Origin of the sequence: Dietzia sp. JS16-p6b (assembly GCF_003052165.1) — a bacterium.
GTDB lineage: Bacteria > Actinomycetota > Actinomycetes > Mycobacteriales > Mycobacteriaceae > Dietzia.
The window spans coordinates 3,467,462-3,697,602 of record NZ_CP024869.1 but is presented as its reverse complement, the minus strand read 5'-3'; the positions used below and the strand labels follow the sequence as shown (position 1 = coordinate 3,697,602).

The window sequence follows — 230,141 nt, the reverse complement described above, 5'->3', positions numbered from 1 at the left end:
CACGCCGGCCAGCGCGACCCAGACCAGGGTGGTGGAGCGGGCGGCGCGCACGCCCTCGGCCAGACCCCCGGCGAACAGCCCCAGCGCATCCCGGGCCACGCCGTCACCGGAATCCGTGGTGATCTCCTCGTCGTCGGGTCCGAGGTGTCGCGGGGGCAGCGCCACAATGGCCCACGCTCCCAGGACGGCGGTGACTACGGCAGGCACGAGCGTCCAGGAAACGGCCGCGTCGCCTGCGCCCAGCACCGCGAGGACCGCGAACGCCGCGACCGCACCGACCGCTGTCACCACCGATCCGACTGTGACGAGAATCGAGTTCGTGGCCGCGAGGATCCGCTCCGGCACCACGCGGGGCATCGACGCGGTCATCCCGGTGTTGATGAGCCGGCCGAGTCCGATCGCCACCAGAGACAGACCGAACAGCGCGGCGAGCCCTGCACCCGAATGCACGGCGCCGACGGCGATCAGCGCGATCGTGGCGATGATCGCGACCGTCCTGATCAGCGCGGCCACCGCCACCACGACCCGTCTGTCCCAGCGGTCGAGGGCGGCGGCGGCGAACGGGCCGACGATCGAGTACGGCAGCAGCATCACGGCGAACCCGCCCGCGATCGCGGCCGGGGTCGTGGCGGACTCGGGGCTGAAGAGCACGATCCCGCCGAGCGCGGCCTGGTGGATCCCCTCACTGAGCAGGGCGGCCAGGCGGGCGGTGGACAGGCGGCCGAGCCCGTCGGACTCCCGCAACGCGGCGGCCAGGCGACCGCGCCTCGTGTCGGCCGGTCCTGCGGTCGGAGAGGTCACGGGAGCCACCGTAGCGAGACCTGATCGAGGGGACGGGGATGTGGTCGGGCGGTGGCGCGGGCATCATGGTCGCATGGACACGGGACCGGACGATCTGAGCGGCGGGGGCCTCTTCGGTGACCGCCTCTACGACGCGATGGACAAGCGGGATCCCGTCGCCGGTTCGCTGCTCATCGCGGCGCCCGACATGCCGGACCCCAACTTCCGGCGGGCGATCATCTACGTGATAGAACACGACCATTCCGGCTCTCTGGGGGTGGTGATCACCCGACGGAGCGAGACACCGGTCGAGACGATCCTGCCGGCCTGGGCGGAGATGTGTGCTCCACCGGCGGTGTTCCACATCGGGGGCCCGGTCAAGCCGGACACCGGCATCGCGCTGGTGGTGCTCGCGTCGGGGGTCGACGGCGAGACCTACTCGGGTCTGCAGCAGATCGAAGGACGGGTCCACGTGGTGGATCTCGACAGCGATCCCGACCAGCTGCGGGACAACGTCGAGGGGATGCGCGTGTTCGTCGGCTATACCGGCTGGGCGCCCGGCCAACTGCAGGGGGAACTGGACCGCGGCGACTGGTACGTCGCGCCCAGCCTCCCCAGCGATCTGCTCGGGCCGTCGCACGTGGACGTCTGGGGCACCGTGCTCCGCCGCCAGGAGATGCCTCTCCCCCTCTACGCCACCTATGTCAGCGACGGGGACGTGAACTGATCGGTCAGTCCTCGGACGTCGGGGTTGTCCTCCCGTTCAGCCGCTCGCGCGCGGTGGCGCCACGCCGACCGAGGGGGAGGGTCCCCGTCGCGGCGGCGAGCCCCGCCCGAGCGCCATCCCCGTAGAAGGTCTCGATGCCCCCCTCGTCCACGACGTAGGTCTCGTGCCAGATCCCCACGGCCCCCGGGTTTCTCCGCGCCCTGGCGTTGAAGTCGCGCCACGCGGGCATGTGTGCTTTCTCGGCGTCCCGGGCGTACCAATAGAGCTGATCGACGGAGTTCCAGTACTGGACAACCCAGGGGCCGTTGGCGCCGAGCAGGGTCTGAGCCCCGAGGAACCCCACGTCCTCGGCCTCTCCCCTGTCGGCCGCCATGCGGATGCGTTCCAGTTCGGCGAGCATCCTGGGCATCGCCCGGAACACCGGGAGCCACAGGTCGGGACGGAGGGGGCGGTGGATGGTCATGCCGATGTGGAAGACGACGAGGCCGCCATCCCGGGCGTGGGTCACGGGAAGAGGCCGCTCCCGGGTCGTGTGGCTGGATGATCGCGTGACCATGTCAACTCCTCTGGACGCTGCCACGGCGCGGTGCCGAGGGCAATTGGATACTTCGGGTATCCGGTGTTGGATACTGCTACTATCCAGTAAAGGAGCGTCGCTGTCGAGAGGGGCGGAGTGAGAATCTCGGAACTCGCCGACGTCACGGGAACGACCGTGACGACACTCAAGTTCTATCTGCGTCGAGGGTTGCTCCACCCCGGACGATCGGTGACCCGCACCCAGGCCGACTACGACGCCGGCCATGTCGAACGGGTCCGTCTGGTCGTGGCGCTGTCCGAGGTGGGAGGCTTGGATCTGGCGGCGGTGGGTCGGGTGCTGGAGGCCATAGAGACCCCCGACGTCGGACGGTTGGACGTGATGGCCACCGCCCAACACGCGCTGTCGGGAGAACGGGCGCACGAGCCCGCGGCTGGGGAGGAGGACACGCCCCGCGGTGACGAACGCACGCGCGCGTGGATCGCCGCCCGGGAGTGGCAGGTCGATCTCGGCGACGTCATCGTCGATCGACTCGCCCAGGCGTGGCGTGCGTGTGACGACGCAGGAATCGGGTTGGACGAGGGTCGTCTGGACGCCTATGCCGACGCCGCCGAGCGGATCGCCCGCATCGATGTCGCCTCGGTCCCGTCCGAGCCGGCGGCGGCGGTGCGACAGGTGGTGCTCGGGACCGTGCTCGTCGAGCCCGTCCTCACCGCGTTGCGTCTGCTCGCGCAGCAGCACGTGGCACTCACCGGCCGCGCTGATCCCGACAAGTGAGATTGGTTAGTCATATAGTAGGACTGGGCGTACTGTCGGCCTGGTGAGGCCCGGACCCGCTGACGACAATAGTGTGGCACCCCGTCAGTGGGCCATTCTCGGGGTCGGCACGCTCGCCGCGTCCTCCGCCTCGGTGTTCGTGGCGGGTGTGGCGTTCCTCCTGCCCTTCCTGCACACGGAGGTCGGCCTGTCGCTCCCCGCGGCGGGCGCGCTGGTGGCGCTGCCCTCGGTGGGGACCGCGCTGACTCTCGTGGCGTGGGGGTGGCTCGTCGACCGGACCGGCGAGCGGCTCGTGCTCGTGAGCGGATCCGTCCTCACCACCGCCGCCCTCGCAGGCGCGCTCATCACCCCGTCCCTGGCCCTGCTCTCGGCGTGCTTCCTGCTCGCGGGCGCGGCCTCGGCCTCCGCTGCCTCGGCGAGTGGTCGGCTCGTGGTGGGGTGGTTCCCCGCGCGACGACGGGGAATGGCGATGGGCGTCCGGCAGATGTCTCAACCCCTCGGGGCGGCGATCGCAGCGATGTCGATGCCCGCGCTGGCGGCCTCGCACGGTCTGCGTGCAGCCCTGGCCGTCCCCCTGGTCATGGCGGGGGCCTCGGCGGTCGCCGCCCTCGTCGTCGTCATCGATCCTCCGCGACCGGACCGCGACGACCCCGCGTCCACCACACTCGCCACGTCGCCCTACCGGGCCTCCCGATACCTGCACCGGATCCATGGCGTCTCCGTGCTGCTCGTCCTCCCCCAGGCCCTCATGCAGTCGTTCATGCTCGCGTGGCTGGTCCTCGGGCACGGGTGGTCCCCCGCCTCGGCGGGCGCGGTGGTGACGGCCGCGCAACTCCTGGCGGCGGCCGGGCGGATCGCCGTGGGCGTGATCTCCGACCGCGTGGGCTCGAGGCTGACACCGCTTCGCGCAGTGGCAGTGTCGGTCTCCGCGGGACTGCTCGCCCTGGCGGTCGCAGAAGTCTTCGGTGCACCAGGGGCCGTCGCCGTGGCCCTCGCCGTGATCGCCGCGGTACTGGTCGTGGCGGACAACGGCCTCGCCTTCACCGCGGTCGCCGAACACGCCGGTCCCCACTGGAGCGGGCGCGCGTTGGGTGTCCAGAACACCGCGCAGTTCCTCGCGATCTCCGCGGTCACCCCGGTGTTCGCGGCGGGGATCGACCGGTGGGGTTATGGGCCGGTCTTCGCCGGAGCCGCGGTGGTCGCCGCACTGGCGGTGCCCGTCGTGCCGCGGCTCGATCGGGCCCGGTGATCCCGGCCGGTGCGCCCGGTCGTCACCCGGTGACCGCATCGGGCGCCGGGTGCCCCCGGTACTGCCCCACCGACCACACGTTCCCCTCGGGGTCTCGGGCGGAGAAGGTGTGATCACCGTAGTCGGTGTCGTGCATCTCCATGACGATCTCGGCCCCCGCCGCCAGGGCGCGCTGGTAGACGGCATCGGAGTCGGCCGTCACGACGTACGCGAGACCCGACCCGGGTGGTGTGGCGTGTGGGTCGTCGTCCCCTCTCCCACCGTCCCCCAGCATGACGCCTCCGCCCTCCGGCCAGAGCAGTTCGGCGTGGACGATGCGGCCGTCGTCGGGGTGCGAGACGGTCTCGACGAAGCCGAGTGTGTCGACGAGCCAGTCGATGACGAGGCGGGAGTCGGTGCAGCGGAAGCAGTGCCAGACGGTGGGCGCGGGTGCGGCGCCGGGTTCGTGAGTAGTCATGCCGATGAGTCTGCTCCGGGGTCGGGTGGCCAGGCTTGGATGTTTCGGAACTCCTCGGCGATCCAGTTCGTCGGTGATGTGCCCGCGTACCGCCGGTAGGCGGCGTCGAGGTGCGCGTGGTCGGCGTACCCGTGGTCATGGGCGAGGTCGGCCAGTCGGAGTCCGACCGGCCGTGGCCCCGTGGACCGGCGAACGGCCTCCCTCAGCGCAGAGTGGGTCGCCTCGAAGCGCATCAGGTCGGCGAGTGCTTTGGTGCCGATCCCCAGTTCAGCCCTGCAGAGCGTCGACAGATGCCGGGGCGTGACCCCCACCTCGGAGGCGACGTCTGCCACCCGCATCCGGCCACCGGAACGCCCGAGCAGGCGCCATGCGCCCACCACCTCCCGGCGTGGCCCGGGCACGCGCTCGTACCTGCCCGCCGCCGAGGCCAACCCGGCGGCCACGAGCGCCGCGCGGTCACGGGGATGGGCTGACGCCACACGCGAGTGGAGCGCCCGGATCCGCGACCCGAGGACGTCCTCGCCGTCATGGGTGAGCTCGGAGAGAGCTGCCGCGGGTACCCCGAGCAGGCGTCGCGCGGCGAGGGGGTGCACCTCGACCTGGACCCCTTCCTCGCGATCCGGTCGTTGCAGATAGACGGGCCGGGTGTGAAACCCGCCGATGCACACGTCGTGGCGCACCCCCTCCCCGCGGGCCCACTCGTCGTAGGAATACGAGCACAACAGCGGAGAGTCCGTGGCCACGACCACGGTGAGGGAGGAGGTGGGCAGTCCCCGGTGGGGTGGCCGTTGCGGCCGCGGGCCGATCCCCTCCACGGCATAGGGGACCAGCCGCCTGACCCCGGGCGGCGGAGTGGCCTCGCGCACGCTCACGGGACCCAGTGTGCCGCCTCCCGTCGGGGGTGGCCAGGCTTCCGCGGTCGTTACACTGCTCGGCGTGCAGTCCGGCTCCTCTACCAGTGCAGAGATCCGCAAGGGTCTGGCCGACTGCTCGACCGTCGGGCTGGGTCTGATCCCTCTGGGGCTGGCGTTCGGGGTGCTGCTCACCCAGGCGGGGTTCGCGTGGTGGTGGGCCCCGGTGTTCTCGGTGATGATCTACGCCGGGTCCATGGAGTTCCTGGCGATCGGTCTGCTCACCGCGGTCACTCCCCTGTACTCGCTGGCGGCGGCGGCGTTCCTCGTCAACTTCCGTCACGTGTTCTACGGGCTCAGCTTCCCGTTGGGGGCGATCCGCTCGCGGCTCGGTCGGCTCTACTCGGTGTACGCGCTCACGGACGAGGTCTACGCGATCACCGCCACCAAGAAGCGCAGTGAGATGACGGGGCCGCGGACACTGACCATCGCGATCACCTGTCAGACCCTGTGGGTCGCCCCCGGCATCGTCGGGGCGCTCGTCGGCACGACCCTGCCGGAGGGGTTGGACGGTCTGCAGTTCGCGTTGACCGCGCTCTTCGCCGTCCTCGCGGTGGACGCGTGGCGCGCCTCGGGAGACCTACCGGCGCCTGTGATCGGCCTGGTGTGCGGTCTGGTGGCGGCGTGGCTGGCCCCGGACCAGATGCTCATCGTCGGGTTGTGCGCCTTCGTGGCCGTGTTGATCGCGCGGTACGTATGGGCGACCCGCGAGGGGAGGGAACCGACGTGAACTCCCCGGTGACCGCCGTCCCGGTGCCAGGGGCCGGCTACCTGCTGGCCGGGTTGGGCGTGATGTTCGTCGTGACGGTGGCACTACGCGCCGCGCCGTTCGTCGCTCTGACCAGGCTCCGCGACTCGAGTCTCGTGCGCTATCTGGGCCGCACGATGCCGGCCGGGGTGATGGCGGTGCTGGTGGTCTACACCCTTCGCGACACCTCCGCCGAGCTCGGCTCGTGGCTGCCCGCCACCGCGGCGCTGGCGCTCACGCTGGCCGTGCACCTGGCGTTTCGGCGCGCGGCGGTGAGCATCATCCTCGGAACGGCGGCCTACATGGTCCTGCTGGCCGGGCTCGGGTGAGGGTGGCCGGGTGAGCGTGGCCCGGCCTGTCCCCCGCCCGCGCCGCCGCCAGCGTTCAGCGAGCCGCTGCTCAGCGGGCTACGGGGCAGGCGCCCAGCTCGACCTTCCACTCGGTGAGGCCGTTGAGCCACCCGGACCGCAGCCGGGTGGGCTCGCCGAGTGAGGTCAGGTCGGGGAAGTAGTCGGCGACGGCGTTGAAGATCAGCTCGAGCTGCATCCGTGCGAGGTTGGCGCCGAGGCAGTAGTGCGGACCTTGGCCGCCGAAGGTCACGTGCGGGTTCGGATCGCGGAGAATGTTGAAGGTGAACGGGTCGTCGAACACCTCCTCGTCGAAGTTGGCGGACCCGTAGCAGATCAGCACGCGATCACCTTTGGCGATGGACACTCCCCCGATCTCGACGTCCTCCATGGCGGTGCGCTGGAACTGGGTGATCGGCGATGCCCACCGCAGGATCTCGTCGTAGGCCGTCTCGGGCCGGTCGCGCTTGAACAGCTCCCACTGGTCGGGGTTCTCCAGCATGGCCACCATCCCGTGGGTTGTGGCGTTGCGGGTGGTTTCGTTGCCGGCCACCGCGAGGAGCGTGACGAACCAGCCGAACTCCTCGGCAGACAGGTGCTCGCCGTCGACGTCGGCCTGGACGAGTTTCGTCACGATGTCGTCCCGCGGATTGGCGGCACGGTCCTCGGCCATGGCGTTGGCGTAGCCGATGAGTTCCATGGACGCGATGGCGGGAGCATCCGGGTCGCCGCCGGCGTCGTAGCTGGTCATGATGTTGGACCACTCGAAGATCTTGTGGCGGTCCTCCTGCGGCACGCCCAGCAGATCCGCGATCGCCTGCAGCGGGAGCTCGGAGGCGATAGCGGTGACGAAGTCGTCGGCGTTCGACTCGGCGGCGGCGGTGACGATCTGACGCGCCCGGTCGGCGAGCTCGTCCCGCATCCCGGCCACGCCTCGGGGGGTGAATCCGCGGGAGATGATGCGCCGGTGCTTCTTGTGGATCTCGCCGTCCTCGTTGACGAGCATCTCCCGCTGGGCCTCGATGATCGAGCGGTCGGTGCCCTCGGAGAAGCGCGGGATCATGGTGTTCTCCCCCGCGGAGAACAACTCCCCGGTGAGGCGCGAGATCTCCTTGACGTCGGCGTGTCTGGTCACCAGCCAGTAATGGTCGTCGTCGAAACCGTCTGAGCCGGGCCGCTTGTCGACGCGGCGGATCGGCTCGGACTGCCGGAGCTGGCGCCACTCCTCGTGTGGGAGCCGTTTCTCGAACAGGTCCGGGTTGGTGAAGTCGAATCCCGCCGGGATGGTCACGTTCACGGTGTCTCCTGCGCCTCGTCCCCCGCCGGGTCGGCAGGGGTGGGAAAGGTGAATAGTGGTAACTATATACACGTGGCGCTATCCGTGAGTGAGATTCTCGACCGCGCGTTGATGCTGGCCGAGGAGATGTCGGGATCGATCGAACGCGCCGCGGCGAACTACGGCCTCACCGTTCCGCGGCTCGAGTTGCTGTTCGTCCTGGGGCTCGAGGGCGAGTGCAAGCAGGTGGAGCTGGCGACCTTCCTCGACTGCTCACCGCGCCAGGTCACCGCACTGGTCGACGGTCTGGTCGCGAGCGGCCACGTGGTCCGGACCATGCCGCCGGACGACCGGCGGGTCCGGCTGGTCAACCTCACCGACGAGTCGCGTCGGATCGTGGACGAGGTCGTGTCGGCGCGGGTGGCGTTGGCGGAGTGGCTGTTCGAGGGGCTCGACGACGACGACCTGCAGACGTTCGGCACCGTGTCGGAGAGGCTGGTCTCCCGGATGAGCGGGCGGGCCCTGAGTCGGCTCTCAGCCCAGTGAGTCAGCCCAGTGACTCAGGCCTGGGCCAGGGCTGTGCAGTCCGTGCAGCCGGTGGATTCCCGGGCGTATTCGACGAAACCTCGGGACAGGTAGTTCGGTATCGCGGCAGGGGAGTCGTCCACGCAGGTGTGCAGCCAGACCCGGCGGCACCCCGGGACCTGCCACGCGATACGGGTGATCTCGGAGAGGAACCATCCGCCCAGGCCCAGGCCGGCGAACCGGGGGAGCAGCCCGAAGTAGACGATCTCGACATCAACGCCGTCCGCAGGGTCGTCGAGTTCTGTACCCGGTTCGTCTCCGCACGGGCTCATGCGCAGTTCGGCGAATCCGGCGGTCTCGCCCCCCCGGCTCGCCCGGAAGGTGGTGACGCAGGGGTCAGCGCAGTAGGACGCCCAGCGCCCGTCAGACCATTCGAGCCGGTCGGTCCACTTCCAGTCACCGCCGATCTCGCGGTACATCTGCGAGTTGAAGGCGGGCTCGGCCGGGAAGACCCGGGAGATCGTCAGGTCTGCGCGGCGTGCCGGGCGCAACCACGACGCGTCGGTCTGCTGCAGATAGGTCACGCTGGTCATCGCGCTATTCAAGCACCGCCGCCCTGCGGCCACCCAACCGGAGTCGGAGGCCGCAGGGCGCGGTCGAGGTCGGCGTCAATTGAAGTGGATCTGCGGAAGGCCGGGAATGTCTAGCCCGTTGACCGATCCGGCGAAGCTCTCCTGCGCCTGGTTGATCGCGTGGTTGATTCCGTTCTGTGCGCCGAGCGCCGCATGCGGATCAGCCGCGATGAGTCCTGCGGGCGCTGCAGAACCAGCGACCACCCCCGCGGCGACCGGGGCCCCGATCGCGGTGGCCGCGGTGACGACTGGGCCAGCGGCGATCGCCGCTCCGGCGACGGGTGCCGCCGAGGCACCCATTCCGACGAGCGCCTGAATGATTCCGGCGCCGACTATGGCGATCAGTGAAATGGGATCCATGACGACTTCTCCTCTTTCTGTGTGCTGGCGAGCGGTGTGGTCAGCCGATGCGAATCGGGTTGAGTGGAATCGGGTCCTGCGGGACCACCGGCGCGCGGTCGAGGTGGAGATCGGGGAATCGGAACTCGGGGGGCGCCGGAGGGGGCGGCGGCGCCGGCGGGATTACAGTGGCGGGCCGGTACGGCTGCCTCGCCGGGGCGGGGGCCGGGGCCGGGGCCGGTGCTGGAGCCGGAGCCACGCGGGCGGGCACGGGCTCTGCTGCGGGCGCCGCCGCGGGTACCGCGCCCGGCGCCGGAGGTGCGGCAGTGGAACTGATTGGCGCTGTCGAGCTCCGCGTGGTCGGTGCGGTGGACGTCGCGGCAGGAGTGGTTCGTCGTGCGGAAGTGGGGTCCGGGAGTGGGCGGGCCGAGGTGGTCAGCCCGGCCTGAGCGGCCGGAGCCTCGGACGAGACCGCCCGTATGTCGGTCCCTGCACCTTCTGCCGAGAGGATCGCGGCCACCGCTCCTCCGGTGACCCCCGCCAGTGCGAGACCGGCCAGTATGACCGCGGCGATGCCCGGACGGCGCGCCGCCTTCGCAATGTCGTTGTGCATGCCCGCCCTTGTCGTCGCGTCCGAAGTGTGCCGCCGGAAGCCTCGGCTCCCGGCGTGGGTGCTGCTGTGCTGATGCGGCGAGAACATTAAGGTGGCGTCCCCGGGTGGACAATTGCTTCGTCGACTAAGCATGACGGACCACGCGCGACACGTTGACCTGCTGATACAGCGTCAACATCGGTCCGGCATCGTCGGCCCAGGTAGTGAGCCCGACACGACCGGTGAGGTGCGAAGAGTCGACAAGATGTGAATTCCCACATCATGGGCTACGCGTGACGCAGTTCACCGCCGCAGTGTTCAGTTGCGGTTCAGCCCGACCTCCGTAGGGTCGCGCCCATGACCAGCGTTCTCATGATCCTGTCCGCCGCCGACCACTGGACCCTCAAGGACGGATCCGCGCACCCCACCGGATTCTGGGCCGAGGAGTTCGTGACCCCCTACGAGGTATTCACGGGCGCCGGTTGGGACGTCACGGTGGCCACTCCCGGTGGGCGCGCCCCGACGGTTGATCAGGCGAGCCTCGACGAGGGGGCAGGCGACCCGGAGACCCTCGAGAAGGTCAAGGCCTCACTCGACCGTCTCGAGCCGGTTCTCACCACACCCGTCGATCTCGCCTCCGTGGCCCACGAGGACTTCGACCTGGTCTTCTACCCCGGTGGACACGGCCCGCTCGAGGATCTGGCCGTGGACAGCGTGTCCGGCACCATCCTCACCGAGCGCGTCAGCGCCGGGTCACCCCTGGCACTGCTCTGCCACGCCCCGGCGGCGCTGCTCGCCGCGTCCGAGGACCCGGCGTCCTCACCGTTCGCCGGATTCCGGGTCACCGGTTTCTCCAACGTCGAGGAGGAGCAGGTCGGTCTGGCCGCCAACGCCCCCTGGCTCCTGGAGGACAAGCTGGTGGAGCTGGGTGCCGACTACTCCAAGGCTCCCGAGCCGTGGGGTTCGTACGTCGTGGTGGACCGGAACCTCTACACCGGGCAGAACCCGCAGTCGTCCGCCGAACTGGCCGAGCGGCTCATCGCGGACCTCGCCGGCTGAGCCGATGGATCACGTCGTCGACCAGCACGCGATCATCGACGGCCACCGCGTCGCCCACGGCGTCCACGGGGCCGGGGAGCCCGTAGTGCTGGTGCACGGCACCCCGTCATCGTCGTACATCTGGCGGAACGTCGTGCCCCGGCTCGTCGACGCCGGGTACCGCGCCCACGTCTTCGACCTGCTGGGCTACGGCCTGTCCGAGAGGCCGCGCGACCCGGCCGTGGACACGTCGATCACCGGGCAGGTCGCCGTCCTCGAGGGACTTCTCGACCTGTGGGGGTTGGAGACGTTCCACCTGGCCGCGCACGATATCGGCGGCGGCGTCGCCCAACGGTTCGGGGTCCGCTCGGCCGAGCGCCTGCGCACGCTGACGCTGATCGACGTCGTGAGCTTCGACTCCTATCCCTCCGAGCGCACCCGGCAACAGATGGCCGACGGGCTGGAGGTGCTGGCGAAGAAGCCCGACGACGAGCACCGCGAGCATTTCCGGGAGTGGTTGCTGTCCACCCACAGCGACCCCTCGGGGTTCGACCCGGAGGCCCTTCGGATCTACGTGGACATCATCAGCGGTCCGATCGGTCAACCGAGTCTGTTCCAGCACCAGGTGGCGCACTACGACCCCGTCCACACCATGGAGATCAGCGACCAGTTGGACACGCTGGGCCGGGTCCCGGTCCAACTGATCTGGGGTGCGGACGACACCTGGCAGGTCATCGACCACGCCCACCGGCTGCAGCAGGCGATCCCGGGCAGCGCGCTGCACGTGATCGAGCAGTGCGGCCACTTCGCCCCGGAGGAACGCCCCGCCGAGGTGGCGGCCGCGCTCCGGGAGTTCCTCGACGCGCACCGGGGTTGACCGCTCTCACGGCGGGCTGGGGTGCTCACGCCCTGGCCCCGGACGGGTTGTCACGCCGCGGGCGCCTCGGTTCCCTCCGCCCGTCCGTAGTGACCCGCCAACCAGGCACACACGATGAGCTGGATCTGGTGGAACAGCATCAGGGGGAGCACCAGGAGCCCGACGGGTTGGCCGACGAACAGCACAGCGGCCATGGGAAGCCCGGTGGCCAGTGACTTCTTGGACCCGCAGAACTGCACGACCCTCTTGTCCCGGTCGGCGAACCCGAGCGCGCGGGAGATCAGTTCGGTCAGCCCCAGCACCACCGCGAGCAGGACGCAGCACGCGGCGATCAGCCACGTCAGCTGGGCCGGTCCGACCCTCGACCAGATGTCGTCGGCGACTCCCTCGGAGAACGCCGCGTAGACGATCAGGACGATCACCGACTTGTCGAACAGCGCCAGCCGCCTGATCCTGGAGATGACCGGCAGGACCCACCGTCGCAGCAGCTGGCCCAGCACGAACGGCAGCAGCAGCTGCAGGGCGATCTTCCCGACCGAGTCCCACGTGATCACCACCGCTCCGTCCCTGGTCATGAGGGCGAAGACCAACAGGGGAGTGAGGACCACCCCGAGGAGGTTGGACACCGACGCCGAGACCACGGCCGCACTGACGTGGCCGCGGGCGATCGCGACGAACGTGATCGAGGACTGCACGGTCGACGGCACGAGCGTGAGGAAGAGGAACCCGGCGGCCAGCGGCCCGCCGAGCACCGGCGTGAGGGCCCAGCTGCCCAGCAGGCCGAGTGCCGGGAACAGCAGGAACGTCGCGGCGAGCACCACGGAGTGCAGCCGCCAGTGCCTGAGGCCGGCCAGGAGTTCGCGGGGTTCCAGCCGCGCGCCGTAGAGGAAGAACAAGACGGCGATCCCGATGGTCGTGATCCAACCGAGCGCTGTGGCGGCCCCGCCGGTGGCCGGCAACAGCGTCGCCACCACGACGGCGGCCAGGATCGCCAGGATGAACGGCTCGATCCGGAGGCGTCGCAGGAATCTCATCGGCCCATCTCACCACTCCGCGGCACGGGAGGTCTGGGCGAGGCCCCGGGACGGGTGAGGTCCCGGCAGGCGCGGGACCCCCGGTGCCGCCCGATAGGCTCGGAGCATGACAGACACCGCCCGCCAGGGATGGCGGCCCAGGTCGCTACGCGACGGAGAGGAGCCGGATCCGCGGTTCACGCTCGCCAACGAGCGGACCTTCCTGGCGTGGATCCGCACGAGCCTCGGCCTGATGGCGGGAGCCGTGGCGATGGAGGCCTTCGCCGGGGACGAGATCCCGGAGATCATCCGCACTCCGCTGGCCTGTGTCCTGCTGGTGATGGCGGCCCTGTTGGCCACCGTGTCGTTCCGACGGTGGATCCGGATCGAGGCCTCGATGCGCCACAACAAACCGCTTCCGGTCCCGCAGGCGTCGATCCTCCTGGTGCTGGGTATCGCGATCGGTGCGATCCTGCTGGTCCTCGCGATCCTCGGTGGCACCATCGCATGAGCGTTCCGCGGCGGCGGATCGGTGTGCGCCCAGAGGCCGTGCCGCCCGATGTCGGCCTGCAGGCCGAGCGCACCAGTCTGTCGTGGGCTCGGACCTGGGCCGTGGTGACCGTCAACATCATCCTCGTGGCCAAGCTGATCGCGGAGACCGCGTGGATCTGGGCGGCCGTCTTCGCCACCCTCTTGGTGGTCCCGCTTCTCGCGCTGCTCAGGGTGCAGCGGCACCACGAGCAACGGGTGGGGCGGTTCGTCCGGGCGGGCGAGGTCCAGCAGACCCAGGCCCGCTACAACATCGGGCTGGTGGTGATGGTGCTGGTGATGGCCGGGTGCGGCCTCGCCGCCGTCCTGGTGCGGGTGCTGTCGTAGCAGGAGCACACGGCCCGGGGGACATCCGCACCCGCACCTGGCCCGGGACGATCGGCGCCGATCAGGTGTTCTTGAGTCGACCGCTCAGGGCGTCGCGGAGCCGGTCCACCATGCCGACACCGGGCCCGAGCGTCATGTGGAACAGCTCGGAGTGCGGCGACCCGGGGTGCGGCCGGGTGGGGGCGATGGTCTTGGCCGCCTCGACCTTGCGGCCCAGGTCGAGCAGATCCTCGGCGGAGACGGCCGCCCGCAGCTTGGGGAACTGGTCGGTCTCCTCGTCGTCGGCGTGGTGGTCGAGAAGCTCCTTGAACCGCTTGACCAGGGCCATGAACTCGGCGCTCTCGGCATCCACGCCCTCGAGTTCCTTCATCACCTCTTCGATCTCCTGGTGCTCCTCCTTGTCGTGCTCGACCTCCTCGGTGCCGTCCGGGACCTCGCGCTCGTAGACGGGGTAGACGAACAGCTCCTCGGCCACCGAGTGCCGGGTCACCTCGGCGATCACGGAGTCGGCCAGCGAACGGCGCTCCTTGGGGTCGGTGGTCTCCTCGATCATCTCGATCAGCCCGATCATCTCGCGATGGTCGGCGGTGAGGATGTCGACGACGTCCTTGTTGGACTCTGTCGTGGACTTCTGGGCCATGGCGAGCTCCTTCACGATGTGGGTCGGATGGACCTCTGACCGTAGGCAGCGTGCGGGAAGCGGGCCACCGGTCGGGCCGGGACGCGGGCCCCACACCGGCCTCCCCGCGCTGTCCTACCGGGTGGTGGCGCTCTCCGATTCACACATGCCCTGCAGGGCGCACGATCCGCAGCCGCCGGTCACGCCGCAGTCGGCGGCGGGGTCCGCGGGGTCGGTGGGGGAGTCGCCGCAGGTACCCGCGCCGGGTGCGTCCGGTGGGTCGGTGTCGCCGGCGGAGTGGCCGCCGCATCCGCCCCCGGAACCACAGCCGCAGCCGCCCTCGTCCTCCTCCTGCGCGGCCTCCCAGAGCGCCGCGGCGCGCGAGCCGGCGAGGCCGGCGACGCTGAGCAGGACGAGCGCACCCAGAAGGGCGACGACGACGACGAGTCCACCCACCCAACCCCCGATCAGACCCACGCCCAGCGCACCGAGCAGGAGCATCAGGCCGGAGCCGAGAAGGGCGGGCCCGGCCGCGCGGTTGGCGAGCGTCCAGGCCTCGGGGGAGCGGCGGGTCTCCGGGGTGCGGACGCCAAGAACGCCGTTACCCGGCAGTCGACCGAGCAGTCCCAACAGGCCGGTGACCCCGACCACGAGGGCGAGACACGCCAGGAGCACCACGACCACCACGAGCACTGCGTTCACGCCCCCGAGGGTACGCCCGCGACGGGGGATTTCCGATTCGCCTCATCCCCCGTCGGACCCTCCCCGGCAGAGCCCTCGACGAGCGCGAACAGGCGCGCGAGCTCGCGCTTGCCCTGCTCGTCGAGGCGGTCCAGGAACTCCCGGCGCACGGTGGCGACGTGGTCGGGTGCGGCCTCCGCGATCTCCCGCATGCCCTCCTCGGTGGCGGAGACGAAGGCGCCCCGGCCATCGGTGGGGCAGCTCGTCCGCCGGACCAGTCCCCGTCGGACCATCCGGGTGACCTGGTGGGAGAGCCGGCTCCGCTCCCATTGCAGGACATCGGCCAGCGCGGTCATCCGCAGCGGTCCGTCGGCCTCGCTGAGGTATACGAGCACCTCGAACTCCGGCTCCGTCAGGCTCGACGTGGCCTTGAGGTCCCGCTGGATGGCCAGGTGGAGGCGGCCCTGGATCGCGAGATAGTCGCGCCAGAGCGCCTTCTCCTCATCGGTCAGCCATCTGACGCCGTCGGTCACCGGGGATTCTCTCATGGGCCCAGTCTACGCCAATAGTTGACACGACACCTAGTGCGGCGATAGAAGTGTGTGACGCATCATCAGGATGCGTGACCCGAAAGGACTGACCCCGTGAGCGCCTCGAAATCCGTCGCCCCGACGCCCGCCCCCCGTACCGGCGCGGCCGCCACCCTCGTCGCCGTACCCGGACCCGTCCGCGACATCGGCCTCCTGCTGACCCGGGTCCTGCTCGGCGTCGTGCTGATCGCCCACGGTTGGGAGAAGCTCGTCACCAACGGCGCGGGTGCCACCGGCGAGTTCTTCGACTCCGTCGGCGTCCCGGCCGCCCAGGCCGCCGCTGTGTTCGCCGGCGTGGTCGAGCTGGCCGGAGGAATCCTGCTGGTGGCGGGCCTGCTCACCCAGGTGGTGGCGGCGCTCGTCGTCGTCGTCATGTTCGGCGCCTACCTTTTCGTCCACCAGGGCGCTGGCATCTTCGCCACGAACGGCGGGTGGGAACTCGTCGCCGTGATCGCGCTGGCCGCCACGGTCTTCGGCCTGGCCGGCCCCGGGCGATACAGCCTCGACGCGCTGATCGTCGCTCGCCGTACCGCCGGGCGCCGGACGGCGACGGCCTGATCGGTCCCGGCCCCGCACACAGCGGTGCCCACACGCCGAGGAGGCCCGGCCCGCTCCAGGGTTTAGGCTGGACACGGCCTGCGCGTGGGCACCGGCGAGGATCAGGGAGAGCAGACAACCGTGAGCAGTAGCGACGAGACCGTCACCGCAGATCAGCCCGCCACCGGGTCGCAGGCCGAGCAGGCGGGGCCCGCCCACCGCTACGGCGCCGATCTCGCCGGTCGCATCGAGTCGCGGTGGCAGCGCGAGTGGTCCGAGCGCGGGACGTTCGAGGCCCCCAACCCAGTCGGCCCTCTCGCGCCCGCCGACGGGTCGGCGCCGCCCGAGGACAAGCTCTTCGTGCAGGACATGTTCCCGTACCCGTCCGGCGCCGGCCTGCACGTGGGCCACCCGCTGGGGTACATCGCCACCGACGTCTTCGCCCGCTATCACCGCATGCTCGGGACGAACGTCCTGCACACCCTGGGGTACGACGCGTTCGGTCTCCCCGCCGAGCAGTACGCCGTGCAGACCGGCCAGCACCCGCGGGTGACCACCGAGGCCAACATCGTCAACATGGAGCGCCAGCTCGGGCGGCTTGGTCTGGGCCACGACCGCAGGCGCGTGGTGGCCACCACCGACACCGAGTTCTACCGCTGGACGCAGTGGATCTTCCTGCAGATCCACGGCGCCTGGTATGACCCGGAGGCCCCCGCCCGCACCACAGATGGTGGCGCGCATCCCACCCGCACCGGCCGCGCCCGGCCGATCGCCGAGCTGCGCGAGCAGTTCGTCTCCGGTGCGCGGCCGCTGCCCGAGGGGTTCGCCGGCCGCGCCTGGACCGACCTCACCGCCGCCGAGCAGGAGAAGGTGCTCGACGCGCACCGGTTGGTGTACCTGTCCGACTCCCAGGTCAACTGGTGTCCCGGGCTGGGAACCGTGCTGGCCAACGAGGAGGTCACCGCCGAGGGCCGCTCCGAGCGTGGCAACTTCCCGGTGTTCCGCAAGAACCTGTCCCAGTGGATGATGCGGATCACCGCCTACGCCGATCGGCTGGTCGACGACCTGGACCGTCTGGACTGGACCGACAAGGTCAAGTCCATGCAGCGCAACTGGATCGGCCGCTCGCAGGGCGCCCGCGTGCGATTCGCGGTGGCCGACAGGTCCATCGAGGTCTTCACCACCCGCCCCGACACCCTCTTCGGTGCCACCTACATGGTGCTCTCGCCCGAGCACCCACTGGTCGACGAGCTGGCCGGGCCGTTCTGGCCGGACACCCAGGGTGCTGTCGGCGCGGCCGGCGACGCGGGCCCGGGTGGAATCGACGAGCGGTGGACCGGTGGGCACTCCTCGCCGGCCGAGGCCGTGCAGGAGTACCGCCGCCGGGCCGCGACCAAGTCCGATCTGGAGCGCCAGGAGAACAAGGACAAGACCGGCGTCTTCACCGGCGCCTACGCCGTCAACCCGGTCAACGGGCAGCAGGTCCCGGTGTTCGTGGCGGACTACGTGCTCATGGGCTACGGGACCGGGGCGATCATGGCGGTGCCCGCCCACGACTCCCGCGACCACGAGTTCGCCACGGCCTTCGGTCTGCCGATCGTCCAGGTGGTCGCCCCGGCCGACGGGAGCGAGCTCGACGTGGCGACCGAGGCGTACGCGGGTGACGGCGTGGCCGTGAACTCCACCAACGAGCTCGGGCTCTCTCTCGACGGACTCGGCGTCGACGAGGCCAAGGCCGCGACCATCGCCTGGCTCGAGGGCGAGGGCACCGGTGAGGGCACCGTCCAGTACAAGCTGCGCGACTGGCTGTTCGCCCGCCAGCGCTACTGGGGCGAGCCGTTCCCCGTGGTCTACGACGCCGAGGGTGTCCCGCACCCGCTGCCGGACGAGATGCTCCCCGTCGAGCTGCCCGAGGTCGAGGACTACAAGCCCGTCTCGTTCGACCCCGACGACGCGGACTCGATGCCGTCCCCGCCGCTGGCCAAGGCCACCGAGTGGATGACCGTCGAGCTCGACCTCGGCGACGGCGTGCAGACCTACACCCGCGACGCCAACGTCATGCCCAACTGGGCCGGCTCCAGCTGGTACCAACTGCGCTACATCGATCCCACCAACTCCGACGAGCTCTGCGCGCTGGAGAACGAGCGCTACTGGACCGGACCGCGGCCCGAGATCCACGGCGAGGGTGATCCCGGGGGAGTGGACCTCTACGTCGGTGGAGTCGAGCACGCGGTGCTGCACCTGCTGTACTCGCGCTTCTGGCACAAGGTGCTGTTCGACCTGGGGCACGTGACCAGCGAGGAACCGTACCGCAGGCTGTTCAACCAGGGGTACATCCAGGCGTTCGCCTACACCGACTCGCGCGGCGTCTACGTACCCGCTGCAGATGTAGTGGAGCGGGACGGGAAGTTCTACCTGGATGACTCTCCGGATGCCCCCGAGGTCTTCCAGGAGTACGGGAAGATGGGCAAGTCGCTCAAGAACTCCGTCTCCCCCGACGAGATCTGTGACGAGTACGGCGCCGACACCCTGCGCGTGTACGAGATGTCCATGGGACCGCTCGACACCTCCCGGCCCTGGGCCACGAAGGACGTCGTGGGGGCGCACCGCTTCCTGCAGCGACTGTGGCGCGTGGTGATCGACGAGTCCACCGGGCGGGCCCGCGTGACCGAGGACGAGCCGTCGCAGGACGTGCTCAAGGCGCTGCACAAGGCCATCGCCGGGGTCCGGGACGACTACGCCGGTCTACGGGACAACACCGCGATCGCCAAGCTCATCGAGTACGTCAACCTCCTGACCAAGAGCTACCCGACGGAGGGGCCGGGGGCACCGCGGTCGGTCGTCGAACCGCTGGTGCTCATGGTGGCGCCCGTCGCCCCACACCTCGCCGAGGAACTGTGGTCCCGGCTGGGACACACCGGGTCGCTGGCCCACGGACCGTTCCCCGAGCACGACGAGTCCTATCTGGTCGAGGACTCGGTGGAATACCCGGTGCAGATCAAGGGCAAGGTGCGCTCGCGCATCACCGTGCCCGCGGACGCCTCAGCGGCCGAGGTCGAGGCCGCGGCCCTGGCCGACGAGAAGGTGCAGGCGAACCTCGACGGGGCGACCCCGAAGAAGGTCATCGTGGTGCCGGGCAGGATGGTCAACATCGTGCCCTGACGGGGGTCGCGCCGGCGTGCTGTGGGCTTGCGCGCCCGGAATGGTCCCGTCCGGGCGCGCACTCCGCCCGAGTGCGTACAGAGGGGCCGCGCAAGTCGGGGTAGGTGGGATGACGAATCAGCCGACCTGGACGAACACCGCCGAGGACGAGCCGATGAGGTAGGTGGTGGTGACCATCCACATCGCGTAGCTGGCGAAGAGCCACGGACGCCACCTGATGTGCTGCTTCCACCGCCGGTAGGTCTTGACACCCGCCGTCACGGACAGGCCCACCGACAGGAGCAGGGGCAGAAGCACCACCTCGACGCGGTCCTGTGTCAGGCACGTGCCCCCGGGTTCCGTGCACTCCTCGCCGATGCCTCCGCCGAATGCGACGAGGGCGACCGCCAGGAGGACGACGGCCGAGGCGGAGAGCAGGACGTAGCGGATGGCGTCGGTGGCCTGGCGCTCGTTGCGCTCGAGGCGCTCCAGGGGGTCGTCGGATTCGCCGATCGGCTGGAACGTCACCGTCCGCTCCCCACGAATCCGTTGTGCCCGCCGGCCTCGGCCACTTCGTCGACCGTCGCGATCCCCAGCTGCTCGTCCGTCACGGGTGGGAAGAGCGGACCCCCGCCGAAGGCGCCCCGGTGCGACAGCGGCACGCCGCCGTCGTCGTTCCTCAGCCCCTTCTCGCGACCGTACTCGGCGGTGATGATCGTGGACCCGCTCAGCCGGGGGAGCGACGGGTCCTCGGTGAGGGTCGCGATCACGCGGCCGACGAAGGCCGGGTCCTCGGCGCGGTCGAGGGGGAAGCCGTTGAAGTCGTCCATCCCCAGCGACAGGATGAGCTCGGTCCGGATGAGCCCGAGCCACAGGGACAGGGTGGACACCCCGGTGCCGGCGAGCTCGTGGGCCATGTCGGAGGCCATCTTGTCCAGGGCGGTCTTGCTCATCCCGTAGAGGACGGTGTGGAACGGAGCGCGCGACCCGAACGAGGAGATGTTGACCATCAGACCGGAACCCTGCGGGACCATCACCGCGGCGGCCTCGCAGCACGCGACATAGTGCGCGCGCAGCCCCACGCCCATGAGCGCGTCCCAGTCGCCGGCGGGCCGTTCCCAGAACCTCCCGTTGAACCCCATGAAGCCCTTGGGGTTGGTCCAGACGTTGTTGACCAGCAGGTCGAGTCGTCCGGTGTCGGCGACGATCCGGGCGATGACGGCGGCGATCTGCTCGTCGCGGGCGTGATCGCACTCGAGGGGGAGCACCCGGCCGGAGGCGCCGGCCGCGGCGTCGACCGTGGCCTGCAGTCGCTCGGCCGAGCGCCCCGTGACGTACACGGTCCACCCGGCGTCTGCGAGAGCGGTGGCCACCCCCTTGCCGACGCCGCGGCTGGCGCCGGTGACCAGGGCCACGCGCGCGGTCACGAGTCGACCCCGGCGGCCGCGGGAGCCGCGTCGTCCCCGCGGACGGCGTGGACCTCGGGGTACGTCACGGTGGCGCTGTCGAGAGGACGGGTGATCGACCAGCCAGGGGAGAACAGGCACTCGGCCATGACCCAGTGGTCGTTCTCCAGTACGTAGACATCCGAGTACTCGCCCGTGGACAGGGTCTCGGTGCCGTTCTCCCGGTCCACCTGGCGGAACTGCAACGTCCAGGTGCCGGTGGCGCGCCGCGGCGCGCCACCGTCCGCCGGGTCCTCGACGGCGATGGAGGGCATGAGGCCGTGGTGCATGCCGAGGACGCGGGGGCCGCCGTCGGAGGCGGTCGCCAGGGCGATCTGACGGAAGATCCCGACCATCGTGTCCGGGTCCGTGCGGCCGAGCGGGCCGAAGTCGAGAACGCCGCCCCGTGCCACGAAGCAGGCCCGGAACGCGTGTGGGTCCTTGGCGTCGCACGCCCGCCAGTAGCGGTGTTTGAGCTGCTCGATCGCCTGCCGGGCGCGGAATTCCTGCTCGAACTGCATGCGGGCCACGTTAGCCTAGTGGGCATGAGTCGAACACTGGTCGAGCTGTCGGATCGCTGGGACCTGCAGGACCTGGTGACCAGGTACGCAACCTGTATCGACGCCCGTGATTTCGAGGGACTGGACATGGTGTTCACCCCGGACGCCCGGGTGAGTTATGAGGCCTCGGGCGGCCCCGCGGACGACTATCCGGCGGTGCGGACCTGGCTGGCGGAGATGCTGCCGATCTTCGCCTCCACCCAGCACCTCATGGGCAATCTCGCGGTGACCCTGGACGGCGACACCGCGACCGGACGCTGCATGTGCTTTAACCCGATGGCCCTCAAACCCGTGGAGGAGAAAGACCAGCAGGTGTTCTTCTACGGGCTCTGGTACGTGCTCGGGTTCGTCCGCACCGACGAGGGCTGGCGGATCGACAGTCTCGCGCAGGAGCAGGCCTTCCACCACAACCTGCCCTGACGGACCACGGAGGGGCCCGCCACGCGGCGGGCCCCTCCGTGGTCCGGCGTCAGACGGTGCCGCAGGAGTTCGACGCCGGCACCCCGTGCACCCGCTCCATGAGGTAGCGCGCGTTGGTCTCGCGCTCGGACAGCATCGGCAGGGCGTGGTCGATCACCAGGCCCGGCGCCAGAGCCGGGAGCTCCGCGGTGCGCAGCTCGACGACAGTGCCCTGGGCGCACCAGTTGCGGACCAGGTCGACCGCCGTGTCGTGCGGGACCACGTCGTCGTTCCGACCGATCAGGACCAGTGCGGGGACGGTGGGGGCGACGCGGCCGAGGTTGTAGCTCTCGAGTACGCGCAGGATCTCCGGCTCGGACCGGGCGGCGTCGGCCAGGGAGTTGCCGTGCACGGTGAACTCGGTGGTGCGGCGCAGACCGTAAGCGAACGCCGTCTCGCCCACGCACTGGGTCGAGGTCACCTCGAGCATGCGGCGCCCCTCGTCGTTGAGCTGGCGGTCGAATGCCGGGCGCAACTCGGGGTGCACCTGCAGGATCCCGTTGATGGCGTAGCCGACGGCCCCGGTGAGGACGCCGCCGTCGACGCGCTCGAGGGTGCCGAGCATCTCCGACGGCGGGGCTCCGGCCGCCACGCCCACCAGGTTGAGTTCCGGCGCGTACTCCCGGTGCATCTCTGCCGCGGCCGCGGCCGCACCACCGCCCTGGGAGTACCCGCTCACCACTGTGGGGGACTCGAGGGCGAGGTCGGTTCCCGCCAGCTGCACGGCGGCGCGGGCGGCGTCCAGCGCCGAGCGGCCCTGCGAGACGCGGTTGACGTAGGGATGGTGGCCCGGGGTGCCCAGGCCCTCGTAGTCGGTGACGACGACGGCGAAGCCCTCGGCGAGCAGGGAGTAGGCGTCGATCAGCGAGTACCCGGCGGCCAACGATACCGGGGCCGTCCCGATGCCCAGCCCGACCTCCATGGATTTCGAGGGCGCACACTGGTCGCCCTGACCCTGCGTACCTGGGGTGACCACGGCGAGCGGGCGTGGACCGGAGCCGTTCCACGGTGCCCTGGGCTGGAGATAGGTGCCGGTGACGGCGACGGGCCCACCCGCCGCCCCGGTGGAGCGGTACATGATCCGCTGGGCGTCGGCGGTGAGCGTGCCCCCCGCGACGATGTCGGGGAAACTCGGGGTGATGACCATGGGCTCGCTGCGGATGACGGTGCCCGGGACCGCCGGCAGATCCGCTGGTGGGGTGTAGAACGCGGTCCGGTCCGGTGCGTTCGACGAACCCTGCGCGCCCGCCGCGGGCTCCGCGCCCGCCACCGGGGCCGGGCCGGTCGTCAGCGCCGGAGCCAGGGCCATGACCAGACCGAGTGCGAGCGCCCCGGCCAGGGTGGACCCGCGGGGGGTCGTGGTCCGGTCCGCTGACGGTGATCTCACGTGTACTCCAGGGTGTCGGGGCCGCGGGTACGGCGGGGTGGCTGCGTCCTGCGTCGAACAGGACTATAACCGGTGTCAGTTGTGCTGGTGGTCCAGGTCACAGGCCGGCTGCGCGTCGCGGGTTCGGCTCAACGGAAACGAATCGGTGGCCGGTGTCCGCGCCCGTTGCTACGGTGGCGCCGTGCAGAACGACGTGTTGATGTGCTGGCGGAGCGACTCCGAGTGGATCCGCGCCGCCACCGCCGCCCCGGCGTAGCAGGCGCCTCACGGGTCCACCGGGAACGGGTGGGCCGAACGACAGTCGGGCAGGCGGACCCACCGGGACCCGGGTCACCGCCGGACACCCGCCGCGGCCGAGACAGGCCGAGCCCGACCTGATCGAGGAGAACGACCAGGTGACCGCAAGTCCCCGCACCATCCACCTTCCCTTGTCGGAATCGGATGTCCTGGTGAGCGCCCGCTCCCTGGACGAGTACACGGACATGTTCGACCTGGACGCCGTGGACCTTGGTCGCCGGATAGTCGACTGCCCGGGTGGGGCGGCCAGCGCGGTCGCGGAGATCTCCGCCGCGGGCGGTGACGCGGTGGCGGTGGACCCGCAATACGCGCTCGGTGGTCGTGATCTGAGGGAGCGGGTCCTGGCGGATCTGGATCGATCGCTCGCCCACTTCCATTCCCGGGATCTCGAGTACGACTGGGACGTTCGCGGCGGCGTCGTCGGTCACGAATCCGTCCGTCGGGCCGCGGCCGAGTCGATGCTCGCGGACCTCGAGGCCGCTCCCGGCCGGTACATCGCCGGGGCGCTGCCTGAACTGCCTCTCGCCTCTGACTCGGCCGACCTCGTCCTGTGCTCCCACCTGCTGTTCACCTATGCGGACCGGATGAGCACGGCCGACCATGTCGACGCGATCGTCGAGATGGCGCGGGTCGCGCCGGAGGTCCGCGTCTACCCGCTGGTCGACCACTCGGGCAATCCCCTGCCCGAACTGGTCCGCAGCGTGATCGCGAAGCTCAAGAAGGACAGGTTGACCAGTCGTATCGAGCCCGTCGTCCGGCCCTTTCAGCTGGCGGCCACCACGAGGTTGGTGGTGGAGAGGATGCCCCACCGGCGACCGTGACGCGGCGGTCGTGACCCGCGACCGTGACACGGTGGTCGGTGCTCAGCCGGGGGTGAGGCGCAGGACCTGCTGTCCGGTGAACGGGGAGGTCTCGATGCTGGTGAGCAGCGGCTGGGGCCCGCCCACCTCGAGGGCCTGCCCGGCCTGGAAGATGGTCCCCGAGCCCAGGGTGTACGCGACCAGGTCGCACATCTGCCCGTAGAGGGCGCCGGGGGGCGCGGCGACGTCGAGCCGTTCGAGGTCCAGTCGACCGAAACGCCCGAGTCCGGTGGTGTACACGCACGACGTGGTCTCGGATTGCATGCCCGCCCTCACTCCGACCAGCGCCGGGACGGGGAGCGGGTTCCCGGTGACGAGATCCCGGTAGGGACCGGCGGGCAGGGTCGCTGCCGCTCCACCGATGCTCACCGCGATCGCGCCGGTCAGCGCGGTCAGCGCGGCGGTCACCGTGGCCACCGCGAGTTCGCACCGGAGCGTGTCGAGCCGGGGGTCCAGGTAGTCGGGTTCGCCCGGCTCGCCGTCGTCCCCCACCGGACCGAGGCGGAAGGCGGCCACGACGACCTGCGACCGGTGAGAGTCCACCACACCCTCCCCGCCGTTCCAGATGGCGAGGTTCTCGGTGTACCGGGACGCCTCGCCGTCGGCCACGGGCAGGTCGAGCGGGGTCACCACCACCGTGACGTCCTCGACGGACACGGCGGTCGCGGGGTCCTCGTCCGTTCCCGGATCGACGTCGTAGGAGCCCTCGAAGATCTCGGCGAGCAGCTCGGTGATGTCGCGGTGGCCGGGTGCGGGGCGGTCGAGAAGGACGATCGCGACCGGGGTGCTCTTCCAGGACAGGTCCTCGCCGGTCCGCGGGTCCACGGCGCCTCCGCCCCCGGTCCCGCCGCCGGTCTGCTGGTCGGAGCGCGCGTCGGCGGTGGGCTGGTCGGGCTGCGGCGACTCGCTCATGTCCCCGAGGCTAGCGGGTCAGTTGAGCAGGAAGTCGATCACCAGGCGCTCGAACTTGTCCTTCTGCTCGATCATCGCCCAGTGGCCGCAGCGCGAGAAGGCGTGAAGCTCGGCGCGGGGGAGCTGCCGGAACGCGAAGTGCGCCTGCTCGTAGGGCAGCATGCGGTCGTCGCGGCCCCAGATGAGCAGCGTCTCCTGGCGGATCTGGGAGGCCCGCGCGTACAGCGGTGTGTAGGCGTTCTCGGGCTTGAGGATCGAACCGAAGATGGCGTACATCCGCTCGACCGCGCCGGGGGCGGTGGCGGCCTCGGTCCTGGCCCGGATGAGCTCGTCGGATACGACCTTCTTGTTGCCCACCATCGTGTCCACCCAGGCGGCCATGGACTCGTCGGAGGGCGAGGCGAGGAAGTCGAACAGGCGCCGGGAACCCTCGCTGGGTTCGGGGGTGAACAGCGGCGCCGCAAGGCCGCCGGGGCCCATGAGCGCCATCTTGCGGACGCGGCCGGGGTAGGCCAGCGCGGTTTCACAGGCCACGTTTCCGCCCATCGAGTTGCCGATGATGTCGACCTTCTCGATCCCCTTGGCCTCGCAGAACGCGTCGATCGCCTCGGCGGCGATCAAGGGATAGGCCTTCTCCCAGTCGAGGTCCGAACTCCTCCCGAAACCCGGCATGTCGAGCAGGATCGTGTGGAATCGCTCGGCGAAGACCGGGAAGTTGCCCGCGAAATTGGACCATGCGGTGACGCCCGGGCCGGAGCCGTGGAGGAAGAGCACGGGCACGGCGCTCTCGGGCTCCGCGACGCTCTGCTCTCCCGCCTCGTGGAAGTGCAGCTCGAAGCGGCCGGCGGTGAGGGTCTTGCTGGTGGACTCGAAGTCGAGGGCGCTCATGGGGGCCACGATACTGGAACAGGTTCTAAGTACCGGTGGCCTCGACCGAAAAGGTGGCCTGAGGGGGCGAGGGTCGGCCAGGGGCCGAGAAGGTGGCGGGGTGAGAGACAAGTCAGCCGCGCGGGGAGTCCCAGAACATCCCCGCGCGGCGATGACGAGGACTCTACTCGGAAATTCTCATGTGACAAGTAGATAACGATTGTGGTGTCGGTCACATCGTTGATATGGCCTCGACCGGTCACTGCCGCGCAGGATGGACGGCGGCATGTTGACGGTGTGTCCAGATTCCGCTCTACTGTCAGCGCATCACACGACTCAGGAACGCGGTGGCATCCGGTATCGCCGCGTAGACCGTCCCGCTGTGGTCCCTGTCCGGATAGACGTGGAGTTCGAGCGGTTGACGGTTCAGTGTCATTTCCGCCGCGAGCGACAGCGCCGAGGGCGCGGGCACGTCCAGGTCGAGCAGACCCTGGCCCAGGAAGACCGGGCGATCGTATCCGGTGGCCGGAGTCCCCATGTACCGCTGCAGGAGCCCGAAGACGTCCGGGATGTCCCTGACCGGCCTGGTCAGGGCCTGCGATACCTGGAAGTCTCCCACCGCGTCCCGCATGTCCTCGTAGCAGAGGTGTTCTGCGGCATCGACCATCTCGCGGCCGCGAGGGGTGAGGAAGGCATCGAGTCCCACCTCGGGGTGCTGGTCACGAAGTCCGGCGAGGATGTAGAGGGCGTAGAGGTTCAGGCCCGTGGGCAGTGACACGGGAGGGAAACCGGGCCCACCCCACTGGAAGAGGTGCTCGAGGTTGGCCGGCGCACCCGTGGCCACGACGCCCCGGAAGTCCAGCCCCGACGGTGCGCCCAGTTCGGTGGCCCGGGTGGCGGTGACCAGGGCGGCGCCTGCGCCCTGCGACTGCCCCACCGCCGCCCAGGTCGGGGAGAGCGGGAGGCCGTCTGCCCGTGCGGCTATCACCGCGTCGATGATCCCGCGGGCCGCGACCTGTCCGTTGAGGTAGCTGAGCAGGCCCGGAGTCCCGAGTCCCACGTAGTCGGCCGCCACGACGGCGTACCCCTGCCGCAGCCAGTGCCCGAGGTACTCGGCGTCGCGCTCGGAGCGCGGGTGCGTCGAGGGTGCGCAGTCGTCACCGAGACCGGTGGTCCCGTGTGCCCAGGCCACCACGGGCCATCCGCCCGGCGGGGGAGTCCCGTGCGGCAGGAACACCGCCGACGTGGCGATCGCGGGGCTCCCGTGCTGGTCGATCGTGCCATACGCCGAGCGCACCGCCCGCCCGGCCTCCGGCAGCGCGAGCGAGTCTTCCAACGGCACCGTCACCGCGGTGGCGCCGGGCGCGGGGATCGTTCGGTCCCAGTGGCGGGTGTCCAGGCCCGACCACCGCGGTGCCGTTTGGCCGGAGGCCGCCGGCGCGGCGCCGGCGGTGGGAGCGGTGAGGGAGGTGACGATGACGAGGGCGGCGACCGCCGCGGTCAGCGAACGGCGGGGGCGGGAGGCTGAGGGGCGCATGAGCGGAGACTAACCGCCACTTTCAGTGGGTTTGCGTCTTCCGGTCCAATCCGAAATGCTCGGCCAGCCGGGCAGAGTGAACTCCTGCCGGAGCTTGCACGCGCTGTTCTGGTTGGCGAACATCCCCTTGACCCAGAACGCCTCGGATCGTGGGACGCTCACCCACCAGCGGACCGGCACGGCGTACTCGGCGTCGTCGTCGCTGTCCGCGACCCCCGGTGGGCCGTGCCTGTACGGAGCGCTGAGCTCCTGATCGGCGAGGTGAACCCACTTGCCGTCCACGAGGACCGAGGCCTGGTCGAAGCGGGTGGCGGGGCGAAGGACCTCGCCTATCGCGACGTACCCGCTCTTGGGGATATGGACGTTGACCCGCGCACCAACCGGGAGGTTGTGCAATGAGCCCGAGTACCAGGTCCCACCTCCCGCGGAGATGAAGCCGAAGCGGCGACCGTCGTCCCAGGACCGTGTGCCCTCCTCGCCGAACGAGACGAACCAATCGGTCCCGTTCCACTCGGCCCGTTTGCCCTGGTAGTTGCGGGGGGACGTGCCGACGCCTGTCGCACCCTCCTCGCTCGCGGCAAGCCAGGATCGGGCGAGGTAGCGTCGGCCGTCGTCCTCCAGAAAGGTGAAGAACACGACGTTGACGGGAACGCCGAACTCGCGGAGATACGTGACGATCCTCTCGGAGCTGGGGTCCAGGTCGGTGGCGACCACCACCAGAGTGAGCGCGCCGTTGAGCTCATCAGGAGGCGGGGTGCCGAAGACCTCCTCAAAGGCGGTTTCGAATGGACGGTCGAGGTGGCCGTTCGCGAGATCGATGATGCTCTCGTGATCCAAGGTCGTGACCCATGAGCCGTAGTCGAGTACCTGCGCCACCACATCCCGCGGCGTCCTGTCCCGTTTGAGTTCCAGCACGTGGAGGTTGCCCTCGGCGTCGACGGCGAGCAGGTCGATGAGCTTCTGGTACGGCGTGCGTACCTGCCTGCCGATGACCAGGAGCCGATCACCGAGCAATGACGGGTCCCGCTCGAGGAACTCCTCCAGCATCACCTCGGTCGGCATCGTGGTGGGCGACAGTCGGTGAGGCCTGTCGCCGTCCATCCGCCAGATTCCCATCTCGACCGGCACAGCTGTCTCCTCTCGTCGGGTGTCAACGGCGTCTGCCCGACTCCCGCTCCTGTCCACCCGGACGCTGTCGCGAATTACCGTAGTCTCGACCGCCGGCCCGCGGTCAGTAACCTGGGCTCCGTGGCGCACACAGGAATCGACGTCCCCGACCTCACCGGCCAGACGTGGCTCATCACGGGGGCGACCAGCGGAGTCGGCCTGGAGACCGCCCGTGCCGCGTCGGATCGCGGCGCGCGGGTGATCCTCGCGGTCCGGGACACCGTGCGGGGACGCGACATCGCGGCCGCGCTGCCGGGACCCTCGCGGGTCGTCGAATTGGACCTGGCCTCGCTGGAGAGCGTGGGGCGCGCCGCGGACGAGTTGAACGGGGCGGAGGCCGAACCGGTCGACGTGCTGGTCAACAACGCCGGTGCCATCACGACCCGTCGTCGCGAGACCACAGACGGATTCGAGATGCTACTCGGCGTCAACGTGCTCGGGCCGTTCCTCTTCACGAACCTCGTCCTCCCGGGTGTGCGGCGTCGCGTGGTGATCGTCGGGTCCAACGCCCACAAGGCCGGGACCTTCGATTTCGACGACCCGCACTTCGAGCGGCGTCGGTGGTCCGCCGCGGCGGCCTACGCCCAGTCCAAGCTCGGGGATATGTTGTGGGGGCTCGCATTGGACCGGCGGCTGCGGGACGGTCGCTCGGAGGCGGCGGCGACGGGTGTGGACGTGCAGCTCACGCACCCCGGCTGGGCGGCGACCGGCATCTCCAATGCCAGTGGTAACGCCGCGGTGGACAGGATCATCACCGGGTTCTGCTCGGTGTTCGCCCAACCCGCCGACCAGGCGGCGCTCACCACGATGGCCGCGGCGACCCGGCCGCTCCCGTCGTGCAGCTACACCGGGCCGGACGGTCTTCGGAACCTCAGAGGGATGCCCACGCTCATCGGCCGGAGTGCCGAGGCCTCGGACCCGGAGATCGCCGAGCGGTTGTGGCGGTTCGCGGAGTCCTCCGTCGCCAGGGCCTGACCTCCGGCTCCACGCGCTCGCGTCATCGCGGCGACTGTTCGGCGGCCACGATGCCCGACGCCCACCCTGGCGCCGAGCCGTCACCCGGCGGGCCCAACGCCGCGGCATCGATCCCCGAGGTCTGCAGTAGCCAGGAGATCAGCGAGTTCGAGTTCCACATCTCGCCGGTCCCGGTCGCATCGCGGCCCCACGTGTGACGAGGGACCTCGGCGACGCGCCCCAGCAGGCCGTCGGCCTCTGCCGCGGAGAACGCGATCACGGTGGGCGGGGCGGGTGCCCACGCGAGATCCGGGATCCGGCCGTCGACCTTGCAGCGGACCTCGTACCGGAACAGGCGCGATCGGCCCAGCCAGCTCAGGCCGACCGGGCCGGTGGCGACGACCCCGTCCGAGCCGCTGAGCGGCCCCCAGGCCGGCGCCATTTCTATGGCGACACGGCCGTGCCCGGTGAACACCTCGAGCGCGGCGTGGAACAGCGGCCGGCTGGGGCGGTGTTCGCGACGCGCGTGGAACTCCTCCCACCAGCGGCTGGTGTGGACCACTACGTGGCCGCCGGCTCCGACCGGCAGCCACCACAGCGCCACGCCCGTCTGCCTCACGCCGTCCACTTCACGCCGCCCTCCTCACGCCGTGTCCCTCACTGCGCGCGCCAGGGCGGCCTGACCTGCGCGTTCGGCCCACCGCGCCGGTGCCGGCGCCTGCGTCGTGGGCACCGGATCCCGTGGCGGGAAGCGCCACAGCCGCACACCGGGCGCGAGCACGGCGACGCTCACGCCCAGGCCCGCCAGGTGGAACCCCACGTCAGAGACCTTAGTCACCGGGGCGCCGCACCCACCGTCGACGACTACCACGTCACCGCGCGCCGAGGAAATCCACGATCAGTCGCGTGACCAGGTCGGGGCGCTCCACCTGGAGGAAGTGGCCGGCGTCCGGCACGGTCTCCACTCTGCTCCCGTCCGGGAGAACGGACGCCGCGAACGTGGTCCACTCCGCGAGCATGCACCCGTCGTCACGTCCGTGCAGGTAGAGCATCGGGACCGTGGTCGGGCGCAGCATCGCTCGCTGGGCGGCGGCCTGCTGGGTGGGCACCGTCCACGGACGGGCCGCGTGGCGGTAGTAGCGGAGGACCTCGGTGCGCCGGGTCTCGATCGCCGACCACGCCGCGTCGAGGTGGGGGCCGGCCTCGAGACCGGGCGACCACCGGCGCCACAGGAGGGGGACCACGGTGGGCAGTGACCGTTCCGCGAGCACCGGCAGCTGCTGGAACGCGATGTACCAGCTCATCCTCGCCTGCCTGAGCAACCTGGAGACGGAGGCGAGGGTGCCACCGTCCCGCGACATGAACGCGGCCGGCGGGGGTACGGCCATGGTCACGATGCGGCGGTAGGGCTGGTCCACGAGCCCGGCGACGGCGTGAGCGGCGAGCGCGCCCCAGTCGTGACCGACGAGGACCGCCCGGTCGTCACCACCGAGCAACGCGTGCAGCTCGATCGCGTCGTGCGCCAGACTGCCGATGTGGTAAGACCCGTCGGTGGGCACGCCGGAGGGCGCGTAACCCCTGGTGAACGGGGCGACCACCCGGTAGCCCGCCTCGACGAGACCCGGGGCCACCTCCCGCCACGAATGGGGCGAATCGGGGTACCCGTGCAGCAGCACCGCGAGGGGAGCGTTCTCGGGACCCCAGGACAGTGCGACAAAATCGACGTGGCGACCCGCGAGCCGGATGATTCTGTGCTCCTCCATGGGTGCCCACCTTATGACCCGCCGGGCCTCCCGACGCGGATCCCGGCGTATCCCGCACCGGCCCTTTACGTGAGGTGGTCGTGCTCGCCGTCGACCCACTCGGCGTAGCGCTCGGCCGAGCGCTGTACGGCGTCGTCGGCTTCGTGGGGGACGCAGCCGCCGAAGTTCGCGTAGATCCGGTCGAAGTCGTAGCGCGAGACGTGGTCGGCGATGCGCCGGACCACCGCCCCGGACAGGGGCATCCAATTGGGGAACGAGCGCATGAACGTGACCCAGCGGGGGTCGGCGACGGTGCCGATGGTGTCGCCGGTGAACAGCACCCCCCGGCCGTCGCGCGCCGTCCAGTGGACCACCGCGCTGCCCGGGAAGTGGCCGCCGGGTTGCGAGGCGCGGACACCGGGCAGGATCTCGATCTCGTCGCCCTCGTGGCCGCCGCCCCAGACCACGGTGTTCCGGGGCCGCAGACCCAGCCAGTGTTCGTCCGGGGCGGAGACGTAGACGGGGGCGTCGTCGAACGCCGCGGACCACAGGGACTGGACCCCGTACATGTGCGGGTGGGAGGCGATGATGGCGGAGACCCCACCCCACCCGCGTACCGCGGCGACAGCCTCCTCGGTGATGTGGTTCGGTGCCTCCACCATCACGTTCCCGTGGTCCGTGCGGATGAGCGCCGGCTTCTGCCCGATACCGGGACAGTCCCGGTGGACCAGATTGATCACATCCGGCTCGCGCTCGGTGAACTCGATCCGCGCGCCACGCGCCGTGGACTCCCCGGGGTGGGTCCAGCGTTGGCCGCCGGCCGGGACGTACTGCCGATCATCGGCACAGATCGGACACACCGCAGGCAGGGGTTCGGCGCGCTCGGCCCCGCAGGTGGCGCACTGGGTGACGGACCCCACCGCGAGGGGCGTCATGAGATGTCGCCCTCCGTGGCCACGGAATGCCATTCCTCGCCGACCAGCACCTCGAGGTCGCCGTTGACCGGACGGGCGTCGGGCTGGAGCGTCACGGCGTGCTCGAGCGCCTCCTGGGCGTTGTCGAACTCGCCCAGATCGAGGGTGCGGTCCGGAGTGCGGAGGCGGAATGTCGACATGCCTCCCAGTGTCCCCGCAGGGCCGCGACGGTGCATCCGGCGTGCCCCCGACGGAAACCCGTCCCTGGCTCCGGGGGCAGGAGCACAATGTGCAGCAACACCGACGCCAGAGGAGGACTCATGATGTCGTCGTCCCCGATCCCGCCTCGCGACCAGCCGCACGATCCGCCCCGCGGCTACCCCGACCTCGGTCCGGAACCCGTGGACGGCGTCCGCCTGATCAGCGCGCCCGCGGTCCCCACGGCGGTGGTCCGGGCGACGGCCGTGCCCATGGCCACCATCGCTCAGTTCTTCGACACGGCGTTCCCCGCGCTGTTCGCCGCGGACGTGAGGCCGGCTGGCGCGGCGTTCGCCCTGTACACGAGGATTGCCGAGGAGCCGGAACCCCACGCCGATCTGGAGGTCGGGTTCCCGCTGGCCGAACCGCTGCCCGACCAGCACGCCGGCGAGCCGGAGGAGGGTGCGATGCGCGTCGTGGCATCCGAACTCCCGGCCGGCGAGGTCGCCGCGACGAGTCACCTCGGCTCCTACGACGGGCTGGGTGAGGCGTGGCAGGAGTTCATGGGTGAGATCGGCTCCCTGGGGCGGGCCCCGGCGACACCTTTCTGGGAGTCGTACGTCACCGAGCCCTCGCCGGACATCGATCCCGCGACTCTGCGCACCGACCTGTTCTGCCCGGTCCGGACGCCCGACGACGCGGCCTGACACCCCCGGTTGCCCGCCCGGACCGGGTCATCCGACCCGCCCGTTCGGAGGCGGGGACAGGCCCGGTTACTCCATGTCCTCGAGCGAGCGGCCGGTGGTCTCGGGGATGAACCTGGCCACGAACAGCAACGACAGCAGCGCAGACACCGCGTAGAAGCCGTAGGTGAACGTGAGGCTGAACTCGGCCATCGGCGGGAACGCCGTGGAGACCGCGAAGTTCGCCAACCATTGGGCGGCGGCGGCCAGACCGAGCGCCGCCGTGCGGATGCGGTTGTTGAACATCTCGCCGAGCAGCACCCACACCGCCGGGCCCCACGACATACCGAAGAACACGACGAAGCCGTTGGCGGCGATCAGCGCGACGAGCCCCTGGGTGTCGCCGAGTTGGGGTGCGAGTTCGCCGTCGGCCCCCGGGCCCATCGTGGCGGTGCTGAACATCGCGGCCATCACCGCGAGCGAGACGGTCATGCCCACCGATCCCGTCATGAGCAGCTTGCGACGGCCGATCTTGTCGATCAGCGCGATGGCCACGATCGTCACCACGATGTTGGTGACCGAGGTGATCGCGGTCTGGGTGAGCGCGTCCGCCTCGGTGAAGCCGACCGACTGCCACAGAGAGGTGGAGTAGTAGAAGATCACGTTGATGCCGACGGCCTGCTGGAAGACCGACAGGATGACGCCGATCCACACGATCGGCAGGAGGTTCCGGCCACCCGGGGTGAGCATGTCCTGCCAGGACCGCTTCCTCTCCTGGCGAACCGTTGCGCGGATCTCTGTGATCCGGTTGTCGACGCCGCTCGACTGGATGGTGCGCAGCACGTCTCTCGCCTCGCTGACCAGCCCCTTGGCCAGCAGATAGCGGGGGGACTCGGGGATCATGAGTGCCAGCACCCCGTAGGTGACGGCGGGCACCAGCTCGGTGAGGAACATCCAGCGCCAGGCCTGGATACCCATCCAGAGCTCCTCGATCGCGCCGCCGGCCACGGACGCCAGCCAGGCGTCGGAGAGCAGGGCCACGAAGATGCCGGAGACGATCGCGAGCTGTTGGAGGGAACCGAGGCGACCGCGGATCGAGGGCGGGGCCACCTCCGCGATGTAGGCCGGAGCGATGACCGAGGCGGCGCCGACGCCCAGCCCGCCGACCACGCGCCAGATGATGAGATCCCACGGGCCGAATGCGAGTCCGGACCCGAGTGCGCTCGCGGTGAACAACGCCGACGCCAGGACCATGACGCGGGTACGTCCCCAGCGGTCGGCGAGGCGGCCCGCGAGGTACGCACCGGCGATGCATCCGAGCAGCGCCGAGGAGACCACGAACCCGGTGAGCCCGGCGTTCATCCCGAACGACTCCTGGACGGCGTCCACCGCCCCGTTGATGACCGCGGTGTCGAATCCGAACAGGAACCCGCCGAGCGCTGCGACCAGGGAGATGATCACCACCCGCCCGGTGTGGAAGGACTCCTCGTCCGAGCTCTTGGCCGAGACGTTCGGTGTGGACATGGCGTACCCCGTTCCCGGGCCGGATGGACGTCCTGCTCTCTGGTGAACGGAGCGTAGGCCCGTGGCGGGTGTGGCGCAAGTCACATTATTTTCATTCGCTACCCCGTACCGATCCTCGTGACGAGAACACGTTCTAGGCTCGAGTGGACTCGACGTCTCACCGAAAGGCCACCGCCGTGAGTGCTTCCCCTGAGCAGATCCGTGCCACCGCAGACTCCTACATCGCCGCGCTGGTCGCGGGCGACCTCGAGGCTGTTCTCGACCTCTACGCGGAGAACGCCACGGTCGAGGACCCGGTCGGCAACGGCACGGTGCACGAGGGCAAGGCGGCCATCCGCGAGTTCTACTCGTCCGTGGTGGCCCTGAAGATCGAGGGCGAGGTGCTCGAGGCGCGGGTGTGCGGGGACGACCTGCTGTTCAACTTCGAGATCACCACGCACTTCGACGAGAACTCCAGCGCCACGATCAACGTCTGGGACCTGATGACCCACGACGAGCAGGGCAAGGTCGCCTCGATGCGCGCCTACTGGACCCCGGAGAACATGCGCTGAGCCGAGGCGGGCTCGGGCTCGGGCCGGCCGGCTTGGACTGTGCGTCCCGGCAGCGCGGGCTGGCTGGCGCGCGTCGTCTGCTCGATCCGGCGAGTCCTGTGACGTATCGCCCGAGAGCGGGTCGCCGAGAACGCGACGGGGATTCACAGAACGCGCCCGATCAGCCCATGGCACAGGACGCGAGACGCTGGCCGCGGGGCGGCGTCAGCTGGACTAGCCTTGGTTGACATGATCACCGCCATCGTCTTCGTCCACGCCGAGACGGCGCGCATCCCCGAGGTCGCCGAAGAGATCGCCGAGATCGACGGCGTCTCCGAGGTGTACTCGGTCACGGGCACCATCGACCTCATCGTGCTGGTGCGGGCCCGCCGTAACGAGGACGTGGCCGACATCGTCTCCGACCGCCTCAACAAGGTCCCCGGTGTGGTGGACACCGAGACGCACATCGCCTTCCGCGCGCTGTCCAAGCACGACCTCGAGGCGGCATTCTCCCTGGGGTACGACGAGTAGCCCTCTGTCGTCCGACCGTCTGCCGTCTCGCCACCTGTCATCCGAATACATGCGGCGGTCGACAGGTGGGTCGGTTCGACTATCTGAACTGCATCCGCGCGAGCCGTCGTGCCCGTCGCCGCGCCCGCTGCAACTCCGCGAGCAGCGCCGCGCCCGTCCACCGGAGTCGGTCGGGTCCTGCCCGCTCGGCCTCGTGAACCAACTCGACCATGTGAGCGCACGCGGGCGTCGCGACCCCGAGCCGCCGGCCCATCCGGACGACCTCTCCCTGGAGGATGTCGATCTCGGTCGGCCGTCCGCGGACCAGGTCATCGTTCATCGACGACGTCCCGTCCGCATCGACCCGCATGATCGTCCTGGCGAGTGTGCGGAACACCGGCGTCGGCAGCCGCATGACGAACGGAAGCATGCCGGCCGGCACGGCGATGGGTACCCGGGGCACCACCCCGGCCGCGGTGAAGACCCGGATCGCCTCACGCTGGCAGAGCGCGACGCATCTGCGCAGGTCACGATCGACGAGTTCGTCCCGCAGAGGAAGTCCGGACAACGCCTGGACCGCGTTGTTGAGATTCAACAGGACCTTGCCGTGGAGCACCGCCTGGATGTCGTCGGTCGCCCGCACCTGGAGTTCGGCCTCCTCCATCACCCGGAGGAGCGGGGCGGCGAGGGGGTGTTCGGCGATCCGGATCTCACCGGTGCTGGTCCGCCGGTAGGTGGCGGGCCCGGTGCGGGCCACGTTGAAGGGGATGACCCCGGCGATCACGGGGTTCGAGCCGACGCCGTCGCGGATGGAATCGGCCGAGTGCAGGCCGTTCTGTAAGCCCACCACCAGGGTTCCGGGACGCAGGAACGGCACGAATTCGGCGGTGGCGGCCGCGGAGGAACCCGCCTTGGTGCACACGAGGACCACGTCAGAGCGGCGGACGGATTCCGGCGTCTCGGCGAGCGTGAGCGCCTCGGACGGCACGTGGATGCGGTCGTCCACGCCTTTCCCGGACTCCACGGTGAGTCCGCTCGCACGGATCGGGTCGAGGACATGAGGACGCCCGACCAGGGTCACGTCCGCGTGGCGCGCGAGTCTGCCGCCCAGGTAACACCCGACGACGCCGGCACCGACGACGGTGATGCGCAAGGGGGTGTCGGAGCCGACCATGGTGCTGGACGATACGACATTCGCGCCGGTCCGGCGAGGGATCGCACGTGGCCCCACCGGGTCGAGGGGATCTCAGTGACGTCGAGGTCGAACCACTATTTCGGTCGGGTGGGCGTCGGGTGTCGAATCGAGCGCGTGACGCACCGCGGTCGCCACGGAGTCCGGTGTGAGGTGGTCCGACGGATCGTACGCCCCGCCCTCGGCGGCGACGATCGCCCTCTGCATGTCCGTGTCCACCCGGCCGGGATGGATCGAGGTGACACGGAGGGCCGGCTCCTCGCCGCGGAGCGTGTCGGTGACGGCACGGAGTGCGAACTTCGAGGCGCTGTAGGAGCCCCAGCCCGGCTTGGCGGTGGTCCCCGCGCCGGAGTTGATGACGACGACGTGGCCGCGGACCGCGCGGAGGACTGGGAGCAACACCCTGGTGAGCTCGACCACGGCGAGGACGTTGATCTCGAACGCGCGACGCCACTGGGCGGCATCGGTCTCGTCGATCCGCCCCAGTTCGGCCACCCCGGCACAGTGGATCACCCCGTCGAGAGTGGCGACGCCGTCCGCCACCGCCGAGACGCCCTCGGGCGTCGTCAGGTCCGCGGTCACCACCCGGGCGGACCGGCAGGTGCGTGCCACGGAAGCCAGGGCGTCGGCGTCGCGGCCCACCAGGATCAGCTCGTGATCGGCGTCGAGCGCCCTGGCCGTGGCCGCGCCGATCCCACGGGAGGCGCCGGTGATCATGACTGTGCCCATGCCCGGTGAGGGTAGACGCCCGACCGGCCCGGTGGGAGATCCCGATGGAGTCGACGACGGGTGGTTCAGTGCACGGTTCCGGTGCTGTCGATGGCGTCGAGCAGCGCGTTGAGGGCGGGAACCGCCGCGGACAGCGACTCCCGGTGTTCCGAGGACAAGAGCGACAGGTGGGCGGCGAAGTCCTGGTCGCGCTCCTCGAGCACCTGGTCGATCCGTGCCCGTCCGAGGTCGGTGAGTTGCACGCAGACGCCACGGCCGTCGGACTCGTCCCGCACGCGCTCCACGTAGCCCATACCCTCCACCACGTTCACCGAATTACTGGTGGTGGGGACCCTGACGTTCTCCAACCGGGCGAGGTCGCTCATCCGCAACCGTCCGTGGCTGGCGAGCGTGTAGAGGATGGAGGTCTGTGCGCGGCTCAGCGCGTACTGGGTGTTCTGCCGCCGTACCAGCAGGTCCAGTCGGAGGAGGATGGGTCGGAACTGCGTCGCCAACCCTGCGGTCGCCGGCCCCCTCGCCGCCGCGGACGGCGTCTGCCCCCTCGCCGCCCCGGACCGCGCCGGCCCCCGCGGCGCCGGATGCCTCGCCGTCACTTCGCCTGCCACAGTGTCCACGTCGTGCCCCCTGACCAGTTGGTCCCCTCGGTCGCATGGGAGATGTAAGCACGATCACGAGCGGTCGTGGGGCGTCATCTACCGCTGTGAGGGATACTGCCGGCATGGATTTGTATCACCAGGTGACCGGTTCCGGACCGACGATCATCCTCATGCACGGTGTCTGCCACCGTGCGCACGCGTGGGACCCGGTCGTTCCGCTGCTCGCGGACCGGTACCGAGTGGTCGTGGTGGACCTGCCCGGGCACGGGAGGTCAGCGGATCTGCCCGAGGCAGGTGACGCGCTCGAGTACATGATCGACCAACTGACAGAACTCATCGCCCAGCTCGTGCCCGCCGGGGAGCGCCCCCACGTCGCCGGGAACTCGCTCGGCGGATTCATCGCGCTCGAGTTGGGTGCCCGCGGCCTGGTGGACAGTGTCACCGCGCTCTCCCCGGCCGGCTTCTTCCGCTCCGAGGCCGAGTGGCGGTACACGATCACCGTCTTCCGGAGTCTGCGCCGGGGAGCCGCGAAGCTGGGACGGCACATCCCCGTCGTGACCGAGCGGGCCGCGGGCCGTGCGGTGATGATGGCGGCGTTCTGCGCCCGGCCGTGGCGGTATCCGGCGGAGGCGGCGGCGATCGACGGGGAGGCGATCGTCAGCAACACGGTGCTGGACCGCGCGGACCGCGGCACCTTCGTGTTCTCCGCGCCGGTCGACGAGGAGCTTCCGATCACCATCCGGTGGGGCCGGTTCGACCTGGTTCTCCCGGTCCGTCAGGTCTCCCTGGCGTCGAGGCTGTTCCCCCAGGCCAGAGTGGAGATCTCGGCGGACGGACACGTTCCGATGTCGGACGATCCGGAGGGCGTCGCCGCGTCGATCGCCGCGACGGTCGAGCGCGGGCTGGCGCATGCGGGGTCGGCGGGTCGGGTCTGACCGGTCGGCCCCCGGCCGGCCGGCGGGCTGCGCGTCGGGGCCGACCCCGTGCCGACCGCGGGCCGCACCGACCCCGCACACGGTCGCTCAGGAACCGAGCGATCCCGCCGGCAGGGAGCCCCCTGAGAGTGATCCCGTCCCGCCGGTGAACCCGTCCTTCCACGCCACGACCGTCGACGGCCGCGGCTGGCTGGTGCCGCCGTCCGGCCAGTGGGAGGCGGGGTTCTCGATCGAGGCCCCGTCCTTCTCCCCGGGGTGCTGGACGTTGACGATCGCCCGATCGGAGAAGACGAGCGGACCGCAGGTCTCCGCACCCACGGGAACGGTGAGGAACAACTTGGTCTCGCCCCGGTTCGGTCCCTCGGTGGCCACCGAGTAGAGCCCGTCGTTGAATCCGAGCGCGTTGCCGTCGGTCGACACCCACAGCCCACCGGCGGGGTCGAAGGCCACGTTGTCCGGGCAGGAGATCGGGCTGACCTTGGACTTGTCGAAGCCGCCGAAGTAGGTGTCGGCGGTCGCGGGGTCGCCGCAGACCAGGAGCAGGTTCCAGCCGAAGGTCGTACCGGCGTGGTCGTCGGTGATCTCGACGACCTGACCGTGCTTGTTGTCGTGCCTGGGGTTGGCCTCGTCGACCTGGCCGACGGTGCGGCGGGTGTTGTTGGTCAGGGCCAGGTAGACCTTGCCGGTCGAGGGGCTGGGCTCGACGTCCTCCGGGCGGTCCATCTTGGTGGCGCCGACCGCGTCTCCCGCCATGCGTGTGTACACGGCGACCTCCTCGGCGCTCATGCCGGGGACGTGGGAGACGGCGTTGCCGGCGGAGTCGACGGTCAGGAGCGGGATCCAGGCACCCGTACCGTCGAATGCGCCGTCCGAGGGGAGGGCGCCCGTCCCGTCGATCTCGGACTCCGGGGAGTTGCCGGTGAAGGTGGCCACGTAGAGGGTCCCCTCGTCGAGGATCCTCATGTTCTGTTCCCGGGCCGCCGGGGTCCGCCCCGGCACCATCGTCCGGCTGGAGATGAACTTGTACAGGTAGTCGAATCGCTCGTCGTCGCCGGAATAGATGACGACGGTGCCGTCCGCCGTCACGTGGACCGTCCCGCCCTCGTGCTTGAACCGGCCGAGCGCCGAGTGCTTGACGGGCGTGGAATCCGGGTTCCACGGGTCGACCTCGACGACGTAGCCGAAGCGGTTGACCTCGTTGGGTTCGACCGCCAGGTCGAAGCGGCTGTCGAAGCGTTCCCACTTGCGCCCGGACTCGCCGACCGACACCCCGTAGCGCCGGAGGGCCTCCACCCGCGCCGGGTCGGTGACGGAGCCGGTGGTGCCGAAGTACTGGTTGAAGTTCTCCTCGCCGGACAGGACCGTCCCCCAGGGGGTGTGGCCGCCGGCGCAGTTGTTGAGGGTGCCCAGCACGCGGGTCCCGGTGGGGTCGGCGGTGGTCCGGGTCAGCGGGCCGACGGCGGGGCCACGCAACTCGAATGGCGTCGTCGCGGTGATGCGGCGGTTGTACGAGCCCATCACGGGATCGAGCCCGCCGTCGTACCGTCGGCTGGCGAGTTCCACCACCGTCAGGCCGTGTGCGGCCCAGGCGATCTCGACCTGCTCCCGGGTGGGGCCGCGGAGTCGTATCCGCGGAACATCATGGGTTCGGTCGTGTACTCGTGGTTGACCGTGAGCAGGAACCTCTCGTCACGGTCGTCCATGGGGAACAGGACCGCCAGGTCGCAGTTGAAGCCGTACTGCACCGCCTGCGCGGCGGCCGACTGGTTCTCGAAGTCGAAGGCGGGGCCTCCGGGGATCACCGGATCTCCCCACCGGATCACCACGTCGCTGGAGTGCCCGGCCGGCACCGTGACGGCGTCGGCGGTGTTGGGCGCCACGGGGACGAAGCCGGTGTCGAGTGTGCCCCCGCCGGCCGATCCGAGAGCGCCCGCCGACCCGGTGCCGAGGGAGCCCTGCGCGGCGGCGGTGGTCGGCAGAACCTGCGTGGCCCCCACGGCGAGCGCGACCACGCCGGCCGCCTTGAGGGCCCCACGGCGGCTGATCTCGGCGGCGACGTCGCCGAAGTACGGATTCCCGCTGGCGTTGGGGGCGGGTGACGCGCACTGGTCGCCGCACCTGTACAGGCAGGTCAGGTGCTGGCGGCTGGAGATGCCGGGCGTGGCGATCGGAAGCGGGCGGCGGACTGACAACGGTTCTCCCTGAGGACGTGTGGGTGCGCACGGGCGCACGAGGACGGTGTGACCCTAGGGAGGGCGGGCGACGGCACGGGCGTGGTGAGGACACGTGCGGATGAACTATGGGCGCAGTGCCGGTGAACTCCGGTGTCGTGGCGCTACAGTCGTCGTGTCAACCCTCTACTCGGATCGTCCGGCACGTTCCTGCCGGTGAAGGGAAAGTGCTCGCCATGGCTTCGGTGACCTTCGAGAACGTGTCCATCGTCTATCCGGGCGCCGCACGGCGCAGTGTGGACCGGCTCGATCTGGAGATCGCCGACGGCGAGTTCCTGGTCCTGGTCGGCCCGTCCGGTTGCGGCAAGTCCACCACCCTCCGTGCGCTCGCCGGGTTGGAGGACGTCTCGGCCGGTCGCATCCTCATCGGCGACAAGGACGTGACCGGGATGGAGCCCAAGGACCGGGACATCGCGATGGTGTTCCAGAACTATGCGCTCTACCCGCACTACACGGTGCGCGAGAACATGGGTTTCGCGCTCAAGCTGGCCAAGGCGTCCAAGAAGGAGATCGCCGAGCGGGTGGACCGCGCCGCCGAGATGCTCGATCTCACGGCCTACCTCGACCGGAAGCCCAAGGAGCTCTCCGGCGGACAGCGTCAACGCGTCGCCATGGGCCGGGCGATCGTGCGCAACCCGCAGGTGTTCCTGATGGACGAGCCGCTGTCGAACCTGGACGCCAAGCTCCGGGTGGCCACCCGCGCCCAGATCGCCAAACTGCAGCGTGACCTGCGCACCACCATGATCTACGTGACCCACGACCAGGTCGAGGCCATGACGATGGGGGACCGGGTGGCGGTGCTCAAGGACGGTGTCCTGCAGCAGGTCGACACGCCTCGGGAGCTCTACCACAATCCGGTCAACGCCTTCGTCGCCGGTTTCATCGGATCGCCGTCGATGAACCTCTTCGACGCCCCCGTCGCCGACGGCAGGGTCGCCCTGGAGGGGTTCGGCGAGCAGGTCCCGGCCGGCACCGGGGCGACGGTCACGGTGGGGGTGCGGCCCGAACACCTGCGGATCGCCGGGGACGGGGACGGGTTGAGAGTCACCGTCGACCTCGTCGAGGAGTTGGGCGCGGACAGCTACCTGCACTGCTCCACGGGGGACGGCCACCCGGTGGTCTACCGGGCCGAGTCGGGCGACCACCCGGGGAAGGGCGAGACCATGTTCCTGGCCGCGCTCGACGGTGAGGTCCGCTTCTTCGATGTGGAGACCGGTCTGCGGCTGCGCTGACCACCGACCGCGGTGACCGACCGCAACACATGTTGTTGTTAAAGTGTCTCCTGTGATCTGAGTCTCGTCGCCCCCACGGTGGCGGGACGGCGGTGAGTCGGCGAGGTGACCGCTCGTGGTCCTACGTACAGGCCCCCGGTGGGTTACGCTCAGCGGGACCTCAGAGAGACCGGCGTCACAGTGAGACCGGGATCACCCGTCCGTCGGCACACGTCGGCGGTAGGCGAGACACGACAGTAGGAGAGAGCGCATGGCCGTTCACGGCAGGTTCCTCAAGGCGGCGGCGGCCGCATCGATGGTCGCGATGGTATCCGCGGCATGCACCAACGGTGGTGGTGGAGAGTCCGACGAGCAGACGGAGGCCGGCACCTCGGGGGTCGGCCCGATCACCTTCGCGATGGGCAGCAACGACACGGACAAGCTCCGTCCCGTGATCGACCAGTGGAACGCGGAGAACCCCGACCAGGAGGTCACCCTCCGCGAGCTCCCCGCCGAGCAGGACGGACAGCGCGACACACTCACGCAGTCCCTCCAGACCGAGAGCGGCGAGTACGACGTGTTCGCGCTCGACGTCACGGACACCGCCTACTTCGCGGCCAACGGGTGGCTGCAGCCGATCGAGGGCGACACCGAGATCGACACCTCCGGCCTGATCGAGGCCGCCGTGGACTCGGCGACCTACAACGGCACGCTCTACGGCATCCCGCAGAACACCAACGCGCAGCTGCTGTACTACCGCACTGACCTCCAGCCCGAGGCCCCCGCCGACTGGGACGCGCTGGTCGCGTCCTGTGAGGCCGCCGAGGGAGCCGACGTCGACTGCCTGCAGACGCAGCTCAGCCTCTATGAGGGCCTCACCGTCGCCGCGACCCAGTTCATCCACAGCTGGGGCGGCCAGGTCGTGGGCGACGACGGGCAGACCCCGGAGCTCGACACCGACCAGGCTCGCGCCGGCCTCACCGCGCTGGTCGACGCCTACCAGAACGGCGTGATCCCCCCGCAGACCGACGCCTTCACGGAAGAGGAGACCGCACAAGGCTTCCTCGCCGGCGAGACCATGTACTCGTACAACTGGCCGTACATGTACGAGTCGGGCCAGTCCGATCCCACCTCGCAGGTCCAGGGTCGGTTCGAGGTCGCGCCGATCGTCGGTCAGGATGGCGCGGGCCGGTCGACTCTCGGTGGCTACAACAACGCCATCAACGTGTTCTCCGAGAACAAGGCCACCGCTCAGGCGTTCCTCGAGTACATCATCTCGGAGGACGTCCAGATGAGCTTCGCCGAGCAGTCGTTCCCGCCGGTCCTGTCCTCGATCTACGACGACGAGGCGCTGCAGCAGCAGTTCCCGTACATGCCGGCCCTCAAGGCGGCGCTCGAGAACGCCGAGCCGCGCCCGGTCACGCCGTACTACCCGGCGGTGTCCAAGGCGATCCAGGACAACACCTTCGCCGCACTGCGTGGCGAGAAGAGCGTCGAGCAGGCACTCACCGACATGAGCGCCGCGATCGACCAAGCGGCTCAGTGACACCAGAGTCCGGACGGCAGTGATGACGACACGGCGCTGATGGGCCCCGGGGTACTATCCCGGGGCCCATCGGCCGTCGTGGTGAGGGCGGGCGCGATCCGATGAGGAGCTGCAGCGATGACGACGAGTGAGAAGGCCCCGGCGCCACTGGTCGAGAAGAGGTTCGACTGGCGACCGGTGTGGATGGTGGGTCCCGCCCTCGCGATCCTCGCGGTGGTGATCGGCTACCCCGTCGTCCGTGCGGTGTACCTGTCCTTCCGGGCCGACCGGGGCCTCGACCCCGCCACGGGGATGTTCTCCGACGGCGGTTTCGCGGGTTTCCAGCACTATCTCTACTGGCTCACCCAGGCGTGCCCGGCGAGGGGCGGCGACGGCACCGTCCCGTGTCCGCCCGGCGTCTCGGCCGTCGACTTCTGGCCCGCGATGGGCAACACCCTGTTCTTCACCGTCACCACCGTCTCACTCGAGACGGTCCTCGGCTTCGCCATGGCAGTGGTCATGGGCAAGAGCATCTGGGGGCGGTCCCTCCTGCGCGCGGCGGTCCTCGTCCCGTGGGCCATCCCCACGGCGGTCACCGCCAAGCTGTGGGCGTTCATCTTCGCCCCCAACGGCATCGCCAACACGATGCTGGGCACCAACATCGCCTGGACCACCGACCCGTTCTACGCCCGCATGGCGATCATCGTGGCGGACGTGTGGAAGACCGCGCCCTTCATGGCTCTGCTGATCCTCGCCGGGCTGCAGATGATCCCCGGGGACGTCTACGAGGCCGCCCGGGTCGACGGCGCCTCCCGATGGCAGCAGTTCACCAGGATCACACTGCCGCTCGTGCGGCCGGCGCTCATGGTGGCGATCCTGTTCCGGACCCTGGACGCCCTGCGCATGTACGACCTGCCCGTGATCCTCGTGTCGGCCAACTCGGGCTCGCCCACCGCGACGGTCTCCATGCTGGTGGTCAACGAGATGCGGATGGGCAACTTCAACAGCGCCTCCGCGATATCGACGCTGGTGTTCCTGCTGATCTTCGCCGTGGCGTTCGTGATGGTGAAGTTCCTCGGCGCGAACGTCGTCGATGACCGCACCGGCAAGAAGGAGGAGATCCGGTGAGTCACCGAGCGCCCGACCAGTCCACGTCGTCCCTCACGCGGTCGACCACCTCGTCGTCGTCACGATCAGGCGCGCACGATCGGGACCGCGCCGACGACCTGCGCCCACCCCGCAAGCCGCTCGGGCCGAGGATCGGCACCTATGTCGGGGCCCTGCTCATCCTGATCTGGGGCCTGGCGCCGTTCTACTGGATGCTCGTCACCGCGTTCCGCGACAACCGGTTCGTGTTCTCCGCCAGCCCCGTGCCCTCGCACCTCACCCTGGACAATTTCCGCGAGGCGCTGGCGACGGACGCGGGTAACAACTTCTTCGGCGCGATCATCAACTCGGTGATCATCAGCTCCATCACCACCGCGCTGGCGTTGCTCTTCGGCGTGTTCACGGCCTACGCGCTCGCGCGGGTGGACTTCCGAGGCAAGTTCCTCGTCACCGGCGTCATACTGGCCGCGTCGATGTTCCCCGGTGTCGCGCTGGTCACGCCGCTGTTCCAGTTGTTCACCGACATCGGGTGGATCGGCACCTATCAGGCGCTCATCATCCCCAACATCTCGTTCGCGCTGCCGCTGACCATCTACACGCTGACCTCGTTCTTCAACGACCTGCCGTGGGAGCTGGAGGAGGCCGCTCGCGTCGACGGAGCCACGCGCGGCCAGGCCTTCATCAAGATCATCCTGCCGCTCGCCGCGCCGGCTCTGTTCACCACCGCCATCCTGGCGTTCATCATCACGTGGAACGAGTTCCTGCTGTCACAACAGCTGTCCAACTCCTCGACGGAACCGGTCACCGTGGCGATCGCGCGGTTCTCGGGGGTCAACCCCTACATCCCGCCGCACGCCGCGATCATGGCGGCGGGCGCGCTCGTCACCGTCCCGCTGGTGATCATGGTGCTGATCTTCCAGCGACGGATCATCTCCGGCCTCACCGCCGGCGGTCTGAAGAGCTGACCCGGCCGTGGCGCGGAGCGGTGGGGACGCACTCGGAACCCGGCAGCGGCTGGAGGTCCTGGGCGGGTTCGTGGGGTTCTTCACCGTGATCGCGCTGGTCAACGCGGTCGGCCTGATCGTGGCCGGGCGCCCGTCGATCCTCGCCTCGTTCGTGCTGGTGCTCATGCTCGCGGCGTCCTGGTACACCTTCCGCGTGTGGCGGCGCGCCGACCGCGCCGTGGGCCGCGGCTGACCCGGGCGTCAGTGGTCGTCCCGCCAGGCCACCAGCGACTCCACCAGGTCCAGCGGGTACTCGGGCCCGTTGAGGCCCACGGTGAACAGCGTGACGCCCTCGGCCACCAGGGCATCGGCCGAGCGCCGCGCCTCGTCCGCGGAGGAGGCGCCGCCGATCTCGGTGGAGCGTTCGATCTCACCGGGGTCCCGGCCGACGTCGGCGCAGTGCCGGGCCAGCACCGCGGACTTGTGCCGGTAGGTCTCCACGTCCACGAACGAGTGCCAGATGTCGGCATGGCGGGCGACGTGCCTGAGCGTCTTGCGCTCGCCCCCGCCGCCCAACAGCACCGGGATGTGCCGGGTCGGGGCAGGGGTGAGCCGGGCGAGGCGCCGCTCGATCCGGTCGAGGGAGTCCCCGAGGTCGTCGAGACGCGACCCCTTGGTCCCGAAGTCGTACCCGTACTCGGCGTAGTCCCGCTCGAACCACCCGCTGCCCAGCCCCAGGATCAGCCGCCCGCCCGAGATGTGGTCGACCGTGCGGGCCATATCGGCCAGCAGGTCCGGGTTCCGGTAGCTGTTGCAGGTGACCAGCGCGCCGATCTCGACCCGCTCGGTCTGCTCGGCCCAGGCGGCGAGCATGGTCCAGCACTCGAAGTGCGCGCCGTCGGGGTCGCCGTAGAGCGGGTAGAAGTGGTCCCAGTTGAAGACGACGTCCACACCCGCGTCCTCGGACCGACGGACGGCATCGCGCAGGAGGTCGTAGTCGGGCGCGTGCTGCGGTTGCAGTTGGACGGCGATGCGGACCGGGCGTTCGGTGTTCGGGGTCATGCGCCCAGTGTGGTCCGTTCCGCCGCCCCGCGCACCCGACGCGCACCCGACCCTGGCCACCGTGCGCCCGACCAGGCCCCGCGTGCGCGGTCGCTACCGCTCGCGCTCGAGGACGAACCAGAAGTGCTCGCCCTCGTGGAGGGTTCCCCGGCCGTTCATCACGGCCAGCAGGGTGTCGGGATCGACGACGGCGAAGTGGTCGATCACCGGCAGCCGGTCGTAGACCATGGACGCGCACGGGCGGCCGCGGAACGAGACCTCCCACAGCGACGCCCCGCCTCCGCCCGTGGCGGAGATGTCCGGGACAACGGACCCCGAGTCGTCGGTGACGAGGATCGGGTCCACCTTGCGCGGGTCGGTGAAGTCCTTTCCCCACCATCGCATCTGCCCGAGCATCGCGAACATCGGATGCCCGGTGTCGAGGCCGGCGCCCCTCCACCGGCTGCCGGCGATCGCGTCGATCCGGGCGGGCTCGAGTGAGTCCCAGAGCGTCGTCACCCGGTCGGTGGGGACGGTCTCCAGGGCCCGGATCGCCTCCAGCTCGTCAGCGTGCGGTGCGCTCACAGCCCGTAGGTCTTCCCGATGATGTCCCGCTGGATCTCGTTGGTGCCGCCGTAGATCGTGGAGACGACGGCCTGTCGCACCAGGCGTTCCATGCCGTACTCGGTGGCGTAGCCGTAGCCGCCCATCGACTGCATGCACTCGAGCGTCACGCGTTTGCTCAGCTCGGTCGCCTTGAGCTTGGCCATGGAGGCCTCGCGGGGGAGCAGGGCCGCGGGGTCCGACTCGTCGACCTTCCTGGCCACGGCGTAGACCAGCAGGCGGGTGGCCTCGATCTCGGTGGCCAGGTCGGCCATGCGGTGCCGGATGACTTGGAACGACCCGACGGGTCGGCCGAACTGTTCGCGTTCACGGATGAACGTCAGGCAATCGTCGAAGGCCCGCTGCGCCACCCCGAGCTGCATGGCGGCCAGGATGAGCCGCTCGATGTTGAGCCCGGCCATGAGCTGCTTCCAGCCGCCCCCGACCTCGCCGATCACGGACTCGGCGGGCAGGCGTACGTCGGTGAAGTAGAGGTCGTTGACCTCTCTACCGCCCATGGTGTCGATACCGCTCATCTGCAGCCCCTCGACGTCGGCGGGGACGTCGAACATGGTGATTCCCTCGTGTTTGGCGCCGGTCGAGTCGGTGCGCGCCACCAGCAGGATGCGGTCGGCGAAGTGGGCGTTGGAGCACCAGGTCTTCTGTCCGGTGATCACCCAGTCGTCACCGTCGCGGACGGCCTTGCAGCGCAGCGCGGCCACGTCGGACCCGGCGCCGGGCTCGGACATGGAGATGGCCAGGGTGCCGCCCGCGACGACCAGTTCGAGGGCCCGCTTGCGCTGCTCCTCGGTGCCGAACTTCTGGATCGCCGCCGCGGTGATGAGGGTGGGGCCGATGCCTCCGATCGGGGCGAGGCCGCGCAACGAGCGTTCGAGCAGGAGGCAGAGTTCCACGGCCCCCGCGTCGGCGCCCCCGTACTCCTCGGGCACGGTCAGGCCCAACCAGCCCAGCTCGGCCATTTTTGCGTAGATCTCGGGGGAGTGGGTGCCGCCCTCGGTGGTGAGCTGCCCTCTCTTCTCGACGCTGCCGACCTCGCGCGCGCAGAAGTCGTCGATGGATCTGGCGAAGTCCTGCTGCTCCTCGGTGAGGATGTCGAACACGGCTGGCCTCGGCTTTCTGACAGGGGGTGACGGTGGCGGGCAGGGTGGACTACTGTGGCCCGTATCACCGTAGGCTACATCAAATATATGTGATCGAGAATGGAGTGAAGTCGAATGACGACAACCGAGCCCAGCAAGACCGGCCCCGCGTTCGCGAGCCTGGACCCCCGCGACGGCACGGTCCTGGCGGAGTACCCGATCGCCGGGGCGGAAGAGGTGGCCCTCGCCGTCGAGCGTGCGCGCGCCGCCGCACGGTGGTGGGCCGCCCAGGGGCCGCGCGGCCGCCGGGAGTGGCTGCTGGAGTACAAGCGGGCCATCGCCTCCCGAGCCGAGGAGCTGGCCTCACTCATCTCCGCCGAGACCGGCAAGCCGGACGAGGACGCCACGCTCGAGGTCATGCTCACGGTGAGCCACCTGGAGTGGGCGGCCAAGAACGCCGACAAGGTCCTGCGGCGCCGTTCGGTGTCCGCCGGCCTGTTGATGAGCAACCAGGCGGCGTACGTCGAATACCAGCCGTACGGCGTCGTCGGCGCGATCGGCCCGTGGAACTATCCCGCGTTCACCCCGATGGGCACGCTCTCCTACGCCATGGCCGCCGGCAACGCGGTGGTGTTCAAGCCCAGCGAGCTCACGCCCGGGGTCGGCGTCTGGCTCGCCGAGGTGTGGAATTCGCTCGGCGCCTCGCAGCCGCTGTTCCAGACCATCACGGGCGATGGTTCCACCGGCGCGGCGCTGTGCCGGGCGGGTGTGGACAAGCTCGCGTTCACCGGGTCGGCCGCGACGGGCCGCAAGGTCATGGCCGCCTGCGCGGAGACGCTCACCCCCGTCGTCATCGAGGGCGGCGGCAAGGACGCGTTCCTGGTCGACGCGGACGCCGACCTGGACTCGGCGGCCGACCAGGCGGTCTTCGGCGCGATGGGCAACGCGGGGCAGACCTGCGCCGGGGTCGAACGCATCTATGTCCACCGCGACGTCCGCGACGCCTTCGTCCACAAGTTCGCCGCGAAGGTCCGGGCACTGACCCCCGGCACCTCGGTGACCTCCAGCTACGGCCCCATGACGCTGCCGGCCCAGATCGACATCGTCCGCCGCCACGTCCGGGACGCGCTGGCCCGGGGCGGCACGGCCGTCATCGGGGGCGAGGGATCGGTCGGGGAGAGGGTGGTCGAGCCGGTCGTCCTGGTCGACGTGCCCGAGGACTCGACGGCGATCACCGAGGAGACGTTCGGGCCGACCGTCGTGATCAACTCGGTCGCGGACCTGGAGGAGGCGGTCGAGAAGGCCAATGCCAGCAGCTACGGCCTCGGTGGCGCGATCTTCACCGGTAACCGCAAGCGGGGTCTGGCGCTGGCGGAGAAGCTCGACGTCGGCATGGTGTCGGTCAACTCCTTCCTGGCCTTCGCCGGGATCCCGTCGCTGCCGTTCGGTGGCTCGGGCGACTCGGGCTTCGGCCGGATCCACGGGGCCGACGGGCTGCGCGAGTTCGCCCGGCCCAAGGCCATCACGGCCCAGAAGTTCGCCGCTCCCCTCAACCTCATGACCATGACCCGCAAGCCGAGGGACATCAAGGTGGTCAAGTGGATGATGGCCAACGTGATGGGAAGGCTGTGATCTCTGGATGACCGCCACCGTCCCAGGGGTGTTCGGACCGATCCCGGCCGAGTTGGTGGCCGACGCCGCCGTCGAGCACCCGCTCACGGCGTCGCTGCCGCTCAAGCCGGGCCGCTGGTACTGGCGGGATCTCGTCGCGACGCTCGATCCCGTGGCCGATGCGGCGGAGATCCACCGCATCACCTCCGCCTACGAGTTCCCCTGGGACTACCAGAGGGCGCTCGAGCTGGCCCTGTACCGGACGTACTGTGTGCCCTCGGTGTCGGCGGTCCTCGAGGAGGCCGGCCAGTTCCGCGATGAGCCGCAGAAGCGATACGACGACACTGCGCTGCTGATGGTGGAGCTGGTCGAGCACGGCTACGACTCCCCGAGGGGCAGGGAGGCGCTGCGGGTGATCAATCGCCAGCACGCGCGGTACGACATCTCCAACGACGACATGCTGTACGTGCTGTCGACGTTCATCTACGAGCCGCTGGAGTGGATCGATGCGGTCGGGTGGCGGCGCCTGCACCCTCACGAGCGACTGGCCGCGTTCCACTTCTACCGCGGGGTGGGGCAGCGGATGAAGATCGCCGACATCCCGGAGGACATCGGGGAGTTCCGCCGGTGGCGCGACGACTACGAGGCCCGCACCTTCCGCTATGACCGCAACAACGAGCTCATCGGCACCTACACGCTCGATCTCATGTGTTCCTGGTATCCGGAGGCGATCCGCCCCGCCGTCCGCACGGCGGTCCTGTCGCTGGTGGACGACGACATGACCCGGGCCTTCGGCTTCCCGTGGCAGCCGCCGGGAAGACGCAAGGCCGCGTACGCCGCGCTGCGGGCCCGGTCCGCCGTGGTGAGGTGGCTCCCGGTCCGTCGCCGGGCGCTGGGGTCACGCGGTACCGAGAACAGGACCTATCCGGGTTACCCGAACGGATACCGCCCCGCTGACCTGGGGGCCTGCCCGATCCGGCCGAGAGACCGCGTGGAGGGGTGCCCGGTGATGACCGCGGGCGGCGACGGCCGGTGACGCGACGGCGAGTGCCGGGTGCGGCGTCCCGGTCTCACCGGCAGCGCCGGACCTAGCGTTCCGGGGGCAGGAGTACGGTCCGGGCCAGCGCGGCGAATGTCGCCGCGGCTCCGGGATGGAAGCCGGTCCCCTGTCCGCCGTCCAACACCACCGCCAGTGCGGCGTGGACCCGGATCCGGGCCGTGGCGTCGTCCACGGTGGACCCCGCCGGCGCGGCCCCGCGAACCAGTCCGGCCCAACGTTCGAGCTGTCGCAGTTGGGATCGGCGGATCCGCTTCCTGTCGTGGAGACCCAGTGTGCCGAGCTCGGAGTGGTAGAGCATGAGTTCGGGTCCGTGGGAGAAGGCGATGGCGACGTACTGGTCGAGCAGGTCGGCCAGCGCCCGGACCGGTTCGTCCTCGTGACCCCGGTGGGCCTCGTGTCGGTCGAGAAGGTCGGAGACCAGCGTCGCGGTCCGGTCGACGGCTGCCGTGAGCAGTGCCGACTTGCCGGCGAAGTGTCGGTACAGTGCCGAGGCGGCGACCCCTACGTCGGCGCCGATCGCCTCCATCGTCACCTCGTCGTAGGTGCAGGAGTGGAACCGCGCTATCGCCGCGGTGATCGCGCCCTCCCGGGTGGCCGCGCCGCCGCGTAGCCGGCCCGTCGGCCCCGCACCGGGCGCCGACCGGTCTCCCGCCGACACGTCGTCCCTCCGTCGGCGCGGTATCACCCGGATAGTCGTGGTGACGGATTCGGCCAGGTCTGCCGCGATCGACTGCATCAGGGGGACCACCGCGTCGGAGGCCTCGATGCGGTGGTGGCCGAGCGAGGCGATGCACGCGAGGATCGCCCCGGCCCCGGCCCCGGCCCCGGCCCCGGCCCCGGCCCCGGCCCCGGGTGACGAGGCCGCGTCGTCACCCCGGATCGCCTCGGCGAACCGTTGCCGGATCCGGACATCGGCCGCCACGACCGCCGCTCGGTCCTGCGGGGTGAGATAGCGGATCTGCCAGCGGTACAGCGCCGCGCGGGAACGGTGGGTCAACGTCGCCCGGGTGACCGAGGCGACCAGATCGTCAAGGTCGTCGAGGCCCGACGTGGCGGTGTCGAGTTCGGCGACGAGTGTGGCGACCGCGTCACGGAACATCGCGTACTTGCCCGGAACATGGCGGTACAACGCACCGGGGGTCAGGGCGAGGCGGTGCGCGATGTGTTCCACGCGGGTCGCGTGGTACCCGCGCCGCGTGAACTCCTCGGCCGCGACCAGTGCGATCTCCGCACGTCGCGAACCCGGAGGAGGTACGTCCGGGAACCACGTGGGTGGAGCGGAAGGAGACGTCATGGCCTCTCGGATCTCGTGATGGCGGTTCGGGGTGTGATCTTGACAACAAGCAATACAGTGGAGATAGTAAACCCGAATTCACAGATATATGTGATCGAATCCATGCGAGTGAGTCGAGCCGACCGTGCGGATCGACCGACCCGAGAGGGGACACCCCGCCATGTCAGTGCCCGATGCCTACATCTTCGACGCGGTGCGCACGCCACGCGGCAAGGGAAAGTCCAGCGGTTCGCTCTACAGCGTCGCCCCGATCGATCTCGCGGTCGGGGTCCTGCGGTCGATCGTCGAGCGGAACCCCGGCCTCGACCCCGCGCAGATCGAGGACGTGGTCATGGGGATCGTGGGACCAGTGGGCGAGCAGGGCGCGGTGTTGCCGCGCGTCGCCGCCCTCGCCGCAGGGCTACCGCAGACCGTCGCCGGTGTGCAGGAGAACCGTTTCTGCGCCTCCGGGCTCGAGGCGGTCAACCTGGCCGCACAGAAGGTCCGCGCCGGCTGGGAGGACCTGGTCATCGCCGGCGGAGTCGAGTCGATGTCCCGCGTGCCCATGGGCTCCGACGGCGGCGCCTGGGCGCAGAATCCCCGCGTCAACTATGAGACCTCGTTCGTCCCCCAGGGCATCGGTGCCGACCTCATCGCCACCATCGAGGGCTTCACCCGCCGCGACGTGGACGAGTTCGCCGCCCGCTCCCAGGAACTGGCGTCGGCCGCGTGGGACGACGGTCGGTTCGCCGCCTCGGTCGTGCCGGTGGTCGACGTGGCCGGTCGGCTGGTCCTCGACCATGACGAGCACATCCGCCGCGGGACCACCGCGGACGACCTCTCGGCCCTCCGCCCGTCCTTCGCCGCGCTCGGGGACCAGGCCGGGTTCGACGCCGTCGCGCTGCAGAAGTACCACTGGGTCGAGCGGATCGACCACGTCCACCACGCGGGCAACTCCTCGGGGATCGTCGACGGCGCGACCGCGCTGCTCGTCGGCAACGCCGCCGCGGGTGAGCGGAACGGGTTGACGCCGCGGGCACGGATCGTGTCCGCCGCGGTCGTGGGATCGGAACCGACGATCATGCTCACCGGTCCCACCCCGGCCGCGCGTAAGGCGTTGGCCAAGGCGGGACTGACGATCGACGACATCGACCTGTTCGAGGTCAACGAGGCGTTCGCCGCCGTACCCATGAAGTTCGCCAAGGACCTCGACGTCCCGATGGACAAGATCAACGTCAACGGTGGCGCGATCGCCATGGGCCACCCCCTCGGCGCCACCGGCGCGATGATCCTCGGCACCGCACTCGACGAACTGGAGCGCCGCGACGCCCGCTTCGCCCTGGCGACACTCTGCGTGGGCGCCGGCATGGGGATCGCCACCATCATCGAACGCCTGTAGACCCAGCCGCCGGCCTGACGCCATACAAGGACGAGAACACCCAATGAGCAGCGAATACACCAACACCATCTCGTACGAGCGCGATTCCGACGGCGTTGTCGTCCTCACCATGGACGATCCCGATCAGAGCGCCAACACCATGAACGCGAACTACCTGGCCTCGATGGAGGCCGCCGTGGACCGACTCGAGGAGGAGGTCGACGACATCACGGGCGTCGTCCTGACCTCGGCCAAGAAGTCGTTTTTCGCCGGCGGCGACCTCGGCGACATCCTGAGCATCCCGGCCGACGGGGCGGACCTGGCGGTCGACACCGTGGAGCGGGCGAAGGCCCCTCTGCGCAGGTTGGAGACGCTGGGCAGGCCGGTCGTGGCCGCGATCGGTGGCGCCGCGCTCGGCGGCGGGCTCGAGATCGCGCTGGCGACCCACTACCGCATCGTCGTGGACTCCCCGTCCATCCAGCTGGGCCTGCCCGAGGTGAGCCTAGGTCTGCTGCCCGGGGGCGGCGGGATCGTCCGCACCGTGCGCATGCTCGGGGTGGTCACGGCCCTGATGGAGGTGCTGCTCGAGGGCAGGCGCCTGCGCCCGGGCAAGGCCCGTGAGCTCGGACTGGTCGACGACCTCGTCGCGAGCCCGGATGACCTGATCCCCGCGGCGAAGGCGTGGATCGCCGCCAACGCCGACGACCCGGTCGCGGCCACCCAGCCGTGGGACCGGAAGGGTTACCGCATGCCCGGGGGGACCCCCTCGAGCCCAGCGCTCGCGGGCAACCTGCCCGCGTTCCCCGCCATGCTGCGGAAACAGCTCAAGGGCGCCCCCTACCCCGCCCCAGTGGCGATCATGGCGGCCGCCGTCGAAGGCGCCGGCGTCGATTTCGCCGCGGCCTCGACGATCGAGGCCCGCTACTTCGCCCGGCTGGCCACCGGCCAGACCGCCAAGAACATGATCCGGGCGTTCTTCTTCGACCTGCAGAAGGCCAACGGGCTGGCCGGGAAGCACGGGTCCGCCGACCGCGCGCCGGTGAGGAAGGTGGTCGTCCTGGGCGCCGGGATGATGGGTGCCGCCATCGCCTATGTCAGTGCCAAGGCCGGGATGGAGGTCGTCCTGAAGGACGTCGACCAGGCCGCGGCCGAGCGGGGCAGGGGCTACTCGGAAAAACTGGTCGCCAAGACCGTGGCCCGCGCCGCCGAGGGCCCGGCCCGTGACGCCGCGCAGGCGAAGGGCGAGGCGCTCCTGGCGCGCATCACCCCCACCACCGACCCGGCCGCGGCCGCGGGCGCGCAGGCCGTGATCGAGGCCGTGTTCGAGGACCCCGAGGTCAAGAAGACGGTGTTCGCGGAGATCGCGCCACACATCGCCCCGGATGCGCTGCTGTGCTCCAACACCTCGACCCTTCCCATCACCATGCTCGCGGGCGGCGTGGACCGGCCGGCCGACTTCATCGGCCTGCACTTCTTCTCGCCCGTCGACAAGATGCCGCTGGTCGAGATCATCAAGGGGGCCGAGACCTCGGAGGATGCCCTCGGGCGCGCTCTGGCCCTGGTCGCGCAGATCGGCAAGACCCCCATCGTCGTCAACGACTCCCGCGGGTTCTTCACCTCGCGCGTCATCGGCACCTTCACCAGCGAGGGGATGGCCATGCTCGCCGAGGGCGTGCCCGCCCCGACCATCGAACAGGCGTCGGCGCAGGCCGGATACCCGGCCCCCGTGCTGGCGCTGATGGACGAGCTCACCCTGACCCTGCCCCGCAGGATCCGCGACGAGACGCGCGAGGCCGCCAAGGCGGAGGGGCGCGAGCTGCCCGACCACCCGGGTAACGCCGTGCTCGACCGCATGATCGACGAGTTCGGCCGGAAGGGTCGCTCGAGCGGCTCCGGCTTCTACGAGTACTCCGACGGCAAACGGGGCGGACTGTGGCCGGGGCTGACCGACGCCTTTGGTGGTGCCACCGAGATCCCGCTGCAGGACGCGATCGACCGCATGCTCTTCGCCGAGGCGATCGAGACCGTCAAGTGCCTCGACGAGGGCGTGCTGGAGACCACCACCGACGCCAACGTCGGATCGATCCTGGGCATCGGCTTCCCGGGCTGGACCGGTGGCGTCGCCCGCTACATGGACCAGTACCCGGGCGGTCTGCCCGGCTTCGTCGCCCGCGCCGAGCAGCTCGCCGAGCGCTACGGGGACCGGTTCACCCCGCCGGAGTCCCTGCGGTCCAAGGCCGCCTCCGGTGGCACCTACGAGGAGGTCCACCCGTGATCCGTACCCGTTTCACCGAGGAGTTCGGTGTCCGTCATCCGATCGTCCAGGGCGGCATGATGTGGGTCGGCCGCGCCGAACTCGCCGCCGCCGTGTCCGAGGCCGGGGCGCTGGGCATCATCACCGGGCTCACCCAGTCGACGCCCGAGGACCTGGCCCGCGAGATCGCGCGCTGCCGGGAGATGACCGACCAGCCGTTCGGGGTCAACCTCACGATCCTGCCCGCCATCTCCCCGCCCCCGTACGCCGAGTACCGGCAGGCGATCGTCGAGTCGGGGGTGAAGATCGTCGAGACCGCCGGGTCCAATCCCAAGGACCACCTACCGGTGTTCCACGAGGCCGGCATCAAAGTCATCCACAAGTGCACCTCGGTCCGCCACGCACTCAAGGCCGAGCAGCTCGGTGTGGACGCGGTGTCGATCGACGGCTTCGAGTGCGCGGGCCACCCGGGTGAGGACGACGTCCCCGGTCTGGTTCTCATCCCCGCCGCGGCGGCCCGGCTGACGATCCCGATGCTGGCGTCCGGAGGCATCGCCGACGCCCGCGGTCTCGTGGCCGCACTGGCCCTGGGGGCCGACGGGGCCAACATGGGGACGCGGTTCATGTGCACGGCCGAATCGCCGGTCGCGGACCAGGTCAAGCAGCAGATCGTCGCCAATTCCGAGCTCGACACCACGCTCATCTTCCGCACGCTGCACAACACCGCGCGGGTCGCGGCGAACGCCGTCTCGGCGGAAGTGGTGGCCAGGGAGGCCGAGGGCGTGGAGTTCTCCGACATCCAGCACCTCGTCGCCGGAGCCCGGGGCCGCAAGGTCTTCGAGGACGGCGACCTGGATGCCGGCATCTGGTCGGCGGGTCAGTGCCAGGGCCTGATCGACGACGTGCCCACCGCGGCCGAGCTGGTCGACCGCATGATGGCCGAGGCCGAGTCGATCATCACCGACCGGCTGTCCGGCATGGTCGCCGCCGCGGAGTCGGTCCGATGACCGCCACCGGACGCGACGCCGTCAAGGTGGAGACCGACGACCTCGGCGTGACGACCATCAGCATCAACCGGCCCGACCGGATGAACGCGCTCGACCACCACACGGTCGGCGCGCTGATCGGGCTCATCACCGAGCACGGTGCGGATGCGGGCACCCGTGTCATCGTGCTCGCCGGCGAGGGAGCGGCGTTCACCACCGGGGCGGACCTGCAGTCCATCCGGGAGGGAGCCGCCGACGCTCCCAGCCCCGACGTCACCATGGACAACGCCGCGGCCCTGGTCCGCGCGGTGCTCACCGCCCCGGTCCCGGTGATCGCCGCGGTCAACGGTCCGGCGGCGGGGGTGGGCGTCTCGTTGGCGCTGGCCTCCGACCTCGTTCTCATGTCCGACGACGCGTACCTGCTGTTCGCGTTCACCAACATCGGCCTCATGCCGGACGGCGGGGCCAGCGTGCTCCTGCCCGCGGCGGTCGGCCGCTCGGTCGCCTCCCGGATGCTGCTGCGCGGGGACGCCGTGTCGGCCGCGGAGGCCCAGCAGGTGGGCCTGGCGCTCGACGTCCTGCCCGCCGCGGACCTGCGCCCCGCGGCCGCCAAGCTCGCGCGCCGACTGGCCCGGGGTCCTCGCCGCGCACTGGAACTGACCAAGCGTGCCGTCACCGGGGCCACGCTCTCCGAGCTGGACGCAGCTCTGGCGCGCGAGCACGAGGGGCAGTGCGAACTCCTGGTGTCCGCCGACTTCGCAGAGGGGGTCGCCTCGATCCTCGAGAAGAGACGCCCCGACTTCTCCTGACCTGGTTCACCCTCACCGCTCCCCACGAAAGGCCGGATCATGACCACCACCACGACGGACCCCGTCGCCGAGCTCCACGCCGCCCGTCGCAACCACTGGAATTCCTGGGTGGCCACCCACGCCGAGATGAACCCCGACGGCGAGGCACTGCGCTACCTCGGCCAGACCACCACCTGGTCGCAACTGCACGAGCGCAGCGGCCTCTTCGCCGACGCACTGGCCCGTCGCGGGGTCGCCGGGGGTGATCGGGTCATGCTCATCACCCTCAACACCCCGGAGTTCGTCGAGGCGGTTCTCGGCATCAACGAGCTGGGAGCCATCGCGGTGCCGGTGAACTTCCGTCTCACTCCGCCGGAGCTGGCCTACCTCGTGAGTGACTGCGCGCCGAAGGTCGTCGTCACCGACGCGATGCTGGCCCCGCTCGTCGGGGCGATCCGCGCGCAGGGACAGGAGCCGGGTGACCACATCGTCATCGGGGGCGAGTCCGGTACGGAAGGCCAGACCACCTATGCCGACGCGCTCGCCGAGGAGGGCGCACCCCATCAGCCGGTCGACGTCCCCGAGGACTCTACGGCGCTCATCATGTACACCTCGGGCACCACGGGCCGGCCCAAGGGCGCGATGCTCTCCTATGAGAACCTCACCGCTCAGTCCTTGACCTGTATCCGGGTGTTCCGGCTCTTCGACGAGGACGGGCGCGCGCTGTGCGCGGCCCCGATGTTCCACATCGCGGCGCTCGGGTCGATCGCCCCGAGTCTCCAGCTCGGCGGCGTCACGGTGGTCCATCCGCTGCAGGCCTTCGACCCCGCGGCGGTCCTGGACACCCTCGAGGCGGAGCAGATCACCAGCGTCTTCCTCGTGCCCGTGCAGTGGCAGGCCGTGTGCGCCGAGCAGCAGGCCCGCCCGCGGACGCTGGTGCTGCGCAACATCTCGTGGGGTGCGGCCCCGTCCACGGACACGATCCTGCGCGCCATGTCGGAGACGTTCCCGGACGCGCTGAACTGCGCGGTGTTCGGTCAGACCGAGATGAGCCCCATCACCTGTGCTCTCGACGGCGACGACGCGATCCGCAAGCTCGGGTCCGTCGGCAAGGTCATCCCCACCCTCCAGGCCCGGGTCGTCGACGCCTTCGGGGAGCCGGTCGGGCCCGGCGAGGTGGGCGAGATCGTCTACCGCGGACCCACCACCATGTCCGGGTACTGGAACAAGCCGGCGGAGACCGCGGAGGCCTTCGAGGGTGGCTGGTTCCACTCCGGTGACCTGGTCCGGATGGACGACGAGGGCTTCGTCTACGTCGTGGACCGCAAGAAGGACATGATCATCTCCGGCGGCGAGAACATCTACTGCGCCGAGGTCGAGAACGTCATCGCCGGCCACCCCCGGATCCGCGAGGTCGCGGTGATCGGTCGCAAGGACGACACGTGGGGCGAGGTGCCCGTGGCGATCATCGCCCAGCACCAGACGGACGAGCCCGACCTCGGCCTGGACGACCTCGTGGAGTGGCTGCGGGACAAGCTGGCCGGATTCAAGCTTCCCAAACACCTCGTCCACGTCGATGAGCTCCCCCGGAACGCCAGCGGCAAGGTGATCAAGGGCTCGCTCCGCTCGGAGCACGGCTCCACGGGTGTCTGACCCGGCGGACGAGACGACGTCGGAACCCGGATACCACTGACATGGTCTTCCAACTCCCCGCGGGCCGAGGCCCGGTGGTCGATCTGGCGGGACAGGTCGGATCGCTGGTCGGCTACTCGGTGTTCACCCTGCTGAGCTGCGTGCGCACGGTCGCCAGGGGGCGGCTCTCGCTCGCCGAGACCCGCGACCAGGCCCTGTTCGTCGCGCGGGTGTGCTCGGTGCCGGCGCTGCTGCTGATGCTGCCGGTCGGCGTGCTCGTGGCCGTGTCGGTGGGGGAGTTGGCGGGCCGACTGGGGGCGGCCGGGTATGCGGGGGCCGTGGTGGCCTTCGTCGTGGTGGGGCAGGCGTCGGCGTTGGTCTGCGCGCTCATGCTGGCCGGGGTGGGTGGCTCGGCCATCTGCGCGGACCTGGGCTCCCGCACCATCCGCGAGGAGGTCGAGGCCATGGAGGTGATGGGGCTCGACGTGATCGAGCGACTGGTGGTGCCCCGCGTCCTCGCCACCGTGCTGGTCTCCCTGGTGTTGTGCGCCCTGGTCACCGCGATGGGTGTGACCGCGTGCCTGATCTATCAGGTGTACGGCCAGGGGGAGTCGGCCGGGGCGTTCCTGTCCACGCTCAGCGCGTACGGCCGCCCGTCCGACCTGTGGATGGCGATGGCCAAGTCGGTCGCGTTCGCGGTGGTCTCGGCCCTGATCGCGACGTTCAAGGGACTGCACGCCAGCGGCGGGTCGAGCGGTGTCGCGGACGCGGTCAACGAGACGGTGGTCCTGGCCTTCGTCACCGTGTTCGTGATCAACACCGTCCTGTCGGCGGTCTACGGGCTCGTCGTGCCGTCGGTGGGGAAGTACTGACGTGACCTCGCTCCGGGTGACGGACACCAGCGCCGTGCAGAAGTTCCGGGCGTCCCGGCCCGCCGCGGTCCTGGCCCGGGCCGCGTCGGCGATGGCGGAGGTCGGCCGCCACGTGAGCTTCGCGGGCCGGGTGATCCTCACGCTGCCCACCGCGCTGGTGCGGTACCGCAAACAGGTCGTCAACGAGGTCGTCGACGTGGGCTTCGGCTCCAAATCGCTGATCGCGGGCGGCGGCACCATCGGGATCGTCCTGGCGATGTCCGCGGTCGCGGCGATCATGGTGGGCGTCGAGACCTACCGCGGTCTGGATCTGATCGGCATGACCAGTCTGTCCGGGATGCTCTCGGCGATGGCCAACACGCGCGAACTCGCGCCCGTCGTGGCCTCCATCGCCCTGGCCGCCAAGGTGGGCACCGGTTTCACCGCCCGGCTGGGGTCGATGCGGATCTCCGACGAGATCGACGCCCTCGACGCGATGTCCGTGCCGACCGTCCCCTACCTGGCCGGGACGCGGGTCATCGCCACGATGATCTGCATCGTGCCGCTGTACGCCGTCGGGCTGGTGGCGACGTACATCGCCACGCGGGTGGTGGTGGTCCACGTCAACGGCGGTTCGGCGGGCACCTACGACTACTTCTTCCACATCACCCTGGGGCCCGAGGACGTCCTCTACTCGCTGATCAAGGCCGTGGTGTTCGCCCTGGTGATCGTGCTCGTGCACTGCAGCTACGGGTACCACGCGACGGGCGGGCCCGAGGGTGTCGGGCGGGCCGCAGGCCGTGCGCTGCGGACCAGCATCCTCCTCATCGGGTTCATCGACATCGTGCTCACCTTCGCCCTGTGGGGCCTGGTGCCCGAGGTCCCGGCGTTGGGGATCACGTGAGGCGGCGCGTGGCGGGACCGACGCCCGAGCGGACCCTGGCGGTCCGCGGGCTGGTCGCGAGTGTCGTGGCCGCGGCGCTGGCGGGGTTCCTCGTCGCCCGGGGCGCGGGCGTCCTCGACGCGGGGGCGACGGTGACGGCGGTGCTGCCCTCGGAGGCGGGCCGGGTCCCGGTCCACGCCCCCGTCCATCACCTGGGGGTGAAGGTGGGTGACGTGCGGTCGTCTCTGGGTGACAGTTCGGGTGACGACGACGAACCGGGCACCAGGATAGAGATGCTGATCGCCCCGGAGCATGCGGAGCGCATCCCCTCCGACGTCGTCGTCCGTGCGGTCCCGCGGACGCTGTTCGGCGACATGCGCCTGGACCTGGTGACCCCGGGCGTGCCGGGGACGACGCGCGCCGCCGGCGGGCTCGACAGCGGAGACGTCCTGGCCGCCGACCGCTCCGAGGAGGCCGTGCTCCTCTACGACGTGTTCACCCGCGCGAGCGACCTGCTGGTCTCCATCGAACCCGAGCGTCTTCAGGTCACGCTCACCGCACTCGATCGGGCCCTCGACGGTCGGGGCGAGATGCTGGGCAGGGTCATCGGGGACGTGGACCGGGCGGGTGAGCACCTGTCGCCCGCGCTGGAGGAGACCGCCGAGGCGTCCTCCGCGCTCGCCTACCTCACCGAGGACCTGGCCGCGGCCGGCCCGGCCATCGTCGAGACCCTGCAGGAGGCGACGCGACTCTCGCAGATCGTGGTGGGCCGCCCCGATTCGCTCGGGCGGCTGCTCGACGCGGGCCTGGCGGTCACCGGTTCGGGCGCGCACATGGCCGACCGGACCGTGACGGGTGCGATCCGACTGGTCGACGACACCGGGGTGGTGTTCGACCGGACCGCCCGGAACCCGCACGGGGTCATCCGGACCCTCTACGCCATGCGACCCATGGGGGAGGCCGGGGAGGCGGCGTTCTCCACGGGGCGGTTCGCCATCACGGCGGTCCCGTCGTTCTCCGACCCCATGCCGTACGGGCCCGAGGACTGCCCCCGCTATCCCGACCTGGCCGGGTCGACGTGTTCGGGTGTGGCGTCCCCCCACCGCAGGACCGGCCTCACGGTCTCCGCCGCCTCGGAGCGGGACCTCATCCGGGAACTCCAGGCGGCCGCCGCGTCCGAGCCCGGGTCGCCGGTGCCCCCGCCCGCCGATCCCGCGGTCGCGCCCGATGCCGCGGCGTGGACCATGCTCGGTCCGCTCGTGCGGGGTACCGAGGTGACGATCCGATGACGAATCAGCGCGCTCTGCGTCCGGCCCTGGGGCTCTTCGTCTACTGCCTGGTCGGGGTCCTGTGCACGGTGCTGGTGGTCAACACGCTCCGGGTGCCGATCGGCTGGGGGGCGCGGGCGTACGGCGCCGAGTTCACCGACGTCGGCGGGCTCGGCCCGGGCTCCGAGGTCACGGTCGCCGGCGTCCGCGTGGGCAGGGTGCTCGGAGTCCGGCGGGAGGTCGGCCCCCCGGGCGAGACGATCGCCGTCGTCGACTTCGAGGTCGAGCGCTCGACGCCGGTCGCGAGTGGCGCGCGCGCGTCGGTCCGCTACGGGGACATGCTGGGCATCCGCTACCTCTCCCTCGATCCCCCACAGGACGGCGGACCGGCCGTCGGCGGTGCCGACCCTCTGCCGGAGGGGACGCGTATCCCGCTGGAGGCCACCACCGATCCCGTGGACCTCACCGCGCTCGTCAACGGGTTCAAGCCACTGTTCGAGGCGGTGCGGCCGGACGAGGTCAACACTCTCTCGCGCACGGTGGTCGCCGCGTTCCAGGGCGAACCGGGTGCCATGGACGTCCTGCTCGCCCGCCTGGCGCTGCTGAGCCGGGACATCGTCGGCAGGCAGGACGTGTACACCAGGCTCGCGGACAACATCATGGCGCTCACCACCACGCTCACCGAGCGGGAGGCGGACCTCCAGCGGCTGGTCAGGGGACTCGACACCGTCTCCGGGGCGCTCGCGGACGGCGACGGGAACGATCTCGCGGCGCTCCTCGAGCGCGGGGACGCGGCCACCGCGACACTGGCCTCGATGCTCCGCGAGACCGAGCCGGATCTGCGCGCGAGCCTGGACGCCGGTCGTCACACGACCGACGGGTGGATCCCCAACACCCCGGCGTTCGACACCGCGATGGGCAAGGCCCCGCTGTTCGCCCGGGAGGTCAACGCACAGGCCCAGAAGGGCGGCTTCCTGGCGCTCTACATGTGTAACTTCACGGTCAAGTGGGACGCCTGGGAGACCAGCCTGTTCGGCTACCGGAACTCGGGGGCGTGCCGATGAGTCCGATCGCCATGGTGCGGGAGAGTCTGCTCGACCTCGTCCGCGACCCGAGGCACGCTCGTCGCGGCAACACCGTCTTCGTGGGGGCCGCATCGATCCTGCTGGTCATCGCGGTCTTCGCGGCGAGCATGGCCCTGCCCCGACTCTGGTACGTCCTGCGTACCCACCACTACGCGGCCGAGTTCGCCAACGCCGGGGGGTTACGGACGGGGGACCCGGTGCTGGTGGCCGGCGTGCCCAGTGGCCGCGTGGATTCCCTGGCGTTGGAGCGCGGGCTCGCGGTGGTGGGGTTCCGGCTCGACCGGGGCCAGGTCCTGGGCGAGGCGAGCACCGCCACGATCGGTCTCAAGTCGATCCTCGGGAACAGGTTCCTCGAGGTCACACCGGCGGGTGGCGGGGACCTCGGCCCGGACCAGCGGATCGGGGTGGAACGCACCACGTCGCCCTACATGATCGACGACATCGGGGGAGCGGTCACGGACCTGGCCGAGGCGCTCGACACGACTGCCGTCAGCGCGATGATCGACAGCCTGGACAGCATCCTGCCGCAGGACGCCGGGGCCGCCGGTCAGTCGATCGACGACGTCTCCGCGGCCCTGGGTCTCCTCGCCCGCGAGGACGCGCGGATGTCCGGGGTGGTCACCACGACGCGCGAGCTGACCGGCGTCCTCGTCTCGCAGGAGGCGAGCATCCGGGCTCTGACCGACCAGTCACTCGTGCTGGTCACCGTGCTCGCCCAGCGTCGTGAGGCGCTCAGCTCGCTCGTGTCGTCCCTGGAGGATCTCGCGACCCGGGTGCGGGTGCTGCTCGACGAGGAGGCCGAGGACGTGGACCGCGTGCTGGGCAACATGCGCTCGATCAGCGAGACCTACCGGAGGAACATCGACGCGATGGACGAGGTCCTCACCCGGATGCCACCCGGACTCCGCGCGGTCACGGACGCGACCGGGAACGGCCCGTGGACGGATGTCGCCACTCCGACCGGCCCGATCCCGGATTCGGCGCTCTGCGCCCTGGGGGTGATGGACGGATGCAACTGAGACGTGTGAGCCGGTCCGGGGTCGTCGCGATCGTCGTCACCGCCCTCGCCGCCGTCCTGGTGGTGGCCTACCTGCTCTCCGGCGTCCGGGGAGACGGCGGTCGCCACGTGATCACGGCCGAGTTCGCCTCCGCCGAGGGCGTGTACGTCGGTTCGCAGGTCCGGATCGTGGGCGTCGAGGTGGGGATCGTCGAGAAGGTCGAGCCGACGGGGGAGTTCGCACGGGTGCGGCTCTCACTGGATCCCGGTACGCGGTTGCCCGCGGACGTGGGCGCTGTGGTGATGAACCCGGCTGTCATCGCCGACCGGTTCGTCGAGCTCACCCCCGCCTACGTGGGCGGGCCGACGTTCCCGGAGGGCGGGGTGATCCCGGCCGAGCGGACGCGGGCGCCCCTCGACTTCGACGAGTTCGTCTCCAGCCTGGACACCCTGAGCGCGGCGTTCTCGCCCGGCGCCGACGAGGTGGCACGTGGTCTCGACAGGGGGGCCGAGGCCCTCGACGGCCGGGGGGAGACGCTGAGCCGCGCCATCAGGAACCTGTCCACGGTCTCGGCGGTCGGCGGGGACCGGGCAGAGGACGTCGACGCGATCATCACCGAGCTCGCGGTGCTCATGGACGCGGCGGGCGGTCGCGACCAGACCATGCGCGACCTCGTGCTGGGACTCGACGACCTGGGCCGGCAGCTCCGGGACGACAGGATCGACGTGGCCGCCCCGGTGGAGGACCTGCGGGTGATCCTCGACGAGCTCGACGCGATCGTCGCCGAGCGCGGGGACGACATCACCGCGACGACCACCGCGACCCGCGAGGTGACGGCACTGTACGCACGCCACCGCGCGGACTTCGCCGAGTTCCTGGACCTGTACCCGGTGATGATGGAGAACCTCGCCGCAAGTATCGGGCCCGACGGCCGCGCGCGCATCCGCCTCAACGTCTCGTCCAACATCACCCACTTCGCCCGTGGTCGCGAGCTCTGCCGGCGCGAGCCGCTCCCGCTGTGCACGGGCGCGGGACTGACCAATCCGCTCATGTTCCCGGTCGAGCAGCGTGACCCGATCGGCCTCCTCGGCGCGTTCGACCGGGTCGCGGGGGGTGGATGAGGGCCATGCGTGAGACCGGAACCCGTCCGCACCCGGTGCGCGGACTCGTGACCCTTCTCGGGGTGGCGCTGCTGGGGGGTACGGCGATGGTGGCCGTGAACACCCCGCAACTCGCACTCCAGTCTGTTCCCCTGGGAATGGAGACCGGGGAGGGCTCGGCGGACGTGGAGATGCGGTTCGAGCGCGCCGACCGGCTCGCCCCCGGAGCGGAGGTCCGCTTCGGCGGACGCCTCGTCGGCCGGGTCCGCAGCGTCGGTACCGATGGAACCGAGGCCGTGATCGGCGTCCGCCTCGAGGGCGACTCCGGCGTACCCGCCGGCGTCTTCGCCGAGATCCGCCTGCCCACCGCCCTCGGCAGCCCGTTCATCGCGCTCACCCCGCCGGAGGCGCCCTCGACCGGTGCACTGCTCGAGGACACGGGGGTGGTTCCGCGGGCGCACACCGGCGTCGGGCCGGATCTCGAGTCCAGCCTCGCCTCGCTGGGGCTGCTGCTCAACGGGAGTGGGATCGCTCAGCTCGCCTCGGTGATGGAGGAGCTCACCGTGGCCCTGGACGGGCGAGGTGAGGAGATCGGGCGCATCCGGGAACGTGGTGATCGCGCCCTGGAGTTGTACGAGGCGAACCGCGACGAGATCGACCGGACGGTCCTCGCCCTGGACCGGGTCAACGCCTCGCTCGCCGGTCGCCGGGAGCTCATCGACCGCGGCATGCGGGTGTCCGCCGACCTCGTCTCGGAGGTGGCGGCGAGTCGGGAGACGATCACCGCACTCATGGACACCACCACCGCCCTGACGGTGCAGGTCGAGCAGTTCACCTCGGCCACGGACGGGCGCCTGACGCCGTCGCTGCGCACACTGACCGTCCTGCTCGAGGACCTGGAGGGCTTCGGGGACGAGGTGGCCCCCACGCTGGACGCCCTGCAGCGCTTCGTCACGAACTTCGACGTCGCGGTCCGCGGTGACCACATGATGTTCGACGGCGCGCTCGACCTTCCCGGTTCGCTGGACGCCCTGGGCACCGGCGGGGAGGTGCGCGCGGGTCGACCCCTGCCACCCGGTGCCACCGGCCCGCCCGACGCCCAGCCGCCCGTGGGGGGTGCGCCGTGAACCGCCACGTCGTCACGCAGGCGCTGCTGTTCGCGGTCATCTCGGTGGTGGCCATCGGGTACGGCATCAGGTACATCGGGGAGGACGCCGATGTGGCGAGCGGTTTCCGGGTGGTGGCGCACGTCGAGGACGCGCGGGGCGTCGGGCCCGGGGTGCGCGTGACCTACCGCGGCGTGGACGTGGGCGAGGTCCAGGACGCCGTTCTCGACGGGGCCGGCGGGGTCCGGCTCCGACTGAGGATCATCGACGGGACCCTGATCCCCGTCAGCGCCCACGCCCGGGTGGTGACCAGCACGGCCCTGGGAGACAACCGGCTCGACGTGCGGCCCACGAGTGACACCGGTCCCTACCTGGGGGACGGTGATGAGTTGCTGGTCCCCGAGGACGAGCAACCCGCGTCGATCGAGCACCTCATCGCCGACATCGACACCTCGCTGCGGGCGCTGGACCCGGAGTCACTGGCCTCGTTCGGGGACAGCGTGGCCACCGCGCTCGAGGGCAACGGCCCGCGGCTGGGCGCGATCCTCGAGGACACGGCACTGCTCGCGGAGGTGGTGTCGGAGCAGGCTCCCACGTTACGGGGGCTCGTCGGTGACGGGCTGGTGACCGTACGCGCGCTGGCGGCGCGCCCGGATCCCCTCAGCGGCTCGGCCTCGGTGGCCCGCGACATCGCCGGGCAGCTGTCCCGCCGGGAGGACACGCTCGTGTACCTGCTCGACCGCTCACCCGAGTCGATGCTCCGGGCCCAGGTGCTCCTCGACGCCAACCGGGAGGACGCGGCCGGCCTGCTCGCCAACACCCTCGTCGTCACACCCGTGTTCCGCGATCGGGGACCCGCCTGGGAGGCCGGCCTCACGCAGGGCGAGCGGGGACTGCGGGCCCTGGCGGGGACCGTGCGTGACGGGCGCGCGGACTTCCAGCTGGTCGCCACCCAGGGGCCGGTGTGCGTCTACCCGTACGAACCCCGGGACATCGTCGACCACTCCCCGCGTGAACCGGACCTGCGGTTGTACTGCCCGCCGGGCGAGGACCTGGAGCAACGGGGATCGCGGGCGGCTCCCCGGCCGAACGACGAGGGGCTGGCGGGTGCGACCGAACCCGGCACCAGGATCGGCCCGGACATGGCGGTCGACCCGGTGCTCATCCCGACCGGCAGAGAGATCGCCGCGTACTGGGCGACGATGATGGAAGGACTGCGCGATGGCGGCTGAGGCGACCACGGACGGCGACGTCTGGGAGGACAGGGCCCCGGAGGACAGGGCCCGGGAGGACACCTCCACGGTGGACGACGATCCCGTCGAGGGCACGGACGCCCCGCGGAGGAGCACCGCTCGCATCGTGAGCGCCCTGGTCGTGGTGGCATTGGTGGCCGCGTGTGCCTGGTTGGGCTATCTCGTGTGGTCTGACCACCGGGAGGACGAACTCCGACGCAGCGCGGCCGAGGACGCCACCCGCCTGGTCGTCCAGCTCGCGTCCTACGACCACGCCGACGTGGACGCGAACATCGAGGCGGTCGTGGCGGAATCCACCCCGGAGTTCGCCGACCGCTATCGCGAGGTGTCCGAGGGGCTGCGCGAGTTGCTCGCGAACGGACAGGGCACCTCGACCGGGACCGTCACCCACGCGGGAGTCCAGAGCGTCGACACCGAACGGGCCGTCGTCCTTGTGTTCCTCGACCAGGAGATCACCAACGTCACCGTGCCCGAGGGCCGGGTCGACGCGAGCCGCATGGTGGTGACCCTGGTCCGCGGAGGGAACCGCTGGCTGCTCGACTCCGCCGAACTCGCCTGACCCCCGGCTGATCCGAACGACCAGCCCGAACCGAAGGAGAACCACCCGTGATCACCGAACTCCACCGCACTCCCGCCGCCCCGGTTCCCCGGGCCGTCCCCCCTGGGGTCGCCGACGCCGTCGACTCCATCGGGGCCGCCGGCGGAGTGGCCAACGTCATCATGCAGTTGTCCTGGCCGGAGATCGGCTGGGGTGTGCGGGAGAGCCGCGTGGACACCGGGAACGTCTACAAGCACCCGCTCAAGCGCGCGCGCACGACCTTCCAGTACCTGGCGGTGGCGACCCTGGGGAGCGACGACGACAAGCGGATCTACCGCGAGGAGGTCACCCGGATCCATCGGCGTGTGCACTCCACCCCGGACAGCCCGGTGACCTACAGCGCCCTCGATCCGGAGCTGCAGATGTGGGTGGCGGCATGCCTCTACGTCGGATTCGAGGACGCGTTCGAGTGGCTGCACGGTCCGATGACCGACTCCGATCGAGAGGCGTTCTACCTCTCCGCACCGACGTTGGGCACCACGCTCCAGGTGCGGCCCGAGCAGTGGCCGTCCACGCGTACCGAGTTCGAGGACTACTGGCGTGAGGGGATGTCGCGGATCCGATTCGACGACCCGGTCCGCGAGCACCTGGTGGGGCTCGCCGAACTCCGGATGCTGCCGCAGCCCACGACCGTGTTGTTCGGCAGACTGAACAAGTGGGTGACCACGGGGTTCCTGCACCGCGAGTTCCGGGACGCACTCGGGCTGCCGTGGAACCCACGGGATCAGCGCCGTTTCGAGCGGTTCCTCGAGGTGACGGCGGCGGCCAATCGACTTCTGCCGTGGCCGGTGCGCACGCTCACCTACCGCGTCCTGCTGCTCGAGCTCAGGTGGCGCCTGCGGACCGGACGACCGCTGATGTGACGCTCCCGCCCCGCCCCGCCCCGCCCCGCCCCGGCGCGGAGCGGAGCGGGGCGGAGCGGGGCGGCCTGACGTCGTCGCGGGTCAGGCCGGAGCGATCGATGTCGCGACGCTGCCCCCCACACGGTCGTCCTCCCCCTCCTCCGCCCGGTCACTGTCACGCTCCTCGTCCCACACGCCGGCGCGCTGGAGATGGGCGATGAGCAGATCGGCCCCGTTGCTGAACTCGGCGTCGATCACCGCATGGGCCGTCTCCACATCCCCGGTGCGCAGCGCCTCGAGCATCCGCCGGTTGTCCACGAGTGCGGCCGCGCGCCAGGCCGGATCGTCCGCGTAGAGGCGATAGGGCATGTAGCGCGCGGCGTTGTTGAGGAACCGGGACAGCTTGTCGGAGCGGGACGCCCGGTTGATCGAGCGGTGGATGGCGTACTGCGCACTGACCACGCGGTCCGGATCGCCCGCCGCGGCCGCTGCCTCGAACTCCTCCACCAGGCGGGCGTGCTGATCGAGGGCCGACTCGTCGAACCGCGTGATGGCCCGGTCGACGATCCGCCTGGACAACTCCGCCTGCAGCCAGAAGATGTCCTCGACGTCCTGCCTGCTCATCGGCGAGACGAGGTACCCGCGTCGCGGGACGAGGTCCACCAACCCCTCTCCGCGAAGCGTGAGGAGGGCCTCCCGCACCGGGGTCACGCTCACCCCGAGGGCGGCTGCGGTCTCGTCCAACCGGATGAAGTCCCCGGGGCGCACCTGGCCGCTCATGATCCGGGTCCGCACGTGGTCGGCGACCTCTTCTGACAGCTGTGGGCGCTGCGCGAGTCGTGTTGCGGCCATTTCCGACACCCCATCTCCGGTGAAGAGGACCGGCCGGGGGACGCGGCCGGGAATCGAAATCAAATATATCGAATGAACCCGGAAAAGCCCCTCATGGCGCGGGTGCCGGGTGAGACTGGGGAGATGACCTCCCCCGAGACCCGGCCCGCCGTACGCAGCGAGCGCCGCGATCACGTCCTGCTCGTCACCCTCGACCGCCCCGAGGCGCGCAACGCCGTCAACGGCGAGGTGAGCACTCTCCTGGGTCGGGCCCTGCACGAGGCCGACACGGACCCGGAGATCCGGGTGGTGGTCATCACCGGCTCGGGGGAGCAGTCCTTCTGTGCGGGAGCGGACCTCAAGGCCCTCTCGCGGGGAGAGGACATCTTCCCCGCGGAGAACCGCCAGTGGGGGTTCGCGGGCATGATGCAGCACCCCGTCTCGGTGCCGGTGATCGCCGCGGTCAACGGCACCGCGCTGGGCGGGGGGTGCGAGATCGCGCTGGCGTGCGATCTCGTGGTGGCGGCCGACCACGCGGTCTTCGGCCTGCCCGAGGTCAGGCGGGGCCTCGTCGCGGCGGCGGGCGGCGCGTTCCGGCTGCCGGCCCAGGTCCCTCACCGGGTGGCCATGGAGATGATTCTCACCGGTGAACCGGTCACGGCCGCACGGGCTCTCGAGCTGCACCTGATCAACCGCGTGGTCCCCGCCGGGGACCTGATCGACGCGGCCCTCGGACTGGCCGGGGTGATCGCCGCCAACGCCCCGCTGGCCGTGCAGGCGAGTAAGCGCATCGCGCTGGGGATCACCGACGGGGCCCGGCCGGACGAGGAGGAGCGGTGGAAGGTCAGTGACAGGGAGATGATCACCGTCATGACATCGGAGGACGCCGCGGAGGGCCCGAGGGCGTTCGCGGAGAAGCGGGACCCCGTCTGGAAGGCCCGCTGAGACCGATCCCACATCCCCGACCGGGTGTGCGCAGCCCCCTGAGAGCACTACATTTCCTTCATGGAAGCCGAGTTCAGGTCTGCGGTGATCGAGGAGGACCTCCAGGTCCTCGACACGGAGAGTCGGGAACTGGCGCCCAGGGCGTCGGAACTACTGGCCCACCGCCCCGGTGACATGGTCGCCGAGGAGGTACGGAACTGCGTGATCCGGACGCGCACCCGTCCGGCTCACACCGCCTCCGACCTGCGATCGGGGCTCCTCGCGGTACGCGAGGGGCTGCGCCGGGTGGGTGAGCCCCGCGGCCTCACCGTCGCGGCCGCGGGTGCGGTCCCGCTCGTGCCCCCGGGGTCGGCGCTGGTGGACGAGAGCCCGCAGATGCGTCGACTCCTGGCCGACTACGAATTCCTGGCCCGGGGTCAGATCTACTGTGGCAGCCGCGTCAGAGTGGACGCCGTGGATGCCGACGAGGCGGTCGCCCTGGCGTGCCGGATCGCTCCGCACCTGCCCGTGTTCCTCGCACTCACCGCGAGCTCGCCCTACCTCCGCGACGGGTCGGACTCCGGGTACGCCAGCTGTCGCTCGGTCTCCGCCTCCCAGTGGCCGACCACCGCGCCGGTGGCGGGCGTGTGCTCGGCTCAGGAGTATCACGCACTCGTCGACGACCTCGTCGGCAGCGGGGTCATCAACGATCGCTCGATGGTGGGCTTCGGGATCCAGCCGGGCGCGGACGGGCGCTCGGTGGAGATCCTGGTGTGCGACGCCTGCCCCTCCGCCGACGCGACGGCGTTGGTGGCCGCGCTGTTCCGCGCGCTGGTCCAACGAGAGGCCGCCGCCCTGGCCGGGGGTGCGGAGCCCGCCGCCCCGGTGGAGACGAGGCTCCGGGCGGCGCTGTGGCGCGCGGCCCGTTCCGGCCTCGAGGGCTCCCTGGTGGATCCGGTCAGCCTCCGGCCACGTCCCGCGGCCGACGTCATCACCGACCTGGTCGACTCCCTGACCGGTCAGCTCGAGGCCACGGGTGACCTGGACATGGTGCGGGAACTGGTCCACGACGCCCTGTACAACGGCAGCAGCGCGTTCCGTCAGCGTCAGACGCTGCGTCGCCGCGGTCACGTCCAGGACATCGTGGACCTGCTCGTGGTGGAGACCGGCGGCACCAGCGGCTCCCGGTCGCCGGTGCCCGACGCGCACGCGAGGCTGTTCGGTGTCTACCTGCCCATCGAGGGACTCGACTCGGATCCGAGCTGGGACGAGGCGGTCGAGGTGGGCGGGCGACCGCGGGCCCCGTACGACCCGGTCCTCACCGCCCTGCAGAGGATCGGCACCGTGAGGCTCCGCGCCCGGCAGGTGAGGGCGGAACAGGAGGCCTCGGTCGCCGGGGTCACGTTCCGGGTCACCGGCCAGGAGCGGCCCCACGCGTTCCCGATGGACTTCGTCCCACGGATCCTCACCGCAGAGGTATGGGAGAGGCTCGCCGCGGGCATCGAGCAGCGCGCCCGAGCCCTCGACGCGTTCCTCGATGACGTCTACGGCGAGCAGGAGTTCGTGGCGGCCGGGCACCTCACCCCCGAGGCCCTGGACCGCGCGCCGGGGTTCCGGACCGGCACCGGGCAGGCACCGGGGGCGGGCCGGGTCCGGGCCCACATCTGCGGGATCGACCTGGTGTGCGCTGACGACGGTCGGTGGTTGGTGCTCGAGGACAACGTCCGCGTCCCCTCGGGCATCGCCTTCTCCACCGCCCACCGCGAGATGACGGCGACCCTGTTCGGAGATCTCGTGGACGAGTTCGATCTCCACTCGCCCGACCAGGCGTTCCCCATGATCCGCGACACCCTGCACGCCGCGGCTCCACCGGCGGCGGGTGACACCCCGAACATGGTGGTGATGTCGTCCGGTCCCGCGGACTCGGCGTGGTTCGAGCACCGCCTCATCGCCGACCGGACCGGACTGCCCCTCGTCACTCCCGACGAGGTGGTCTTCCGCGACGGGATCCTGCACCGCAGGGCCGGGGACGAGCTGGTCAGGGTCGACGTGGTGTACGCGCGGATCGACGAGGACATGCTGCTCAGCTCTCCGGGGCTCGACGGCGAGCCGCTCCGGGACGGTCTGCTGGACGCCCTGGCCGGAGGACGGTTGACGCTGGCCAACGCCCTCGGGAACGGGGTGGCGGACGACAAGGCCGTCTACGCTTCGGTTCCCGCGATGATCGACTTCTACCTGGGCGAAACCCCGATCCTCGACCAGGTCCCGACCTATCTGTGTGCGGACCGCACCCAGCGCGACCTGGTGCTGGAACGGTTGGGCGAGCTGGTGGTCAAACCGATCGACGGGTACGGGGGGCTGGGGATCACCATCGGGCCCGAGTGCTCCGAGGCGGAACTGGCCGCACGGCGCGAAGAGCTGCTCACCCGACCCGAGGGGTTCATCGCCCAGGAGGTGGTGGCCCTGTCCACGCTTCCGACCTTCGACGGCACCCACATGCAGCGGAGGCACGTCGACCTGCGTGCGTTCGCCCACCTGAGGCGCGAGGGGGGCCGGACGACGGCGCACGCGGTCCCGGCCGGCCTCACCCGGGTGGCGCCCGCCGGGTCGTTGATCGTCAACTCCTCGCGCGGGGGCGGCGGCAAGGACACGTGGATCATGCGCTGAGTCCCACGTCCCGAGCCCCGGGCCCTCACCCCGCCACCTCTGCCCCCTCACCCCGGGCGCCCCGCCGCGGGTGCGGACCCGGACCGGTTCCCCTAGCGTGTCCCCGATGACCGACGGACAGCGATGGATCAGGATCGAAGAGGAACTCCACCTCGTCGATCTGCGGACCCGGCGACCGGTACGACGCGCACCGCAGGTGCTCGAGGCCGCCGACGAGAAGGACGGGGGCGCCCGGGACGGCGGCCCGGCCGGTGAGATCGACGGCGCCCGGATCGCCTCCGCCCGGCACGGCGCGCTCCTCGTGTCGGATGTCGGCGCCCACACCGGGCTCGCCGACATCGGAGAGGCACTACGTCGGACCCGAGCACGGCTGGCCAGGGCGGGACGCGGGATCCGGACCGGCGTGGTCGCGGCGGGATCGCTCGCGTCCCCGGGGGTCGAGTTCGACCCCACCCCCGAGGAGCCCCACCCCGCTCCGGGCCGCGAATCGCAGACCCGGGCGGCGGCGAGGTTCCGGGTGGTGGTCCAGGTCGCGGATGCGGACGAGGCCCAGTACGTCGCGCGACGCGCCGTCACCGTCGCACCCGTGTTGCTGGCGATGGCCGCCAGTTCGCCCTACTGGGCGGATGGCTCGGACTCCGGATACGCCTCCACGCGCACCTTCGAGGCGCGGTGGTCGCCCGCGCACGTCACCGCCGTGGCGACCGATACCGCCGACGGGGTGCAGGCGGCGGAGGACGAACTGCTCGGCACCGGTGTGGTGGTGGGCCGGGAGTCGATCGAGGTCGACATCCGGCCCTCCCGGGACGGGTCGGGCGTGGAACTGGGGGTGTGCGATTCCTGCAGCACGGTGGACACCCTGGTCGTCGTCGCCGCCCTGTTCCGCGCCACGGTCGACCGCATCCTCTCCGGACGGGGCGCCGATGACGGGTGGCAGGACCCCTCGCCCGTGGTCCTCGACGCGGCGTGCTGGCGGGCCGCGCGATCGGGGATGGAGGGCGATCTGGTGGACGTGACCACCGGTCTGCCGCGCCCCGCCCCCGAACTCCTGGCCGACCTGGTGGGGGAGGTGGCCGAACAGCTGCGCGCCGGCGGCGAGGCCGACCTGGTGCACGACCTCCTCGACGGCATCCGCGGGGCCGGCACCTCGGCCGCCCGCCAACGCGCCGCCCACCGCCGACGCGGCCGGCGCGGCGACGTGGTGGCGGTGCTGCTGGCGGAGACCGTCGACCGGATCCGGCCGCGCGACGTGGCCGACGATCGTGACATGCGGTCCATGCTCGCCGCCTACTCACCGCTGGGTGAGGCGGTCACCGAGGAGGTGCACGACGAGGCGATCACCGAGGACGGCGTTCCACGCCCCGAATACGTGGACGTGCTCAAGGCCGTGTCAGATCTGGGCCCCGACACCCTGTGCGACCGCAAGGAGAAGGTCGACGACAGTCTGCGCGACCTCGGCGTGACGCTGAAGGTCTACGGCAGGGACGAACCACAGGTGTTCCCGCTGGACGCGGTCCCGCGCGTCATCCCGGCGGACCAGTGGGCCCGGATCTCGGCGGGAATAGAACAACGGGCCCGGGCGATGGAGCTGTTCCTCCGGGACATCTACGGTCCCGGTGAGATCATCCGCGCCGGCATCGTCCCCGCCGAGGCCCTCGACCGCGCCCCGGGCTTCCGGCCCACCGGCCGGTCGGTCCCGGAGGGGGCGTTGCACGCGCCGGTGTGCGGCGTCGACCTGGTCTCCACCGCCCCCGGCGAGTGGGTCGTCCTCGAGGACAACCTGCGGATGGCGGGGGGTCTGGCCATGGCGGTCGCCCTGCGCGACCGGATCAGCGAGGGCTTCCCCGAGTTCGGCGCGCGGTCCGAGGTCCACGATCCCCGGGTCGGCCTGGAGATGCTGTCGGAGACGCTGCGTGCCGCCGCACCGGGCGGCGTCGACGATCCCGCCATCGCGGTGGTGATCGCCGAGGACGAGCGCGAGGCCTTCGACCTCAACAACGCCGCGGCGGCGATCGGCGGCGAGATCGTCACCCCGGACGAGCTGACGGTCGACGACGGCCGCCTCTGGCGGGCTCACGGTGGCGACCGCACCGCAGTCGACGTGCTCTACGTCCGTATGGACGAGGAGATGCTGCTGTCGTCGGCGGGCGCGGACGGAACGGTGCTGCGGCGCGGACTCCTCAGCGCGATGGCGGAAGGCGGCGTGGCCGTGGTGAACGCGCCCGGGAACGGCGCCGCGGACGACAAGGCGATCTACGCCCGCGTGCCGCAGATCATCGACTTCTACCTGGGCGAGAAACCCCTCATCGGCCAGGTCGAGACCTATGTCTGTTCGGACCCCGAGCAGCGCAGGCAGGTCCTCGACCGCCTCGGAGAACTGGTGGTCAAACCGATCGACGGGTACGGGGGCTCCGGCATCACCGTGGGCCCGGAGTGCTCTCCCCGCGAGCTCGACGAGCGGCGGGACGAGTTGCGGCGGCACGGTGAGAGATTCGTCGCCCAGGAGGTCCAGTCCCTGTCCACACTGCCGACGTTCAACGGTCACGAACTGCAGCGCAGGCACGTCGACATGCGGGCGTTCGTCATGCTCCGGAGCGGGGCCTCGGGTGAGATCCTCGCCTCCGCCCCGCCCGTCGCACTGACACGCGTGGCCCCGGCGGGCACGATGGTCGTCAACGCCTCGAGCGGGGGCGGGGGAAAGGACACCTGGATCCACCGTGCATGACACGACCGAGATCACCGAGGAGGCGGAGTCGCTGGACCTCGCCGGCCCGCCCGACGACGCCGTCGGGGGGCCGGGAGAGATCCGGCACACCACCTCGCCCTGCCTGTCCCCGGACGGCTCGATGCTGGCGTGCGTGGTCACCGAGCGCACCGGCTACCCACGCGCGGTCCAACGGCCTCTCGGCCTCGGTGGCCTGGACGGGGCCGGTCCGGAACGCGACGTGGTCCTTCCCGTCAACGGACCGGTGCGACGCGTCGCGTACTCGCCCAGCGGCAAGTGGCTGGCCTGCGAGGTGGCCCCCGACGGTGGCGAGCGCGAGCGGATCTGGCTGGTCACGACCGACCCCGCGGACCGGGACGTCTATCCGATCGACACCCACGACGACGCCACCGAGCAGATCGTCTGCTGGGACGGCGATCTGTTGGCCCTGACCGCCTTCGACTCCGAGGGGCTGGCCGAGGGCAGGCTGGTGGACCCGGAGACGGGTGAGAGCACGATCGTCGACTCCCGGATGGGAGGCGCGCTCGTCCACGCCCGCGACGGGGCGGCCCTGTTCCGGGTCGGGGCGCGCGGCCACCGCGAACTGCTCCGCATCGTTCCGGACGGCCGGTGGTGGCCGCTCCTGCCCGTGGACACCGGGTCGACCACCGACGCCGGCGTGATACTCGACGCCGGCGGCGGTGACCGGCCCATGAGGATGATCGTGCGCAGTGATCACTCCGCGGACCGGATGGGACTGCTCGCGGTGGAGGCGGACGAGGAGTTCACGGAGTCGTGGCCGCTCGCCTACCGGGAGGACGCCGACCTCGATCGCGTCGAGGTGAGCCTGGACCGCACGACCGCCGTGCTGCTGTGGAACGTCCGCGGGGGACTGTCGGAGATCGAGGTCCTGGACCTGCGCCGGAGCCGACCACGGGTGATCGTCAGACCGCCACTGCCCGACGTGGTCGCGTCCTCGCCCACGCTCACCGCCGACGGGCGTCTGCTGGCGCTCACCGTCCAGAGTCTCGACCAGCCACCGCGCATCGTGATGTACGACGTGGAGCGACGGAGGTGGACGGGGGAGCCCCCGAGGCAACCGGACCCGGTCCCGCAGCTGGTCCGCTTCACGGCCCGCGACGGTCTGGAACTCTCGGGGTGGCTGTACCGCGCCGATCCGGCCGACGAGCCGACGCCCACGGTGGTCCACCTCCACGGCGGGCCCGAGGGGCAGTCCCGACCGGGGTACAACGACCTCGCCCGCCGGTACCTGGACATCGGTGTGACCTACTTCGAGCCCAACGTGCGCGGGTCCACCGGGTCCGGCCGCTTCTTCAGCCACGCCGACGACCGCTACGGCCGCTTCGCGGGGATCGACGATGTCGAGGACGCGCTGTTGCACCTCGTCGAGCAGGGCATCGCCGACCCCGACCGGGCGGTGGTCTCGGGCCGCTCGTACGGCGGGTACCTGGTCAACGCGACCCTGGTGCGGCATCCCGGGCGCTGGCGCGGGGGGATCGCGGCGTGTGGGATGAGTGATCTCCAGACCTTCTACCGCACCACCGAGCCGTGGATCGCCGCCGCCGCGTACCCCAAGTACGGCAACCCACTCCAGGAGCGTGAACTGCTCAGGGAGGCCTCGCCCCTGCACCTGTACCACCACGTGGACGTGCCCGTGCTCTTCGTCCACGGCGCGCACGACACCAACGTGCCGCTCAGCGAGACCGAACAGGCGGTCGAGGCGTTGCGGCGCCGCGGGGTACCGGTGGACGTGTTGCTCTTCGAGGACGAGGGTCACGAGTTCGTGAAATTGGCCAACAGGCAGCTGCTCGGGGACCGGGTGGTCGACTTCTGTCAGGAGGTGTTCGGTGTTCGGACGCAAGAAGGGTGACACCGCCGACGCGGGCGGGTTCGAGGGGCGACTGATCGGGTGGCGGCGCCACATCCACACCCACCCCGAGTTGTCCTACGAGGAGACCGAGACCACCGACTACATCGAGGGTGAGCTCCGGTCGATGGGGCTGCGGCCGACCCGGTTCCGCATCGGCACCGGCCTGTGGTGCGATGTCCCGGCCGCCGAGGGCGCCACCGCGACGGACGTCGTGGCCCTGCGCGCGGACATCGACGCGCTCGCGATGAGCGAGGACTCCGGCGAGTCCTTCGCCTCGGAGGTCGACGGGGTGGCCCACACGTGTGGCCACGACGGTCACACCGCGATGCTGCTGGGGGCGGCCGAGATGTTGGTCGCCGACCCGCCACCGCGCCCCGTGCGCCTGATCTTCCAGCCGGCCGAGGAGACCATGCCGGGCGGCGCCAAGGAGTGCGTCGAGGAGGGCGTGGTCGAGGGCGTGGACCGGATCCTCGCGCTGCACTGCGATCCGCACCGCCGCGTCGGCGAGGTGGGGGTGACGGGCGGCGCCATCACGTCGTCCAACGCCAAGATCGGCGTCACCGTCCACTCGAACGGAGGCCACACGGCGCGGCCGCACGAGACCCAGGACACGGTCTTCGCGCTGGCGCAGATCGTCACGGGGGTGACCGCCGTGGTGGACCGGACCATCGACCCGCGCTCGGGCACGGTCCTGACCTGGGCTTCGATCAAGGCCGGGGGGACGGCTCCCAACGTCATCCCCGACTCGGGCCAGCTGTGGGGCACCCTGCGCAGCGCCGACCGCGACGTCTGGGCCACGGCGGAACCCGTCGTCCGCGGGGCCGTCGAGTCGATCGCCGCGACGTACGGGCTACGCGCCGAGGTGGAGTACGTCCAGGGTGTGCCACCGGTGGTCAACGACCAGGCCTGCGCCGACCTGGCGGCGTCCGCGGTCGAGCAGGTGCTCGGACCGGACGGGGTGGGTACGGCCGTGCAGTCCAGCGGCGGCGAGGACTTCGCCTGGTACACCGAGGAGATCCCCGGCGTCTACCTGCGGCTGGGGGTGTGGGACGGGGAGTCCGAGGAGACCGACCTGCACCACCCCGGGTTCGTCCTGGACGAGGCGGCACTGCCCCACGGTGCCCGCATCTTCGACGCGTTCGCGCGGCTTCACCGCGGGGAGTGACGGAAGGGGGTATCAGAAGTGAGTGAGCACGAGCAGAGTGACGAGGGGACGTACTCGACCGTCGGACTCATGGCGGACCCAGGTGCGCCCGACAGGGTGGCGGCCGCGATCGCGGACGACCTCGCCGACGATCTGACCCGCGAGCTCCGGGGGGAGGTGGCGGGTCGAGGTCGCCCGGGAAACACTCCCGCTCGGTCCGGACGGCGAGGTCCGACTCACCGAGCACGCACCCCGTCTGTTGCAGCAGCACTCGTGGGATTTCGTCGTCTACCTGACTGATCTGCCGAGCCGATCCGGCGGGGACCCGGTGTTGTACGACGTCAACGACTCCACTGCCGCCGCGCTGGTATGTCTGCCGGTGCTCGGCGTAGTCCGGGTGAAGGCGAAGGTCAGGGCGCTCCTTCGTCGCCTGGTGAGGGCGGGCACTCGCCGGGACGGTGTCGGCCCGTCCGGTTCGGACGATCTTCCCCCCGCCACGTGCAGCGGGGCGATGAGCAGGATCCGGCTACTCGGAGGGATGGTGCTCAACAACAGGCCCACCCGGATGGTGACAGGATTAGCCGGTGTCGTCGCCGCCGGGGCGGGCACCGGCGCCTTCGGCGTCTTCTACGGCAGCATCGCCTCCCTGGCGGTGGCACTACATCCGATGCGGTTGCTGCTGATCGGCGTGCTGGGTGTCCTCACGCTGGTGTCCTGGCTGATTCTGCGCAACGGGATGTGGACCCGTTCCGATGACGAATTCGGACGGGGTCATCGGCGGATGGACAACGCGGCCACCGTGCTGACGGTCGGCGTCGGTGTGGGAATCATGTTCCTCGCCCTGCTGGTGGCGATGTTCGTGCTGGCCATCGTGGTGTTGGACGCTGGCTACCTCGAGACCCAGCTCGGGCGGCCCGTCAGTGTTTCGGACTACTTCCGCCTGGCGTGGCTGTCCACCTGCCTCGGGGCGTTCGCCGGCGCGCTGGGGTCGAACTTCGACGACGAGGACGTGGTCCGCGCGGCCACCTACAGTCTCCGGTGGCACGAACGCCGCACGATGTTCGACGACTATCAGCGGCGAGCCGGCGAGCGTCGGGAGCAGCGGGAGCGCCAGCGGATCGAGTCCGAGAACTCCGAGGACTCCGGGAACTCCGGGGGCCCCGGGAACTCCGAGGACGACGCGAACGGCGCCGGGGGGACGTCCACGGTGGAGGATGACCGCCCGAGAGGGTAGACAAGTCACATGACAGCCGCCCCGACCCAGATCGCGTCCCCGGCCTCCGCCCCCGCCCTGCCCGTCGGCAGCGGGCCGCTCTCGGAGGCCGTGGTCACGGCGCTGGCGACGGGCCGGACCGATGGGCTCCCGGACGTCTCGGCGGACACAGATCCGATGGGTCGCGACCTCCAGCTCGCGCTCTACACGCTCTATGAGCTCCACTACCGGGGCTTCGCCGGCGTGGACTCCGACCTGGAGTGGGACCCCGAACTCCTGCGCCTCCGTCGCGCGCTGGAGACCCTGTTCCTCGATCATCTCCGGGGAGCGGTCGAGCCGGGTGACGATCCCGTGGCCGAGATGGACGCACTGTCCGTCGAGGCGACCTCCGGCACGGGCCCGTCCTGGTACTTCAAGGACGAGGGCACCTGGGACCAGCTGCGCGAGTACTTCGCCCACCGGTCGCTCTACCACCTGAAGGAGGGCGATCCCCACGCGTTCGCCATCCCGCGGCTGCAGGGGCAGGCCAAGGCCTCGTTCGTCGCCGTGGAGTTCGACGAGTTCGGCGGCGGGCGCGGAGAGCGGGTCCACCAGCAGCTCTGGGCCGATCTCATGCGGGCCGCCGATCTGGACCCCGGCTACCTGGGGTACCTCGACCGGGTGTCGGCGGCGACGCTGTCGACCGTCAACCTGATGTCACTGTTCGGGCTGCACCGGTCCCTGCGCGGCGCCGCGATCGGGCATTTCGCCGCCATCGAGATCACCTCGTCCCCCGGGTCCGCGCGACTGGTCGCGGGCCTGCGCAGGCTGGGGGCGCCGGAGGAATGCGTGCACTTCTACGCCGAACACGTGGAGGCCGACGCGGTCCACGAGCAGGTGATGCGCCACGACGTCGTGGGGGATCTGGTGAACCGGGAGCCGCATCTCGCGGCGGACGTAGTGTTCGGGATGCGTGCTCTGGACCACCTCGACGAGGTGGCGGCGGGCGGGATGCTGGCCGCGTGGGGCCGCGGGGAGTCCTCGCTGCTGCCCTGACGCAGCGTTCGTTTCCCGCTCACACCGGGACCGCCGACCCCGCCGACACTGCGGCACCGCCTCCCGCCGGCACCGCCGACCCCGCCTCCCGCCCCGCTCCGCGGCATCCGCTCGCGCGCCTGCAAACCCGGCTGGACATCCGCTCGTGCGCCGGTACGCCTGACGCACTGCCGCCCGCCGCGATGCACTCCGGCGCGCACAAAGGCGCACGCGGGCGTTCATCGCGGCGAGCGGATCGCGAAAAGGGAGAGCGGATGCCGAAAAGGGAGAGCGGATGCCGAACAAGGGGGGAGGGGATGCGGACAACGTGGGGCGGGAGCGGCGGAAGGGGGAGCCCACGGCCCGGGCCGAGATCGGTCGTGGTCGCAGGCTCAGCCGTCGGCGCCGGCTGAGGCGTCGGTAGGGGATCCGGGAGAGGTGGCCCGGATCTTGCGACGGTGGCTGGTGTCGCACAGCGGGTAGGTCTTGCTGCGACGGCAGGTGCACACCGCCACCATGAAGCGGTCGGAGCAGACGCGGGCCCCGTCGTCGGTGACCAGGTCGACCGGCCCCTCGACCAACATGGGGCCGCCGGGGACTATCCGGACGACCCGCGCGTCGCGGTCACCTGCGGTCGACACGGACCACCACCAGTTCCTCCATTCGTCTCCCCGGCTCGAGCAGGCCCGCGGCCTCCAGTCGCGCCGCGTACCCGAGCATCACCGGACCGAACTCCACGACCTGGCTCGCGACCCGGCGGGCGTCGAACCCGGCCCGCTCGAGCCGGGAAATGGTCTTCGGCGGGTCGGAGAACTCGGAGTGCACGATCAGCATGGTCCCGCCCGGGGCCACGAGGTCGGGGGCGAGGTCGCACAGCTCGTCCAGGACCACCCGCCCGTCGGCGCCGGCGTCCCAGGCCCGGTTGGGTCCGGTCCCGCTCAGCGGCGCGTCCGAGGGGACGTACGGAGGGTTCGACACCACCACGTCGAACGGCCCGGCCCGTCGGGCGTCGGCGAGCGTTCCCACGCGCGCATCCACCCGCACCCCGGCTCGTTCGGCGTTGCGGGTCGCGCAGGCGACGGCGGCGGGGGAGATGTCGAAGGCGACGACCTCCCGCGCGCCGCGCAGTGCGGTCTCGACGGCGAGAATCCCGCTTCCTGTACAGATGTCGAGAACCCGCTTGCCGGCGACCAGGTCGGCATGGTCGAGCGCCTCGCAGAGCAACCACGAGTCGGCCTGCGGCGCGTACACGCCGTCATCGACCTCGATATGCGCTAACCGTGTCTGGGTCATCGGGCCTCCGGTGAGGGGTCGTCGGATGACCCACAGTCAATCCCCGGGCCCGGTGGCCCGCAACCGCTAGACCCCTATCGCTGCCAGTACAGCCCGCCGGGGACGTCGCCGCCGCCGGTCAGACGGCAGGTCAGAATGGTGCCCTCCGGGGCGGTCACCGCCAGCCCCTCCTGCATGCAGGGTCGTCCGAGCATCGCGGGGCCGGTGCCGTCCGGGCCAGTCCCCTCCGGTTGTGGCAGCCACAGCGGCCCGGCGCCACCAGGGTCCTCCTGGCAGAACAATGGCGAGCCGTCCTCCGCCTGGGCCAGTTCGCCCACCAGGTGGCAGGGGCCGCCCGCGCTCACGACGTTCGCGGGCAGCTGGGTCGAACCTGGCGACACCGGCGCGGCGGCGGCCGCCGTCACCGTGGCCGCGGGGACGGGATCGGCGGTCTCGGCCGCGGGCGAGGGGGACGGCGGAGTCGACGACGACGAGGTGGTCACCTGCGTGGTCGGTGTGGCGGGCGCGGCGATCTCCTCCTCCGTACCCGAACAGCCGGCGAGTGCGACTCCGGCCGCCATCGCGAATGCGAGGGCGGCCGGGACACGGCGACGTCCGGTGGTCGAGAGCGGGCGATCCGTCGCGGTGGGAGTCATGCGTTCCTGTTCTTCCTGCGTGTGTCAGGCCCCGATGATGAAGGCCTCGAGTTCGGCGCGGGCCTTGTCGTCGGCCATCTGCTCCGGCGGGGACTTCATGAGGTACGCCGACGCCGGCAGGATCGGCCCGCCGATGCCGCGGTCCTTGGCGATCTTGGCCGCCCGGACGGCGTCGATGATGATGCCGGCCGAGTTGGGCGAGTCCCACACCTCGAGCTTGTACTCCAGGTTGATGGGGGCGTCGCCGAAGGCGCGTCCCTCGAGGCGAACGTACGCCCACTTGCGGTCGTCGAGCCACTCCACGTAGTCGGAGGGGCCGATGTGCACGTTGCGGTCGTGGATCTTGCCGGCCAGGGTGCCCTCGAGGTTGGAGGTCACGGCCTGGGTCTTGGAGACCTTCTTGGACTCGAGTCGCTCGCGCTCGAGCATGTTCTTGAAGTCCATGTTGCCGCCCACGTTGAGCTGGTACGTCCGGTCCAGCGCGACGCCGCGGTCCTCGAACAGCTTGGCCATCACCCGGTGGGTGATGGTGGCGCCGACCTGCGACTTGATGTCGTCGCCGACGATCGGGACCCCCGCCGAACGGAACTTCTCGGCCCACTCGGGGTCGGAGGCGATGAAGACGGGAAGGGCGTTGACGAAGGCGACCCCGGCGTCGATGCAGCACTGCGCGTAGAACTTGTCCGCCTCCTCGGACCCGACCGGCAGGTAGCTGACCACCACGTCGACCTCGGCGTCCCGCAGGGCCTGCACCACGTCCACGGGCTCGGCGCCGGATTCCTCGATGGTCTGACGGTAGTACTTGCCCAGGCCGTCGAGGGTGGGGCCGCGCTGGACCGTGATGCCGGTCGGCGGCACGTCGCAGAGCGCGAGGGTGTTGTTCTCCGAGGCGGTGATCGCCTCCGCGAGGTCCATCCCGACCTTCTTGCCGTCGACGTCGAACGCGGCGACGAACTCGACGTCGCGGACGTGGTAGTCGCCGAACTTCACGTGCATGAGCCCGGGGACGGTCTGGTCGATCGCCGCGTCCTTGTAGTACTCGACGCCCTGCACGAGCGAGGACGCGCAGTTGCCGACGCCGACGATCGCGACGCGCACCTTCTGGTCGGTCATTGGTGTTCTCCTTGTGATGGGTTCTCTGTCTGGATGAGTTCGTTGATCCAGCGCAGCTCGCGCTCGCTGGTCTCGAGGCCCAGCAGGGTGAGTTGCCGGGCGTAGCGCAGTTCGGTCGGGCCGGCGCGTGTCGCCGCGTCCCGTTGGCCCTCCCGGCGCTCCTCGAGGACGCGCCGTCGGCCCTCGAGGAGCCGCACCCGGGCGGGCCCGGGGGTGCGGTCGAAGAAGGCCAGGTGGACGCCGAAGCCGTCGTCGGTGAACGAGGAGGCGCCGGGCGAGTCGAGCAGGGCGGCCAACGTCGCCTCGCCGACGGGGGTGATGCGGTAGGTCTTGCGACCGCGTCGTGCGGTGGCCGGTGGACGCGTGGCGGTGGCCGCCGTCGCGTCCTCGACGATGTCCCCCTGGTGCCGGAGGCGACGCAGGGTCGGATAGAGCGAACCGAAGGACACGGTGCGCACCGTCCCCAGCATCTCGGAGAGGCGTTTGCGCAGTTCGTATCCGTGCATGGGGCGCTCGTCGAGCAGCCCGAGGATCGCCAGATCGAGCACTCCACCCCCTCACGTCGACGAGTCATGCCTGCGGGTTTCCGCGACGGTGACTGAGAGTACACCCTGTGATGTATCGCGCCGATATACCGGTTTGCGGCATCGGCGAGACGCGTCGAGTCCGCGCGGGGCCGGAGTACGCCGGGTCGCGCCCTCGACCGAGGCCTGTTCCCCCCTCGGGTTCTCCGACCCCGGACGCGCGCGGGGACCGCGCCGGGGTCGTAGGCTGGCCCCCGTGGACCAGGCCGACTCCCGCTACCGGCGACCCGGCCCCCCGCCGGGGCCGGAGGACCCCACCGGCCGAGAGGCGCTGCGGCGTCGCCGGGTGGTGGACTTCGCCCTGCGGCGCCGAGGGGTGTTGGCGGATCTCCGCGAGGGCGTCTCGGCACTGCGGGAGGTGTGCGACGCGGACGTCTATCTCCTGCGTGCGGCCGGGTTCCACGGCGTGGAGACCGAGACCGTGTGCCCGGTGTGCCGCAAGGAGAACCTCACCGAGGTGTCGTGGGTGTTCGGCGACGACCTGGGTTCCGCCTCCGGCTCGGCCCGGAGCGCGGATGAGATCGAACAGCTGGCGCTGACCCACGACGCGTTCACCGTCCACGTGGTGGAGGTGTGCCGCAGTTGCTCGTGGAACCACCTGATCGAATCCTATGAGGTGGGTCTCGCCTCGGGCGAGGGCAGGCGCGTGCGCCGGGCCGCGAGGGACCTACGCCGACACCGCTGATCGCCCACCGCCGACACCGCAGCTCGCCCTCCGTGAGCACCGCAGGGTGCCGTGCCCGGGTGCACTGGATTCCGGGCGGAGCGCGATTTCGTACACAATGGACCCCGATGCACCGTCAGCGGGGGTCGCCCGTGCCGGTCGTAGCTGTTCGCAGGAGGGTGGAAGATGTCGCAGAGTGACAGGACGCGTGGGGGATCCGACGGGGGTCGGGACGACTCCGCGCACCGGCGCGGCTGGTTTCGACGCCACCCGGCCTGGACGACGCTGATCCTCGTCGTCGTCGTCCTCCTGGTGATCCCGCTCGTGATCGTCGGGGTGGTCTACAACCGCACCGAGATCCCCCGCCCGGGCAGCGTGGCCACCAACCAGATCTCCGAGATCTACACCAACGACGGCTCGACCATGATCGGACGCATCGTCCCACCGGAGGGCAACCGGACCCTGGTGGAGGTCGACGCGATCCCCGTGCACGTGCGCAACGCCGTGATCGCCGCGGAGGACCGCAGCTTCTACACCAACGAGGGGTACGACCCCACGGGCATCGGGCGCGCGGTGATCGGGCAGATCACCGGTGAGTCCAGCGCCGGCGGTGGTTCGACCATCACCCAGCAGTACGTCAAGAACACCATGGTCGGTGACGCTCCCACCTACGAGCGCAAGGCCAAGGAGATCATCATCGCGGCCAAGATGACCAACGAGTGGTCCAAGGACCAGATCCTCGGGGCCTACCTCAACACCATCTATTTCGGCCGCGGGGCCTACGGGATCGCCGCCGCCTCCACCGCGTACTTCAACAAGCCGGTCGAGAACCTCACCATCGAGGAGGGCGCGCTGCTCGCCGGCGTCATCCAGTCCCCCTCCGCCCTGGATCCGCTCAACAACGCCGTGGCCTCCGAGAACCGCTGGAACTACGTGATGGACGGCATGCGGGACATGGGAGCCATCGACGCCCAGCAGCGTGGCGCGGCGGTGTTCCCCCAGGTCGTCGAGGATCCCCAGGCGGTGGACCAGAACGTGGGCGACCCCACCAACGGGGCCATCCGGCGCCAGGTGTTGGCCGAACTGGCGATGGCCGGCCTCGACGAGCAGATGCTCAACACCCGCGGGCTCAGGATCACCACCACCATCGACCCCGCGACCCAGGAGGCGGTGGTCCAGGCCGCCCGCAGCAACATGCAGGGCGAGCGGCCGGAGAACCGCACCGCGGTGGTCTCGATCGACCCCCGCACGGGCGGCGTGATCGGCTACTACGGCGGAGAGGACGCCGAGGGCTGGGACTACGCCAACGCCCCGTTGCAGACCGGCTCGACCTTCAAGATCTTCGGCGTGGCGGCCGCCCTCGAGCAGGGCATCGGTCTGGGCACCCAGATCTCCTCGGCGCCGGTGACCACCGGCAACGTCACCGTCACCAACGTCGACGGCCAGTCCTGCGGGTCGTGCTCGGTGTCCCTGGCGCTCAAGATGTCCCTCAACACCTCGTTCATCCGCCTGCAGCGGATGCTGGAGAACGGGGCCAACGACGTGCGGGACATGGCCCACCGCGCGGGCGTCGCCAAGGAGATCCCCGGACTGCCGTGGGAGACGCTCACCGAGCAGGGCGAGGACCCCTATGACGGCCTGATCCTGGGCCAGTACCCGATCCGGGTGCGCGACATGGCCACGGGCCTGGCCACGTTCGCGGCCGAGGGGGTCCACCGGCCCACCCACTTCATCGAGAAGGTCGAGACGGCCGACGGCGAGGTCCTCCTGGACAATTCGGAGCCCGAGGGGGAGCGGGTGGTGGACGCCGACGTGGCCAACAACCTCACCTCCGCGATGGAACCGATCGCCGCCTACTCCAACGGCCACTCGCTGGCCGGTGGCCGCCCCTCCGCGGCCAAGTCCGGCACCACCCAGCTCGGCGACACCGGCTACAACAAGGACGCGTGGTTCGTGGGGTACACCCCGTCCATCGCCACCGCGGTGTGGGTGGGGACCGACGACAACCAGCCCCTGCTCAACGCGTGGGGCGGCACGATGTACGGGTCCGGACTGCCCGCGGACATCTGGAAGTCCGCGATGGACGGCGCCCTGTCCGGCACGGAGTGGGAGAGCTTCCCGACCCCGGGGTACATCGGCGGACAGGCCGGCGCGTCCCAGTGGGAGTCCGCCGGGGGGTCGGGAACCGGCACGACGGGGGGCACCGCGGGCACCCAGCAGGCCGTTCCCCAACCCAGCGCCCCGCCCGCTCCGGCGGAGCCCGCGCCGGCTCCCGGTGCGCCGGGCCCGCTCACGCTCAACGTCCCCGGGCTGCCGGAGATCGTGATCCCGGGCGCCGGAGCTCCCGCTCCCGCTCCCGCGCCCGCCCCGGCTCCTGCTCCCGCCCCGGCCCCGGTCCCCGGCGGGGGAGCCGGCGGCGGAGGCACGGGCGGTGGCAACGGCGCAGGTGCGGGCGGTGGAGGCGGCGACGCGGGCGACGGTGGGGCCTGACCTGGCGGGCTCTGACCGGCCGGGGTCCGGCCCGGACACCGTGCACTAGGGTGTGGTCGTGCAGAGCAACGGCCACCACTCCCCGCTGCCGCTGGACGAGGACCCCCGCTCGCTGAGCCCGCGGGACCGGGTACGGCCTAGTGACGGGGCCGGCAGGACGGTGATGGACGCGTGGGGTGGCCCGGTCGGGAGGCACGCGGTCGTGGGACGGCAGCGCTTCTGGACCCCACTGCGCGTGATCATGCTGTTCGCGGTGCTGTTCCTGTCCCTCGGGTTCTTCTCCAAGGCCGCGTGCCTGGTCACCACCAGCCCCACCGACGGGTCCGAGCCGGGACTCAACTGGACCGGTCAGCAGTACTACAAGGCCTGCTACGCCGATCCGCTCCCGCTCTACGCGGTGCAGGGCCTGGCCGCGGGCGAGCTGCCCTACCGGTACATGTGGGTGGGTGACGACGGCGGCGTCCGCTACATGGAGTACCCGGTGTTGTCCGGGATGTTCCAGTACGTCACCGCCCAGGCGGCGCAGGCCTGGCACGCCCTCGCCCCCGGCGGCCCCATCGAGGTGGTCAAGTACTTCGTGCTCGGGTGCGTGATCCTGGCGTTCCTGTGGATGGTCGCCGTGTGGGCGACCTACCTGTCGGCCGGGCGCAGACCGTGGGACACGCTGCTCATGGCGGCCAGCCCGCTGATCATCTTCCAGGCCTTCACCAACTACGACCTCATGGCGGTCGCGTTCGCGTCCGTGGCGTTGCTGCTGTGGGCGCGCAGCAGACCGGTGTGGGCGGGCGTCGTCCTGGGTCTCGGCGTGGCGGCCAAACTCTATCCGTTGTTCCTGTTCGGGGCGCTACTGGTGGTGGCGCTCCGGCGTCGGCGTCTCGTGGAGTTGGGCAAGGCGGTCGCGGCGGCGATCGCGGCCTGGCTGGCGGTGAACCTGCCCATCATGATCCCGTTCCCGGAGGGGTGGAGGGAGTTCTTCCGGCTCAACTCGGACCGGCCCGCCAACCCCGAGAGCATCTACGCCGTCATGCAGACCCTGACGGGCTGGGAGGGGTTCGATGCCGGACGCGCCGCCGGCGAGGCGCCCGCCACCCTCAACGCGGTGTCCCTGGCCCTGTTCGCCCTGGGCTGCGTGGCCGTTCTGGTGATCGGCCTCACCGCGCGCACCACCCCGCGGATCGCCCAGTTGGCGTTCCTCATCGTGGCGGTCTTCCTGCTCACCAACAAGGTGTGGAGCCCGCAGTACTCGCTGTGGCTGGTCCCGCTCGCGGTGCTCGCGGTGCCGCGGGCCAGACTGCTGGTGCCGTGGATGGCCTTCGACGCCCTGCTGTGGGTGGCCCACATGTCGTATTTCCACGGGGTCGCCGAGAAGGGGATCGGGGCGGAGACGTTCCACCCGCTCGTTCTGGTGCGAGACCTGTTGGTGGTGGCCATCTGCGTGGTGGTGATCCGCGAGATCTACCGGCCGCACCTGGATCTGGTCCGGCTGGCGCACCAGGGGACACCCGAGGGCCCGGACCCACTGGCCGGGGTGCTCGCGGACCCCGGGGAACCGTTGGTGGGGCCACCGGCCGGTGCCGACGACAGGGGCGAGGACCGTGACGACGACGATGACGAGTCCCGCCGGGTCCGTCAGAAGGAGGACACCACCGGATGAGCACCACCGCGATGATCTGGATGTTCCTGTGCATCCTCATCGGATTCGTCTGCATGGTCACCGCCGCCGGCGGGCATCGTGCGGGCTGGCGCCAACCCGTGTGGATCTCCTGGACCGTGGCGGCATTCCTCTTTCTCACGGTGATACCCGTGGCCCTGGCGTTGACGATCGGACTGCGACACGGGTGAGGCAACCGGATCGGTGGTCAGTCGCACAGGTCGAACGGCTCGGTGTCCGGGAAGTGACGGGCCCATTCCTCATCGGTGAGCTGCACCCCGCCCGCGCACGCCTCATCGATCACGCGGCCCACGTCGAGCCGCCACGTCCAGATGGCGCCTTCCGCGCCGACGGCGAGCACATCCCCCTCGGGAGATGCTGCCCGCGCCTGGTAGAGGAGGGCGTCGGTGGTGCCGCCGAGGACGGCCCACGGCTGCGGGGAGTCGGGGTCGGTGATGTCGACGACGGTGACCTGTCCGGTACTCGAGGTGAGCACGAGTCGCGAGTCGTCCGCCGAGAACGCGGCCCAGTAGATCTCACCGGGCGGCGCGATGAAGGAGGACAGTTCGCGAGGGGCTGTGGCGTCGCTCGCATCCCACAGTCGTACGGTCTTGTCGCCCCCCGAGGTGACCATGAGTGGCGAGTCGTGCGCGTATCCCGCCGCCGGCGAGCCGCCGATCCCGGTGGTGAGCCGGTGCGCGAACGAGGGCCTGTCGGGGTCGGTGGTGTCGATGATCACCGTCTCCGGTCCGAGCGTGGGCACGACGAGCTGCCGGGAGTCCGAGGAGAACTCGGCCACCACGCACGGGTCGGGGAGCGGGACGGTCACGCGCAGGCTCGGTCGCGTCGGGTCACTCACGTCGACCAGTCCGAGCTGTCGGTCGGTGTCGCTGCACACGGCCAGCGTGCGACCGTCCGGGCTGAGAGGGGTGGCCACCACGACCCCGTTGACGACGGGCAGGCTCGCGGTCGAGCGCGTCGCGGCGCCGAAGGGGGCGGTGAACAGCTGGATGCCGCCGTCCGCGAGTCCGGCGTAGACCACCCGGCCGTCCGGAGACATGGCGACGGAGCCGCTGAACCTGGTCTCGGGATCGGGGACGACCCGCCCGGTCTCCACCGGTACGGGACCCGTGGTGTCGACGATGGTGTGGTGGAGTTCGGCGGCGGTGACGCCGAGCACCCCGGTCGTCCGATCCGCGGAGGAGCCGGTCTGGAAGATGGAGTTGGACTCGGAGGCCGCACCCAGACGGTCGAGCGGCCAGAGCCTGACGAGGCCGTCGACGGAGTAGGTGAGCAGGTGGTCCTCGTCCATGAACCGTGCCCCGGTGGCGACCTGCGAGGCGGGGAGCTCGATGAGCATCGCGCCGGTGGGCCCGTAGATGCGGATCCTGTCGTCGGACCCCGCGGCCGCGAGTCGCCCCTGGTCGTCGTAGGAGACGTCGTTGACGTAGGCGTTCCACCCGTCGAGGGAGGACAGGGGGCGGGCCCCGGAGAGGTCGCCGCGCTCTATCGCCCACCGTTGGACTGAGCGGTCGGTGGTGCCCGCGGCGATCCGGGTGCCGTCCGGGCTGACGGCGAGGGAGAGCGGGATGGCGACCGGTCCGGTGTCGAGGTCCGGACCGCGCCGTCCGGCTCCGTCGGCCGCCGCGTCGAGGAGGGTCTTGACGCCGAACGTGCGGTTGGTCGCGAGCAGGGTGGAGGAGTCGGACAGCCATGCCAGGGACTCCACCGGCCTGACCGTCTCCGAGCCGGGGTCGGGGGTGGCCACCCTGGCGCCAAGGTCGGTGACGGTGGGGATCCCGCCCCGCTCGGCGATCGGCCAGCGCAGGACGCGTCCGTCGTGTGAGCCGGCGGCGAGCGTCAGGCCGTCGGGTGAGAACGCCACGGAGTGGAACGGGGCGGCGGCCGGTTCCAGCGTGGAGAGCGCCCGAGGCGCCGAGGTGTCCCGGACGTCGACCAGGTAGACCCCTCCCTGCCCGGCCACGGCCAGGACCGCGCCGTCCGGTGAGAGATCGGCGGCGTGGAGTTCGTGTCGGTCACCGGAGGTCAGGCCGAGCGTGGCCCGGGGTGCTCCGCCGTCCTCCCCGAAGATGCGGAGGACGCCGTCGGACCCCACCGCCGTGAAGGTTCCGGTGTCCGGCAGCGGGATCACCCGCCCGCTTCCGGCGGTGGTCTCGTAGCGGAGAGGCACGTCGGCCCTGCTGGTGTTGAGCAGAGCGGACCGGGCCTCGGTGGTGGGGTGGATCCGGTACGCGGCCAGCGCGAGCATCCGGCCGAGGGCGGGGTCGCGATTGAACGCGGTCGCCGACGAGACCGCTCCGGAGCGGGACAATGCGGAATCCCGGGTGTCCTGGGCGGTCGCGGTGGCGCGGAGTGCGAAGCCGGTGGCGGCCAGCGCCAGGACGGTGACCGCCGCGAGGGATGCCGCGAGCGAGGTGAGGGTCCGGATCCGCCTACGGTCCCGCCGTGCGACGGCCTCGTGGTGGGCGGCGGACGCGTCCAGGAAGTCGAGTTCCGAGGGCGAGAGGTGCACCCCGGTCTCCTCGTTGTTCTGCCGCCACTCCTGGAAGTCGGCGCTCGCCGACGCGGATGCCAGGGCGCCGTCGTCCCGTCCGCTGCTCTCCCAGTCCGCGGCGCCGGAGCGCACCCGGCCGAGCACTCGCAACCCGTCCCGGTCGGAGTCGATCCAGTCGGCCAACCGGGGCCAGGAGGAGAAGACGACCTCGTGGGTGGGTGTGACCGCCTCCCCGTCGACCGTGAGCAGCCCCACCTCGGCGAACGGTGCGGCCACGGCGCGGAGTTCCTCGGAGAGTTCGGGGAGGGGGGCGCGGCGCCGGACCGTCCGAGCCGAGCGGACATCGACCAGGCGCAGGAACAGGCCGCGGCACGCCCGTCGCCCGCCCGGGCCCAGCTGCTGGTAGACGGCCTCGGCGGTGGCGCGGATCGCCCCTTCGGTGCCGCCCGACGCGTAGTAGTCATCGACGGTTATCCGTCGCCGGCGACTGCGCTCCCAGCAGACCAGGAGGACGTGGGAGAGCAGGGGAAGCAGGGACCGCTCGTCCCCGCCGCCGTCCGACGGGGCCACGGTGTCGAGCAGTAGCGTCACCAACGAGGGCTCGACGGTGTATCCGAGCGATCGGGCCGGTTCGACGATGATCTCCGCGAGCGCCTCTCGGCTCGGCGGGCCGATCACCACCGGGTCGTCGAGTGCCTCACGCAGGATCGGTTCCGCGAGGGCGGGCTGGAAGAAGTCGGCGCGCAGGGCGGCCACGGTCGGCAGGCCGCGTGCCGCCCGCTGCGCCAGGAACTCCAGGACCCCGGCTCGCGTGGCGTCGTCGACGTCGGCGCCCCAGAGCTCCTCCAGTTGGTCGACGATCAGGTGGTCCGCCGACCCGGCCAGGTCGGCATCCACCTCCTCGGGCCGGGCGATCACCACCGACGCCCCATCGTCCGCCCACCGCGGAGCGACACCGGCGGCCAGGAGTGAGGACTTCCCGGAGCCCGACGCCCCGACGACGACCAGGATCCGCGTCCGCCCTTCGGCGACGCGTCGCAGGACCAACTCGATCTCGGGCGCCCGGCCGTGGAAGAGCGGCGAGTCGAAAGCGTCGTAGGGGCGCAACCCCACGTAGGGGCTGTGGGAGTCGGATGGTCGGGGAAGTGCCGAACGCGGGGGGACCCGGTCCGGCCCCGAGGGCCTCTCGGGGGACGCGCCGTCCGCGGGCCGAGGTCCTGTACCGGGCTCTCCGGGGCGGTCCGCGTCGGCTCCCCGATGCCCGACTCGTCGGGGTCCGGGGCGGGAGCGGACCCGTTCGACGGCCGCGAGCCACTCGTCGGTGTACCGGGATGCCCCGAGGAGGTCGAGCACGGTGACGAGGGTGGCCTCGCTCGATCGGGTGGGGACGTGCTGCCCGGAGAACCACCCGGATGCGGTGCCCAGCGTGAGAGGCGGAACCAGCCGCACCACGTCCCGGACAGACAGCCCGGCGGTCACCCGGAGCGCGGTGAGCGCCGCGCCGAGCTCTTCGCGCGTCTGAACCTGAGAGGGATCTGAAGCACTTCCGGGAGGCTTCATATCCTCGGGAGTGGTGTTCACAGTAAACATCGTACGGTCGGGTTTTGGGATGCAGGGCGTCCTGATCAGCATCTCCCTGGGATTTCACACGATCGTACGACGCTCTCGTACGGACTTGTACGGACATCTGGCCCACGGATGACCCGCTGATCCAGGCGCAGCACTATTAGTTCACTCTCACCTGACGGAGGACTTCGTGACTGCGACACTCCCTTTCACGCCCACGCCCACGCCCACGCCCACGCGCCACGCCAACAGCGAGCCCGGCACCCGCTGTGCTGCTGTACGCGACGCCGCCGTGCGCGAACCCACCGCGCACGGCGCCCAGCATCGGCCTGCGTCCCGCCCGGAGCTCAGCGATCGCGAGGTCGAGGTGCTGATCGCCTGGCTTGCCTGCGACAGCAAACGGGAGGTCACCGAGCGCCTGTTCCTCGCGGACTCCACGGTCAGCACCTACATCCAGCGTGTGAGGTCGAAGTACGACGCGGTCGGCCGGCCTGCCCGGACCAAGGTGCGACTGCTGGTGCGCGCGGTCGAGGACGGGTATATCGGACTCGACGATCTCTAGACGGGGCCTGCGGGTGCGCGGCCTCCGGGGATTTCGTTCGCCGAGCGCACGCGGGGTAGCCTTAGCGGGTTGCTGACGCAACGACCCTCCTGCCACGGAGATCCCGTGGCCGAATCTGTAGTCCACAGGAGGTGATGAGGTCCCATGCGTCAATACGAAGTGATGGTCATCCTCGATCCGAGTCTCGACGAGCGCACCGTGGCGCCGTCGCTGGACACGTTCCTCAACGTGATCCGGCAAGAGGGCGGTTCGGTCGACAAGGTCGATGTCTGGGGCAAGCGCCGCTTCGCCTACGAGATCAACAAGCAGACCGAGGGCATCTACGCCGTCGTGCAGATCAAGTCCGGCCCGGACGCGGTCAAGGAGCTGGATCGTCAGCTCGGCCTGAACGAGAACGTGCTCCGCACCAAGGTGCTCCGCGCCGACAAGTGACCCGGACTGTCCGGCTCGCCCGCTAACCTGGGCGGGGTCGGTCGAGTTCCGATCACATCCACCTGAGCGTCAACACGGAGGACAAGCGCATGGCACAGGGCGACACCCCCATCACCGTGGTCGGGAACATCGTCGCGGATCCCGAGCTGCGGTTCACGCCGTCGGGTGCCGCGGTGGCGAACTTCCGGGTCGCCTCGACGCCGCGCCGCTTCAACTCCCAGACCAACCAGTGGGAGGACGGCGAAGGCCTGTTCCTCACCTGCAACGTGTGGCGCCAGGCCGCCGAGAACGTGGCGGAGTCCCTGCAGAAGGGGATGCGCGTCATCGTCAACGGTCGTCTGCGCCAGCGGTCGTACGAGACCCGTGAGGGCGAGAAGCGCACGGTGTACGAGGTGGAGGTCGACGAGGTCGGCCCGTCGCTCAAGTACGCCACCGCCAAGGTGACCCGCACCAACCGCGAGGGCGGCGGGGGCGGATTCCAGGGTGGTGGCCAGCAGGGCGGCGGATTCCAGTCCGGCGGCCAGGCGCAGGGCGGTTACGGCGGCGGCCAGGGCGGTGGCCAGCAGAACGACGATCCGTGGGGCAGCGCTCCCCGGGCCGGCGGTTCCGGTGGCTTCGGCGGCATGGACGACGAGCCCCCGTTCTGATCCCAGGGTCTTTTCCCTCGGGGCGCGAGATGCGCCCCACCCCATAAGCAAGAGACATGACCTCGCGAGAGTCCGGCCCCGGTCGGCTCGTCGGAGGAAAGAAAGGTAGACGGATCATGAAGCTGATCCTCACCGCCGACGTCGACAAGCTCGGTGCGCCGGGCGACATCGTCGAGGTCAAGGGCGGATACGGTCGCAACTTCCTGCTCCCGCGCGGGCTGGCCATCGTGGCCACCCCGGGCGCCGAGCGCCAGATCGAGTCCATCAAGCGGGTCCAGGAGGCTCGTGAGGTGCGCGACTCGGACCACGCCAACGAGCTCAAGCAGAAGCTGGAGTCGCTCGCCGACGTCAAGGTCGCCGTCAAGACCTCCGACACAGGCAAGTTGTTCGGTTCGGTGACCGCGGGCGATGTCGCCTCCGCGATCAAGTCGGCCGGGGGGCCGGCGGTCGACAAGCGCGCCGTCCACATGCCCAAGGAGCACATCAAGTCGACCGGCGCCCAGAGCGTCGTCGTCGAACTGGGTCACGACACGACCGCCAAGGTCGCGTTCGAGGTCGTCCCCGCCTGATCTGCCACGAAGGCCCCGGTCGTCGTCTGTGACGACCGGGGCCTTCGTCATGGTCTCCCCGGGGTTGTGGACCGCCTGTGGATAACGCCGGCGGCAAAATACAATGGTGTCGGTTTCGATACCGATAATGTTCATCTTTCGTTACCTATTGCGTCGACGTGGGGTTCGTGTTAACGGCAGCTCTCCACCGACCGCCGAAGCGGCAAAGCCGGGCGTGACCAGCACGTTTGTTCATTCGCGACCGGCTTCTCCACTGGTTGTCCACACGACGCATGGCGCCGGCCCAGCGAATCGCACATTCATCCACAGTTGTCCACAGCCGGCCACCAACGATTGTGGAGAAGCCTGTGGATAACGTGACGGGTGACTGCCGGACGTCTCGCTGCGGTGGCCTACAGTGAACTGGTCACGCGGAGCAGGCGAGTCGGCTCGGGAGTACCGCACGCGAGGGCGTGAGGGGGAGAGGAGAGGTCATGGCGCAGGGGGGATTCGACGGATCCGACGAGATGCCGCCTCCGCCTGACGAGGGTGGGGGTTCGGACTTCGGTCGCACCCCGCCGCAGGATCTCACCGCGGAGCAATCGGTGCTCGGCGGGATGCTCCTCAGCAAGGACGCCATCGCGGACGTGGTGGAGGAGATACAGCCGGGCGACTTCTACAAGCCGTCGCACCAGGCCGTCTACGACGTGATCCTGGACCTCTACGCCCGCGGCGAGCCGGCGGACGCCGTCACCGTGGCCGCCGAGCTGGATCGTCGTGGTGACCTCCGGCGTGCCGGCGGGGCCGCGTACCTCCACACCCTCATCTCCACCGTGCCCACGGCCGCCAACGCGGGGTACTACGCCCAGATCGTCTCGGAGAAGGCGATTCTGCGCCGCCTGGTCGACGCCGGGACGCGGATCGTGCAGTTCGGCTACTCGGGGTCCGAGGGAGCCGACGTGGCCGAGGTCGTGGACCGCGCGCAGGCGGAGATCTTCGAGGTCACCGAGCGGCGGACCACCGAGGACTACGTGGTCATCGAGGAGCTCCTGCAGCCCACGATGGACGAGATCGACGCCATCCACACCGCCGGTGGTCTGAGCAACGGCGTGCCCACGGGTTTCGCCGACCTCGACGCCATCACCAACGGGTTGCACGGTGGCCAGATGATCATCATCGCCGCCCGCCCCGGCGTCGGTAAGGCCCTCGCCCTGGACACCGTGCTCCCGACCCCGGACGGCGAGACCATGATGGGCGACGTCGTCGTAGGCGACCGGGTCCTCGGCGCCGACGGGCAGCCGACCGAGGTGGTGGCTGTGACCGAGGTGTGGGAGGACCGTCCGTGCTTCACGCTCCGGTTCAACGACGGCGCGGAGATCGTGGCCGACGCGGAGCACGAGTGGCGGATCGAGATGGGCGGCACCCACCAGACCGTCACCACCAAGTCCCTCGAGACGCTGATGCTGGTGAGCGATTTCGGGATCCTCGTGCCCGAGAGTGCCAGTTCGAGCCGCCCCGATCGGTTGATCATCGACGTCCGGGGCGCGCACAGTGTGCCGGTCAGGTGCATCGAGGTCGCCGCCGACGATCATCTGTACCTGGCCGGCCCCACCGCGATCCCCACACACAACTCCACCATCGGCCTGGACATCATGCGCTCGTGCTCGATCAAGAACGGGCTCTCCTCGGTCCTGTTCTCCCTGGAGATGAGCAAGACCGAGATCGTCATGCGCCTCATGAGCGCCGAGGCGCGCGTCAAGCTCTCCGACATGAAGTCGGGGAAGATGAGCGACGAGGACTGGACCCGCATGGCCCGGCGGATGGGCGAGATCTCCGAGGCCCCACTGTTCATCGACGACTCGCCCAACCTCACCATGATGGAGATCCGGGCCAAGGCTCGCCGGCTCAAGCAGAAGCACGACCTGCGGCTGATCGTGGTGGACTACCTGCAGCTGATGTCCAGCGGCAAGAAGGTCGAGTCCCGCCAGCAGGAGGTCTCCGAGTTTTCCCGCCAGCTCAAGCTGCTGGCCAAGGAGCTCGACGTCCCTCTGATCGCCATCTCGCAGCTGAACCGTGGCCCAGAGCAGCGCACCGACAAGCGGCCCCAGGTCTCCGACCTCCGCGAGTCCGGCTCGCTGGAGCAGGACGCCGACATCGTCATGCTGCTCCACCGCCCCGACTCCACCGAACGCGACGACCCCCGCGCCGGCGAGGCCGACCTGATCCTGGGCAAGCACCGTGGCGGTCCGACCTCCACCATCACCGTGGCGCACCAGCTTCACTACTCGCGGTTCGTCGACATGGCGCGGGGCTTGTAGGTGCCGTGTCGGTTCTCAAACAATCTGTCAGTTTCTCACCGGTGTGTCACACGGTTCGCAGCAATCTGTCACCTTCCCGATCTGGCGACACCACGCGCCTGAGTAGGCGGGCGGCGCGCGGCTGCGCTTGGAGGCTATCTACGCTTGGATTCGACCGCGCCGCCGCTGATCGCGCGGATCGATTTTCCACTGGGGGTGTCGGGATATTCGACTCTGACGGGTTTAGGGCGGGGCGGAGGGATTGCAACCGCCGGGGCGATGTTGTCTGCGGGTGGATGCTCTAGCAACTGTTGCTGTCGCACATGCTTCACAGAGCCCACGCACTGGCGGCGCTTGTTCGGCCGGTCGAAGTGCGGGACTAGCTTGCCGTTACTTCCCAGCTGTGAATGCTGGCCACAGTCGTTGCACGTAGCCCATCTGACACTCTCGTCGGACGTCATCAGACGGTTCAGCTTGCCTTGCTCAGTGTTCGGTAGACGGCCGGCAGGAGCTCGCCGAGCAGTGCGCGGGCCAGGTCCTGGTTGTTGAGGATCTGGGCAGACAGGTCCGCCGAGGAGTCCATGGATCCGATCACGGCGTCGGTGAAGGCGACATCGATGTCGGGGCTCGCGCGGAACTGAGCGAGTGAGTTGTTCCGCGCCTGCGTCTTGAGGGTCTCGCTCTCTTCGAGCCGGTCCTTGATGTGGGTGACCACGTTGCGGACGGAGGAGTCGGGGTGGTCGCCGGCGAACAGATCGTTGATGCGGTCGATAACCGGCTCTTCCGGATCCGGAGTGCGTAGCGGGGATGCTGCGGTGATGCGGTGAGGCACAAGATGTAGGGGTCCTGGGGCGTGTGAAGATGCAAGTTCCTACACCAGCACTTCGCATCCCCAGGACCCGCTTTGAACGCTACCGCCAGCCTGCTCGCCGACACCATCTGCCGCACCGTCGAGCTCGGGGTGACCATCACCGACGCCGCTGTGGCTGACGAGCTCACGCACCTGTTCTGCGCCCCGGTCACACTCGACCCGATCTGCGCCGAGTGCGGGATGGCGGGCCGTTTGCGGGACCACGTCCAGCGGAAGGTCACGGATCTACCGATCGTCGGGCATCCCACCAGACTGCACGTGCGGGTACCGCGCTTCACCTGCGACAACACCGAGTGCGCTACGAGGATCTTCCAGCAGCGGATGCCGGCGTTGGCCGAGCCGCGGGCCAAGACCACCCGCCGCTGCAGCCGCTGGATCCTGCAGCGTCTGGCGATCGACCGCACCAGCGTGTCCGCCGTGGCCAAGGCCCTCGGGCTGGGGTGGGACCTGGTCAATGACCTGGCGGTCTCGGAGGTTCGCACGATGGTCTACGAGCAGCCCGGACACTTCGACGGAGTCCGCGTTCTCGGTGTCGATGAGCACAAATGGAAGCACGTGCGCGGCGACGGCAGCAGTGCGTTCGTCACCGTCCTGGTCGACCTGACCCCGGTCGTGGACGGCACCGGCCCGTCTCGCCTGTTGGACATGGTCCCGGGCCGTTCGGCGAAGGTCCTCACCGAGTGGCTGGACGCCCGTGACCAGGTGTTTCGAGACCGGGTCAAGGTTGTCACGATGGACGGGTTCGCCGGCTACCACACCGCCGCCGCCAGCGCGGTGCCCGCTGCCCGGACGGTGATGGACCCGTTCCACGTCGTGCACCTGGCCGCCGACAAGCTCACCGTGTGCCGCCAACGCATCCAGCAGGCCACCACCGGGCACCGGGGCCGCACGGGCGACCCGCTGTACGGCATCCGCCGCACCCTGCGAACCCGCGCTGAACTGCTGACCGACAAGCAGAAGATGCGCCTGTTCCAAGCGTTCACCGCCCATGACGCGCACGCGGCGGTGGAGGTCACCTACGGCGTCTACCAGCGACTCATCACTGCTTACGAAGCCTCGGGCAAGCGGGAGGGCAAGATCGCTATGTACAAGCTCCTCAAGTCGATCCGGGCCGGTGTACCCGCCGAACTCCCCGAGCTCGCGCAGCTCGGCCGTTCGCTGTGGAAGCGGCATCGGGAGATCCTGGCCTACTTCGACGTGGGCGCTTCCAACGGCCCCGTCGAAGCCATCAACGGACGCCTCGAGCACCTCCGCGGAATCGCCCTGGGCTTCCGGAACCTCAAGCACTACATCTTGCGGTCACTGATCCACTCCGGACAGCTTCAGGACCGGATCAATGCACTCTAAAACCGGAAGGGCCCGATAACCTCGTTGAGCGCGACCATGTCGGGGTCGCGGACGGTGCCGGTGCCAGCCTCGCGCGCGGGCTCGAGCGGCGTCCCGCCGGAGAGCTCACCGTCACGGGTGGCCTGCCGGTGATGGCCGAGGTAGTCGATAGCCACCGCAGACAGATCGATGGGGGTGTCCTTCTCACCACTGCTCAGCTGCGGGGCCAGGAGCTTGAGGAACAGCGCGAGCTTCTCCAGCCAGGGGTTCTCGTAGTCGAACAACTGGGACAGGAACTCGTACTGCCGGACGTAGGTGCCGACGTCTTTGCGGAACATCTGCAACTCGTCGATCTCCACCGCGTCGGAGGCCTCGACCGCCGACCGCATCCGAACCGTGAAACGGTCGGCAGCGGGAGCGACCCACTTCACCAGCGCGTTGTGGCCTTCACGGCCGAGGAATGCATTGGCGAAGCCGTCGACCTCGGAGCGTTCGTAGATGCCGGCAACGGAGAGTTTGCGTTCGGTGTCGTGGACGATGTTCGGGTCGGTGACGTCGGCCAGAGTGGTGGCCTCGTAGTAGGGCGCGAAGGCGTCGACGATGTCGTCGACCTCGTTTGTGAAATCCAGTACGAAGGTCTGGTCCTTCAGAGGCGGGAACGTCCGGTTAAGCCGGGATAGGGTCTGCACGGCCTGAACCCCGCCGAGCCGCTTGTCGACATACATGGCAACAAGCTTGGGCTGGTCGAACCCGGTCTGGAACTTGTTGGCCACCAGCATCACCTGGAACTCGTCGGTTGCAAACGCATCCCGCAGGTCGCGGCCCTGGAGCCCGGGGTTCATGTTGATCTCGGAGAACGGCTCGTCGGTGCCGGACTCAGGGTCAGCCACTTCCCCGGAGAACGCGACCAGCGCGGCGACGTCGGTGTAGCCGTTCTTCTTCACGTAGTCATCGAAGGCAAGTTTGTAGCGCACGGCGGCCTTGCGCGAGCTGGTCACCACCATAGCCTTGGCCTGCCCGTTCAGCCGCCAGGCCACGTTCTGGCGGAAGTGCTCCACGATGATCTGCACCTTCTGCGAAATGTTGGTGGGGTGCAGCTTGACCCAGTTCATCACCGACTTCACTGCGGCGGACCGGTCCACCAGGTCGTCGTCGCTGCCCTCGGTGGTCACGGCGACGGTGCCTTCCCCGGTGTCGCTGGTGGCGTAGGTCTTGCCGTTGTGCGACAGCCGGAACGCAGTCTTGTACGGGGTGTAGTTGCGCAGGACATCCAGGATGAAGCCCTCGTCAATCGCCTGCTGCATCGAGTACAGGTGAAACGGCTGCGGCGTGCCGTCGGGGCCGGGGCGGCCGAACAGCTCGAGCGTGGTGGCCTTGGGTGTGGCGGTGAAGGCGAAGAAGGAGATATTGCCGGCCTCAGCGCGGGCTTTCGTCTCGGCAGCGATCAGGTCCTCGGCCGACACGGCCCCGCCTTGGGCGACCTCGTCGAGCTCGGCCTGCGACAGGACCTGCTTGAGCTTGTTGGACGCCCCGCCGGCCTGGGAGGAATGAGCTTCGTCGGCAATGATCGCAAAAGACCGACCCTGGAGAGTGGTGCGGTCGGAGATGGCGTCCAGGGCGTAGGGGAAGGTCTGGATGGTGACGACGACGATGTGGGTCCCCGACTCGAGAGCTTCGGCCAGTTCTGAGGATTTCGAGCCGGTCAGCCCATCGATGTGGGCCACGACGCCGGTGGTGCGGTTGATCTGGTGGATGGCCTCTTGCAGTTGCGCGTCGAGCACGGTCCGGTCAGTGACCACGATGACGGAGGAGAACACCTTGTCGTCGTCGTCGTTATAAAGGGTGGCGAGTCGCTGCGCGAGCCAGGAGATGGAGTTGGTCTTGCCCGAGCCGGCGGAGTGCTGGACGAGGTACTTATACCCGGGCCCTTCAGCGCGGGCGGCGCCGACGAGTCGGGTGACGGCGTCCCACTGGTGGTAGCGCGGGAACAGCAGGGTCTCTTTGCGGGTCTTCTTGCCGGTGTCCGGGTCGCGCTTCTCGGTGATCTCCAGGTGCAGGAACCGGTCGAGGATCTCCAGCCAGGTGTCGCGGGCGAGGATGATCTCCCACAGGTAGGCGGTGGCCGAGCCGTGCGGGTTGGGCGGGTTGCCGGCGTGGTGGCCGTTGCCGCGGTTGAAGGGCAGGAACACGGTGTCCTGGCCGGCGAGCCGGGTGGTCATGTGCACTTCGGTGTTGGAGACGGCGAAGTGCACCAGGGCGCGGGTGGCAAAGCCGAGCAGCGGCTCGCCCTTGGGCAGGCGGTCCTTCTTGTACTGCTCGATCGCGTGCTCGACGGATTGCGTGAAGTCGGTCTTGAGCTCAGCGGTGGCGACGGGGATGCCGTTGACAAAGAAGACCAGGTCGATGGCCTTGCCCGGGCGGGACCGCGAGTAGTGCACCTGCCGCATGACCCGCAGCCGCACGGCCTGATGCTTGGCGGCGGTGGTGGTGTTGAGCCCGGAGTTGGGCTTGAACTGGCACATCGCGAAGTGCGCGTTGAAGTCGGAGAAGCCGCGGCGCAGCACGGCGAGTGTTCCACCGTCAGCTTTGAGATCCGCCGAGAGGGCTTTGGATAGCCGCTGAAGCAGCGCGGCCTTGGATTTCTCCTGCGCCGCGGGTGGGTCTGCGGGTTTGACGCGCTTCTCCCACTCGTCGGGCTGGGTGTGCTGCAGCCACCAGAACACGTCTTCGGGGAAGAGGGCTAGTTCGCGGTCGTACCCGGCATCGTTGGGCGAGTACTCCCAACCGTTCGCGGCCAGGTGGGCGCAGATCTCGTCTTCGAGCACGGACTCGTGATGCTGGGCCATGACTACACAGCCTCCCTCACGTCGATCTTGCCCGTCACTGCATTGGCGATCAGGGCGGAGCGGTACTCGTGGAGTGTCTCGATCATCTCAAGCGACTTAATAATCAGCGCATCGATATTTGCGCATCGTGCGTCCAAGAATTTCACGACCGCGTGCTGCTCCTCAATTGGCGGAATCCAGATCGGTGCCGCGCCCAAAGACTCGTGGTTCACTTTCGGCATCGCGACTCGCATCGACGAGTCAATTACATAATCGGTGAAGGGCTGAGACAACAGTTCGTACATAAGGAATCCGGAGGCGAGCTCGTTCTGATCGGTTGATAGGCCGTACATGTCTGCGCTGCAGAGGCAGTCAACTGGCGCTATAGTGACCTTCGCCAGGTTTGGTCGAATTTTCGAATAAATCACTTGACCAGCCGTAACTCGATATTTGCCGCTATCTGCGGCCTGCTCGTCGGCGGTCTCAGTCTCAATCAGCCTGCCTGTCCCCGATTCCACATGATTCGGCGCGATTAGGATCATTTCGCGGTACGGTTCGTTCCGAGGATCTACTTGTCCGGAATTGATCGATACATGGCGACTGAGCCTGCTGAAGATCCAATGCTGGGGGAGGGCGTCAATCCACCTGGTGCCTGTTTCCTTCAAGTGCGTCTCTGGAGAGAGCCCTCTAGTGACCGCGTGGGTGATTGTGGCGGCGCGGTCCTCGCGCAGGGTGGCGATAAGCTGCTCCTGCTTGTCGATCAGCGCATCGATCTTGGCGGTCTCGCGGTCGAGGAATCGAACTATCTGCTCTTGTGCCAATAGTCCTGGATGCGCAATCATAAATCCTTTGATGAGGGGCATCCGCAATGAATCTACAGTTGTTTTTGCGCTTCCATCTAAAGCGACTTTCGCGAACAATGCCGAGAGGTAGTAGTAGAAGTATCTTCCAGATACTGCCCGAAAATTGAAGAACGCATATACGCGTTGATGGTAATCAAACTTCCCGACGTAATAGTGAAAAACTTGCCCCACAGCGCCATCTCCAGGAGTTAGCACGGCTTCGCCATCCATGGACCAAGTGTCGATGCGCTGTACATTTTCAGATCGAATGAAGAATGGATATTCACCGTCGTCAACGCGATGCACGGTGTCGCGATCACCGGTCTGAACATCGCAAATGTAGCGAAGTGGCCGCACTGACCAATCACATGGAATTGCGCCGATCCACTCGACGTCGGACTCCTTGTATTCCGTGTACGCAGGCCAGGTCATGCCCCCACCTCCGCGAGCATGGCCTGGATTTCCGTCACGAGTTTGCGGAGGTCCTTCTGGATTTCTTCGAGGGGGCGGGGCGGGGTGTATCGATAGAAGTGGCGGGTGAAGGGGATTTCGTAGCCGATGCGGGTCTTGTCGTGGTCGATCCACGCGTCCGGCACGTGGGGCAGGACCTCGCTTCCGAAGTACTCCTCGATGTCCTCGGTCAGCGGGACGTTCTCTGTGTCCCGGAGTGAGGTGTCGGGTTCGGGCTTGCCCTTGGTGGTGATGACGTCGGCCTCGGGATCGTGTTCGCCGATCGTCGTCCAAATCGTCTTGATCACCGGGGCACCGACCTTGGCCATGCCCGCAGCCTTCAGCGCGGCCCTGAGCTCGGTGACGAAGGCATCGCGGTTGGTCCACTCGCGGCCCGAGAGGCCATCGAGGGCGCTGCGGATGGCGTCCTGGTCGGCCGCAGGGAGCTTGGCGATGGCCTTGGTCGCGAGCACGAGTTCGGCGGTGTCGTCGGCGATGTGGAATCGCAGCTGCAGGGGCCGCTCAACGGTGATGGTGCGGTATCCGAACTCCGAGTTGTCGAACACCTTTGACAGGGCGGGCGCCTCGTCGTCGTTTTGGTGGTTTTCAAAGCCGTCGTAGAGTTCGCAGATCTTCTCGATGTCCTGCTGGCGGAGTTCCTTGCGCTTGGAGCCGAGGGACTTGCGCATCTTGCCGGACATCTCGACCGCGTTGATGAGCTGGACCTTGCCCTTGCGCTCCTCGGTCTTGGCGTTGTCCAGGATCCAGATGTAGGTAGAGATGCCGGTGTTGTAGAACATGTCCGTCGGCAGCGCGATGATCGCGTCAAGCAGGTCGTTTTCGATGATCCACTGCCGGATATTGGACTCGCCGGAGCCGGCGCCGCCGGTGAACAGGGGCGAGCCGTTGAGGACGATCGCCAGCCGGGAGCCCTTGTCCTCCGGGGAGCGGACGGGCCGCATCTTGCTGATCAGGTGCATCAGGAACAGCAGAGAGCCGTCGGAGACCCGCGGTAGGCCGGGACCGAAACGGCCCGCGAAGCCCCGCTGCTCGTGCTCGTCCTTGACCGCCTTCTGCTGCGTCTTCCACTCCACCCCGAACGGCGGATTCGACAGCAGGAAGTCGAAGTGCTCGCCGTGGAAGCCGTCGTCGGTGAGCGTGTCACCGTTGTAGATGTTCCCCACGCCCTGGCCCTTGATCACCATGTCCGACTTACACATGGCGTACGAGCGCGGGTTGACCTCCTGGCCGTACAGCACCGGCTTGGCGTCGGGGTTCATCTCCACCAAGTGGTCGTAGGCGACCGAGAGCATGCCGCCCGTGCCCGCCGCGGGGTCGTAGATGGTGCGCACGATGCCGGGAGTGGTGAGCTCGAGGTCCTTGTCGGCGTACAACAGGTCGACCATCAGGGAGATGACTTCACGCGGAGTGAAGTGGTCACCGGCCTGGGCGTTGTTGGACTCGGCGAACTTTCTGATGAGTTCCTCGAAGATGTAGCCCATGTCGTGCCCGCTGACCCGATCCGGGTGCAGGTCGACGTTCGCGAAGTCCTTGACGATCAGGAACAGGCGGTCCTTCTTGTTAAGATCATCGATCAGTTCGGGGAGCTTGTAGCCGTCGAAGACGTCCCGGATGTTGGGCGAGAACCCCTCGATGTAATCGATGAGATTGTCCGCCAGGCCCGCCGGGTCCGCCGCGAGCTTGCCGAAGTCCCACGCCGAGGTGTTGAAGAACGGCAGCCCGAACCTTGACCGCAGAACCACGAACGGGTCGATGCCGCTGTCCTGCAACCGCGCGTACTCGGTGAGCACCTCCGCCTTGGTCGGCGCGAGGATCGCGTCCAGGCGCCGCAGGATCGTGAACGGCAGGATCACGTCGCCGTATTGGTTGGGCTGGTAGGGCCCGCGCAGCTTGTTGGCGATGGACCAGATGAAGGCGGCGTTGGTGGTGGGCAACTCGGGTAGTTCCTTAATCGAGGATGGCCGACTACTTAAACGTAGTGGTCGCACCTGGTGTCCGTGGTTAAGACGCACCGCCGCCAGGATCGGGCGCATTGGACATCATTGGCCATTGACCACCGACAGATGTCCGTGATGAGATGGGCGGATCGGAGACAAGCTGCCCCGAGCCGAAAGAAGGGAGGTCGACCGAGTCGCTAACGCGGCTCTGCAGACCGACCAGGCGTCGGGTGCAGCTTCGGTCCTTCGGTATGAACAAAATTCCGCCCGCACGGCTCGGTGCGCCACGACGCGCAGACCAGCCGATCGATGACCGCTCGCCGACGCGCATCCACCTGTCTCTGCCCGGATGGCTTGTCCGCGAGTTGTACGGAGCCGCGCTCCGTGAACACCGCTCAGTCTCATCCGTCGCCGCCCTGGCGTTAACGGATTTCCTCGACGTCGCCGAACCACCGGAGGCGTCTGAAGCGTAGAGACCTCGCGCAGGGGCGCGCATCGAAGTACCCCAATAACCGCTGCTCCAGCCATTCTTCTGAAGTGGGGGCGGCGACTACTGCTGCGAAATCGCCACGAGCCGGGCGGCCACCCGGCTCGTGATCACGCGAAGCGCTCAGGCTTCACACCAATTCTTCTCTCCTGAAGGAGAGAACGTCATCATGACGCATACCCAAACGCAGGTCAATAGTGCAGATTTGACCACCTCAGACGACACGCCCTCGGGATTGACGCGTCTCGCCTCGCTACGTGAGGTGACGGCGGAGCTACGCCAAGGAAAAGACTCGGAGCGGTCCGTCCCGTTCGCCGAGGTGACTTGGCACGATGTCGCTGACTCGGATCCCTTCCGGACCTTCCGCGCCTACAAGGGGCGCCTGCACTACGACGGACTGTGGTGGTCGTCCACCGTCGGAAAGCACGTCGGTTACGAGTCGCTGCACGAGCGGTCATTCCTGGCTACCGCAGACGCTGATCCCGACGTAGTGCACATTTCCTCTCAACCACTGCAGGTCTCGGGTCCGGATCTGGTCAGTGACCGTCTACGTACCCGGATCCCCGACTATCTGCTGACCTACGCGGACGGCTCCGTGGAACTGGTCGATGTCACCACGCCGAAACGGGCAGGCACCGAGCGTGTTGCCGAGGCCAGCGCATGGCTTCGCCAGGCGTGCCGGCTACGTGGATGGCACTACCAACTGTGGACAGGCGACGACCCGGTGCGACTACGAAACACACTGCACGTGGCCGGCTACCGCAACCCACGACTGGTTGACTCTGACGACCTCCGCGTCGTGCGGGAAGCAGTAGCGACGTCTGGCATCTCGTTCAGGCAGCTTCTAAGCGACCTGCCGCCCCGGGTCGAGCGGTACCGAATAGTCCCGGCGGCGCTGCACCTGGTGTGGCACGGCCATCTCAGCTTTGACTGGTCGAAACCGCTCAGGCTGAGCACTGTGCTGTGGCCAGCGACGGCATCGGCCGACGTGGAGGTGGCCTGATGAGCTCGACATGGGTGCCGAAACTGGGCGACACAGTGAAGGTGAAGGAAGAGCTGATGACCATCACCGGCCGTCAAGGCACGGACATCGTGCTGCGCTCGGTGAACTCGAGATTCACCACCACGATGAGCATCGTGGCGTTCATTCGTGAGGTGAAGCAAGCGAATCCTGCTGAAGAGAACTCGATAGTCACGGGTGTCGACCTGCTCTCCCCGGAGGAACTTGCCGACCTGGAGAAACTTGTCCGGCAGCTCGCCTGGATCACTAACCCAGTCGATGATCCGGACGCGCCAACGCACGTCGAGCAGCGGGTAGAAGCGGTGGCCGAAGCAATGGGTGTCTCCACACGAACAGTGCGTCGCAAGCTGAAGAGGTTTCGCGAATCCGGGGCCAACGGCCTGGTATCAGGGGACATCACTCGCCGGCGAGGACTTCGCACAGATCAGAGATGGACCGAGATCGCGCGCGAGGTCGTCGGTGAGCAGGCCCGTCAGACCACTAATAGCCGCAAGAACCTGATGTGGGAGATCAACCTCAGGTTCAGACAGGAGTGCGGCGACGAAGCGAAACTACCCAGCCAACCAACCCGCTATCGGCGCTTGAACGACATTTCAAAGGGCGCGGCGACCTTCGGCGCTACGAAACACCGGGTGTCGATAGCTGACGCGCCGAAGACGGCCCACGGGCAGATGGACATCACGCGTCCCGGGCAACTGGTCGTTCTCGATTCTCACCGGATCGACATCCTCGTCGTGGTACCGAAGACGCGATTGCACGAAGACATGGTCACACGCGTGGAACTCGCCGCGGCGATGGACTACTGCAACCGAACCATCGTCGGCGTCGTGACTAGTCCGAACAGCAACCGCGTCGACGTAGGCAACGTCATCATGCAGGCGTGCTCGGTAATGCCGGCCCCAGAGGGCATTCCCGAAGAGGCAGCCTGGCGGTACGAGGGCGTTCCCCAGCAGATATCGGTTCCCGCAGGAGAGGTGTGGGGCATGCCCTACGTCGGCCCCGAGGCGATCCTGACCGACCGGGGGAAGCCGTACGTGTCAGAGCATGTGGTGTCAGTGTGCCAAGAGCTGGGTATTTCGGTGTACACGGCGCAGCCCTACAAGCCGACCGACAAAGCCGTGGTCGAGAGATTCTTCCGGACCCTGAATTCCGGGTTGATCTCGATGCTGCCCGGCTACGTGGGAAGCGATCCGACCCTCCGCGGGCTGGACGTCGACAAGGAAGACCTGCTGACCATCTACGAACTGGACAACATGATCCGGCAGTGGATCTGCACCGTCTATCACCACAACAAGCAGTCCGGACTGACGTTTGCAGGAATGCCGCAACGAGATATGTCACCGGCAGAGATGTACGAAGCATCCATCGCGTGTCACGGGCTGCCCCGGCTCCTCGTTCGGCCCGGTGACTGGATCAAGTTTCTGCCGAAGGTCGCCCGCACGATTCAGCACTATGGGGTCCAGTGGGACAACAGGCTCTACGACGGTCCTGCCTTGGACGCCTACCGTCACCGGCAATCGACCGAGCCCCGGGTCGGGCGACCGGACCATTTCCGTTTCGCCTACGACGTCAACGACATCCGGAAGATCTACTTCCAAGACCCGGAGACGAACGAGATCCACACACTGTGGTGGACGCAAGCACGGGGCCTCGATGCGCCGTTCAGCGATGCCATGATGCAACTGGTCCGAGCCATCGGGGCGGAGGATCTACCCGACCGCTGGATGAAGGAACGCGAGTCTCTCGACGCGGCGCTGGAAGCGCTGGGTGAGAACCGCAAGCTCCGCTCACGAGTGACGAGCGATGGATCCCGGTTGCCGAAGGTTATTTAGAAAGTCGCCGCAGCGGATAAGGAGTGGGCTCAAACACCCCTTCACGATGAGCTCCCACCGATCGAGGACGAGCCCGTCGATGACCTCGACGATCCGGACGGCGAAGACGACGTGGTCGACGACATTTCCTTCTTGGCGATTGCTGATGAGGACGACGAGTGGGCGGGTGCTCTTGATGAGCATTGATCCGCACAAGAAGACCTGGAAGGCATGGCAGAAATACTGCGACACCCCCTATCTGCAAAGGCCGGACATCAAGACCCGAGACCAGCTTGCTGGAATGAACCCATCGGAGCTGAGTAGCTACAACGAACAACGCAATCGCTACCACTCCTTTATGCCCCCCGTGCAGACCTCGCTCATGCGCGAAGTTCACGACATCGTTGAGTTGGTCCGTTCGACAAACCCGGTCGGGGGCTACGCGGCGCGCAACGCCGTGGTCATCGACGGCGCCCCCACCGTTGGCAAGACCACCGCCATCACACACTTCGCCCGCATGGTGGACCGCCGCTCACGGCAGAGCAATGGCGACCGCACGGATTCGGGAGCCTATCGGATCCCCACAGTGCTGATCGGCCTCAGTGGGAACCCCTCGATGAAAGACATGTCCCAGTCGATCGCCACATTCCTCGGCGTGCCAGAAGCCAAACGAACCGGTGAAAGATGGACAGCGGACGCATTGAAGGCACTCGCGAAGGCTGAGACCGAATTTCTGATCGTCGATGATCTGCACTGCATCAATGCTGGTAGCCGCGACGGGCAGGCCCTGACCGACCACCTCAAGAGGCTGCTCGATGACTTTGCGGGAACATGCGTTTACGCCGGGGTCGACCTCGACGACAAGGGACTATATGACACCTCCGGCCGACGTACCCACGGCCGGATGGACCAGACCGCACGACGCTGGACACTAGTCCGCGGCGAAAGAATCTCTGCCGCGGCCAAATCCGGACAGACCGAATGGAAGCAACTGGTCGCGACGCTGGAGTCTCAACTGGCGCTCTGCGCCCACCCGCAGGAACAGCTTGTTGACTCTTGGGACCTGCTCTACGAACGAACCACCGGAAGTGTCGGAACGCTCGTCGAGCTGCTGAAACGAGCGTCGTTCCTCGCGATGCGAGCCGGCACCGAGCAGATCGACGAGCAGCTGATCAACCGGACACCGCTCCCGGTGGGTGCCGATGCAGCGCGACGAGCCACTGCGGCGGAACTGCGCGCTGTCAGAGGGCAGGGCAAGAAGGGCAGAGGTCGTGCTCGGTGACCCAGCGCCAATGGCGATCACCAAGATGATGAAGCCGGGACAGGACCTGCATAGCTTCATCGAAGCTGTCGCCAGCGACAACGGCCTATCCGCCCGAGAGCTTTTGAGAGCACTCGGTGTTGGTGTGTCGGGCCGGCCGTATGAACTGGTCGAGGAGGCCCAAAGACCGTACAAAACGATGGGGATCGCCTTCGGGGTGTCCGCAGTGGAGCTTGAAGCGGCGACGTTCGCCTCTCTGCCGCACCGAGAGCTCAAGGCCAGTGATGGCGTGGTCCCTGCCACCTTCGAAAACCGGGGAGAACATAATCGGAGCCGCAAAATCTTTCGGCGTTCCGGGGCTCGATGGTGCCCGGAGTGCCTTCGGGAACGACGCGGCGCGTGGCGCCTTTCCTGGTTCCTGCCGGTCAGCGTGGCGTGCGTGAAACATGCGGTTCTGCTGACCGACAGGTGCGCTGTCTGTGATCGGATTCCGCATTCGGGCGAGAACCGACTGAGCGTCGTGCCGGCGAACCCCACGAGGTGCCTGCATGTCAAGCCTAGGCAGAGCGAATCGGTGACAAAGACACGGATCAGACCTCGGTGCGACGCTGATCTTTCCGCTGTCTCGCCGATTTATCTTGGCCCGGAACACCCGTATGTCGCGGCGCAGCGTGTGATGAACCAAGTCCTTGCTGGTCTGGACAATGAAGCGGCGGTCCAGACTTGTGGGCTCACTGTGCCCGTCCACGAGGTCTTATCGTCGGTGATCCAGATCGTCAACGCCCTCGTGGTCAACGAGTCGGACCTGACGATTGCGGTGACCTCGCACATCGCTCCGGGGCGACGAATCACTGCAGGTACCGGTTACGTCGCCGGCGAACACGGAAACGGCCCCGGCCCCATCTATGGCTCACAGCTTTCCGCAGCAGAGTACGGGGCTCTCATGACCAGCGCGGTCGATGTCATCTCCGCGCCATCGCTGGACGTGGCAGCACACGCGCTCGAGCGGTACGAAGATCTTGGTCAACCACCTCCAGTGCCTGGCAGCGGCCGAGTACGGCCCGTGCCCCAGCAGCAGAGCCGCAACCGCGGCAACCTCACTGCCGCGATTCGCATCCGATCGAGACAAGAGCAGATGAAAGTGGCAGACAGGCTGACACACCGCACCAGTGCTGTAGTTCCGCGTCTACCGGCTGCGGACTACTTCGCTCGATCCGGCTGGCCATATCCCGAGACTGCCCTGCAATCTCTGCAGAGTCGGCACCTGCCACAGTCGATATGGCCAGATGTCCTCAGTGCCTTGCCGGCCGTGTCGACGAAGGACACTGGGGCCGCTGCGGTGACTTATTCCATGCTTTTCGCCCGCATCGGAACGCGGGAGCGCTGGTTCGAACTGGCGGCCAGTTTCAACCTCCCGCGATCTGCAGCGCGCACCGTCAGCGCTCACCTGCAGCGATTAGAGACACGAGGACTTCTAGCCGAAGCACTAGACCTCTTAGACCGGCAGTGGGAATCACTACTTCGCAACCCGCCACCGATCGACTACGACCGGCGTCGATGGACGTTTCGGCGGCCGCCAGCACTCGACGATCAGCTACTAGAGGACCTGAGAGGTCATGGATTCGTGCTCACGCCCGGCCGTGAACGTTTCATGGCGACCCGCCTCTGGGAGCTACTCACCGGCAGCGACAACCGCTACGCGGTACTCAGCGAACCGCTAGCGGCTGGCCGAGAACGCACCGAGTACCGACACATGCTGATTGAGCATTCGTCGATACTGCACGATTCGCTTCAGGCAGCAGGACGACGACAGCTTGAGGCTCACGGCATCCGTGAGCCACTGGAATGGAGCCCTCCTTCAGACAAGCCGACCGAAGGCGCCAGAGTCCGCGCCGACCCTAGGGGAGGCCCCCCTGAACCCACAGGGTCATCGCAATGTCCCTCAAGCGTGACAGTCGCGAAGCCGAGCCCGGCGGAGAGGGCGCTCGATCTCGCGACGCTACTGGACCTAGTGAGAGACAAGCCCGAGCAGTTCACGCGTCGACTCACTACCTACAGAGACGTGTTGACCTGGGAGCGGTGGCCGTCCGACGGGAAACGTCTGATCGCACATGAGGTGGAACGCCTGACCCCCGATGACAGGCGCCACCACCGTGCCGAGTCTCACGTTGAAGACATAGCCACGTTCTTGCACGCGGCCGTCGAGTTTCTCCCGCCATGGCAACCTGACCGCCAAGTGGACCCTCAAGGGGCTGCCACAATCCCGACGGGCACGGCCATGCCGGCCAAAACCAGCGCTTCATGAAACCAAGAGACCTAGCGGCCACGCTGCAGCTCTGCCCGGCTCCCAGGTGTATCAGTAGCCGACGAGCACAAGGCCCTATCCGCCGTGCTCGTCGGCTACACGGACGGCACGCACCATCCACGCATCGACGTCACCTGTGTCCGGGCCGAAGATGGCGCCGTATGCCAGCCCCACCTGCTCGGAGTGGATCTCAGTGTTGTTGTTGGAGTGGTCGTAGATCGCTAGTGTCGCGTGGCTGGTGCTGTCGGGGTCGCGGGTGACTTCGACCTGGTAGCGGCGATCGAGACGGGCCCACCAGACGACCCAATCGCCGTCGGTGGGTTCGGTGCTGTCCCAGTCCATGACCGGTCCGACAGGCGCGGTGCGGATCGGCTGAGGCAGGCCAAGGACAGCACCGTCGAGGCTGACTAACCCCTCTTCGACGGCGGCGTGCGCCAACTCCCAGGGCATCGGCACATCGAGCACCGCCGACACTGTCTGCAGATACAGGTTTGAGCCCCATAGGTCGTCCCCGTGTCGTTGCCCGAGCCACAAGCCGGTCAGGGCGGCATCGACCATCGCCCGCAGAGTCTTGGGTGTGGCCTCCGGAAAGAGGTGCCGAAGCGACAGCGCCCGGAGGTAGGCGGTCACTGGGCGGTAGGCGCAGTCGGCGTCGCCGCGGAAGCTGAACGTCCCGCCTCCAGCTTTGACCACGTGCTGCAGAGAGCACTCGCACAACAGTGACGACATGCTGAACCCCTCGACGTCTTGACGAACCCAGGCGACGCGATGCCAACCATCACCTGGCGGGACGTGCAGCACGAGCCGTGACCCCGGCTCATCGTGCAGGGTGCTGTTCAGCTTCGCAGTGGGGACACCGCTGAAATCGGGCGGCCACGTCGACTCTCGTGGGACCGGCTGCTCGGCATGGAACGGGAACTTCTCCGCCTTCACCTCGCGGAGTGAGGGATAGCGGGGCGCGGTGCGCATCCGTGCCCACACCAGCGGCGTCACCGTCGCCTCTGGGTCACTGTCGGCGATCGCGTGCAGGAAGGCGGCATCGGCCGCCGGCCAGGTGTCGAGTTCCTCGGTCGGCGCGTCGATGAATACAGCCGACGTGGACTCCAGGCTCGCCGCGTGCAGTGCGGCGAGCTCGTCCCATGGCCTGAAATGGCCCAAGTCTTGCCGCGGGAGGTCAACCGTGACAGTGGTCGCCTCCCCTAGGGTGTGTCTCCTAATGTGCGCAGCCAGGTCAGGATTGCGCAGAGGGTGACGGCGGCGCGGTAGGTGATTGCGAGTTTGTCGTAGCGGGTGGCCAGGGCTCGCCATTGCTTGGCCAGAGCGAAGGATCGCTCGACGACGTTGCGGCCTTTGTAGAGGTCAGCGTTGAGTTTTGGTGGTCGGCCGCCGCGGCTGCCTCGGCGCTGGCGGGCGGCGATGGTGTCGCTTTTCTCCGGGATGACAGCGGCGATACCGCGCTCGCGGAGCTGACGGCGGATCGTGCCGGACGAGTAGGCCTTGTCTGCGATCACCGCGTCGGGGCGAGTGCGAGGTCGGCCGCGACCTTGGCGGGGGACGTGGATGTCGGCCAGGACTTCGGCCAGCATCGCGCCGTCGTTTCGTTGCCCACCGGTGACCACATTCGCCAGCGGCCGACCGCGACCGTCGACGGCACTGTGAATCTTGGTCGTCAGCCCACCCCGTGAGCGACCGATGCCGTGACCTGCAGGTTCACACTTGCTGATGGGCAGATTCTTGTGATTCGATCGTGCCCCCTGTGTCCTGCTCCGGGCGGGTCGTATTTGTGCCGTGCTGATGAGCACGGCAGATGGTGGCGTCCACCGAGAGGTTCCAGTCGACATCTCCAGCCGCGTCGGCTTCAGCAAGGATGGCCTGCAAGACTCGGTCCCAGGTCCCATCACGGGCGTAGCGGGCATGCCGCTTCCACACCGTCTGCCACGGACCGAACTCTTCGCGGGGCAGATCCCGCCACGGAATCCCGGCTCGATAGCGGTAGGCGATACCCTCGACTACCTTGCGATTGTCGCGAAACGGATGCCCCTGCCGCCCTTCATTCGAGGGCAACAGGGGTTCGATCCGTTCCCACTGCTCGTCGGTGAACTGGCGAAACCGTGACTTCGTCTGACCCATACGGCCACGGTCTCGCGGGTCACCGCTCAGCTATGGGAGACACGCCCTAGTGGGTCGTTGATTGTCTGGAGCTGCATCGGTGGCCTCCTTCTCGGCCCGTCGGGCCAACCACGACCTGAGATCAGCCCTCCGGCTGTGGGCTGAGACCGCGGCCGCCTGTCAACGGATGACACCACACGGCTACGACAGACGCTAGAAGCCTGATTCTCCCGCACTGATCGTCCTGCAGCCAGTGAAGATACGGACAGCCGTACCGACGAACGAGGTCCCTCGCCTACTTTGCTTTTCGGAACCGCCGATGGATCAAGAGTAATTCCAGAAGCCAGTTCGAGATCAACCGCCAGATGGCCCGTACGTGATCCGGCTGCACGACACCTTGCTCGGGGTGACAATGGCACTCATGGACACGCCACAGGCGCCCGATGACTCGGGGGGGGGGGCATCGAGCGTGACCGTGTTCTGGACTCGAAGATCGGACCGTTCTACACCCCCGCATCGATGGCCCAAGTCTTGGATATTTCGCTGTCAGAGACCATGCGCAGGCTTGAGGCAGAGGAAGTGCTGGGCGCCCAGCTGGCAGACGGTGCCTGGGTGTGTCCAGCATGGCAGCTCACAGACAGCCAGGTACGCCCCGAGTTCCTAAGTCTGTGGAGGGTGCTGGTCACCAGCGCTGACGCGTGGACCGCGCTGCTCTGGATATGCGCCCCACACCCCAACCTGGACGACCAGTCCCCGCAGCAGTGGATCGAAAACGAGCAGCCCGCACAGCTGGCCGAGACGCTAGCTGCGAACACCGCCTCACGCTGGGCCCAGTAAACCAATGGTCCGCGCGAGTTGACTCAATTCAGCGTCCGGTAGCCCGCGAGGTCAGACACTGGGACGGTGGCGCACTCGGATCCCATCAACCCCACCCAGCTCGCCGTGTCGAATTGGGTCGCCGACGGCAGCCCCGACGGGGTGGTGCCCGCCCGAGGGACGCATTAGACCGGTGGGAACTGGACCACGCGAAAGCGTGATCCAGTCACGTCGAGCAGACCACAACCAAAGTCATCGGCAAAGTCAAGAACTGCCGATTCTCCGCGGCCACATCGGGCCGAGGTCACAAACAGAATGATGCGGCCTGTGGATCCATTGGGTTGCTGACCACGTGGCCGCTGGCAGCCGGCTCGAGGTCGTCCGCCAACACGACAGAGGACCGGGCTACGAGCCTCTTTCCCGAGGTGAACCACTTGAAATGGATTCGTGGCTGCCGGTCTTCATCGGTACCGGTCAGTCGGGGTTAGACGACTGATTCTGGGGACTAGCCGGTCGTTCAAGTCGCTGGCGTGCGCCCAGCTGATCGAGCCGACCAGCAAACTCGACACTCCCCGTGCTCGCCTCCTTGACGACGTAGAACCCGCTACTTGGCGCCTGTCGAGCATTGCGCCGCCGCGACGGCCGCAGCTACCCCTTCGGCGCCCTCAATCTGCAGCGAACCGACCACGGGGAAGGCGTGCTGTCGAGGCGCGGCGCTGGTGAGGCTTGCTGGCCACCCTCGATCTCCCGCGTCCAGTAACTGATTCTTCAGCGGTTTGTTATCGGGCTGTACAGGATTCCCGAGCAGTGGTTTCAGGAGCTGCCAGCGGCGATCTGGAAGCTGCACCACCACGCCCCCTGGCGACAGGAGGCCGGCCTGCTGCGCGAGCTGGTCGGCAACCTCAAGTTCGATCGGGAGCACGAACCTATAGACGCGCAGGCCAAGCTCACCCACATCACCGCCCAGGTCGAGGTGATGGCCTAGGAGCAAGCTGCAGCTTGACCCACGTTCGTACGAAGTCAGGCCGATTGGGACACCCGTCAACTTAAGCGTGCTTACACTTTGCTCGGGCCGGACTCGCGGCACCAACGCCTTGGGGTCCACTCACCCCACTTAACCGAGAAAGCTTCTATGATTCCAAGAAAATGGACCGCCGCTACGCTTAGTGCGTTCACAGTTGTTGCAACAGCGATAGCAGCGCCGCCGGTAGCTTCAGCGTCAAATCCGGAAGTGTGCACGCCAGTCGTAGTCATCCCACTCCGCGGATCCGGCGAGGGCGCGGTAGGCGGCCGCAGTGATGGCTGGCAGGGCCCCACCTTAGAGAAACTACTCAGCCGAGCGGACCTTAGAGGCGCCCCAGTCCTGCAAGTGGGAGCTCCGGAATACCCCGCCGTGGAGGCAGCATGGGAGCATCTGGGCGGCGATGATGAGGCAACTCACTTGTTTAAATCAGCCAACATGGGAGCGGTTGCGGCGTACAACGCGTACAACAGCTATGTCTCCTCGCAGCCCTTCATGTGCGCGTTGCCAGAGATCATATTCTTAGGCTACTCCCAAGGTGCAATAGCCGCGCGCATAGCTGCAATACAGCTCGCCGGCGAGAACCCTGCAGACGAGAATGGTCCTGTTTCTGCAGTTCACCTTGTCGGAGATCCCCTGCAGCTCCCTAATAAGTCGACTACATTCGGCGGTGGATCCAATGGTTTGGGGATCGCGAGACCATTCGGCGGAAAGTATGACAGCTACTACGACATTCCGAATATTCGCCGGGCTTCGATATGCCACGCTAGAGACCCGATCTGTGTTGCACCCTCAGACATAAGTAACTTTTCCACCCATGTAAACTACTTCGAGCCGGGGGTGAAGTTCGTCCACGGAGCGGGTTACGACGCCACTAGCACCGACGAAGTGGACTTCATGGGTAGGGCACTTTCTACATCCATCCGGGAGGCTCGTCTCAGATTCGGAATGGGGCCCCGCGTGGACCCGATAAAGGCCCAATACAATCCGGGCGAAACAGTTAACGCGCTGTACGCGTGGTCCACTCCCGCTAGGAACGGGGACGTCTTCAGATCGATTTCAATGTATAACGCCCTTGGCGAGTGTGCGATGGGATTGAATGCTGCGCGTGTGAGCGGACCTCTTACTAAAGTCACGGATTTATTTGAGGTCACGGTCAATGGCAATCGGGTGCGAGATGTGTTCGAGTTGTTCGAGGGAGTTCCACTGCGCGCGGGGCAAACGTCTACCTCCGTCTCGATCCGTGTCAACAATGCCGTTCTGGCCGACGCTGCCGTCAGTAATTTTGGGCCCGCCGGCACCATGTCCGGCGGCTTCGGTAGGGTAGACCAATTCGACGTCAATCGGAATGGTCGTCTCGATGGGCCCGAACTATTCACGGCGTACGATCACATCTTGTCCGGATACTGCCCCGGTGGTCGCTTTGCTGAACCGTGGTACGGATTCTGGCACGCTAGTATAGGCAGCGCAGGTTTCGGCGGAACGACCATCGCGGAGTGGGAAGACGGTCCTGCAGTGAAGTTTTCGATGTTGGCAAGAGGTGCGGTTCCTCCGTCACTGTTCATTCCGAGGAAGCAGCGTGTCGGAGTTGCGGCGAATGGTCTATCTCCCAATACGAGATACCGGCTGAGTATGCAGTCTGATCCCACTCTTCTGGCAGAATTCACCACCAACGAGGATGGTTTCGCCGACGTCCTTTTCGATCTTCCTGCCGACGCGGCAATCGGATACCACCACTTTGTCATCGCGTCGGAGCACGGGGCAGAAATCCTGCGAGTGAGATTTGCGGTGAGGGAAGGAGAGAACTCGCCTGACCCCACGTTTGTGAGCTTCTCCCCAGAGAGTAGCGAACCGGGCGACCCCGGCGACCCCGGCGACCCCGGCGAACCGGGCGACCCCGGCGACCCCGGCGAACCGGGCGACCCCGGCGACCCCGGCGGAGCTTCGGGGGGAAGCCTGGGGAGTCTCGGCTTGGGTAGCTAGTTCCCCAGCGCACGTAGGGGTTGCCGTCGAAGTGAACCGCGCTGGCTCCGTCGGAGGGTCTTGGTGAATCGGGCGGCCTGAGGCTTGGTCGCCTGATTGGAACGGTACGTCGCCTCGCATTCGACGAGTGGCCGGTAATCGATCGCGGAATGCCAAACGCTCGTCGTTGAACCACTTCACCCAGTCCGCGGCCTCGCGTTCGACCTCGTTGCGGCCGGTGCACCTGCGGGTGGTTTCCAAGTCGATCAGTTCAGTCTTGTACAACCCGATTGTGGCCTTCATGAGGGCATTGTCCAAGGCGTCGCCGACGCTACCAATCGACCTCTGCCCGGCTTCGCGTGGGCCAGGGGCACGTACTGGGTCCCGGCATCGCTGCGATGGACGAGACCAGTCGAGGTGAACTCGAACGAACCCCGTCACCGGGTTTGGATCGCCTGCTCGAGCGCCGAGAGGACCGGATCAGAGCAGTACGCCCGCCTCGTCGAACTCTATGGAGATCACATTTTCCTGCCCAGCCCAATCCTCGAGAACCGCGACTGCGTCGTCGCTGAGCTCTTGAACGAATAGCAGTGCAAGGTTGTGTTTTGCTCGCGAAGCGGAGACGTAGAAGAGGTTGCGTGAGTGCGGGAAGCTCCCGGCCTGCCTGAGTTCTGGTTTGCTCTGCGGAGCGTGGGCGGCGATCATCTTGGCGAAGTCGTACTTAGTCCAGCCGCGCCCAACAAGGACGATCACGTCGTCAAACTCTGCGCCTTTGACAGAGTGTTTGGTTGAGAAAACGGTACTGTCTTCCAAATAGGAGCGGAGTGCGCGTATTTCGGCATACGGTACGGACCGTAGCGACCGATGCTCCACCAGCTTTCGCGGCTCTTCTAGTTCCTCTCCAGGGCCGAGAGACAGTAGTGCTTCTTCTAGGTCGCGTCCTCTCTTAACTACCCGTGTGGGCACGGAGAAGAGATTCTGCGAGTTCAAGAGGTCCAGCACATCACCGATCGTGCCCGTACTGCTGGTCGAGATGAGCGAATTAAAGAACTCGGACCAGCGATGCTTATCTTTCGGTGCGGTGAGTGTTGGTCTCTTGCTTCCCAGGAGGCGAAACAGCTCTCCGTACTTGTGCTCGGAAAACGCCTGCATAGCGGGTTCCGCAGTGTCGACAAGGAACTCGATCACCGGGTCTTCCTTATTGGCGAAGGAGTCGTTGGACGAGAAGACACCCGGAAGGCTGGGGTAGCCCAACTCGTTCGCGATCGTCGCGTGCGTGAGCATCAGGACTTTCAAGTCCTTTGAGTTCTGGATCCATGTGCTACTTGGGGACGCGACTTGGAGCCATTCCAGACATGCCTGGGTAGCTTCCTGGGAGATCTGACCCTTCCAGTTTCTGCCCAGACGGGCGCCCGGCCAAGTGTTGGAGTGGTAGACCGTCACTGTGCCCTCGTCAGCGTCGGCCCGAGGTGCCTGCGGAAGCTCCGGGCGTAACTTGTTGAGGAAGTCGACGACTGATCGGTCTGATCGGAAGTTGGCGTTCTTGGGGATCGATGTGAGCGAAGAATGCTCGATCGAGCCACAAGTTCTGTCGTAAATCTGTTGCCAGTGGTCGCCGAAGAAACCCACGACAGGGCTTGTGCGGTCTTCCCCGTGACCGGACAGAACCGCTTCGGCAAGCCCAGATGGGGTGTCCTGGTACTCGTCGATGAAGATAACGGGGAACCGGTCCGTGATTAGCGAGCGGAACTTCTCATTGCCGAAGAGCTGAATCGCAAACTCGGGGATGTCGTTGTGATGGAGCGTGATTCGATCCTCGTGAAGGCCACGAATACCTAGGTCGTACTCGATCGCCAGCCCGCTGATATCTGAATTCTCGGCGAGACGCTCCTGCCAGGTTTCCGACGACCGGAGAGCCGTAGCGAGTGCCTTCTGGTATGGGCTGATCATCTCCCAGAGGAACCCGTGAAGGGTGTCGGCGAAGATGGCGGGGTCTTCGTCGGTTCTTGCTTTGATTTCGTCGCGGGCGACCTTGGTGTACGTCAGGCAAGCGACTCGTTGATCGCTGCGGGGAAGGTAGACGGACTTGTTTTTCAGGATGCGTCGCAGGGCTTGGATCAGTGAGTAGGTCTTGCCTGCTCCAGCGCCCGCTTCGAGTTTGAAGTTCCTGCGACTATCGAGTGCGGCAAAGAGGGTGGCGAGAGCTTCCTCGCTTGCCCTCTCGGCGTTGTCAGCCGCGGCGCTCTCCCGGGCGGTCATCGAACAACGACTCCGGTCTCGCCTGGAGCCTCGGACCCGGCTTCATGTCCAGGAGGGCTACCGAGTAGCCAGTCGAGTCCGCGTTGGATGTATCGAGGGGTCTTCCAGCCGCCCTCATCTACGGCGAATCGCAAAGCGAAGTCGCTCTTCTTTAGGCCATCTACAGCATCGCGGACGCGGATCTCGTCCTGTTTGGTATCGCCCGTGAGCGCGAGCTCCTCAGCGGATGGGTTGGCGAGGAGGAAGGCGTCTTCGAAAGTGCGGCCGCAGGCTTCCCCCTTGCTCTCGGGGACCTGGAACGCCAGGTACCGGTTGCCGCTGATGATGGCGTCCGTCTCCGCAGCGGCCAGCAAGGCAGTTGGGTTCTGCGCGTCGGTGTCGGTGTTTGGGGGCTCTTCCGGATCCGGAGTGCGTAGCGGGGATGCTGCGGTGATGCGGTGAGGCACAAGATGTAGGGGTCCTGGGGCGTGTGAAGATGCAAGTTCCTACACCAGCACTTCGCATCCCCAGGACCCGCTTTGAACGCTACCGCCAGCCTGCTCGCCGACACCATCTGCCGCACCGTCGAGCTCGGGGTGACCATCACCGACGCCGCTGTGGCTGACGAGCTCACGCACCTGTTCTGCGCCCCGGTCACACTCGACCCGATCTGCGCCGAGTGCGGGATGGCGGGCCGTTTGCGGGACCACGTCCAGCGGAAGGTCACGGATCTACCGATCGTCGGGCATCCCACCAGACTGCACGTGCGGGTACCGCGCTTCACCTGCGACAACACCGAGTGCGCTACGAGGATCTTCCAGCAGCGGATGCCGGCGTTGGCCGAGCCGCGGGCCAAGACCACCCGCCGCTGCAGCCGCTGGATCCTGCAGCGTCTGGCGATCGACCGCACCAGCGTGTCCGCCGTGGCCAAGGCCCTCGGGCTGGGGTGGGACCTGGTCAATGACCTGGCGGTCTCGGAGGTTCGCACGATGGTCTACGAGCAGCCCGGACACTTCGACGGAGTCCGCGTTCTCGGTGTCGATGAGCACAAATGGAAGCACGTGCGCGGCGACGGCAGCAGTGCGTTCGTCACCGTCCTGGTCGACCTGACCCCGGTCGTGGACGGCACCGGCCCGTCTCGCCTGTTGGACATGGTCCCGGGCCGTTCGGCGAAGGTCCTCACCGAGTGGCTGGACGCCCGTGACCAGGTGTTTCGAGACCGGGTCAAGGTTGTCACGATGGACGGGTTCGCCGGCTACCACACCGCCGCCGCCAGCGCGGTGCCCGCTGCCCGGACGGTGATGGACCCGTTCCACGTCGTGCACCTGGCCGCCGACAAGCTCACCGTGTGCCGCCAACGCATCCAGCAGGCCACCACCGGGCACCGGGGCCGCACGGGCGACCCGCTGTACGGCATCCGCCGCACCCTGCGAACCCGCGCTGAACTGCTGACCGACAAGCAGAAGATGCGCCTGTTCCAAGCGTTCACCGCCCATGACGCGCACGCGGCGGTGGAGGTCACCTACGGCGTCTACCAGCGACTCATCACTGCTTACGAAGCCTCGGGCAAGCGGGAGGGCAAGATCGCTATGTACAAGCTCCTCAAGTCGATCCGGGCCGGTGTACCCGCCGAACTCCCCGAGCTCGCGCAGCTCGGCCGTTCGCTGTGGAAGCGGCATCGGGAGATCCTGGCCTACTTCGACGTGGGCGCTTCCAACGGCCCCGTCGAAGCCATCAACGGACGCCTCGAGCACCTCCGCGGAATCGCCCTGGGCTTCCGGAACCTCAAGCACTACATCTTGCGGTCACTGATCCACTCCGGACAGCTTCAGGACCGGATCAATGCACTCTAAAACCGGAAGGGCCTGTTTGGGACGCCCTTCGGAAAGCGCGGTTCTGATGATCGGGTAGCGGTCGGACGGGCATCGGATAGCGGCATCTGCCCGTCCGACCGCTGGGCCGCTATGGCGTTGCCGTGGCGAGGTGTCGTCTCATGTTCGGGCCGTCGAGGGCGATGATCTCGGCGCCGGCGACGATCCGGTTGAGGATCGATTCGGCGATGACCGCGTCTTGGAGCGACTTGTACCAATCGGGCGGATCGAACTGCGAGGTCACCAGAGTCGAGCCCCGGCCTTCCCGAGCGGCAAGGATGTTGAGCAGCTCCGCCGCTGTGTGCGGAGCCACCGGCGTGGTCAGGAAGTCATCGAGAACCAGCAGGTCGCAGTTGTGCAGGTCGGTGAGGAAGTCCAGCCTGCGCTGCGAGGTCGGCTCCAGAACGGCGAGCCGGTTGGCCAGGTCGTCGAGTCGGAAGAACCTCGCGGTGTAGTACTTTCGGCACGCGGCATTGAGCAGTGCCTGGGCGAGGTAGGTCTTGCCCACGCTGGACTGGCCGAGCACGACGAGATTACGAGTGGCGTCGATCCATTGACAGCTGGAAAGTCGTGCGATTAGCTCGCGGTTGACGTTGCGGTCAGGCAGGTAGCGGATCTCTTCTACGCAGGCGTCAGGGTTTGGCGATCTGGAGGCCTTGAGTAGTTTCTGGGTCCGGCGTTCCTGCCTGGCCGTGATCTCTTTGTCCAGGGCGTGGAAGATCTTCTCCGAGAAGGTCCACTCGTCGCAGGCGGGATCGTTGGCCAAGTCGATGACGGTCTGGCCGAACGCGGTCATCCGCAACTGGGTGAACAGTGGCATGTCGGCGTCGGTGAGATGACGATCAGTCACTGCAGCTCCTCCTGCCCCGCGGTGCCGCTGCTCGGGCTCGGGCCTCCTGTGAGGGCGGCGAGGCTGAACTGCTCGGGCCCGGCCAGATGCGCCCCGGTGGTATCTCGCCGACCCGGTGGCGGCTCCAGCCGGTCCGTCGTAGCCGCCACCGCCGGCTGCGTGGTGGTGGGCCGGGCGGCGGCCTGGGTCCTCAGGGCCGCCAGCTGCTGCTTGACGGCGGTGTAGCTGATCGCCCGGCGGGAGGTCTCGGAGACGAGTTGGCCACAGGCCCGCTCGAGCAGCATCTTGTTGTCCCCGCGGGCCAGGGCGAGGATGTTCTGGCACGAGCGATAGCCCTGAGCCTCGATCCGCTGGCGATCGAGGACCTCGCTGATCGCGGCGACGGTGTGCGGTCCGATCTTGTGGGCCTGGCGCACGAAGTACGCCCGCGACCATAGGTCCGAGGTCTGCAGATGCTGCGCGGGAACATGGTCAGGGTCGGTCACGAAGGAATGTCGCCTACCGGAGACGGCGTGGGAGGCGATGACCTCCCCGCCAGCCATGACCGTGAGTGTGGGGCCGGTGATCTTCACATCGACGTGCTGGCCAGCGAAGGTGTAGGGCACCGAGTACTTCACCGTGGCGATCTCCACGTGGTAATCCCTGTTGACCTTGGACTTCTTCCAGATGACTGGCTGCCAGCGGGCCTCGGGAAGGTCGAACAGTTCCGACTGCTCGTGCTCGGTGAACAGCTCCCGGCGGCTGGTCTTCTGGCCGCGGAACGGGGTCCGGTCGTTGATCGCCTCCACCTCGGCGGCGATCGCGTCGTTCGCATCGTCCAGGCTCGCGAAGCGCCGATCGGCCAGGCGTCCAATCACCCAGTTCGTCACCACTTTCACTCCGGCCTCGACGTTCCCCTTGTCTGTCGGGCGCACCGGCCGAGTGGGCACGGCAGCGGTCTGGTGATACTCGAGGAAGTCCCGGTACTCACGGTTGACCTCGCGGGCCCGGTCACCGCGGGCGATCTGGTTCGACGCCGTCGAGGCGTTGTCCGGGACGATCACCTGCGCCGCGCCGCCGAAGTACTCGAACGCCCGCAAGTGCGCGTCGAGCCAGTTCGGCATCTTCTCGTCCAGACAGCCGCAGGCGAAGACCATCCCCGAGTACGGAAGCGACGCCACGAACACCGACACTGTGGTCTTGGTGCCGGTGACGGGATCGAAGATGGCCATCTTCGTGCCCGCCCAGTCGACTTGCATCGTGTGCCCGGGCACGTGCGTGATCCGCATCGTCAGCTCGTTGACCTCGACGTACTCGCCGATGATCTGGCAGAACCGCTGGTAGCTGTAGTGCCGCTGCCCCGGCGTGCCGTCAGTGTCGAGGTAGTTGGCCCACAGCACCCGCAGCGGCAGCTTCTTCTTGCCCGTGCGCTTCTTCACGGCAGCCGCCACGTCGAAGGCGACGAACTCCTTCGACGGCGTCTTGCGCCCATCGGCGAACAAGACGTCGATCTCCTCGACGCTGAGCGCCTCGACCTGGCTCGTGGCGGTCAACCCGTGCTCGTGGCAGACCTTCTTCGCCTTCGCGACCGTGCGATGCGAGCAACCCGCGATCGCCTCGATGTCCCGGTAGGACCTGTCCTGCAGCAGTAGCGACATCACCAATCGGTAATCAGTCACCCGTGCCTCCTGTTCGGATCCACGCGCAGCCTGGTTGCCACGCGTAGAACCGACACGAGCACACGAGGACCGGCACCGCTATCCGATGCTCATACTCGCGCTACCCGATCATCAGAACCCTGCTATCCGAAGCACGTCCCTAACAGGTGTCGGGGAACCACTTCTTGATGGTTGCGTTACTTGTTGATGTGCCTTCGTGAACTGTCGTTGCTCCGTCTCGCTTCTTGCCGTCGACCGGGCCTACTGCATCGAGGTCGGTGATGATGAGTGCTGGAATGCGGAGGAAGTCAAGGAGCGGGAAGAATATGTGGGCGTATGCGCCTCCCACTTCCATGAGCGCAACGTATTGGCTGCTGAGCTCATGTTTGGCGTTTCGGATGGCCGCGGGAACGATCAGCCGTTCGCTTGTGCCTTCCACGAGTATGGCTTTGTCGGCGAAGAAGAGGTCGGAGCGGGTGAGGGTCAGGTACTGGTGCAGGAACTTCTTATTGATGTCTTCAGCGTTGGTGAGGTCGAGGACATTGGCGTGGTGGCCTGGGCCACCTTTCGGGTCGTTTTCGACACGGAAATATCGGATGGTTGAGAAGTCCGCACGGTTGGCAACATGAGACGAGTGGGTCGAGACCGCGAACTGAGGCCACCAGGGCTGCCTCTTTTCATCCAGCGTCGGGAAAAGCTCAGCGACCGAAGCTAGCTGCTCGATGAACACCTCCTGCATCTGCGGATGAAGATGCGCTTCAGGCTCTTCGATGAAGACCAGGTGCAGTCCAGGCATGTTGCCCCTCGTCGCATACTCGCGGTAGTAGCTAAGAAGCGTGAGCAACATTAGGATGAGGTTGCGAGACCCCAGTCCGCTGTAAGACTCAGGGAGTGATACCGGCTCTTCCGGATCCGGAGTGCGTAGCGGGGATGCTGCGGTGATGCGGTGAGGCACAAGATGTAGGGGTCCTGGGGCGTGTGAAGATGCAAGTTCCTACACCAGCACTTCGCATCCCCAGGACCCGCTTTGAACGCTACCGCCAGCCTGCTCGCCGACACCATCTGCCGCACCGTCGAGCTCGGGGTGACCATCACCGACGCCGCTGTGGCTGACGAGCTCACGCACCTGTTCTGCGCCCCGGTCACACTCGACCCGATCTGCGCCGAGTGCGGGATGGCGGGCCGTTTGCGGGACCACGTCCAGCGGAAGGTCACGGATCTACCGATCGTCGGGCATCCCACCAGACTGCACGTGCGGGTACCGCGCTTCACCTGCGACAACACCGAGTGCGCTACGAGGATCTTCCAGCAGCGGATGCCGGCGTTGGCCGAGCCGCGGGCCAAGACCACCCGCCGCTGCAGCCGCTGGATCCTGCAGCGTCTGGCGATCGACCGCACCAGCGTGTCCGCCGTGGCCAAGGCCCTCGGGCTGGGGTGGGACCTGGTCAATGACCTGGCGGTCTCGGAGGTTCGCACGATGGTCTACGAGCAGCCCGGACACTTCGACGGAGTCCGCGTTCTCGGTGTCGATGAGCACAAATGGAAGCACGTGCGCGGCGACGGCAGCAGTGCGTTCGTCACCGTCCTGGTCGACCTGACCCCGGTCGTGGACGGCACCGGCCCGTCTCGCCTGTTGGACATGGTCCCGGGCCGTTCGGCGAAGGTCCTCACCGAGTGGCTGGACGCCCGTGACCAGGTGTTTCGAGACCGGGTCAAGGTTGTCACGATGGACGGGTTCGCCGGCTACCACACCGCCGCCGCCAGCGCGGTGCCCGCTGCCCGGACGGTGATGGACCCGTTCCACGTCGTGCACCTGGCCGCCGACAAGCTCACCGTGTGCCGCCAACGCATCCAGCAGGCCACCACCGGGCACCGGGGCCGCACGGGCGACCCGCTGTACGGCATCCGCCGCACCCTGCGAACCCGCGCTGAACTGCTGACCGACAAGCAGAAGATGCGCCTGTTCCAAGCGTTCACCGCCCATGACGCGCACGCGGCGGTGGAGGTCACCTACGGCGTCTACCAGCGACTCATCACTGCTTACGAAGCCTCGGGCAAGCGGGAGGGCAAGATCGCTATGTACAAGCTCCTCAAGTCGATCCGGGCCGGTGTACCCGCCGAACTCCCCGAGCTCGCGCAGCTCGGCCGTTCGCTGTGGAAGCGGCATCGGGAGATCCTGGCCTACTTCGACGTGGGCGCTTCCAACGGCCCCGTCGAAGCCATCAACGGACGCCTCGAGCACCTCCGCGGAATCGCCCTGGGCTTCCGGAACCTCAAGCACTACATCTTGCGGTCACTGATCCACTCCGGACAGCTTCAGGACCGGATCAATGCACTCTAAAACCGGAAGGGCCGTGATACCCCGGCTACACCGTCGTAACGAATGCTGGTGTGGTTCCCCAGCACGCGTTCGATGTCCAAGGTTGTTTCAGCTTTGAGGCCGGGATCAGAGAGGCCGGGGTATCCGAAGCTCCGAAGTGCCGGGATGATTCCCTTCACCATCTCGCTGACTTTGGTACCTAGATCCTGCTCGATGTCAGCGACTGCTACCGTGAGCGCATCGGCGGTTTCTTTCTGGGTGCTTCCGTCGTCCGCTTTGGAGGCGGCGTCAAACAGGTTCTGGAAGAGGCTGCCGATTAGGTCTTTTGGTCGTTCCTTTTCGTCATCGAGTCCGCGTTGGGCTTTCAAGAAGTGAACGGTGAGTATGCGCCGCATCGCTTCTGGCGCGATGTCGCGCGTGTTTGAGGCATCTCCTGGATCGATTGCGCTGATCGACCGTGCGAACATTCCCTGAACTCGGTCCCCGACGATGCCCAGTACGCGCTCGAGATCCGGGTCCTCACCAGTGTCCGGGTCGCCTGCAACCCCTTCAAAAAAAGTCCGATAGGCGCCCACCTTCAAGTGCGTATTTGAAATGAACCATTGCTGTTGTGCAATCTGGGTCGAGGTCGACTATAGCTGCAGCTAGAGGACCGTATTCCGGCAGCTCTTTTGAGTACGAGATCTCCACGGTGAGGGAGATCTCAGGCAGGAGACGCCTCGCAAGTTCTTCGTCTCCTGTGGCGTAGGCCTCCCACGCTTCCAGGAACTCCGGGTAGCTGTCGGCGGAAAAATCGGCCACGGTGAAGTTCAACGTCGACGGCTGCAGAAAGCGCGTAAAAGACTCCGCGAGCGTTGTCTTGCCGCTGTTGTTTCGGCCAACCAGCACGGTTGTGCGGCCACCAAGGTCAATATCCACGCTCCGCAGCAGGCGGAAGTTACGCACCTTAATGCGGGAGACCCTCATGGGGGCAAATGGTTTCATCGGCTCGTCGCTGGGGTCTGTGGGCGCAGTCTGCTGGGTCATTCGTGGTCCTTAGCTGAAGGACCACCGTCGCGGCGCTCCTGCTGAGTCAGATGCTCATCGTGATACAAGAATGCCCGAGCAGCCCTCCTGAGTCGATCCGGACACGCCAGGCGTAGCTCTCACGTGCCGACCTACGGATGAGAGGATCAGGCCGTGACCAAGATCAACTTCGATGAGTTGGATGAGCGGACCGCGCGCGCTGGTGGCCTGTGCGTCGGGGCCGGGTGATCCCGACACGGATCATCTGGTGCAAGTTCTGGACCCGATGGAGACGCTGGTGTTCTTCCTGAATCCGCCGGACTCGGGTGCCCTCTCGCCGCTGGCCGACACGGAGTGGGTGAAGACGGCCACGTCGGGGTTGAGCATGCGTGACGCGCAGGAGGCCTTCGAAGCGAGCGAACGGATCGGATGATCGGGCTGGTAGTTGGGCGGCGGGGAGAATCCGCCGAACAGCTCGAGTTTCGCGCCGTCTGTTGGTTCCCGAATTAGGATGCCGGGCAAGCGATTGTCGCGGTCTTCAGGATGGTGGAACCATCCAAAGATGCGTTCAGGCTGTATTGCTTCATAGGTCATGAAATTAGCGCCCGGGCCCACCGCAGGCGTCAAGTCGGGTGACCGTTTCTAGCCGGTCACCGATACACCACGCCTTCGGCGTCGAAGATCGTGTCGAGCACATTTCGATCGGTTTCCTCGGCGATGCGCTGATCGACGCCCGGTAAGGCCAGGTCGAGGTCGCGCAAGGAGCCGTCGCCCTCGGCGATCGCGGGGCAGCACACGCCCCTTTCCCGTGCGGTCGCCCTGCGCCCGTTGTCATTAGATGTCAGGAGCTAGGATCCTGCCAACTTCGTGACAATCGGCGACTGACAAGCGTGTGACAACTCGCAGGTGGGCCCGCGTTGAAGTGACAGACTAGTCGGCAACCGACACCGTGTCGGTTTTCAAACAATCTGTCAGTTTCTCACCGGTGTGTCACACGGTTCGCAGGGACATGTCACCTCCGGTGGCAGGGTGTCCTGATTGACGCTGATTCTCCCGTCTGAGGAGGGGAACAGGGGCCAGGTGCTCCGATCCGGAAGGCGCGATCCGAATGCTGGCCCACAGAGCGCTGGAGACTCCGCGACACTTCTTGACGTAGAAGCCAGTGCGACGATGAGTGGACGGCAGTGGTGCAACCTCGCGCAATCCAGCCATCGCCGGCGACCGTGAGCGGCCACGGGAAGACGGGCGACCTCTACGTTGCGGCGCGTTCTTGAGGAGAGGAGTGCAGTCGCTGGACCGTTCGTGAGGTGGGCACAGTGCTCGGGTCGGGGTTGGTTCCGAAGAGCCGGTCGGCGGTTCCGGCCGTGGTGACCGTGAACCAGTAGTGTTCGCTCTTGTAATGGTGCAGGCGGTGGTTGCGCCAGACCGCTCGGTACCACCGTGACTTTGGCCGATAGTCGCTGTGCAGCAGGTAGTGGGCCCATTCGTAACCCGATAGCAGCACGTAGGCAGCGACGACCATCGTGAGCGTCGCCGGCCACCCCGGCATCACCAGCCAGGCGATGCCGACGATCACCACAGGGAGATAGAGCTCGACCTGCCATGGGATGAACACCAAAGGGATAGTGCGGGGATTGCCATGGTGCTCGCGGTGCTTGCGCGATAGCAGCGGGTCGATGGTAAGGCCCGCGAGCTTCCGCGGCCGCCAGTGCAGGATGCAGACATGGATGAGCCATTCCGCGACCGGCATCGCCGCCAGTAGCCCGACGGGGATCAGCAACTCCCACCAGGAGCCGCCGCCGATGAGGCCCCGTGCGAGGATCGCCGCGGAGAGACAGGTGGCGAGGATATACGGCGAGGGGTGGCGCCAGAACTCACGGAACACCTGCCCCATGCTCTGGGAGTTGCGACGCCGAGCGCCCGCGAGGCGCGCCTCATCGTCATCGACGCGCTTACGGGCGAACTCCTCGATCTCTGGGCGGGTCATCGCGCCTCCTCCCCGGCCACGTCCAGAGCCGTCATCAGCGCGCGCGCCGTCGGAGCGAGCACCCGCTCGGCGGCCGCGCGCGCCGTGCCGGGGTCGCCAGCCGCGATCGCCGTGGCAAGGACGCGGTAAGGATCGAGCAGACCCACCTCGGCCTCCAGCCACGCCGCGAGAACCGGCACAGCCGGCTCGTAGGCGGAACGGAGGCTGTTGAACATGAGCCGGTAGACGAGCGAGTCGCCGGCGTCCACCACGACATCCCAGAACTCCAGCACCTCGCGCTGCCACAGCACCGCGTCGGTGGTCGTGGCAAGACGGTCGAGGACCTCGCCGAGCGGCGCCGTGACCGCCGGGCCGCCGCGCTCCGCGGCCAGCGCCGCAATGCCGGGAGCGATCTGAGTGCGCGCTTCGACCACACTGCGGGCGATGGCCACATCGAGCTTCTGGCCGCGCACCATGAGCCGCGGCAACAGGTCGAGCCCGGCGTGCCGATGGAAATCGCGGACCGTCGTCGTGCCGCCGTGACGAACCTCGACCACACCGGTCTGAGCGATCCGCTGAAGCGCCTCGCGCACCGCCGGCCGAGAGACACCGAGGACCTCGGCCAGACGTCTCTCACTGGGGAGGGCGTCACCGGCCGCGAGCTCGCCGTCGACAACCTCGGAAAGTACTTGGTCGAAGACCTGGTCGGACACGGACTGCCGCTGTACGGGACGAAGTGCCATACACGCACAGTAGAGAACACTGGCCATGTGGTCAACTGGTATGACCATAAGATTGCGGAGGAAAGTCCCTAGGGACGTAGAGCCCGAGCTCCGCGGCCGCGTGGGCAAGCCGGGGTTGTCGAGAGCGTGACCACCGGGCTGGTGTGGTGAACGGGACGGCGCGCGCAGCGCCGGGCCCGGCCTCGGCTGGGACGAACCGCCGCCGGGCTATGGTCCCGAGAACTCGGCGGGAATGGGCGACTCTTCGCCACCAAGTGCTGCGATGAGGGACCAGACGAGATCGGAGCGCGTCTTCCGAACGTATTGCCTCCGCAATCGGGCCGTGACAATCGTCTCGTCTAATCGTCCCGATTGAAGCTCCCACTTCTTTCGCGCTTATCAAGCGCATTTCACCTGGCCGGAGTCACGTCCTGTCATGAATGGAGGACCCATGTCCGTGCAGAGCCTTGAGGCCACACCGCCCCAAGCCCCCGTTGCGGCGCCTGCCCCGGGCCTGCACAATGCCGACCTGGCCCCAGTGCCCAAAGAGAAGAAGACCTGGGGATGGTTCGAGATCTTCAACGTGTGGACCAATGACGTCCAGTCGTTGGCCGGATATACCCTCGCCGCCTCACTTTTCATCACCTCCGGACTCAATGGCTGGTGGGTTTTTGCCGCGATCATCCTCGCGGGTGCCTTTGTCAACTGGCTCGTCAACCTCACCGGCTCACCGAGCGTGAAACACGGGGTCCCCTATGCGGTGATGGCACGGCTGTCCATGGGTGTTCTGGGCGCGAAGTTCCCGGCCTTGGTCCGTGGCATAGTGGCGATCTTCTGGTACGGGGCGCAGACGTACTTCGCCTCCACAGCGGTTGCCCTGGCCATCAACGCCGCCGTCGGAAACCCGGGGGGCGGCACCTTCATGGGGCTAGACGCAGTCGGGTGGATCTCTTACGTCATCGTCGCACTTCTACAGGTACTGCTCTTCACCCGAGGAATCGATGTGATCGCGCGGTTCCTCAACTTCGCCGGGCCTGCTGTCTACGCGGTCATGGTGGTGCTGCTCATCATCATCTGGGTGAGAGCAGGTGGGGACATGCTCCCGGCGGTCGGCTCCATTTTCAGCGATTCCGATGTGACCGGCTGGGCCGCCGTGGCCGCCTTCTTCGGTGTGGTCGGAACGATGATCGCCTACTTCAGCGCGGTCATCATCAACTTCGGTGACTTCTCCCGGTTCTCCCGAACCGAGAAAGAGATGAAGATCGGCAACTTCACCGGGTTGCCGCTGTCGCTGGCGTTTTTCACTTTCCTGTCGCTGTTCATCACCGCAGGTGCATACGTGGTCTTCCAGGACGGGCAGGGTCAGCCCATGGACAACCCGGCGGACATTGTGGAACAGACCGAATCGGTGGTGCTGGCCATTATCGCAGCGGTGACGTTCCTACTCGCCACCGTGGGTATCAATCTGGTGGCGAACTTCATTCCGCCGGCCTACGACTTGGCCAACCTCGCCCCCCAGAAGATCAGCTTCAAGGCAGGCGGGTACATCACCGCTGCGGTGGGCTTCGTCATCGGCGCGTTCTGGGTCGCAGTCATCGACGAAATCGGATTGCCCACCTTCGTCGACACTCTCGGCGCGATGCTCGCGCCGCTCTACGGCGTGCTGGTGGTCGACTACTACATCGTCCGCCGGAAGCACGTTCGGACCGAGGACATGTTCAGCATGAATTCCGACGGTCCCTATTACTACACCCGTGGCTGGAATGTTCGAGCCCTGGTGGCAGTCGCTCTTGCCGCGGTATTCGCCATCAGTGCGGTCTGGGTGCCGGCCCTCGGAATGCTGTCCGGCTTCGCATGGGTGATCGGTGCCCTCATCGGAGGCGTGTTGTACTGGGCCGTGATGCGTAATCACAACCCGTCCGTGCGGGTGGGAGCAGCCCCGCCGCCGCCTGGGATCGACGCGGCCCCCAGTGTGTCGTGAAACCACTGCGTGGAGAAGTCGAGCCATTCGGTGTAGTGGCCCATCGCGCAGTGGTCGTCACCCGGGTAGAGCAGCAACTCTCCGAGCGGCGCCCCGTCCGCCAGGTCCACGGTGTCTAGCGTGCTGATCAGCGTGTCGTCGTCACCGTTGATCGCCAGGATCGGGATGGTGACGGTCGGGTAGAGCCGCTTGATCGACAGCTCATGGAGTGTGCGGCCGAGCTCCACGAGGTTCCGGGCGCCGGTCGTCCGCTGCAGGGTCCACAGCATGATGCCGGGCATGCCCAGGGTGGCCGCGAGCCCGAAGCTGCGGTGGTAGAGCCCTCCGTTCGACACGACCGCCTTGAGGCGGTGGCTGCGGACGGCCATACGGGTCGACCAGTGGGCTCCGAAGCTGATTCCCATCATTCCCATGCGCTCGGCGTCGACTCGAGGATGCGCGGCGAGTTGCTCGATCACCGCCTCGTACATGCCCTCGGTCGCTGCGGAGAGTGGTAGTCGGTACTGAAAGGTGCCGGGCATCTCCATCGTGACCATCGCCATACCGCGGTGGCGATGCCGCAGCGCCGGGAGCAGGGCTTCCTGGATGGTCCCCTCGAGGCCGTTCGTGACCAGCACGGTGGGGCACTCGTGGTCACCCTCGGGAAAGGTCCCGTAGGCCACGGCGTTCTCGCCCGCGATGTCCAGCGTGATGCGCTCGGCGTGGAAACCCAGGTGCGGCGCGATGCCGAGGAGCAGGACGTGGAGGAGGCGCTGGGACTCGGCGTAGGCCCGGAGCCGCTGCGGTGTCCAACCCGGCCATGCCGCGGCGAAGAGGTAGGTCATGGCCTTGACCAACTCGTCGATGGCGACGGCTTCCCGACGAGCGTCCGGATTCGCGGCGAGGAAGTCTGGCAGCAGGGTCCGGCCGTTCTCCGGGGTCCTGTCGGTGAAGATGGTCGCGGCGGGGGCGAGGACGGCCCCCAGTTCCGCGGCCGTCGACTCCCCGCCGGGACCGAGGATCTGTTCTGTGGGGGGCGCTCCCAGGCTCCGCAACTCGACGTCGGCGGCGTCGAGGTGGACCCGGGCGCACTCGCCCCAGTAGTTCGCCCAGGCAGTGTCCTGGAACGTCCGGCAGTCCTCGAGCTGACGGATGAACAGTTCCCTGTCGAGGCCGCCCATGTTGACGAACCTGTCGACGAACAGTGCCGGGAGGAAGTACCGGGCCCCCCGTCGGCGCGTGGCTCGCTCCGTCGTCTTGGTCAGTGCGCACCAGGTCACGAAGAGGTCCTTGGTCCACCGCGGCATCCGCGAGCTCCGTTTCCGTCGAGTAGTCGTCGGTCGGATGCTAGTTCCAGAATTCTCCTTAAAGCAATGGGATTTGCGTTAGTCTTCTGTTGTGGACGACAGAGGCAGCAGGCCAGGGGGGCGTTCCGCAGTCGTGCGGCGGAAAGTCCTCGACGCGGTCCTGTCCTGCCTCGACGAGGGCCTGGTCAAGTCGAGCATCCCGGATATCGCCGCACGTGCCGGGGTCGCGCCCTCCTCGATCTACCGGCGCTGGGAGACCCGGGAGAACCTGGTCGCCGAGGCGTTGCTCACGGAGAGCGACGAATCGATCCCCGTTCCCGACACCGGTGCGATACGGTCCGATCTCATCGGCTTCGCCGAGGGCCTCGCCGCGTTCCTGGCCTCCCGTCGGGGGACGGCCATCCTGCGGGCGATGATGATGATCGAGTGGTCCGAGGAGCTGTCCGAGCTCCGTGCACGGTTCTGGGACCAGCGATTCGCCGCCAGCAGCGTGATGATTCAGCGAGGGATCGACCGGGGAGAGCTCGCCCCCGGCACCGACGCCCGTCTCTTCCTGCAGATGCTGATCGCGCCTCTCCATCTGCGTCACCTCCTACTCGGGGGCGACCCCGCCACCGCGATCGCCGAACAGGTCGATCTGCTCCTCGCTGGCGCCGGAAGGACACCGTGAACCACACAGCCGCACCCACCCGCGTCCGTCGTCGCCTCGTCGGCGGGCTCCCCACCACCGAGGTCATGCTCGACGGGGCCTGGAGACCATGGGAGGACGGCGGCGCGGACCCGCTGGGTATCCCGCCCGGCATCCCGGAGCGCACACCCGCCCCCCAGAGGGCCCAGGAATCCGGGGGTGACGTGCTGACACCGTTCGCGCCCCTGTCGTTCCGCGACTTTATGCTCTACGAACAGCACGTGATCGCCGCGTCCCGGGGGATCGCCCGCACCTACCTGCCCCGGGCCCACCGGTTCACTTCCCTGTATGAGCGGGTCACCAGACGGACCTTCCCGAAGTTCGCGCCACCCGCCCTCTGGTACGACCAGCCGATCTACTACATGGGCAACGCGCTCACCTTTGTCCCCTCGGGCACCCCGGTGGCCGCCCCCGCGTACGCCGACTCCCTCGACTACGAACTCGAGCTGGGCGTCGTCCTCAACGCCCCGCTGCGCGATGCGACGCCGGAGGAAGCGGCCGGCGCGATCGGTGGTTATGTGGTGCTGAACGACTTCTCGGTGCGCAATGTCCAGCTCAAGGAGATGCGCAGCGGGTTCGGCCCGCAGAAGTCCAAACACTTCCTGTCCTCGATGTCGGCGGACCTCGTCGCCGCCGATGCCGTGGACGTCACCGACCTGGCCGCCAGCGTCAGTGTCAACGGGACCGTCGTGGCCACCGGCTCGACCCGGAATCCGGCCTACTCGCTCGGCGAAGCGCTCGCTCACGCCTCGCGTGGCGAGCAGCTCTATCCGGGGGAGTTGTTCGGTAGCGGTACCCTGCCGGGCTGCTCCGGCATCGAGGCCGGGGTGGTGCTCAGGCCGGGAGACGTACTCGAGCTCGACCTCAGCGGTGTCGGCACCATCCGGCACCCGATCATCGAAGGGAGCCAGGCGTGAAGATCGAGCAGGTCACCGGGACCGTCCATCTGGTCACGGGCACGAACGTGAACTGGGCGCTGGTCACCGACGGCGACGCCGTGACCGTGGTCGACGCGGGGTACCCCAATGATGGTCGACTCCTCCTGGCGTCGCTGGAGGCCATAGGGCGCGTACCCCAGGACGTCCAGGCCGTCATCCTGACCCACGCGCACCTCGACCACATGGGCGGCATCCCCTCGCTGCTCGCGGAGCACCGTGTTCCCGTCTACACCGGATCCACCGAGGTCGCCCATGCCCGCCGCGACTACCAGGAGCAGATCACGCCGGTGCAGATGCTCCACCAGTGCACCAGTCGAACCGGCCTGATCTGGGTCGCGCAGACTCTCAAGGCAGTTCTTCCCCACATGACGATGTCGGTCCCGTCCGCGGTCGCGGTGCCGTTCGGCGAGGCGTTGGATCTCCCGGGAGCCCCCGTCCCCATCTCGACCCCCGGGCATACCAGTGGGCACACGGCGTACCTGCTCGACGATCTCGGAGTGGTGTTCACCGGCGACTCCCTCGTCACGTCCCATCCCCTGTTGGCGGGACCTCCACGGCCGCAGTTCCTGCCGTCCTGCTTCAGCGAGGACGAGGCCGAGATGGCCCGCAGCCTCAGCGCGCTCGGCGGCCTGCAGGCGGATGTGATCGTGCCCGGGCACGGGCCCGTCCTCCGCGAAGCCCTGGTCGACGCCGTGGATCAGGCCCTCAGGGGGCGGTAGCGGTAGTGCGTCAGAACTGTCCCTCGGAACAGCCGTCCGGGACGCGCTGACGCCGTTCGCACCCGCGTGCTCGGCGCATCAGGCGCAGGGTCGCCACGGACAGGCGGGCCCGCACAATCCTCGACCCACACCGACGTGGGCGGCAGTCCGCCCGCCCGCACCCGCTGCCCCTCCCGGGGTTGTGCGCCCCCACTGCTCGCCCCTGCCCCGGCTTGCGCGTCGCCTTCGGCCTGCGCGTCCTGTCTGTTCGCCCGTCCCTGGGTTGCGCGCCCTCTCGGGTCCATTCGTGACGCGTACCTAGCTCGCGCTGGATCGGCCACCCACCGTCAGAGCTCAGGGAAGCCGCAGGCCCGGCACTGAGGGAAGCCGCAGGGCGCGGCGCAATCGCGGTCGTGGGGGAGAACGCGCCGCCCGCCGCCCGCCGCCCACCCCTCGCCGCCCGCGGCCTGTGCGCCGACACCGGTATTGCAACAAGTACGTAATAGCTATAATTTCTACGGCATGGCTGACATCGACCGCATTGAGGCGTTGGAGCGTCGCGTGGCCGCGCTCGAGGCGCACAGTGCTCGTACCGGGCACAGCGCGGGCGCCGGGCAGAACACCCGCACCGGGCACAGCGCGGGCACCACGGCGCCGGAGCGGGCCGCCGACGACGACACGTTCTGGGCACTCGAGGGCCTGCGGTCCCGCACGTCCGACCCCGGAGCGGTGATGATGGTCGGCAGCGTGCGGACCCCGAAGGGGTATGAGGCCCGGTGGCAGATGGCCGAGCAGGCGGACGACCTGTTCGCCTCGGACTTCGCCGACCGGGCGGAGTCGCTGTCCGCGCTCGCACATCCCGTGCGGCTGCGGATCGTCCAGCGGATCCTGTCCGATGCCGACACGGTGCAGGACCTCGTGGCGACCGGGGAGTTCGGCACCAGCGGGCAGATCTACCATCACCTGCGGCAGCTGTCCTCCCACGGGTGGCTGCGCGCGGCCGGAAGTGGCCGCTACGAGGTGCCCGCGGCCCGCGTCGTCCCGCTGTTGACGATCCTGCTGGGGGTGGACCGATGAGAATCGCACCAGGCCGGGCAGCGGTGGTCGTGGTGGTGGCCTTCGGGGTCGTGGGTGCCGTGCTGGCGACGCTGCTCCGGCCCGGCGTGGGATCGATCGACGGGGACACGCCGACGGAAGGCGACGCCCGGCTGGCCGCCGCGGTGCTTAAGGAGGTCCCCTCTCCCGGTGTGTTCGCCCTCTCCGTTGCCGAGGTGACCCCGCAGGGCACGCGCATCGCCACCGTCGGCGCCCCGCTGGACGGGACCTTCGAGATCGGCTCGGTCACCAAACCGGTCACCGGGATGCTGCTCGCCGACGCCGTGGATCGCGGGGAACTGTCTCCCGACACCACGCTGGGCGAGATCGTCGACATGGGCGAGACCGCGAGCGCTTCCATCACCGTCGGCGAACTCGCGCGGCACGGTTCGGGACTGCCCCGGCTGCCCTTCTCGCTGCGGGGGCTGGTGGACTCCTACCGCTGGCTGCTGTTCGCCCGGAACCCCTACCGCGACTCACCCGACGACGTGGTGGAGGACGTGCGCTCGTCCTCCGTGGGGGACAAGGATCCGGAGTACTCGAACCTGGGCTTCGCCGTTCTGGGTCACGCGCTGGCCGAGGTCAGCGGCCACGACTACCCGGAACTGGTCCGGGCCCGGTTGGCGGAACCCCTGGGCCTGGAGAACTTCCACGTCCCCGCCCCGGGCCAGGGCGGTGCGGCTCCCGACGCCGTCCAGGGGCGTGAGTCCTCCGGCCGGGCCCAGCAGGCGTGGGACGACGCCGGCTACGCGCCGGCCGGTGGCATCCGGGCCGACGCCGCGTCGATGGCGACACTGCTCGACGCTCTCCTGGCGGAAACCGCGCCCGGAGCGGCGGCGCTGCAGCCGGTCACCGACTACGACGACGACAACCGCATCGGCGCCGGATGGTTCACCACCGAGTGGGACGGCCGGGAGATCACCTGGCACAACGGGCAGACCGGCGGGTTCGCCACGTGGGTCGGACTGGACCGGGCGCGGGGGACCGCGATCTTCCTCTCCGGGGCGACGACCCGGGACCTCGCTCCAGCAGGTCAGCAGCTCCTGCGGCGGGCGGGCCAGGACGACGACGAGCCCGGAGGCGGCCGATGAACGCGGTGCTCATCGTCGTCGTCCTCTTCTACCTCGGCGCGATGGCCGAACTCCTCGCCGCTGTCGCCCGCAGTCGGGACCGGCGCAGGGTGCTGTTGGCCGCTCTGGCCGTGGTGTTCACCCTGGTCGCGGCCCGGGCTCTGCTGCCGGTGACCGTGGTGACCGTTTGGGGTTGGGTCGCCGCCGTCACGGCCTACGCCGCCGTGGGAGGTCTGGCGTTCCTGCGGGCACGACAGCTCCCGTGGATCGACCCCGACGCATCGCGACGGGACCTCACCGGGTCCGCGATCTGGCTCGTCGTTCTCCTAACCCTGACCACACTCACTCTGCGGTCGCTCCTCTGATCACCTGGGGCGTGTGGGATGCAGACCCATGCGGCCCGGCCGTCGTGGATCGGCCACCGTCGGTAGATTCGGACCGGGTGATCAGGATGACGAATCGGGCAGTCTCGAGAGGCGCGGCCGCGTCACTGCTTCTGGTGGCTTCGATGTCGGTGGCCGGCTGTGCGGAGTGGGGCGCCGCGGTGTCTCTGGAACTCCCGTCGGGTGACTCGTGGAGTGGGGCCGAGGTCGAGCCCCCGGCAGATCCGTCGCCGGTGGAAGAGCGGACGAACGTGAAGCGGGGCGAGAACGGAATCCCGCCCCTGGACGCCAGCGAGAATCTCCGAGACAGTGCCTGCGCGAAAGCGGACGACATGATCGCCAGGGACTACTGGGGACACCACGCGCCTGATGGCAGCGGCGATCCGTTCGTGTTCATCCGTGAGGCCGGCGTCGACTACTCTACGGCTGCAGAGAACTTGTTCTACTCGACTCCGGGCGGGCCCGATCCGGTCGACAGCTGGATGCAGAGTCCCGGTCACAGGGAGAACATCGTCAACCCGGACTTCACCAGGGTGGGCGTCTGCGTGCGGACGGCGGCGTACCAGGGGCTCCCGGAGGCTCATCTCTATGTCCAGCACTTCGCTACTCCGCTATCGGAGAGGTAGCCGACGCCCGAGCACTGTCACCCCCGGAGGCATAGAGTGGCATCGTGAACCCGGAGATGGTCGTTGACGACGCGACCGGCGCGCACGTGGATACTGTCGGCACCCACCCCCGCGCCGATGTCTGACCTCTCTGAGCTGCGGCGGGACCTCGACGAGGCACAGGACCGTTTCGAGCAGTATCGGGCGTCCGTGACCACGATGTTCGACGAGCGCGCTGCCGGCGAGCTGTCGCGAGCCCTCGAGGTGGTCCTCCCCGACCTGGCCTTCTACGAAGGGCAGGCCGTCGCCGCGGCGGTGGCGCTCGAGTACCTCGCCGTCGACCCGTCCTGCGTGCCGAAGGTGCTCGCCGATGAGCTCGTGGAACAGCAGGCCGCGCGACGCAGTAGAGAGTTCCTGGCGGGTGTCGCCACGGTGCTCGCCCGAGTGAACCAGCACGTGCCGAGGTGAGCCCCAGCGGCGATCGTGCCCGCGGCAGCCTGATCCACGCGATATCGGGTGTCGCACGTCTGGGAGCGGTCGCACGACTGGAAGCAACGGTTCACATCGCCCAGTCGACCCGGTCCGCCATCCGCGTCAGGCGTTCTCGGCGGGTCGGATCGGTCGCTCCGATCCAGGCGATGAGCCCGAGGACGTGGGCGCGGAAGTCCGGGTGCCCGGAGTGATTCTGGGATGAGGCCCCGTGTAGTCGGGCGTTGTGCAGGAGGGCGCGCAGGGTGTCGTACTCGGCTCGGCTCACGCGGGGGCGGTCGTTGACCACCAGGCCGGCGAGGTTCTGCCGCTGATGCCGACGCATGATGCGCACCTTGCCCGCGTGAACGGTGAACCCCTCCGAGGCGATCACTCTGAGCACCACCCAGAGGGCGCGGTCTGCATCCATCGCGTCACCGGACAGCGCCAGGTCGTCTCCGTAGCGGGTGTAGGCCAGATCGTTGGCATCGGCGAAACCCTGAAGGCGCCGGTCCAGGGAGCGCATCACCAGGTTCGACAGATGTGGAGACGTCGGCGCTCCCTGGGGGAGGTGGCGTCCGCGCAGGTAGGCGGCGTGGGAGGCGGGCACGTCGGCGAGCTGGTCGGCGGGGGTCGCGGTGGTGCACAGGTGCGCCAACAGCCGGGCGATCGAGGACGGGTACCCGGCTCGTCGGAACACCTCCGCGATGCGCGGGGTGGTGATGCTCTCGAAGCAGTGACGCAGATCGACGCGCAGCACTGTTGCGGACCCGGAGTGTGGCCGGGCGAAAGCACTGGTAGAGGACCCGGGGATGAACCCCGTCGCGGCTGGGTGCGCGGGGATGCGCGACACCAGCAGTCGCAGGATCCGCCGCTGAGCCTCCCGCAGCCGCGGCTTGGGCGCCTCGATCAGCCGGACCCCGTCGCGCTTCTCGCGGGTCCAGACCCGGTAGTGGCGCAGGCGTGGAGGCGCCGTGCGCAGCCAGTTGCCGGGATCGGCGAACCAGTCGAGTTCTCCGGCCGTGAACCCGAGCCACCGGGCCACCTCGGCCTCCGAGTAGAGCTGCGGCAGCCCGTCGACGATGGTGGTACGAGGGGGCGGCTCCGGCAGGGGCACGGTCGTGGGTGCCCCCGCGGGCCGGGTCCACTCCGTCAGTACCTGGCGAAGCGCAGCGGCCGGGTGGCGGGGTTCGTCTGGATACCATGCGAGCAGGATCGGCAGGGCGTCCCGGGTGATCGCCTCCGGGAGGACGGAGTCGAGTGCGCGCCGGAGTTCGGGCCAGGTCCATCCGGTGTAGGTGCGGGAGAACCGGGCCGCGGCCTCACCGACCTCCTCCACGGTCAGGACGGGCGAGGTCATCGACCCTCGAGACGGTGGCTGGGCGGATCGTGGTCGACAACACGGTGGCCGTCGAGATGGTGGCCGACGGGCGAGGTGACCCGACGTTCGTCTCTGCGGTGCCGTCGCGCACGCGGAGCGTGCCGCACGGCGCCGGACGCAGTGTCTCGCTGTGATGTGCACCCAGGGGTTGCCCCTGAGACGGATCGGATCGATCCACCCTCACCTCGCCCGCCGCCCACGCGGGCCAGTCTGCCAGCTCGGGTCCTCACCGGGCGCGTGCTTCTCGCACCTCACCCTCGACGAAAAGCCGCCCCACGGTGTGACTCCGGCAGCCGGTCGCCGTCACCGAACATCCGGGCGCGGAGGGTGCCGGGTTCCGCTGCTCGCGGATACAGTCCGCGGTGCTGGAGCACAGGGATGAGGAACTCGACGACGTCCTCCCAGGTCCCGGGGTTGAGCGCATAGGCCAGGTTGAAGCCGTCGACATCCGTCTCCGCCATGAAGTGCTCCAGGGCGTCGGCCACGGTGTCCCCCGACCCCACCACCACGGGGCCGCCCGTCGCGTTGAACCGGGCGCTGTCGCGCAACGTCCACCGGCCGTCGGGGTCCGCGGCGCCCGAGAGGCTCGACACCGTGGTCTGGATGGCATCGGTGGCGACCGGGTCCAGCGGTGCGTCTAGATCCTCCCGGGAGAGGTCGATTCCCGACCAGCCCGAGTTGAGTACCAGATTCCCCGTCTCGGAGGCGTAGGAGAAGACGTCGCGATACTTCGCGGCGGCCGCCGCGTCGGTCTGGTCGACGACGATCGTGAGCAGCGCATAGACGCGTGCGGCGTCCCGCCCTCGCCCCGCCGCCTCCAGTCCCTCGCGGATCCGACCGACCTGCTCACGGGTCTGCGCGAGAGTCGGGGACGCGACGAAGATCGCCTCCGCGTTCTCGGTGGCGAAGCGGACTCCCCGCTCGGAGGCGCCGGCCTGATAGATGACCGGGGTCCGCTGTGCAGAGGGCTCCGACAGATGAATCCCCGGAACCGTGAAGTACGTCCCGTGGTGGTCGATCGGGTGCACCTTCGCCGGGTCGACGAAGGTGTCCCGCTCCGCGTCGAGCACCACCGCGTCGTCCTCCCAGGATCCCTCCCACAATTTGTAGAGGACCTCCAGGTACTCGTCCGCCCGGTCGTAGCGCTCATCGTGGGAGAGCTGGTCGTCCTGGCCCAGATTCCGCGCCGCGCTGGTGAGATACCCCGTGACCACGTTCCACCCCACCCGGCCCCGGGTGAGGTGATCGAGCGTCGACATCCGCCGGGCGAAGGTGTACGGGTGCTCGGCCGACGTGCTCGCGGTGATGCCGAAGCCGAGATGCTCCGTGACGGCCGCCATCGCGCTCACCAGCATCATCGGGTCGTTCATCGGGATCTTGGCCGCAGTCCGCAGGGCCGCATCGGCGCTACCGCCGTAGACGTCGTAGGGCCCGAGTGCGTCCGCGAGGAAGATGCCGTCGAACAGCCCCTCCTCCAGGAGCCGGGCCAGACGGGTCCAGTGCGTGAGGTCGCGATAGTCCCGGGAGCGGTCCGCGGGATGCCGCCAGAGCCCCGGGAGCTGGTGGCCCACCCCGTTGATGGCGAAGGCGTTGAAGCGGATCCTCCGTGGGTGCCGTGGCGCATCGTGAGGGGCGTGGTGTGGCGTGGTCATCGTTCTCCCGGCGCTGGTCGTGGAGGGGGACCACCTCACGAGTCCGAGCGGCCGGTGGACGCATCGACGACATCCCTACGCGAGTATGAACTCGATCAGGTTCGCTCGGGTGTGATCTCAGCCCGTGGCGGGCACCCCGTGTCACGGCTCAGCCTACTCGCGCCGCTGTGCGCGAGGTGGATGCCGAGGTCGGTGCGGCCGGGCAGAAGGTCCTCCCGTAGGGCGCGGGTACCGCGGTAATCCCCGTCCCGGAGGCGACGGAAAGCCGCGACGGGCTCGGTGTCGATACCGTCCAGCCGGGTGCGCAGCCGATGGGCCTGCGCCTCCACGTCCGCACCGGACAGCCCGTCGGCGTCGTAGACGACGTGCAGGTCCAGTACCTCGATCCCGGTGTACCAGAGGACCCCGTGGGTCACGGGGAAGAGCAGGGACTCGATATCGCCGCTCACGCCACGACGCCCTATCGAGCGCTCGTCCTCCCCGGCGGTCACCACGATGAGGGCCTTGCGACCGGCCAGCCCGCCGTCTCCGTAGCGACGGGGTACGCCGAGCTCGGGGTCGAGGTCGCCGTGGGCGAAACCGGTCGTCATCACCCGGTCGAACCATCCCTTCAGGATGGCCGGCGGCCCGTACCACCACAGCGGGAACTGGAAGACGACGAGCTCGGCCGCCGCGATCTTGGCCTGCTCGGCCCGGACGTCGTCGGGAAGGCGGCCCGCGGCGTAGGCGTCAGCGGACAGCTCGACGATCGATCTCGATCGGCCCTCCGGCTCGCCGAGGTCGCGATCGGACAACACGGGGTCGAAGCCCTGCTCGTACAGGTCCGAGGTCTCCACGGTGTACCGCGCGGACAGCGACTCGGTGCCGGTCCGGAAGAGGTGCTCGTTGAGAGAGCCCGGTCGAGGGTGGGCGTACACCCAGAGGGCCGTGCGGGGTTCGGGCGGGTGCGTGATGGTCATGAGCTGCCTTTCGATTCAGTCTCGGGACGTGACGGACACGATGACTCTGGTGAGCACCTCGTGGGCGTGGGTCGTGGTGATCGAGCCGGTGGTCGCGGCCCGGGCGAGGGAATCGCCGGCGCCGAGGATCGCGACCAGATCCGCGGCCTCTATCTCTCCGGCGAACGGGGTCAGCGCCCGGCGGTACTTGGCGAGGAACTGCTCCTCGGCCTCCTGGCGGACCTCGTCCAACGTCGGCGACCCGGCGAGTGCGGAGACGACGTCGGCCAACTCCCGGCCCTCGGCCACGCAGCAGTCGATGTACGCCGCTGCCACGACCTCCGCCACGTCATCGAGCTCGGTCCCTGCGCTCTCGAGCGCGGCGTCGAGTACCTCGTGCTGGCGGGCCTCGAACTCCCGGTACAGCTCGGCGAGCAGACCGCTCCTGTCGCCGAAGTGGTCGTAGACCACCGGTTTGGTGACACCTGCGCGCTGCGCCACCCGTCCGAGGGTGAGGGTGTCGGTCCCCGCCTCGCGAATGAGCGCTCGAGCCTCCGCGAGGAGCTGGGCGCGGCGCTCCTCTCTGGACATCCGACGGCGCGCGGTCGCTCGTGCATCGGTCATGACAGCTCCTCAACAGAGTGGTTACCATCCGTAGGTTACCAAGAGTAGCCTGCTCGATCGCATCGCGCGACCCCGTTGCGGGCGGCGACCCGGCCGACCATCCTCGACCCCGTGGAGGACATGGCTGACCAACAGCACGAGGCGATCCGAGAGGCGTACTCGGCACGGGCGCTGGAGTACGCGGACCTCTTCGGGTCCATGGAGGCGACTCATCCCTCCGACCGGGCGCTGGTGGGCTCGTGGGCCGCCACCCTGACGGGACCAGTGCTCGATGTGGGATGTGGTCCCGGGCACTGGTCGGGCTTCCTGGCCGGGAACGGGGTGGAGGTCAGCGGCATCGACCCGGTTCGGCGGTTCGTCGACCTGGCTCGCCTCCGCCACCCGCATCTGCCCTTCGAGGTCGGTCGGTCGGACGCGCTCGACGTCCCGACGGGCTCCCTCGGCGGGGTGCTCTCCTGGTACTCGCTCATCCACCACCATCCGCGTCACATCCGGGTGTCGTTGGCGGAATTCGCGCGGGCGCTCCGGCCCGGTGGCAGCGTGGCGGTGGGCTTCTTCGAAGGAGTGGGAGGCCAATTCGACCACGCGGTCACGACCGCCTACCGATGGCCGGTGGCCGAACTCTGCCGGGAGCTGGTCGCGGTCGGATTCGAGGTGCTCGAGACGCACACCCGGACGGCGGGCACCCACAGGCCCCACGGCGCCATCGTGGCACGCAGGACGCGCGACCGATGTGTCCCGGGCCTTATTGCGCGTCGCCGGATCGAGGAGTAGAACTTCTTTCGCGGGAAGAGTAGGTAAGGCACTCCTAAGGCGCCGTCTCGATCTCGCCGCCGGACCGCGCCGTGCGACCCGGGGACCCCGATCAGAACCCAGGTCAGCCGTGTTCCTCGCCAACTTCCTCATCGCCCTCCGTGAAGGACTCGAGGCCGCCCTCATCGTGGGCGTCCTCGTCGCCTACCTCGTCAAGGTGGGCCGCCGGGATCTCCTCCCGCGGCTCTGGGCCGGCGTCGCAGTAGCGGCTCTGATCCCCTTGACCGCGGGCGCGTTCATGACCTGGGGCCCGTACACCATGACCTTCGCCGCCCAGGAGGTGCTGGGCGGCACCCTCAGTCTCCTCGCCGTGGCGCTGATCACCTGGATGGTCCTCTGGATGGGCAGGCACGCCGCCGATCAGAAGGCCGGACTGGAATCGTCGATGGCCGGCGCGGTGGACGGGAGCGGCCGCGGCATCGTGTGGATCGCACTGATCGCGGTCGGCCGGGAGTCACTCGAGACCGCGATGTTCGTCTGGGCCACGACCCGCTCCACCATGGCGACCTCCGCGGTGGTCCCCGCCGTCGCAGTGCTCTGCGGCCTCGCCGCCGCCGCTGTGCTCGGGGCGGGCGTCTACGCGGGGGCCGTGCGGATCGACATCGGTGCGTTCTTCCGCTGGAGCGGGGTCTTCCTCATCGTCGTGGCCGCGGGCATCGTCTCCTACGGCCTCGGCGACCTGCAGGAGGCCTCCGTTCTGCCCGGGTGGGGCGCCTGGGCCTACGACCTCTCCCACCTGGTGCCCACCTCCGGAATCGGGCTCGTCGTGTACACGCTCGCGGTGGCGATCGTGAACGTCAACCTCATGCCCACCTGGCTCCAGGTCCTCGGGTGGGCGGCCTACCTCGTCGTCGTCCTGCCCCTGTTCCTCCGCGCCTCACGGCGTCGGCCGCGCCGGGCTGCGGACGACGTCACGGGCTCCGTCGCGTCCTCAGGCTCCGTCACGTCATCAGGCGCTGTCACCTCCACAGAGGCTGACGCGCACCACACCCTTCCCGCCGACAAGAAAGCCATCACACCGTGAACCGCACCGTCTTCCGCACACCCGTCCTCGCGCTCCCGTTGGGCATCGGCGCCGCCATGGCGGTCCTCGCCGGGTGCACCGCCAACACCGCGTCCTCCGGGCCGGGCGGCGCGGAGCCCCTGGAGGTGACGATCAACGGCGCGCAGTGCGAGGTCTCGGCCGTGGAGGTCCCGTCGGGGACGGCCCGCTTCACGCTGGTCAACGCGGGAACCGAACCCAACGAGTTCGAGATCCTGGCCGACGACAAGCTCCGGATCGTGGGGGAGCGGGAGAATCTCGGCCCCGGAACGACCACCGACTTCACCGTCGTGCTCGAGCCCGGTACCTACTACACCGCCTGCAAGCCCAACATGGTCGGCGAGGTCACGGGCGTCGCGGAGTTCACCGTGACGGACTCCGGCGAGGAGATCGAGGTCTCCGAGGACGAGCAGGCCCTGCGTGACGAGGCGGTGGTGGCCTACACCGCCTACGTCCGGGATCAGGTCGGAGCTCTTCTCACGCGCACCGAGGAGTTCACCACCGCGTACACCGAGGGCGATCGCGACCTGGCCCGCTACCTGTACCCCCGGGCGCGCATGCACTACGAACGAATCGAGCCCACCGCCGAGGCCTTCGGCGACATCGACCCGGCGATCGACCTCCGTGAGGCCGACTCGCAGGAGCTGGGCGGCGAGTGGACCGGCTGGCACGTGCTCGAGAAGGACCTGTGGTTGCCCGCCGGGCAGCGCGCGCTCTCCCCGGAGGAGGGTCGGGAGATGGCCGATGCCCTGAACCGCGAGACCCGGAAGCTGTACGACCTGGTGTACGCCGAGGACTTCACGATCAGTCTCGACGAGATCTCCAACGGCGCCATCGCGCTGCTCGAGGAGGTGGCGACCACCAAGATCACGGGCGAGGAGGAGATCTTCTCGCACACGGACCTCTATGACATCCAGGCCAACCTCGAAGGGGCGTCGGTGGCCTTTGGAACGGTCCGCGACCTCGCCGAACAGAAGGACCCCGAGTTGGTCGCCGAGATCGACTCGCGTTTCGACTCCCTCGCCTCCACCCTCGACGGCTACCGCAGCGGAGACGACGGGTTCGTGCCGTTCACCGACCTCGACGCCGCCGAGCGCAAGCAGCTCTCGGATGCCGTCAACGCCCTGCGCCGGCCACTGGCGACGCTCACGGAGGTCGTGGTCGGCTGATATGGACGACAGAGACGTGCACGGGCCCTCCGGCCACCATCCCCCGGGCGGCGACGCGAACCCGGGCGGCGCCACAGACCCGGGCGGCGCCACAGACCCGGGAGGCACCGCGACCCGGGGGTTCACCCGCCGCGCGGTGCTGGTCGGCGGCCTCGCCGCGGGGGGCGTGGGAGCGGCGGCCGGGTTCGTCGGCGGGCGGGTGACGGCGGAAGGTCGCACCCCGGGCGCAGCCGCGGCCGCGGGCGAGCTGACCTACCCCTTCCGTGGCGACCACCAGCAGGGAGTCACCACCCCCGCCCAGCAACAGATGCACCTCACCGCGTTCGACGTGACGGCCCGCGACAGGGATTCGCTGATCGACCTGCTCACCGCATGGACCCGCGCAGCCGAGAACCTCACGGCCGGGCTGCCCGTCGACTCGATGCGGGTGTCCAAATCGGCGCCCCCCGACGACACCGGAGAAGCGTTCGACCTCGGCGCCTCCGGACTGACCATCACCATCGGCTTCGGCAAGACCCTGTTCCGGGACGCGCAGGGGCGCGACCGATTCGGTCTGGCCGACCGGCTACCCGCGCCGCTGGCCGAGGACATCCCGCGCATGGCGGCCGAGAAGATCGATGCCGCCCGCAGCGGGGGCGACCTCGTGGTGCAGGCCTGCGCCGAGGACCCGCTCGTGGCGCTGCACGCGATCCACAACCTCACCCGGATCGCGTTCGGCTGGGCCACCGTCCGGTGGACCCAACTCGGATACGGGCGGACCTCGTCCACCGGGGCGGGCCAGGCAACGCCGCGGAACCTCTTCGGCTTCAAGGACGGGACCGCGTCGCTGCGCGGGGACCAGGACGAACTGCTGCGCGATTTCGTCTGGGTGGGGCAGGACGACGACGCCGCGGACTGGATGGCAGGCGGGACCTACCTCTGCGCCCGCAAGATCCGCATGACCATGGAGGTGTGGGACGAACTCCCCCTGCGCGACCAGGAGAACGCAGTGGGCAGGGACAAGATCTCCGGGGCGCCGTTGTCCGGAGGGGACGAGTCCAGCGCCCCCGACTTCACCGCGCGCTCGGCGGGCGGCTCACCCGCCATCCCCGAGGCCAGCCACGTGGCGCTGATGCACCCCACCCGGAACGCGGGAGTGCACATGCTCCGGCGCGGTTACAACTACACCGACGGCTCCGACGAGTTGGGTCGCCTCGACGCCGGGCTGTTCTTCATCGCCTTCGTCCGCGACCCGCGTCGACACTTCACCCCTCTCCTCGCGCGCATGCAGTTCGACCTGCTCACCGAGTACTTGCAGCATCTGACGAGCTCCGTGTTCGCGATCCCCCCGGGGCTGAGGGACGGGCAGACCTATATCGGGCAGCAACTGTTCGAGCCGACCGCCGGGTAGGTCATACCCTCAGCCCCGGGGCACAGGCGACCGCGCGGTCAGGCCAGCGCCGCCTCGACGGCCTCGACGAGTGTCGTGGTGGGCCGGCCGAGGAGGGTGCTGAGGGTGCGGGAGTCGTCGAAGAGCTCGCCGGCCGAGACGCCCCGATCGGTATCGGCGAGAATCTCCGCGAACGGGGCGGGCACGCCGGCGGAGACCAGAAGGGCCGTGTACTCGTCCCGGGGCAGATCGGTGTAGGTCACATCCCGCCCGGCCCGCTCGGACAGGGCCGCGGCGTAGTCGGCCATCGTGAAGGCTGAGTCGCCCGCGAGCTCGTAGACCGTGCCCGCGCTGTCGTCGGCGAGCAGGGCGACCGCGGCGGCCTCAGCGTAGTCGGCCCGGGCCGCGGCGCTGATCCGTCCCGATCCGGCGGCGCCGAACACGCCCTGTTCCACCTGGGTGCGGGCCTGGTCGGTGTAGTTCTCGAGGTACCAGCCGTTGCGCAGCAGGACGTGGGGCACTCCCGCGTCCGCGAGGATGCGCTCGGTCTGCAGGTGCTCTGTCGCGAGACTCAGCGAGCTGGAGTCGGCACGGAGGATGCTGGTGTACGCCAGCAACTCGACGTCGTGCCGGGCCGCGGCCTCGATCACGGTGCGATGCTGGGCGGTCCGCTGGCCGACCATGCTGGACGACACCAGGAGCACCCGGTCGACACCCTCCAGTGCGGCGTCCACCGAGTTCGGGTCGTCGTAGTCGAGGCGGCGGGTCACCACGCCGCGGGCTGCGACGGCACTCAGCCGGCCGGTGTCGCGGGCGGTGGCGACGACGTCGCCGGGAGTCACGCCCCGGTCGAGCAGCGCGTCGACGACGAGGGCTCCGAGCTTCCCGGCGGCGCCGGTCACGAGGTAGGTCATGGGTCTTCTCCTGGGGTTCTGGGCACGGGGCTTCGGTCCGTGACCCGGTGGGCGTCAACGAGCTGACACCCACTGACAACCGACCCCGACGCCATACTGTTTCCGAAGTCGGGTACCCACTTTCAAGTAAGGTACTGGCATGAAAGTGAGTCAGGGGCCGGTCAGACTGGCGTCGGCCTTCGGCGAGGGCGTCTACACCGAGAACTGCCCGACCCGGGCAGCACTGAGCCGGGTGACCAGCAGATGGGCGCCACTGCTGCTGGCGGCATTGTCCGACGACGAGCCACTGCGGTGGAACGAACTGCGCCACCGCGCCTCCGGGATCACGGACAAGATGCTGTCCCAGACCCTCCGCGTCCTCGAGGCCGACGGATATGTCCACCGGGAGGCGAGGCCGGTCGTACCGCCGCACGTCGAGTACTCGTTGACGCCCGACGGCGTCGCGCTCACCGCGCGTCTTCTGGATCTGATGACCTTCGTGTCGACCAGGGAACTCGGCACCGCCGACGAACCCTGACGACCGCTGACGCCCGCTGGCGGCACTGTCCGACGGCGAGCCGCCGGGGCGGCGGCGATCGGCGCATCGACGATCGGGGAGAGGCGTCTGCGATCGATCCGTGACAGGCCTCACCCCGCCAGTCTGATGATCTCCTCGACGACCCGCGCGCGTACCGCCGGGTCGAGCTTCTGCGTTTCCAGCGATTCGTACAGCCACAGCCCGTCCGCGGCGAGCCGGGCGATGAAGGTCATCACGTCGTCGTCCACGGCCGCGGGGGCGTCCGGGACCCACCGGTTGTAGACGCGCTCCCAGATCGCGTTGGTGGCGGGATTCTCCACCGCCTCCAACATCAGTAAGAGTTCCGCGCGGTCGGGGAACTGCGAGGCGCGGACGAAGGCGGCGAACCGGGCGTCGTCGTCGACCTCTGCGGCCGGCCCTCCCGCCTCGGACTCCATGCATTGTTCCCACCGCCCGGCCACGTGGGCGTGCAGTCCCCGGAGGAGGTCGTCGCGCGAGGGGAAGTGATAGAGCAGGCCCCCCTTGGTGAGGCCGGATTCCGCCGCGAGGGACTCGAACGTCAGGGCGGTGACGCCGTCGCGCTGGATGAGGCGCTTGGCCGCCTCGAGGATGGTGTCGCGTTTGGACTGTCGCATGGGACCTGCTCCCGGATCGTGGTGTGTGGGTGGTCGGGGGCTGTCGTGGGCCTGTTCAGTGATTGTTCGGGTAGAGCTGCGAGGGCGTGCCCGGGGTGTAGTTCCGCAGCAGCACCGCCGACGCCACGGCGCCGATCACCATCACGGCCGCCACCGCCGTCAGCACGGACAGGAACGCCGCGTCGAACGACTCGCCGGCCGCCGCCACGACCTGCGCGTCCCGGGATGCCAACGCCGCGGCGGGCGGCAGGTCCCCCCAGCCCTGGGACCCTGCCGGCAGCTCGATCGCCCTCGCGTAGACCAGGGTCAGCAGCGAGCCCATGGTGGCCACGCCGACTAGCCCGCCGAACTCGTAGGACACCTCCTCCAGGGAGGCGGCCATGCCCGCGCGGCGCGGGGGAACGTTGCCCATGATGGCTGTCGACGCCACCGACATCGAGGCACCGAGCCCGGCGCCGATGACGACCATCCCGACCACCAGCAACGCCAACGAGTCCTGTGCGGCCGCGAGGACGGTGATGACCGATCCCACGGCCGCCGCGGCGATCCCCCCGCCGATGAGCACCAGCAGACCGACGCGGTGCAGCACGGCGCCGCCGAACAGGGCGAAGGGGAGCGAGGCGACCGCGAGCACGCTCACCACGAGACCGCTCTGGAGGGGGCTGAACCCCTCGACCAGCTGGTAGCGCTGGGTGATGACCAGTTGCAGTCCGACGATGGCGAACACGCTGACCCCCGCGGCCACCACGCCTCCGCTGAAGCCGCGGTTGCGGAAGATCGAGAAGTCCACCAGGGGCTCGGTGTGAGTCGCCAGTCGCCGTTGGCGCCGGGCGAAGACGGTGAGGGTGACGACGGCGACCACCGTGGCGGCTGCCGCCAGTGTCCGGTCCGCATCCGCCTCGGCCCAGGTCTTGACGGCCAGCACCGCCGCGGCCATGCCGACCAGGGCCTGAGCCGAGGAGAGGGCGTCCCAGCGCCGGGCGGGGTTGGTGATGTTGGGTGGCCCGACGACGAGCATGACCGCGCTGGCGAGCAGGACGATGGGGACGTTGAGGAGGAATACCGACCCCCACCAGAAGTGCTCGAGCAACACACCGGACACGATGGGTCCCAGGGCCATGCCCACGGTCGCGATCGCCGCCCAGACGCCGATGGCGAGATTGCGCTCGCGCTCGTGGGAGAAGCTGAGGCGGATGAGCGCGAGGGTCGCCGGCATCATGGCCGCCGCACCCACGCCCAGGAGGGCGCGGGCGGCGATCAGCGTCCACGCCGTCGGCGCGAAGGCCGCCACGAGTGAGGCGGCGCCGAAGACGAGAAGGCCCACCTGGAAGATGCGCTTATGTCCCACGCGGTCCCCCAGGGCACCCGAGCCCAGCAGGAGCCCGGCCATCAACAACGGGTACGCGTTGATCATCCACAACTGTTGAGAGCTGCTCGCCCCCAGCTCTCTGGTCAACGTCGGCAGCGCCGTGTAGAGGATCGTGTTGTCCAGGGCGATCAGCAGCAGAGACGAGGAGACGACGCCCAGGACGGTCCAGCGCTGCCACGGAGGCAGGGAGGTGTCCGGTGTCGTCGACGAGGGCGCGGAGTGCATCCCTAAACTGTACCGTACGGTTGGTACAGTTTCGAACGGCGAGCGCGGGTGGTCGGCTACACTCCCAGACATGACGTGCTTCGCCACAGTGATCCGGGACCGTCGCATCTAGCGGCGGATCCCCTCCTGTAGGACGCTTCCGCCGCTCCGCGGTCCAGCCGGGCGGCGCTCTCGCATGCCCGGGCACTTCCTCTTTCCGGAGCGTCCACACATGCCCACCTATCGGGGCGGCCGACACGAGCACGGCCAGAACTTCCTCACCGACACCACCGTCGTCGACGCGATCATCGACATCGTCGACGACACCTCGGGGCCGATCATCGAGATCGGGCCCGGCCGGGGTGCGCTGACCAGACCGTTGCAGACACTGGGGCGCCCGTTGACCGCGGTGGAGATCGACGCCCGAAGGGTCGAACACCTCCGGCGTGCGCTCACCGCCGGCGTGGATCTGGTCCACGCGGATATCGTGCGGTGGCCGCTGCCCGCCACGCCGCATGTGGTGGTGGGCAATCTCCCCTTCCACCTCACCACCGAGATCCTCCGAAAGCTGCTCCGCTCCACCTCGACGACGACCGCGGTCCTGCTGGTCCAGTGGGAGGTCGCGCGGCGGCGCGCCGGGGTCGGGGGAGCGACCATGATGACCGCCCAGTGGTGGCCGTGGATCGACTTCACCCTGCACCGCCGCGTCTCCCGCCGGGCCTTCCGTCCGGAACCGACCGTCGACGGGGCGGTGCTCGTCCTGGCCCGGAGGCCCCGTCCTCTCCTGCCGGACCGGGATCGGAGCGAGTACCGCCGATTCGTGCACGCCGTCTTCACCGGCCGAGGCCGAGGCCTCATCGCGATCCTGGCCTCGGTGGTGCCCGCGCGGCGACGTCCGGCGGTCCGCGGAGCCCTCGCCCGGGCCGGTGTGTCCCCGGGAGCCCTGCCCAAGGACCTCACCGCGCGGCAGTGGGTGGCGCTCTACACGGCCCTGGGGCGGCGGGGGCCGGACGCGTCCCGGTCCGGGAGGTGATCCACCGGTCGCGCTCGTCCGGGCGAATCCTGTCGGCGCTCTGTGGGCGGGTACTAGTGTCAGATCCGAGGACCGGGCACCGGCATCCCAGCCCGCCGGAGCGCCAGACACCTCGGACAAGGATGGCCTCGATGGCACCTCGCAGTGGGAACGCAGCGATGATCGAGGTGCGTCCGGCGGACAGGTTCGATGACGTGGCGGTACTGCTGGGCCCCAAGAAGAACCCGGATGCCACCGTGTGTTGGTGCCTGAGCCACCGACTGGATTCCGGGACCAACACCTCCCTGCTGGGGCCCGCCCGTGGCGAGTTCGTCCGCGACCTGTGCTCGCGGGAGGTCGCCCCGGGAGTGCTCGCCTATCTCGGATCCGAACCCGTGGGATGGGCGGGAGTCGCGCCGCGCCGCGATCTCCCTATCGCGCGGTCCCGGGTGGTACCGACCGTCGACACGCAACCCGTGTGGTCGATCTTCTGCGTCCGCGTCCGCCCCGGGTACCGGGGCCGGGGGATCGCACGCGAGTTGGTCGAGGGCGCGGTCGAGTTCGCGCGTGATCACGGTGCGCCCGCCGTCGAGGCGGTGCCCGTGGACAACGGTGCGGAGAAGGTCAATCTGACGATGGCATTCGTGGGGTTCCGCTCCCTGTTCGAGGAGGCGGGATTCGTCAAGGTCGCCGATACCACCTCGGTGGCGGGGGGCTTTCCCCGGATCGTCATGAGGCGCCAGATCATCCGAGAACCGATCCGCGGAGAGTGACCATGGGAACGCTGAGTTACACCGCCACCATCTCCATCGACGGATACGCCGCCGACGCGAACGGAGACTTCGCCTGGACCGCGCCGGGCGGGGACGTCTTCAGGTTTCACGTGGAACGAATGGGGTCGATATCGCACGAGATCCTGGGGCGTAACACCTACCAGTTGATGACCTACTGGCAGGCCGAACCCGAGGACGCTTCCTGGAGCCCGGACGAGCACGAGTTCGCCCGTCGGTGGCAGGACCTCACACACATCGCCGTGTCGGAGACCATGGCCGAGGCGGACCTGCTCTCCGCCCGGGATCTCCTGCTGCCGCGTCTCGATCCCGCCCGGCTCCGAGAGATCGTCGACGGCGCGGCGGGCGAGGTCGAGATATTCGGGCCCACCACCGCGAGCGAGGCGATCAGCGCCGGGATGGTCGACGACTTCCGGTTCTTCGTCGTCCCCAGGGTGGTCGGTGGGGGCCTGCGCGCGCTGCCGCCGGGCGCCGAACTCGACCTGGAGTTGGTCGAACATCGCGTCTTCGACAGCGGCACCGTGCTCTTGCATTACAGGCGTCGAGCGACCGGCCGGAGCACCTAGTTCACCGGTGGATCCGGGCGAGCTGCTCGGCGATCCCCGCCACCGCCTGCCGGTCCAGGCCCAGGAACCCGGAGAGCATCCGACCCACGGGGATGGACCCCACCAGGTCCTCGATCGAGGCCCCCACTGCGCCGCTCGCGTCGCCGGCATTCGCGGCGAGCGGGCGGAATACCTCGTCGAGGATCAGTCGTGCGTCGGGGTCCGCCATCGCCTCGGCGATGGTGGACTCGAGGTCGATCCGGACCGGGCGTGGATCGCCGGTGATCGGCACGGTGACCTCGACCCGGATGTCCCTACTGGACGCGGCGGCGGCGAAGACGTACCCGCCCCCTTCCACCAGCCACCTCCCGGCCGGCTCGTCCCAGTACGCCAGGTCACGGCGTTCGACAGCCACCTCCAGGACCCCGCTCTGCCCGGGATCGAGATCGATGTGCCCGAATCCCACGAGCTCCCTCGGCGCCCGCCTGCGCACCGACGCCGGGAGCGAGGAGTAGATCTGGACGATCTCGCGGCCCCGGACCGGGCCGGTGTTGTGGACCTCCACCCGTGCCGTCCACTCCTCGGTGCGTATCGCCTCGGCCCGCACTCCGTCGCCTCGTTGTCCTTCGTCCCCGGCGACGACGGACAGGGACCGGTACTCGAACCGCGTGTAGGACAGGCCGTGGCCGAACGGGAAGCGCACCTCGCGACGCCGGTGGCCGTATCCGCGGTAGCCGACGAAGATTCCTTCGCCGTACCGCAGGTGCGAGTCCTCGGCAGGGAAGTTGTCCCAGCTGGGAGCGTCCTCGATGCGGAGCGGGACCGTCTCGGCCAGTCGCCCGGACGGGGAGGCGTGACCGTAGAGCACTCTCGCGAGCGCCCGGCCACCGCCCTGTCCCAACAGCGCCCCGGACAGAATCGCGGTGGCGTGGGGAACCACGGGGGCCAGGTCCACCACGGATCCGGCCGACAGGATCACCACGATCCGGTCCCGCACAGCCGCGACCGCGTCGAGGAGCCGGAGCTGGTCACCGGGCAGATCGATGTGCGGGCGATCCACCCCCTCCGACTCCTGGTCGTCGGTCAGCCCGAGCATGAGGACGGCCACCTCGGCGTCGGATGCCACAGCGACCGCCTCGGCGAGGAGGCGGCCGGCGTCGTCACCCGCCCCGAAACCCGCGGCGTAGGTGACGCGGTCGTCCCCGGCGATCCGGCGGATCTCCGTCAGGGGCACGTCGACCCGGGTGGGGGAGACGCGGGAGCTGCCACCGCCCTGGATGCGCGGCTCGCGGGCGAACGCGCCGATCACCGCGACGCCGGTGCCCGGGGAGAGCGGGAGCAGGCCGTCGTCGTTGGCCAGCAGCACGATCGAGGCCTCCGCCGCCTCCCGTGCGAGCTCGTGGTGAGTGTCGGTGTCCACCTCCACCGGCTGGCCCTCGCGATCCTGCGAGGCATGCCGTCCGTCGCGGGCGCGGATCGCCAACCGCGCCACGGCGGTGGCGGCCCGCCCGACATGGGCCCGGTCGAGCTCGCCCTGCCGGGCGGCGCGGACCACGTCGGCGTCGTCGAGGTCGGCGGGCCCGGGCATCTGCAGGTCCAGCCCCGCGCGTACGGAGGCCACCCGGTCCGCCACGGCCCCCCAGTCGCTGATGACGGCCCCGTCGAATCCCCATTCGTCGCGCAGAAGGTCGGTGAGAAGCCACCGGTTCTCCGAGGCGTACACACCGTTGATCCTGTTGTACGCCGTCATCACGGACCACGGCCGTGCGTCCCGCACCACGCGTTCGAAGGCCCGCAGGTAGATCTCCCGTAACGGCCGCGGGTCGACGTCGGAGCTCGCCCGCATGCGGTCGTGCTCGGAGTTGTTCGCGGCGAAGTGCTTGACCGAGGCTCCGACGCCTCCCGCCTGCAGGCCGCGGACGAGTTGCGTCGCCATGACCCCGGTGAGGTGGGGGTCCTCGCTGAAGTACTCGAAGTTGCGGCCGGCCCGCGGGTCGCGCTTGATGTTGATCCCCGGACCGAGCAGAACCCCCACCCCGACGGCCAGCGCCTCGGTGGCCAGCGCGGCCCCGATCCGGCGGGCCAGGTCGGGATCCCAGCTCTGCGCCAGCCCCGACGCCGGGGGGAAACACGTGGCCGGGTCGCTCTCGGCGAGTCCGAGATGGTCCGAGGCCCCGGACTGGAACCGCACCCCGTGTGGCCCGTCGGTCAGGACGAGTGCGGGCACCCCGGCCAGCTCCTCGGTGCGCCAGAACGAGGCGCCGCTCCCCAGCGCCGCCTGCTGGTCGAGATCAAGACCGAGGTCGGGGTCGGTCGGTGCCGACCCGGTGTCTGATGTCATGTGGTGGACCCGTCCTGGAGTGTCGTTCTCTTGTAGCACGCGCCCGTGCCTCGTCACCGTCGTACGCCCACCGCGGTGGGGGTGACGCGGGGCCCGGTTTCTGTACGATGCCCCGGTGATCGCCTCGCCCCACCCCGAGAACAGCAGCGGCCCCACCGATACGGCGGCGGATCCGGCCGGCCGGACCGACGCGACCGGTGCGTCGTCGGTTCCGACCGACCCGACCGACCCGACCGGGACGGTCCCCCGGCGCCGGATCATCTTCGCCTCGCTCATCGGCACGACCATCGAGTTCTACGACTTCTACATCTTCGCCACCGCCGCGGTCTCGGTCTTCCCTCTGCTCTTCTTCCACGGCGGCGACTCGGGCGCCGCTCTGCTCGCCTCCATGGCGACCTTCGGGACCGCGTTCGTCGCCCGACCGCTGGGCTCGGTGATCTTCGGCCACTACGGGGACCGGCTCGGGCGCAAGGTCACCCTCGTGGGGGCCTTGCTCACCATGGGGATCGCCACGTTCCTCATCGGACTGCTGCCGACCATCCACCAGATCGGGTTGTGGGCCCCGGCGATGCTCACCATCCTGCGCTTCTTCCAGGGCATCGGACTGGGCGGCGAGTGGTCGGGCGCGGCTCTTCTGGCCTCCGAGACCGCGCAACCCGGCAAGCGGGCTTTCGCCGCGATGTGGCCGCAGCTGGGTGCGCCGTTCGGATTCATCCTGGCCAACGGACTGTTCCTGGTGTTGACCACCTGGTTCGCCTACGACTCCACACACAGCGACCTGGCCGATCCGTTCCTGGTGTGGGGCTGGCGCCTGCCGTTCCTGCTGTCGATCGTCATGGTGGCAGTCGGCCTCTACGTCCGTCTCCGCATCGAGGAGACGCCGGTCTTCGCCCGGGCCATCGCGGACGACCAGCGGGTCAAGACGCCGGTGTCGGAGGTCTTCCGCAGGAGCTGGCGGGAGATCATCCTCGGCACCTTCATCATGCTGGCCACCTACGGCCTGTTCTACCTGATGACCACGTGGATCCTGTCCTTCGCGATCGGCGGGGAGGGCACCGGCGGGCTGGGGTACGGGTACCGGCCGTTCCTCACCCTGCAGGTGCTCGCGATCATCCTGTTCGCCGTGTTCGTGCCGGTGGCGGGGCTCCTGGCCGACGCGCTGGGGCGGCGACGCATGCTCATCGGGGTCACCCTCGCGATCATCGCCTTCGGGCTCAGCTTCGGCTGGTGGCTGGATCCCGAGGCGATCGGGACCGGTGACGACCTCGACGTGACCCGGATGCTGCTCTTCCTCTGCGTGGGGATGATGCTCATGGGGCTGACCTTCGGGCCGATGTCGGCCGTACTCCCGGAGCTGTTCCCCACCAACACCCGGTACACCGGCTCGGGGGTCGCGTACAACTTCTCGGCCATCCTCGGTGCCGCCCTGACCCCGTTCGTCGCGGTGTGGCTCGTGCAGAACTACTCGGTCGCCTACGTCGGGTACTACCTGGCGGGGCTGTCGGTGCTGACCATCATCTCGCTCGTCCTGGCCCCCGAGACCAGTAAGAAGTCCCTGTATTCGTGACCTGCCGGCCACTAGAATGGGGGGTATGAACGCGGTCTCCAGGCTCCTTCTCGGGCTGTTGGTCTTCAACGGGGTCACCGCGGCCGGCGGTGGGCTCGCGCTCATGGTCGGGGTGATCCCCGACGAGCCCTCGTGGATCGAGCACACCGACTTCCCCACCGTCTATTTCGCCGGCGTGATCCTGCTCGCGATCGTCGGGGGCAGCGCGCTGTTCGCCGCGACGGCGTTGCTCAAGCGGAGCCCGGGATGGCAGGCCGCCAGCCTCCTGTCCGGCTGGATCATGGTGGTGTGGATCGCCGCGGAGATCGCCTCGATTCGCGGCTTCCACTTCTTGCAGGTGGTCTACGTGGTCACCGGTGTCGCGGTGATCTGGTGCACCCCGACCGCTCCGTCCTCGACCACGTCGCCCCCGGCCTCCGTGTCGCCAGCCGCCCGGCAGCGGTCCTCGGAGACGGGCGGGTGAGATCGGCGACCGGGTCCGCGGTCGCCGTGGAGACCGCGGACCCCGTCGGCGCGTGGCTGTGTGCGCTCAGCGCGATCCCCCGTGGGACAGCGCGCGGAAGACGTTGAGCGCCCCGAGCACGACGAGGGAGATCCCCAGGAGCCACCACAGGAAGCCGGCGCCCCACACCGGGGTGCTCAACAGGGAGACTCCCGCGAGGACCGAGATGATCGCGAACACGATCGTCACTCCCTTCGCGCCGGACTCGCCGAGGGTGAACAGAGCGGTGAAGCCCTCGATGATCCACATGACGCCGATCATCACGGTGATGAAGATGGCGAGAAAGGCCGCGGATTCCTGCAGTGAGACAAAAGCGAAGGCGCCGGCGATGACCCACAGCAGGCCGAGCAGGACGTGACCGACCCGACTGCCCGTCCCGTGGTTCTTGGCGAGCAGGCCGACCGAGGCGTACACGACCCCGCCGACGATGGCGTAGAAGGCGAGCACGCCGGTGATGGCGACGGCGGTCTTCTCCGGCCAGACCAGGACGGCGATACCGAAGCCGATGGCCAGTAGGCCGCCGGTCAGCAGCGCGAGACGGACGCTCTTGGCGACCTGGGCAGCGGTGGTCTGGCCAGCTGTGGGGTGGGAGGCGGAGGGTTGGGAGGCGGTGGACGTGGACATTCTGGGTACCTCGCTCGAAAGAGGCGGACGACCGCAGGCGCGATCAGCGAAATTTAACGTAGCGCGGACGCGGCACCGGCGCCATGAGTTCTGTGAATCACGGGGGAGGCGGGACCCGGTGGAGAGGCGTCCCATGCGCGACCCCGCCCGGGTGGGCCGGCTCCCGCTCGTCACCGGCCGGGCCCGGTTCGATGACCGGACCTCGGAATCCGTGCTCATCGGAGACGAACCATCGTCCGGTCTCCACCTGTGGACAGATGGCTCCGAGCCGACGTAACTCCGAGGTGATGAGCGTCGGCGGGTGGTCTGCCGCGAAACAGGCGTAGAAGGTCGCCGGGAACGGAGCGTGCGGATGTCGGGAGGCGACGGAGGTCAGCGCGACTCGTCGCGCGTGGTCGGTGCCGGCGTCCCGCTGTGGTCGTGGTACGTCGATCCAGACCAGGGTCCACAGCCCTGACATCGAGACCGAGCTCCGAGCCGCCAGAGACGCCTCGCCCATGACCATGCGGGAGCGCCCGTCGTCGCCGGCGAATACCCAGACGCCCACCAGGGCGGTGTCGTGGGGGCTGGCGGGCGGTAGGACGCGTCGGAGATGGGCCATATAGGAGTTGGCGCCTCTCACCGCGGCGGCGAGATGGCGTGTGTCGCTGACCAACAGCACCGCCCACGCAGAGGTCGTGGCTGACCGTCGGGAGTCGAGTCGTGTGACCGGGGCCAGAGTCGGCCCGGGACCGGGGGGCCGGGTCGCCCGGGGGTAGACGTCGAGGACGGCGGCGTCCCGTCCGGTGGGCACGCGGGAGGCCACTCTCTCGTCCAGCCGGTATCGGCCGCTCGGGACCCCGGGGTCGAGCGTGAGGTATCCCGCACCCTCGAGATCTCCGACTATTCGCCGGACTTCCGGTTCGGGTATGCCGACCCGGTCAGCGATCTCGTGGACCCGCAGGTGGTCGACGCGGGCGATGCACATCAGCACCCGCGCATGACTGGTGAGAAAAGACCACTCCGACACGGTTCTCATGCTACATAACACGATTCTAAATTCGTGCTGTTGAATACGCGTCTTGAGTGTCGTATAACAGACGTGTCCGGATGCACGAGGTCGCGGTGACGAGTGAGCGGCGGTTCGAGCCGCCGGAAGGGGGGACGGTGAACGTCCTGCTGGTGGTGTCGGTGCTGTGTCCTGTGGTGACCTGTCTGGCCGGACGCGCGGGGCGGCGCGCGGGCCGAATCGCTGTGGCGGCCACCGCCCTCGCCACCGCGGCAGCGGTGGTCGTCGCCGTCGTCGTGACACTCGACGGCCCGGTGTCCGCGGTCATCACCACCGGGTCGACCGAGTCGGTGGTGATCGGGTTCACCGCCGACCGGGTCTCGATCCTGCTGTTGCTCCTGGTGCTCGGGGTGAGCGCCGTGGTGCAGGCCTTCTCCCGCCGGTATCTGCGGGGCGATCCCCGGGCGGGTCGCTTCGCCGGCGGGACCGCGGCGATCACCACCGCCACGGCGGCGATGGTGACGTCGGCAACCCTGATAGGTCTGGCCCTGGCATGGTCGGCCATCGGTCTCGGGCTGTGGTGGCTGTTGTGGGTGTATCGCGCTGACGCCTGGGTGCCGCAGGCGGTCGCCCGAACGGCGCGCATGGTCGTCGTCGGCGACGTCGCTCTGTGGACGGCAGTGGTCGTGGCCACGGTGCACTGGGGAAACGTGGATCTGCGCACGCTCGATCTGCCCACGACGACCTCAGCGGAGGGGGCGGTGGTGGCGGTCATGCTCGTCGTGGCGGCTATCGCACGCTCGGCGCTCATACCGATGTCGGGGTGGCTGCCCGCCACCGTCGCCGCACCGACACCCCTCTCGGCCCTGTTGCACGCAGGCATCGTCAACGGGGGTGGGGTGCTGATGATCCGGGTGCATCCGATGATCGATTCCTCCGTGACCGCCATGCTCCTGGCCTTCGCCGCGGGAGCCCTCACCGCCGTCTACGGCACCGCCGTCATGTTGACCAGGCCCGACCTCAAGTCCGCACTGGCCTATTCCACGGTTGGACAGATGGGATTCATGGTGATGACCTGCGCACTCGGCGCCTACTCCGCGGCGTTGTTCCACCTGCTCGCCCACGGGATGTACAAGTCCACGCTCTTCCTCGGCTCCGGGTCCGCGGTGGCCGATCACCTCGCCGACCGAAGCGCGCCGCCGGCACCGGCCCTCCGACCCTCGGCGCGCCGGGCGTACGCGGCGGTAGCGGTCGTGGTCCCCGTGGTGGTTCTCGCGGCGGCACTGTGGCTCTGGCAGGCGGGACTGGGTATCGCCCACCAGGGCACCGCGGTGATCCTGGCCTTCGCCTGGGCTACGGGCACACGACTGATGTGGGGATGGACCCGCCGCGCGACCGGCCCGGGATCGGTCGTCACCTTCACCCTGGCCCTCGCCGCGGTGATGGTCGCTTACCTGGGGGCGTTGAAGGCACTCAGCTCTTTCGTCGACCCCACCCTGCAGGCCGCAGGCCCCGCCGCGTTGGCCGGTTGGACCCTGGTCCCGGTCTTCGCCGCGATGGCACTGCTCTCCGCCGTGCGGTTCGCACCGGTGCCGGGACTGGCCGACGTACGCAAGAACATCTACGTGGCGTCGCTGAGCGCCGGTGACCAGGGGCCGCGGCCGTTGCCGCTCCCGCCCCGGCCCGCCGGTGCCGAACCCCCCGCTCCCGCCCGCACGCTCGCTCCTGCCGTGAGAGGAGAATCATGACCACGCCCGCCGATCAGAGGGCCGTGGATCGCACACGGGTCCGCGCCGAGATCAGTGTGGCCGCCCGCGTGCTCACCCCCGTGTGGCCGCTGGGCAGCTTCATCGCCGTCAACCCGCTCGGCGGTCTGGAACATCGGCCCTTCCATGAGGCGCTCGTGGCGGCCGGGGATCTCTACGGCGCCGAGGGGACCCTCGGTGAATCGAGGTTCCGCGCCGCCCACGCCGCCGGTCGAATCACCAGCCACGACCTCCTCGAAGCACTCGAACGCCAGGTCCCCGAGGCGGTCCGTGCGGCACCGGTCGAGATCGCCGGCCGCGTCCGGACCCCTGCGGAGGTACTGACAGCGGACCTCCTCCATGGCTCGATCCCGCCGGCCCCGACCCGGCGGCTGCTCACCCGCAGCGAACGCACCTGTCCGCACACGGCCGCGGCGATCGACGCCCTCACCGCCAAGTGGTGCTCGGCCTTTCTCGACCCCGGGCAGGCCGCCTGGTCTCTCCCCGGCCGCGAACACGGGTTCTATCGGGCCTGGGCCGATCTCGCGGCCCGCGACACCACCCTGCCACCGGTGGCCCGCCGGAACCTCAGGGAGCTGCCCTCCGACCCGGCCGATGCGGTCACGACCGCGTTGCACCTGCTCGGTGTGGGGTACGGGGGCGAGCGGATCGCCTACCTGCGGGCGCATCTGACGCGGCTCCCGGGCTGGGCCGGGCACGTCCTGTGGCGTAGCAACTCCCCCGGCTCCGGGATCGACCTGGTCGACTACCTCGCGCTGCGGCTCAGCTACGAAGCCCATCTGCTCGACGCCTCCCGTGGTGTCCCCGATCTGGATCCGGCACCCGCACCGCGAGCGACGTCGAGGTCGGACCGGGCGCATCTCGCGGCCCGCGCCCTGGGCGCGATCGGTCGCAACGCAGACGAGGAGGCGGACGTCGCGCGGATCCTCGACCACATGCCCGTGGCGTCCCGGCCCCTCGTCTGGCTCGACGCCTACGAGACGAATTACCGGCGAGGCCTCCTGGCCCGGTTGCGCGATCCCGCGCCGTCCTCGACGTCCGACCGCGCCGAGGCGCAACTGGTGCTGTGCATCGATCCTCGCTCCGAGGGGCTCAGGCGGCATCTGGAGGGGCTGGGCGGGTACCGGACATTCGGGTTCGCGGGGTTCTTCGCCGTGGCCTGCCGCATCCACGGTCTGGCGAAGGGGGACCCCACCGTCTCGGCTCCCGCGCTGGTGACGCCTCAGATCGACTTGTACGAACAACCGGCACCGACCGCGCGGGGGGAGGCGCGGCGGACCCTGGCCGGACTGAACTCGCTCACGGCCACCACCGACGCGGTTCACACCGCCAAAGCGGACCTGGCGGCACCATTCGTCCTCGCGGAGATCCTCGGCTGGGCCAACGGGCCGGCCGCGGCCGCCAAGACCATCGCACCCCGCCACGTCCGGCGGTGGCGCGCCCGTGTCCGCGCCCGGATCGCGCCCGTCGCCCGCACCGTGATCGACACCGCGAGCTCACTGAGCCTGGACCAACGGGTGCAGATCGCTGAGACGGCACTGTCAGTCATGGGCCTGACCACCGATTTCGCGCGACTGGTGGTGCTCTGCGGACACGGGGCGTCCACCGAGAACAACCCCTACCATTCGGCGCTGACCTGCGGGGCGTGCGGCGGCAACGCCGGCGGGCCCAACGCCCGCGCGGCCGTGGACATCCTCAACGACCGGGGCGTCCGCGATGCGCTGTCCGGTCGCGGTATCGCCATCCCGGACGACACCTGGTTCGTCGCCGCCGAGCACGACACCACCACCGACCACGTCGTCGTTCTGGATCGCCACCAGATCCCCGAGTCGCACCGAGACGACCTGGAGCGGCTCGTCGGGGACCTGGCCGAGGCCGGCGAGCGCCTCGCGATCGAACGCTCCGCTCTTCTTCCGGGGGCGCCCGTGAGCCCGGAGCCGGGCGCGGCCGCGCGCCACGTCGACGCGCGGGGTGCGGACTGGGCCCAGGTCTACCCCGAGTGGGGCCTCGCCGGGAACGCGGCGATCATCATCGGGCCGCGGGCGGTCACGGAGGGCGTCGACCTCCGTCGTCGATGCTTCCTGCACTCCTACAACGCCGACGAGGACCCGTCCGGGAGCGCGCTGGAGACGATCCTCACCGCGCCCGTGGTGGTCGCACAGTGGATCAATTGCCAGTACTACTTCTCCACCGTCGCCCCCCGGACCTTCGGCGCCGGCACCAAGACCACCCACAACGTCGTCGGCGGGATCGGTGTGGTCACCGGCCCCGGCGGCGACCTGCGAACCGGTCTGCCCTGGCAGTCCGTGGCGGTCGGTGATCACCTCGCGCATGAACCCATGCGTTTACTGGTCCTCGTCCACGCACCGCACGAGCGCATAGACGCGATCCTGGCCCGTAACCCCGGGGTTCGGGACCTCGTCGACAACCACTGGATCACCCTGCTGGCCCGGAACGACCAGTCCCCCCGATGGCACCACCGCACCCGCGGTGGATGGACCCCGTATCCCACCGAGATCGGAGAATGACCATGACCCGAGCCAACCTCACCAGGATGACCAAGATCGAAGTGATCGTCCCGGGATCCGACGCCCCCGACGTGCGACGACTCATCGAGCATTCCGGCGCGACCGGTTTCACCACCATTTCCGGGGTGTCCGGGCTGGGCCACCACGGATACCGGGAGGGCGGACTGCTGTTCAACGAGCAGGAGACCCTCGCCCTGCTCATCACCGTCATCCCTGATCACCGTGTCGATGCGCTGCTCGTCGGACTGCGGTCCCTGCTCGACGAGGCCTCGGGGGTCATGTTCGTCACCGACACCTACGTCAGCCGCCCGGACTACTTCACCTGACGTCCGCGCTCCGGTCCAACCGCGTCACCACCCCCCGGTCGCCGTCCACCCGGACGAGGTCACCGGTCCGCAGCGTCTGCGTGGCGACCAGTGTGTTGACCACGCAGGGCAGCCCGTACTCGCGCGCCACCACGGCCCCGTGGGAGACCGAACTGCCGATGTCGGTGACCAGCGCGGCGATCACCGTGAAGTAGGGAGTCCAGCCCACATCCGTGACGGGTGCGACCAGGATCTCGCCCGACCGCACCTCGCGGGCGTCCAAGATGGACCTGGCCACGCGCACCACGCCCTCCACCGATCCGCGGCTCGCGGGTCGCCCGATGATCTCCCCGCCCGCGGCCTCACGCGGGGGCCGGGCGATCAGCGGGACCGGGCGACCGACCGACACGTCGGGGAACTCCAGCACGTCCTGGAACGCCAGTGCCTCCCGGCGCGCGAGGGCGCTCTGGACGAGATCGCCGATCTCCCCCGGCCCGACGATCCGGCCCAGCTCCGCACGGTCGAAGAAGAACACCAGGTCCGCGTCGGGCAGTCGTCCGGCGGCGGCCAGGACCTCGCCGAGGTGGCGGTACCCCCGCTTGAGCGCGTGCGCCATCAGCGCCATCGCGGACTTGGTCTCCTCGCGCCCACGCGCGCCCTCCTGCGCGAACCGGGAGAGCAGGCGGATGACGGGCGAGACGGACCCGTGGACGTCCGCGCCTGCCGCTGCCGGGACTGCCGCTGTCGGGCCTGCCGCTGCCGCGCCTGCAGCTGCCGGGCTCACAATCTGCCCCTCAGAGGTCGATCCGCCCCCGGAGGTCGGAGCGCGAACCGGGATCGGAGGGGCGGATCGCGGGGAGCCCGCCGGTTCGGAGCTGTCCGGATCGGAGCCGGCCGGATCGCCCGCCGCCTGCGCCGACCGCACCATCACCTGCATCATCGCCCCGAGTCCCTCCGGATCGTCGGCCCAGGAGGGGTCGCGCATGCACAGCTCGCGGTATCCGCGGTGACCGTGACGGCCCAGGAACTCACGCAGCATCGCGCCCGTCGCGCCGTCCGAGGCCCGCAGGCGGGTCACGGCGTCACCGGGATCGGTGGCGAGGAAGCCCGCGGCGGCTGCGGGATCGGCGGCGAGGGCGCGGACCACCGCGTCCAGCTGCTCCAGCATGACCGCGCTCTCCACATCGGAGGCGCCGGCCATGAGCCGCGCCGCGTCGGTGCGGCCCGAGTCCTCCCCCCGACCGGCCTTGACCGCTCGCGAGATCAGCACGCTCTCGAGGATGTTGGCGGCGACCGCGGCGCGTGAGGAGGACCGCACGTGGGTCAACGTGACGTCGCAGTAGAGCTCGATCCCGGCCTCCAACTGCTCCATCACCCGCCGCGGGTCGTCGTCGGTCGGGACCCGCCAGTCAGTGATCCGCCCCGGCAGTCTGCGGATGGCGGGTCCGGCGGACAGCGCGTGGGAGGACAGGCGGATGGTGTTGGTGAGCCGGCGCAGGAACGGCTTGGGCGGCTTGGGGACCAGCTCGTCGACCACCCGCCCGCAGATCGAGGTGGAGAACTGCTCGAGCGAGTTGCCCACGATGCCCGAGCTCAGCGCCGTCCCCTCGGTGAGGTTGAGGAACATGTGCCCGGAGAAGTATCCCACCTGGAGCCAGGGTCGGTCGTAGCTCGGTTGGGCGCGGGCCACCACCTGGATCTGCTGCATGGCGTAGTCGATCGCGAACCCCGAGACCGACGCCGTCAGGGGACAGAACGCCCCCGGCATCATCTCGCCGATGTTGCAGCGCGTATAGATGTGGTCCTCACCGGCCAGCGGCGAGTCCATCTCCGCGAGGTCCGCGGGAAGCGTGGTGACGGGCCTGGCCTGCAGCCACCAGAGCCTGCCGTCCCGGTCGATCGCCCACTCCAGGTCCATCGATCGGCCCCAGTGCTGCTCAGCGCGCTGGGCGCCCGACCTGATCGCTGCGATCTCCTCGGGGGACAAGACCGCCTCGTCGTCGTACTCGCGGAGGGCCACCCGGCCGGCGGAATCCAGGATCAGGTGGTCAGGTGACGCCGATCCGTCGACCAGCGCCTCACCCAGGCCGGGAACCGCGTCGATGACCATGAGGTCGCGCCGGCCGCTGGTGGGATCCGCGGTGAACACCACGCCGGCGGCGCGTGCGTCCACCATCTGCTGGACCACCAGGTGCATGGCCGGCGGGCCGGTGGCCGTGCTGGTGTCCGCCGGAACGGACCCGGTGCCGGTCGCCGGATCGGCGCGGTAGGACGACGCGCGGCCCGAGCCGACGGATGCCACACACGTGCGCACCGCGTCGGCGAAATCCTCTGCCGACTCCACGCCCAGCACCGTGTCGTACTGTCCGGCGAACGAGTGGTCCCCGCCGTCCTCTCCGGCCGCCGAGGACCTCACGGCCACCGGCGTCGCGCCGGCGTCGGCCATGCGGTCGAACCACCGGGAGAGGTCGACGACGACGAGGTCCGCCGACGCGTCCGCGATGACGAAACCGTGGGGGACGTCCAGGCCGAGACGCCGGAGTCCTGCCAGACCCGCGGCCTTCCCGCCGTAGCGGTCGTCAGTGACCTCGTCGAACTCGACCACCGTCGGCGTCATCGCCCGCCCCCCAGCGCGTCGACGATCTCGGCCAACGCATCGGTGGCGATGGGACCGGTCTGATAGAGGCAGAGCCGGTCCGACACCCCGTCCACCCGGTCGCGGATGTGCGCGGCCACCTCGGCCGGGGTTCCGCAAGCGGCGATGGTGTGCAGGATCTCGTCGCTGATCAACGACGTCATCTCCTGCCATCGGCCCTGTTTGGACATGGCGTTGAGCTCGGGCTGCAGATCGCCCCAGCCGTGGGCGTCGAGCACCGGCTTGTACGCGGGGGTGGAACCGTAGAACGCCAGCAACCGGCGGGTGGACACGTGGTCGTCGTCCCGTCCGGCGGCCACGGACACGATCACCTCGGGCACCACCTCGAAGTCGTCCTCACGGCGACCGGCGGCGGCGAGTCCCGCGCGCACGGCCGGCATCGTCGACTCACGGAGGAACTTCGTGGACCCGAACGGCATCACCAGGAGGCCGTCGGCCACCTGCGCGGTGGCCCGGGTCAGCCGGGGCCCGAGCGCGCCGAGGTAGATGGGCGGCGGGCCGTACGGGTTGGGTCCGGGCACGAAGGTGGGTGTCATGAGGGTGTGGCGGTAGTACTCCCCCCGGAAATCCAGGCGCTCACCGGTCTCCCAGGTGGCGAAGACGGCCCGCAGAGCCCCCACCAGTTCCGTCATGCGCTCGACGGGGTGATCGAACTCGGTTCCGTAGCGCTTCTCGATCTGCGCCCGCACCTGCGTACCCAACCCCAGGACGAACCGGCCCTCGCTGAGCAGCTGCAGGTCGTAGGCCTGGTGGGCCAGCTGGACGGGGTTGCGGGGAAAGCCGATCGCGACGTTGGACATCACGTCCAGGCCCCGGACCTGGGACGCAAGCACCAGGGGGGTGAACACGTCGTGCGGGCCCTCGAAGGTGAACACCCCGGACGCACCGGCCTCCCTGAGCGCTGCCGAACGGTCGACGGCGTCCGTGGGGCCGAAGAGCGCGGTCATGACCTTCACGCCGGCGTCCCGTCCCGCGAGGCCGACTCCGCGTCGGTGTCCGGACCCGACCCCGTGCCCGCACCGTCGGTCCAGTCGGTGAACCCCGACGGGTGGTGGGGGCCGATCACGCCGTGCTCGAACAGTCCCGCGCCCTCGTGGGTCGATCCGTCCGCCTCCGTGCACACGGCGCGACCGACGTGGTCGATCAGGCTGAACGCCGCCCCGGCCATCACCTGGGGGTCGGTCAGGTCGAAGCTCACCCGCTCGGTGAAGCCCTCGCCCTTCCAGCTGCCGTGAGCCCAGGAGGAGTCGCCGCCGTACCCGGAACCGAACGCGATGGGGGCGAACAACTTCGACTCCACGTCGAGTCGGAACCGGTCACCCGCGCGGTTCATGAACTCGACGTGGACGCCCGTCGGGATCCGGGTGCCGACGCGGTAGTCCACGTCCACGCGCACGCCGTCGAGCTGCTCCACCCGGCCGTCCCGCCAGCGCCGTGTGCAGTCGTAGAGGCTGCGGTGACCGTCGGGGTCCTCCTGGATGATGAGGAACAACTGGTACTCGTCGAACGCCAGGGGCAGATAGAGCCACCACATCCCGCGGAACGCCGTGTCGGGCCGCCCGGCGGGTTCGGGTTCGCCCACCGGACGGATGCCCCACGAGCGGTCCCGGGCGGCCACCGAGGAGGAGTGCGTGACCTCGAGCCGCTCGCCGTCGACCTCGATCCACCCGTCCCACGAGCCGAGTTGCGCGAAGCGGCTGGCCTGGAGGGTGACCCGGCGGTCGGTGAGCATCGAGTGCGGTTCCTCCATGGCCGCGGGGAACAGTCCCCGCCAGGTCAGGTCGGCGGCGATGCCCTCGGTCGGCTCCAGTGTGAGCCGCAGTTCCCGGAGTGGCTCGATCACCTCGAGCCGGTACCCGCCGACGTGAGGCGTGAGGCGGTCGTCGTCGATCGCGTCGCTGAGGTGCACCGCGGTCTGCGTATCACCCCGGCGGACCACGACGTAGGCGTCCTTGACGCCCAGGCGCGGGTAGTAGCCGATGCCGGTGAGCGCCATGAATCGGCCCTCGCGGTCGAGCACGTTGAAGTAGGACCGATCGTAGAAGTTCCGGTCGGACGTGGCCGGCCAGTTCACCGGCGCGTGCGTCTGGTGGATCGGGTACTCGTCGAGCGGGCTGAGGGTCACGGGGCTCTCCCTACAATACGATGCACACTGCATTGGAACTATGGTGGGTTCATGACAGCAGACGCGCGCGCGGTTGGTGGGGAATCGGCCAAGTCCGCCGGGGGTCGCCCAGGTGCCGGGCGCCCTCGCGACAGCCGGATCGACACCGCCGTCATCGCCGCCACCAGGGAGCTGATCTGCGAGACGGGCTACCCCGCGCTGTCGCTCTCGGCGATCGCCGCGCGCGCGGGAACCACCACCGCGTCCATCTACCGGCGATGGTCGGGCAAGGCGCAGCTCGTCCACGAGGCGGTCCTGGACGCGGAGGCGATACCCGCGCCGGGCGGCTCCGGTGATCTCCGCGACGACATCAGGGTCCTCGTCGAGACGATCCGGGACCTGTTCGACAGGCCCGAGGTGCGGGTCGCGCTACCGGGTCTGATCGCCGACACCGTCGCCGACCCCGAGCTCCACGGCCAGATGATCGCCCGGCTGGCCGGGAACCTGACCGCGTTCGAGTCGCGGTTCGGACAGGGGCGCCGCGGTGGTGATCAGCTGCCCATGCTGGCCGAGGTGGTGGCCGGCACCGCGATCTTCCGCATCCTCGTGCGCCGGGACGCCGCACTCGACGACACCTGGGTGACCGAGATGACCGAGTTGATCACCGGAAGGTGGCCCGGATCAGCCGGATAGCGGTGGCTCGGGAGCGGGGGCTCAACGTTGGCGCGGGACCGCGGTGTAGACGGCGACCTCGTCGGGGATCCCCTTGGCCCGGGCGAGCGGGAAACTCCGCTTGCGGCGCGCCGACACCCTGGACTCGTCCAGCCCGGGGAGGGTGGTCTCGCTGACCAGGATCTCGTCGGCACCCGCCTTCTCGGCCAGCCTGGCGGCGATGTTGACGTCCACGCCGAGGTAGTCGCCACCGATCAGACGTGGGGTGCCGGTGTGGATGCCGGCCCGGATGCGGGGCCGCATCCCGGCGACCTCCACCGGGTCGAGCCCTTCGGAGCAGGCCACGACCGCGTCGAAGGCCAGCTGTGGGGACGGGAACACGGCCATGAGCCCGTCCCCGAGGCGCTTGACCACGTGCCCGCGGTGGGCTTTCACCTGCGGCTCGGTGGCAGACGCGACCTCTCTCAACAGGCGTAGAGCATCCTCGTCCCCCGCCCGCATGGCCCAGTTGGAAAACCCCACGAGGTCGGTGAACACGATGGTCACCTCGCTCCCGCTGCCGCTCCTGCCGGATCGTTGGGTCAGCGCGTGCCACACCTGGAGCCCGCCCAGGGACAACTCCCGCGACGCGGTGGGTTGCTCGTCGAACAGACTGCCGGCCACGCGGGCGATCGTGCCCGCGCTGTCCCGGCCCGCGGCCGAGAGCGGATCCCCGAAACCCGAGTCGCCGGGCAGGGCCCGCCGGATCCGGCGCAACGCCTCGACGGTGGAAGGGTGTCTGTTGATGTCGCGGGCGCCCGCTGCGATCCGCGCCGCGGACGCGCGCGCCCGGTCCCACCGAGGGTTCGACATGCTCACGAGGGTAACCGGACCGGCCCGGGCCCACGCGCGCCACCTGTGGCTCCCGCTCGCACGGTTTGAGTCACGGTGAACAAAACAGTTCAGCCTTCGCGCGCAGAGTCGTTAGCTTTCTCTTCTGTTGCCGACCGGCAACACCGGCGAAAGTGGACACGACATGAGCAACAGACGAACCCTCTCGAGGCTGGGTATCGGCTTCCTGGGCGTGGGGTTGACCGCCGCGCTCGTCGCAGGCTGTGGGGGGACGGCGTCGGGGGACGAACTCTCGATCGTCGGCTTCGCCGTGCCCGCGGAGGGCAACGCCGCGGTGCAGGAGGCGTTCGCCGAGACCCCGGACGGCGAGGGGGTCTCCTGGCTCACCTCCTACGGCGCATCGGGCGACCAGTCGCGGGCCGTGGCCAACGGCCAGCCCGCCGACGTCGTCCACTTCTCCGTGGAACCCGATGTCACCCGGCTCGTCGACGCCGGGCTGGTCGACCAGGAATGGAACTCCGGGCCACACAACGGATTCCTCACCGACTCCGTCGTGGTGCTGGTGGTGCGCGAGGGCAACCCGAAGAACATCACCGACTGGGAGGACCTGGCCCGCGAGGACGTCGAGATCGTCACCCCCAACCCCGGATCCTCGGGTGCCGCGCGGTGGAACATTCTCGCGGCGTGGGCGTCGGTACTGCAGAAGGGCGGGACGGAGGAGGAGGCCGCGAAGTTCGTCGAGTCCGTGATCGGCAACGTCGCCGCGTTCCCCGGTTCGGGCCGCGATGCCACCACGGCGTTCCTCGACGGCACCGGAGACGTCCTGATCTCGTATGAGAACGAGGCGATCCTCGGCAGACAGCAGGGTGAGGAGTACGAGTACATCGTCCCGGACCGAAACCTTCTCATCGAGAACCCGGCGGCCGTCACCGTCTCCGCGCCGGGGACCGCGCAGGCGTTCCTGGATTACGCCCTGAGCCCGGAGGGTCAGGCGATCTACGCGCAGTACGGTTTCCGTCCCCTGCGTCACCTGGCGGACCAGGTGGAGATCGGTCAGGTCGACGGCGCGACGGATCCCGCGGACCCGTTCCCGGAGATCACCGAGCTCTACACGGTCGATGGTGACTTCGACGGGTGGACGCAGGTCGTCGACACCTACTTCGACGACGACGGGATCATCACCCGGATCATCCAGAGTTCCGGTCTGAACTGACGATGGCCACCGTCCTCACACCGACGACCACTCCGGCGCCACCGCCTCCGGGGTCTGCCCCCCGGAGGCGGTGGCGCGCCGCGCGCACCACCCTCACCCGACCGGTCGGCGTCGCGCTGGGCGTGTCGGTGCTGTGGTTCAGCCTGCTGGTGCTCATCCCGCTGGCCCTGGTCGTGATCTCCGCCGCTGAGGGGGGTTGGGAGACCTTCCGGAGCACCCTGACCAACGTCCAGACCGCCAACGCCATCCGCCTGACCCTGTTCTCCGCACTCGCAGCGACGGGGGTCAACATGGTGGTGGGCACCTTGATCGCCTGGGTCCTGGTCCGCGACAGGTTCCCCGGCAAGCGGGTGATCGAGTTGGTGATCGACATCCCCTTCGCCCTGCCCTCCCTGGTCGCCGGGTTGGTGCTGTTGAGCCTCTACGGGCCGAACAGTCCGCTGGGCCTGACCATCGCGGGGACCCCGTACTCGGTCTTCCTGGCGGTGTTGTTCGTGACTCTGCCCTTCGTGGTGCGCACCGTGGAGCCGGTCCTGCTCGAGCTCGACCCGCAGGTGGAGCAGGCCGCCCGGTCCCTCGGTGCGTCCCGGGCCGAGACGTTCCGTCGCATCGTCCTGCCCACCCTGACGCCGGCCATCGCCGCCGGGGCCACCCTGTCCTTCGCGCGGGGGGTCGGGGAGTTCGGAGCGTTGGTGCTGTTCACCGGTAACCGACCCAACATCTCCGAGGGCGCGCCGATCCGCATCCAGAGCTACATCGAGATAGACAACGTGGCCGCCGCCGCCACTGTCGCGGTGGTCCTGCTCGCTGTGGCGCTCCTGGCCATCGCGATCCTCGATGTCATCTCACGGAGGGTGGCGCGCCATGGCTGAGCGGACCGATCAGAGACCGTCCACCCCGACCGCGGGCATCGACGACCCGACCGCTGTGCCCGTTCGTCGGCTCCGGCCGGTGTCGCCGTGGGCGGGTGTCCGCCTCGCCGTCGTCGTCACCTATCTCTTCCTCCTGGTCGGCTGGCCGCTGCTGATGATCGTCCAGCGGACCTTCTTCGACGGCTCCAACCACCTGGTCTCCGCGCTGCAGAATCCCTCCGTGCAGCACGCCCTGCTCATCACCCTGTCCAGTGCACTGTGGGCGGTGGCGCTCAACACGGTCTTCGGGATCACCCTGGGGATCCTGCTGGTGCGTCACGAGTTCCCCGGGAAGCGACTGCTGAGCTCCTTCATGGACCTGCCGGTGTCCGTCTCGCCGATCATCGTGGGCCTGGCGTTGCTGTTGGCCTACGGTCCCGCGCACGGGTGGCTCGGCCGACCGCTGGCCGAGATCGGCATCTCGGTGGTCTTCTCCTACACCGGCATCGTCCTGGCCGTCACCTTCGTCTCCCTGCCACTCGTCCTGCGCGCCGTGGTGCCCGTACTCCGGGAGATCGGCGACGACCAGGAGACCGCCGCGCGCAGCCTGGGGGCCTCGGGGCGGCAGGTCCTGTGGCGGATAACCCTGCCGGCGATCAAGTGGGCCGTCGCGTACGGCGTGGTGCTCACCTTCGCCCGCGCGATCGGGGAGTTCGGCGCGGTGCTGATCGTCTCCGGCGGCATCGTCAACCGCACCGAAACGGCGACGATCGCCGTGCAGCGGCTCCACCAGGGCTTCGACACGGGAAGCTCGTACGCCATCGGCTTCCTGCTCGCACTCATCGCCGTGGCGGCACTGGTGATCGTCATGATCCTTCGACCGAAAGAGGGCCCCAGTGGGGATTGAGATCTCAGGCGTCAGCAAGCGGTACGGGGACTTCGTCGCACTCGACGACGTCACCCTCTCCGTACCCTCCGGCGGGCTCACCGCGTTGCTCGGACCATCCGGCTCGGGCAAGACCACGCTGCTGCAGATCCTCGGCGGTCTGGAGAACGCGGACCGTGGCACGGTCGAGATCGACGGCCGAGACACCACCCACGTGCCGGCACAGAAGCGGAACGTCGGCTTCGTGTTCCAGCACTACGCCGCCTTCAAGCACCTGACGGTGGCCAGGAACGTGGCCTTCGGGCTGGAGATCCGCAAGGTCCCGAAGCCGGAGATCCGGCGGCGCGTCGACGAGTTGCTGCACCTGGTCCAGCTCGCCCAGTTCGGCGACCGGCTCCCGGCCCAGCTCTCCGGCGGACAACGCCAGAGGATGGCGTTGGCCCGGGCACTGGCGATCGAACCCAGTGTCCTGCTGCTCGACGAACCGTTCGGGGCGCTGGACGCCAAGGTCCGCAAAGAACTGCGCGACTGGCTGCGCCGGCTCCACGACGAGGTACACGTCACCTCGGTGTTCGTCACCCACGATCAGGAGGAGGCCCTCGAAGTGGCTGACACCATCGTGGTGATCAACCACGGTCGGGTCGAGCAGATCGGCACTCCGGAACAGCTGTACGACCACCCGGCCAACGAGTTCGTCTTCGGTTTCCTGGGTCCCGTCACCAGGCTGGGAGGGGTCCTCCTGCGTCCGCATGACGTGCTGGTGTCCCGCGGCCCCGAGTCCGGTGGCGTGCCCGGGCGGGTCGTCCGCTGGAGGCGGGTCGGGTTCGAGATCCGCTACGAGGTGGAGCTCGACGACGCGCCCGGCGCGGAGCGGGTCCACGGGCAGCTCACCCGCACCGAGGCCACCGCGACCGGGATCGGAGCCGGGGACCGGGTGTGGGTCCGCGCCCACCCGGGTGCCGACGTGCTGCGGGAGCCGGCGGCGGCCCCGGTGCGGGACGTCGTGCACGTCCGGGGTTGACCCACCACGTGGCAGACCTGCTGGTCGCCTTCGTCGCCGGCCTGGTGATAGCGACCCTGACCACCCCGGTCGGCGTCTCCGGCGCGGTGTTCCTGCTGCCGGTGCAGCTCCAGCTCCTGTCGGTCTCGAGCCCGCAGGTGACGCCCACCAACCTCCTCTACAACATCGTCTCCGCGCCCGGAGCCCTGTGGAAATTCCACCGGCGCGGGTCGTTCACGGGCTCGCGGGAGCTGATGGTGCGCCTGCTCGCCGGCACCGTCCCCGGCGTCGTTCTCGGGGCGGGGGTCCGGGTGTTCCTGGCTCCCGGTGAGGATGTCGCGCGGCTCCTGGCCGTGGCCCTGCTCGCCCCGATCGGATACTCGCTGGTGCGGCCCCGCCGCCCGGGTGGTGCCCCGACGAGCCCCGGCCGGGTGGCGGCGTGGATCAGCAGGCGCCAGCGTACGGCCGCGTTCGTGGTCGGGGTCGTCGGCGGCGTCTACGGCATCGGCGGGGGTTCGATCCTCTCGCCCCTGCTGGTCGCCGGGGGCCTGGCCGTGGGGGTCGTCGCACCCGCGGCCCTGGCCACCACCTGGATCACCTCGGTGGTCGGCGCGGTGGTGTTCACCGTGCTCGCACGGTTCTCGACCGATCCGGTCGCACCGGCGTGGGGAGTCGGCATCGTCTGCGGACTGGGCGGTCTGATCGGCGGCTACCTGGGAGTGCTGCTGCAACCGCGCATCCCGGAGCTCGGGCTGCGCACCGGACTCGGCGTGGCGGCGCTCGCGGTGTCGGGGGTGTACGTGGCGCAGCTCGTCACGTGACCGGCCTCCAACCTCACCACGTGATCGGCGGTGGCGACGAACCGCTCGTCATGTGACGCACAGCCCACGGCGACGCCCCGTCGACGGGCCTGATCGGTGAGCAACTCGTGGACGTGCCGCCGGCTGGCGGAATCCAGTCCGGCATCGGGTTCGTCCATCAACACGATGTCGGCGCGACTCGCCAACGCCTGGGCGAGGAGGGCGCGCTGTCGCTGACCTCCGGACAGCTCCGTCAGGGAGCGGGACTCGAGGCCGTCCAGGCCGACCGCCCCGATCATCTCGGCCACGACCTCGCGGGCCTCCCGCCTACCGATCCGTCGCCCCCACGTCCCCATGGAGACGGTGTCCCGGACCGTGAGGGGGAGGGCCTCCGGCGCAGCGGGTCGCTGGACGACGAGTGAGACGGTGCCCCGCCGACGCACCTCGCCGCGGAGGGGAACGCGGACGCCGGCGAGGAGCTCCACGAGAGTGGACTTGCCGGATCCGTTCGGCCCGGCGAAAGCGGTGACGGTCCCGTACGCCATCTCCACCGCCGCGTCGTGGAGCACTTCACGGCCCTCATAGCCGTAACACAACCCGTGGGCGCTGAGGGCCGGACCCGAGAGGGGCATGGTCTGCACTCCTTGTTGATAACGAATGTCGTTACAGATAGTGTACGGCCTCGTGTCCCTGATCCTCGATCCGTTCAGCACCGCGTTCGTCGCCCGAGCTCTCGTCGGCGGCCTGCTCGTTGCGGCGATCTGTGGAGTGGTCGGCACCTGGGTCGTCATCCGGGGAATGGCGTTCTTCGGCGAGGCGATCGGGCACGGGATGCTCCCCGGAGTGGCATTGGCCACCGTGCTCGGCTTTCCGGCGATGGTCGGCGGCGCGGTCAGTGCGGTGGCCATGAGCGCGGGGATCGGGGCGTTGCAGAGGCGCGGCCGGTTGTCCTACGACACCACCATCGGGCTGCTGTTCGTCACGATGCTGTCGGTCGGGGTGATCATCGTCTCCCACTCCGGCAGCTTCGCCACGGACGCCACCGCCATCCTCTTCGGCGACATCCTGGCCATCCGCGGTCCCGAACTCGTCACCCTGGCCCTCGCGCTGGTGGTGACCCTGGCGGTGGCGGCCCGCTTCCACCGCGCGTTCGTCGCCGTGGCCTTCGACCCCCGCGTCGCCCAGACCCTGGGGCTGCGGCCGAGGGTCGCGCAGGTGGCGCTCGTGGGACTGGTGACCCTCGCCGTGGTGGCCTCGTACCAGGCCGTCGGAACCCTGCTGGTGGTGGCGTTGCTGCTCGCCCCGGTCGTCGCCGCGAACCGCTGGACCAGACGCATTCCCTCGACGATGGTGCTCGCCGCGGCGTTCGGTGGTGCCGCCGTGGTGATCGGTCTACTCGCGTCCTGGCATGCGGGAACGGCCGCCGGCTCCTCCATCGCGTTCTCCGCGATCGCGCTGGCGGGCGTCTCGGCGGCCGTGCACTCCGCCCGCCGGATCCTGCTCGTCCGCGCCATCGGCCATCACCCCGCCACAGGGCCATCGGACGCCGTGGGCGCGGCGGACGCATCCGCACGGTGACACCCCGCGAAACCCATCGAGAAAGCAGAGAATGCACACCCTCAGATCGAGTTCCACCGTCGTCCGTCCTGGTGCATTCCCTGCCGGCATAGTCGCTGCCGTCGTCGCCCTCGCGCTCGCGGGGTGCGCGGGCGGCCCGACCGACACGGGCGGCCCGGATACCGCGGCGGACGGGACCACCACCACTGCCGCGCAGGGGTCCCAGGAGGACTCCGGCAGTGGTCACGGCGACGTCGAAGGCGCCGAGGAGGTGGCCGAGCCCCAGCTGCACCTGGTGAGCATCGACCGCACCGGGGCGGTCGGCATGCTCAACCTGCTCGACGGGACGTCGACCGAGCCGGGCACCATCGAGCCCCCGTCGGCGGTCACCTCGGACGGCCGGTACCTGTTCGCGGACACAGAATCCGGTGTGGAGATAGTCGACAGCGGCGTGTGGACGTGGGACCACGTCGACCACTTCCACTACTACCGCACCTCCCCGAGCATGCTCGGAGCCGTGATGGGGGACGGCCCCGCGGTCGTGACGACCTCAGGTAACGCCACCACGGGGGGTACCGGGATCTTCTTCCCGGAGTCGGGAGAGGCGGTCCTGCTGAGCAACGAGGCCCTGTCCAAGGGGCGGGTCGAGGAGGTCTTCCGTCTCGAGTCCGAACCGCACGAGGGACTGGTCGCCCCCCTCGGCAGTGGCGCGCTCGTGACCATCGTCGACGAGTCGGCAGCGGTGTCCGGGGTGGAGTTCCACGGAGCCGACGGCGCTCCGGTGGACGGTGCGACGGCGCCCTGCGCGGACGCACAGGGCGCCGTGACCACGCGCATCGGTGTGGTCGTGGGCTGTGCGGACGGGGCCGTCCTGGCCACCTACGAGGACGGCGGACCTCGGTTCGAATCGATCGCCTTCCCGGAGGGCACCGAGGCGCCGCGCGCGACGGAATTCCGTGGCCGCAAGGGACGACCGGTGGTGGCCGCGCTCGCCGGGGACGAGGGATTCTGGCTCTTGGACACCCGGTCGCGGCAGTGGCGCCTGGTGCCGACGGATCAGCCGTTGCTGCAGGTGTCCGCCGCGAGTGACGACGACTCCCACGTGGTGGGGGTGGACCGGGAGGGCCGGATCCGCGTCTTCGACGGAGAGGCCGGCACGGAGATCGCGGTGACCGAGGCACTGCTGGCAGGGTCGGTCGCGAATCCGGAGACCGCCTCCGGGATCGAGCTCACGGTCGACCGCGAGCGGGCGTATGTCAACGACCCCCTCGCAGGGGTCGTCCACGAGATCGACTACCGGGGCGACGCGCGCGTCGCCCGGAGCCTGGGGACACCCACCACCCCCGACTTCGTGGCGGAGACCGGACGATGAGGCGGCGTCCGGTGCTGTCCGCCGTGCTCGTCGCAGCGGGACTGGCCCTGTCGGGGTGCGCGATCGTGGACGGCGACGCGGGCGACCACCCCACCGTCGTCGTGACGACCAACATCCTCGGCGACGTGGTCGAGAACGTGGTGGGGGACGCGGCCGACGTCACGACCCTGATGAAGCCCAACGCCGACCCGCACTCGTTCGAGATCTCCGCTCAGGAGGCGAGCCTCATGGATCGCGCCGACCTGGTGGTGTCTAACGGACTGGGTCTCGAGGAAGGGCTCCAACAGCATCTCGACCGGGTCGCGGACACCGGGGTGCCGATGTTCGTCGCGGGGGACCAGATCGAGGTCATCGACTACTCGGACGAGGACGCCGGCGGCACCGCCGACCCGCACTTCTGGACCGACCCGGCCCGCATGGTCGACGTCGTCGACGCACTGGAGACCGAGCTTCTCGACGTGGAGGGGATCGACAGGGCCGCCGTCGAGGCGGGTGCCGCCCGGTACCGGGACCGACTCGACGAGCTCGACGACGAGATGACCGCCGCGTTCGCCACCCTCCCCGCCGACAGACGCGCGCTGGTGACCAACCACCACGTCTTCGGCTACCTCACCGAGCGTTTCGACTTCCGCGTCCTCGGCGCGGCCATCCCCGGCGGGACCACCCTCGCCTCCCCCAGCGCCTCCGACCTCGACGGGCTCGCCTCGGCGATCACCGAGGCCGGCGTCCCCGCGATCTTCGCCGAGTCCTCCCAGCCGGATCGGCTGGTGCAGGTGCTCGCGAGCGAAGCCGGTATCGACATCAGGGTGATCGAGTTGTTCACCGAGTCGCTCACCGAAACGGGACAGGGCGCCCCCAGCTACCTGGAGATGATGCGCGCGAACACCGAGCGCATCGTCGACGGGCTCTCCGCCTGACCACCTAGTGAAAGAAGGACGAGGAATGAGAACACGACACACCCGCGGCGCAGGAGCGGTCGCGGTGCTCGCGACAGCGGCTCTGCTCGCCACCGCATGTGGCAACGGTGGTGGCGACGCCGACGCAGACGACGCCGAGGCGCAGAACGCCACCGCCACCACGACCTCGGCAGCACATGAGGGGTCTTCGGAGAACCGACTCGCGGTGGCGTACGAGAACGGCGTCGCGGTCCTCGACGGCGAGACCCTCGAGATCATCGAGGAGTTCGAGACCGAGGAGTTCACCCGCCTGAACGCGTTCGGTGACGGTCGGACCGTCCTGGTCACCACCTCCGACGGGTTCCAGGTGCTCGACACCTCGGCGCCGGAGCTCACCGACCTGGTGATCGAGGCCGAGACCCCGGCGCACGTCGTCCGGCACGCGGGCAAGACCGTGCTGTACGACGACGGCACCAGCGACACCTTCGTCTTCGATACCGACGCATTCGCCGGCGACGACGCCGACCTGCCCGATTTCGAGACCATCCCCGGCGACCAGGCGCACCACGGCGTCTCGATCGTGCTGAGCGACGGCACCTTCCTCTCGACCATCGGAGACGACGAGGGCCGCACGGGCGCCTTCGCCGTCGACGCAGACGGCGAGGAGATCGCCCGCAACGAGGAGTGCCCCGCGATTCACGGCGAGGGCACCGCCGCCGACGAGACGGTGATCTTCGGGTGCGAGGACGGTGCCCTGATCTACAAGGACGGCGCGTTCGAGAAGCTCACCGCGCCCGACGAGTACGGCCGCATGGGCAACGCCTACGTGTCCGAGGACAGCCCCCTCGTCGTCGGTGACTACAAGGACGACCCGGACGCCGAGGGCGTCCTGCTCAACAAGATCGCGCTGATCGACACCGAGGCCCGCACCCTCGAGGTCGTGGACCTGCCGGAGGACGTCGGGTACACCTGGCGCGGCGTGGTGCGCGGGCCGGACGACAAGGCCTACCTCCTGGGCACCGACGGTGCCATCCACGTGATCGACCCGGCCACCGGCGAGATCTCCGAGAGCTACGACGTGATCGGTTCCTGGGAGGGCCCGGCGGAGTGGCAGGACCCGCACCCCGGCATCGTGGTGAACGGGGACATCGCCTATGTGAGCGAGCCCGCCGCGAACACCGTGTACGCCGTGGACCTCACGAACGGTGAGGTCGTCGCCTCGGGCCAGCTCCCCGAGGCTCCCAACGAGATGGCGGTGGCCCTGGGCTGACCCTGGCTCGACCGGCTGTCGACTCCATGAGGAGCGGTCACCGCGCCGGTTCTCGTCGAGTGGGTCGGAGAAGGACCCCTCGAACGACCACGCGGTGGCCGCGCTCCTCGTGCCTGGAGGCGGCCACCGGGTGTGTCCCCTCTCGGTGAACGACGCCCCGGGACGCGAATCCATCAGCGTTCCGAACTCTGGTCGGTGGGATGACGACCGCGGATATCGGGCTCTTCCGGATCCGGAGTGCGTAGCGGGGATGCTGCGGTGATGCGGTGAGGCACAAGATGTAGGGGTCCTGGGGCGTGTGAAGATGCAAGTTCCTACACCAGCACTTCGCATCCCCAGGACCCGCTTTGAACGCTACCGCCAGCCTGCTCGCCGACACCATCTGCCGCACCGTCGAGCTCGGGGTGACCATCACCGACGCCGCTGTGGCTGACGAGCTCACGCACCTGTTCTGCGCCCCGGTCACACTCGACCCGATCTGCGCCGAGTGCGGGATGGCGGGCCGTTTGCGGGACCACGTCCAGCGGAAGGTCACGGATCTACCGATCGTCGGGCATCCCACCAGACTGCACGTGCGGGTACCGCGCTTCACCTGCGACAACACCGAGTGCGCTACGAGGATCTTCCAGCAGCGGATGCCGGCGTTGGCCGAGCCGCGGGCCAAGACCACCCGCCGCTGCAGCCGCTGGATCCTGCAGCGTCTGGCGATCGACCGCACCAGCGTGTCCGCCGTGGCCAAGGCCCTCGGGCTGGGGTGGGACCTGGTCAATGACCTGGCGGTCTCGGAGGTTCGCACGATGGTCTACGAGCAGCCCGGACACTTCGACGGAGTCCGCGTTCTCGGTGTCGATGAGCACAAATGGAAGCACGTGCGCGGCGACGGCAGCAGTGCGTTCGTCACCGTCCTGGTCGACCTGACCCCGGTCGTGGACGGCACCGGCCCGTCTCGCCTGTTGGACATGGTCCCGGGCCGTTCGGCGAAGGTCCTCACCGAGTGGCTGGACGCCCGTGACCAGGTGTTTCGAGACCGGGTCAAGGTTGTCACGATGGACGGGTTCGCCGGCTACCACACCGCCGCCGCCAGCGCGGTGCCCGCTGCCCGGACGGTGATGGACCCGTTCCACGTCGTGCACCTGGCCGCCGACAAGCTCACCGTGTGCCGCCAACGCATCCAGCAGGCCACCACCGGGCACCGGGGCCGCACGGGCGACCCGCTGTACGGCATCCGCCGCACCCTGCGAACCCGCGCTGAACTGCTGACCGACAAGCAGAAGATGCGCCTGTTCCAAGCGTTCACCGCCCATGACGCGCACGCGGCGGTGGAGGTCACCTACGGCGTCTACCAGCGACTCATCACTGCTTACGAAGCCTCGGGCAAGCGGGAGGGCAAGATCGCTATGTACAAGCTCCTCAAGTCGATCCGGGCCGGTGTACCCGCCGAACTCCCCGAGCTCGCGCAGCTCGGCCGTTCGCTGTGGAAGCGGCATCGGGAGATCCTGGCCTACTTCGACGTGGGCGCTTCCAACGGCCCCGTCGAAGCCATCAACGGACGCCTCGAGCACCTCCGCGGAATCGCCCTGGGCTTCCGGAACCTCAAGCACTACATCTTGCGGTCACTGATCCACTCCGGACAGCTTCAGGACCGGATCAATGCACTCTAAAACCGGAAGGGCCGGATATCGGCGCCGACACCCACGGAAGAGCCGGTTATCCGGCAGAGGGCATAGACAGCGCCACGACAATTTGATTACCTCGTTGAGGACACTATCCGAGGGAGTCACGATGTTCGACGACTACGGTTTCTGGAGCGTGCTCTGGTCAGTCTTCTGGATCTTCGCGCTGGTCGCCTATCTGTTCGCATTGTTCTCGGTGATCGCAGACCTTTTCAGCGATCACCAGCTCAGCGGCTGGTGGAAGGCGGTCTGGGTGTTCTGCCTCGTGTTCGTGCCGTTCCTGACGGTCCTGGTGTATCTCATCGCCCGGGGCCCCGGTATGCAGGAACGTGCAGAACTGAGGCTGAATCGCGACCAGCGCAATTTCGACGACTACATTCGGAAGATCTCGCATTCGACAAGCCCTGCCGACGAGATCACCAAGGCCCGCGCTCTTCTCGATCAGGGGACCATTTCTCCACAGGAGTACGAGGCGCTCAAGGCCAGGGCATTAGGCCAACCCGGGTGATGACGCCGGCATTCGACGATCCGGAGACTCACGCGGGTGAACAGACGTCCGCTCCGCGAGGGCCGCGACGTCGATGGCGCTGCCGGTCTTCGGATGTGAGGTGACGTTGTGGACCCAGACGAAGCGGGACCTCGCGGCGTGAGCGGCCGGGTGGGGCACGTCGTGATCTTCGCGCCGTCACCCGTACTGACGATCACGGTGGAAGACCACGACGGTGACGTGGCGATTCACCTGCACCCGGGTGGGCAGGGCGTGTGGCAGGCCCGGATGGTGCGCGCTCTGGGCACGGAGGTGACCCTGTGCGCGGGGTTCGCCGGAGAGACCGGGACAGTGCTGCAGCATCTCATCCGGGACGAAGGTTTTCGTCTGGTCGCGGTGGAACGGAAGGAAGGCTACGGCGCCGCATACATCCACGACCGTCGGCAGGGCAGTCGGCGGGTCGTCGCCGACACCAAGGGTGATTCGTTGTCGCGCCACGACCTCGACAGGTTGTACGGCCTGACACTCCGTGAAGCCATCGGCTCGGATGTGGTGCTTCTCAGCGGTCCCGCCGGCGGGGGCGTCGTACCTGCCGACGTCTACCGACGGCTCGCGGCGGACCTGCGCACCTGCCGGTGCAGAGTGATGGTCGACCTCATCGGGGAGCGGCTCGATTCCGCCCTCCAGGGTGGGGTGGACGTCGTCAAGGTCAGCCACGAGGAGTTGCTGGCGGATGGCAGGATCTCCTCGGTCGACGTGCGGGAGATCGTCTCGGCGATGCACGCGATCCGCAGTGCGGGCGCGGAGACGGTGATCGTGACCCGCGCCGAGAAGGGTTTGCTCCTCCTCGACGACGAGGGAGTCCGCGAGGTCGTCGCGCCGGCCATGCAGGTCGAGGACTCGACGGGCGCTGGCGACAGCTTCACCGCCGCGACCGCAGCGGTTCTTGCCCGGGGTTCGGGGATCGAGGAGGCGGTGTCACTGGGGGCGGCGGCCGGAGCGTTGAACGTCACGCGACACGGTCTGGGCACCGGCGAGTTGTCCACCATCAGGAGATTCAGCGAATTCGTGCAGATCAGTCCCTATGACTGGCAACGGCCTCCGGAGGTGCGGATCACGCCCGCCCAGCTTTCCGACTTCATCCGAAGGGGGTGACGGACCCTGCTCGCGTTGGTCACCAATGACGACGGTCTGGACTCTCCGGGCCTGTTGGCATTGGCCGGAGCGGCACGCGCAAGCGGGCTGGATGTGGTGGTGGCGGCGCCGGTGGAAGAAGCCAGCGGCAGCAGTGCGTCCATCACCGCCACCGAGGCTTCCGCCGTCACCGCCGCAGGTGGGCAGGGCAGCATCCGCGTGGAGCGTCGCACGCTTCCGGGAATGGAGGTGCCGGCGTTCGCCGTGTACGCCGCGCCGGCGCTGATCGTGTTGCTCGCAGCGCATCGTGCGTTCAGTGACGGGCCGCCGGATCTCGTCCTGTCCGGCATCAACCGCGGTGCCAACGTGGGCAGGGCGATTCTGCACTCCGGCACCGTGGGGGCCGCACTGACCGGTGGCCTCAACGGCGCCCGCGGCCTGGCGGTGTCGTTGGCGACCGATCACACGGACGCCGCAGCGCACTGGTCGAGCGCAGCGGCAGTGACCTCGCGGGTCCTCCCGGCGCTCTTGGCGAGCTCCAGCGGCACGGTGCTGAATGTCAATGTCCCCAACACCCCGCGCGCTGACGGGCTCACGATCACCAGCGCCCCGTTGGCGCCTTTCGGCATCGTCCACACCACCATGGTCGAGGCCGGCAGTAACCACGTCCATCTCATCCTGGCCGACACGCCGGAGGAGCACGAGGCCCACACCGACGCGGCGCTGCTCGGTGCGGGAGTGGCCACCGTGACCAGCATCACGGGCATCGGGGAGCGCGGATCCAACCTGGACACAGTGGTCAACCCCGAGAACGCCGACGCGGGGTGATCCTGGCCGGTGCGGTTCTCGCTATCCGCCATGGGGGGCGATCACCGCGCGTCCGCTGACCCGGCCGTCGACGAGCTTCTGGTACACCTCCAGGGCCTGGTCCAGGGGATACACGTGGACCTCCGGGTTGATCTTGCCGGCCCGGTACAGGTCCACCACCTCGTGGAGGTCCTCGAGGGTGCCCCAGTAGGTGGAGGAGAAGTTGACCTCGTAGGGCAGGCGGAAGACGTTCCAGGGGAAGTCGGCGCCGGCCAGGCCGACCACCGTGACCGAGCCCTGCTGGGCCACCACCGAGGCGGCGAGTTCCAGAGTGGGGGAGGAGCCCACGATGTCGAACACCGCGGTGACGCCGCGGCCGCCGGTGAGCTCGCGGAGGGTCTCGGCGGCGCCCTCGCTCGGGATGCCGATCGCCCCGTCGGCCTCCGCGGCGGCGACGGCCTCCGGCTTGGTGTCGGTGGCGTACACCGTGGCCCCGGTCATGGCCCGGATGATCTGCACCGCCACCAGACCCAGGCCGCCCAGGCCGATGCAGAGTGCGGTCGCGCCCGGGGTGGTCAGGTCCGGCAGCACCCGCTTGATGGCGTGGTACGGGGTGAGGCCGGCGTCCGCCAGGGGAGCGGCGGCGACGGGGTCGGCATCGCCCAGCGGGATGAGGTTGCGCGCGTTGGTGGTCATGTACTCGGCCATGCCGCCGTCCCGGCCGAGCCCGGTGGCCAGGTACCCCACCGACGGCACGTCCTGGCAGTAGGTGTCCTGCCCCCGCGAACACGGCTTGCACCGACCGCACCCGATCGGCCCGTAGACCAGGAACGCCTCGCCCGTGTTCAGGCCGGTGACGCCGGGGCCGAGCTCCTCGATCCATCCGGAGACCTCGTGGCCCAGGGTGAACGGCGGGGTGAGGAAGCCGGTGGGGTCGCCGGGGAACTCATGGAACAGGCCCACATCGGAATGGCAGGCGCCCGAACCGGCCACCTTGAGCAGGACCTCGCCCGGGCCGGGGGTGGGTCTGTCGACGTCCTTGAATTGGGGGAAGGTCTTGAAGCCCGCGAACACGACTGCCTTCATGGCGGCGCTCCTCGCTGTGTCGCCGGAGGGCGCACCGGACGAGTGACGCCCACGTAGGCGATTCTACCGCCACCGTCCGGGGTCCGACAGACCTCAGAGGCGGTATTCTGCTCCCCCCTAGGGGGCTAGCCGATTCGGCGCGCAAGCTCGTACCATCTGGTCCGTTCCACGTTCCACCGGCGTGTTCTCCGGAGGTGGGTCTCATGCCAGTCGCCTCGTCGTCCGACAGCCCGGCCCCGTCGGAGGCCGGGCTGTCTTCCGGCGAGGCCGCGGACCGGCTTCGTGCCGACGGTCGGAACGCGCTTCCCACGTCGCGGCCTCGCTCGCCCCTGTTGGCGCTGGCCGCGCAGATGGTGAACTTCTTCGCTCTCATGCTCTGGGTCGCGGCCGCCCTGGCGTGGGTGGCGGACATGCCGGCTCTGTCCCTGGCGATAGGGGTCGTGGTGGTGGTCAACGGTCTCTTCGCGTTCGCGCAGCAGTACCGAGCCGATCGCGCCGCCGCTGCACTCGAGGACCTACTCCCGCCGCAGGTGCGGGTGGTGCGGGACGGGAAGGTGGTCCGGATCTCGGCCGAGCAGTTGGTGGTGGGAGACGCTGTTCAGCTCGAGGCGGGAGACCGGATCAGTGCCGATCTCCGGCTCGACACCGCGGTGGGTCTCGCCGTGGACGAGTCGCTGCTGACCGGAGAGAGCGCGGTCGTCCACCCGGATGCCGGGGACACCGCCTACGCGGGAACCTTCGTCGTCGAAGGGGCCGGTTCGGCGACGGTCACCGCCACCGGTACGCGAACCCGACTGGCTTCTGTCGCGGTGATGACGCACTCGGCAGCCCGGCCGACGAGCCCGCTGACCCGGCAGTTGCACCGCGTGGTCAGGATGGTGTCCCTGATCGCCGCCGGCACAGGGGTCGCCTCCTTCGTCGTCCTGGTCGCCCTCGGAACCGAGGCGTCCGAGGGCTTCCTGTTCGCGATCGGTGTCACGGTCGCGCTCGTTCCCGAGGGATTGTTACCCACGGTCACCCTTTCCCTGGCGCGCAGCGCCCAGGTGATGGCTCGGGACCGGGCACTGGTCAAGAGGCTCGAGGCGGTCGAGACCCTGGGGACGACGACCTACATCTGCAGCGACAAGACCGGCACGCTGACCCAGAACCGGATGAGCGTGAGACGGGTGTGGACTCCCGCCGGCACCGTCACCGTGTCCGGAGAGGGCTACGCGCCCGAGGGAGAGGCGACGGGGGGAGCCTGCGCGATCCGAGCGGCCGCGCTCGCGACGGCATCGGCGGCGGCATGCGTCTCGGGTCGCCCGGAGCTCGTCGACGGCCGGTGGACCGCCCGGGGTGACCCGATGGAGGTGGCCCTGGTGGTGGCCCAGGCGCGTCTTGGTGGGCAGCGCGAGCCCGTACGGCCAGAGCGTCGTCGGATACCGTTCGATCCGCGGGCCCGATGCTCGGGGGCGGTCGACGATGACTGGATCCACCTGCTCGGCGCGGCCGAATCGGTCCTGCCGCGGTGCTCGGGGTCCACCGTGGCGGCCGCACAGGAGGTGACGGCTGCGGGCGGCGAAGGTTTGCGGGTGGTGGCGGTCGCCCGAGCCGTTCGTCCGGAGACCGGGGAGGGGGAGCCTCTCCCCTGGGAATGCGACGGCATGGAGCTGCTCGGGCTGCTCTGCCTCGAGGACCCTCCCCGTGAGGGTGTGGCCGACGCGCTGGGTCAATGCCGCCGGGCCGGGGTCGCCGTGGCGATGCTCACCGGTGACCATCCCGACACCGCCGCTGCGATCGCCCGGCAGATCGGCCTGCTCGGCGCCGGGCCGGATGCCTCCGCACGGGTGATCGCGGGTTCCGATCTTCCCGTTGATGACGACGAGCTCGGAGAGCTGCTCGACACCGACGGGACGGTGGTCGCGCGGATCACCCCGGAGGACAAGCTGCGCGTCGCCAGGGCGTTGCAGAAGCGCGGCCACGTCGTGGCGATGACCGGTGACGGGGTCAACGACGGGCCTGCGTTACGGCAGGCCGATATCGGCGTGGCGATGGGAGCGGGCGGCACCGACGTCGCACGCGAGGCCGCCGATGTCGTGCTGCTCGACGACCACTTCGCCACTATCGTCCGCGCGGTGGAACTGGGCAGAGCGACGTGGTCCAACGTGAGGCGGTTCCTCACGTACCACCTCACCGACAACGTCGCCGAGCTCACACCTTTCGTCGTATGGGCACTCAGTGGCGGCACGGTGCCCCTCGCTCTCGGCGTGTTGCAGATCCTCGCAGTGGACATCGGCACCGATCTGCTGCCCGCGCTCGCCCTGGGAGCGGAACCGGCCAGGCGCCAGGTGATGAAAGGGCCGCTGCGCACCGATTCGTTGCTGGACGGGCGAATCCTGCGACGGGTGTTCGGTGTGCTCGGTCCCACGGAGGCGCTGGTCGTCATGTCCGCATTTCTCGCGGTTCTCCTGATGGCCGGGTGGTCCCCGGGCGCCGCCGTCGACCCGGGCACACTGGCGGCGGCGTCAGGAGCAGCCTTCGCCGCCCTGGTACTGGGCCAGTTCGCCAACGCACTGGCGTGCCGTTCCGAATCCACGTGGTTCGGCGCGATCCCTCTCATGTCCAACACGCTCCTGCTGTGGGCTCAGGTATCGATGCTCGCCGCCCTCGCCGTCTTCCTGTTCGTGCCGCCGGTCCACCAGGTGTTGGGAGGAACGAATCCACCTCTCATCGGTTGGGTGGTGGCCGCGATCGCCATCCCTGCGGTGCTCACGGCTGACAGTCTCCACAAGTGGCGGCGTCGCCACGGGCGCGCCTGACACCGACCGGCGAGACCCCGGCACCGGGGGGCGCGCGGGTCGCCGGGGGAACCGGGGGGCGAGCTACACCCGTACTCGGTAGTCGACCGTTCCGGCGCTAGATGAAGGCGCACTGCGGTGCCACTATTGGACTCGTGGCCCGACACAGCGAGGGCGGGTCGGGGACCGAGCCGCCGACAGGTCAGTTGACTCTGGAGCAGGCGTCCGTCATGCCCGCGCCGGATGTGCTGACCGCGCTCGGGGTGCCCGGCTCCGGTCTGGACGAGGAGCGGGCCGCCGACCGATTGGCGGTCGACGGCCCCAACGTCCTTCCCGGAAGTCGGGCGACCTGGTGGAGAGTGCTCCTGCGGCAGTTCGCCAACCCCGTGTTGCTCCTTCTGCTCATCGCCGCGAGTCTGTCTTTCGCCACCGGGGATCAGGTCAACGCGCTGATCATCGGTGCCATCATGGCGGCCAGTACCGGGCTGGGGTTCGTCAACGAGTACCGCGCCGAGCGCACCGCCCAGGACCTGCATCGCCAGGTCAGTCACAGCGTGGTGGTGATCCGCGGTGGGCGGGATCGATCCGTCGACGTCAAGATGCTCGTGGTCGGTGATCTGGTGCGGATCGGCCTGGGTTCGATCGTGCCGGCCGACGTGCGGGTGCTGGAGTGCAACGAGCTGGAAGCCGATGAGTCGGTGTTGACCGGCGAGGCTCTGCCGGTGTCCAAGTCCCCGGAGCCCGTGGAACCGGGCGCCGGTCTCGGGGAACTGAGATCGTGTCTGCTGATGGGCACGGTGGTCCGGCACGGGGACGCCGTCGCCGCGGTGGTCGCCACCGGTGAGGACGCCCAGTTCGGACGGATCGCGCAGGGATTGGGGGACCGGGCGCCGCGCACGGGTTTCGAGACGGGGCTGACGCGGTTCTCGATGATGCTGTTGTGGATCGGTCTGGCGCTGATGGTGGGGATCCTGGTGATCAACCTGCTGCTCCGGCGCCCGTTCCTCGACGCCCTGCTGTTCTCACTGGCGATCGCGGTGGGCATCACCCCGCAGTTGTTGCCGGCGGTGGTGAGCACCTCGCTGGCGGCGGGATCGCGACTGCTGGCGAAAGAGAAGGTGCTGGTCAAGCGATTGACGAGCATTGAGGACCTGGGCAACATGGACGTGCTGGTCACGGATAAGACAGGCACGCTCACCGAAGGACGGATCACCTTTCTCGAGTCCGTACCCGCCGGGCAGGACCAGACGGCCACGACGCGCCTGGGCGTGTTGTGCTGCGAGGCCGATCCTGCGGCCGGGGGTGCCGGGGCGGGGCAGAACGCCCTGGACGCCGCACTCTGGCGAGCAGCCGGGCCGGGGTCCGGACACCCGGCCGAGGTGACCGGAACACGGAGGGTGGATCTCCGCCCCTTCGACCATGAATCGCTGACCTCCTCGGTGCTCGTGGACTTCGTGGACGGTCAGCGGTGGGAGATTCTCAAGGGAGCTCCCGAGGTGGTGGTGTCCAGGTGCTCTCCGGACGAGGACGAGGGGCGCGCCACGATGGGTGGGCTCTTCGAACAGGGCCTCCGAGTCGTCGCTGTGGCGGTGCGGCGGGCGGACGACGAGACCGAGCTCGCCTCGTCTCCGCCGTCCGGATTCCACCTGGCCGGGTTCCTGTGTTTTGTCGATCGGCCCAAACCCGACGCCGTCGACGCGCTTCGTGCCCTGGCCCACCTCGGGATCGGGGTGAAGGTCACCACCGGCGACAACGAGGTCGTCGCGGTCAAGGTGTGTCGGGACCTCGGGCTCACCGACGACGCCGGGGCCGTCCCGGTGCTGACCGGGCGCCAGGTCGAGGCGCTCGATGATCAGGCCCTGGGGGCCGCACTCGCCACGACGATCGTCTTCGCCCGGGTCTCCCCGACGCACAAGGCCCGGATCATCCGTCTGCTCCGCGCCCGGCACGCTGTCGGGTACCTCGGCGACGGGGTCAACGATGCCCTGGCCCTGCACGAGGCCGATGTCGGGATCTCGGTGGACACCGGCACCGACGTGGCCAAGGACTCGGCCGATGTGATCATGCTCGAGAAGGATCTAGGCACTCTGGCCCGTGGGGTCGTGAGCGGTCGGCGGATCTTCGCCAACACCATCAAGTACGTCCTCATGGGGACCTCGTCCAACTTCGGGAACATGTTCTCCGCCGCCGCGGCCAGCGCCTTTCTGACCTTCCTTCCGATGTTGCCCCAGCAGATCCTCCTCAACAACGTCCTCTACGACACCTCACAGCTGGCCATTCCCACCGACAGGGTCGACGAGGAGCAGTTGCGCAAGCCCTCCCACTGGGACCTGGGACAGATCCGACGGTTCATGCTCGTCTTCGGTCCGGCCTCCTCCCTCTTCGACTTCGCGACCTTCGCTCTGCTGCTGGGTGTCCTCCATGCCGGCCCGGACGAGTTCCGCACGGGTTGGTTCGTGGAGTCGCTGGCGACCCAGACCCTGATCGTCTTCGCCATCCGAACCCGGAGAGTCCCGTTCCTGCGCAGTCGTCCCTCGTGGCTGTTGACGGGGTCGGTCCTGGCGGTCGTGGCCGTCGGCGTGGCGCTGCCGTTCACCCCGCTCGGCCCGCTGCTGGGGTTCGTCGGACTACCGGCACTGTTCTACGTGGCCCTAGCGGCGATGGCGCTGATCTACCTGGTACTGATCGAAACCGTCAAGCACGTCTTCTTCCGGGCCGAGAGCGAGCGTGCTGCCGCCCTGCCGCATCGCCGTCGGACTCATCCGCACCCCTCGACCGGCATCCACAGAAGAGCCGTCGGCCTCGTCGCCCATCAGGGTGCCCCTGCTCGGGTCTCCTTCAGCGGCGGGCCCGCCTCAGCGTGGCCACGAGGCGGGCTCCCTGGCCGAGTCCCACCTTCGGGAGGTAGGCCCGTCCCACCGCGACGCCGATCGCCGGGAGGGTCGCCGCATCCGGGTAGCACAGATGTAGAGGGCGGTACTCCGGGTGGAACTTGGCCTTGAAGGCGAGGAGTGAGCGGAACCCGTAGACGGGCTCGAGTGTCTCTCCCACGCGGTCCAGGGCGGCCGAGAGCGCGGTGGCGTCCTGCTTCGCGGTCGGTGCGCCGTCTCCGGGTTCACGCCGGCCGTGACCCAGCGGTGCCCCGGACAGGCTGAGGAACTCCAGGCCCTCCTCCTTGGCGGTGAGCGCGGCAGAGGCGATGAGGAACTCGGTCGTCGGCCGGAAGCCGCCGGTCCGGCGGCGCATGAAGTCCAAGGTGAGTCCCACGGCAACGCCCTCTCGGTAGACGGGCAGCCACGACGTCACCCCGTGGACCACGTCGTCCCCGTCGACGGCCAGCAGCAGGCGCACCTCGGGATCGCGGAGCTCGTCGATCCCGCCGAGGGTGAAACCCATCTCGGGCAGGCCCTTGTCGGCCACCCATTCCTCGGAGATCGCCACGATCTGCTGGGTCAGCGTCAAGGGGGCCTCAGCGAAGGTCGTCCACGTGGCCGTCACCTGTTCCTTTCGCGCCCGGTTCAGGGCGGTGCGGACGTCCTGGAACCGCTTGCCGGTGAACGCCAGGTCGGGCAGAGGGATCACTGTCTCCTCGGCCACCTGGACCGAGGACCATCCCGCCGCCCGCAGCGCCGCCGCCAGCTCGTCGTCGACGGAGTAGAAACAGGGAGCCAGGCCCTGGAGGGCACAGTGTTCGGCGAACTCCAACGCCGCGGGTCCGGCCTGGTCCGGTGGCCCGACCGGGCCTCCGGTGGTCAGTGCGACCCGGCCCACCACCCGGAAGGCCACCACGGACGGGCGGCCCGGCGGGTGCTGGCTGGTGAACCAGTACTCATTTCCGTCCCAGGTCGTCATCCACGACAGCGAGGACCCGCCCGGAGTGTGCAGCAGCTCCCGCAGGCGCTCGTGCGCCGCCGGGTCCTCGTCTCTCCGGCGCGCCCGCAGCAGGCGCCACAGGATCACGATGACCCCGGCCCAGACGGCGACCCCGATCCACTCGAACAGCGCCGTCGCCGCGTCGGAGACGGGGAGCAGGGTCGGTCCGAACAGGCCCAGGTACGCGGGAGGGATGAGGCGGGCCGGATAGTCGCCGGCGAGCTCGGCGATCGACGGATCGGACAGGCCCGAGGCCGCGACGCCCTCGGTAACCACCGCGCCGAGACCGACGAACGCGACGAACCCGCCGAGCACCACCGCCGCGATCGACAGGGTCGCCCGTCTGACCGCACGGCGGCTCGCCCGCATGCGGAAGAACCGGCCGGTGAACGTCAGGGTGAGCAGAACCGCGGCCAGGACGACCAACGGGGAGACCACCCAGACCGTGAGCGCGTGTGGAGCGGCCCCGAAGATCAGTTGGCGTCGTCCGTGCCCGCCCTCGATCGGGCCGGTGACGAGCAGAGCGACCGAGGCGGCGAGCTGGGTACCGTACGCGGCCAGCGCCCACCAGCGCGCGGCGCGCCTGCCGCGTCGAAGCCCGTCGGCCAGGACGAGGATGAGCACGGACGGCATGAGGGTGAGGGCGAGGGGGCCGACCCCGGTCAGGCGGAGAAGCTGTCTGGCGTTCCAGCAGTCGATCCCGCCCGGCGCGGCGTCGCACAGCTCCGCGACCTGCGCCGGGGTGTACGGCACCTCGCGGACGAGTTGGCTCAGTGGCGCCAGGGGCCCGACCGCGCCTGAGGAGAGGGAGACGACGAGGGGTCCCAGGACGGTGGCCGCCACCACCAGGGCCACGAGGGTGCGTGTCTCCCGGACCGATCCGCCGAGCAGCGGGGTGTGGTGGCGGCCCCTCGCCTGCAGGGCGCCGACGGCGAGTCCGGCCAGTGCCCCGGACAACCGGACCGCATCCTGGGGATGCCCGGCGAACAGCAGGAGCGTGACGAGAGCGGCCAGGACCACCGCGCGGATCCGGCGTCGCCACAGTGTCGGCATCCGGCCCGTCGCGGCCAGCAGGACCCCGAGGATCCACGGCAGCGGGTCGACCCACGAGTGCGGGTGGGCCGTCGTCGACCCCCCGTCCCCGTGGGACAGGACGCCGACCAGCAGGTCGCGACCGACACCGCCGAGAACGCCCGCGACTTGAGAGATGAGGGCCACGGCCAGCAGGCGGGCCCCGCCCAGGAGTCGCTCGGCGACCGGCCCCGCCACCAGCAGTAGCGCCGTGGAGGCGAGGAGACCGCCGAGGCCGGAGACGAACAGCCCGGACGTGATGAGGGTCCAGAGGTGGCCGTGTCCGAGCGACGCGGACCCCGCCGCGACCCGGTCGAGCCACTCGGGGCCCGGGCCGAAGGTCGCCGTGCCGGTCACCGCGGCCACCACCCACATCACGGCGAGCAGTGTGATGGTGACCGGAGAGGTCGACCATGCCCGGGCCGCGTACCGGCGCGCGGTGGAGACCGTCGTTCTCATCGGATGAGCCCCGTTCTCCGGGCGAGCCAGGGTAGTTCGCGCTCGAGCCCTGCGGACCACACGGCGTAGCTGTGACCGCCGGGCAGTTCGGTGAGGTGGGCATCGATACCGGCGGCCACCGCCGCTGAGTAGAGTTCCCGGGCCGCCGGGCCGTACTCGGTGTCGGTGGAACCGTAGACGAACGCTCCGGCCATCCCGGGGAAGCGCCGTGTCGCCATCAGGTCGGCGGGGTTGTTCCGGCGGAACGCCGCCTCGTCTCCGCCGAAGAACTGCTCGACGGTGTCGGCTCGGGTTCCTATGGTCGGCTCCGGCTGCCCCGACATGTCGAGGAAGGTCGGGAAGACGTCCGGGTCGGACAGGGCCGTCTGGAGTGCGCAGGTTCCGCCGAAGGACAGCCCACCGATCGCCATCGACATCGGACCGGAAGCGACCTGCAGGTTCTCGTGGATCCACCTCGGGACGTCGACGGTCAGGTAGGTCCGGGAGTTGCCCCGGGGCGAATCCACGCACAGTGTGTTGCTCAGCGATTCCCCGAGGGGATCGGCCACCACCACGACAGGGGCCAGCCCGGCATGCTGCGATGCGAACGCGTCCGCGATCACCGGCAACCTCCCGGAGACCACCCAGTCCTCGGGGGTGCCGGGCTGGCCGGCGAGCAGGACGAGGACCGGAAGGAGGGGGCGAGGCTGCGCGAAGTACGCCGGCGGCAGATAGATCTGCGCGGGCCGCGCCGCGAATCCCGACGTGGTCCCGGGGATCGGCGCTTCGGTGATCGCCCCGCTCGTCGGCATGTTCTCGGGGGGCGTCCACACGTCCTCCACGGCGGTCCCGGGCGGGAGGTCGTCGCCGACGGCCGTCGGATCGGACCCGAGGACGTCGGCGAGGGGGACGGTCCGGTGGTCCGGAATCCCGATCAGGGTGCCGAGGGTGGGGAACTCGGCGTACATGCGGTTGACGTGGCCGCCGGCGCCGAGGAGCACGGCCACCGTGGTGAGCAGCACCCCGGCCACCCGCCATGGGCGTCGGCGGGTCCTCCCGCCGACCAGACAGGACACGGCGAGCATCACCGCCAGCAGGGCCACGGCGATCCAGACGTACACCGTTCGAGGGATGGCGTCCGGGATGGGTTTGAACACCCCCTCTACCAGGAACCCGCCGGTCGCGGTCGCCAGTGCGGCGGCGATCGCGCACGAGGGCAGGGTTCGCCTCCACCACCGGCGTCGGTCCCGGGTGCCGCTCCTGACGCCCGTGGAGCCGGCGACCGCCAGCCCCGCGAAGCCGACCACCACGAGTACCCACAGGGTCGCCGACGCCGGCGTGTCCAGAAGAGACACACCGAGTAGCTGCTGCATCGCCGCCCACCTCCACCGCGGACCCCGTCAGGCCGCGCGTCACACCCGTGTCGTCGTCACCTGCGTGACACCGCGGGTCGGAGCCTAGAAGGGTTCGCTGAGAAGACGCGGAGACGGCGAGCGCTCAGTTCTGCATGGCGATCTGCTGGCCCGTCACCAGGGGATAGTCAACAATGGCGTCGGAGTCGAGATCCGCTGCGTGCATGTCGACGCCGGTGATCTGACTGTTCTCGTAGGTGGTGTAGTAGTAGACGCCGGTGTCGGCGTTGCAGCAGGACGAGTAGATGGTGATCTCGTATGAGTCGTCGCCGCCGACCTGCACGCATCCGCGCTGCTGAGCGACAGATCCGAGGATGTGGAAGAACTGGCTGAGGGATTCCGACTCGGACGTCCCGGAGACCGAGTTCATCTTGGTGAAGACGGCCTTGGCGAACCGCGAGGACGAGGACAGGTCGCCGGGCAGACCGATGGCCCCCATCCCCCGGCTGTAGGTGTCGAACTCGAGCCGCTCGGAGAAGCGGTTCTCGGGCGGGGTCGTCGACAGATGCATGTAGTCGTTCAGCCCGAAGCTCTGGATGTCGAAGGTCGGGTTGTTGGTCAGCACGCCGTACGGATTGTCGTAGACGCGCAGACCGGAGGCCACGCTCTCCACGGTGAGGGACCTGTGACGATCCGAGATGATCCAGTGCAACGGTGACTGGGGGAACTCGGAGCTGAACGGGATGTCCACGAGGTTCACATCCGACAGCGCGGTCTCGACCTGATCGACCGTGTCGAACTGGCCCAGAACCCAGGGGATGAACTCGAACGGCGCGACGTTCGCCTTGCCCGGGGCCTCGGGTTTGTAGTCCGCGTTCCCGGGGAAGTTGAGCCCCGCCATGCTCAGACCCCGGTCGTTGGTCCCGTCGTAGTACAGGGGGAACCCGTCAGCGGTGGTGGCCATCCCGATGATGGCGTGGTGGGTGGGTAGCGGGGGGAGCCGCCGGAACTCGAACGGGAAGTTCCGGGGCGTGATGGTGACCTTCTCGTGGTAGGAGTACTCGAGGTCGAGGTTCCTGCCGAAGTAGTGGTCCCTCGTGGTGTGGCTGAGACCGGTGCACATGGCGTGCCTCCCTTGTCGGGGCGCTCCTCGGGAAAGAGGAGGTGTCTCATCCGTATCAGGGTGAGGTACGACACACCAGAGGTGAGTCGGAACCGTGACCGGCCGGGCTCGTCCCTACCGGGGGAGCCCCATCACCTGGACGGGACCGGGGCGGTTCTCCGTCGTGCCGTCGCCCAACTGGCCGTAGTGGTTGAGGCCCCAGCAGCTGATGGAATCGTCATCCAGGATCGCGCAGGTGGACGAGCCCCACGAGCTGATCCCCGTCGCGCCGGCCAGGTCTTCTACGGGTACCGGGACGAGGCTGTCGTCAAAGGTGCCGTCGCCCAGGTTGCCGAGGAAGTTCGCACCCCAACACCGCGCCGAACCGTCGCGGAGGACCGCGCAGGAATGCGCGCCTCCCGCGCTCACTGCGACCACGTTCGACAGTCCGTCCACCGCCACGGGCACCACGCGGTCCGTGGTGGATCCGTCGCCGAGAGCGCCGTTGTAGTTCTGACCCCAACAGCGGGCACCGCCGTCCGTCAGAGCCGCACACGTGTGGTTGCTGCCCGCTGCGATCGAGGCCGCGTCATCGAGGCCGGCCACGGGCGTCGGAGTGAGCCTGTTGTCGGTGGTGCCGTCGCCCAACTGCCCCTCCCCGTTGCGGCCCCAGCATCGGGCGGTGCCGTCCTCGAGACGAGCGCACGAATGGAGGGGTCCGAGATCGATCGAGGACACGGTGCGCAGCCCCTCCACGGGGACCGGGCTCGTCCGGGTGTCGGTGGTGCCGTCCCCCAACTGTCCCAGGTTGTTCACGCCCCAGCACGCCACCGTCCGGTCGACCAGCAGAGCACAGGCGTGGGCGTTGCCGGTGCTGACGGCGATCGCACGCGAGAGCCCGTCAACGGGCACGGGGGTGTACCGATCGGTCCGCGTCCCGTCCCCCAGCTGTCCGAGGAAGTTGGAACCCCAGCACCGGACCTCCCCGGCACGGGTCACCGCGCAGGAGAAGTTGGCCCCCACGCTCACCGAGGTGACGTCCACGAGGTCGGCCACCTCCACGATGGTGCCGGGGGCGACGGTGGGTCCACCGCCCAGCGAGCCGTACGAGTTCCGGCCCCAGCACGCGACCGTGCCGAGAGTCGTGACGGCGCACGCGTGCTCGTCCCCCATACTCACCGAGAACGGGTTCGCGTCCTCGCCCGGGCTCCCGGCGCTGCCCGTGCTCCCGAGGCTGGCCGTGTCCGCCAGGCTCCCGAGGCTGCCCGTGTCCCGCGATGAGCCCTGGGCGTCGGCCGCTCCCGCGGCGAAGACCACCGCGGCGATGGCCAGACAGATCACGGCGACGACGACGCCCACTGCCTTCCCGAGGTGAATCCTGTGGTGAACCATGCTCGACCGCGCCCCTTCCGGCGTTGGCCCCGGGGGGGCAATTGGTGAGCAGGAACTTATCACCGTTGATTCCAGCAGCGCCACCCCGTGAGTACAGTGCCATCGCGCCACCGATGGTGATGAGACCGAGCTGTGCAGATCCTGCGCGTGCCCTGAGGGTGCGGGCGGCCCTCGGACCTCACTCCGGGCTGCGGGCGACCTCGCGCAGCTCGCCGGTCTCCACGTCGTAGACGAAGCCGCGGACCGCGGAGGCGTGCAGGAGGAACGGATCCGCCTCGACGCGTGCGAGCGACTGACGGACGTCCCCTTCCACGTCGCCGAACGCCTCCGGAGACCACCGCGGGCGCAGACCGGTGTCGGCCTGGATCTGGTCCTTGAAGTCGTCGTCTCTGAAGGTGAGCATGCCGCAGTCGGTGTGGTGGATCAGCACGATCTCCTCGGTCCCCAGGAGCCGCTGGCTGATCGTGAGCGACCGCAGGACGTCGTCGGTGACCACGCCTCCGGCGTTGCGGATCACGTGCGCGTCACCCTCGGACAGACCCAACAGTCCGTACGGATTGAGGCGGGCGTCCATGCACGCCACCACGGCGGTCTTGCGGCCGGGCGGCATGGGCAGGCCGCCCTTGTCGAAATCGGACGCATAGGCCCTGGCGGCCTCGAGTAGCTCGTCGGTGACTGTCATGGCCGCAATCTAGACCCGCGAGTCGCCCCGTGACCAGACTTTCGCTCGCCACGGGGCGAATCGGCGTCGGCGTGGGTCAGCCCCGTGCCCGCCGTGCGGCGAGCCCCGCCAGCGAATCCAGGACGAGGAACGCCGCCAGCGAGATCCCCAGGAGCGGGACGGCCCATCCGGCGACCGCGATCACGGCCGCCCCGATCAGGACCGCCAGTGGGCGGCGGCGCAGAAGTTCGAGTGCCGCGCCCCGCACGGGGGGCCGGGCCAGACCGCGGGTGCGGGTGGGTCGCCGCGTCCACCACAGGGAGTACCCCCGGAGAGTGACGACGACGACCGCCGCCGCGACGGCCGCCAACAGCAGTTGATTGGCCACCCCGAACAGGAACCCCATGTGGAGCCGGATGCCCCAGTCGGTGAGTTTGGCGGCGACGGGGTAGCTGGAGAACGGGATGGACTGCACCACCCCGCCCGTCGCGGGATCGATGCTCACCGCGTCGGGCCCGGGCGTCCAGGACCGCCGGGCCTCCTGGACCCGCCAGGGGTCACCCTCGGCGGCGGGCGGGACCAGCTGGACGGGTTCCGTCAGACCCGCTGAGCGGGCGCCGGCCAGTGCGATCTGCGCTCCCTCCGGGGTCCAGGCGGCGGCGTCCTCGGAACCGAAACCATGGGAAGCGCCATGGGAACCGTGATGCGCGTGTCCGTTCGCGGACGCGGCGACAGGGGTTATGGCGTCGGAGGTCTCAGGAGAGTGGGCCGACAGCGTCGGCGTGGTCCAGTCCAGGGCGGAGCGGAGGTCGGAGACGCGCTGCCCGGCGTAGGCCGACCAGGTCAGACCGGTCGCCGACAGCACGAGCATGCCCACCAGTGCCCAGGTGCCCAGCACGGCGTGGCGGGAGCGTAGGCGCGCCCGCCCCTCCAGGCCGGGGGCCGACCTGAACGGAGAGGTGTCGGCCCGGCGGGTACGGCCCCACCACAGGTACAACCCCGCCAGGGCGAGTGGGGCGAGCCAGCTGGCGGCCAGCTCGGAGTAGAGGCGCCCGACCTCGCCGAGGTGCAGACTGCGGTGCAGGCCGGACAGCCAGGTGCGCAGAGGGAGCGCCTGGCCGGACCCGTACTGGACGGTGTCCCCGCGGACGGCACCGTCGGAGGGGTCGACGAAGACCACGCGGGAGTGCGATTCCGACGGTAGTGAGTCATCCGTGAACAACACCCTGGTCGTCGACCCGTCGCTCCCGGGCACGATCCTCGAGACCGCGAGATCGGGATGAACCGCGCGTGCGGTGGTGATCTGGTCGGTCAGTGCGACGTTCTGCGCCGAGGAGGCGGCGGTCAACTGATCGGCGTAGACCGCCTTCTCGAGCGTCGGCGCCAGCGCGTAGAAGAAGCCCGACACCGCGGCGATGAGCAGGAACGGGCCGACCAGCAGGCCGACGTAGAAGTGGAGGCGGAGCATGAGTTGCCTCAGTGGGCCACCGACGCGCGGGTCGCGCGGTCCGGCGGTGGGCAGGTCGGCGGTGGGGGAGGCGGCAGTGGGCGGGTCGGGTTCGCGTGGGTGGTCGGTCGTGGTGGTCATGGGTTGGGTACTCCTGATCCACGGCCCCGTGCTGCCGGTGCGCTCGCGCGCGACCGCGGGGGCCGTTCGAGATGAGAGAAGGACGCACACCGGCGTGGCCCCGGGGCGCCGGCCCCGGGGGGAGGGTGTGTGGGATCAGGCGGAAAGCGGTGGCCCGCGTAGCGAGCGCCCGGTCAGACGCCCGACCGGCGCCGGGGCGTCCTGCCGGGCGGAGGCGGGGGTTCCCGCCCACGGGGTCGCGGGTGCGACGAGGTCACGGCCCAGCAGGATGAGCCGGGCCGCCACCCTGCGCACTCCCTCGGCGGCGGCCACCAGCACCGCCGGCAGCGCCGCGCCGACGATGTGGGCGAGAAGCATGAGCGGGTCCAGGTGGGCCGGATGGGCCAGTGATTCGGCGGTGCCGGCCCAGCCGGATGTGGGAGACAGGAGCGGGACTCCGTGGCCGTGGAGAAGCTCGTGCCCCGACCCGTGCGCGGGAGGGCCCGCCGCGAGGTGCGCAGACGCGGACGAGTGGTGGCCCGTGATCCCGGGGCGTCCGGTGGCGGGCGGGAGCGTCACGGGCGACAGGGCGAGGTGGCCCACGCCCTGGCCGAGGAGCCCGGCCAGCGCCAGCCCCGGCGCGCCACTCCCGGCCCGGCTCCGGGCGAGCGCGGCGACGGGGAGGAGGCACAGGGCCACGACGGACCATCCGCCGGGACCGGGCACACCGCCTCCCCCGGCCGTGTGCGCGACGGTGGCGGTGAGCGCGGATGCCAGCACCACGACAGCCGCGCGCCACTGCGCGATCGGGTCGCGGTACCTGGTCACGGTGTAGAAGCTACTCCCACCCCTCCGGCGCTCCCGGCGTCGGTGGGGTGGACGGTCAGTGCGCGCGGGGGTGGAGCTCGGTGGCTCAGACGGGGGGCCCGTCCGGGTGGTCGCGGCGCCCGGTGACCGAGAAGCCGTGCCGTTCGTACAGTGTGACGTTCCGCAGGTCCGAGGTCTCCAGGCGCCCGATCCGGTCGCCGCGCAGGGCCACGATCTGTTCGACCGCTGTCACGTCGGGGTCCGGGGCATCCGGTGGCAGGAGCGCGATCACGCCGTCGAGGTCCCCGGTGACAGCGACGAACCCGTGTCGGTGGGCGTGCGCGGGACAGAGCTCCTGCAGGGCGAGCAGGCGCTCGCCGTACCCCTCCTCGGGGATGACGTGGCGGGTCCAGGGGTAGTGCTCGAACGCCCGGACGAGGATCTCCGCGGCCGTCGCGAGATCGTCCGGACCGGCCAGGCTGGGGTCACGCTTCGCCGCCGCCCGCCGGGCGGATCATCGTCGTGGACTCCTGCCCGGGCCCGGTGGGGACGGTGCCCACGGGGCGGAAGCCGAACCGTTCGTACAGACGGCGACTGCCCGAGGTGGTGGCCTCGAGGAACACCGGATACGGCCCGCCCCGGTCGATGAGGTCCAGGCGGTGGCGCAGGAGCGCCGATCCGATCCCCTTCCCGCGGGCCCGGGGACCGGCGGCGATGTCATGGAAGTACCAGTGCGGTTCCGACGGCCTGTGGGCCTCGACCGCGCGGGTATGGGCCCGTCCGCGGCGGGCGGTGGGTGAGACCATGTAGCGCAGGGCCGCCGCGATGCGGCCGACCCACCCGGAGAACCGGCCCGCATCGCGGTGGGGCGGCTCCCAGAGCAACGCGCCCAGTACCTCTGCGCCGTCAACGGCCACATCGACCCGGTCAGGGTGTCGACTGACGTGACGGCGGTAGTGCGCGGTCAGGCGTGCGGACCGTGAGGTCGCGTCAGGGTAGAACTGCGCCCACGCGGGGTCGTCACGGAACGCCTCCCCGAGCATCTCCCCGGTCGCCGGTGCGTCGGCAGGCCTCGCCGTCCTGATCTCCACCATGGTGCCCTCCTTCTGGTCATCAGTATTCTACGATGTAGAAATGGCGGCGTGGGCCCGGTGGCCCGAAAGTGGGGGGATCCGATGGTCGAGCGACACTCCGGACGTGGGCCGAGGGGACTGTCCCCCGAGCGGATCGTCAATGCGGCCGTCGGTCTGCTCGAGGAGGGCGGGCAGGAGTCCTTCAGTCTGCGCGGTGTGGCCCGAGCGGCGGGGTGCGACGCGATGTCGGTGGCCTATCACTTCGGGTCCAAGGAGGGGCTGACCAGGGCCATGGCGTCATGGCTGGACGCCCGGGTGCGGCCCGCCGCGCCCGGGGAGCACTGGCGGTCGACACTGCTCCACCTGGCCGAGCAGTACCGCGCGCTGGCCAGGTCGTATCCCCGGACGTTCCCGTTGCTCCAGCGGTTCACCCACACCGGGTCGGCCGACTACGCCACCACCGAGGTCGTGCACGCGGCGATGGCGGGTGCCGGGATCCCCCGGCCGCAGGTGGTGACCGTGACGGTGGGTTGGTTCGCGATGGTGCTCGGGCTGGCCACGGCCGAGGCGCTGGGGATGATGGCTCCCGTGGACTCCGCCACCGCGGTGGAGATCGAGGCGCTTCCCGCCGAGGACTACCCGCTCACCACGGCGCTCCTGGCGGACTATCGCGGGATCGACCCCGGTGTCGTCTTCGGCACCGCCGTCGATCTGATGCACGACGGGATCGAGCGGCTGGCCGGCGGGGCTCGAGGCGACTAGCGCGAGTGGTGCTGCGCGAGTTCGTCGACGGTCTTGTCCGACGTCTCGGAGATGATGTCGAGAATCTGCTGATAGTGCGCGGAATCCGCGCTCACGAGCGACACGTGGTCCTCGCCGTCCGCCAGGACGAGGGCCCCGATACCGCTGCGCTGCGTCACGGCGTCGATGTACCGGATGGAGTTCTCCGGGGAGACCATCGTGTCGGCGGTGCCGACCGCCGTAACAGGGTCGTCACATCGCGTCGACGCGGTGCTCACACCGCGGACCTACGGTGAGCCGGTTCGCGCCCGCCGCGCGACATCCGTCGATACCGCTTCGAGAGAGGCCGCGCATGTCCATCGCAGACACCCACAGTAGCCACCATGACGGAACGCGATCTCACCTCGAGAGCGGTGACTACCTGGCCAGGCGCCAGTTGAAAAAGGGCACCGCCGGGTGGGTGCTGCTCGCGGGTCTCGGCGTCAGCTACGTGATCTCGGGCGACTACTCGGGGTGGAACTTCGGCCTGGAACAGGGCGGCTTCGGTGGCCTGCTCATCGCCGCGGTGATCATCGCCGGCATGTACCTGGCCATGGTGCTCGGCATGGCCGAGATGTCCTCGGCGCTCCCGGCCGCGGGCGGTGGCTACACCTTCGCGCGGCGCGCCCTGGGGCCGTGGGGAGGGTTCGCCACCGGGACCGCCATCCTCATCGAGTACGCCATCGCGCCCGCCGCCATAGCGACGTTCATCGGCGCGTACGTCGAATCCCTTGAGTTGTTCGGCATCACCGACGGGTGGTGGGTCTACCTCGCGGTGTACGCGGTGTTCATCGGCATCCACCTCGCCGGAGTCGGTGAGGCCCTCAAGGTCATGTTCGTCATCACCGCCATTGCTCTGGTCGGCCTCGTCGTCTTCGCCGTGGCGGCCGCGGGCCAGTTCGAGGCGTCGAACCTCACCAACATCGCTCCCACCGACGCCGCCGGTGCCTCGGACTTCCTGCCGTTCGGATTCCTCGGCATCTGGGCCGCCGTGCCGTTCGCGATCTGGTTCTTCCTCGCCATCGAGGGTGTGCCGCTGGCCGCCGAGGAGGCCAAGGATCCGGCCCGCAACGTTCCCCGCGGCATCATCGCGGGGATGGGGGTTCTGCTCGTCACCGCGACCACCGTCCTGGTCCTGGCCACCGGTGCCGGCGGCGCGGATGCCATCCAGTCCTCCGGAAACCCACTTGTCGAGGCGCTCGGCGACGGGTCGGCCGCGAAGCTGGTCAACTACATCGGGCTCGCCGGTCTCGTCGCCAGCTTCTTCTCCATCATCTACGCCTACTCCCGTCAGTTGTTCGCCCTCTCCCGGGCCGGCTACCTGCCCAGGGCGCTGTCCGTCACCAATTCGCGCAGGGCGCCGACCCTGGCCCTCGTCGTCCCGGGAGTACTCGGGTTCCTGCTCTCCCTCACCGGCCAGGGCGACATGCTCCTCAACATGGCGGTGTTCGGTGCTGCGCTCAGCTACGTCCTGATGATGGTCAGTCACATCGTGCTGCGCCGAAGGGAGCCGGACATGGAGCGCCCCTACCGGACCCCTGGCGGCGTCGTGACCACAGGGTTCGCCCTTGTCGTGGCCGCGTTGGCCGTGGTGGCCACGTTCCTCGTCAACAGCACGGCCGCGCTCTGCTGCCTGGTGGTGTTCGGTGCGTTCATGCTGTACTTCGGTATCCACAGTCGCCACCACCTCGTCGCCAACTCCCCGGACGAGGAGTTCGCCGCACTGGCCCGAGCGGAAGCAGAACTCGAATGAGCCCCGATGAGTAAGTACACCCAGCAGGTCTCGGGAACGACCTTTCGGTTCGACGGCCTCGTGGACCTGATGGCCAAGGCGTCTGCGCGGAGATCGGGTGACGAGTTGGCCGGGTGCGCGGCGTCGTCCGACGCCGAACGCGCCGCCGCGCAGTGGGCGCTCGCCGAGGTCCCGCTCGAGACCTTCCTCGAGGACCTGCTCGTGCCGTACGAGACCGATGAGGTCACCCGTCTCATCGTCGACTCGCATGATCGCGCCGCGTTCGCACCGGTGGCCCACCTCACCGTGGGTGGCCTACGCGACTGGCTCCTCGAGGTCTCGGCCTCTGCCGGGGCGGCCGCGACGCTGGCCTCCGTGGCGGCGGGGCTGACCCCGGAGATGGTGGCGGCGGTGAGCAAGCTGATGCGCAACCAGGACCTGATCGCCGTGGCCCGCGCGGTCCGGGTGACCTCGGCGTTCCGGACCACCGTGGGCCTGCCGGGCACCCTGGCGACGCGCCTGCAGCCCAATCATCCGACCGACGACCCGAGGGGCATCGCCGCGGCCACCCTCGACGGTCTGCTCCTGGGCTCCGGCGACGCGGTGATCGGCGTCAATCCGGCGACGGACTCCCCGCACGCCACCTCGGACCTGCTGCATCTGCTCGACGAGATACGCCAGCGCTTCGAGATCCCCGCGCAGTCCTGCGTCCTGTCACACGTCACCACGACGATGGAACTCATCGAACAGGGGGCGCCGGTGGATCTGGTCTTCCAGTCCGTCGCCGGCACGGAGGGCGCCAATTCAGGCTTCGGGGTGGACCTCGCGCTGCTGCGCGAGGCCAATGAGGCGGGCCGCTCGCTGCACCGCGGGACCGTGGGCGACAACGTGATGTACCTGGAGACCGGGCAGGGCTCGGCGTTGAGCGCGGGCGCACACCTGGGGACGGGAGGCCGGCCCGTGGACCAGCAGACCCTCGAGGCCAGGGCCTACGCGGTGTGCCGTGACCTCGATCCGCTGCTGGTCAACACGGTCGTGGGGTTCATCGGTCCCGAGTATCTCTACGACGGCAAACAGATCATCCGCGCAGGGCTCGAGGACCACTTCTGCGGCAAGCTCCTCGGTCTGCCGATGGGTGTGGACGTCTGCTACACCAATCACGCCGAGGCCGACCAGGACGACATGGACAGCCTGCTCACACTGCTCGGTGCGGCGGGCGCCGCCTTCGTCATCGCGGTGCCCGGCGCCGATGACGTGATGTTGGGATACCAGAGCCTGAGCTTCCACGACGTGTTGTATGTCAGGCAGGTGCTGGGGCTGACCCCGGCCCCCGAGTTCGCGGAATGGCTCGACCGTCTGGGCATGGTCGACGCGCGGGGACGGATTCTGGACATCGACGCCACCGGGTCTCCGCTCCGCGCCCTGACGGGGACGAGATGAGCGGGATCGAGCCCTCCTTCTGGGACGAACTGCGCCGCAGTACCCGGGCACGTATCGGGCTGGGCCGCACCGGAGACTCGCTCCCCACCCGCCGGGTTCTGGAGTTCCGGTCCGCCCACGCCGCCGCGCGGGACGCCGTGCACATGCCGCTGGATGTCGGGGCGCTGGCCGCGCAGGTGCGGGAGATCGGTATCGGGGAGCCGGCCGTGGTCACCTCGCGGGCCTCCTCGCGTGGGGAATACCTGCGACGGCCGGATCTGGGCAGGGTGCCGCGGGATGTGTCCTCGATCCCCGAGGGGGAGTTCGACGTGGGCTTCGTCCTGGCCGACGGCCTGTCCCCACGTGCGCTGATGGACCACGGCGCCGGGCTCCTCGGCGCGATGGTGTCCGAGCTGGCCGAGCTGTACTCTCTCGCCCCGCCGGTGATCGCGACCGAGGCCCGGGTGGCACTGGGCGATCATCTCGCCCGCGCCATGGGCGCCCGCACGATCGCGGTGATCATCGGCGAGCGGCCAGGATTGTCGGTCGCCGACAGTCTGGGGATCTACCTGACCCACCTTCCCTCGCCGGGAACCCCCGACTCCGGGCGCAACTGCATCTCCAACATCCACCCGCCTGACGGGTTGGACTACGCCCGATCCGCGCACATCGTCGCGCGGCTCATCGCGGGGGCCCGGGAACTCGGCGCGTCCGGGGTGGCGCTGAAGGACACCTCGCGGGCGGCCGGGGTGGAGGCCGGGGACACGCTGACGGTCGAGGGCGAGGCATCAGACACTCGGACACCGGAGTGAGGTCCACACCGGACAGGCGCCCCGCTCTCTCAGCTCGTACCTATTCTTTGCCTATCTAAGGAGGAGGGCCACCACAGCCCGCTCTCAGGATTCTAGACTCCCGACCCGTAAGTGATCCGCATCACACCTTACGGGGGTCCCGTGTCACCACGTCGAACAGCACTACGCGCATCAGCGCTCGCCACCGCCTTCCTCGTCGCCGTCGGAACGCTCGCCGCCCCGGCGACGTCCGCGCAGGGTTCGAGCGACATCGGCTCGAGCGGGACCGGCTCGAGCGGGACCGGCTCGAGCGGGACGGGGTCGAGCAACGACCCCGCCGCCGCCTTCTACGAGCCGCCCGCCGTACTCCCGCCGAACAACGGTGACCTGATCAGGTCCGAGTACTTCCGACTGGCCGTGTCGCTGCCCTCCGTGCGAGGGATCATCGGTGCGGGCGATACCAGGGACTGGCCGGCCGACGGCTACCGCATCATGTACCGCTCCGTCGGGTCGAAGGGTCAGCCCATCGCCGTGACCGGTACCTATCTGAAGCCGGCCGCGCGATGGAACGGCGGGGGCAGCCGGCCCCTGGCGGTGCTGGCGCCGGGCACCATGGGGCAGGGCGACAACTGTGCGCCGTCCAAGTCCTTCCAGACGCTCGCCACCGTGAAGGACAACCCGCCCAGCGCCGGGATCGGGTACGAGTACATCCAGGCCTACGCCCTGGTGGCGCGGGGCTACGCCGTCGTCGTACCCGACTACGAGGGCCTCGGCACCCCCGGGATCCATTCCTACGTGCATCGCGAGTCCTCCGGTCGCGCGGTGCTCGACGCGGCGCGCGCCGCCGCCACGATCCCCGCGGCAGACACCGGGCCGAACCCCCGTACGGTGTTCACCGGTTACTCCCAGGGCGGGGCGGCGGTCGCCGCCGCCGCCGAGATGCATCCGCAGTATGCGCCGGAGGTCAACCTGCTCGGCACCGCGGCGGGGTCGCCGCCGGCGGATCTGGTGGCCACCCTCGACCAGATCGACGGCACCGCGATCGCCGGTGCGATCGGGTACGCGCTCAACAGTCTCGCCGACGCCTATCCCGAGGTGCAGCAGCGTCTCGACGTGCACCTCAACACCGCAGGCCAACAGATGCTGCGCACGGTCGCCGACCAGTGCCTCGTGGACACCGTCCTGCAGTACGGGCTCCGCAACACCTCGGAGTTCACCAAGACCGGTCGCCCGGCCATCGAGATCGTCCGCGAGGACCCGATCGCCCTGCACTACACGGAGCTACAGCGCATCGGTCTGGTCCGGCCCACGACACCGGTCCGGGTGCTGGCGGTGACCAACGACGATGTCGTGCCCGGTCCGCAATCGCTCCAGCTCGGCCGCGACTGGTGCGAACGGGGCGCCACCGTCCAGATGGACGTGGACGAGACGCCGCCGCTGCTGCCGGGGATGATCCTCAATCACGTCGGCCCGATGATCACGCAGGTCAACAGCACCGTGCAGTACCTCGCCGATCGGATCGCCGGGCAGCCCGCACCGAGCAACTGCGGGACGTACTAGGCCCGGGACCGGTGGGCGGGCCCGCGTGCTCCTAGGCGGACGTCCTCACCGGGCCCGACGGGGTGACCGGCCGCGGGAGACGGCCCGCGTTCGCGTCGGCGAGCAGCGCGTCGACCGTCTCCCGCGCACAGGTCTTGTTGGACCCGATGAAGCCGCGCGGTCCACGCTTGATCCAGCCGACCACATAGGAGCCGGGAACCTCGGACCCACCGGGGCGGTCGAGGACGCGGCCGCCCCGGTGGGGGATCGTCCCGGTGGCCGGGTCGAACGGCACGCCGGGCACGGGCACCCCGCGGTACCCCACCGACCGCAGGACCAGCCCCGCGTCCAGCACCTCCTCCGTTCCCGGGCGGGGAACCGCGCGCACGTCGCCGTCCCGGGTCGTCAACCCGGTCTCCGCGATCCGCAGTCCCTCGACCCGGTCCCCGCCGAGGACCTCCACGGGCACGGACTGGAAGCGCAGGACGATCCGCGGGCTCCCCGGGCGGGGCGGGCGGGAGGCGACGTCCGCGAGGCACTCCAGCATGAGGGACCTCTGGCGGTCGGTCGCCGCACGGGGGTCGATCCCGCCCGGGGCCTCCACGCGGAGGTCGATGTCGTCCCGCGAGGCCAGCCCGACCAGTTCGGGGAGCGTGAACGCGGCCTGCGCGGGCCCGCGCCGGCCCAGTACCACGATCTCGCGCACGCGGCTGCTGCGCAGTGCCTCCAGGGCCACGGGGGAGATGTCGCTCCCGGCGAGGGCCTCCGCGGGAGTGGCGAGGATCCTGGCGACGTCCAGGGCGACGTTGCCGTTACCCACGATGACCGCCCGCTCGTGGTCGAGCGGGACGCGCGCGTCGACGTGGTCGGGGTGGCCGTTGTACCAGCTCACCACCTGCGTCGCGGACATGCTCCCGGGGAGTCCGGTCCCCGGGATGTCGAGGGGGCGGTCGGTACTGGCCCCGGTCGCGTACACCACGGCGTCGTGGTGCGCGGCGAGGTCGCCGACGCCGAGGTCCCGGCCGATCTCCACGCCCAGGCGGTAGGTGAACCCGGACTGGTTCTCGATGAGGGTGAACAGATCGGTGACCGACCGGGTCCGGGCGTGGTCGGGGGCCACGCCGTGGCGGGCCAGTCCGTGAGGCACCGGCAGGCGGTCGAACACGGTCACCTCGACGCCCGATTGCCTGAGTAGTTCATCCGCGGTGTAGAGAGCGGCCGGTCCGGCTCCGACGATCGCCACCCGGAGCGGGTGCCCGGCACGTCCCCGGTCGCGCTCCAGACGGCGGATCGGGGGGACCGGTGCCTGCGGCGGATACGGTCGTGAGGGTGTGCTCAACACGGCGTTGAGGTCGAGGAAGACCTGCTCACCCGGCGTGAGACGGTCGTCGGGGACGATCGCGCCGACCGGACAGGCGCCGACGCACGCCCCGCAGTCCACGCAGACGTCCGGGTCGATGTACAGCATCTCCGCGGTGGCGAAGTCCGGTTCGTCCGGAGTCGGGTGGATGCAGTTGACGGGGCAGGCGTGCACGCAGGACGCGTCGGCGCAGCAGGCCTGGGTGACGACGTGGGGCATCAGGCGTGGGTGGCGTACGTGACTGGGGGTTCGCTGCGGTAGCGGGAGGCGCGGCCGTCGATCTTCAGGGCCCGCCAGACCCGCCGCGCGAGGGGGTTCATCAGACCGGACTGCTCGGCGAGCATGCGGACGTCGGAGAAGAGGTCGGACAGGAACTCACGGGACTTCGGACTGTTCCAGTAGAGCTCGTCGATGACCTCGCGGGGGACGCCGAACTCCTCGCGGAACTCCTTGGTCGGCTTGAGGATGGCGTCGCACAGCACCCGCATGATCACGGGGAACGCCAGGGAGATCGCGAAGGCCTGGCCGCGCGTCAACCGGGGCGCGTAGCGGGCGACGTAGGTGTGGGCGAAGGAGATGTGCCGGGCCTCCTCCGCCACGTGGATCTCCATGATCCGGCTCAGCACGGGCGGGAGTTCGTCCGCGCCACGCAGGATCTGCTTCTGGGTGTGGTCGATGGGCTCCTCGCCGGCGAGGACGCCGATGAAGAAGCCCACGGGGGTGAGGGAGGCGAACCAGGGGATGACCGGCGAGACCCTGCGCAGCCAGCGGGGAAGGCCGGGGACGTCGGCGCCGATGATGTTCACGCCCTGCTGGAACATCTGGGTGTGGTGACACTCCTCGGTCGCCTCGTGGGTGAGGTACCGGAACTCTGCCGATCCGTTGTCAAGGGTGGCGATGTACTGCATGATCCCGCGGATCAGGAGGTTCTCGAACTGCAGGCCGACCTTCATGATGTTGGCCTGGCGCCACATGCCGATCTCGATCCGCGTCTCCACGGGTAGGGACTGGTACCAGGGGTGGGCGCCCAGGGGGTCGACCGCCGCGGGGAGGATCCAGCGTTCGTCGGAGCGGTCCACCCGGAAGTCGGGGTGGTCCCAGGGGACGTCGACGAACGCGTCGAAGTGGCGTCGCACCGACGCCTCGGACAGGCGGAGCAGAGTGGCGTCGTACTCCTCGCGCGAACTGGTCGGGGTCGGGGCCGACGGCTGCGTCCGGATCGAGGGGGCTGGGGTGGGGGTGGGTGCGGGCATGACGATCCCTTTCGTCTTCCGACCACTCGGGCCGGAGAGAGCCTCGGCGTACAGAGGAGGAAGTACAGAGTGACATTTGAGGTCTCTTTGTAACTGAGGCTAGGCAGCGGTGCCCCTCGTGTCAACGCCCGCACGCCACCGTCCTGCTCAGAGCCCTCCCCGGCCCTCTCGCGCCCTGATTCGCTCAGGACCCGTCGGTAGGCCCCCTTCGCCCGCGGAGTTGCGGGCCCAGGTGCCTGCGGGCGAAGTCGCGCGCCACGTCGGGGTCGTCCAGATCGATCGTGGTGGACGGGGTGAGGACGAACGAGATCACCAGTCGGACGGCCACCTCGGCCGCCACCAGGAGTTCCTCGTGGGACCGCGAGTCGTCGAGACTGGAGGCCATCTCCGAGGCGAGGAACTCGGCACTGTTACTGACCAGGGGCTCACCCCGCACTGTCAGGTAGGGGACGGCGACCTCGGGCTCGCTCTCCAGGAGTCGGTTGAGCAGGCCGTGGGCGCGCAGGGTCTCGACCGTGTAGAGGAATCCCTCGGTCAGCTTGGACTCCACGTCGTCGTAGCGGTCGATCTCCTGCTTCAGCCCGGCCAGGATGCGGCCGGTCTCGCGCAGCAGGACGGCGTTGATCAGTTCCTGCTTGTTGGCGAACCGGCGGTAGAGGGTCATCCGGGACAGGCCCGACCGCTGCGTGATGTCCCCCATCGTGGACCGGGTCACGCCGAAGGTCTCGAACTGTCGGACGGCTGCGTCGAGGAGCTTCTCGCCGATGTCGTCCGTCGTGCTGCTCGGCCCGTGGCGGTCCAGAGCTGCGCGGATGAAGGTCGCGGCGGTGAACGGGAGATTCGGGGGCATCGCTCGATTGTCCCCCAGACCCGGCGCTCGCGCGGAGGTGTGGCGTGACCGGTGGGGTCGGAACCGGATCGTGATGTCAGTCGCGGAGCGCCCGGCGGATGGCGTCGTCGATGCCTGTCCGCTCCCACCCGGCGGGAAACAGATCCGCGGTCTGGTCGGCGGTCACCATATCGTGGCGGAGGCTCTCGACCAACGCGCCGACGGTCGCGGGATCCGAGTCGACGACGGGGGACAGCCCCGCGGCGACCAGATCCCATGGCACCCCGAACACCGGGACGCGGAGGGTGGGCAGGCCCGCGACCCGCGAGAACCTGCGCAGCAGCGCGGGGTAGGTGAGGACCTCGCCGCATCCGAGGTCCCCGTGGCCGGAACGCGGAGCCCCCTCCAGCGCGTGACACAGGGCCTCGAGGACGTCGCGCTCGGCGATCGGCTCGACCCGGCTGCCGCGCATCCACCGGGGCACTGGTTGGACCGGCAACCGATCGCACAGTGTGCGCAGCATTTCGAAGCTCACCGAGCCGGCACCGAGGACGATGCCGGCCCGGAGGGTGAACACCGGCGTGGGTCCGTCCGAGAGCAGCTGTTCGACCTCGAGCCGGGAGGACATGTGTCGGGACAGCGTGTCGCCCGGGCCGGCTGACGGTGCGAGCCCGGAGACGTAGACGCAGCGACCGACGCCGGCCGCGGCCATCGACTCGCGCATCGCGGTGGCGCCCGCCGCGTCCTCGGACCGGAAACCCGGCCCGTGCCCCATACGGTGGACCAGGTAGACGACCGAGTCCACGCCGTCCAGGGCGGCGGGCAGGCAGTCCGGGTCGAGGACGTCGCAGTGGACCGTCTCCTCGCGGCCGCCCCGGTCGTGGGACGTCCGCTCGTGGGGCCCCGCCCGCCGGGGATCGGTGACACCGGCCCGGACGTGGTGCCCCCGGGCCAGCAGTTCGGGTACCAGGCGCGATCCCAGGTACCCACCCGATCCCACGACGAGCACGGTCATCCCGCGTCGAGATCCTGTTCGATGAGGGCGGCGATCTCGGCCACCGCGGCGGCGTCGTCCCCGCTCACCGTGACCTCGGCCCCCTTCTCGGCTCCGAGCGCCATGATGAGCATCGCCGAGGCGGCGTCGGCCTCCTCACCGTCGAACGCGATCTCGATGTCCGTGTCGTACTTCTCGGCGGCCTCGGCGATGATCCCCGCGGGGCGGGCGTGCAGCCCCTCGGCGGATCCCACGATGACGGTGGTGGTGGGCATGGTGTCTCCTCGTGACTGGTGGAGTGGCGGGCCGGCGGACCGACCCGCCGGAGAGCGGTCGGGTGGGGATCAGGCGGCGACGGCGACGGGCGCCGGTGCCGCGACAGTAGCGGGATCTCGACGGGCGCTCTTGGCCAGGACCACGGCTGTGGTCGAGACCAGCATGCCCGCGAGGATGGCCACCAGGTAACCCCAGACCGGGTTGATGGCGAACACCACGAACAGACCGCCGTGCGGTGCGTACGACTCCACCGAGAATGCCATGATCAGCGCTCCGGTGACGGCACCGCCGGCCATCATCGAGGGGATCACGCGGATGGGGTCGGCGGCGGCGAACGGGATGGCACCCTCGGTGATGAAGCTGGCGCCCAGCAGGAACGCGGCCCGGCCGTTCTCCTGCTCGACCTCGGTGAACAGGCGCTTGCGGACGACCGTCGCCAGGCCCATGGCCAGCGGCGGCACCATGCCGGCGGCCATGACCGCGGCCATGATGCGCAGCGAGGCCGGGTTGTCGGCGACCAGTCCGGCGGTGGCGAAGGTGTAGGCGGCCTTGTTGACCGGTCCGCCGAGGTCGAAGCACATCATGAGGCCCAGGATGACGCCGAGCAGGATCACCGAGGTGCCGCTCATCCCGCCCAGCCACGACTCCATGGCGGAGGTCAACGAGGCCAGCGGACGGCCGAGCAGCAGGAACATCAGCAGGCCGATCGCGAGCGATCCGAGCAGCGGGATCAGCACCACCGGCATGAGGCCGGACAGCCAGCGCGGGGTCTTCCACGTGGTCATCCACCGCACCAGGTAGCCGGCGAGGATGCCCGTGACGAGTGCACCGATGAACCCGGCGCCGAGGGTGGCCGACAGCGCACCGCCCACGAAGCCCGGCGCGATGCCCGGGCGGTCGGCGAGCCCGTAGGCGATGTACCCGGACAGGACCGCGATCATGAAGCCCATCGCGGCCTGGCCTATCGCGAAGAGCACGGCGCCGATGTACAACCTCAGCCCGGCGTGGGTGAGCATCTCGGCCCCGGCGGTCCCGGCGGAGACGATCTCACCGTCGAGGTACCAGACCTGGCCGGGCAGGTCGGCCAGCGTGAACCCGGTGGCCACCTCCTGCCAGACAAAGGCCACGTCGTATCCGGCGAACAGGAACCCCAGCGCCAGCAGGAGACCGCCCGCAGCGACGAACGGGATCATGTACGACACACCGGTCATCACCGCGCGCTGCAGGCCACGGGCCCAGTGTTCGTCCGACCCGGACCCGCCGGAGCTCGAGTCCCCACCCGATCCGGACGAGGCCGGGACGCGCTTGGCGTCGGGGTCGCCCGCGGCGGCGAGCGCCTCGTCGAGCACCCGCGCGGGGGAGTCGATCGCCTTCTTCACCCCGTACTCGACGACGGGCTTGCCCGCGAACCGGCCGCGGTCGCGCACGCCGACGTCGGTGGCGAAGATGACGGCGTCGGCGGCCTCGATCACCGCGGGGTCCAGCGGGGTGGACCCGGCCGAGCCCTGCGTCTCCACCTGCATCTGCACGCCCCGCCTGGCAGCCTCCTGGTCGAGGGAGTCGGCGGCCATGTAGGTGTGGGCGATGCCGGTCGGGCAGGCTGTCACCGCGACGAGGCGGACGGGCTGCCCGCCGCCCGCGCCCGACCCGCTCACCGTGGCGGTGGTGGCCGCGGCGGACGAGGATGCCGTGGGCGATGGCGATGCCGCGGACGACGACGCCGCGGTGGACGACGCCGCGGTGGACGAGGACGTGGACGACGCCGCGTCCTGCGCCGGGGCGAGCACCCCCTGGATCACCGAGACCGCGTCCTCGGGGGTGGCGGCCGCGCGGAGCGCGTCCACGAACTCCGAGCGCACCAGGTTGCGGGCGAGGGTGGCCAGGATCTTCAGGTGCTCCTTGCCGCCGCCGGCCGGGGCACCGATCATCAGCACCAGGTCGGCGGGGCCGTCCTTGGCGCCGAAGTCGACCGGAGGGTCGAGGCGGGCGAATCCCAGACTGGGCTCGGCCACGGCCTCGGACTTGCAGTGCGGGATGGCGATCCCGCCCTTCATCCCGGTGGCCGCCTTGCCCTCGCGGGCCATCAGGTCGGACACCAGCGCGTCGAGGTCGTCCGCGCGGCCCGCGTCGACGAGCGCCCCGGCCAGCGCCCGGATCACATCGTCCTTGCTGCTGCCGAGATCGGCGTCGAGCCGCACCGCGGCGGTCTCGATGATCGGGTGGCTCATGGCCTTCCTCCGTGTTTTCTCATGAATCTTCTGCTCGGGGGTGTGTCGATGGGGTCGAAGGTGCGGTCGGGGTCAGTCGAGTCGGCGGACGGTCGCCCGGAACGTGTCCGGGTCCAGCCCGAGGGGGAGGCCGGTGCCGGGGAGGGACGCGGCCACGCTGCCGTGGGACACGGCCCATGCCAGCCGCTCCTCCGGAGGGAGCCCGCGGGCGTCGGCCAGGAGATATCCGGCGAGCGCGGAGTCGCCGGCCCCGACCGTGGATCGGACGCGCACGGGCGGGGTGGACGCGAACCACGCCTCACCGTCGCCGTCGCCGCCCTCGCCGTCGTCGACCAGCACCGCTCCGGCGCCGCCCAGGGTGACCAGCACGGTTCCCACGCCCGCGGCGCGCAGCGTCCGGGCGGTCTCCACGACCGGTGCCAGGTCCCCGTCCGCGGCGCGGCGTTCGAGTTCCACGCCGTCCACCCCGGCGAGTTGGCCCAACTCCTCGCCGTTGGGTTTGACGAGGTCCGGGGCGGCAGAGGGGAACCGGGCGGCGAGGGCGGCGAGCGGCGCGTCGGAGGTGTCGACGGCGAGGCGTGCCCCCGTTCCGCGTAGTTCGGCGACCAGGTCGGCGTAGAAGCCGGCGGACACGCCGCCCGGCAGCGATCCGCTCAGGACGACCCAGGTGGCCTGCGCCGCGAGTGCGGCGACGTCCGACCGGACCCGGTCGAGCATCGCCGGGGTGGCGACGGGACCCGGTGCGTTGATCTTGGTGGTGGTCCCGTCCGGGTCGGTGAGGGTGAGGTTGACCCGCACCGGTCCGTCGGCGGGGACCACGGCCGCGGGCACGCCCGCCGCAGCGCACATGTCGACGAACGGGTCGTGGGCGGGGGCGGGGAAGACCGCCGTGGCCTCGGTCCCGCCCGCGGCCAGCACCCGGGCCACGTTGATCCCCTTGCCTCCGGGCGAGTCGTGGGAGTCGGCGATGCGGTTGACCCCACCGATGGTCAGCGCTGTGGCGAGCACCGCCGAGCGGTCCACCGACGGGTTCATGGTGAGGGTGACGATCACGGCAGGACGACCTCGATCCCACGGTCGTGGAGGGCGCCGGCGAGTGCGCCGGTGGGCGGGGAGTCCGTCACCAGGACGTCGATCCGGTCGAGGTCCGCGAAGGAGATGAGGAACTCGTGGCCGAACTTGCTGGAGTCCGCGAGCACCGCAACCCGGCGGGCCGCGTCGCACATGGCGCTCTTGACGGCCGCCTCGTCGGGATCCTGCGTGGTCAGCCCCCGATCGACGGTGAGTCCGTTGGTGCCGAGGAAGGCGATGTCCACCCGGATGGCGTCCAGGGCCCGCAGGACCGTCGCGCCCACGCACGCGCCGGTGAGGCCGCGGACGGAGCCGCCGAGCAGGTGGAGCGGGGTGGCGCCGGAGCGGTGGAGCGCGTCCGCGACGGGCACCGAGTTGGTGATGAGCGACAGCCCGTTCCCCTCGGCGAGCGGCTCCGCCAGGGACTCGGCCAGACAGGCGGTCGTGGACCCGGCGTCCAGCAGCACGCTGCCGCCCGGGGCCGGCAGCAGCGCGAGAGCGGCGCGGGCGATCGCGGACTTGGCGGTCACGTTCTCGGTGCGGCGGGCTGCCAGCGTCTGCTCGACCCGTCCGCCCGGGACGGCGGGGACGGCTCCACCATGGGTGCGCTCGAGGACCCCCTCGGTCTCGAGGAGGGACAGGTCCCGGCGGATGGTCTCGGGGCTGACGTCCAGGCCGGAGGCGAGGTCGGCCACGGTGACGCGGCCGGACGCCTGCAGTACCTCCGCGATGTGTCGTCGCCGTTCGCTGCCGTACATCGGGGGCCCCGACCTTTCTTCTGATGACCGAATGTGTTGGATTCTGCCCGATACGGTTGGAAAGTCAAGCGGAATTAGTTATTCTCGTCACAATTCACACAGCACCACCGGGCCAGGAGCCCGATCCGTTAAGGAGCACCCATGTCGCTGGACACGCAGACCGGGCCGAGCATCCGAGGAACCGGCGTCGTGGCCGGCCTCGCCTACGGGGTCGCCCGGTGGGTGGGGCGCGCCGAGCAGGCCGCCGCGGTGGATCCGGACGGCGCCGCGCCCGGGGTTCCTCCGGCGGAGGAGCAACTCGAGGCGGACCGGGAGCGCTTCGTTGCCGCTGCCACCACGGTGGCGGGGCGGCTGGACCAGCGGGCCGCGCTGGCCACCGGGGTCAGCGCCGAGGTGCTGGCCGCGAACGCCGTGCTCGCGCGGGACCGGGGGTGGGCCAAGGCCGTGGTCAAGGAACTGAAGAAGGGCCTGGGCGTCGAGGCGGCCACGATAGCGGCCACGGAGACGTTCGTCGCCATGTTCACCAAGGTCGGCGGACGTCAGGCCGAGCGCGTCACCGATCTGCGCGACATCTGTGCCCGCGTGGTGGCCGAGCTCCGGGGGTTGCCCGAACCGGGGATCCCCGAGTTCGACGAGCCGGGCGTCCTGTTGGCGGACGACCTCGCCCCCGCCGACACCGCCGGCCTCGACCCGGCCATGGTCCTGGGGATCGTCATCGAACACGGAGGCCCCACCTCCCACACCGCGATCATCGCGCGCCAGCTCGGCATCCCCTGCGTGGTCGCGGCGGCCGGTCTCACGGAGGTGGCCGACGGGTCCCGGGTCCTCGTCGACGGCGGCGCCGGGACGGTGACCGTCGATCCCGACGAGGCCGCAGCGCAGGACGCCGCCGCGACGGACCGGCGCTTCCGGGACGTGGCCGCCGGATGGACCGGCCCCGCCGTCCTGGCCGACGGCCACGAGGTGAGCCTGTTCGCCAACGTGCAGGACGCCGCCGGCGCCGAGGCCGCGGCGGCGGGTCCGGCCGGGGGGATCGGACTGTTCCGCACCGAACTGGCCTTCCTCGATCGTCCCACCGAGCCCTCGGTCGACGAGCAGGCCGAGATGTACGCCCGCGTCCTCGGGGCGTTCCCCACCGCGAAGGTGGTCACCCGCACCCTGGACGCCGGATCGGACAAGCCGTTGGCGTTCGCCGGGATGACCGAGGAGGACAACCCCGCCCTCGGAGTGCGCGGGATCAGGGTCGACCTGATCGACCGGGGTCTGCTCGACCGGCAGCTCGACGCTCTGGCGGAGGCCGGCCGGCGGGTCGGCGGCGCCCACTCGTCGCCGCGGGTGATGGCGCCCATGATCTCCACGGTCGACGAGGCACGCGACTTCGCCGAGCGCTGCCGGACGCGCGGACTGACCCCCGGGATCATGGTGGAGGTGCCCGCCGTGGCCGTGGCGGTGGACCGCTTCCTGCCCTACGTGGACTTCCTGTCGATCGGGACCAACGATCTCACCCAGTACGTGATGGCCGCGGACCGGATGTCCTCCGGCCTGGCCGCACTCACCGACCCGTGGCAACCCTCCGTGCTCCGTCTCATCCGGTCGGTGGCCCGGGCCGCGGCCACGGCACCGGGCGGGAGGAGCGTCCCGGTCGGCGTGTGTGGCGAGGCGGCGGCGGATCCGCAGCTCGCCTGCGTGCTGTTGGGACTGGGCGTCAGCTCGCTCTCGGTGGCCACCGCGGCGTTGCCGTTCGTCGGCGCCGCGCTGGGCGAGGTGACGCTCGAGAGGTGCCGTGAGTTGGCGGAGCTGGCGCTGGACTGCGACACCGCGCGCGAGGCCCGGGCCGCCGTCATGGCGGCCAGCGCCTGAGCCGCCTCCGCGCCCCCGGCTCACCCTCAGCCGCCCCCCGCGATGAACTCTCGCGTGCGCCACGGCTCGCGCGAGAGTTCATCGCAGGGGGCGTCGGTGCGCGGCATGTGCAGGCGCGGGAGCGGATGCCTCTGCTGGGGTGGATGCCTCTGCGGGAGCGGATGCCGTCGTTGGGGTGGATGCCTCTGCGGGAGCGGATGCCTTTGCTGGGGTTTGCAGGCGCGGGAGCGGATGCCTCTGCGGGAGCGGATGCCGGTGACCGAGCGCGGGCGCCTCTGATGGAGGGGAGGGCGCCTCAGGCGTCGATGGTCTCGGATTTCCCGGATCTGGCCAGCGCGGCGAGCTGGCGGGTCGTCGCCCCCGGCAGGTACGCCCGGCCGATCGACACGCCGATTCGCGGCAGATCGGCCTCGTCGCGGAAGCACAGGAACACGGGCTCGATGCGCGGGTTGAACTTGGCCTTGAACTGGTGGAGCGAGCGGAACCCGTAGTACGGCTCGAGGGCCTGGCCGAGCAGGTCGAGGCCGCGGTCGAGGGTGGCCACCTCGTCGTCGTCGCCACTGCGCGCCAACGGAGCCCCGGACAACGAGACGAAATCAGCCCCCTCGTCCTTGAACTCCAGCGCCGAGCGGGCTATGAGGAACTCGATCATGTTGTTCGCGCCGGGACCGTTGCGCTTACGCATCACGTCCAGGGTCCACCCGCGGACGCCGCCCTCGGTGCCACCCCGGTAGACGGGAAGCCACGACAGCGCCGCCTGAACGACCCCGTCGGAATCCACCGCCAGGGCGATGCGCACGTCGTCATCGAGCGCCTCGTCGACCGTGCCCAGGGTGAAGCCCATCTCGGGGAGCTCCTTGTCCCCCACCCACTGCTCGGAGATCTCGCGCACCTGCCCCAGGATCGCGGACGGCTGCTCCCGCAACAGCCCGGAGACGAAACTCGTCCCGTTCTTCTGCGCCTTGTTCATGGCGCTCCGGATCTTCTGCCACTTCTTTCCGCCGAACGCCAGGTCGGGCAGGTCCATGATGGTGTCCTCGGCGATCTGGAGCGCCCGCCACCCGCGCTCCCTCATGGTCTCGGCGGTCTCGGCCGACACCGAGAAGAGGCACGGCACCGCGGCCTGCGACTCGGCGAACTCCACGAACTCGGTGAGCAGACGACCGCGATCCCCGGGCGCGGCGACGGGATCCGCCAGCGCGATCGCCGTCCCCACGTGGAGGCGGTACCCCACGACGCCCCCGGCTCCGAAGAAGTAGTTCATCGGCTGCCACGTGATCATCCAGGACATGGTGCTGCCGCCGTGCTGACGGATCAGCGCGCGGACGCGGTCGACCACGTCCTCCGAATGGACCGAGGACCCGGTGACCCGGCGCCGGATCCGGACCCCGAACGCCCCCCGGCCGGCCACGAGCAGCACGGCCTCGCCCGCCCACAACAGTCCGGTGCCCGCAGTGACGGCGCCGAGGCTCTCGAAGTCCGCGGCCACGACCAACACCGTGACGACGAGCGTGGCCACCGCGGTGAGCACGGCGTAGGCGAGAGCGACCATCCACGCCGCCCGGAAGCCGCGGCGCAGCAGTTCGGCGGTCACCGCGGCGACCAGGACCGACACGAGCATGCCGGCCAGGCTGACGTCGTCGGCCTCGGTCGGGCCCAGGGGGCCGTCCGCGGGGACGAAGTACACCACCACGTGCACCGCGGCGATGAACCACATCCCGGCCGAGACGACCAACCTCGTCTCGCGCCGGGTCCGTGGCCTCAGGCCCCGCTCGGTGAGTGAGAAGAACCGTTCACCCACGAACAGGAACACCGCGAACGCGATGAGGTGCGTGAGGTCCGCCAGACGGCCGAGGAACAGGAACGACACGATCACGTAGCCGTAGAGCAGCGCCCGCGCCCGCAGCCGCCACGGGGACACCAGCGTGGCGGTGGTGGCGGCCAGAACGGCGATCACGGCCGTCGAGCACCCCACGTCGAGCACTACGGACAACTCGGCGGCCCACTCCCACCCCACCGCGTTCCCGGGGACGAGCACGGCGACCGCCCCGAGGACGCCGATCAGCTGACCGCCGATCGCGACCAGCGCTGTCCGGGCGGACCCCAACCGCCACTCGCCGACACCGAACCCCGCCGCCACCAGCACGAGAAGCGACGCGTGCTGGAGAGGGGTCATCCCGAACCACGGGCCGGCGAACACGGTCCACCACCGACCGCCCTCGAGCGCGGGGACGCCATACGCCACGCCTTCGAACCACGAGGCGTCGGGGGCGGCGCGCCACAGGGTCTCGAACACCACCCCGGTCACGAGGAGGGCGGCCAGCACGATCGCTGTGACCGGGAGGCGGCGGGCGGCGCGCCAGACGGCACCGGCCGCGGCGGCGAGCGGGGACGGTTCCGCGGGTACGTCGGGGTCGTCCGTGCTCTCGGTGATCTGGTCGGTGCTCATGGTGCTCCCGTGGGCGGCGCGCGTGACGGAACCAGCGCGTGACGGAACCGGCGGGGGCCACCCGTCGTGACCCCGTGTGTGAACGGGATTAAGTATGCGCTCACCTTCCCTCGTGTGGGCGCGAACACCGGTGCTCCCGGGGGTCTTGTTACCCTCGCGGACATGATCGGCGCCGGGCCCACAGCGCACGGAGCGCGGAGGTCGGCGCGCGATCGCGTGCTGGTGCTGGTCGGCTTCGCGGTGTACGGAGCCCTCGCCGCGCTGGGCGACCCGATGACGTGGCCCGTGCGCGTGGCCGTGGCCGGCGGGGTCCTCATCGTGATCGTCCTCGCGGTGCGGCGTGGGTGGCACAGGCCCGGATCCCCCGGTGACCGGGGCGACCTCTCCAAGGCCGAACCCGTGCCGATCATCGTGTGGGTAGTGCTCCTCGCGGTCGTCGCGGTGATCCAACTGGGGCATTTCTTCGCCGAACCGCGCTCGATCTACCCGACGCTCAGTTCGTTGTTCGAGCAGCCCCTGTCCTTCTACCCGGTTCGTGCCGCGGCCTTCGCCGTGTGGGCGTGGCTGGGATGGGCCCTGGTGACGCGGTGACGTTCCTCCCCGCGGACCGCTCCGCCAACCTCGTCATCTGGGCGGTGGTCTGGTCACTCGTACTCCTCTGGGTGGTCGTGACCGCGCGCTCCTCCGTGCTTCCGAACCTCCTCGACCTCGTCCGGTTCGTCCGCCGTTTCTGGCTGCTCCGGTGGGCCCTGCTGGCCTTCTGGATCTGGCTGGGGTGGCACCTGTTCGTGCGGACCACCGCGTGAGTGCGCGCGGGTGCTCTGGAGGGTGACCGGGCGGGAACCGTAACGTAGGCGGTGAACTCGGTTGATGGCCTGCGGTGTCGGCGCGCCGGTCGGACTCAAGGAGGGTGAGGCGAGCATGGTCGCGAGTCGCCCCGCCCCCGGTGTGGCGGGTCCCGTCCCGAACCCGCAGTCCCCTCCGCGCACGCGACTGTTCGACGCGCTCTCCGGGCCGGAGCGGTTGGTCGTCGTGCGTGGCCCCCTGCTCTCCGGGAAGACCACCCTGCTCAGGCGGTGGTCGGCCGCCTCCGCCTCCCCCGGAGCCGTCGCCGGGGTGATCGGGCCCGAACCGGGCAGCACGCCTGACGCCTATTGGCAGGAGGTCGCGACGTCACTGCCGGAGCAGCGGGACGCCGACGCACCGACGGTCGGACCGGTCGGTGCGCGCCGTACCGCCACGGACCCGCCGGCAGACCCTTTCGACCAGGTGAAGTCCCTGGTCCGGACGTGGCGCGGCCCCCTCACACTGGTCCTGGACGACCTCCATCTGGTGGGGGAGCCGGAGAACCATGTTCGTGACCTCTTCGAGCAGTCGTCCGGCGGGATGGTTCGTGTGCTGGTGGCCACCCGCACCGCGGGGGCTTGGCACGAGGCACCGGGGCTGCCGGCGGACAGGGTGTTCGTGCCACCGGCGGACCTCCTGCTCACGGACGCCGAACTCGACGCCGCGATCGATCTGGCGGGTCTGACCACGGCGTCGGCTATCCCCCTGGGTGAGGTCGCGGCGGAGACGGGCCGAATCGCCGGCCTGGTCGACAAGGGTGTCGGCGCCCTGAGGTCGGGCTCCCCGGCCCGTGCGGACCGGGTCGGGCGCATCCGCAGCGTGGTGGACCGGGTGGTCGTCCGGGTTCTGGCCGAGACGGCGGAACTGCACCGCCACAGGAGGGAGATCTTTTGTGCCGCGACGGCCACCCCGCTGACCGCGTCGTCGGTCGGCGTGGCGATCGGCGGGGTGACCGGACGGGTGAACGCGGTAGGCGACGTATTCGTCGCCCTCGAGAGGCACGGACTCACCGTCCGCGAGGCCGGGGCGGCCGAGCCGACCTGGAGCTTTCCCGACCCGATCAGGGCATCGCTCCTGCGCATCGCGGCAACTGAGAGGCCGGAGGACCTCCGCGATGCGCGGATCGCCCTCATCGACCACTGGCTCGCGGAGGGTCGGCCCCACACGGCGTTCGTCCACGCGATCGATGCCGAACGCTGGGACCTCGTGCTGGACATCCTCCGCGCGCACTGGAAGACCCTGTACACGACGAACTTCCTGCACATGGACGGGGACCTCAAGCGGATCCCCCCCGAGGTGCTCGAGAGCGAATCGCTCTTCGGCACGTTGCGCAGGATGCACAGTCAGTTCTCCGCGCCCAAGGACAGTCCCGCGCCGCCTCCGGATCTGGTGGACTCGCCCGAGGTCTCGGATGACGCCGAGCGGTTGATGCGGATGATCTCACTCCGCATCGACGGGCGTTTCGAGAAGGCCGCAGCGGAGTACGAGATGCTGCGCCGGGTCCCCGCCCCCGACGTCGAGTCCTCTACGCAGTCGGAGCGGGACGGCCCGGCGTTCGTGTTCCTCCACCTGGGCCTGACCCTGCTCCTGGTGGGGCGATTCGACGACGCTCATCAGATGCTGCGCCGGGGTCACCGGCTCGGGGTCGGGTCGTTCATCGAGCGGGACGCTGCCGGGAAGCTGACTCTGGTCAACGCGATCCTCGGCCACGTCCGGGACGCCGACTCCTGGTGGGACGAAGAGCAGCGGCACCCGCAGCTGCCCCACGACTCGGAACTCGTGGTCCGCCCGGCCGGCATGATCGGGTCCGCACTGGCGCGGCTCGAGCGCCTGGACATCGACTCCGCCATCGATCTCATGACGGACCTCGGTCCCCCCGCGGACCAGGAGGAGCTGTGGGGCTTCTCCCTGTACGTGTACGGACAGATCGCTCTGGCGGCCGGCACCCCGGCCGACGGGTTGCGGTACGTCGAGCACCATATGAGGAGGTTTCCCGGGTTGCGCGCGGACGGCGCCGTGGTGGGGCCGCTCCTCGATGCGGTCCGGGCCGACCTCCACCTGGCGATGGGGCGAACCGCCGTGGCCTTCGACCTCCTCGGGGGGTCCACGCACCCCCTCACCGCTCCGGCCCGGGCCCGGGCCCGACTGTACGACGGCGAGCACGCGGGCGCGTTGGGCGTCGTCCGGGATCACTACGGGGATCTCGGGTGCACGCAGCGCGACTCCCTGGAGCTGTCCCTGGTCGGTGCCGCCGCCTGGATCGGGCTCGGCAACCGTGAGGAGGCGGTGACGTACCTGGAGCGCGCGATCACCACGTCCACGCTCACCGGAGTGGTTCGTCCCTTCGTCACGCTCGCCCCCGGGACCCTGGCCACGCTGGCGACCCTGGGCCCCGAGTTGCCGCCCCCGGTGCGCGATGCGACCCCCCCGTCGCCGGCCCCGGGATCAACCGAGCTCACCGGACGCGAGCTCGCCATCCTCGCGAGTCTCGCCACCGGCGATTCCATCACCGCCATCGCGCGGCAGCACTTCGTCAGTGCCAACACGGTCAAGACACAGCTGCGGTCGGCATACCGCAAGCTCGGGGTCCGATCCCGCGACGCGGCGGTCGACGAAGCTCGACGGCGCGGCCTGGTCTGATGGCTGAGCAGGATGGTCGTCCAACTCGAGCCGGGGCCCTCGGGGCGTCCGGCTGAGTGGCCGCAATAGCCCGCTCATCACTGCTTTCACCCGCCCTTTCACCCGGGTGAAAAAGTCGTCCCGATAGGTGTTCCGTCTCCAATGTGAGTTAGCGTCCATGTTGATCGTGTCGCGCAATCGTGATCACCGTCGCCATCGGCCGGGCCGGATCCGTGCCCGTGACCCCCACCCGCCCACGCGGGCATCTCCCCATCACAGGAGAACTCAGCCGTGACCGTGCGGGCCCGGTGGGGCGACGGGATCCGTCTTCGGAAGGACCACCCATGAGGCGCCTGAGGCTCCCGTATCGGCACGGAGACGGGGCGGGCGCCTCTGCTGCGCTGGCAGTGCTGTGCGCCGTCATCGCTCTCGTGCTGCCCACGCTGGTTCTCGCCCCCATGGCGTCGGCCCGAGCCACCTCTCCGGCGCCCGCGACGGCGACACGGGGTACCGGTCCGGAGGCCGTCCGCCCGGCCCCGGCGGCGATGGATGTGCGGGTCGCGGTTCGCGGACCCGGCGACGCGGCGGCGTACTCGTATGCCTCCGGGCCCTCCGGTCCGTCGACCCCCGCCGACCCGGCGGTGCCGGGAACGGGGGCGAAGGTGGGACGCGCGGGCGAACCCGGTGTTCGGGATCCCCGCACGGCGACCGCCGGAGGAGTGCTCGGGGACACCGGCGCGGACGTGAGCTGGCTGACCGGGGCTGCGGCGGTCATGATCCTCGGCGGCACCCTGGCCCTGGGGCTGGCCCGACGCAACCGCCGCAGCATCCCCGAGACCACGAGGGAGTGATCATGGTCAGCGTCCCCCTGCCCGTCGTCATCGGCGAGGTCACCACCCCGGGTCCCGCCGCGTCGACCTTCTGGGGCGAGGGGCCGTCCTGCTGTTCGACCTGCTCACCTCATGACAGGGAACGCTACGATGACCGAGAGTGAGTGGGCCGACTACGTCGCGTGGTCGGGTCTGGACGAGGACCGACTAGCAGAGATCCTTCGTGACCGTGGGCCGGACCGTGACCGTGAGCGTGATCCGGACGTCGGGCCGGAGACCGCCACGTGGCTGCGACGCCTGTCGAGCCGGTGCCGGACGTCAACGTCGTCGCGAACCCGCCATCGCGGGGCCGGAGAACAGCGCGATTCCTAGGACGAAACCGAAGTCGTACCAGTTGCCGTTGTTGTTCACCTCGTAGATGGTCACGGTGTCGGTGAACAGGGAGATGATGAAGGTCACGGGCAGGATGAGCCCGTGCCACAGGCCCCACCAGAATCCGAGGCCTTCCGGGGAGACATCGACGTTGGGCCCCGCTGCGCACGCACCGAGGGACAGGACGACGGCGAGGAGGACGGCGGCGGCGAGCCCGTGTCGTCCCCGGGAACTCACCTCCGCCGTCCCCGCCAGAAGTACAACGCGGGCCCGACGAAGTTGACCGCGATGACGGCGGCCCACCTGCCCTTGGAACCGCGCACCTGCTCGGCGGGCCGGAAGGCCAGGTCGGTCCACGCCGTGACCGCGAGCGACACCTGGATGGACATCAGTGTCAGGATTGCGGCCTTCTGGCCGTCAGACAGATCGCTCCACGACTTCTTCCGCATGGTTCCTCCCGGGATCGGACTGGGAATGGGACTTTCCTTACACTAGTGGCTCGTGCGGCCTCGCGAGGGTCGAAGGGTCGGAGCGACGATTCGCTCCGAGACGGCGCCCGTGACCGCGGCGAAGACCGCCTTGTGCGCCATGTCCACCACCTGCTCTCGGACAGGCCAGGAGGTCGGAGGCGCCCCCACCCCCGTCGCGTTCTCCACGGTCTGGTCGAAGCCCAGCCGGATCACCGTATGCCAGCCCGTCGCATGAACCCCACGGATTCCCGTGACCGCCCAGACCCCGCGGAGGGCGCCGAGTGCGGCCCCGGTGCCGAAGTGCATGAGGTGGTTCCACGTGTCGGGGCGGTCACTCTCTCCGGGCCGCCGGCCCAGCAGCGTGAGAAGTGCGCGCGCGGGGACGTACGAGTTCGGG

General features: G+C 69.3%; 208 protein-coding genes, 5 pseudogenes and 1 riboswitch (2 of these 214 running past the window's edge). Of the genes and pseudogenes, 116 read left to right on the top strand and 97 right to left on the bottom strand.

Annotated features, from left to right (window positions below):
• Positions 1–801, bottom strand: the 5' portion of a protein-coding gene (locus CT688_RS17090; protein WP_107757869.1) for an MFS transporter. It extends 600 nt beyond the left edge of the window; only the first 801 of its 1,401 coding nucleotides appear in the window; its start codon is at positions 799–801; its stop codon lies off the left edge, out of view.
• Between the two features lie 73 nt (positions 802–874).
• Here CT688_RS17090 and CT688_RS17085 point away from each other — a divergent pair, with 73 nt between their 5' ends.
• Positions 875–1,507 (top strand): YqgE/AlgH family protein, encoded by a 633-nt coding sequence (locus CT688_RS17085; protein WP_107757868.1) that lies wholly within the window; start codon positions 875–877, stop codon positions 1,505–1,507.
• Positions 1,508–1,511: 4 nt separating this feature from the next.
• Here the strand turns inward: CT688_RS17085 and CT688_RS17080 are convergent, their stop codons facing one another.
• The gene (locus CT688_RS17080) at positions 1,512–2,063 is read right to left on the bottom strand and encodes a DUF4188 domain-containing protein (protein ID WP_107757867.1); all 552 of its coding nucleotides are present in this window, start codon (positions 2,061–2,063) and stop codon (positions 1,512–1,514) included.
• Between the two features lie 117 nt (positions 2,064–2,180).
• Between CT688_RS17080 and CT688_RS17075 the strand changes: the two genes are divergently transcribed.
• Positions 2,181–2,819 carry a MerR family transcriptional regulator gene (locus CT688_RS17075; RefSeq protein WP_107757866.1) on the top strand — a complete coding sequence of 213 codons (639 nt, stop codon included), beginning with the start codon at positions 2,181–2,183 and terminating at the stop codon, positions 2,817–2,819.
• Positions 2,820–2,892: 73 nt separating this feature from the next.
• On the top strand, positions 2,893–4,068 hold the full coding sequence (locus tag CT688_RS17070; protein ID WP_107757865.1) for an MFS transporter: 1,176 nt from the start codon (positions 2,893–2,895) through the stop codon (positions 4,066–4,068).
• A 22-nt stretch (positions 4,069–4,090) separates the two neighbouring features.
• On the opposite strand, the gene CT688_RS17065 is transcribed toward CT688_RS17070, so the two are convergent.
• Together CT688_RS17065 and CT688_RS17060 are read right to left on the bottom strand one after the other, a co-directional pair.
• On the bottom strand, positions 4,091–4,525 hold the full coding sequence (locus CT688_RS17065; RefSeq protein ID WP_107757864.1) for a VOC family protein: 435 nt from the start codon (positions 4,523–4,525) through the stop codon (positions 4,091–4,093).
• Positions 4,522–5,397, bottom strand: a complete 876-nt coding sequence (locus CT688_RS17060) for an AraC family transcriptional regulator (RefSeq protein WP_156607325.1) — start codon at positions 5,395–5,397, stop codon at positions 4,522–4,524. The genes CT688_RS17065 and CT688_RS17060 overlap by 4 nt, the downstream gene beginning before the upstream one ends.
• Positions 5,398–5,461: 64 nt before the next feature.
• Here CT688_RS17060 and CT688_RS17055 point away from each other — a divergent pair, with 64 nt between their 5' ends.
• Both CT688_RS17055 and CT688_RS17050 read left to right on the top strand, forming a co-directional pair.
• Complete coding sequence (locus tag CT688_RS17055; RefSeq protein ID WP_107758304.1) at positions 5,462–6,166, top strand: AzlC family ABC transporter permease; 705 nt, start codon at positions 5,462–5,464, stop codon at positions 6,164–6,166.
• Positions 6,163–6,513 carry a branched-chain amino acid transporter permease gene (locus CT688_RS17050; RefSeq protein ID WP_370446319.1) on the top strand — a complete coding sequence of 117 codons (351 nt, stop codon included), beginning with the start codon at positions 6,163–6,165 and terminating at the stop codon, positions 6,511–6,513. Before CT688_RS17055 ends, CT688_RS17050 begins: the two co-directional genes overlap by 4 nt.
• Positions 6,514–6,583: 70 nt before the next feature.
• Here the strand turns inward: CT688_RS17050 and CT688_RS17045 are convergent, their stop codons facing one another.
• Positions 6,584–7,828 (bottom strand): cytochrome P450, encoded by a 1,245-nt coding sequence (locus tag CT688_RS17045; RefSeq protein ID WP_107757861.1) that lies wholly within the window; start codon positions 7,826–7,828, stop codon positions 6,584–6,586.
• Positions 7,829–7,912: 84 nt separating this feature from the next.
• Here CT688_RS17045 and CT688_RS17040 point away from each other — a divergent pair, with 84 nt between their 5' ends.
• Entirely contained in the window at positions 7,913–8,353 is a 441-nt protein-coding gene (locus tag CT688_RS17040; protein ID WP_231750418.1) for a MarR family winged helix-turn-helix transcriptional regulator, read from the top strand.
• A 14-nt stretch (positions 8,354–8,367) separates the two neighbouring features.
• Here CT688_RS17040 and CT688_RS17035 read toward each other — a convergent pair whose 3' ends face one another.
• The gene (locus CT688_RS17035; protein ID WP_107757860.1) at positions 8,368–8,925 is read right to left on the bottom strand and encodes an N-acetyltransferase; all 558 of its coding nucleotides are present in this window, start codon (positions 8,923–8,925) and stop codon (positions 8,368–8,370) included.
• A gap of 75 nt (positions 8,926–9,000) precedes the next feature.
• A complete protein-coding gene (locus CT688_RS17030; protein WP_107757859.1) occupies positions 9,001–9,324 on the bottom strand; it encodes a hypothetical protein in 324 nt (107 codons plus the stop codon).
• 928 nt (positions 9,325–10,252) lie between these two features.
• Here CT688_RS17030 and CT688_RS17020 point away from each other — a divergent pair.
• Positions 10,253–10,954 (top strand): type 1 glutamine amidotransferase domain-containing protein, encoded by a 702-nt coding sequence (locus tag CT688_RS17020; protein ID WP_107757857.1) that lies wholly within the window; start codon positions 10,253–10,255, stop codon positions 10,952–10,954.
• Positions 10,955–10,958: 4 nt separating this feature from the next.
• Positions 10,959–11,810 carry an alpha/beta fold hydrolase gene (locus CT688_RS17015; RefSeq protein ID WP_107757856.1) on the top strand — a complete coding sequence of 284 codons (852 nt, stop codon included), beginning with the start codon at positions 10,959–10,961 and terminating at the stop codon, positions 11,808–11,810.
• Positions 11,811–11,860: 50 nt separating this feature from the next.
• Here the strand turns inward: CT688_RS17015 and CT688_RS17010 are convergent, their stop codons facing one another.
• A complete protein-coding gene (locus CT688_RS17010; RefSeq protein WP_107757855.1) occupies positions 11,861–12,844 on the bottom strand; it encodes a bile acid:sodium symporter family protein in 984 nt (327 codons plus the stop codon).
• A 106-nt stretch (positions 12,845–12,950) separates the two neighbouring features.
• Here CT688_RS17010 and CT688_RS17005 point away from each other — a divergent pair, with 106 nt between their 5' ends.
• Both CT688_RS17005 and CT688_RS17000 read left to right on the top strand, forming a co-directional pair.
• On the top strand, positions 12,951–13,334 hold the full coding sequence (locus CT688_RS17005; protein WP_107757854.1) for a YidH family protein: 384 nt from the start codon (positions 12,951–12,953) through the stop codon (positions 13,332–13,334).
• Positions 13,331–13,699 carry a hypothetical protein gene (locus CT688_RS17000; RefSeq protein WP_107757853.1) on the top strand — a complete coding sequence of 123 codons (369 nt, stop codon included), beginning with the start codon at positions 13,331–13,333 and terminating at the stop codon, positions 13,697–13,699. The genes CT688_RS17005 and CT688_RS17000 overlap by 4 nt, the downstream gene beginning before the upstream one ends.
• A gap of 61 nt (positions 13,700–13,760) precedes the next feature.
• Here the strand turns inward: CT688_RS17000 and CT688_RS16995 are convergent, their stop codons facing one another.
• The 3 genes from CT688_RS16995 to CT688_RS16985 all read right to left on the bottom strand — a co-directional run bounded on the left by CT688_RS16995 (position 13,761) and on the right by CT688_RS16985 (position 15,547).
• Positions 13,761–14,339 carry a hemerythrin domain-containing protein gene (locus CT688_RS16995; protein WP_107757852.1) on the bottom strand — a complete coding sequence of 193 codons (579 nt, stop codon included), beginning with the start codon at positions 14,337–14,339 and terminating at the stop codon, positions 13,761–13,763.
• Positions 14,340–14,453: 114 nt separating this feature from the next.
• Positions 14,454–15,020 (bottom strand): SdpI family protein, encoded by a 567-nt coding sequence (locus CT688_RS16990; RefSeq protein ID WP_107757851.1) that lies wholly within the window; start codon positions 15,018–15,020, stop codon positions 14,454–14,456.
• Positions 15,017–15,547, bottom strand: coding sequence for a MarR family winged helix-turn-helix transcriptional regulator (locus CT688_RS16985; protein WP_107757850.1), 531 nt, complete (start codon positions 15,545–15,547; stop codon positions 15,017–15,019). The genes CT688_RS16990 and CT688_RS16985 overlap by 4 nt, the downstream gene beginning before the upstream one ends.
• A gap of 96 nt (positions 15,548–15,643) precedes the next feature.
• Between CT688_RS16985 and CT688_RS16980 the strand changes: the two genes are divergently transcribed.
• Positions 15,644–16,147 carry a DoxX family protein gene (locus CT688_RS16980; RefSeq protein WP_107757849.1) on the top strand — a complete coding sequence of 168 codons (504 nt, stop codon included), beginning with the start codon at positions 15,644–15,646 and terminating at the stop codon, positions 16,145–16,147.
• 120 nt (positions 16,148–16,267) lie between these two features.
• Positions 16,268–19,288: a leucine--tRNA ligase gene (locus CT688_RS16975; protein ID WP_107758302.1), complete on the top strand. Its 3,021-nt coding sequence runs from the start codon at positions 16,268–16,270 to the stop codon at positions 19,286–19,288.
• A gap of 117 nt (positions 19,289–19,405) precedes the next feature.
• On the opposite strand, the gene CT688_RS16970 is transcribed toward CT688_RS16975, so the two are convergent.
• From CT688_RS16970 to CT688_RS16960, 3 genes are read right to left on the bottom strand one after another with little or no spacing between them, the layout of a single operon-like run.
• Complete coding sequence (locus CT688_RS16970) at positions 19,406–19,795, bottom strand: hypothetical protein (RefSeq protein WP_107757848.1); 390 nt, start codon at positions 19,793–19,795, stop codon at positions 19,406–19,408.
• Complete coding sequence (locus CT688_RS16965) at positions 19,792–20,694, bottom strand: SDR family NAD(P)-dependent oxidoreductase (protein WP_107757847.1); 903 nt, start codon at positions 20,692–20,694, stop codon at positions 19,792–19,794. Before CT688_RS16965 ends, CT688_RS16970 begins: the two co-directional genes overlap by 4 nt.
• Entirely contained in the window at positions 20,691–21,233 is a 543-nt protein-coding gene (locus tag CT688_RS16960; protein WP_107757846.1) for a nuclear transport factor 2 family protein, read from the bottom strand. The genes CT688_RS16965 and CT688_RS16960 overlap by 4 nt, the downstream gene beginning before the upstream one ends.
• A gap of 24 nt (positions 21,234–21,257) precedes the next feature.
• Here CT688_RS16960 and CT688_RS16955 point away from each other — a divergent pair, with 24 nt between their 5' ends.
• Positions 21,258–21,692, top strand: coding sequence for a nuclear transport factor 2 family protein (locus CT688_RS16955; protein WP_107758301.1), 435 nt, complete (start codon positions 21,258–21,260; stop codon positions 21,690–21,692).
• A gap of 49 nt (positions 21,693–21,741) precedes the next feature.
• Here CT688_RS16955 and CT688_RS16950 read toward each other — a convergent pair whose 3' ends face one another.
• Positions 21,742–23,118, bottom strand: coding sequence for a lipase family protein (locus CT688_RS16950; RefSeq protein ID WP_107757845.1), 1,377 nt, complete (start codon positions 23,116–23,118; stop codon positions 21,742–21,744).
• A 395-nt stretch (positions 23,119–23,513) separates the two neighbouring features.
• Here CT688_RS16950 and CT688_RS16945 point away from each other — a divergent pair, with 395 nt between their 5' ends.
• Entirely contained in the window at positions 23,514–24,236 is a 723-nt protein-coding gene (locus tag CT688_RS16945; protein WP_107757844.1) for a hypothetical protein, read from the top strand.
• A gap of 42 nt (positions 24,237–24,278) precedes the next feature.
• On the opposite strand, the gene CT688_RS16940 is transcribed toward CT688_RS16945, so the two are convergent.
• The 4 genes from CT688_RS16940 to CT688_RS16925 all read right to left on the bottom strand — a co-directional run bounded on the left by CT688_RS16940 (position 24,279) and on the right by CT688_RS16925 (position 28,719).
• Positions 24,279–25,187 carry a hypothetical protein gene (locus CT688_RS16940; protein ID WP_107757843.1) on the bottom strand — a complete coding sequence of 303 codons (909 nt, stop codon included), beginning with the start codon at positions 25,185–25,187 and terminating at the stop codon, positions 24,279–24,281.
• Positions 25,188–25,205: 18 nt separating this feature from the next.
• Positions 25,206–26,075 carry an alpha/beta fold hydrolase gene (locus tag CT688_RS16935; RefSeq protein WP_107757842.1) on the bottom strand — a complete coding sequence of 290 codons (870 nt, stop codon included), beginning with the start codon at positions 26,073–26,075 and terminating at the stop codon, positions 25,206–25,208.
• A gap of 298 nt (positions 26,076–26,373) precedes the next feature.
• A complete protein-coding gene (locus tag CT688_RS16930; protein WP_107757841.1) occupies positions 26,374–27,591 on the bottom strand; it encodes a S9 family peptidase in 1,218 nt (405 codons plus the stop codon).
• A 9-nt stretch (positions 27,592–27,600) separates the two neighbouring features.
• Complete coding sequence (locus CT688_RS16925) at positions 27,601–28,719, bottom strand: hypothetical protein (RefSeq protein ID WP_197431450.1); 1,119 nt, start codon at positions 28,717–28,719, stop codon at positions 27,601–27,603.
• Positions 28,720–28,839: 120 nt separating this feature from the next.
• On the opposite strand from CT688_RS16925, the gene CT688_RS16920 reads away from it, so the two are divergent.
• Positions 28,840–29,733, top strand: a complete 894-nt coding sequence (locus CT688_RS16920) for an SDR family NAD(P)-dependent oxidoreductase (protein ID WP_107757840.1) — start codon at positions 28,840–28,842, stop codon at positions 29,731–29,733.
• Positions 29,734–29,755: 22 nt separating this feature from the next.
• On the opposite strand, the gene CT688_RS16915 is transcribed toward CT688_RS16920, so the two are convergent.
• The 5 genes from CT688_RS16915 to CT688_RS16900 form a co-directional block, all read right to left on the bottom strand.
• The gene (locus tag CT688_RS16915) at positions 29,756–30,340 is read right to left on the bottom strand and encodes a hypothetical protein (RefSeq protein ID WP_197431449.1); all 585 of its coding nucleotides are present in this window, start codon (positions 30,338–30,340) and stop codon (positions 29,756–29,758) included.
• Between the two features lie 15 nt (positions 30,341–30,355).
• The gene (locus CT688_RS17425) at positions 30,356–30,550 is read right to left on the bottom strand and encodes a hypothetical protein (protein ID WP_156607323.1); all 195 of its coding nucleotides are present in this window, start codon (positions 30,548–30,550) and stop codon (positions 30,356–30,358) included.
• Positions 30,551–30,584: 34 nt separating this feature from the next.
• Positions 30,585–31,475: an alpha/beta fold hydrolase gene (locus tag CT688_RS16910; RefSeq protein WP_107757839.1), complete on the bottom strand. Its 891-nt coding sequence runs from the start codon at positions 31,473–31,475 to the stop codon at positions 30,585–30,587.
• 65 nt (positions 31,476–31,540) lie between these two features.
• The gene (locus tag CT688_RS16905; protein ID WP_107757838.1) at positions 31,541–32,389 is read right to left on the bottom strand and encodes an MBL fold metallo-hydrolase; all 849 of its coding nucleotides are present in this window, start codon (positions 32,387–32,389) and stop codon (positions 31,541–31,543) included.
• Complete coding sequence (locus CT688_RS16900) at positions 32,386–32,568, bottom strand: tetratricopeptide repeat protein (RefSeq protein WP_107757837.1); 183 nt, start codon at positions 32,566–32,568, stop codon at positions 32,386–32,388. Before CT688_RS16900 ends, CT688_RS16905 begins: the two co-directional genes overlap by 4 nt.
• 87 nt (positions 32,569–32,655) lie before the next feature.
• Between CT688_RS16900 and CT688_RS16895 the strand changes: the two genes are divergently transcribed.
• Positions 32,656–33,273, top strand: a complete 618-nt coding sequence (locus tag CT688_RS16895; protein ID WP_231750417.1) for a GyrI-like domain-containing protein — start codon at positions 32,656–32,658, stop codon at positions 33,271–33,273.
• 66 nt (positions 33,274–33,339) lie between these two features.
• Here CT688_RS16895 and CT688_RS16890 read toward each other — a convergent pair whose 3' ends face one another.
• Positions 33,340–34,773 (bottom strand): sugar porter family MFS transporter, encoded by a 1,434-nt coding sequence (locus CT688_RS16890; protein WP_107757836.1) that lies wholly within the window; start codon positions 34,771–34,773, stop codon positions 33,340–33,342.
• Between the two features lie 176 nt (positions 34,774–34,949).
• Here CT688_RS16890 and CT688_RS16885 point away from each other — a divergent pair, with 176 nt between their 5' ends.
• Together CT688_RS16885 and CT688_RS16880 are read left to right on the top strand one after the other, a co-directional pair.
• Complete coding sequence (locus CT688_RS16885) at positions 34,950–35,324, top strand: SgcJ/EcaC family oxidoreductase (protein ID WP_107758298.1); 375 nt, start codon at positions 34,950–34,952, stop codon at positions 35,322–35,324.
• Positions 35,325–35,552: 228 nt separating this feature from the next.
• Complete coding sequence (locus tag CT688_RS16880) at positions 35,553–35,834, top strand: Lrp/AsnC family transcriptional regulator (protein WP_017835202.1); 282 nt, start codon at positions 35,553–35,555, stop codon at positions 35,832–35,834.
• Positions 35,835–35,913: 79 nt separating this feature from the next.
• Here CT688_RS16880 and CT688_RS16875 read toward each other — a convergent pair whose 3' ends face one another.
• The 3 genes from CT688_RS16875 to CT688_RS16865 all read right to left on the bottom strand — a co-directional run bounded on the left by CT688_RS16875 (position 35,914) and on the right by CT688_RS16865 (position 38,228).
• Positions 35,914–36,987 carry a 2-dehydropantoate 2-reductase gene (locus CT688_RS16875; RefSeq protein WP_107757835.1) on the bottom strand — a complete coding sequence of 358 codons (1,074 nt, stop codon included), beginning with the start codon at positions 36,985–36,987 and terminating at the stop codon, positions 35,914–35,916.
• A 72-nt stretch (positions 36,988–37,059) separates the two neighbouring features.
• The gene (locus CT688_RS16870) at positions 37,060–37,734 is read right to left on the bottom strand and encodes an SDR family oxidoreductase (RefSeq protein WP_107757834.1); all 675 of its coding nucleotides are present in this window, start codon (positions 37,732–37,734) and stop codon (positions 37,060–37,062) included.
• Between the two features lie 65 nt (positions 37,735–37,799).
• The gene (locus tag CT688_RS16865) at positions 37,800–38,228 is read right to left on the bottom strand and encodes a MarR family transcriptional regulator (protein WP_194861281.1); all 429 of its coding nucleotides are present in this window, start codon (positions 38,226–38,228) and stop codon (positions 37,800–37,802) included.
• A gap of 224 nt (positions 38,229–38,452) precedes the next feature.
• Between CT688_RS16865 and CT688_RS16860 the strand changes: the two genes are divergently transcribed.
• The gene (locus CT688_RS16860) at positions 38,453–39,265 is read left to right on the top strand and encodes an alpha/beta fold hydrolase (RefSeq protein ID WP_107757832.1); all 813 of its coding nucleotides are present in this window, start codon (positions 38,453–38,455) and stop codon (positions 39,263–39,265) included.
• Between the two features lie 87 nt (positions 39,266–39,352).
• Here CT688_RS16860 and CT688_RS16855 read toward each other — a convergent pair.
• Positions 39,353–41,457: pseudogene (locus CT688_RS16855) on the bottom strand (PhoX family phosphatase).
• Between the two features lie 215 nt (positions 41,458–41,672).
• Between CT688_RS16855 and CT688_RS16850 the strand changes: the two are divergent.
• The 5 genes from CT688_RS16850 to CT688_RS16830 all read left to right on the top strand — a co-directional run bounded on the left by CT688_RS16850 (position 41,673) and on the right by CT688_RS16830 (position 46,536).
• Positions 41,673–42,728 (top strand): ABC transporter ATP-binding protein, encoded by a 1,056-nt coding sequence (locus CT688_RS16850; protein ID WP_107758297.1) that lies wholly within the window; start codon positions 41,673–41,675, stop codon positions 42,726–42,728.
• 250 nt (positions 42,729–42,978) lie between these two features.
• Positions 42,979–44,253, top strand: coding sequence for an ABC transporter substrate-binding protein (locus CT688_RS16845; protein WP_107757831.1), 1,275 nt, complete (start codon positions 42,979–42,981; stop codon positions 44,251–44,253).
• Positions 44,254–44,370: 117 nt separating this feature from the next.
• The gene (locus CT688_RS16840) at positions 44,371–45,360 is read left to right on the top strand and encodes a carbohydrate ABC transporter permease (protein WP_182612238.1); all 990 of its coding nucleotides are present in this window, start codon (positions 44,371–44,373) and stop codon (positions 45,358–45,360) included.
• Positions 45,357–46,304 (top strand): carbohydrate ABC transporter permease, encoded by a 948-nt coding sequence (locus tag CT688_RS16835; protein ID WP_197431448.1) that lies wholly within the window; start codon positions 45,357–45,359, stop codon positions 46,302–46,304. The genes CT688_RS16840 and CT688_RS16835 overlap by 4 nt, the downstream gene beginning before the upstream one ends.
• A gap of 7 nt (positions 46,305–46,311) precedes the next feature.
• Positions 46,312–46,536, top strand: a complete 225-nt coding sequence (locus tag CT688_RS16830) for a hypothetical protein (RefSeq protein ID WP_107757830.1) — start codon at positions 46,312–46,314, stop codon at positions 46,534–46,536.
• A gap of 8 nt (positions 46,537–46,544) precedes the next feature.
• Here CT688_RS16830 and CT688_RS16825 read toward each other — a convergent pair whose 3' ends face one another.
• The 3 genes from CT688_RS16825 to CT688_RS16815 all read right to left on the bottom strand — a co-directional run bounded on the left by CT688_RS16825 (position 46,545) and on the right by CT688_RS16815 (position 49,048).
• Positions 46,545–47,345, bottom strand: a complete 801-nt coding sequence (locus CT688_RS16825) for an LLM class F420-dependent oxidoreductase (protein ID WP_107757829.1) — start codon at positions 47,343–47,345, stop codon at positions 46,545–46,547.
• A gap of 93 nt (positions 47,346–47,438) precedes the next feature.
• The gene (locus tag CT688_RS16820; protein ID WP_107757828.1) at positions 47,439–47,909 is read right to left on the bottom strand and encodes a DUF4334 domain-containing protein; all 471 of its coding nucleotides are present in this window, start codon (positions 47,907–47,909) and stop codon (positions 47,439–47,441) included.
• Complete coding sequence (locus CT688_RS16815; RefSeq protein ID WP_107757827.1) at positions 47,906–49,048, bottom strand: acyl-CoA dehydrogenase family protein; 1,143 nt, start codon at positions 49,046–49,048, stop codon at positions 47,906–47,908. Before CT688_RS16815 ends, CT688_RS16820 begins: the two co-directional genes overlap by 4 nt.
• Positions 49,049–49,162: 114 nt before the next feature.
• Between CT688_RS16815 and CT688_RS16810 the strand changes: the two genes are divergently transcribed.
• Together CT688_RS16810 and CT688_RS16805 are read left to right on the top strand one after the other, a co-directional pair.
• Positions 49,163–50,659 carry an aldehyde dehydrogenase family protein gene (locus CT688_RS16810; protein WP_107757826.1) on the top strand — a complete coding sequence of 499 codons (1,497 nt, stop codon included), beginning with the start codon at positions 49,163–49,165 and terminating at the stop codon, positions 50,657–50,659.
• A 7-nt stretch (positions 50,660–50,666) separates the two neighbouring features.
• On the top strand, positions 50,667–51,674 hold the full coding sequence (locus tag CT688_RS16805) for an oxygenase MpaB family protein (RefSeq protein ID WP_107757825.1): 1,008 nt from the start codon (positions 50,667–50,669) through the stop codon (positions 51,672–51,674).
• A gap of 52 nt (positions 51,675–51,726) precedes the next feature.
• Here CT688_RS16805 and CT688_RS18030 read toward each other — a convergent pair whose 3' ends face one another.
• Complete coding sequence (locus CT688_RS18030; RefSeq protein WP_107757824.1) at positions 51,727–52,992, bottom strand: TetR/AcrR family transcriptional regulator; 1,266 nt, start codon at positions 52,990–52,992, stop codon at positions 51,727–51,729.
• 160 nt (positions 52,993–53,152) lie between these two features.
• Here CT688_RS18030 and CT688_RS16795 point away from each other — a divergent pair, with 160 nt between their 5' ends.
• The 15 genes from CT688_RS16795 to CT688_RS16725 all read left to right on the top strand — a co-directional run bounded on the left by CT688_RS16795 (position 53,153) and on the right by CT688_RS16725 (position 70,014).
• Positions 53,153–54,370, top strand: a complete 1,218-nt coding sequence (locus CT688_RS16795) for an acetyl-CoA C-acetyltransferase (protein ID WP_107758294.1) — start codon at positions 53,153–53,155, stop codon at positions 54,368–54,370.
• A 43-nt stretch (positions 54,371–54,413) separates the two neighbouring features.
• The gene (locus CT688_RS16790; protein ID WP_107757823.1) at positions 54,414–56,624 is read left to right on the top strand and encodes a 3-hydroxyacyl-CoA dehydrogenase NAD-binding domain-containing protein; all 2,211 of its coding nucleotides are present in this window, start codon (positions 54,414–54,416) and stop codon (positions 56,622–56,624) included.
• The gene (locus tag CT688_RS16785) at positions 56,624–57,610 is read left to right on the top strand and encodes a nitronate monooxygenase family protein (protein ID WP_197431537.1); all 987 of its coding nucleotides are present in this window, start codon (positions 56,624–56,626) and stop codon (positions 57,608–57,610) included. Before CT688_RS16790 ends, CT688_RS16785 begins: the two co-directional genes overlap by 1 nt.
• Positions 57,607–58,398, top strand: coding sequence for an enoyl-CoA hydratase-related protein (locus CT688_RS16780; RefSeq protein ID WP_107757821.1), 792 nt, complete (start codon positions 57,607–57,609; stop codon positions 58,396–58,398). The genes CT688_RS16785 and CT688_RS16780 overlap by 4 nt, the downstream gene beginning before the upstream one ends.
• Positions 58,399–58,437: 39 nt before the next feature.
• On the top strand, positions 58,438–60,030 hold the full coding sequence (gene fadD5, locus CT688_RS16775; protein ID WP_107757820.1) for a fatty-acid--CoA ligase FadD5: 1,593 nt from the start codon (positions 58,438–58,440) through the stop codon (positions 60,028–60,030).
• Between the two features lie 41 nt (positions 60,031–60,071).
• The gene (locus CT688_RS16770; protein ID WP_107757819.1) at positions 60,072–60,881 is read left to right on the top strand and encodes an ABC transporter permease; all 810 of its coding nucleotides are present in this window, start codon (positions 60,072–60,074) and stop codon (positions 60,879–60,881) included.
• 91 nt (positions 60,882–60,972) lie between these two features.
• Positions 60,973–61,764: an ABC transporter permease gene (locus tag CT688_RS16765; protein WP_107758293.1), complete on the top strand. Its 792-nt coding sequence runs from the start codon at positions 60,973–60,975 to the stop codon at positions 61,762–61,764.
• 8 nt (positions 61,765–61,772) lie between these two features.
• Positions 61,773–63,032, top strand: a complete 1,260-nt coding sequence (locus CT688_RS16760) for an MlaD family protein (protein ID WP_107757818.1) — start codon at positions 61,773–61,775, stop codon at positions 63,030–63,032.
• On the top strand, positions 63,029–64,075 hold the full coding sequence (locus CT688_RS16755; protein ID WP_107757817.1) for an MlaD family protein: 1,047 nt from the start codon (positions 63,029–63,031) through the stop codon (positions 64,073–64,075). The genes CT688_RS16760 and CT688_RS16755 overlap by 4 nt, the downstream gene beginning before the upstream one ends.
• On the top strand, positions 64,072–65,115 hold the full coding sequence (locus CT688_RS16750; protein WP_156607321.1) for an MCE family protein: 1,044 nt from the start codon (positions 64,072–64,074) through the stop codon (positions 65,113–65,115). The genes CT688_RS16755 and CT688_RS16750 overlap by 4 nt, the downstream gene beginning before the upstream one ends.
• Positions 65,106–66,215, top strand: a complete 1,110-nt coding sequence (locus CT688_RS16745; RefSeq protein WP_107757815.1) for an MCE family protein — start codon at positions 65,106–65,108, stop codon at positions 66,213–66,215. Before CT688_RS16750 ends, CT688_RS16745 begins: the two co-directional genes overlap by 10 nt.
• A gap of 5 nt (positions 66,216–66,220) precedes the next feature.
• Positions 66,221–67,321, top strand: coding sequence for an MCE family protein (locus CT688_RS16740; protein ID WP_159078024.1), 1,101 nt, complete (start codon positions 66,221–66,223; stop codon positions 67,319–67,321).
• A complete protein-coding gene (locus CT688_RS16735; protein WP_107757813.1) occupies positions 67,318–68,532 on the top strand; it encodes an MlaD family protein in 1,215 nt (404 codons plus the stop codon). The genes CT688_RS16740 and CT688_RS16735 overlap by 4 nt, the downstream gene beginning before the upstream one ends.
• Entirely contained in the window at positions 68,522–69,112 is a 591-nt protein-coding gene (locus CT688_RS16730) for a hypothetical protein (RefSeq protein WP_107757812.1), read from the top strand. Before CT688_RS16735 ends, CT688_RS16730 begins: the two co-directional genes overlap by 11 nt.
• Positions 69,113–69,159: 47 nt before the next feature.
• The gene (locus tag CT688_RS16725) at positions 69,160–70,014 is read left to right on the top strand and encodes an oxygenase MpaB family protein (protein ID WP_231750416.1); all 855 of its coding nucleotides are present in this window, start codon (positions 69,160–69,162) and stop codon (positions 70,012–70,014) included.
• An 81-nt stretch (positions 70,015–70,095) separates the two neighbouring features.
• Here CT688_RS16725 and CT688_RS16720 read toward each other — a convergent pair whose 3' ends face one another.
• Complete coding sequence (locus CT688_RS16720; RefSeq protein ID WP_194305838.1) at positions 70,096–70,845, bottom strand: GntR family transcriptional regulator; 750 nt, start codon at positions 70,843–70,845, stop codon at positions 70,096–70,098.
• Positions 70,846–70,968: 123 nt separating this feature from the next.
• Here CT688_RS16720 and CT688_RS16715 point away from each other — a divergent pair, with 123 nt between their 5' ends.
• From CT688_RS16715 to CT688_RS16685, 7 genes are all read left to right on the top strand, one after another.
• The gene (locus CT688_RS16715; RefSeq protein ID WP_107758291.1) at positions 70,969–71,769 is read left to right on the top strand and encodes a crotonase/enoyl-CoA hydratase family protein; all 801 of its coding nucleotides are present in this window, start codon (positions 70,969–70,971) and stop codon (positions 71,767–71,769) included.
• A gap of 60 nt (positions 71,770–71,829) precedes the next feature.
• Positions 71,830–74,415, top strand: coding sequence for a carboxylate--amine ligase/circularly permuted type 2 ATP-grasp protein (locus CT688_RS16710; protein ID WP_107757810.1), 2,586 nt, complete (start codon positions 71,830–71,832; stop codon positions 74,413–74,415).
• A 106-nt stretch (positions 74,416–74,521) separates the two neighbouring features.
• Positions 74,522–77,140, top strand: coding sequence for a carboxylate--amine ligase/circularly permuted type 2 ATP-grasp protein (locus tag CT688_RS16705; RefSeq protein ID WP_107757809.1), 2,619 nt, complete (start codon positions 74,522–74,524; stop codon positions 77,138–77,140).
• A complete protein-coding gene (locus tag CT688_RS16700) occupies positions 77,133–79,010 on the top strand; it encodes a S9 family peptidase (protein WP_107757808.1) in 1,878 nt (625 codons plus the stop codon). Before CT688_RS16705 ends, CT688_RS16700 begins: the two co-directional genes overlap by 8 nt.
• On the top strand, positions 78,988–80,175 hold the full coding sequence (locus CT688_RS16695; protein WP_107757807.1) for a M20 family metallopeptidase: 1,188 nt from the start codon (positions 78,988–78,990) through the stop codon (positions 80,173–80,175). Before CT688_RS16700 ends, CT688_RS16695 begins: the two co-directional genes overlap by 23 nt.
• Positions 80,176–80,413: 238 nt before the next feature.
• Positions 80,414–81,388, top strand: a complete 975-nt coding sequence (locus CT688_RS16690) for a hypothetical protein (protein WP_197431447.1) — start codon at positions 80,414–80,416, stop codon at positions 81,386–81,388.
• A 9-nt stretch (positions 81,389–81,397) separates the two neighbouring features.
• Positions 81,398–82,402 (top strand): iron-containing redox enzyme family protein, encoded by a 1,005-nt coding sequence (locus CT688_RS16685; protein WP_182626874.1) that lies wholly within the window; start codon positions 81,398–81,400, stop codon positions 82,400–82,402.
• Positions 82,403–82,773: 371 nt separating this feature from the next.
• On the opposite strand, the gene CT688_RS16680 is transcribed toward CT688_RS16685, so the two are convergent.
• The 5 genes from CT688_RS16680 to CT688_RS16660 all read right to left on the bottom strand — a co-directional run bounded on the left by CT688_RS16680 (position 82,774) and on the right by CT688_RS16660 (position 85,970).
• Positions 82,774–83,022: a CDGSH iron-sulfur domain-containing protein gene (locus CT688_RS16680; RefSeq protein ID WP_370446318.1), complete on the bottom strand. Its 249-nt coding sequence runs from the start codon at positions 83,020–83,022 to the stop codon at positions 82,774–82,776.
• Positions 83,006–83,674 carry a HemK2/MTQ2 family protein methyltransferase gene (locus CT688_RS16675; protein ID WP_107757806.1) on the bottom strand — a complete coding sequence of 223 codons (669 nt, stop codon included), beginning with the start codon at positions 83,672–83,674 and terminating at the stop codon, positions 83,006–83,008. Before CT688_RS16675 ends, CT688_RS16680 begins: the two co-directional genes overlap by 17 nt.
• A 74-nt stretch (positions 83,675–83,748) precedes the next feature.
• The gene (locus CT688_RS16670) at positions 83,749–84,309 is read right to left on the bottom strand and encodes a hypothetical protein (protein ID WP_107757805.1); all 561 of its coding nucleotides are present in this window, start codon (positions 84,307–84,309) and stop codon (positions 83,749–83,751) included.
• Between the two features lie 24 nt (positions 84,310–84,333).
• Entirely contained in the window at positions 84,334–85,422 is a 1,089-nt protein-coding gene (locus CT688_RS16665) for an inositol-3-phosphate synthase (protein ID WP_107757804.1), read from the bottom strand.
• Positions 85,419–85,970, bottom strand: a complete 552-nt coding sequence (locus tag CT688_RS16660) for a PadR family transcriptional regulator (protein ID WP_107757803.1) — start codon at positions 85,968–85,970, stop codon at positions 85,419–85,421. Before CT688_RS16660 ends, CT688_RS16665 begins: the two co-directional genes overlap by 4 nt.
• 322 nt (positions 85,971–86,292) lie before the next feature.
• On the opposite strand from CT688_RS16660, the gene CT688_RS16655 reads away from it, so the two are divergent.
• The 4 genes from CT688_RS16655 (at position 86,293) to CT688_RS16640 (ending at position 91,002) form a co-directional block, all read left to right on the top strand.
• The gene (locus CT688_RS16655; RefSeq protein ID WP_194861479.1) at positions 86,293–86,691 is read left to right on the top strand and encodes a DUF5318 family protein; all 399 of its coding nucleotides are present in this window, start codon (positions 86,293–86,295) and stop codon (positions 86,689–86,691) included.
• Positions 86,692–86,856: 165 nt separating this feature from the next.
• A complete protein-coding gene (locus CT688_RS16650; protein WP_107757801.1) occupies positions 86,857–89,160 on the top strand; it encodes a transglycosylase domain-containing protein in 2,304 nt (767 codons plus the stop codon).
• A gap of 58 nt (positions 89,161–89,218) precedes the next feature.
• Positions 89,219–90,814, top strand: coding sequence for a glycosyltransferase family 87 protein (locus tag CT688_RS16645; RefSeq protein ID WP_231750415.1), 1,596 nt, complete (start codon positions 89,219–89,221; stop codon positions 90,812–90,814).
• Complete coding sequence (locus CT688_RS16640) at positions 90,811–91,002, top strand: hypothetical protein (protein ID WP_017835239.1); 192 nt, start codon at positions 90,811–90,813, stop codon at positions 91,000–91,002. Before CT688_RS16645 ends, CT688_RS16640 begins: the two co-directional genes overlap by 4 nt.
• 17 nt (positions 91,003–91,019) lie before the next feature.
• Here the strand turns inward: CT688_RS16640 and CT688_RS16635 are convergent, their stop codons facing one another.
• Entirely contained in the window at positions 91,020–94,805 is a 3,786-nt protein-coding gene (locus CT688_RS16635; RefSeq protein WP_159078023.1) for a hypothetical protein, read from the bottom strand.
• A gap of 277 nt (positions 94,806–95,082) precedes the next feature.
• On the opposite strand from CT688_RS16635, the gene CT688_RS16630 reads away from it, so the two are divergent.
• The 5 genes from CT688_RS16630 to dnaB all read left to right on the top strand — a co-directional run bounded on the left by CT688_RS16630 (position 95,083) and on the right by dnaB (position 99,399).
• Positions 95,083–95,454 (top strand): LuxR C-terminal-related transcriptional regulator, encoded by a 372-nt coding sequence (locus tag CT688_RS16630; RefSeq protein WP_370446317.1) that lies wholly within the window; start codon positions 95,083–95,085, stop codon positions 95,452–95,454.
• A gap of 144 nt (positions 95,455–95,598) precedes the next feature.
• Positions 95,599–95,886: a 30S ribosomal protein S6 gene (gene rpsF, locus CT688_RS16625; RefSeq protein ID WP_107757797.1), complete on the top strand. Its 288-nt coding sequence runs from the start codon at positions 95,599–95,601 to the stop codon at positions 95,884–95,886.
• A gap of 89 nt (positions 95,887–95,975) precedes the next feature.
• Entirely contained in the window at positions 95,976–96,533 is a 558-nt protein-coding gene (locus CT688_RS16620; protein WP_107757796.1) for a single-stranded DNA-binding protein, read from the top strand.
• A 116-nt stretch (positions 96,534–96,649) separates the two neighbouring features.
• Positions 96,650–97,102 (top strand): 50S ribosomal protein L9, encoded by a 453-nt coding sequence (rplI, locus tag CT688_RS16615; protein WP_095719328.1) that lies wholly within the window; start codon positions 96,650–96,652, stop codon positions 97,100–97,102.
• Between the two features lie 506 nt (positions 97,103–97,608).
• Positions 97,609–99,399 (top strand): replicative DNA helicase, encoded by a 1,791-nt coding sequence (dnaB, locus tag CT688_RS16610; protein WP_197431536.1) that lies wholly within the window; start codon positions 97,609–97,611, stop codon positions 99,397–99,399.
• Positions 99,400–99,847: 448 nt separating this feature from the next.
• Here the strand turns inward: dnaB and CT688_RS16605 are convergent, their stop codons facing one another.
• On the bottom strand, positions 99,848–100,210 hold the full coding sequence (locus CT688_RS16605) for a hypothetical protein (RefSeq protein ID WP_231750414.1): 363 nt from the start codon (positions 100,208–100,210) through the stop codon (positions 99,848–99,850).
• Between the two features lie 72 nt (positions 100,211–100,282).
• Between CT688_RS16605 and CT688_RS16600 the strand changes: the two genes are divergently transcribed.
• On the top strand, positions 100,283–101,596 hold the full coding sequence (locus CT688_RS16600; RefSeq protein ID WP_107755580.1) for an ISL3 family transposase: 1,314 nt from the start codon (positions 100,283–100,285) through the stop codon (positions 101,594–101,596).
• Here the strand turns inward: CT688_RS16600 and CT688_RS16595 are convergent.
• The 3 genes from CT688_RS16595 to CT688_RS16585 are packed head-to-tail and all read right to left on the bottom strand — an operon-like array spanning position 101,593 to position 107,647.
• A complete protein-coding gene (locus CT688_RS16595; RefSeq protein WP_231750413.1) occupies positions 101,593–104,421 on the bottom strand; it encodes a type I restriction endonuclease subunit R in 2,829 nt (942 codons plus the stop codon). The two genes, CT688_RS16600 and CT688_RS16595, sit on opposite strands and share 4 nt — an antisense overlap.
• 2 nt (positions 104,422–104,423) lie before the next feature.
• On the bottom strand, positions 104,424–105,674 hold the full coding sequence (locus CT688_RS16590; RefSeq protein WP_107757794.1) for a restriction endonuclease subunit S: 1,251 nt from the start codon (positions 105,672–105,674) through the stop codon (positions 104,424–104,426).
• Positions 105,671–107,647 carry a class I SAM-dependent DNA methyltransferase gene (locus CT688_RS16585; protein WP_107757793.1) on the bottom strand — a complete coding sequence of 659 codons (1,977 nt, stop codon included), beginning with the start codon at positions 107,645–107,647 and terminating at the stop codon, positions 105,671–105,673. Before CT688_RS16585 ends, CT688_RS16590 begins: the two co-directional genes overlap by 4 nt.
• A 659-nt stretch (positions 107,648–108,306) precedes the next feature.
• Between CT688_RS16585 and CT688_RS16580 the strand changes: the two genes are divergently transcribed.
• The 4 genes from CT688_RS16580 (at position 108,307) to CT688_RS16565 (ending at position 114,535) form a co-directional block, all read left to right on the top strand.
• A complete protein-coding gene (locus CT688_RS16580; protein WP_231750412.1) occupies positions 108,307–109,140 on the top strand; it encodes a TnsA-like heteromeric transposase endonuclease subunit in 834 nt (277 codons plus the stop codon).
• Positions 109,140–110,990, top strand: coding sequence for a DDE-type integrase/transposase/recombinase (locus CT688_RS16575; protein ID WP_107757792.1), 1,851 nt, complete (start codon positions 109,140–109,142; stop codon positions 110,988–110,990). The genes CT688_RS16580 and CT688_RS16575 overlap by 1 nt, the downstream gene beginning before the upstream one ends.
• 79 nt (positions 110,991–111,069) lie before the next feature.
• Entirely contained in the window at positions 111,070–112,251 is a 1,182-nt protein-coding gene (locus CT688_RS16570; protein ID WP_231750411.1) for a TniB family NTP-binding protein, read from the top strand.
• A gap of 10 nt (positions 112,252–112,261) precedes the next feature.
• On the top strand, positions 112,262–114,535 hold the full coding sequence (locus CT688_RS16565; protein ID WP_159078022.1) for a TniQ family protein: 2,274 nt from the start codon (positions 112,262–112,264) through the stop codon (positions 114,533–114,535).
• Between the two features lie 75 nt (positions 114,536–114,610).
• Here the strand turns inward: CT688_RS16565 and CT688_RS16560 are convergent, their stop codons facing one another.
• The 3 genes and pseudogenes from CT688_RS16560 to CT688_RS17420 form a co-directional block, all read right to left on the bottom strand.
• Positions 114,611–115,693: a hypothetical protein gene (locus CT688_RS16560; protein ID WP_107757790.1), complete on the bottom strand. Its 1,083-nt coding sequence runs from the start codon at positions 115,691–115,693 to the stop codon at positions 114,611–114,613.
• Positions 115,694–115,734: 41 nt separating this feature from the next.
• Positions 115,735–116,665 (bottom strand): annotated as a pseudogene (locus tag CT688_RS16555) (IS5 family transposase).
• 1,399 nt (positions 116,666–118,064) lie between these two features.
• Entirely contained in the window at positions 118,065–118,382 is a 318-nt protein-coding gene (locus CT688_RS17420) for a hypothetical protein (RefSeq protein WP_156607315.1), read from the bottom strand.
• Between the two features lie 210 nt (positions 118,383–118,592).
• Between CT688_RS17420 and CT688_RS16545 the strand changes: the two genes are divergently transcribed.
• The gene (locus CT688_RS16545; RefSeq protein ID WP_107757788.1) at positions 118,593–120,464 is read left to right on the top strand and encodes a cutinase family protein; all 1,872 of its coding nucleotides are present in this window, start codon (positions 118,593–118,595) and stop codon (positions 120,462–120,464) included.
• Between the two features lie 86 nt (positions 120,465–120,550).
• On the opposite strand, the pseudogene CT688_RS17885 reads toward CT688_RS16545, so the two are convergent.
• The 3 genes and pseudogenes from CT688_RS17885 to CT688_RS17415 all read right to left on the bottom strand — a co-directional run.
• A pseudogene (locus CT688_RS17885) lies at positions 120,551–120,919 on the bottom strand (integrase core domain-containing protein); the annotation flags it as partial.
• Between the two features lie 4 nt (positions 120,920–120,923).
• Positions 120,924–122,702 carry a UvrD-helicase domain-containing protein gene (locus tag CT688_RS16540; protein WP_107757787.1) on the bottom strand — a complete coding sequence of 593 codons (1,779 nt, stop codon included), beginning with the start codon at positions 122,700–122,702 and terminating at the stop codon, positions 120,924–120,926.
• Positions 122,699–123,148 (bottom strand): hypothetical protein, encoded by a 450-nt coding sequence (locus CT688_RS17415; RefSeq protein WP_156607313.1) that lies wholly within the window; start codon positions 123,146–123,148, stop codon positions 122,699–122,701. The genes CT688_RS16540 and CT688_RS17415 overlap by 4 nt, the downstream gene beginning before the upstream one ends.
• A gap of 72 nt (positions 123,149–123,220) precedes the next feature.
• Here CT688_RS17415 and CT688_RS16535 point away from each other — a divergent pair, with 72 nt between their 5' ends.
• Positions 123,221–124,534: an ISL3 family transposase gene (locus tag CT688_RS16535; protein WP_107755580.1), complete on the top strand. Its 1,314-nt coding sequence runs from the start codon at positions 123,221–123,223 to the stop codon at positions 124,532–124,534.
• A 109-nt stretch (positions 124,535–124,643) separates the two neighbouring features.
• Here the strand turns inward: CT688_RS16535 and CT688_RS16530 are convergent, their stop codons facing one another.
• The 3 genes from CT688_RS16530 to CT688_RS16520 form a co-directional block, all read right to left on the bottom strand.
• Entirely contained in the window at positions 124,644–125,402 is a 759-nt protein-coding gene (locus CT688_RS16530) for an ATP-binding protein (RefSeq protein ID WP_007633699.1), read from the bottom strand.
• Positions 125,399–127,060 (bottom strand): IS21 family transposase, encoded by a 1,662-nt coding sequence (gene istA / locus CT688_RS16525; protein WP_231750410.1) that lies wholly within the window; start codon positions 127,058–127,060, stop codon positions 125,399–125,401. The genes CT688_RS16530 and istA overlap by 4 nt, the downstream gene beginning before the upstream one ends.
• Positions 127,061–127,199: 139 nt before the next feature.
• Positions 127,200–127,994, bottom strand: coding sequence for an ATP-dependent endonuclease (locus CT688_RS16520; RefSeq protein ID WP_107757786.1), 795 nt, complete (start codon positions 127,992–127,994; stop codon positions 127,200–127,202).
• A 72-nt stretch (positions 127,995–128,066) separates the two neighbouring features.
• Here CT688_RS16520 and CT688_RS16515 point away from each other — a divergent pair, with 72 nt between their 5' ends.
• Positions 128,067–129,380, top strand: coding sequence for an ISL3 family transposase (locus CT688_RS16515; RefSeq protein ID WP_107755580.1), 1,314 nt, complete (start codon positions 128,067–128,069; stop codon positions 129,378–129,380).
• On the opposite strand, the gene CT688_RS17410 is transcribed toward CT688_RS16515, so the two are convergent.
• Both CT688_RS17410 and CT688_RS16510 read right to left on the bottom strand, forming a co-directional pair.
• Entirely contained in the window at positions 129,377–129,934 is a 558-nt protein-coding gene (locus CT688_RS17410) for a hypothetical protein (RefSeq protein ID WP_156607308.1), read from the bottom strand. The genes CT688_RS16515 and CT688_RS17410 overlap by 4 nt on opposite strands.
• Positions 129,909–130,385 carry an AAA family ATPase gene (locus tag CT688_RS16510; protein ID WP_107757785.1) on the bottom strand — a complete coding sequence of 159 codons (477 nt, stop codon included), beginning with the start codon at positions 130,383–130,385 and terminating at the stop codon, positions 129,909–129,911. Before CT688_RS16510 ends, CT688_RS17410 begins: the two co-directional genes overlap by 26 nt.
• 181 nt (positions 130,386–130,566) lie before the next feature.
• Between CT688_RS16510 and CT688_RS16505 the strand changes: the two genes are divergently transcribed.
• Complete coding sequence (locus CT688_RS16505) at positions 130,567–130,797, top strand: hypothetical protein (protein ID WP_107757784.1); 231 nt, start codon at positions 130,567–130,569, stop codon at positions 130,795–130,797.
• A 217-nt stretch (positions 130,798–131,014) separates the two neighbouring features.
• Here CT688_RS16505 and CT688_RS17405 read toward each other — a convergent pair whose 3' ends face one another.
• The 3 genes from CT688_RS17405 to CT688_RS16495 all read right to left on the bottom strand — a co-directional run bounded on the left by CT688_RS17405 (position 131,015) and on the right by CT688_RS16495 (position 133,073).
• A complete protein-coding gene (locus tag CT688_RS17405) occupies positions 131,015–131,161 on the bottom strand; it encodes a hypothetical protein (RefSeq protein ID WP_156607306.1) in 147 nt (48 codons plus the stop codon).
• A 455-nt stretch (positions 131,162–131,616) separates the two neighbouring features.
• Positions 131,617–132,351: a sterol desaturase family protein gene (locus tag CT688_RS16500; RefSeq protein ID WP_107757783.1), complete on the bottom strand. Its 735-nt coding sequence runs from the start codon at positions 132,349–132,351 to the stop codon at positions 131,617–131,619.
• Positions 132,348–133,073: a FadR/GntR family transcriptional regulator gene (locus tag CT688_RS16495; protein ID WP_107757782.1), complete on the bottom strand. Its 726-nt coding sequence runs from the start codon at positions 133,071–133,073 to the stop codon at positions 132,348–132,350. Before CT688_RS16495 ends, CT688_RS16500 begins: the two co-directional genes overlap by 4 nt.
• 430 nt (positions 133,074–133,503) lie before the next feature.
• Between CT688_RS16495 and CT688_RS16490 the strand changes: the two genes are divergently transcribed.
• Complete coding sequence (locus tag CT688_RS16490) at positions 133,504–135,033, top strand: NCS1 family nucleobase:cation symporter-1 (protein ID WP_197431446.1); 1,530 nt, start codon at positions 133,504–133,506, stop codon at positions 135,031–135,033.
• Here CT688_RS16490 and CT688_RS16485 read toward each other — a convergent pair.
• The gene (locus CT688_RS16485) at positions 134,961–136,319 is read right to left on the bottom strand and encodes an alpha/beta hydrolase (protein ID WP_107757780.1); all 1,359 of its coding nucleotides are present in this window, start codon (positions 136,317–136,319) and stop codon (positions 134,961–134,963) included. The genes CT688_RS16490 and CT688_RS16485 overlap by 73 nt on opposite strands.
• Before the next feature lie 133 nt (positions 136,320–136,452).
• Between CT688_RS16485 and CT688_RS16480 the strand changes: the two genes are divergently transcribed.
• The 8 genes from CT688_RS16480 to CT688_RS16445 all read left to right on the top strand — a co-directional run bounded on the left by CT688_RS16480 (position 136,453) and on the right by CT688_RS16445 (position 142,264).
• On the top strand, positions 136,453–136,989 hold the full coding sequence (locus CT688_RS16480) for a TetR/AcrR family transcriptional regulator (RefSeq protein ID WP_159078020.1): 537 nt from the start codon (positions 136,453–136,455) through the stop codon (positions 136,987–136,989).
• Positions 136,986–137,924 (top strand): fumarylacetoacetate hydrolase family protein, encoded by a 939-nt coding sequence (locus CT688_RS16475; protein WP_231750408.1) that lies wholly within the window; start codon positions 136,986–136,988, stop codon positions 137,922–137,924. The genes CT688_RS16480 and CT688_RS16475 overlap by 4 nt, the downstream gene beginning before the upstream one ends.
• On the top strand, positions 137,921–138,664 hold the full coding sequence (locus tag CT688_RS16470; protein WP_107757778.1) for an MBL fold metallo-hydrolase: 744 nt from the start codon (positions 137,921–137,923) through the stop codon (positions 138,662–138,664). Before CT688_RS16475 ends, CT688_RS16470 begins: the two co-directional genes overlap by 4 nt.
• Before the next feature lie 501 nt (positions 138,665–139,165).
• Positions 139,166–139,720, top strand: a complete 555-nt coding sequence (locus CT688_RS16465; RefSeq protein ID WP_107757777.1) for a helix-turn-helix transcriptional regulator — start codon at positions 139,166–139,168, stop codon at positions 139,718–139,720.
• Positions 139,717–140,829, top strand: coding sequence for a serine hydrolase (locus CT688_RS16460; protein ID WP_197431445.1), 1,113 nt, complete (start codon positions 139,717–139,719; stop codon positions 140,827–140,829). The genes CT688_RS16465 and CT688_RS16460 overlap by 4 nt, the downstream gene beginning before the upstream one ends.
• Positions 140,826–141,173, top strand: a complete 348-nt coding sequence (locus tag CT688_RS16455) for a hypothetical protein (RefSeq protein WP_107757775.1) — start codon at positions 140,826–140,828, stop codon at positions 141,171–141,173. Before CT688_RS16460 ends, CT688_RS16455 begins: the two co-directional genes overlap by 4 nt.
• A gap of 86 nt (positions 141,174–141,259) precedes the next feature.
• A complete protein-coding gene (locus CT688_RS16450) occupies positions 141,260–141,817 on the top strand; it encodes a CAP domain-containing protein (protein WP_231750610.1) in 558 nt (185 codons plus the stop codon).
• Between the two features lie 117 nt (positions 141,818–141,934).
• Positions 141,935–142,264, top strand: a complete 330-nt coding sequence (locus tag CT688_RS16445) for a hypothetical protein (RefSeq protein ID WP_107757773.1) — start codon at positions 141,935–141,937, stop codon at positions 142,262–142,264.
• Positions 142,265–142,355: 91 nt separating this feature from the next.
• On the opposite strand, the gene CT688_RS16440 is transcribed toward CT688_RS16445, so the two are convergent.
• The gene (locus CT688_RS16440; protein ID WP_107757772.1) at positions 142,356–143,624 is read right to left on the bottom strand and encodes a reverse transcriptase family protein; all 1,269 of its coding nucleotides are present in this window, start codon (positions 143,622–143,624) and stop codon (positions 142,356–142,358) included.
• Positions 143,625–143,638: 14 nt separating this feature from the next.
• Between CT688_RS16440 and CT688_RS17400 the strand changes: the two genes are divergently transcribed.
• On the top strand, positions 143,639–143,779 hold the full coding sequence (locus CT688_RS17400; protein ID WP_156607304.1) for a hypothetical protein: 141 nt from the start codon (positions 143,639–143,641) through the stop codon (positions 143,777–143,779).
• Positions 143,780–143,896: 117 nt separating this feature from the next.
• Here the strand turns inward: CT688_RS17400 and CT688_RS16435 are convergent, their stop codons facing one another.
• From CT688_RS16435 to CT688_RS16425, 3 genes and pseudogenes are all read right to left on the bottom strand, one after another.
• Positions 143,897–145,297, bottom strand: a complete 1,401-nt coding sequence (locus CT688_RS16435; protein ID WP_107757771.1) for an LLM class flavin-dependent oxidoreductase — start codon at positions 145,295–145,297, stop codon at positions 143,897–143,899.
• A gap of 55 nt (positions 145,298–145,352) precedes the next feature.
• Positions 145,353–145,446, bottom strand: a riboswitch (TPP riboswitch).
• Positions 145,447–145,608: 162 nt separating this feature from the next.
• A pseudogene (locus tag CT688_RS16430) lies at positions 145,609–146,256 on the bottom strand (NAD(P)H-dependent oxidoreductase); the annotation flags it as partial.
• A gap of 15 nt (positions 146,257–146,271) precedes the next feature.
• Positions 146,272–146,859 carry a TetR/AcrR family transcriptional regulator gene (locus CT688_RS16425; protein WP_231750407.1) on the bottom strand — a complete coding sequence of 196 codons (588 nt, stop codon included), beginning with the start codon at positions 146,857–146,859 and terminating at the stop codon, positions 146,272–146,274.
• Positions 146,860–146,979: 120 nt separating this feature from the next.
• Here CT688_RS16425 and CT688_RS16420 point away from each other — a divergent pair, with 120 nt between their 5' ends.
• The 4 genes from CT688_RS16420 to efeB all read left to right on the top strand — a co-directional run bounded on the left by CT688_RS16420 (position 146,980) and on the right by efeB (position 151,273).
• On the top strand, positions 146,980–147,633 hold the full coding sequence (locus tag CT688_RS16420; protein WP_107758284.1) for a class I SAM-dependent methyltransferase: 654 nt from the start codon (positions 146,980–146,982) through the stop codon (positions 147,631–147,633).
• A 109-nt stretch (positions 147,634–147,742) separates the two neighbouring features.
• A complete protein-coding gene (gene efeU, locus CT688_RS16415) occupies positions 147,743–148,696 on the top strand; it encodes an iron uptake transporter permease EfeU (RefSeq protein WP_107757770.1) in 954 nt (317 codons plus the stop codon).
• Complete coding sequence (gene efeO, locus CT688_RS16410) at positions 148,693–149,883, top strand: iron uptake system protein EfeO (RefSeq protein WP_231750406.1); 1,191 nt, start codon at positions 148,693–148,695, stop codon at positions 149,881–149,883. Before efeU ends, efeO begins: the two co-directional genes overlap by 4 nt.
• Position 149,884: 1 nt before the next feature.
• On the top strand, positions 149,885–151,273 hold the full coding sequence (efeB, locus tag CT688_RS16405) for an iron uptake transporter deferrochelatase/peroxidase subunit (RefSeq protein ID WP_107757769.1): 1,389 nt from the start codon (positions 149,885–149,887) through the stop codon (positions 151,271–151,273).
• 38 nt (positions 151,274–151,311) lie between these two features.
• On the opposite strand, the gene CT688_RS16400 is transcribed toward efeB, so the two are convergent.
• Positions 151,312–152,166 carry an NAD(P)H-binding protein gene (locus CT688_RS16400; protein ID WP_107757768.1) on the bottom strand — a complete coding sequence of 285 codons (855 nt, stop codon included), beginning with the start codon at positions 152,164–152,166 and terminating at the stop codon, positions 151,312–151,314.
• 139 nt (positions 152,167–152,305) lie between these two features.
• Between CT688_RS16400 and CT688_RS16395 the strand changes: the two genes are divergently transcribed.
• Positions 152,306–152,683, top strand: coding sequence for a helix-turn-helix domain-containing protein (locus CT688_RS16395; RefSeq protein WP_107757767.1), 378 nt, complete (start codon positions 152,306–152,308; stop codon positions 152,681–152,683).
• A gap of 110 nt (positions 152,684–152,793) precedes the next feature.
• Here the strand turns inward: CT688_RS16395 and CT688_RS16390 are convergent, their stop codons facing one another.
• Positions 152,794–153,318: a TetR/AcrR family transcriptional regulator gene (locus CT688_RS16390; RefSeq protein WP_107757766.1), complete on the bottom strand. Its 525-nt coding sequence runs from the start codon at positions 153,316–153,318 to the stop codon at positions 152,794–152,796.
• Between the two features lie 55 nt (positions 153,319–153,373).
• Entirely contained in the window at positions 153,374–154,912 is a 1,539-nt protein-coding gene (locus tag CT688_RS16385) for an MFS transporter (protein WP_107757765.1), read from the bottom strand.
• A gap of 211 nt (positions 154,913–155,123) precedes the next feature.
• Here CT688_RS16385 and erm point away from each other — a divergent pair, with 211 nt between their 5' ends.
• From erm to CT688_RS16370, 3 genes are all read left to right on the top strand, one after another.
• Positions 155,124–155,924 carry a 23S ribosomal RNA methyltransferase Erm gene (gene erm, locus CT688_RS16380; RefSeq protein ID WP_107757764.1) on the top strand — a complete coding sequence of 267 codons (801 nt, stop codon included), beginning with the start codon at positions 155,124–155,126 and terminating at the stop codon, positions 155,922–155,924.
• Between the two features lie 131 nt (positions 155,925–156,055).
• Positions 156,056–156,676, top strand: a complete 621-nt coding sequence (locus CT688_RS16375; protein WP_231750405.1) for a GNAT family N-acetyltransferase — start codon at positions 156,056–156,058, stop codon at positions 156,674–156,676.
• 2 nt (positions 156,677–156,678) lie between these two features.
• Entirely contained in the window at positions 156,679–157,260 is a 582-nt protein-coding gene (locus tag CT688_RS16370) for a dihydrofolate reductase family protein (protein ID WP_107757762.1), read from the top strand.
• Position 157,261: 1 nt separating this feature from the next.
• Here the strand turns inward: CT688_RS16370 and CT688_RS16365 are convergent, their stop codons facing one another.
• Entirely contained in the window at positions 157,262–159,580 is a 2,319-nt protein-coding gene (locus CT688_RS16365; protein WP_107757761.1) for a glycoside hydrolase family 3 C-terminal domain-containing protein, read from the bottom strand.
• A gap of 256 nt (positions 159,581–159,836) precedes the next feature.
• Between CT688_RS16365 and CT688_RS16360 the strand changes: the two genes are divergently transcribed.
• Positions 159,837–161,147, top strand: a complete 1,311-nt coding sequence (locus CT688_RS16360) for an MFS transporter (protein WP_231750609.1) — start codon at positions 159,837–159,839, stop codon at positions 161,145–161,147.
• A gap of 25 nt (positions 161,148–161,172) precedes the next feature.
• Positions 161,173–161,610, top strand: a complete 438-nt coding sequence (locus tag CT688_RS16355; protein ID WP_107757759.1) for a hypothetical protein — start codon at positions 161,173–161,175, stop codon at positions 161,608–161,610.
• A 66-nt stretch (positions 161,611–161,676) separates the two neighbouring features.
• Here the strand turns inward: CT688_RS16355 and CT688_RS16350 are convergent, their stop codons facing one another.
• Complete coding sequence (locus CT688_RS16350) at positions 161,677–162,273, bottom strand: HdeD family acid-resistance protein (protein WP_107757758.1); 597 nt, start codon at positions 162,271–162,273, stop codon at positions 161,677–161,679.
• A gap of 97 nt (positions 162,274–162,370) precedes the next feature.
• Positions 162,371–163,291: a helix-turn-helix domain-containing protein gene (locus tag CT688_RS16345; RefSeq protein ID WP_107757757.1), complete on the bottom strand. Its 921-nt coding sequence runs from the start codon at positions 163,289–163,291 to the stop codon at positions 162,371–162,373.
• A 71-nt stretch (positions 163,292–163,362) separates the two neighbouring features.
• On the opposite strand from CT688_RS16345, the gene CT688_RS16340 reads away from it, so the two are divergent.
• From CT688_RS16340 to CT688_RS16330, 3 genes are read left to right on the top strand one after another with little or no spacing between them, the layout of a single operon-like run.
• Positions 163,363–165,009 (top strand): proton-conducting transporter membrane subunit, encoded by a 1,647-nt coding sequence (locus CT688_RS16340; RefSeq protein WP_107757756.1) that lies wholly within the window; start codon positions 163,363–163,365, stop codon positions 165,007–165,009.
• A complete protein-coding gene (locus CT688_RS16335) occupies positions 165,006–167,555 on the top strand; it encodes a DUF2309 domain-containing protein (protein ID WP_107757755.1) in 2,550 nt (849 codons plus the stop codon). Before CT688_RS16340 ends, CT688_RS16335 begins: the two co-directional genes overlap by 4 nt.
• A 26-nt stretch (positions 167,556–167,581) precedes the next feature.
• Positions 167,582–167,881: a DUF190 domain-containing protein gene (locus CT688_RS16330; RefSeq protein WP_228549514.1), complete on the top strand. Its 300-nt coding sequence runs from the start codon at positions 167,582–167,584 to the stop codon at positions 167,879–167,881.
• On the opposite strand, the gene CT688_RS16325 is transcribed toward CT688_RS16330, so the two are convergent.
• The 3 genes from CT688_RS16325 to CT688_RS16315 are packed head-to-tail and all read right to left on the bottom strand — an operon-like array spanning position 167,874 to position 172,641.
• Complete coding sequence (locus CT688_RS16325) at positions 167,874–170,477, bottom strand: PEP/pyruvate-binding domain-containing protein (RefSeq protein ID WP_107757753.1); 2,604 nt, start codon at positions 170,475–170,477, stop codon at positions 167,874–167,876. The genes CT688_RS16330 and CT688_RS16325 overlap by 8 nt on opposite strands.
• Positions 170,474–171,472, bottom strand: coding sequence for a TIGR03617 family F420-dependent LLM class oxidoreductase (locus CT688_RS16320; protein ID WP_107757752.1), 999 nt, complete (start codon positions 171,470–171,472; stop codon positions 170,474–170,476). The genes CT688_RS16325 and CT688_RS16320 overlap by 4 nt, the downstream gene beginning before the upstream one ends.
• Entirely contained in the window at positions 171,469–172,641 is a 1,173-nt protein-coding gene (locus CT688_RS16315) for a hypothetical protein (RefSeq protein WP_107757751.1), read from the bottom strand. Before CT688_RS16315 ends, CT688_RS16320 begins: the two co-directional genes overlap by 4 nt.
• Before the next feature lie 51 nt (positions 172,642–172,692).
• Here CT688_RS16315 and CT688_RS16310 point away from each other — a divergent pair, with 51 nt between their 5' ends.
• Positions 172,693–173,313, top strand: coding sequence for a TetR/AcrR family transcriptional regulator (locus tag CT688_RS16310; RefSeq protein WP_107757750.1), 621 nt, complete (start codon positions 172,693–172,695; stop codon positions 173,311–173,313).
• Between the two features lie 21 nt (positions 173,314–173,334).
• Here the strand turns inward: CT688_RS16310 and CT688_RS16305 are convergent, their stop codons facing one another.
• A complete protein-coding gene (locus CT688_RS16305; protein WP_107758282.1) occupies positions 173,335–174,144 on the bottom strand; it encodes an adenylate/guanylate cyclase domain-containing protein in 810 nt (269 codons plus the stop codon).
• Between the two features lie 163 nt (positions 174,145–174,307).
• Between CT688_RS16305 and CT688_RS16300 the strand changes: the two genes are divergently transcribed.
• The 5 genes from CT688_RS16300 to CT688_RS16280 are packed head-to-tail and all read left to right on the top strand — an operon-like array spanning position 174,308 to position 178,894.
• Complete coding sequence (locus tag CT688_RS16300; RefSeq protein ID WP_107757749.1) at positions 174,308–175,336, top strand: sulfate ABC transporter substrate-binding protein; 1,029 nt, start codon at positions 174,308–174,310, stop codon at positions 175,334–175,336.
• A gap of 2 nt (positions 175,337–175,338) precedes the next feature.
• Positions 175,339–176,208, top strand: coding sequence for an ABC transporter permease (locus tag CT688_RS16295; RefSeq protein ID WP_107757748.1), 870 nt, complete (start codon positions 175,339–175,341; stop codon positions 176,206–176,208).
• On the top strand, positions 176,201–177,094 hold the full coding sequence (locus CT688_RS16290; protein WP_107757747.1) for a sulfate ABC transporter permease subunit: 894 nt from the start codon (positions 176,201–176,203) through the stop codon (positions 177,092–177,094). Before CT688_RS16295 ends, CT688_RS16290 begins: the two co-directional genes overlap by 8 nt.
• Positions 177,084–178,094: a sulfate/molybdate ABC transporter ATP-binding protein gene (locus tag CT688_RS16285; protein WP_107757746.1), complete on the top strand. Its 1,011-nt coding sequence runs from the start codon at positions 177,084–177,086 to the stop codon at positions 178,092–178,094. The genes CT688_RS16290 and CT688_RS16285 overlap by 11 nt, the downstream gene beginning before the upstream one ends.
• 8 nt (positions 178,095–178,102) lie before the next feature.
• On the top strand, positions 178,103–178,894 hold the full coding sequence (locus CT688_RS16280; RefSeq protein WP_107757745.1) for a TSUP family transporter: 792 nt from the start codon (positions 178,103–178,105) through the stop codon (positions 178,892–178,894).
• On the opposite strand, the gene CT688_RS16275 is transcribed toward CT688_RS16280, so the two are convergent.
• The gene (locus tag CT688_RS16275; RefSeq protein ID WP_197431444.1) at positions 178,783–179,505 is read right to left on the bottom strand and encodes an ATP-binding cassette domain-containing protein; all 723 of its coding nucleotides are present in this window, start codon (positions 179,503–179,505) and stop codon (positions 178,783–178,785) included. The genes CT688_RS16280 and CT688_RS16275 overlap by 112 nt on opposite strands.
• A 52-nt stretch (positions 179,506–179,557) precedes the next feature.
• Here CT688_RS16275 and aztB point away from each other — a divergent pair, with 52 nt between their 5' ends.
• The 8 genes from aztB (at position 179,558) to surE (ending at position 188,090) form a co-directional block, all read left to right on the top strand.
• A complete protein-coding gene (gene aztB / locus CT688_RS16270; protein ID WP_107758280.1) occupies positions 179,558–180,451 on the top strand; it encodes a zinc ABC transporter permease AztB in 894 nt (297 codons plus the stop codon).
• 31 nt (positions 180,452–180,482) lie between these two features.
• Positions 180,483–181,802: an ABC transporter gene (locus tag CT688_RS16265; RefSeq protein ID WP_107757744.1), complete on the top strand. Its 1,320-nt coding sequence runs from the start codon at positions 180,483–180,485 to the stop codon at positions 181,800–181,802.
• The gene (aztC, locus tag CT688_RS16260; RefSeq protein ID WP_107757743.1) at positions 181,799–182,719 is read left to right on the top strand and encodes a zinc ABC transporter substrate-binding protein AztC; all 921 of its coding nucleotides are present in this window, start codon (positions 181,799–181,801) and stop codon (positions 182,717–182,719) included. Before CT688_RS16265 ends, aztC begins: the two co-directional genes overlap by 4 nt.
• A 25-nt stretch (positions 182,720–182,744) precedes the next feature.
• Entirely contained in the window at positions 182,745–183,968 is a 1,224-nt protein-coding gene (gene aztD / locus CT688_RS16255; RefSeq protein WP_107757742.1) for a zinc metallochaperone AztD, read from the top strand.
• Positions 183,969–184,315: 347 nt separating this feature from the next.
• Positions 184,316–185,629, top strand: a complete 1,314-nt coding sequence (locus tag CT688_RS16250) for an ISL3 family transposase (RefSeq protein WP_107755580.1) — start codon at positions 184,316–184,318, stop codon at positions 185,627–185,629.
• 121 nt (positions 185,630–185,750) lie between these two features.
• Positions 185,751–186,149 carry an SHOCT domain-containing protein gene (locus CT688_RS16245; protein ID WP_107757741.1) on the top strand — a complete coding sequence of 133 codons (399 nt, stop codon included), beginning with the start codon at positions 185,751–185,753 and terminating at the stop codon, positions 186,147–186,149.
• A gap of 138 nt (positions 186,150–186,287) precedes the next feature.
• Positions 186,288–187,283 (top strand): 1-phosphofructokinase family hexose kinase, encoded by a 996-nt coding sequence (locus CT688_RS16240; RefSeq protein ID WP_107757740.1) that lies wholly within the window; start codon positions 186,288–186,290, stop codon positions 187,281–187,283.
• 15 nt (positions 187,284–187,298) lie between these two features.
• Complete coding sequence (gene surE / locus CT688_RS16235; RefSeq protein ID WP_228549041.1) at positions 187,299–188,090, top strand: 5'/3'-nucleotidase SurE; 792 nt, start codon at positions 187,299–187,301, stop codon at positions 188,088–188,090.
• 21 nt (positions 188,091–188,111) lie between these two features.
• Here surE and CT688_RS16230 read toward each other — a convergent pair whose 3' ends face one another.
• The gene (locus tag CT688_RS16230) at positions 188,112–189,155 is read right to left on the bottom strand and encodes an NAD(P)-dependent alcohol dehydrogenase (protein WP_107757738.1); all 1,044 of its coding nucleotides are present in this window, start codon (positions 189,153–189,155) and stop codon (positions 188,112–188,114) included.
• Positions 189,156–189,358: 203 nt separating this feature from the next.
• On the opposite strand from CT688_RS16230, the gene CT688_RS16225 reads away from it, so the two are divergent.
• On the top strand, positions 189,359–191,953 hold the full coding sequence (locus CT688_RS16225; RefSeq protein WP_107757737.1) for a cation-transporting P-type ATPase: 2,595 nt from the start codon (positions 189,359–189,361) through the stop codon (positions 191,951–191,953).
• A 101-nt stretch (positions 191,954–192,054) separates the two neighbouring features.
• Positions 192,055–194,634 (top strand): annotated as a pseudogene (gene mgtA / locus CT688_RS16220) (magnesium-translocating P-type ATPase); the annotation flags it as partial.
• Between the two features lie 136 nt (positions 194,635–194,770).
• Here the strand turns inward: mgtA and CT688_RS16215 are convergent.
• From CT688_RS16215 to CT688_RS16175, 9 genes are all read right to left on the bottom strand, one after another.
• Positions 194,771–197,335, bottom strand: a complete 2,565-nt coding sequence (locus tag CT688_RS16215) for a phosphatidylglycerol lysyltransferase domain-containing protein (protein ID WP_231750404.1) — start codon at positions 197,333–197,335, stop codon at positions 194,771–194,773.
• The gene (locus CT688_RS16210; protein WP_107757735.1) at positions 197,332–198,687 is read right to left on the bottom strand and encodes an alpha/beta hydrolase family protein; all 1,356 of its coding nucleotides are present in this window, start codon (positions 198,685–198,687) and stop codon (positions 197,332–197,334) included. Before CT688_RS16210 ends, CT688_RS16215 begins: the two co-directional genes overlap by 4 nt.
• A gap of 124 nt (positions 198,688–198,811) precedes the next feature.
• A complete protein-coding gene (gene bsh / locus CT688_RS16205; RefSeq protein WP_107757734.1) occupies positions 198,812–199,789 on the bottom strand; it encodes a choloylglycine hydrolase in 978 nt (325 codons plus the stop codon).
• Between the two features lie 114 nt (positions 199,790–199,903).
• Entirely contained in the window at positions 199,904–201,160 is a 1,257-nt protein-coding gene (locus CT688_RS16200) for an RCC1 domain-containing protein (RefSeq protein WP_107757733.1), read from the bottom strand.
• Positions 201,161–201,338: 178 nt separating this feature from the next.
• Entirely contained in the window at positions 201,339–201,842 is a 504-nt protein-coding gene (locus CT688_RS16195; protein WP_107757732.1) for a carbonic anhydrase, read from the bottom strand.
• Positions 201,843–201,918: 76 nt separating this feature from the next.
• Positions 201,919–203,409, bottom strand: a complete 1,491-nt coding sequence (locus CT688_RS16190; protein WP_197431442.1) for a PepSY domain-containing protein — start codon at positions 203,407–203,409, stop codon at positions 201,919–201,921.
• A 135-nt stretch (positions 203,410–203,544) separates the two neighbouring features.
• Positions 203,545–204,216, bottom strand: a complete 672-nt coding sequence (locus CT688_RS16185; RefSeq protein ID WP_107757731.1) for a hypothetical protein — start codon at positions 204,214–204,216, stop codon at positions 203,545–203,547.
• An 85-nt stretch (positions 204,217–204,301) separates the two neighbouring features.
• A complete protein-coding gene (locus CT688_RS17880; RefSeq protein ID WP_231750403.1) occupies positions 204,302–204,487 on the bottom strand; it encodes a hypothetical protein in 186 nt (61 codons plus the stop codon).
• Positions 204,488–204,680: 193 nt separating this feature from the next.
• Positions 204,681–205,289 (bottom strand): GNAT family N-acetyltransferase, encoded by a 609-nt coding sequence (locus CT688_RS16175; RefSeq protein ID WP_107757729.1) that lies wholly within the window; start codon positions 205,287–205,289, stop codon positions 204,681–204,683.
• 81 nt (positions 205,290–205,370) lie between these two features.
• On the opposite strand from CT688_RS16175, the gene CT688_RS16170 reads away from it, so the two are divergent.
• Positions 205,371–206,030, top strand: a complete 660-nt coding sequence (locus CT688_RS16170) for a TetR/AcrR family transcriptional regulator (RefSeq protein WP_107757728.1) — start codon at positions 205,371–205,373, stop codon at positions 206,028–206,030.
• On the opposite strand, the gene CT688_RS16165 is transcribed toward CT688_RS16170, so the two are convergent.
• Positions 206,027–206,287 carry a hypothetical protein gene (locus CT688_RS16165; RefSeq protein WP_182612077.1) on the bottom strand — a complete coding sequence of 87 codons (261 nt, stop codon included), beginning with the start codon at positions 206,285–206,287 and terminating at the stop codon, positions 206,027–206,029. The two genes, CT688_RS16170 and CT688_RS16165, sit on opposite strands and share 4 nt — an antisense overlap.
• 74 nt (positions 206,288–206,361) lie before the next feature.
• Between CT688_RS16165 and eat the strand changes: the two genes are divergently transcribed.
• The 4 genes from eat (at position 206,362) to CT688_RS16145 (ending at position 211,550) form a co-directional block, all read left to right on the top strand.
• Positions 206,362–207,801, top strand: coding sequence for an ethanolamine permease (gene eat, locus CT688_RS16160; RefSeq protein ID WP_107757727.1), 1,440 nt, complete (start codon positions 206,362–206,364; stop codon positions 207,799–207,801).
• A gap of 6 nt (positions 207,802–207,807) precedes the next feature.
• Complete coding sequence (locus tag CT688_RS16155; RefSeq protein WP_107757726.1) at positions 207,808–209,220, top strand: ethanolamine ammonia-lyase subunit EutB; 1,413 nt, start codon at positions 207,808–207,810, stop codon at positions 209,218–209,220.
• Positions 209,217–210,011 carry an ethanolamine ammonia-lyase subunit EutC gene (gene eutC, locus CT688_RS16150; protein ID WP_107757725.1) on the top strand — a complete coding sequence of 265 codons (795 nt, stop codon included), beginning with the start codon at positions 209,217–209,219 and terminating at the stop codon, positions 210,009–210,011. The genes CT688_RS16155 and eutC overlap by 4 nt, the downstream gene beginning before the upstream one ends.
• A gap of 141 nt (positions 210,012–210,152) precedes the next feature.
• Complete coding sequence (locus CT688_RS16145; protein WP_231750402.1) at positions 210,153–211,550, top strand: lipase family protein; 1,398 nt, start codon at positions 210,153–210,155, stop codon at positions 211,548–211,550.
• Between the two features lie 31 nt (positions 211,551–211,581).
• Here CT688_RS16145 and CT688_RS16140 read toward each other — a convergent pair whose 3' ends face one another.
• From CT688_RS16140 to CT688_RS16105, 8 genes are all read right to left on the bottom strand, one after another.
• Entirely contained in the window at positions 211,582–213,108 is a 1,527-nt protein-coding gene (locus tag CT688_RS16140) for an FAD-dependent oxidoreductase (protein ID WP_107757724.1), read from the bottom strand.
• Positions 213,108–214,142, bottom strand: a complete 1,035-nt coding sequence (locus CT688_RS16135) for a diiron oxygenase (RefSeq protein ID WP_107757723.1) — start codon at positions 214,140–214,142, stop codon at positions 213,108–213,110. Before CT688_RS16135 ends, CT688_RS16140 begins: the two co-directional genes overlap by 1 nt.
• A gap of 184 nt (positions 214,143–214,326) precedes the next feature.
• On the bottom strand, positions 214,327–214,992 hold the full coding sequence (locus CT688_RS16130; protein WP_228549438.1) for a TetR/AcrR family transcriptional regulator: 666 nt from the start codon (positions 214,990–214,992) through the stop codon (positions 214,327–214,329).
• A 76-nt stretch (positions 214,993–215,068) separates the two neighbouring features.
• Complete coding sequence (locus tag CT688_RS16125) at positions 215,069–215,986, bottom strand: NAD(P)H-binding protein (protein WP_107757721.1); 918 nt, start codon at positions 215,984–215,986, stop codon at positions 215,069–215,071.
• Positions 215,983–216,240 carry an HPr family phosphocarrier protein gene (locus CT688_RS16120; RefSeq protein ID WP_107757720.1) on the bottom strand — a complete coding sequence of 86 codons (258 nt, stop codon included), beginning with the start codon at positions 216,238–216,240 and terminating at the stop codon, positions 215,983–215,985. Before CT688_RS16120 ends, CT688_RS16125 begins: the two co-directional genes overlap by 4 nt.
• Before the next feature lie 69 nt (positions 216,241–216,309).
• Positions 216,310–218,469 carry a fructose-specific PTS transporter subunit EIIC gene (locus CT688_RS16115; RefSeq protein ID WP_107757719.1) on the bottom strand — a complete coding sequence of 720 codons (2,160 nt, stop codon included), beginning with the start codon at positions 218,467–218,469 and terminating at the stop codon, positions 216,310–216,312.
• A 72-nt stretch (positions 218,470–218,541) separates the two neighbouring features.
• Positions 218,542–219,522, bottom strand: a complete 981-nt coding sequence (locus CT688_RS16110; protein ID WP_107757718.1) for a 1-phosphofructokinase family hexose kinase — start codon at positions 219,520–219,522, stop codon at positions 218,542–218,544.
• Positions 219,519–220,298 (bottom strand): DeoR/GlpR family DNA-binding transcription regulator, encoded by a 780-nt coding sequence (locus CT688_RS16105; protein WP_107757717.1) that lies wholly within the window; start codon positions 220,296–220,298, stop codon positions 219,519–219,521. Before CT688_RS16105 ends, CT688_RS16110 begins: the two co-directional genes overlap by 4 nt.
• Positions 220,299–220,439: 141 nt before the next feature.
• Here CT688_RS16105 and CT688_RS16100 point away from each other — a divergent pair, with 141 nt between their 5' ends.
• On the top strand, positions 220,440–222,158 hold the full coding sequence (locus CT688_RS16100) for a putative PEP-binding protein (protein WP_107757716.1): 1,719 nt from the start codon (positions 220,440–220,442) through the stop codon (positions 222,156–222,158).
• Between the two features lie 295 nt (positions 222,159–222,453).
• Here CT688_RS16100 and CT688_RS16095 read toward each other — a convergent pair whose 3' ends face one another.
• Entirely contained in the window at positions 222,454–224,607 is a 2,154-nt protein-coding gene (locus CT688_RS16095) for a bifunctional lysylphosphatidylglycerol flippase/synthetase MprF (protein ID WP_107757715.1), read from the bottom strand.
• Positions 224,608–224,769: 162 nt separating this feature from the next.
• On the opposite strand from CT688_RS16095, the gene CT688_RS16090 reads away from it, so the two are divergent.
• The 5 genes from CT688_RS16090 (at position 224,770) to CT688_RS17395 (ending at position 229,066) form a co-directional block, all read left to right on the top strand.
• Positions 224,770–225,198, top strand: coding sequence for a hypothetical protein (locus tag CT688_RS16090; RefSeq protein ID WP_156607300.1), 429 nt, complete (start codon positions 224,770–224,772; stop codon positions 225,196–225,198).
• Complete coding sequence (locus tag CT688_RS16085) at positions 225,195–225,413, top strand: hypothetical protein (RefSeq protein ID WP_107757713.1); 219 nt, start codon at positions 225,195–225,197, stop codon at positions 225,411–225,413. The genes CT688_RS16090 and CT688_RS16085 overlap by 4 nt, the downstream gene beginning before the upstream one ends.
• A gap of 115 nt (positions 225,414–225,528) precedes the next feature.
• Positions 225,529–228,093 carry a LuxR C-terminal-related transcriptional regulator gene (locus tag CT688_RS16080; protein WP_159078019.1) on the top strand — a complete coding sequence of 855 codons (2,565 nt, stop codon included), beginning with the start codon at positions 225,529–225,531 and terminating at the stop codon, positions 228,091–228,093.
• A 323-nt stretch (positions 228,094–228,416) separates the two neighbouring features.
• Entirely contained in the window at positions 228,417–228,923 is a 507-nt protein-coding gene (locus CT688_RS16075) for a hypothetical protein (protein ID WP_156607298.1), read from the top strand.
• Between the two features lie 2 nt (positions 228,924–228,925).
• Positions 228,926–229,066, top strand: coding sequence for a hypothetical protein (locus tag CT688_RS17395; protein WP_156607296.1), 141 nt, complete (start codon positions 228,926–228,928; stop codon positions 229,064–229,066).
• 154 nt (positions 229,067–229,220) lie between these two features.
• On the opposite strand, the gene CT688_RS16070 is transcribed toward CT688_RS17395, so the two are convergent.
• The 3 genes in view from CT688_RS16070 to CT688_RS16060 are tightly spaced (at most 42 nt apart) and all read right to left on the bottom strand, a layout consistent with a single transcriptional unit that may run on beyond the window.
• The gene (locus CT688_RS16070) at positions 229,221–229,511 is read right to left on the bottom strand and encodes a hypothetical protein (protein WP_107757710.1); all 291 of its coding nucleotides are present in this window, start codon (positions 229,509–229,511) and stop codon (positions 229,221–229,223) included.
• Positions 229,508–229,723 (bottom strand): hypothetical protein, encoded by a 216-nt coding sequence (locus CT688_RS16065; RefSeq protein ID WP_107757709.1) that lies wholly within the window; start codon positions 229,721–229,723, stop codon positions 229,508–229,510. Before CT688_RS16065 ends, CT688_RS16070 begins: the two co-directional genes overlap by 4 nt.
• A gap of 42 nt (positions 229,724–229,765) precedes the next feature.
• On the bottom strand, positions 229,766–230,141 hold the 3' portion of the coding sequence (locus CT688_RS16060) for a hypothetical protein (RefSeq protein WP_107757708.1). The gene runs 119 nt beyond the window's last position; 376 of the gene's 495 nt are visible here — the last part of the coding sequence; its start codon lies beyond the right edge, outside the window; the stop codon is at positions 229,766–229,768.

What these genes read in the sequence shown, in the direction of transcription:
- CT688_RS17085 (WP_107757868.1), top strand. Translation starts at nt 875, where the DNA reads ATGGACACGGGACCGGACGATCTGAGCGGCGGGGGCCTCTTCGGTGAC.
- CT688_RS17080 (WP_107757867.1), bottom strand. Translation starts at nt 2,063, where the DNA reads ATGGTCACGCGATCATCCAGCCACACGACCCGGGAGCGGCCTCTTCCC.
- CT688_RS17065 (WP_107757864.1), bottom strand. Translation starts at nt 4,525, where the DNA reads ATGACTACTCACGAACCCGGCGCCGCACCCGCGCCCACCGTCTGGCAC.
- CT688_RS17035 (WP_107757860.1), bottom strand. Translation starts at nt 8,925, where the DNA reads ATGACCAGCGTGACCTATCTGCAGCAGACCGACGCGTCGTGGTTGCGC.
- CT688_RS17030 (WP_107757859.1), bottom strand. Translation starts at nt 9,324, where the DNA reads ATGGATCCCATTTCACTGATCGCCATAGTCGGCGCCGGAATCATTCAG.
- CT688_RS17020 (WP_107757857.1), top strand. Translation starts at nt 10,253, where the DNA reads ATGACCAGCGTTCTCATGATCCTGTCCGCCGCCGACCACTGGACCCTC.
- CT688_RS17015 (WP_107757856.1), top strand. Translation starts at nt 10,959, where the DNA reads ATGGATCACGTCGTCGACCAGCACGCGATCATCGACGGCCACCGCGTC.
- CT688_RS17010 (WP_107757855.1), bottom strand. Translation starts at nt 12,844, where the DNA reads ATGAGATTCCTGCGACGCCTCCGGATCGAGCCGTTCATCCTGGCGATC.
- CT688_RS17005 (WP_107757854.1), top strand. Translation starts at nt 12,951, where the DNA reads ATGACAGACACCGCCCGCCAGGGATGGCGGCCCAGGTCGCTACGCGAC.
- CT688_RS17000 (WP_107757853.1), top strand. Translation starts at nt 13,331, where the DNA reads ATGAGCGTTCCGCGGCGGCGGATCGGTGTGCGCCCAGAGGCCGTGCCG.
- CT688_RS16995 (WP_107757852.1), bottom strand. Translation starts at nt 14,339, where the DNA reads ATGGCCCAGAAGTCCACGACAGAGTCCAACAAGGACGTCGTCGACATC.
- CT688_RS16985 (WP_107757850.1), bottom strand. Translation starts at nt 15,547, where the DNA reads ATGAGAGAATCCCCGGTGACCGACGGCGTCAGATGGCTGACCGATGAG.
- CT688_RS16960 (WP_107757846.1), bottom strand. Translation starts at nt 21,233, where the DNA reads ATGCAGTTCGAGCAGGAATTCCGCGCCCGGCAGGCGATCGAGCAGCTC.
- CT688_RS16955 (WP_107758301.1), top strand. Translation starts at nt 21,258, where the DNA reads ATGAGTCGAACACTGGTCGAGCTGTCGGATCGCTGGGACCTGCAGGAC.
- CT688_RS16940 (WP_107757843.1), bottom strand. Translation starts at nt 25,187, where the DNA reads ATGAGCGAGTCGCCGCAGCCCGACCAGCCCACCGCCGACGCGCGCTCC.
- CT688_RS16935 (WP_107757842.1), bottom strand. Translation starts at nt 26,075, where the DNA reads ATGAGCGCCCTCGACTTCGAGTCCACCAGCAAGACCCTCACCGCCGGC.
- CT688_RS16930 (WP_107757841.1), bottom strand. Translation starts at nt 27,591, where the DNA reads ATGCGCCCCTCAGCCTCCCGCCCCCGCCGTTCGCTGACCGCGGCGGTC.
- CT688_RS16910 (WP_107757839.1), bottom strand. Translation starts at nt 31,475, where the DNA reads ATGGAGGAGCACAGAATCATCCGGCTCGCGGGTCGCCACGTCGATTTT.
- CT688_RS16905 (WP_107757838.1), bottom strand. Translation starts at nt 32,389, where the DNA reads ATGACGCCCCTCGCGGTGGGGTCCGTCACCCAGTGCGCCACCTGCGGG.
- CT688_RS16900 (WP_107757837.1), bottom strand. Translation starts at nt 32,568, where the DNA reads ATGTCGACATTCCGCCTCCGCACTCCGGACCGCACCCTCGATCTGGGC.
- CT688_RS16895 (WP_231750417.1), top strand. Translation starts at nt 32,656, where the DNA reads ATGTGCAGCAACACCGACGCCAGAGGAGGACTCATGATGTCGTCGTCC.
- CT688_RS16890 (WP_107757836.1), bottom strand. Translation starts at nt 34,773, where the DNA reads ATGTCCACACCGAACGTCTCGGCCAAGAGCTCGGACGAGGAGTCCTTC.
- CT688_RS16880 (WP_017835202.1), top strand. Translation starts at nt 35,553, where the DNA reads ATGATCACCGCCATCGTCTTCGTCCACGCCGAGACGGCGCGCATCCCC.
- CT688_RS16875 (WP_107757835.1), bottom strand. Translation starts at nt 36,987, where the DNA reads ATGGTCGGCTCCGACACCCCCTTGCGCATCACCGTCGTCGGTGCCGGC.
- CT688_RS16870 (WP_107757834.1), bottom strand. Translation starts at nt 37,734, where the DNA reads ATGGGCACAGTCATGATCACCGGCGCCTCCCGTGGGATCGGCGCGGCC.
- CT688_RS16860 (WP_107757832.1), top strand. Translation starts at nt 38,453, where the DNA reads ATGGATTTGTATCACCAGGTGACCGGTTCCGGACCGACGATCATCCTC.
- CT688_RS16850 (WP_107758297.1), top strand. Translation starts at nt 41,673, where the DNA reads ATGGCTTCGGTGACCTTCGAGAACGTGTCCATCGTCTATCCGGGCGCC.
- CT688_RS16845 (WP_107757831.1), top strand. Translation starts at nt 42,979, where the DNA reads ATGGCCGTTCACGGCAGGTTCCTCAAGGCGGCGGCGGCCGCATCGATG.
- CT688_RS16840 (WP_182612238.1), top strand. Translation starts at nt 44,371, where the DNA reads ATGACGACGAGTGAGAAGGCCCCGGCGCCACTGGTCGAGAAGAGGTTC.
- CT688_RS16825 (WP_107757829.1), bottom strand. Translation starts at nt 47,345, where the DNA reads ATGACCCCGAACACCGAACGCCCGGTCCGCATCGCCGTCCAACTGCAA.
- CT688_RS16810 (WP_107757826.1), top strand. Translation starts at nt 49,163, where the DNA reads ATGACGACAACCGAGCCCAGCAAGACCGGCCCCGCGTTCGCGAGCCTG.
- CT688_RS16805 (WP_107757825.1), top strand. Translation starts at nt 50,667, where the DNA reads ATGACCGCCACCGTCCCAGGGGTGTTCGGACCGATCCCGGCCGAGTTG.
- CT688_RS18030 (WP_107757824.1), bottom strand. Translation starts at nt 52,992, where the DNA reads ATGACGTCTCCTTCCGCTCCACCCACGTGGTTCCCGGACGTACCTCCT.
- CT688_RS16795 (WP_107758294.1), top strand. Translation starts at nt 53,153, where the DNA reads ATGTCAGTGCCCGATGCCTACATCTTCGACGCGGTGCGCACGCCACGC.
- CT688_RS16790 (WP_107757823.1), top strand. Translation starts at nt 54,414, where the DNA reads ATGAGCAGCGAATACACCAACACCATCTCGTACGAGCGCGATTCCGAC.
- CT688_RS16780 (WP_107757821.1), top strand. Translation starts at nt 57,607, where the DNA reads ATGACCGCCACCGGACGCGACGCCGTCAAGGTGGAGACCGACGACCTC.
- fadD5 (WP_107757820.1), top strand. Translation starts at nt 58,438, where the DNA reads ATGACCACCACCACGACGGACCCCGTCGCCGAGCTCCACGCCGCCCGT.
- CT688_RS16770 (WP_107757819.1), top strand. Translation starts at nt 60,072, where the DNA reads ATGGTCTTCCAACTCCCCGCGGGCCGAGGCCCGGTGGTCGATCTGGCG.
- CT688_RS16765 (WP_107758293.1), top strand. Translation starts at nt 60,973, where the DNA reads ATGGCGGAGGTCGGCCGCCACGTGAGCTTCGCGGGCCGGGTGATCCTC.
- CT688_RS16755 (WP_107757817.1), top strand. Translation starts at nt 63,029, where the DNA reads ATGACGAATCAGCGCGCTCTGCGTCCGGCCCTGGGGCTCTTCGTCTAC.
- CT688_RS16750 (WP_156607321.1), top strand. Translation starts at nt 64,072, where the DNA reads ATGAGTCCGATCGCCATGGTGCGGGAGAGTCTGCTCGACCTCGTCCGC.
- CT688_RS16745 (WP_107757815.1), top strand. Translation starts at nt 65,106, where the DNA reads ATGCAACTGAGACGTGTGAGCCGGTCCGGGGTCGTCGCGATCGTCGTC.
- CT688_RS16740 (WP_159078024.1), top strand. Translation starts at nt 66,221, where the DNA reads ATGCGTGAGACCGGAACCCGTCCGCACCCGGTGCGCGGACTCGTGACC.
- CT688_RS16730 (WP_107757812.1), top strand. Translation starts at nt 68,522, where the DNA reads ATGGCGGCTGAGGCGACCACGGACGGCGACGTCTGGGAGGACAGGGCC.
- CT688_RS16720 (WP_194305838.1), bottom strand. Translation starts at nt 70,845, where the DNA reads ATGGCCGCAACACGACTCGCGCAGCGCCCACAGCTGTCAGAAGAGGTC.
- CT688_RS16715 (WP_107758291.1), top strand. Translation starts at nt 70,969, where the DNA reads ATGACCTCCCCCGAGACCCGGCCCGCCGTACGCAGCGAGCGCCGCGAT.
- CT688_RS16710 (WP_107757810.1), top strand. Translation starts at nt 71,830, where the DNA reads ATGGAAGCCGAGTTCAGGTCTGCGGTGATCGAGGAGGACCTCCAGGTC.
- CT688_RS16705 (WP_107757809.1), top strand. Translation starts at nt 74,522, where the DNA reads ATGACCGACGGACAGCGATGGATCAGGATCGAAGAGGAACTCCACCTC.
- CT688_RS16685 (WP_182626874.1), top strand. Translation starts at nt 81,398, where the DNA reads ATGACAGCCGCCCCGACCCAGATCGCGTCCCCGGCCTCCGCCCCCGCC.
- CT688_RS16675 (WP_107757806.1), bottom strand. Translation starts at nt 83,674, where the DNA reads ATGACCCAGACACGGTTAGCGCATATCGAGGTCGATGACGGCGTGTAC.
- CT688_RS16670 (WP_107757805.1), bottom strand. Translation starts at nt 84,309, where the DNA reads ATGACTCCCACCGCGACGGATCGCCCGCTCTCGACCACCGGACGTCGC.
- CT688_RS16665 (WP_107757804.1), bottom strand. Translation starts at nt 85,422, where the DNA reads ATGACCGACCAGAAGGTGCGCGTCGCGATCGTCGGCGTCGGCAACTGC.
- CT688_RS16650 (WP_107757801.1), top strand. Translation starts at nt 86,857, where the DNA reads ATGTCGCAGAGTGACAGGACGCGTGGGGGATCCGACGGGGGTCGGGAC.
- CT688_RS16640 (WP_017835239.1), top strand. Translation starts at nt 90,811, where the DNA reads ATGAGCACCACCGCGATGATCTGGATGTTCCTGTGCATCCTCATCGGA.
- rpsF (WP_107757797.1), top strand. Translation starts at nt 95,599, where the DNA reads ATGCGTCAATACGAAGTGATGGTCATCCTCGATCCGAGTCTCGACGAG.
- CT688_RS16620 (WP_107757796.1), top strand. Translation starts at nt 95,976, where the DNA reads ATGGCACAGGGCGACACCCCCATCACCGTGGTCGGGAACATCGTCGCG.
- rplI (WP_095719328.1), top strand. Translation starts at nt 96,650, where the DNA reads ATGAAGCTGATCCTCACCGCCGACGTCGACAAGCTCGGTGCGCCGGGC.
- dnaB (WP_197431536.1), top strand. Translation starts at nt 97,609, where the DNA reads ATGCCGCCTCCGCCTGACGAGGGTGGGGGTTCGGACTTCGGTCGCACC.
- CT688_RS16595 (WP_231750413.1), bottom strand. Translation starts at nt 104,421, where the DNA reads ATGGCCCAGCATCACGAGTCCGTGCTCGAAGACGAGATCTGCGCCCAC.
- CT688_RS16590 (WP_107757794.1), bottom strand. Translation starts at nt 105,674, where the DNA reads ATGACCTGGCCTGCGTACACGGAATACAAGGAGTCCGACGTCGAGTGG.
- CT688_RS16580 (WP_231750412.1), top strand. Translation starts at nt 108,307, where the DNA reads ATGACGCATACCCAAACGCAGGTCAATAGTGCAGATTTGACCACCTCA.
- CT688_RS16575 (WP_107757792.1), top strand. Translation starts at nt 109,140, where the DNA reads ATGAGCTCGACATGGGTGCCGAAACTGGGCGACACAGTGAAGGTGAAG.
- CT688_RS16570 (WP_231750411.1), top strand. Translation starts at nt 111,070, where the DNA reads ATGACCTCGACGATCCGGACGGCGAAGACGACGTGGTCGACGACATTT.
- CT688_RS16565 (WP_159078022.1), top strand. Translation starts at nt 112,262, where the DNA reads ATGGCGATCACCAAGATGATGAAGCCGGGACAGGACCTGCATAGCTTC.
- CT688_RS16545 (WP_107757788.1), top strand. Translation starts at nt 118,593, where the DNA reads ATGATTCCAAGAAAATGGACCGCCGCTACGCTTAGTGCGTTCACAGTT.
- CT688_RS16540 (WP_107757787.1), bottom strand. Translation starts at nt 122,702, where the DNA reads ATGACCGCCCGGGAGAGCGCCGCGGCTGACAACGCCGAGAGGGCAAGC.
- CT688_RS16510 (WP_107757785.1), bottom strand. Translation starts at nt 130,385, where the DNA reads ATGACCCAGCAGACTGCGCCCACAGACCCCAGCGACGAGCCGATGAAA.
- CT688_RS16505 (WP_107757784.1), top strand. Translation starts at nt 130,567, where the DNA reads ATGAGCGGACCGCGCGCGCTGGTGGCCTGTGCGTCGGGGCCGGGTGAT.
- CT688_RS16500 (WP_107757783.1), bottom strand. Translation starts at nt 132,351, where the DNA reads ATGACCCGCCCAGAGATCGAGGAGTTCGCCCGTAAGCGCGTCGATGAC.
- CT688_RS16495 (WP_107757782.1), bottom strand. Translation starts at nt 133,073, where the DNA reads ATGGCACTTCGTCCCGTACAGCGGCAGTCCGTGTCCGACCAGGTCTTC.
- CT688_RS16490 (WP_197431446.1), top strand. Translation starts at nt 133,504, where the DNA reads ATGTCCGTGCAGAGCCTTGAGGCCACACCGCCCCAAGCCCCCGTTGCG.
- CT688_RS16485 (WP_107757780.1), bottom strand. Translation starts at nt 136,319, where the DNA reads ATGCCGCGGTGGACCAAGGACCTCTTCGTGACCTGGTGCGCACTGACC.
- CT688_RS16465 (WP_107757777.1), top strand. Translation starts at nt 139,166, where the DNA reads ATGGCTGACATCGACCGCATTGAGGCGTTGGAGCGTCGCGTGGCCGCG.
- CT688_RS16460 (WP_197431445.1), top strand. Translation starts at nt 139,717, where the DNA reads ATGAGAATCGCACCAGGCCGGGCAGCGGTGGTCGTGGTGGTGGCCTTC.
- CT688_RS16455 (WP_107757775.1), top strand. Translation starts at nt 140,826, where the DNA reads ATGAACGCGGTGCTCATCGTCGTCGTCCTCTTCTACCTCGGCGCGATG.
- CT688_RS16450 (WP_231750610.1), top strand. Translation starts at nt 141,260, where the DNA reads ATGACGAATCGGGCAGTCTCGAGAGGCGCGGCCGCGTCACTGCTTCTG.
- CT688_RS16445 (WP_107757773.1), top strand. Translation starts at nt 141,935, where the DNA reads ATGTCTGACCTCTCTGAGCTGCGGCGGGACCTCGACGAGGCACAGGAC.
- CT688_RS16440 (WP_107757772.1), bottom strand. Translation starts at nt 143,624, where the DNA reads ATGACCTCGCCCGTCCTGACCGTGGAGGAGGTCGGTGAGGCCGCGGCC.
- CT688_RS16435 (WP_107757771.1), bottom strand. Translation starts at nt 145,297, where the DNA reads ATGACCACGCCACACCACGCCCCTCACGATGCGCCACGGCACCCACGG.
- CT688_RS16425 (WP_231750407.1), bottom strand. Translation starts at nt 146,859, where the DNA reads ATGACCGATGCACGAGCGACCGCGCGCCGTCGGATGTCCAGAGAGGAG.
- CT688_RS16420 (WP_107758284.1), top strand. Translation starts at nt 146,980, where the DNA reads ATGGCTGACCAACAGCACGAGGCGATCCGAGAGGCGTACTCGGCACGG.
- efeB (WP_107757769.1), top strand. Translation starts at nt 149,885, where the DNA reads ATGGACGACAGAGACGTGCACGGGCCCTCCGGCCACCATCCCCCGGGC.
- CT688_RS16400 (WP_107757768.1), bottom strand. Translation starts at nt 152,166, where the DNA reads ATGACCTACCTCGTGACCGGCGCCGCCGGGAAGCTCGGAGCCCTCGTC.
- CT688_RS16395 (WP_107757767.1), top strand. Translation starts at nt 152,306, where the DNA reads ATGAAAGTGAGTCAGGGGCCGGTCAGACTGGCGTCGGCCTTCGGCGAG.
- CT688_RS16390 (WP_107757766.1), bottom strand. Translation starts at nt 153,318, where the DNA reads ATGCGACAGTCCAAACGCGACACCATCCTCGAGGCGGCCAAGCGCCTC.
- CT688_RS16385 (WP_107757765.1), bottom strand. Translation starts at nt 154,912, where the DNA reads ATGCACTCCGCGCCCTCGTCGACGACACCGGACACCTCCCTGCCTCCG.
- erm (WP_107757764.1), top strand. Translation starts at nt 155,124, where the DNA reads ATGCCCACCTATCGGGGCGGCCGACACGAGCACGGCCAGAACTTCCTC.
- CT688_RS16375 (WP_231750405.1), top strand. Translation starts at nt 156,056, where the DNA reads ATGGCACCTCGCAGTGGGAACGCAGCGATGATCGAGGTGCGTCCGGCG.
- CT688_RS16370 (WP_107757762.1), top strand. Translation starts at nt 156,679, where the DNA reads ATGGGAACGCTGAGTTACACCGCCACCATCTCCATCGACGGATACGCC.
- CT688_RS16365 (WP_107757761.1), bottom strand. Translation starts at nt 159,580, where the DNA reads ATGACATCAGACACCGGGTCGGCACCGACCGACCCCGACCTCGGTCTT.
- CT688_RS16355 (WP_107757759.1), top strand. Translation starts at nt 161,173, where the DNA reads ATGAACGCGGTCTCCAGGCTCCTTCTCGGGCTGTTGGTCTTCAACGGG.
- CT688_RS16350 (WP_107757758.1), bottom strand. Translation starts at nt 162,273, where the DNA reads ATGTCCACGTCCACCGCCTCCCAACCCTCCGCCTCCCACCCCACAGCT.
- CT688_RS16345 (WP_107757757.1), bottom strand. Translation starts at nt 163,291, where the DNA reads ATGAGAACCGTGTCGGAGTGGTCTTTTCTCACCAGTCATGCGCGGGTG.
- CT688_RS16340 (WP_107757756.1), top strand. Translation starts at nt 163,363, where the DNA reads ATGCACGAGGTCGCGGTGACGAGTGAGCGGCGGTTCGAGCCGCCGGAA.
- CT688_RS16335 (WP_107757755.1), top strand. Translation starts at nt 165,006, where the DNA reads ATGACCACGCCCGCCGATCAGAGGGCCGTGGATCGCACACGGGTCCGC.
- CT688_RS16330 (WP_228549514.1), top strand. Translation starts at nt 167,582, where the DNA reads ATGACCAAGATCGAAGTGATCGTCCCGGGATCCGACGCCCCCGACGTG.
- CT688_RS16325 (WP_107757753.1), bottom strand. Translation starts at nt 170,477, where the DNA reads ATGACGCCGACGGTGGTCGAGTTCGACGAGGTCACTGACGACCGCTAC.
- CT688_RS16310 (WP_107757750.1), top strand. Translation starts at nt 172,693, where the DNA reads ATGACAGCAGACGCGCGCGCGGTTGGTGGGGAATCGGCCAAGTCCGCC.
- CT688_RS16305 (WP_107758282.1), bottom strand. Translation starts at nt 174,144, where the DNA reads ATGTCGAACCCTCGGTGGGACCGGGCGCGCGCGTCCGCGGCGCGGATC.
- CT688_RS16300 (WP_107757749.1), top strand. Translation starts at nt 174,308, where the DNA reads ATGAGCAACAGACGAACCCTCTCGAGGCTGGGTATCGGCTTCCTGGGC.
- CT688_RS16295 (WP_107757748.1), top strand. Translation starts at nt 175,339, where the DNA reads ATGGCCACCGTCCTCACACCGACGACCACTCCGGCGCCACCGCCTCCG.
- CT688_RS16290 (WP_107757747.1), top strand. Translation starts at nt 176,201, where the DNA reads ATGGCTGAGCGGACCGATCAGAGACCGTCCACCCCGACCGCGGGCATC.
- CT688_RS16275 (WP_197431444.1), bottom strand. Translation starts at nt 179,505, where the DNA reads ATGCCCCTCTCGGGTCCGGCCCTCAGCGCCCACGGGTTGTGTTACGGC.
- CT688_RS16265 (WP_107757744.1), top strand. Translation starts at nt 180,483, where the DNA reads ATGCACACCCTCAGATCGAGTTCCACCGTCGTCCGTCCTGGTGCATTC.
- aztC (WP_107757743.1), top strand. Translation starts at nt 181,799, where the DNA reads ATGAGGCGGCGTCCGGTGCTGTCCGCCGTGCTCGTCGCAGCGGGACTG.
- aztD (WP_107757742.1), top strand. Translation starts at nt 182,745, where the DNA reads ATGAGAACACGACACACCCGCGGCGCAGGAGCGGTCGCGGTGCTCGCG.
- CT688_RS16245 (WP_107757741.1), top strand. Translation starts at nt 185,751, where the DNA reads ATGTTCGACGACTACGGTTTCTGGAGCGTGCTCTGGTCAGTCTTCTGG.
- CT688_RS16230 (WP_107757738.1), bottom strand. Translation starts at nt 189,155, where the DNA reads ATGAAGGCAGTCGTGTTCGCGGGCTTCAAGACCTTCCCCCAATTCAAG.
- CT688_RS16225 (WP_107757737.1), top strand. Translation starts at nt 189,359, where the DNA reads ATGCCAGTCGCCTCGTCGTCCGACAGCCCGGCCCCGTCGGAGGCCGGG.
- CT688_RS16215 (WP_231750404.1), bottom strand. Translation starts at nt 197,335, where the DNA reads ATGAGAACGACGGTCTCCACCGCGCGCCGGTACGCGGCCCGGGCATGG.
- CT688_RS16210 (WP_107757735.1), bottom strand. Translation starts at nt 198,687, where the DNA reads ATGCAGCAGCTACTCGGTGTGTCTCTTCTGGACACGCCGGCGTCGGCG.
- bsh (WP_107757734.1), bottom strand. Translation starts at nt 199,789, where the DNA reads ATGTGCACCGGTCTCAGCCACACCACGAGGGACCACTACTTCGGCAGG.
- CT688_RS16200 (WP_107757733.1), bottom strand. Translation starts at nt 201,160, where the DNA reads ATGGTTCACCACAGGATTCACCTCGGGAAGGCAGTGGGCGTCGTCGTC.
- CT688_RS16195 (WP_107757732.1), bottom strand. Translation starts at nt 201,842, where the DNA reads ATGACAGTCACCGACGAGCTACTCGAGGCCGCCAGGGCCTATGCGTCC.
- CT688_RS16190 (WP_197431442.1), bottom strand. Translation starts at nt 203,409, where the DNA reads ATGACCACCACGACCGACCACCCACGCGAACCCGACCCGCCCACTGCC.
- CT688_RS16175 (WP_107757729.1), bottom strand. Translation starts at nt 205,289, where the DNA reads ATGGTGGAGATCAGGACGGCGAGGCCTGCCGACGCACCGGCGACCGGG.
- CT688_RS16170 (WP_107757728.1), top strand. Translation starts at nt 205,371, where the DNA reads ATGGTCGAGCGACACTCCGGACGTGGGCCGAGGGGACTGTCCCCCGAG.
- eat (WP_107757727.1), top strand. Translation starts at nt 206,362, where the DNA reads ATGTCCATCGCAGACACCCACAGTAGCCACCATGACGGAACGCGATCT.
- CT688_RS16155 (WP_107757726.1), top strand. Translation starts at nt 207,808, where the DNA reads ATGAGTAAGTACACCCAGCAGGTCTCGGGAACGACCTTTCGGTTCGAC.
- eutC (WP_107757725.1), top strand. Translation starts at nt 209,217, where the DNA reads ATGAGCGGGATCGAGCCCTCCTTCTGGGACGAACTGCGCCGCAGTACC.
- CT688_RS16140 (WP_107757724.1), bottom strand. Translation starts at nt 213,108, where the DNA reads ATGCCCCACGTCGTCACCCAGGCCTGCTGCGCCGACGCGTCCTGCGTG.
- CT688_RS16135 (WP_107757723.1), bottom strand. Translation starts at nt 214,142, where the DNA reads ATGCCCGCACCCACCCCCACCCCAGCCCCCTCGATCCGGACGCAGCCG.
- CT688_RS16130 (WP_228549438.1), bottom strand. Translation starts at nt 214,992, where the DNA reads ATGCCCCCGAATCTCCCGTTCACCGCCGCGACCTTCATCCGCGCAGCT.
- CT688_RS16125 (WP_107757721.1), bottom strand. Translation starts at nt 215,986, where the DNA reads ATGACCGTGCTCGTCGTGGGATCGGGTGGGTACCTGGGATCGCGCCTG.
- CT688_RS16120 (WP_107757720.1), bottom strand. Translation starts at nt 216,240, where the DNA reads ATGCCCACCACCACCGTCATCGTGGGATCCGCCGAGGGGCTGCACGCC.
- CT688_RS16115 (WP_107757719.1), bottom strand. Translation starts at nt 218,469, where the DNA reads ATGAGCCACCCGATCATCGAGACCGCCGCGGTGCGGCTCGACGCCGAT.
- CT688_RS16105 (WP_107757717.1), bottom strand. Translation starts at nt 220,298, where the DNA reads ATGTACGGCAGCGAACGGCGACGACACATCGCGGAGGTACTGCAGGCG.
- CT688_RS16100 (WP_107757716.1), top strand. Translation starts at nt 220,440, where the DNA reads ATGTCGCTGGACACGCAGACCGGGCCGAGCATCCGAGGAACCGGCGTC.
- CT688_RS16095 (WP_107757715.1), bottom strand. Translation starts at nt 224,607, where the DNA reads ATGAGCACCGACCAGATCACCGAGAGCACGGACGACCCCGACGTACCC.
- CT688_RS16090 (WP_156607300.1), top strand. Translation starts at nt 224,770, where the DNA reads ATGATCGGCGCCGGGCCCACAGCGCACGGAGCGCGGAGGTCGGCGCGC.
- CT688_RS16080 (WP_159078019.1), top strand. Translation starts at nt 225,529, where the DNA reads ATGGTCGCGAGTCGCCCCGCCCCCGGTGTGGCGGGTCCCGTCCCGAAC.
- CT688_RS16075 (WP_156607298.1), top strand. Translation starts at nt 228,417, where the DNA reads ATGAGGCGCCTGAGGCTCCCGTATCGGCACGGAGACGGGGCGGGCGCC.
- CT688_RS17395 (WP_156607296.1), top strand. Translation starts at nt 228,926, where the DNA reads ATGGTCAGCGTCCCCCTGCCCGTCGTCATCGGCGAGGTCACCACCCCG.
- CT688_RS16065 (WP_107757709.1), bottom strand. Translation starts at nt 229,723, where the DNA reads ATGCGGAAGAAGTCGTGGAGCGATCTGTCTGACGGCCAGAAGGCCGCA.